This window comes from Pseudomonas sp. SMN5 (assembly GCF_052041925.1).
GTDB lineage: Bacteria > Pseudomonadota > Gammaproteobacteria > Pseudomonadales > Pseudomonadaceae > Aquipseudomonas.
This window is the reverse complement of sequence record NZ_JBKGGX010000008.1, coordinates 1-225,171: the sequence shown is the minus strand read 5'-3', so window position 1 is coordinate 225,171 and position 225,171 is coordinate 1. Positions and strand designations below refer to the sequence as shown.

Sequence of the window (225,171 nt, the reverse complement as noted above, 5' to 3'; positions counted from 1 at the left end):
CGCGGTGTAAACGATCGAACCGCCTTCAGCGACGGTGTCGGTCGCAGTCAATGTCAGGCCGGTAGTGTCTACCGAATCAGTGATGGTCGTGACTGCCGGTGTGGTGCTCGGCACCAGATTCTCGAAGTTACCGCCGGTAGCGCCCGTAATCGTGGTGCTGACGGTGCTGCCATTGTTGTAGACGTCGTTAGCTGGGGTATCAACGGCGACAGTGCCGGTGGTTTGACCAGCCGCGATGGTGATCACGGCGCCATTGCTCAACGTCACGGTGACCGGCGTCTGAGCAACGTTAGTCAGCGTCGCGGTGTAGGTGATCTGGCCACCTTCGGTGATGGTGTCACTGGCGGTCAGCGTCAGGCCGGTGGAATCGACCGAGTCGGTAATCGTGGTGACCGCAGGCGTGGTGCTCGGCACCAGATTTTCAAAGTTACCGCCAGTGGCACCGGTGATGGTGGTGCTGACGGTGCTGCCATTGTTGTAGACGTCGTTAGCTGGGGTATCAACGGCGACAGTGCCGGTGGTTTGACCAGCCGCGATGGTGATGACCGCGCCATTGCTCAGCGTCACGGTGACCGGAGTCTGAGCCACATTAGTCAGCGTCGCGGTGTAAGTAATCTGGCCGCCTTCGGTGACGGTGTCGCTGGCGGTCAGCGTCAGGCCAGTGTTGTCGACCGAATCGGTGATGGTGGTGACCGCAGGCGTAGTGCTCGGCACCAGATTCTCGAAGTTTCCGCCGGTGGCACCCGTAATGGTGGTGCTGACGGTGCTGCCATTGTTGTAGACGTCGTTAGCTGGAGTATCAACGGCCACAGTGCCGGTGGTTTGACCAGCCGCGATGTTGATCACAGCTCCGTTGCTCAACGTCACGGTGACCGGCGTCTGGGCGGCGTTAGTCAGCGTCGCGGTGTAGGTGATCTGGCCGCCTTCAGTAATGGTATTGCTGGCGGTCAAGGTCAGGCCGGTGGAATCGACCGAATCGGTGATGGTCGTGACAGCCGGAGTAGTGCTCGGCACCAGATTTTCAAAGTTACCGCCGGTGGCACCGGTGATCGTGGTGCTGACGGTGCTGCCGTTGTTGTAGACGTCATTGGCCGGCGTATCGACCGCGACGGTGCCGGTGGTCTGGCCCGCAGCAATGGTAATGACCGCGCCATTGCTCAAGGTCACGGTCACCGGCGTCTGCGCTGGGTTGGTCAGCGTCGCGGTGTAGGTGATCTGACCGCCTTCAGTGAGGGTGTCGCTGGCGGTCAAGGTCAGGCCAGTGCTGTCCACCGAGTCGGTGATAGTCGTAACCGCAGGCGTGGTGCTTGGCACCAGGTTTTCAAAATTACCGCCCGTTGCACCTGTAATCGTAGTGCTGACAGTGCTGCCGTTGTTGTAGACGTCGTTAGCCGCAGTCACAACAACCACAGTGCCGGTGGTCTGGCCGGCAGCAATGGTGATGACCGAGCCATTGCTCAATGTCACGGTGACCGGCGTCTGAGCAACGTTAGTCAGCGTCGCGGTGTAGGTGATCTGACCGCCTTCGGTAATAGTGTCGCTGGCAGTCAAAGTCAGGCCGGTGCTGTCCACCGAGTCAGTGATGGTGGTGACCGCAGGCGTGGTGCTCGGCACCAGATTTTCGAAGTTGCCGCCAGTGGCACCAGTGATGGTGGTGCTAACAGTGCTGCCGTTGTTGTAGACGTCATTGGCCGGCGTATCGACCGCGACGGTGCCGGAGGTCTGGCCCGCAGCAATGGTAATGACCGAGCCATTGCTCAAGGTCACGGTCACCGGCGTCTGAGCAGGGTTGGTCAACGTGGCGGTGTAGGTGATCTGGCCGCCTTCGGTAATGGTATTGCTGGCGGTCAAGGTCAGGCCAGTGCTGTCCACCGAGTCAGCAATCGTGGTCACTGCCGGCGTCGTGCTCGGCACCAGGTTTTCAAAGTTACCGCCAGTCGCACCGGTAATCGTGGTGCTGACAGTGCTGCCGTTGTTGTAGACATCGTTGGCCGGGGTATCGACTGCCACCGTGCCGGTGGTCTGACCGGCTGCGATGGTGATGACCGAGCCATTGCTCAAGGTCACGGTCACGGGCGTCTGCGCCGGATTGGTCAGCGTCGCGGTGTAAGTGATCTGACCGCCTTCGGTCACCGTATTGCTCGCCGTCAGGGTGACGTTGGTGGTGTCGATAGTGTCGGTGATCTGGGTCACGGCCGGCGTGGTGGGCAGGGTCACGGCAATGCCGGTGCCGCCGGTGGTGCCCGTGACGGTTACGCTGATCTGGCTTGGGTCGTTGTAGACCGTGTCATTTGGCGCCAGCGGCACGTTGACGGTGCCGGTGGTCTGTCCGGCGGGAATGACGATCACGGCGCCATTGGACAGGGTCACGGTCAGGGCGGTCTGAGGTGCCTGGGTGACGGTCGCGGTGTAGACCAGTACACCGCCGGCCTCAGTCAGGGTCGGGGTGGCGGTCAGGCTCAGCGTCGCGTTGAGCACGGCGTTGGCGGTCGTATTGGTGTTGGTGTCCAGGCCGGTAATGTCTGTGTCGTTTGCCGCTGCCGCACTCAGGCCTTCGGTCGGGAAACCGATGGTCGGCGCGACGCTGCCGGCGGTGGCGTCCAACGCCACGAAGCTATGCCCGCCTCCCGCGGCGCCCCCCGTACCTGCGGCGGTGGCGCCGGCGGCGGTGGCTTCCATGGTTGTCGTCGGGTCGGCACCCGCGGCGATGGCTTGTTGCAGTTCTTCTACCGACGGTGCGGCCTGGGCCGTGGCCTGCTCGATATCGGTGGAGGAGTCCGGAGCATTGGCGCTCCACTGGGTGTCGCGGCCCAGGTCCAGGGTGCGGCCATCGGCCAGCTCCAATGTGACGGAGCCGGCAGGGCCGGTGTCCAACTGGTCGCCTGTGTACAGGCGGTCGCCTTCAATGAGTACGCGCCGAATGCCCTCGGGGGATACGACGAAAACCTGACCAACAATGCTTTTGACAACGGCAATAACACTGCTCATTGAAGACTCTCCGGGTGCAACGCTCAGTAAACCTCCATGCACCCTCAGCCAAGTGTGTGGCAGCGGTCTGGACGTTCTTTGTTTCGCTAATAGGGGTTAATTTGACGCCATTTTACTGTCAATATTTTGGCTGAAATTTTCCAGCTATTTTGTTTCTGCCAAACTATTGACCTTATGCCGGCCATCCTAAACAATCGGCAGGGTAATGTCACATTGATATTTAAGCGGCGACCTGTTCTTTCGGTGCGTGATTCAGCTCCTGTTTCGAACTTTCCGACATACGGTCATTCCGGTTGCCATCATCTGATGCAGCGCCACGTTTCGCTGTGATCCACGACAAAGAGTTTCAGGAAAAATCCCACCATGCGTTCGCATTTGTTCATGGTTTTACCTTTCGCCCTCGCCGCCAGTTTCGTACAAGCACAAACCTTGCCGCAGGCCATGCAACAGGCACTGGATGTCCATCCTGAAATCCAGGCCGGTGTGAACAGCCGCCTGGCAGCCGACTATCAATTGAAGGCAGCCAAGGGCGGCTACCTGCCTAGAGTGGACCTCGCAGCCGGGTACGGCCGTGAAGGCACCGACAGTGTCACCACCCGCTCAGGCGGCGGCAATCACTGGGAAACCCTGAACCGTAGCGAGTCGAGCCTGCGCCTGACGCAAATGGTTTTTGACGGTTTTGCGACGTCCAGCGAAGTCGGGCGTCAACAAGCCACCGTCAATGCCCGCGCCTATTCGTTGCTTGACACCTCCGAGCGCACCGGCCTGACCGTCGCCCAGGTCTACCTGGATGTGCTGACCCGTCGCGAATTCGTGCGTCTGGCTGAGGAAAACCTCAAGAGCCACGAACGCATCTTCGATCAGATCAAGCTGCGCACCAGTCGTGGCGTGGGCAGCGGCGCCGATCTGGACCAGGCCGAAGCGCGCATGGCCCAGGCCCGCAACAACTTGATCACCGAGCAGACCAACCTGGCTGACGCCGAGACCAACTACCTCAGCGCCGTGGGCCAGATGCCCGACCAACTGGAGCGTCCCGCCGATTTTATGGCGCTGTTGCCGGCCAACCTGAACGAAGCCCGCGCCCAGATGCTGGAAAACAGTCCGGTGCTGCGTTCGGCCGAAGCCGACATCGCTGCCACCGAGAAGCAGTACGAGGCCGCCAAGTCGAACTTCTACCCACGTTTCGACGCCGAGCTGGGCCGCACCGCCGATAACGACCTGGACGGCCAGAACGGCCATAACAATGAATGGCAAGCCATGCTGCGCATGCGGTTCAACCTGTACGCCGGGGGCAGCAATAAAGCGGAACTGGAATCCAAGTCCTACCTGTCCAACCAGGCGCTGGACATCCGCAACAACGCCCTGCGCCAGCTGAACGAAGAGCTGGGCCTGGCCTGGAACGCCTTGAACAACGCCAATGCCCAGGTGCCGATTGCCCAGCAATACGTCGACCACAGCACCAGCGTGCGCACCGCCTACCAGCGCCAGTTCAGCCTGGGCGAGCGGACCCTGCTGGACCTGCTCGACAGTGAAAACGAGCTGTTCACCGCCTCCCGCCGCCTGGCGGAAATCAAGAACGTGCAACTGTTCACCCAGTACCGGATCAAGGCGACCATGGGCCAACTGCTGAAAAGTCAGGGCGTAGTCGCGCCGTTGGCATCGGTTGTGCAGAATGACGTGAAACCCAAGGTCCAGTTGCCTGGGATGAATTGAGTCATCCATCCAGTCTGATCAGTAAAGAGTGCCGAGCGTGGAATCAGAAGTCAGTCGAGTCGAACTAGTCCATGATCCGCGCACGCTGCACGACGACCCGTTGCTCGACGGTTTGTTGGCGCTCTGCATGTTGCATCAGAAGCCGGCCAGCGCAGCGATGCTCACCACCGGCCTGCCGCTGCCCAAGCAGCGGCTGAGCGTCGAATTATTGTCGCGCGCGGCGGCCCGGGCCGGTTTGCAAGGCCGGGTGCTGCAACGCAAGCTCGAGCAGATTCCCACCATCGCGATGCCGGCGCTGTTGTTGCTCAAGGACGGGCGCAGCGCCGTGTTGCTGGGCTGGGTCGGTGATGACCAGGCGCGGCTGCTGCTCAGCGAAAGCGACGGCGGCGAAGTGACGGTCAGTCGCGAGCTCCTGACTGATGACTACAGCGGCAAGGTGTTCTTTGCCCAGCCCCAACATAAATTTGACGTCAACCACGGCACCCTGATTCCTCGGGCGCGCTCGTGGTTCCGCGATACCCTCAAGCGTTCCCGCTGGCTGTACGCCGACGCGATTGCCGCGAGCCTGCTGATCAACATCATCGCCATGGCCGCGCCGCTGTTCGTGATGAATGTCTACGACCGCGTGGTGCCGAACCAGGCCGAGTCCACTTTGTGGGTGCTGGCGATCGGCATCTGCGGCGCTTACCTGTTCGACCTGATCCTCAAGATGCTGCGCAGCCTGTGCCTGGACCTGGCCGGCAAGAAAACCGACCTGATCATCTCGGCGACGCTGTTCGAGCGCATCGTCGGCATGGCCATGAAGTACCGCCCGGCGCGGGTCGGCAGCTTTGCGCAGAACATCCATGAGTTTCAGAGTCTGCGCGACTTTCTCGCCTCGCTGACCCTTACCAGCCTGATCGACCTGCCGTTCACATTGTTGATCTTCATGGTCATCGCGATCCTTGGCGGGCACCTGGTGTGGATCCCGGTGTTGGCGTTCCCGATTGCCCTGTTGATCGGCTACGCCCTGCAAAAGCCACTGGTGGCGACCATGGAGCGGACCATGGCGCTGGGCGCCGAACGCCAGTCCAGCCTGATCGAAACCCTGGCGGGCCTGGATGCGGTGAAGGTCAACAATGCCGAGAGCGAGCGCCAGTACCAGTGGGAACAGACCATCGGCACCCTCAGCCGCCTCGAACTGCGGGTGAAAATGCTGTCCGGCCTGGCGATGAACATCACCTTGCTGATCCAGCAACTGGCCGGCGTGATCATGATCATTTTCGGCGTGTACCAGATCATCGCCGGCAATTTGAGCATGGGCGGGTTGATTGCCTGCTACATGCTCAGCGGCCGTGCCCTCAGCCCGCTGGCATCGCTGTCGGGCCTGTTGACCCGCTACCAGCAGGCACGGGTGACTATGACCTCGGTCGACCAGATGATGGAACTGCCCCAGGAACGCAATTTCGAAGAGCGCCCGCTGAGCCGTAAGGTCTTGCAGGGCGCCATTGAATGCCGCCAGTTGAATTTCACCTACCCGAACCAGCAGAACCCCGCGCTGAAAAACATCAACCTGGTGATCAAGCCAGGCGAGAAAATCGGCATCATCGGCCGCAGCGGCTCGGGCAAGAGTTCCCTCGCCAAGTTGCTGGTGGGACTCTACCAGCCGGACGATGGCGCCTTGCTGGTGGACGGCGTGGACATCCGCCAGATCGACGTCAGCGAGCTGCGCTACAACATCGGCTATGTGCCCCAGGACATTCAACTGCTGGCCGGCACTCTGCGCGACAACCTGACTTCCGGCGCCCGTTACGTCGAGGATGAGTTGGTGCTCCAGGCCGCTGAGCTGGCCGGCGTGCATGAGTTCGCCCGCCTGCACCCGCAAGGCTACGAACTGCAAGTCGGCGAGCGCGGACAGAACCTGTCCGGCGGCCAGCGGCAGAACGTCGCTCTGGCCCGTGCGCTGCTGCTCAACCCACCGATCCTGCTGTTGGACGAACCCACCAGTGCCATGGACAACACCGGTGAGGAACGCTTGAAACAGCGCCTGGCCGCCGTGGTGGAAAACAAGACGGTGTTGCTGGTGACGCACCGGGCGTCGTTGCTGTCGCTGGTGGATCGCCTGCTGGTAATCGACCGTGGGCAGATCCTGGCCGACGGTCCGAAAGCGGCCGTCATGGAAGCGTTGAAGAAGGGGCAGATCAGTGTTGCTTAAGTCGGGTTTCAAGGACGCTGTAGGTCGCTATTTCAAAGGCTCCGCCTCGCTGCACGGACAACCGCTGCCCGAGGTCAACAAGGCCTTGATCGAAGACGCACCGCGGGTGGTGCGCCTGACGATCTGGGGCATCATCGGTTTCTTCGTGTTCCTGTTGCTATGGGCCAACTTCGCTGTTGTCGATGAAGTGACCAAAGGCGACGGCAAAGCGATTCCCTCGTCCAAGATCCAGAAAATCCAGAACCTGGAAGGCGGTATCGTCGCCGAGTTGTTCGTCAAGGAAGGGCAGATCGTCGAGGCCGGCGCGCCGCTGATTCGCCTGGACGACACGCGGTTCGTCTCCAACGTCGGTGAAACCGAGGCCGATCGCCTGGCCATGCTGTTGCGGGTCGAGCGCCTGAGTGCCGAGGTCGATGACCGACCGTTGAATTTCCCGGCCGATGTGATCAAGGCCGTGCCGGGCCAGGCAGCCAGCGAGGAATCGCTGTACATCAGCCGTCGCCAGCAGTTGCACGATGAGATTGGCGGCCTGCAGGAGCAATTGATCCAGCGCCAGCAGGAACTGCGTGAATTCGTGTCCAAGCAGGCGCAGTACCGTTCCGGCCTGGCGTTGCAGCGTCAGGAAATCAACATGTCCGAGCCACTGGTGGCTCAGGGCGCGGTCTCGCCGGTGGAAGTGCTGCGGCTCAAGCGCGCCGAAGTCGAAACTCGCGGGCAACTGGACGCCACGACCCTGGCAATTCCCCGCGCCGAGTCGGCGATCAAGGAAGTGCAGCGCAAGATCGACGAAACCCGTGGCAAGTTCCGCAGCGAGGCGTTGACTCAGCTCAACGAGGCGCGCACCGACCTGAACAAGGCCCAGGCCACCGGCAAGGCGTTGGAAGATCGGGTGAGCCGTACCCTGGTCACATCGCCGGTACGCGGAATCGTCAACAAGATGTTGGTCAACACCATCGGCGGGGTCATCCAGCCCGGCAGTGACCTGGTGGAAATCGTGCCGCTGGACGACACCATTCTGGTGGAAGCGAAAATCCGTCCCCAGGACATCGCCTTCCTGCACCCCGGCCAGGACGCCACGGTGAAATTCACCGCGTACGACTACACCATCTACGGTGGGTTGAAAGCCAAGTTGGAACAGATCGGCGCCGACACCATCACCGACGAGGACAAGAAGACCACCTACTACATCATCAAGCTGCGTACTGAACGCAGTCACCTGGGCACCGATGAAAAGCCGCTGCTGATCATCCCCGGCATGGTGGCTTCGGTGGATATCATCACCGGCAAGAAAACCGTGCTCAGTTACCTGCTCAAACCGATCATCAAGGCCCGCGCCGAGGCGTTGCACGAGCGGTAATTTCAAGCCTGTATCCTTCACAGCTGCCAATCGGTGGCTAGAGAGTTTTTGTGGCGAGGGAGCTTGCTCCCGCTCGGCTGCGCAGCAGTCGCAAAATTGGCTCATGCGGTCTGTCTGAAAAAATGCAGGGGCCTGCTTCGCAGGCCAGCGGGAGCAAGCTCCCTCGCCACGTTGGGTTGGTGTGGAGTTGAAATCGGAGATCGACCACAGCACCTTGTGGGAGCGGGCTTGCCCGCGAAGGCGGCCTCATAGCCGGCCTATTTCTCCCGGCCTTACCCCGATCCAAGTGTGGTAGCGAGCCTGCTTGCGATGGCGTTCGTCAATTCACCGCAGGAAGTCAGCCCGGCGCCCGGGCTTCGAGTCGATCCATCGCTCGCTCTACCAGCAGGTACTTCAAAAGCCGCCCCGTCTCGCTTGCACGCGAGGAAGGGTGGCAGCTATGTGCGAGTGTGCAAGGAAATCTCCTAGGACTTACTTCACACGAGCGGTACACCCTCGCCCAATTGACCCATTAAAGCGCTTTGCTTTTCCTTTAGACTCACCATCCTCAAACAACCCGCCAGGACACGGAATGCCAACCCCTCCCAGTTCCCTTCGCCAAACCCTGATTACCTGGTTGTATGCCGCTGCCGTCCTGCATCTGCTGGCCGGCGTTACGTTGAGCTGGGCGGGGCATTCGGGTTTGCTCGATGATTACCTGCTCACGCTCGAACAGGCTTTCTGGGGTTCCGAAATGGCACCCGCTGCCGCCAGGGCGCAGCAGGTCTGGTGGGTGGCGTTGTTCGGGGCGACGCTGCAGAGTTATTCGCTGTACATGCTTGCCCTCGTCCATATCGGCAGTCGCTTGAAGAGTTCCATGCCCTGGGGGTGGATCATCGCCGGCATCGTATGGTGGGCGCCCCAGGACATGCTGTTTTCCGCCCAGGCACGGGTCTGGTCGCATCTGTGGCTCGACGGCTTTGCCCTGCTTGTCCTGTTGCCGCCGTTGTTCTGGCTCTATCGCCACGACCGTCGCGATCCAGCCTGAGGACCACCCATGAGCAAGCCGCTGATGTACCTGCTGGCCGGCAACGGCAGCGCCGCCGATTGGTGGGACGACGTGTTGCCGTTCTTCGAGCGTTACCAAGTGGTGCCGCTGGAACTGCCGGGGTTCGGCAGTCATCCGCAAGCCCCTTGCGAGGATCTGGCCGCCTACGCCCAGGCCCTGCTGGCGGCAACGACCAGGGGCAGTGCGATCACCGCGGTGGGGGTGAATGCGCTGTTGGTGCTGCACGCCTTGCAGCGTCAGCCGGGGCATTTTTGCCGCAGTGTGTTGCTGGCGCCGGTGGGCGCGTTTTTGTGGCAACGGCGGTTGCCGGCGCTGATGTCGCCGTGGCCGATCCGCAAGACCATCCATTGGTTGCTGGCGAACAGGCCGACACTGTTCGCCCGCAAGTTCTCAAACCAGACCTGGACGCCTGCGCAATACCAGCGCATGGGCGCCGGCTATGCTCGTTGCCGGGCGTTCGTGCCGCACTGGGATCTGGTGCGGGCGCACACGGCGTTGCCGTTGCTGGAGTGGGTCAACGACCCGGTCGAACTGGTCTGGGGCGACCAGGACAAGGTGCTCGGCATCGAACAGGCCGCTGCCTGGTCGGCCATCCTGGCCCGCGCGGACCTGACCATCAGCTTGAAGCCCGGCTGGGGTCACTATCCATGGATTGATGCGCCAGCCGAGTTCGCCGCTTGGCTCGAGTCAGGCGAGCGCGGGTTCGTTGCGCATACCAAAGGCGGGCGCCTGCGTCTGGCGACGCTGGCCGGGCAAGCGGTGCCGCCGGCGCTGAGCCTCAATGATGATCAGGATCCACGGTTGCCCGCATTCCTCGCCAGCCAACCGGACGCCACCTGGGCGGTGCGCTCATCCAGCTATGGCGAGGATCAGGCCGATGCGGCAAATGCCGGTTTGAGCACGACGTACCTGCGGGTACCGGCGTCGGGCGTGCCGGCACGCATTGCCGAATTGAGTGCGATGGGCGTCGAGGAAGTGGTGGTGCAGCGGTTCATCACACCGGTGCTGTCCGGCATCGCTTTTGTTCGGCACCTGTCGGTGGAGTTGGAGTGGGTCGAAGGGCATCTGGAGTCATTGGCCGATGGTCAGGTCAGTCCACAGCGGGCCATTCTCTCCCGCCTCGGTGCCGCGTGGCGCAGCGGTGAGTTCCAGCCGGCCCATGGACTGACGACAGAACGGTTGTGGAATTTTCTTCAAGGCGTGCTGCGGGTTTTCCATTACGTGCCCGGCGACATCGAATGGGCTTGGGACGGCACGCAGCTCTGGCTGCTGCAATACCGACCGATCAGTGACTACGGCTGGCGCCGGCACCTGACCGCTGCGAACATCGCCGAGATCCTGCCGCCGCAGCCCAGCGTGCTGGTGGAGTACGCCCAGCGGCGGGCGGCCGCGAGTATTCCGGCGATCATGGCGCGCTGGGACACGCGGGTGTTGCAGGACAACGAGCCGTTCACGGCCGTGTTCGGCGGTGCTTCGTACATCAACAACGACCTGTTCCTGGCGCGCCTGGCGGACTGGGGCATCAGCGCCAGCAGCTACGCCGGTGAAGTCGGCGGGGCCACGCCGCATTTGCCTTGGCGAGCGCTGCGCCTGGTCCGTTCGTTGCCGTTGTTCCTGCGCATGCAGCGCAAGGCCCGCGCACATCTGTTGACCTTGGAACACGGTTTGCGACGCTTCGACCGCGAGCTGTTCGAACTGCGCGAGCAGGGCGCCGGTGGTCAGCAATTGGCCGACTGGTTCACCCGGTTCTACGTGTTTGTGGTGCAGGGCAACCTGTGCATCGCCACCGCGCTCGCCAGCAGTGGCGGCCACTGGCTGGGACGGCCGCCGACCGCATACGACGATCTCGAAAACGCACCCCATCGGTTGCCCTGGGAAACCGACCCGGCAACGCCGCGACCAGCGCCGACCGACCTGCCGTTGCAGGCTTTCCCCCGGTGGCCCCTGGCGGTCCGTCTGGCCCACTCGAGCGGCCTGCCCGGTTTGCGTGGTTATTACTTGCAAGTGCGCGAGTGGTATCGCGACAACCTGATGCGGATTTTCTTTCGCCTGCATCACGCCATGCCGCAGGCCGACCGGGCCTACTGGTTTGGTCCGCACCCGGATATCCGCAGTCGCGACGGCAGTTTCTGGCAGGACGGTCGCGAGGGCGCCGAGCAGGCCAGCGGCTTCCTGATTTATCCGGGGCAGGTGCGGGGCATCCTCGGTGAAGACATCCTGCTGGAAGACACCCTCGACCCAGGCCGCCATGCTCAGTATCAAAGCGCCCGGGCGGTGATTGCGCGGATGGGCGGACGTCTGTCCCATGGCTCGACGCTGTTGCGTGAGCTGCGCAAGCCTTCGGCGGTCTTGCCCCAGGTAGACGCGACGTGGCTGGGTCGTGAAGTGTTGTACCGCGACGGTGAGTTGACTTTGCTGGAGTAGGTAGGGATTTTGTTCTGCTAGCATTGCGTACAGGTCAATTCTCTTCAGCCACGAGTGCTCAGTATGCAACTCCCGGACATGAATCTGCTGGTGGCGCTCGATGCGCTGCTCGATGAGGGCAGTGTGGTCGGCGCCGCGCGGCGGATGCACCTCAGCCCTGCCGCCATGAGTCGCACCCTGACGCGAATCCGCGAGGCCATTGGCGATCCGATCCTGGTACGCGCCGGCCGGGGCTTGGTGCCGACGCCCAAGGCCCTGGCCCTGCGCGAGCAGGTACGCGACCTGGTAGAACAGGCGACGCTGCTGTTTCGCTCGGCCGACACCGTGGACCTGAGCACTCTGCGCCGGCGCTTCAGCATTCGTGCCAACGATTTCTTCGTCGGTGTGTATGGCGGCAAGCTATTCGACACCCTTGAGCGTCAGGCGCCCCACTGCGAGGTGCGCTTCGTGCCGGAGGGCGACGGCGATGATGAGGCCCTGCGCGAGGGGCGCATCGACCTGAACATCAGCAATAACCGTCCAGTGATGCCGGAAGTGAAAGTGCAGAACCTGTTTTCCACGCACTTCGTGGGCCTGGTGCGCGAAGATCATCCGCTGCTCGATGGTGAGATCACGGCGCAGCGGTACGCCGGGTTTTCCCACATCAGCATGTCCCGCCGGGGCATTGCCCGTGGCCCTATCGACACGGCGCTCAATGCCTTGGGTCTGGAGCGGCGGGTGGCGGTCATTGCGCCGAGTTTCCACGCGGCGATGTTTGCGTTGCCCGATTCCGACCTGATCCTGCCGGTGCCCAAAGAAGCGCTGCTCAGTGTCCGGCGTCTGGGGCTGCGCCTGCGTTCGTTCACCTTGCCGATCCCATTGCCGACGCTGGTGTTGACCCAGGCCTGGCACCCGCGCTTCGACAACGACCCGGCCCACCGCTGGCTGCGAGAAACGCTCAAGGCTTGTTGCGAGGAAACCTGGCTGGCAGCGCAGCCAGAGTGAACGACCTGTGGGGGCGAGCTTGCTCGCGATGACGGCCTGTCAGTCACCATCGATGTAACAGATACACCGCTATCGCGAGCAAGCTCGCTCCCACAAAGGCGAAGGGTACTCATTGCTGCGCGGTGTGCACTTATAAGCTGCCGATAAGTCACTTTTTGTCAGCATCCATGGTTTTTAAACTGCTCCGGTATTTCTGACCGGAGTGTTTGTAATTCATGACATCCCTTACGACCACGACGATTTCTGCGGCAACCGCCGTACCGTCGGTGTTCGGCCTGCGGATTATCATCGGCCTGGTGGGTGTGTTGCTGGCGGTACTGGTTTCGGGGCTGAACGAGATGGTCATCAAGGTCGCCCTGGCCGATATCCGCGGCGCCATGGCCATCGGGTATGACGAAGGTACCTGGCTGGTGGCGTGTTATGCCGCTACTTCGGTCGCTGCCATGGCTTTCGCGCCCTGGTGCTCGGTGACCTTCTCTCTGCGCCGTTTCACGCTGTGGGCCATCGGGCTGTTCACGTTGCTGGGCGTGCTGTGTCCGTTCGCGCCGAGTTACGAAAGCCTGTTGCTGCTGCGCACCCTGCAAGGTCTGGCGGGGGGCGCGTTACCGCCGATGCTGATGACGGTCGCCCTGCGCTTCCTGCCGGCCGAGGTAAAACTCTATGGCCTGGCCGGCTACGCCTTGACCGCCACCTTCGGGCCGGGCCTGGGCACGCCATTGGCCGGCCTGTGGACCGAATACGTCGGCTGGCAATGGACCTTCTGGCAGATCATCGTGCCGTGCCTGATCGCCATGGCGGCGGTGGCCTACGGCCTGCCCCAGGATCCGCTGCGCCTGGAGCGTCTCAAGCAGTTCAACTGGCGCGGCCTGCTGCTGGGCTTCCCGGCGATCTGCATGCTGGTGATCGGCATCCTGCAAGGCAACCGGCTGGACTGGTTCGAGTCGAGCCTGATCTGCACCTTGCTCAGTGGCGGGCTGTTGTTGCTGGTGCTGTTCCTGATCAACGAGTGGTCGCAGCCGGTGCCGTTCTTCAAGCTGCAGATGCTCGGCATACGTAACCTGTTGTTCGCTTTGATAACCCTGGCCGGGGTGCTGGTGGTGCTGTTGGCGGTGATCATCATTCCCTCCAGTTATCTGGCGCAGGTGCAGGGCTATCGGCCGGTGCAGACCGCGCCAGTGATGCTGTTGATGGCGCTGCCGCAGTTGATCGCCTTGCCGTTGGTGGCGGCGCTGTGCAATTTGCGTTGGGTCGATTGCCGCTGGGTGCTGGGCATCGGCCTGGGCATGTTGGTGTTGTCGTGTCTGGGCGGTTCGCAGCTGACCTCGGCGTGGATTCGCGATGATTTCTACGGGCTGCAGCTGTTGCAGATCTTCGGCCAACCCATGGCCGTACTGCCGCTGCTGATGCTCTCGACCGGGAGTATTTCACCGATGGAAGGGCCGCTCGCATCGGCCTGGTTCAACACGGTGAAGGGCCTGGCTGCGGTGATCGCCACCGGCGTACTCGACGCGCTGACCACCTCGCGATTGCATTTTCACTCGACGATGCTGGTGGACAGCCTCGGCAATTCGCCTCTGGCCGACAGCGCCATGCCCGGCCTTGCCCACCGTCTGCATGAACAGGCGGTGGTGCTGACTTCCTCGGATCTTTACCTGTGCATGGCGGGCGTCGCGCTCGCCCTGATCCTGCTTATTTTCTGGTTGCCGACGCGGATCTATCCGCCTGGCGCGCCACGCTGAACCCGGAAGGTTTTCCATGAAGACTCAATTAAAAAGACCACTCGCCATTGGCGTTGCGGCGATGGTGGTGCTCGGCACATCAATGTATTTCCTCACGCCGGGCCTGTTCGGCCGGCGCCTGCAGCAGAGCACCAACGACGCGTTCGTTGCGGCGGATTACACCCTGGTGGTGCCCCGCGTGGCCGGTTTCATCAAAGAAGTGCTGGTAGAGGATAACCAGCAGGTCAAGGCCGGGCAGTTGCTGGCGTTGATCGACGACCGCGATCTGCACGCCGCCGCCCAGGCCGCCGACGCCCAGACCGTGGTGGCGCGGGCCCAGTTGGCAAATGCCCGGGCGACCCTGGAGCGCCAGGCCTCGGTCATCGCCCAGGCCCAGGCCAATGTGATGGCCGCCAAGGCCGAAATGGCGTTTGCTGACCATGAACTCAACCGCTACAAACACCTGGCCGGGGTGGGCGCCGGTACCGTGCAGAATGCCCAGCAGGCCCAGACCCGCATCGATCAGGCCAGTGCACGGTTGGCAAGCGCCACGGCGGTCCTGGCGGCCGAGCGCAAACAGGTGGAGATTCTCACCGCCCAACGCGACGCCGCCGAAGGTGGATTGAAGCGGGCCCAGGCGGCGTTGGAAATAGCCAGCTATGAATTGTCGTACACCCGCATCGTCGCGCCCCAGGACGGCATGGTCGGCGAGCGGGCGGTGCGGGTCGGCGCCTATGTGACGCCGGGCAGCAAGCTGCTGGCCGTGGTGCCGCTGGCTCAGGCATATGTGGTGGCGAATTTTCAGGAGACTCAACTCACCGATGTACAGCCGGGCCAGCGTGTCGAGGTGCGGGTCGACAGCTTGGGAGGCGAACGCCTGCAGGGTCTTGTGCAGAGCATCGCCCCCGCCACCGGCGTGACCTTCGCCGCGGTCAAGCCGGACAACGCCACCGGCAACTTCACCAAGGTCGTGCAGCGCATCCCGGTGAAGATCGTCCTGGATCCCGGCCAGCCGCTGGTGGAGCGGTTACGGGTGGGAATGTCGGTGGAGGCGCGTATCGATACCGCAGGATCGGGGAGTGGTGGCCGGGAGGTGACACAGCGATGAAAGGATTCATTGGCTGCTCAGGCCCCATCGCGAGCAGGCTCGCTCCCACATTGGGCCTGCGTCACACAGGATGCCTTGAGCCAAACCAAGATCCCCTGTGGGAGCGAGCTTGCTCGCGATGGGGCCATTGGCCCCTCAAATCAGTCACAGTCTTGCTCATGGCAGCCCTGTCGGCCTGCACCGTCGGCCCAGACTACCAGCGTCCCGAGACGCAGCGGATCGCGCAATGGCCGACGCCGGCCCGTGCCGCTGCCAGCCAACTGGTCAGTGCCGATATGAACGAGCGCTGGTGGAAAGTCTTCAACGACCCGACCTTATCTGCGTTGACCCGCCGCGCCGTGGCCGACAACCTCGACTTGAAACTCGCCGGCAGCCGCCTGCAACAAAGCCGCGCCGCGCGTGAGGTCGTCACCTCGGCGCAATACCCCAGCGGCTCGGCCACCGGCAGTTATGCCCGCAGGCGCAACAGCGGTGAAGGCTTGAACGACCCCTCGGGCAACGCCGGCGATGCGCCCTTCAATCTGTGGGATGCTGGGTTTTCCGCGGCCTGGGAGCTGGATGTGTGGGGGCGGGTGCGACGCGAGACTGAAGCGGCGGACGCTCATCTGCAAATCGCGCAGGACGAGCGTCGCGCTGTGCTGCTGGCGGTGCTCGCCGAGACCGCCCAGGACTATCTGCAATTGCGTGGCGTGCAAAGCACACGGGCGGTGACCGAGCAGAATCTTGACGTGGCACGCCACAGCTTGAAGCTCACACAGCTGCGCCTGGCCGATGGCGTTGCTACGGATCTGGACGTGGCCGAAGCGGCGGCCCAGGTCGCGTCCATCGAGGCGCGCTTGCCCGCATTGCTGCAGCGCCAATCACAACTGATCAACGCCCTGAGCCTGTTGATCGGCCAGCCACCGCAAGCATTGCAGGCTCAACTCTCCAATGACGCACCGGTGCCCCAGGCCCCGCGTCAGGTCGCCATCGGCCTGCCGTCGCAACTGGCCGAACGCCGCCCGGACATCCGCCAGGCCGAGGCCCGGTTGCACGCTGCGACCGCCAATATCGGCGTGGCCGAAGGCGATTTTTACCCGCGCATAACCTTGTCGGGAAACATCGGCTCCCAGGCCATGCAACTCAGCGATTTTGGTTCATGGGGCTCACGGGCATTCGGCATCGGTCCGCAGTTCAGCCTGCCATTGTTCGATGGCGGGCGCCTGCGCGGCATGTTGCACCTGCGCCAGGCCCAGCAACAGGAAGCCGCCGTCGCTTACCAGCAGACCGTGCTCAAGGCCTGGCATGAAATCGACGACCAACTGAACGCCTACAACGCCAGCCAACTACGCCGCGACAGCCTTGTCGAAGCCGTGCGCCAGAACCAGATCGCTCTGCGCACCGCGCAACAACAGTACGTCGAAGGCGTGGTGGACTTCGTCAACGTCCTCACCGTACAGAGCGCCTTGCTGGCGACTCAGGAACAACTGGTCGAAAGCTCGACCGGCGTGTCGTTGGCCATGGTTGCGTTGTATAAGGCGTTGGGTGGGGGATGGGAGTCTGTGTATCCGCTGGCGGCTGGGGTTACCAGTAATCCGGCTTGATGGCGGGGGCTTTGTGAGTGGGAACTCGGTTTGGGAATTGATTGGATTGGAGTTCTTCACAGGTGACTACGCGGCGCATCCAGTGGGCGTGCTGTTGTAAAGAACCGGGCGCCAAGCGTCTGGATCCGCTCCGATAGGGAAGCACAACGCCAATTTTCACGTGAGGGAAATCCTCCCGAATGGCTCTAAGAGCAGGAGCCAGGTCTGTATCCCCAGAGACCAGCACCAGTTGTTCGATACGTTTGTCCCGTGGCAGTTTTTCTTGTCTGGAAGCTGTGCGGTACATGCTGATTGCTATATGGACGTCGGTTTCCTTTTCTTCCAGTTTCCAGATAGCAACCGTGTCCTGGCGTGATGCTCCGACTTCTCTGTTCACAAAACGGGGGGCATTGGCACGTTCCAGCTGATGGCGCCCATAATGAACGATGACGTTGCTGGCCTTTAACGCACGGACATATGAGTCTTGAGCCTCTTTGGACGTGATTCCACGCGTCGCCAGTTCCGGTTTTACGGAGGACGTGAAGTACTCAACGGAGGCGAGTGTGTTCAGAGGATTTTCGACTCGAACAATGTGTGCGAGCAACTGCGCAAGGTTCAGCCATTTATAAGGCGTGCCGGCGAGCAAACCATAAAAAACGTTATAACCATCGACGAAGAAAGCGGTGCGCACAAACTCAACCCCCAGAGACGAAAAAACCGGCCGAAGCCGGTTTTTTCACCCCAACGGCCAGAGAACTTAATCTCTGCGTACGGGGTTGAGCAGTGAGCGAATCCTAAGCCTGAGTTGACATTACGTCAACAGCAAGTGGGCAAGCATCAGCACCGGCGAGTTGAGTTTTGTGCAGCCTCGCTGTGAAGGGTCAAGGCATTTTCAAGCTGATTTGTCAGTCATTATTACGGCGGCCATTCAAAATAGCTGGAGAGGTTTAATGTCAAAAATAGTCCATCATTTCCTGCTGTTTTGAACGAGCGGATCTTCCGGCATCTTCGTAAGAAATTTTCCCTTTACCTTTAGGCAAATAATTAAGTGCTGTTGAGCGCTCGTCCAGCCTTTTTGAAACAAGAGTTTTCCCACTTCCCAAGGCAACGCCCTTGACGCTCCCCACCGCTGTCGTAGACTCCGCCCATCCGTCAGGGAGTAGCGGTCATGTGGCGTTTGAGTAGTTGGGTTGTGGGATTGGCCTTTGTAACGTGTGGTGTCCAGGCGCAAACGCCTGTGGCGGACGATCCATTGCTGCAAAGTAACGTCACCGCCAACTCGGCGGGTGGCAATGAAGCGCGTGGGGTGCTGCGGGCGCGGGATCAGGCGGTGCTGGCCAGTGAGTTGGCCGGGCGGATCGTCGAATTGCCGTTCAGCGAAGGCGAGTCGTTCAAGAAGGGCGATACCCTGGCGCGGTTCGATTGCTCGGCGTACCAGGCCCAGCTCAATGCGGCCCAGGCGGCCAGTCGCGGTGCCGGTGAAGAGCTGGCCCACAACCGGCAGCTGGAGCAGTTGAAGTCGGTCGGGCGCTTCGAAGTTTCGCGAGCCGAAGCCCGGCTCAGCGAGGCGCAGGCGCAGTCCCAGGTGTATCAGGTGCAGGTCAAGCGTTGCAGCGTGATCGCGCCGTTCGACGGGCAGGTGGTGGCGCGCAAGGTCCAGCGCTATGAAAGCGTCGCAGCCGGCGCGCCGCTGCTGGATGTGGTCGACAACCGCACCCTGGAGATCCATCTGTTGGTGCCGTCGCGCTGGATGGACAAGCTCAAGCCCGGCCAACCCTTCACCTTCATTCCCGATGAAACCGGCAAGCCGTTGCAAGCGACGGTCAAGCGCCTGGGCGCTCGTATCGATGAGGGTAGCCAGACCCTGCTGCTGGTGGCGAGCGTGCCGGATGCCAGCGGCCTGCTCTCGGGCATGAGCGGCACGGCGCATTTCGCGGAGCCCAAGTGAACGCCCCGGTCATGGGCAGCGCCGAGCAGGTGTTTGCCCGCTTCCTCGACCTTGAACGCCAGACGCGGGCCGCTCGTACGCCGTCGCAGTTGAGCTACAGCCTGGTCAATGACGGCCAGGCGTTGTTCGGCTTTCGCCACGCCGCACTGTTGATTGCCGGCAAGGTCCAGGCGGTGACCGGCGTTAGCGTCATTGAGCCGAATGCGCCGTTCGTGGCGTTTGTCGAGCAGGCGGTGGCGCAGTTGTTCAAGCAAGGCCAATTGAACCAGGCCCGGGTGATCGCCGCCGACGGGTTGAGTGAATCGATCCGTTCGGATTGGCAGAGCCTGTCGGCGGGGCAGGTGTTCTGGTTGCCGTTGATCGATCATCAGGGGCAGGTGTTTGGTGGCTTGTGGCTGGCCCGCGACTTGCCGTGGACGCCGCCAGAGCAAGTGTTGTTGTCGCAATTGGGCGACACCTACAGCCACGCCTGGCTGGCGCTGCAACCGCGCAAGCCGTGGCGTCTGCGCTGGACCCGCAAACGCCAGGTCGCGCTGGTGGCAGTGCTGTTGCTGGGGCTGCTGATCCCGGTGCGCCAGTCGGTACTGGCCCCCGCCGAGGTGGTGCCGCTGGGCGGGCAGGTGGTGGCGGCACCGTTGGACGGCGTGATCGCCGAATTCCTGGTCAAGCCCAACCAGAGCGTCAAGAACGGCGACCTGCTGCTGCGCTTCGAAAGCACCAGCCTCAAGGCCCAGGCCGATGTCGCCGAGCGTGCGTTGGGGGTGGCCGAGGCTGAACTCAAGGCCAACGCCCAGCGTGCGTTTGCCGACGCCGAATCCAGTTCGAAAATTGACCTGCTGGCCGCCCGCGTCGAGCAGAAACGCGCCGAGCGCAACTATGCGATCGAGCTGCTCAAGCGCAGCGAAGTGCGCGCCGAGCGTGACGGCATCGCGGTGTTCGCCGACGCCGAACGCTGGTTGGGTAAACCGGTACAGACCGGCGAGCGGCTGATGGAAATCGCTGACCCGAACCAGGCCGAGTTGCGTATCGAGTTGGCAGTGGGCGATGCGATCACCCTGGCCCCCGGGGCGCAAGTGGCGTTGTTTCTCGACAGCGATCCGTTGCAGCGCCACCTGGCCCGACTCGAACGGTCGGCCTACGAAGCGCAGCCCACCGCCGCCGGACAACTGGCGTATCGGCTCGATGCGCGTTTCGAAGCGACGGCGCCGCGTATCGGCTTGAGGGGCACGGCAAAGATTTTTGGCGACCGCGCCCCGCTGGCGCTGTACCTGTTGCGTCGGCCACTGGCTGGCCTGCGTCAGAGTGTAGGCCTGTAGCATGAACCTGCCGAGCTTGCGGGCGGACCTGCAATTGTCGCCGGCAGCCCCGGACCCGGATGGCTCGCCACAATGGACCCTGGCCGACCCGGTTCGTGGCCGCTATTTCAAACTTGGCGCGGCGGCGATGCGCATGTTGCGGCATTGGTCTCTGGGGGATCCGCAACAGGTGCTGCAAGCGGCCAATCGCGAGCCGGGCCTGCCGCTCAATGGCGAGTCGCTGGAGCAATTGCTGGGCTTCTTGCGCGGGCACGACCTGATCAGCGCGACGGACCCGCAACAGCGCGACAGCTATCAGTTCAAGCTGGCCGCCCAGCGTCAGAGCCTGTGGCAGGTGCTGCTGCATCAATATCTGTTTTTCCGTATCCCGCTGTGGCGCCCGGATGCGTTTCTCAACCGCGCCTGGCCTTGGCTGGCGCGATTCGGTCCGGCCATCCTGCGCTATGGCATGCCGCTGACGCTGGGCCTGGGTATTTTCCTGGTGTCGCGGGACTGGCAGCGGTTCGTGGCGACGTTTCCGCACCTGTTCAGCCTCGGTGGTGCGCTGGCGTTCGGGGCTGCGTTGTTTTTCGCCAAGCTGTGCCATGAGTTCGGCCATGCTTTCATGGCCAAGCGCGCCGGTTGCCGGGTGCAAAGCATGGGCGTGGCGTTCATGGTGTTGCTGCCGATGTTCTATACCGATGTCAGCGACGCCTGGCGGATCAACGATCGTCGGGCCCGGTTGCTGATCGGCGCCGGTGGGGTTCTGGCGGAGCTGTTGCTGGCGTGCGTTGCATTGCTGGCCTGGTCGTTGTTGCCCGACGGGCCGGCGCGCACGGCGGCGTTCATGCTGGCGAGTGCGACCTGGATCACCACCCTGATAATCAACCTGAACCCGTTCATGCGCTTTGATGGATATTTCCTGCTCAGCGATTTCTGGGCGGTGGATAACCTTCAGGGGCGCGCATTTGCCCTGTGCCGCTGGCGCCTGCGCGAGGCCTTGTTCGGCTATGGCGTGGCGGCACCGGAACCCTGGTCGCCGAAGATGCGCCGCCGTCTGCTGCTGTGGGGATACGGCTCGTGGTTATGGCGCGCGGTGTTGTTCTTCGGGATTGCCCTGGCGGTCTATCACCTGTTCTTCAAGGTGCTGGGCATTTTTCTGATGATGGTGGAATTGGTCTGGTTCATCTTTATGCCCATCGTGAACGAATGGCGGCAATGGTGGAGCCGCCGCGAGCAGGCCCACGCGCCGCGAGTGCTGTTCAGCGCCCTGGTACTGCTGGCCTTGCTGGTGGCGTTATTGCTGCCTTGGCGTAGCGCCGTGGAGGTGCCGGCCATGCTGGAGGCCGGACGCGCCAGTGCGTTGTATGCGCCTGTCGCGGCGCGGGTCAAACAGGTCAACGTGCACGATGGTCAGACCGTGGCCCAAGGTGATGTGCTGATCGAACTGGAGTCACCGGACATGGCCTCGCGCCTGTCCATCGTGCGCCGGGAAATCGAGATCCAGCAGTTGCAAATGCGCCGCCAGGCCGGGCGCAGCGAAACCGCGGCCGACGCAGGCATCGTCGAACAGCAACTGGCAGAAGCGGTGGCCGAGTTCCGCGGCCTGGTGGCCCAGCGCGAACGCCTGTCATTGCGCGCGCCCCACGCCGGCCAGGTGCGAGATCTGTTGCCGGAGCTGGTGCCCGGTCGCTGGTTGTCACCCACGCAAGCGCTGGCGCGAGTGGTGCAGACCGATTCCCGGTTGCGCGGCTACCTGACCGAAGCCGAACTATGGCGGGTCGGGGCTGGTGCCACGGGTCGGTTTATCGCCGACGATCCGATGCATCCCTCGATTGCCGTACGGCTGGATGAAGTCGATACCAACGGCGTGGCCTGGGTCGAGCAGCAGGCACTCACATCCGATCACCATGGGCCGATTGCCGTGCGTCGCGATTCGCAGCAACGGGCTGAACCGGTGCAGGCTCAATATGGCGTGCGTTTGAGCGCCGTCGACGACTCGTCGGCGCCGGTGCAACCGCTGCGAGGCGTGGTGGTGTTGCAGGGGCAGGGCGAGTCGGTATTGGGAGCGGCCTGGCGCCGGTTGGCGGCGCTGGGTGTGAGGGAAAGCGGGTTCTAGGAGCGAACATGCAAGCAGTGGCGGCAGAAGGATTGGTAGTGCGCCCATCACAGGTCAGCGACGGGCCGTTTTTACAGAGCCTTTACCAGGCGGCGCGACCGGATCTGCAATGGATCGATGGTGAGCACGAGCAGGTGCAACAGGTGATCGCCCAACAGTTCCAGGTGCAGGAGCAGGGGTTGGGGGAGAATTTCCCCAATGCCATGCATTACGTGGTGGAAAAGCTCGGCACCGCCATTGGCGCGCTGAGTACCGATTTCGGCCCCAATGAAATCCGCGTGCTGTATCTGGCCTTCATCCCCCAGGCCCGTGGGCAGGGTTATGGCCGGGCGGTGTTGCAGGGAGTGCAGAAAGCCGCGCAACAGATCCGCTGCCCGGTGGCGACCGTGGTCTGGGCCAGCAATCCCCACGCACGCCAGCACTACCTGGCGCTGGGCTTCCAGGTGCAGGAAAGCAACCCGGCGGCGCAGCGGTTGGTCTGGTATCCGAAGGGCAACTGATAAATCGCCGATGCGTCGCCTGTCCCTTGTGGGAGCGAGCCTGCTCGCGAAAGCGCCGGGTCAGTCGAGCCACTGGTCACTGACACACCGCTATCGCGAGCAGGCTCGCTCCCACATTGCTGCGGGCAGCTTTGCAGTGGGTCTTCAGTTCCTGGACGGGAACAGGCCGTTCAGGGCGATGCTGAAGTTGATCGCCAGGAACGGATTCATGATTGACATCGGCAAGCCATTGCCCGTCGGCGCAACCGTACCGCTGACGGTCGTGCTCACGCCTTTGAGCGGCACCGGCGAGGCGCCAATCTGATCGGAATAGATATTTGCCGCGCCCGGCCCGGTGCCCGAGGTGCCGATGAATGAGTTGGTAGCGCTTGGCGTGTTCGCCGGGTTGCTCGCCGGGTTCGCCAGTTGCAGGGTGGTATTGGCGGTGATGCCGGTGAGGGTGTGGGTGTGGTTCGGCAGGTTGTTCAGGGTCGCGGTGACGTTCTCGGTGCCGGAAACCTCGCCAATCACCCGTGTGCTCAGGCCTGCGCCGCTACCCTGGCCCAGGGGCAGCCGGCCTTGCAGGTTGGGCAGCATGAAGTTGGTCTGGCCGTTGCCCCCGTAGTAGGTGCCGAGCAGGGAGAAAAGCGCCTGGTATTGCGCGATGCCAAGCGTTTGCCCATAGCAGAGCGCCCAACCGCTGGGTGCAAAGTTAAAGGCAAACGGCTGGATGGTGCCCATGAAGACTTCCATAGATTCCTCGTCCTTCAGGTTATTGGTCTGATGCTGGGTTCAGTTGAACGCTATGTAGAAATACCCCACCGTAGGATCGCGTCCCATGGGCGGTATGCGCGACACGAAGAGCCCTTCGAGGCGTCCCAGTTCGGGCACCTCCAGCGCACAGAGCCCGTCGACGAATTCCGTGGTTCCAAGACTGTTGAACTCCACGCAGAACGGCATGCGTTGCGCGTGCGGCATCTTCGCTCGAGGGGTCTGTTCAAGGGATTCGATCCGTACGGGCAGGCGGCTTCCATCGGGCAGGGTGAGCTCGCTGGTCTGGCCCAGCAACGGTTGGAAATGGTGGCTATGAACCTCATGCAGCATGTCGAAACTCCAAAAGGCCGGAGGACTTGCGCCCCCCGGCGGACCATCAGTTGCGGGACGGGAAAATGCCTTGGAGGGCAATGCTGAAATTGATCGCCAGGAACGGGTTCATGATTGCCATTGGCAGACCGTTGCCGGTCGGTGAAATCGTCCCACTGACGGTTGTGCTGACGCCTTGCAAGGGCACTGGCGAGGCGCCGAGCTGGTCGGAATAGATATTCGCCGCGCCCGGCCCGGTGCCCGAGGTGCCGATGAACGAGTTGGTGACCGTGGGTGTGTTCAGTGGATTGCTGGCCGGGTTCGCCAGTTGCAGGGTGGTGTTGGCCGTGACGCCGGTGAGAGCGTGGGTGTGGTTGGGCAGGTTGTTGATGGTTGCCGTGACGTTCTCGGTGCCGGAAACCATGCCGATGACCCGTGGGGTCAGGCCCAGCCCATTGCCCTGGCCGATGGGCATGCGGCCTTGCAGGTTGGGGAGCAGAAAAGTGGTCTGGCCGTCTCCTCCGTACGTCACGCCGATCAGCGCGAACAAGGTCTGGTATTGAGCAAGGCTGAGCGTCTGCCCGTTGCACAGCGCCCAGTCCCTGGGTGCGAAGTTAAAGGCGAACGGCTGGATAGTGCCGATGAATACTTCCATGGAATCCTCATCCCTCAGGTTATTTGGTCTGGTGGTGCCGGACGGGATAGCGCGAAGGAGTGCGATCAGTCCGACTCCTTTCTTTCCCTGGCCTGGTCACGCACGGCTGAGCGTAGACGCGGATAACGGATTTTGCCGGGCAACGACAGCGGAAAAACATTGCCGGCTGGCTTAATCGATTCAGGCGCGCCTGGTCGTCTATACCGTCCATCTTTTTTACAGACGGTACGGCACTTGATATCAAAGTAGTACTAGGCGCCGATTATTTCCTCGGCTACGCTCTGGGTAAAAATGGACTACACACGGTGAAGGGATTGTCGCAGTTTCACTTTATCTCCGGCTTGCCGCGCTCGGGCTCGACCCTTCTTTCCGCGATTCTTCTGCAGAATCCGCGCTTCCACGCCGGCATGACCAGCCCGGTCGGCTCGCTGTTCAGCAGCGTCCTGCAACAATGCAGCGCCGGCAGTGAGTTCGGTTCGGTGATCGACACCGACCAGCGTCGTCGGCTGCTGCGCGGCCTGTTTGATTCCTACTACGCTGACAAGGCCGACAAACCGGTCATCTTCGACACCAACCGCCAATGGTGCGCGCGTCTGCCGGCCTTGCAGGACCTCTTTCCCCAGGCCAAGACCATCGCGTGCGTACGCAACGTCGCCTGGGTGCTCGACAGCCTGGAACGGCTATACCGCGCCAACCCGTTCGAGAACACCAAGCTGTTCAACGACGATGATGAGCGCAACACCGTCTACAGCCGCTGCGAAACCCTGGCCCAGCGCAACCGCCTGGTGGGGTTTGCCTGGACGGCGCTCAAGGAAGCCTATTACGGCGAAAACGCCGAGTCGCTGCTGATCGTCGATTACGACCTTTTGAGCCAGGCCCCGGAGCGGGTGATGCGCCTGGTGTACGAGTTCATCGGCGAGCCCTGGTTCGAGCACGATTTCAATCACTTGACCTACGACGCGCCGGCCTTCGACCAGGCCCTGGGCGTTGCCGGCCTGCACAAGGTCAAGCCCAAGGTCGCGCCGCAAGCCCGGCGCACCCTGTTGCCGCCGGATCTGTTTGAAAAGTATGCCGAGTTGTCGTTCTGGCGCGATGGGTCTGCCAGCGCGGCCAATGTCATTCGTATGAAAACCGACGCCGCCCTCAGCTGATGGCGGTTTTCTTCATTTGCGTGTTCAAGAAGTTCGAGTCCAGGTGAACGTCATGTGGTGGAGCAAAGGTAAATCGCGGGTAACCGAGGGCGCACAGGCCCTGGCATCGCCAATGATCATGTCCCTGGAGCCGCGCATGCTGTTCGACGGCGCGGTGGCCGCGACCGTGGCCGACGCCGCGCAACCGGACGCACATCCCACCGCCGAAGCGGCGAAGACGCCCACGGCCGATCAGTCGGCTGACAACAGCCACGCCCCTCAAGGACAGGCCGACGCTACCCAGGCCGCCGTCCCCGGCAAATCGGTGGTGTTCGTCGATTCCCGGGTCAAGGATTCCGCCAGCCTGCTCGAAGGCGTGGCGCCTGGCACCCAGGTGGTTCAGCTGGATGCGACCAAGGATGGCCTGCAACAGATTGCCGATTACCTGGACACCCACCAGGGCGTCAGCTCGGTGCAGATCATCGCCCACGGTAACGCCGGCGACCTGTGGCTGGGCACCGCCTACCTGTCGGCGGATAACGTCCAGGCCCGCAGTGAGGTGCTGGCGCAGATCGGCCAGGACATGAACGCGGGCGGCGATATCCTGATCTACGGCTGCTACACCGCCGAGGGCGACCGTGGCCTGAGCTTCGTGGATTCGTTGGCGCAGTTGACCGGCCGCGACGTGGCGGCGTCCAACGACCGCACCGGCCTGGGCGGCGACTGGGACCTGGAAATCGCCACCGGCAATATCGAGAGCGCCAATGCGCTCTCGGCCAATGCCATGGGCGACTACCAATGGGGTCTCGCCACCTGGACCGCCACCAACAACGCCAACACCGGCGTGGGCTCGCTGCGTGCGGCCCTGGCTTCGGCACAGAACGGCGACATCGTGACCTTCAGCAGCGGTATGACCGTCGCGCTGACCCAGGTGCTGGTGGTCAACAGAAACGTGACCATCGACGGCGATCTCAATAATGACAACGTCGCCGATGTCACCCTCGACGGGCAATTCCGCACCCAGGTCCTCAACGTGACCTCCGGTACGACCGCGACGCTCGATGGCCTGGTGATCACCCGCGGCCTGGTGGCGGGCGACGGTGGCAATGGCGGCGTCGATGCGGCAGTCGCCAAGGCCGGCGGGATCTATAACGCCGGGACCCTGACCCTGCGCAACGTCACGGTGACCGCGAACGCCGCATCGGGTGGCGGCGGCGGTGGCGGCGTGACGCCGCAATATGCCGGTGGCGGCGGTGGTGGTGGCGGCGCGGTCGGCAGTGGCATTGGCGGTCGCGGCGGCGACACCCTCAACGCCACCGGCTCCGTAGGCTCGACCGGACAGGGCGGCGCCGGCGGTGGCTTCTTCAACATGGGCGGGCGGGGCGGCAACTCCAGCGGTGGTGCCGGTGGTGCGGCGTATCCAGGCTACAGCACCGGCTCGGCCGGCGGCACGGCGGCCAGCGCGGGCTTGTCCATTGGCGGCGGCGGTGGCGGTGACGGCTACAACGCCGTGGGCGGGGCGGGCGGCGGCGCCGTCGGTGGTATCTACAACGACACCGGTGCGACTTTGCGCATCATCGGCAACTCGGTGATTTCCAACAACATCGGCGCCGGTGGTGGGGGTGGTGGCGGCGGTGCCGGCGGTGGCTACACCCACACCGGCGGTGCGGGCGGCGTCGGCGTCGGCGCCATCTGGAACAAGGGCGCGATCCTGATTACCGCGGCCAACTTCGCAGCCCTGTCCGGCAACGTCGGCGGCAGCGGCGTCGGTGGCGGCAGCGCCGGCAGCGCTGGTACCTCGCCGGCTTCCGTCGCCAACGTCTATGGCGACGGCGGCACCATCAACACCAACTATGTGCCCGACACGACGCCTCCCACGGCGACCGTTGTCGTGGCGAACACCAACTTGAACTCCGGCGGTACGTCGCTGGTGACGATCACCTTCTCTGAAGCGGTGACCGGCCTTACCGCGTCCGACCTGACAGTGCAGAACGGCAGCGTCGGTAGCTTGAGCAGCAGCGACGGCGGCATCACCTGGACCGGCACATTGACGGCGGCCAGCAACATCGCCGATACCACCAACGTGATCACGCTGGACAATACCGGCGTCGCCGACCTGGCCGGCAATACGGGCGTGGGCGCTACCAACTCGAACAATTATGTCGTCAACGACACCGTGGCGCCCACCGCGACCATCGTGGTGGCCGACACCGCGCTCAGAAGCGGTGAAACTTCGGCGGTGACCATCACTTTCTCTGAAGCGGTGACCGGTTTCACCACCGCCGACCTGGCGGTGGCGAACGGCACTATCAGCGGCCTGAGCAGCGCCGACGGCGGTATCACCTGGACCGCGACCCTGACACCGACTGCCGACGTCACCGATACCACGAACCTGGTGGTGCTGGACAAGACCGGGGTCGCCGACCTGTCCGGCAACGCCGGTGTGGGCACCACCAACTCGAACAACTACGCCATCGACACTGCCCGTCCGACGGCCACCATCGTGGTCGCCGATACTGCCCTGAGCGTGGGCGAAACCTCGCTGGTGACCATCACCTTCAGCGAGCCGATCACTGGCTTTACCGCTGCCGATCTGACGGTCTCCAACGGCACGATCACCGGGTTGAGCAGCAGCGACGGCGGCATCACCTGGACCGCCACCCTGACCCCGAACGCCAGTATCAGCGACACCACGAACCTGATCACGCTGAACAGCGGCGGCATTGCCGATTTGTCCGGGAACGGGAATATCGGCACGACCGACTCGAATAACTATGCGATCGATACGTTGCGTCCGACGGCCACCATCGTGGTCGCCGACACTGCGCTGAGCGCTGGCGAAACTTCGCTGGTGACCATTACCTTCAGCGAGGCCGTGACCGGTTTCACCCTGGCCGACCTGACGGTGGCCAACGGTTCGCTCAGCGGGTTGAGCAGCAGCGACGGCGGCATCACCTGGACCGCGACCTTGACGCCGAACGCCAGTGTCAGCGATGCGACCAACCTGATCGTCCTGGCCAATACCGGCGTGCAGGATGCGGCGGGTAACGCCGGCACTGGTACCACCAACTCGAACAACTACGCCATCGACACCCAGCGCCCGACCGCGACCATCGTGGTCGCCGATACCGTATTGAGCGTGGGCGAAACCTCGCTGGTGACCATCACCTTCAACGAAGCCGTGACGGGGCTGACCACTGCCGACCTGACCGTCGCCAACGGTTCGCTCAGCGGGTTGAGCAGCAGCGACGGCGGCATCACCTGGACGGCTACCTTCACGCCGACGGCCAGCATCAGCGACGCCAGCAACCTGATCACCCTGGACAACACTGGCGTGCAGGACGCGGCCGGCAACACCGGCAGCGGCACCACCGATTCCAACAACTACGCCATCGACACGCTACGCCCCGCCGCGACCATCGTGGTGGCCGACAGCGCATTGAGCGTGGGCGAAACCTCGCTGGTGACCATCACCTTCAGCGAAGCCGTGACCGGTTTCACCCTGGCCGACCTGACCGCGGCCAACGGCGTGTTGAGTGGACTGACCACCAGCGACAACATCACCTACACCGCGACGTTCACGCCTTCGGCCGGCATCACCGACACCAGCAACCTGATCACCCTGGACAACACCGGTGTCACGGATGGGGCTGGCAACGCCGGCACCGGCACCACCGGTTCGAACAACTACGTCGTCGATACCCTGCGGCCGACCGCGACCATCGTGGTCGCCGACACCGTGCTGAGCGTCGGTGAAACCTCGCTAGTGACCATCACGTTCAGCGAGGCGGTGACCGGCTTCGACAATTCCGACCTGACCGTCGCCAACGGCACGTTGAGTGCGGTCAGCAGCAGCGATGGCGGTTTCACCTGGACCGCCACCTTCACCCCGGCCCTCGGGGTCGTCGACACTTCCAACGTCATCGTGCTGAACAACACCGGCATCAGCGACGCGGCCGGCAACACGGGGACCGGCACCACCAACTCCAACAACTACCAGATCGACACCAATGTGCCGACGGCGACCATCGTGGTGAGCGATTCGTCGTTGCGCATCGGTGAAACCTCGCTGGTGACGATCACCTTCAACGAAGCGGTGAACGGCTTCGATAACAGTGACCTGACAATCAGTAACGGCACGCTGAGCAGCGTTTCGTCTTCGGACGGCGGCGTCACCTGGACCGCGACCTTCACTCCGAGCGTCGGCATTTCCGACACCAGCAACCTGATCACCCTGGACAACACGGGCGTGCGAAATGGCGCGAACAACGCCGGGGTCGGCACCACCGATTCGAACAACTACGCCATCGACACCGTGCGCCCAACGGCGACCATCGTGGTGGCCGACACGGCCATTGCCGCTGGCCAGACCTCACAGGTAACCATCACCTTCAACGAGGCAGTGACCGCGTTCACCAGCGCCGACCTGACGGTTGCCAACGGTGTGATCTCCGGCCTGAGCAGCAGTGACGGCGGTATCACCTGGACCGCGACCTTCACCCCGACCGCGGGTGTCACGGACACCAGCAACGTCATTTCGCTCAATAGCGGCGCCATCGTTGACTTGGCCGGCAACGTCAACGTCGGCACCACCGACTCGAACAACTACGGCGTCGATACGCTGCGTCCGACCGCCACCATCGTGGTGGCGGACAACGCGCTGAGCGTTGGCGAAACGTCGTTGGTGACCATCACCTTCAGCGAAGCGGTCACAGGTTTCGACAACTCGGACCTGAGCGTGGCCAACGGTACCCTGAGCGCGGTCAGCAGCAGCGATGGCGGTATCACTTGGACCGCGGTGTTCACCCCGGCCATAGGTATTCGGGACACGACCAACCTCATCGTGCTGGACAACACCGGCGTGAGCGATGGGGCGGGCAATGCCGGAACCGGCGCGACCAGCTCCAATAACTACGCCATCGACACCCAGGTACCGACCGCCACCATCGTGGTCGCCGATCCGTCGCTGAGCATCGGTGAAACGTCGCTGGTGACCATCACCTTCAACGAAGCCGTGAATGGCTTCGACAACAGCGACCTGAGCGTCAGCAACGGCACCCTGAGCAATGTGTCGTCCAGCGATGGCGGCGTGACCTGGACCGCGACGTTCACCCCGAACGCCAGCGTTTCCGACACCAGCAACCTGATCACCCTGGACAACACTGGCGTGCGCAATGGCGCGAACAACGCCGGGGTCGGCACCACCGACTCCAACAACTACGCCATCGACACCGTGCGCCCGACGGCAACCATTGTGGTCGCCGACACGGCGATTGCCGCTGGCGAAACGTCGCAGGTGACCATCACCTTCAGCGAAGCAGTGACCGGTTTCACCACGGCCGACCTGACGGTTGCCAACGGTACCCTGAGCGGGCTGAGCAGCAGCGACGGCGGCATCACCTGGACCGCCACCTTCACGCCGACCGCTGGCATCACCGACACCAGCAACATCATCACCCTCACCAACGGCGGCGTTGCCGACCTGGCGGGTAACGCCGGCAGTGGCACCACCGATTCCAACAACTATGCGCTGGATACCGAGCGCCCGACGGCCACCATTGTGCTCAGCGATTCGACCTTGCGGCCAGGTGAAACCGCGCAGGTGACCATCACCTTCAGCGAAGCGGTGACCGGCTTCAGCAATGACGACCTGAGTGTCAGTAACGGGAACTTGAGCACTGTCAGCAGCAGTGACGGCGGCCTGACCTGGACCGCGACATTCACACCGACCCTGGGCGTGACTGACGCGACCAACCTGATCAGCCTGGACAACAGTGGCGTGAGCGATGCCGCCGGCAACGCCGGGACCGGCACCACTGATTCGGCCAACTACGCGGTCGAGACCCGGGTGCCGACGGCCACGGTGGTGGTCGCCGACAGTGCACTGCGGGTGGGTGAAACCTCTCTGGTGACCATCACCTTCTCGGAAGCGGTCAGCGGTTTCGACAACGCCGACCTGAATGTGAGCAACGGCATCCTGAGCAATGTGTCCTCTTCCGATGGCGGCATCACCTGGACGGCAACCTTCACGCCGGCGAGCAATATCACCGACACCAGCAACCTGATCAGCCTGGACACCAGCGGCGTGGTCAACGTCTCGGGCAACAGCGGGGTTGGCGTGGTGAGTTCCAACAACTACGCGATCGATACGGCCCGCCCGGGCGCTACCATCACCTTGGGCGATACCAGCCTGGGCATCGGCCAGACCACCACCGTGACCATCAGCTTCACCGAGGCGGTGACCGGCTTCGATCTATCCGATATCAGCGTGGCGAATGGCGTGTTGTCTAACCTCGCCAGTAGCGATGGCGGCCTGACCTGGACCGCGACCCTGACGCCGACCGCTGGCGTCAGCGATGCCACCAACCTGATCCTGCTCGACGCCAGCACTGTGCAGGACATCGCCGGCAATGCCGGGGCAGGCATCGCGATTTCCAGCAACTACGCACTCGACGCTACCCGGCCGACAGCGACTATCGTGGTCGCCGACTCGAACCTGACCGTGGGCGAGAGCACCCAGGTGACAATCACCTTCAGTGAAGCCGTCAGCAATTTCGACCTGTCGGACCTCAGCGTCACCAACGGTGTGTTGACCAACCTGACCAGCAGCGACGGAGGCAGGACCTGGACCGCAACGTTCACCCCGGCGGCTAACCTCACCGATCCGAGCAACTTCATCGCCCTGGACACCAGCAATGTCAGCGACCTGACGGGCAATGCCGGGGCCAGCGTAGCGGTGTCGAATAATTATGCGATCGATACTGTGGTGCCCAACGATGTGAAGCCGCCGCCGGAGTACCTGATTTCGGACCCGGTCACGGTTACGCCGCCGTCCGAGGTGCCGTTGCAACCGATCGTCTTCGCGCCGCCTACCGGCAACCTGGGTTCGCCGCTGGGTTTCCCGCCGCTGTTCGAACAGCGGGATGTGGGTGGGGGGCTGCGTCCGATCGGGGATATTTTCATCAACCGTGGCGCGCTCGCGCCGAGCTACATCGCCCAGGTGTTCAGCAACGACGCCGCCGGCGATGGCTCGGGCCATGGCTTCCTGGGATTCGGTGGCGGAGACGGCGGGGTGTTCGGCAGCAGCACGCTGTCGTCCCTGTTCAATCAGGACACTGCAGGCGAGAGTGAAACGCTGAACGCCTTCGGCAGCCAATCGATGCAGGGTGGGGATGTGTCCCAAGGCGTGCGCGGTGTCTTTGGCGCACCGACGCTCGGCCAGCAGTTGCAACATATCAAGGACACTGAGCAGCGCCGGGTCGAAAGCCTGGCGATGGCTCTGCAACAGGTCGTGCAGGCCTGAAAAAACTAAAAAACATGTTGGGCAGCCAGGGGCAATCCAGGGAATGAATAGAAGTCGCAAGTTATTCGTAATGAGTGCGCTGGCGTTGGTGGTCAGCGGATGTGCGGTTACCAGCGAGCCGATCGATCGTAGCGTCAGCGAACAGCGGGCCCGCACCGATCTGCAGAACATGTTCAAGGATCAAGAGCCTCTGAGTGGCCCGTTGACCCTGCATCAGGCCATGGCACGTGCGGTGAAGTACAACCTTGAAGGCCGCCTGAAAATCATGGAGGAGGCCCTGGCCAAGCGGCAATTGGACCTGGCCAGTTTCGACATGCTGCCACGCATGGCCCTGGACGCCGGTTATGTCGGGCGCAACAACGTCAGCGCGTCCAGCAGCCAGAGCGTGGAAACCGGTACCCAGTCCCTGGAACCGTCGACCTCCCAGGACCGCGACCGTGAGGTGGCGGACCTGACCATGGTCTGGAACGTGCTCGACTTCGGCGTCAGCTACATCAGCGCCAAGCAGGCCGGGGACCAGCGCCTGATCGTGCAGGAGCGTCGGCGCAAGGTGATCAACACCATCGTCCAGGACGTGCGTTCGGCGTACTGGCGTGCCATGGCCGCCGAGCGTCTGCTCAAGCAGATCGACAGCCTGATGGCCCGCGTCGAAGCAGCGCGGGGCAACAGCCAGAGCATGAGCGAACAGCGCATCGGTGACCCGGTGCAAGCCCTCGGTTACCAGCGCTCGCTGATCCAGGCCACCCGCCAGCTCGAAGAGCAGCGTCGGGCGTTGTCCCTGGCCAAGACCGAACTGGCGACCCTGATCAACCTGCCGCTGGGCACAGAGCTGACCCTGGCGACACCGGATGAATATGACATTCCGGAACTCAAGGTCGACATGGCCCGCCTCGAACAGGAAGCCCTGGCCAGTCGTCCGGAACTGCGCGAACAGGATTACCAGACACGCATCACCGCCGCCGAAACCCGCAAGGCCATGTTGCGTCTGCTCCCGGGGCTGGAGTTCTCCGCCGGCGGACATTACGACAGCAACTCGTTCCTGGTGGAGCAGGGTTGGGCAGACTATGGCGTGAAGGTCACCTGGAACCTGTTCAACGTGATCTCCGCCCCGGCGGCCATCGACGTGGCCAAGGCCGGTGAAGAAGTGGCGGCGGCGCGGCGCCAGGCGATGTCGATTGCCGTGTTGGCGCAGTTGTACGTCGCCAATGCCAACTATCGGGAAGCAATGCGCCAGTTCAAGACCAACCAGCAGCTGTCGGACATCGATGGGCAGATCGTCGGCCAGTTGCGCAGCCGTCACCAGGCCGCCGGTATCGGCGAGCTGGAGCTGATCCAGGGGGAACTCAATACCTTGCAGGCCGACCTGCGGCGGGACCTGTCCTATGCCGACCTGCGCAACGCCTACGGCCAGATATTCGCCAGCGCCGGCCTCGACCCGCTGCCGAACGAGGTGCAATCGACCGAAGTCCAGTCGATTGCCGCCGCCCTGGCCAGCCGCGAAGCCGCCTGGGCCCAGGGCAATATCGCCGTGCCGACTGCTCCGGTGACGCAATAACCGGCGCTCGGCATTGAACCGCCCGGCCTTCTCCCGGCTGCCGCTGACGGTAAACCTGCCGCTGCTGTTGCAGGCCCTGGCCGCCGTTGAGGACGAGCGGTGGCAAGGGCACTTCAACAACGCGTATTACAGCGGCGACTGGAGCGGCGTGGCGCTGATTTCGGCGGCCGATGCCTTGACCGAGCTGTCACCGGGCGCCGCCGCCCCCCTGCACCGGGCGCCGTGGTCTAGGGACGACCGCTGGCGCCAGGCGTTGCTGGATTGGCCATTGGAAATAGTCTCGGCCCGGCTGCTACGGCTGGGGCCGGGCGGGCGGATCCACGAACATCGCGATTATGACCTGGGCGGGCCGGATGCCGACCTGCGCCTGCACGTTCCGCTGCTCAGCTCGCCGGAAGTGGATTTCTGGCTGGATGGTCAGCTGATTCCGATGAGTGCGGGCGAATGCTGGTTTCTCGACCTGTCGCGGCCCCATCGTGTCGCCAATCGCAGCCTTGAGACGTCACGCATTCACCTGGTGCTCGATTGTCGTCCCGGGCCCTGGCTGAACCAACAGATTGCCCAAGGGCTGGCTGCCACGCCCGCTGTCGGTGCCGGGCAAAGCGACCTGGCTCGTTTCCAGCAGCGCGTAGAGGCCGATCCGCGACTCGCCCGTACCTTGCAGCAGTTGCATGACGTAGATGCGTTCGTGGAGCGGGCCATCGTGCTCGGTGCCGAATTGGGACTGCACTTCACTCAGGAAGAACTACGCTCGGCCATGCGCCACGGCCGTCGGCAGTGGAGTGATCAATGGAAGGCTTGAACCTGCAGGGTTGGTTGCCGATCCGCATAGGACAAACGCTCGGGCGGTGGCAGGTGGATTGGTGCTGGTTCGGTGAGAAGCGATTGTCGCAGCCGTTCTTTAGCGACGCCGTGGAGGACGCGCTGCGCCTGCCCTTCAACCAGGTGTTCCGCCGCCAGACCCCATTGAGCGTGCTCAGTCAGTGGCAGCAGCAGAGCGCTGGCCTGGCGCCCAGCGCGTTCATTTTCCATGCCTCGCGTTGCGGCTCGACATTGATCAGCCAGATGCTGGCGCAACTGGACGACCACATCGTCGTTTCCGAACCGCCGCCGCTGGACGCGTTGCTGCGCGCTGAGTTGTCTGATGTCGAGCGCACCGCCGCGCTCAAGGGCTTGTTGTCGGCCTACGGGCAGCGCCGCCGAGGCGTCGAGCAACGGCTGGTGATCAAGCTCGACGCCTGGAACCTCGATGAACTGCCGCTGCTGCGTGAGTGCTTTCCCGACACGCCCTGGCTGTTTCTGTACCGTGATCCGCTGGAAATCGCCGTGTCCCACCTGCGCCGTCCCGGCATGCACATGGTGCCAGGGATGATAGGGGCCAGTGTGTTGGACGACGGCTCGCCCTTCGTCGGTCAGGAAGACTTCATTGCACGACGTTTGGGACGGCTGTTTCAACGGGCCCTGGCGCATTGTCGGGAATTTGCCGGAATGGCGGTGAACTACAGCGAACTGCCCGCTGCAATGACGGGCAGGTTGGCGACGTTCTTTCGTCTGGATGAAGCGCAATGCCGGCAAGCGTTCGCGGCGGTGGGGCAGCATGCCAAGCAGCCGGCGCAGGTGTTCATCGGCGACAGCGCAGACAAACGCCGGGAGGCTTCACAACTGCTGTGCGAACGGGTGGAGTATTGGGCGCAGGCGCCCTATGACGCGCTGGAGAGGTTTAGAAACGCTTGAAGCATGGTCGCTTTTGTGGCGAGGGAGCTTGCTCCCGCTGGGGTGCGCAGCAGCCCCCGATTTTTGCGGTCGCTGCGCACCCGAGCGGGAGCAAGCTCCCTCGCCACAGGGGATGTGCGCAGTGAAGACTTGGTTGAATATTGATCAGTCTGGCGGCGATCCAGGGGCTAGACTGCGAGAAAACATTCTGTTCAGGAGCCCTGCATGGACACCCCGATCCACAGCCTTCCAGCGCTGTTCAAACAGCTGGGCCTGGCCGACGATGCGGTCAGCATCGACCAGTTCATCGTCACCCATTCACCCCTTGAGCCCGACTTGCGCCTGGCGGATGCGTTTTTCTGGAGCAAGAGCCAGAAACAATTGCTGCGCGACGAAATCCTCGTAGATGCCGACTGGGCGGTGGTGGTGGATCAGCTGGATGTAATGTTGAGAAAGGGGCGCAGCGAATAATGACTTCTGAAGAAATTCGGCCTCCTGTGGAGCGAGCCTGCTCGCGATGAGGCCATTGCATTCAACATTTTCGGTGACTTGCCTACCATTATCGCGAGCAGGCTCGCTCCCCACCGTTGACCGTGTTGATCATGCGGATGGTTTTTTGGTTATTAATAAATAGCTTCTTATTCCTTAAACAATATAAATCTCGTCCCTATACTCCTCCGTGAACAGACACGCAGGAGAGCACCCATGCGCAACGAAACGATTCGCTACCTGATTGTGCCGGGCTGGCAAGGATCGCCGGAAAATCATTGGCAGAGCCACTGGCAGAACAGCCTGCCCAACAGTGCCCGGGTCGAGCAGGCCGACTGGCTGACGCCTCGGCGTGAAGACTGGGTGGCGGCGTTGGCCGAAGCGATTGCCGCCGACAGCTCCCCGGTGATCCTGATCGCCCATAGCCTGGGTTGCATCACCGTCGCCCATTGGGCCGCCACCGCGCCGGTGCAGTTCTTGCGGCAAGTGCGCGGGGCGTTGCTGGTGGCGCCGGCGGACGTCGAGCGGCCGGCATGCGTCCCGGCGTTGCGCAATTTCGCACCGATTCCCACCGACCTGCTGCCGTTCCCCAGCCAGGTCGTCAGCTCCGACAACGACGCTGCCGTGAGCACCTCGCGCGCCCTGGAGCTGGCTCGTAATTGGGGGGCCGAGGCCGGGATCCTGGCCGGGGCGGGGCACATCAATGTGAAGTCCGGTCATCACCGTTGGGAGCAGGGTTTCGCCTATCTCTATCGTCTGCAAAACCGCATGGAGCATCACGCCTTGCGACGCGCCTGAATTTTTTACGCCCTCCCGTCTCCCGGCGGTTTGGGGCGGGAGACTGCCATGAGCCTGCATGAAACCTTCGGTCAGCCCTTGCTGACCTTTCCCGACGCGGAAAAAAGCCCCCTGAGCATTCGCGCCAAGGCGTTGGTGTTCGTCGACCCGCGCTCGCGACAGCTGCGCCAGGAGTTGGAACAGCTGGCCCCGCGAGCGATCTCGGTGCTGATCCGCGGCGAAACCGGTACCGGCAAGGAGTTGCTGGCCCGACACATCCATCGCGAAAGTGATCGAGGCGGGTTGTTTGTCTCGGTCAACTGCGGCGCCATCAGCCCGACCTACGCCGACGCCGAACTGTTCGGCTACGCCGCCGGCAACTACAGCGGCTCGGCCAGCAGCCGCGCTGGCTGGTTCGGCTCGGCCAATGGCGGCACCCTGTACCTGGACGAAATCGGCGATTTACCGTTGCCGATCCAGGCCAAGTTGCTGGCTGCCCTGGAGAATCACGAAGTCACCCGCGTCGGCGCACCGCAGCCAAGCCCGGTGGATGTGCGCCTGGTAGCGGCCACCAGCATTGACCTGGCGCAAGCGGTGACCGCCGGAAAATTCAACGAGCGGCTCTACCATTATCTCAGCGAAGGCCGACTCGAGCTGCCGGCCCTGCGTGAGCGAGTGGGCGATATTCTGTCTTTGGCCGAGTATTTCCTGGGCATCTACAGTCAGCGCCTGGACCTGGGCGTGCCGTTGATCAGCGAGGCGGCGCAACGGGCTCTTGAGCGACACAGCTGGCCGGGCAACACCCGCGAGCTGGAAAACGTCATTCATTTCGCGTTGCTGGTCAGCGGTGGCGACGAGATCCTGCCGGAGCATCTGAACCTGCCGGCGCAGCCCTCGGCGCTGGAGACGATCGAGCAGCAAGTGAGGCATGTCGTTGCTCGTGGTACCGAGACTGAACGCACGGCGCTCAAAGCGTTGCTCGCCCGGCTGGACCAGACGCTATAAAACCTGTGGCGAGGGAGCTTGCTCCCGCTCGGTTGCGCAGCAGCCGTGGGCCGCTTCGCAGCCCAGCGGGAGCAAGCTCCCTCGCCACAATAAAAAAGCGGATCTTTTTATATGAGTAAAATGAATATGAACTTGAATAAAAGATATTGTTAAGGCATAAAAAATATCGGTATCTTCCGCTTCACGCCAGCGATAGCACTTCGCTGGCACTTACTCCGTTGGCCGTCGTCCAAGACGGCAGTGATTTTCGATAAGGACACTGCATGAAAAAGGTTCTGTTGTTCACCGCCTTGGCGGCAGCCCTGACCTCGGGCCTGGCCCAGGCAGCAGAGAAACTGGTGGTGGCAGCCACTCCGGTGCCACACGCCGAGATCCTCGAACTGATCAAACCGGCCCTGGCCAAAGAAGGCGTCGACCTGCAGATCAAGGTTTTCACCGACTATGTGCAACCCAACGTACAGGTTGACCAGAAGCGTCTGGATGCCAACTACTTCCAGACCCTGCCGTATCTGAAGAACTTCAACGAAGGCAAAGGCACGAATCTGGTCACCGTGATTGGCGTGCACGTTGAACCGTTCGGCGGCTATTCGAAGAAGTACAAGACCCTGGCCGAACTGCCGGATGGCGCAACCATCGCGCTGCCTAACGAAGGCAGCAATAGCGGGCGTGCACTGATCCTGTTGCAGAAGGCTGGCCTGATCGAGCTCAAGGACCCGAAAAACGCCTTGGCTACGCCGAAAGACATCGCCAAGAACCCGCATAACTTCAAGTTCAAGGAACTGGAGTCGGCCATGCTGCCGCGGGTCCTGGATCAGGTTGACCTGGACCTGATCAACACCAACTACGCGCTGGAGGCAGGCCTGAACCCGGCTAAAGACGCGCTGGTGATCGAAGGCGCGGATTCGCCATACGTGAACTTCCTGGTGGCCCGTCCGGACAACAAGGACAGCCCGGCTATCCAGAAACTGGCCAAGGCCCTGACCAGCCCTGAGGTGAAGGCGTTCATCGAGAAGAAATACAGCGGCGCGGTACTGCCGGCGTTCTGATCGAACGAAGCGTGCTTTAAGTGACAACGCCGACGGCTTTGCCAGCGTCGGCGTTTTTTTATGCAAACGCTTCGGCTATGCGGGTCGTACCTTCAATGCGCGGCGCAGGGCCACGAGCAGTTTGACGATGTCTTGCGGGTCGAGCGGTTGCGGGGCTTTCACGTCAGCCATTGTTATCTTCCTTGTGATGGGGCCATGGAGTCCGGCCATGCACTGCGGTTCCTGGGAAAAGGTTGCTGGAACCTGTCCCGCAGCTTCTGGGAAAATAGCCTGCTTGCAGGGCCGCTGCAAATACCGTCGATCAATCCGCTGCGCTTGGCTCAATAGCGCCTACAGTGGAACTGTGCGCCCGTTGAACCCTGCTCTAAGCTCACAGTCGTATCCGTCACTGGTACGTCCGTACTACGCAAAGGAGTCTGCATGGCTGGTCCCCGAATCAAACTGGTAGTTGGCTTGGGCTTGTGCGCGTTGTTGGCCGGATGCGGTGATGAAAAACCTGCCGAAAAAGCCCTGCCACGAGTGCTCGTGCAGCAGGCCGTGCCCAGCGAATATGCAGCATCGGTGACGCTCACCGGCGATGTCCAGGCGCGGGTGCAGACTGATCTTTCGTTTCGCGTGGGCGGCAAGATCATCGAGCGCAAGGTCGATGTCGGTGCCCGGGTCTCGGCCCGGCAAGTGCTGGCCCGTCTCGATCCCCGGGACTTGCAGACCAATGTCGATTCCGCCGAGGCCCAGGTCGCGGCCGAACAGGCGCGGGTCAAGCAGAGTGCAGCGGCGTTCGTGCGCCAGCAGAAACTGCTGCCCAAGGGCTACACCAGCCAGAGCGAATACGATGCGGCCCAGGCGCAGTTGCGCAGCAGCCAGAGCGCGCTGACCGCGGCCCAGGCTCAACTGGCCAATGCACGTGAACAACTGAGCTACACCGCGCTGATCGCCGATGCCCCCGGCATCATCACGGCGCGCCAGGCCGAGGTCGGTCAGGTGGTACAGGCCACGGAGCCGATTTTCAGCCTGGCCCGCGATGGCGAGCGCGAAGCGGTGTTCAACATCTACGAGTCGCTGTTGCGCGAACCGCCGTCGGATCGGGGAATTGTCATCAGCCTGCTGGACAATCCGGCGATCCAGACCACCGGCACGGTGCGCGAGATCACCCCGGCCGTGTCCGCCCAAACCGGCACGGTGCAGGTCAAGGTCACCCTCAACGACCTGCCCGAGGGCATGCGTCTCGGCTCGGTGGTCAGCGCCACGGCCAAGGCCGCAGGCAAGACCGCCGTCGAGTTGCCGTGGTCGGCGTTGACCAAGAACGTCAGTGAGCCGGCCGTGTGGCTGGTGGATGGCGAGGGCAAGGCGCAGTTGCAGACCGTCACCGTCGGTCGCTACCTGACCGGCAAGGTCATTATCAGTGACGGCCTCAAGGGCGGTGAGAAAGTTGTCACCGCGGGCGGGCAATTGCTTCACCCTGGCGTGCGGGTCGAGATTGCCGAAAACACCCAGGACAAATCCCCGACAGGAGCCCAGCCATGAAGCGCTTGTGGATGGTCTCGGCTGGCCTGTTGCTGGCGGCCTGTTCGAAGGAAGAAGCGCCACCGGAGCCGGTGCGCCCGGTGTTGTCGGTCGAAGTCCGGGCCCTGGATCAACAGGCCCTGGGACGGTTTGCCGGGAACATCCAGGCGCGTTACGAAACCAATGTCGGTTTCCGCGTGCCGGGACGGATCGCCAGCCGCAACGTCGATGTCGGCGCCGAGGTGAAGAAAGGCGACTTGCTCGCCACCCTCGATCCCACCGATCAACAGAACCAGTTACGTGCCGCCCAGGGCGATCTGGCGCGGATAGAAGCGCAGTACATCAACGCCCAGGCCAATGCCCGTCGCCAGCAACAGTTGTTCGACCGGGGCGTCGGTGCCCAGGCGCAGTTGGACATTGCCCAGACCGACCTGAAAACTACCGGTGCCGCCCTCGAACAGGCGCGCGCCTCGGTGGAGCAAGCCCGCGACCAGCTCAACTACAGCGAGCTGCGCACCGATCACCATGCCGTCGTCACGGCCTGGAATGCCGAAGCCGGGCAGGTGGTGACCGCCGGCCAGCAAGTGGTGACCCTCGCCCGCCCCGATATCAAGGAGGCGGTGATCGACCTGCCGGCCGACCTCGTTGATCGGTTGCCCGCCGATGTGGTGTTCGAAGTCGCCGCGCAACTTGACCCGACCACCCACACCACCGCCATCGTGCGCGAGATCGAGCCCCAGGCCCAGAGCGCCACCCGGACTCGTCGCGCACGCCTGACCCTGACTGACACCCCGCCCGGTTTTCGCCTGGGCACCGCCATCAGCGTGACCCTGAGCTCGGCCATCGAGCCGCGTATCGAGCTGCCGCTCAGTGCATTGCAAGAGGTCGACGGCAAGGCGCGGATCTGGCTGATCGACCCGCAGAGCCAGACCGTCTCGCCCCGCGACGTGAAGATCCTGGAACGTTCCGCCGACTCGGTGCTGGTGGCCAACGGCATCAAGCCCGGCGACCGGGTGGTCAGCGCCGGGGTGAACAGCCTCAAGCCGGGGCAGAAAGTGAAACTCGACGAGGACGCACGATGAAAGGGCCTTTCAACTTATCCGAATGGGCCCTGCGGCATCAGTCGTTCGTCTGGTACCTGATGTTCGTCGCGTTGCTGATGGGCGTGTTCTCTTACATGAACCTGGGGCGTGAAGAGGACCCCTCGTTCACCATCAAGACCATGATCATCCAGACGCGCTGGCCCGGCGCGACCCAGGAAGAAACCCTCAAGCAGGTTACCGACCGCATCGAGAAAAAACTCGAAGAACTCGATTCCCTCGACTATGTGAAAAGTTACACCCGGCCTGGCGAATCGACGGTGTTCGTGTATCTGCGCGACACCACCAGCGCCAAGGACATCCCTGAGATCTGGTACCAGGTGCGCAAGAAGATCAACGACATTCGCGGCGATTTCCCCGAAGGCCTGCAGGGGCCGGGGTTCAACGACGAGTTCGGTGATGTCTACGGTTCGGTTTATGCCTTCACCGGCGACGGCCTGTCGATGCGCCAGCTACGCGACTATGTGGAGCAAGTGCGCGCCGAGATCCGCGACGTGCCCGGTCTGGGCAAGGTGGAGATGATCGGCGAGCAGAACGAAGTGCTGTACCTGAATTTCTCCACCCGCAAACTCGCCGCGCTCGGGATCGACCAGCGCCAGGTGGTGCAAAGCCTGCAATCGCAGAACGCAGTGACACCCGCCGGGGTGATCGACGCCGGACCGGAGCGGATTTCCGTGCGCACGTCGGGGCAGTTCCAGTCGGAGAAAGACCTGGCGAACGTCAATCTGCGGCTCAATGACCGGTTCTATCGACTGGCGGATATCGCGGACATCAGTCGCGGCTACGTCGACCCGGCCACGCCTATGTTCCGCTTCAACGGTACGCCGGCCATCGGCCTTGCCATCGCGATGAAGAAAGGGGGCAACATCCAACAATTCGGCAAGGCCCTGCATGCACGCATGAACGAGTTGACCGCCGACCTGCCGGTAGGCGTTGGCGTGCACACGGTGTCGGATCAGGCCGAAGTGGTGAAGGAAGCGGTCGGCGGCTTCACCAGCGCCTTGTTCGAGGCGGTGGTGATCGTGCTGATTGTCAGCTTCGTCAGCCTCGGCATACGTGCCGGACTGGTGGTGGCCTGCTCGATCCCATTGGTGCTGGCGATGGTCTTTGTGTTCATGGAATACAGCGGCATCACCATGCAGCGGATCTCCCTCGGCGCGTTGATCATTGCCCTCGGCCTGCTGGTGGACGACGCGATGATCACCGTGGAAATGATGGTCACGCGCCTGGAAAAAGGCGAAACCAAGGACCAGGCGGCCACGTTCGCCTATACCTCGACCGCGTTCCCGATGCTCACCGGAACCCTGGTGACGGTGGCCGGCTTCGTGCCCATCGGCCTGAACGCCAGCTCGGCGGGCGAATACACCTTCACCCTGTTCGCGGTGATTGCCGTGGCGATGCTGGTATCGTGGATCGTCGCGGTGCTGTTCGCCCCGGTGATCGGCGTGCACATCCTCAGCACCAACGTAAAGCCCCACGACAAGGAACCGGGACGGATCGGCCGGGCGTTCAACAGTGGCCTGCTGTGGTCGATGCGCAATCGCTGGTGGGCCATCGGCATCACGATAGTGCTGTTCGTGCTGGCGGTGTTCTGCATGCGTTTCGTGCAGAACCAGTTCTTCCCATCCTCGGATCGCCCGGAAATCCTGGTGGACCTCAACCTGCCGCAAAACGCTTCGATGGACGAAACCCGCAAGGCCGTCGACCGTCTGGAAGCGACGCTCAAGGACGACCCGGACATCGAGCGCTGGAGCACCTACATCGGCGAGGGCGCGATTCGTTTCTACCTGCCGCTGGACCAACAACTGCAGAACCCTTACTACGCGCAACTGGTGATCGTCAGCAAGGGCCTGGAGTCGCGCACGGCGCTCACCGAGCGTCTGCAAAAGCGCCTGCGCGAAGACTTCGTCGGAATCGGCAGTTACGTGCAGTCTCTGGAAATGGGCCCGCCGGTGGGGCGGCCGATTCAATATCGAATCAGCGGCAAGGACATCGACCAAGTGCGCAAGCACGCCATCGAACTGGCCACCGAACTGGACAAGAACTCGCACATCGGCGAGATCATTTACGACTGGAACGAGCCGGGCAAGGTCCTGCGCATCGACATTGCCCAGGACAAGGCGCGGCAACTGGGCTTGTCCTCCGATGACGTCGCCCGGCTGATGAACAGCATCGTCAGTGGTTCGCCAGTGACCCAGGTCGACGACGATATCTACCTGATCAACGTGGTGGGGCGCGCCATCGACGCCGAGCGTGGCTCGCCGGAAACCTTGCAGAACCTGCAGATCGTCACGCCGGGCGGCACCTCGATTCCGCTGCTGGCATTCGCCACTGTGCGCTATGAGCTGGAGCAACCGTTGGTGTGGCGGCGAGATCGCAAGCCGACCATTACCATCAAGGCTGCCGTGCGCGATGAGATCCAGCCCACCGACCTGGTGAAGCAGCTGCAACCGGACATCGACAAGTTTGCCGCCGGCCTGCCGGTGGGCTACAAGGTCGCCACCGGCGGTACGGTGGAAGAGAGCAGCAAGGCCCAGGGGCCGATCGCCAGCGTCGTGCCGTTGATGCTGTTTCTGATGGCGACCTTCCTGATGATCCAACTGCACAGCGTGCAGAAGCTGTTCCTGGTGGCGAGCGTGGCGCCCCTCGGCTTGATCGGCGTGGTGCTGGCGCTGGTGCCGACGGGCACACCCATGGGATTCGTGGCGATCCTCGGGATCCTGGCGCTGATCGGCATCATCATCCGCAACTCGGTGATCCTGGTGACCCAGATCGACGAGTACGAACGCGACGGCTACGAGCCCTGGGATGCCGTGGTGGAAGCCACCGAACACCGGCGTCGGCCGATCCTGCTCACCGCGGCGGCGGCGAGCCTGGGGATGATCCCGATTGCCCGGGAAGTGTTCTGGGGACCCATGGCGTACGCGATGATCGGCGGGATCATCATCGCCACGTTGCTGACGCTGTTGTTCCTGCCGGCGTTGTATGTGGCCTGGTACAAGATTCGCGAGCCGAAGCGTGATTGATCGCCCATCGCAATGAGAACTGGTCATGCGCTGCTTCTGTGGCGAGGGAGCTTGCTCCCGCTTGAGTGCGAAGCGCTCATCGCTTATGGGGCTGCTTCGCAGCCCCGCGGGAGCAAGCTCCCTCGCCACGGGTTTCTGCGGGGCTAGTGGCTCAGCGAAATCTTGTGGGAGCGAGCTTGCTCGCGATAGGGCCCGCCCAGTCACTCTGGCCTTTTACTTACGCACCAACCGCAACCCATTGAACACCACCAGCAAGCTGACCCCCATATCGGCAAACACCGCCATCCACATAGTGGCGAACCCGGCAAAGGTCACCCCGAGGAAGATCGCCTTGATCACCAGCGCCAGGGCGATGTTCTGTTTCAGAATGCTTGAAGTCTGCCGCGACAGGCGAATGAATGCCGGGATCTTGCGCAGGTCGTCGTCCATCAAGGCTACGTCGGCGGTCTCGATGGCTGTATCGGTCCCGGCCGCAGCCATGGCGAAGCCGATTTCCGAGCGGGCCAGGGCCGGGGCATCGTTGATGCCATCGCCGACCATGCCGACACGATGCCCTTTGGCGTACAAGTCCTCGATGGCCCGCAGTTTGTCTTCCGGCAACAGGTCGCCCCGGGCCTGATCCATGCCCACCTGCGCGGCGATCGCCTCGGCGGTGTGGGCGTTGTCGCCGGTGAGCATCAGGGTCTTGATGCCCAGGTCATGCAATTGCCGGATGGCTTCGCGGCTGGAGTCCTTCACCGTATCGGCCACGGCAAACAAGGCCAGTGGGCCCGAACTGTCGAGCAGCAACACCACCGATTTGCCCTGTTTTTCCAAGGCAAAGAGTTGTTCTTCCAGCTCCGGCGAACACAAGCCCAGGTCTTCCACCAGGCGATGATTGCCCAGGTGATAAGTCTTGCCGTCGATGTCGCCGCGCACCCCGCGTCCCGGCAATGCGTGGAAATTATCCACAACCTGCGGCGCCAGTTGTTTATCCACAGCCGTATTGGCAATGGCCTTCGACACCGGGTGGTCGGAACGGGCGGCCAGGCTGGCGGCCAGGGCCGGGGCACTGCTCTCCACGCTCGGGTCCAGGGCGAGGTAATCGGTTTGCACCGGTTTGCCGTGGGTCAGCGTGCCGGTCTTGTCCAGGGCCAAGTGGTTAAGCTTGTGGCCACCTTCCAGATACACACCGCCCTTGATCAAGATGCCTTTGCGCGCGGCAGCGGCAAGACCGCTGACGATGGTCACCGGAGTGGAAATCACCAATGCACAGGGGCACGCCACTACCAGCAGCACCAGCGCCCGGTAGATCCAGTCGAACCACGCCGCACCCATGAACAGCGGCGGGATGACCGCTACCGCGAGGGCCAGGGCAAACACTGCCGGGGTGTAGATTTTCGAGAACCGGTCGACGAAGCGCTGGGTCGGTGCGCGCGAGCCCTGGGCCTGCTCCACGGCGTGGATGATCCGCGCCAGGGTCGATTGGTCGGCTGCAGCGGTGACCGTGAACTCCAATTCACCGGCCTGGTTGATGGTGCCGGCGAAAACCTTGTCGCCTACGGTTTTTTCCACCGGCAGGCTCTCGCCGGTGATTGGCGCCTGGTCGATGGTCGAACGGCCGGCGACCACATCGCCGTCCAGGCCGACCCGCTCGCCCGGGCGAACCCGAACCCGTGCCCCGAGCGCGATAGCCTTCACCTCTTGCTCCCGCCAGCTGCCATCGGCCTGTTGCACCGTGGCTTGTTCAGGGGCCATCTGCATCAGGCCACTGATGGCGTTGCGGGCGCGGTCCAGGGATTTGGCCTCGATCAATTCGGCCACGGTGAACAGGAACATCACCATCGCCGCTTCCGGCCATTGCCCGATCAACACCGCGCCGGTCACCGCGATGCTCATCAGCGCGTTGATGTTCAGGTTGAGGTTCTTCAGGGCAATCCAGCCCTTTTTATAGGTGCCGAGGCCGCCGCTGAGGATCGACACCAGCGCCACCAGCGCGACCACCCAGTCTGGCGCGGCGTTGGTGAAGTGGATCACCTCGGCGCCCAGGGCCGTGATACCGGACAGTGCCAATGGCCACCAGGACTTGGCCGGGGCGGGCAGTGAGTTTGTAGTTTTTTCCTGGCCCGGCGTCAGCGGCTCGGCCTGCATGCCGAGGGACTGGATCGCCTCGATGATGGGTGCGTCGCTGGGCAGCGCATGGGTCACACCCAGTATTCGGTTGATCAGATTGAATTCCAGCTGGTGCACGCCGTCGAGCTTGCCGAGCTTGTTCTGAATCAGCGTCTGCTCGGTGGGGCAGTCCATCGCTTCGATGCGGAAGCTGCTCAGCCGGGCGCCGTCCGTCGACGTTTTACCGAGGTTGACCACTGACGGCGCTGCTTTCGATGCGCAGCAGGAATGCCCGTGGTCATGGCCGTGGGCGGGCTTATGGATGTGAAGGGAATCGCTCATTGGATTTACGTCCATGAAAAGTGCTTGTTGCACAGTAAAGACCCTGTAGCCACTATAGGGTCAAGCACCTATCTGAGAGGCGGCGTCATGAAGATCGGAGAACTGGCGAAAATCACCGACTGCCAGGTCGAGACCATCCGTTATTACGAACGCGAAGGGCTGCTGCCGGAACCAGCCCGCAGCGACGGCAATTACCGCGTCTACACCCAGGCCCACGCCGAGCGGCTGACGTTCATCCGTAACTGCCGCACCCTGGACATGACCCTGGAAGAAATTCGCAGCCTCCTGGCGCTGCGCGACAGCCCCCAGGACCAGTGCGAGAGCGTCAACGCGCTGATCGACGAACACATCCACCACGTCAGGGCCCGCATCGATGGCCTGCTGGCCTTGCAGGCGCAACTGATCGACCTGCGCCATCGCTGTGGCGAAGGGCCGGATCTGGAGCAATGCGGGATCTTGCAGCGGTTGGAAGTCAGCGGGGCGGTGGCGCCGGAGGTGGAGCATTCACATGTGGGGCGCAGTCATGGGCATTGAAGCCTGTCACCCATCTCGAATACACAGAAAACATCTTGTGGGAGCGAGCTTGCTCGCGATAGCGGCCAATCAGTCAACATCGATGTTGAATGTAATGGCCTCATCGCGAGCAAACTCGCTCCCACAGGGAGACGCGTGGGCGATCAGACCGCCATCGGCGCCGTCATCGGCGCATGGTGCTGGTAGCCTTCGAGGGAAAAGTCGCTCGGCTCGACCAGCTCCAGCCACTCCGGCTGGTAAACGCCGGTCTTGGCAAACTCCGGCACGCGCTCGGAAATCACCAGTCTGGGCATCGGAAACGGCTCGCGCTTGAGCTGTTCGTTGAGCATGTCCAGATGGTTTTCGTAGACGTGGGCGTCGCCGATGAAATAGGTGAACCAGCGCGGCGTGTAGCCGGTGAGGCGGCCGATCAGGCTCAGCAGGGCAGCGCCTTCGGTGAGGTTAAACGGCGTGCCCAGGCCCAGGTCGTTGGAGCGAATGTAGAGTGTCAGGGAAATTTCCTTCGTCTCGACATTCGGGTGGAACTGGTAGAGCAGATGGCAGGGCGGCAGGGCCATTTCATCGAGTTGGGCGCAGTTCCAGCCGTGGAACAGGATGCGCCGGCTGCCCGGGTCCTTGATGATGGTGTCGACGCACTGGCGCACCTGGTCGATGGCTTTGTACAGCACCACGTAGGCCTGGCCGTTTTCTTCACCTTCGGCGATCTGCCGATAGCCCTGAGCCAGAGTCTGTTCGATGGCCGCCCGGTTGGTCACCGGGATCTGCTTGTAGGCCGGCCATTTGCGCCATTGCACGCCGTAGATCTCGCCCAGGTCGTCGTCGCCCTGGCGGAACGGGTTGGCCAGCCACTGGGCGTTTTCGTTGGCGTTCTGGTCCCAGACCTTGCAGCCCAGCGCGCGGAATTCAGCGGCGTTGTTGACCCCCCGCAGGAAGCCGCACATCTCGCCGATAGCTGACTTGAAGGCCATCTTGCGGGTGGTGATGGCCGGGAAGCCGTCCTTGAGGTCGTAGCGCAGCATGGCGCCGGGGAAACTGATGGTGTTCACGCCGGTGCGGTTGGCCTGCTTGGTGCCGTTCTTGATGACGTGGGCCACCAGATCGAGATATTGCTTCATGGGTTACCTGTGTCCTTGAACCCGGGGCCTGCGCCCCGGGGTTCGAATTTAAACCTTGGCCGCCGCAGCCGGCGCACGATGATAGGCCAGCCAGATCAGCACCAGGCCACCAATGATCATCGGCAGGCACAGCACCTGGCCCATGGTCAGCCAGTTCCACGCCAGGTAGCCGAGCTGGGCGTCCGGTACACGGACGAATTCGACGATGAACCGGAAGATTCCGTAGAACAGCGCGAACATGCCCGACACCGCCATCGTTGGCCGTGGCTTGCGTGAGAACAGCCAGAGAATCAGGAACAGCGCCACACCTTCAAGGGCGAACTGGTACAACTGCGACGGATGGCGTGGCAATTGTGCCGGGTCGCTGAACGGTGGGAAGACCATCGCCCACGGTACGTCAGTCGGCTTGCCCCACAATTCAGCGTTGATGAAGTTACCGATGCGCCCGGCACCCAGGCCGATCGGCACCATCGGCGCGACGAAATCCATCAGCTCGAAGAACGACTTGTTGTTGCGCTTGCCGAACCACACCGCCGCCAGCATCACCCCGATGAAACCACCGTGGAACGACATGCCGCCCTTCCAGACTTCGAAAATCAGCGTCGGGTTGGCCAGGTAGGCGCTCAGGTCGTAGAACAGCACATAGCCCAGGCGTCCGCCGACGATCACGCCCATGGACAGCCAGAACACCAGGTCCGAGAGTTTCTCTCTGTTCCAGGTCGGGTCGAAGCGGTTGAGCCGGCGCGACGCCAGCAGCCAGGCGCCGCCGATGCCCACCAGGTACATCAGGCCGTACCAGTGGATTTTCAGCGGGCCGATGGCCAGGGCCACCGGATCGATCTGCGGGTAAGGCAGCATTGATATTCCTCGTAAACGTCAAAAATACCCGGGCGACGCTGCCACCTCGGGATTAAGCCAGGATTGCGTCAGAACAGGAAACTTGTGCCGACGCAGAACAGCAAAGCGGCGAACAGCCGCTTGAGCAAGCGCGGTGACAAGCGATGGGCCAGTCGCGCACCGAAGCGGGCGAAGACCATGCTGGTCAGGGCGATGCCCAACAACGCCGGCAGATACACAAAACCGAGACTATGGGCCGGCAACAGCGGATCGTGCCAGCCCAGAATCATGAAACTCAAAGCACTGGCCAGGGCAATCGGCAGGCCGCAGGCCGATGACGTCGCCACCGCCTGCTGCATCGGCACACTGCGCCAGGTCAGGAACGGTACGGTCAACGAACCACCGCCAATGCCGAAGATCGCCGAAGCCCAGCCGATCACCGTGCCGGCCAGGGTCAATCCGGCCTTGCCCGGCACCGTGCGGCTGGCCTTGGGCTTGAGGTCCAGGGCCAGTTGTACGGAGACGATGATGGCGAACACGCCGATGATCTTTTGCAGGTTCGGGCCGGAAATCGCTTCGGCGGTGAGCGCGCCGACACCGGCACCGATCAGGATGCCCACGGTCATCCAGGCGAAAATCGGCCAGCGTACCGCGCCTTTGCGCTGATGCTCGCGCACTGCATTGACCGAGGTGAAGATAATCGATGCCAGGGACGTGCCGACCGCCAGGTGTGTCAGCACCTGCGGGTCGAAGCCTTGCAAGGTGAAACTGAACACCAGTACCGGGACGATGATTATCCCGCCACCCACGCCGAACAGCCCGGCCAGTACGCCGGCGCAGGCGCCGAGCAGCAGATAGAGCACAAATTCCACCAGCGTCTCCCCACCCATCCCCGAAACAAGAGCGGCATGGTAACGGATCCATGGCCTCGGGCTCCACTGAAGGCGATGGAAGCGAGGGCGATGTGTGGGTAGAGTGGGTTCGAACACCGATCGCTTTTATGGCGAGGGAGCTTGCTCCCGCTGGGCTACGCAGTAGCCCAACAATCGCCGGGGAGTGCTGCGCCCTCCAGCGGGAGCAAGCTCCCTCGCCACGGGGCTTCGCTAAATCCGTCCAACTGGCTGGGGATTACCTGATGTGCCTGATCGTATTTGCCTGGCGGCCCGGTCACGCCCAACCGCTGATCGTGGCGGCCAACCGTGACGAGTTCTACGCCCGCCCGACCCTGCCCCTGGCGCAGTGGCCTGATGCGCCCCATGTCCATGCCGGCCGCGATCTGGAGGCCGGCGGTACCTGGCTCGGCGTTGGCGCCCAGGGTCGCTTTGCGGCCCTGACCAACATCCGTGACCCAGGCCAGCTTCCGGCGCTCAAGTCGCGGGGCGAACTGGTCGCGCGGTTTCTCACCGGCGATCTGCCGATTGCCGACTATCTGAGTGAAATCGTACCCAGGGCTTCGGAATACGGCGGTTTCAACCTGCTGCTCGGCGACGGCACCGAGTTGTGGCACTACAACGCCCGAGAGGCGCGGCCCCAGCGCCTGGCCGAGGGCCTCTACGGCTTATCGAACGCCGGGCTGAACACACCGTGGCCGAAACTGCTCAAGGCGCGCGCGGCGCTGGGCGAGTTGCTGGACGATCCGCAGCCCCAGGCCTTGCTGGCGCTGCTCAACGACCCGCAACCGGCCCCGGTGGCGGACTTGCCGGACACCGGCGTGGGCCTGGCGACCGAGGCGCTGTTGTCCAGTGTGTTCATTGCCAGCCCGGCTTATGGGACGCGGGCGAGTACGGCGTTGATTGTCCAGGCCGATGGGACGCGTCGGATGGTCGAGCGCAGCTTTGGGCCGCATGGGGGGCATTTGGGGGAGGTGGAGGTCAGGGTTTAGTCATGTGGCGTTTTTGCTGACCCTATCGCGAGCAAGCTCGCTCCCACATTGGATCTTCGGCGAGCACACACTTGTGAACAACCGGGATCCCTGTGGGAGCGAGCTTGCTCGCGATGAGATCGCCGCAAATTAGAGCGTCTTGTTCGAAGCCGGATTGATCATCCGCGCCAACCCAAGGTTCTTCAGCGCCAGTTGCAGGGAGCTGTGGATCACCTGCGGGTTGTCGATGGTCATCACCTCCGCCAGCAGATCCTGGGCCTTGCTCAGATTGATCTGGCGCAGCATCCACTTCACTTTCGGCAGGTTGGTGGCGTTCATCGACAGGCTGTCGAAACCCATCGCCATCAGCAGCACGGCGGCCGCCGGGTCGCCGGCCATTTCACCGCAGATGCTCACCGGCTTGCCTTCGGCATGGGCGTCGCGCACCACGGTTTGCAGGGCTTGCAGCACGGCCGGGTGCAGGTAGTCGTACAAATCCGCCACGCGTGGGTTGTTGCGGTCCACCGCCAGCAGGTATTGGGTCAGGTCGTTGGAGCCCACCGACAGGAAGTCCACCTGCCGCGCCAGCTCCTTGGTCTGGTACACCGCCGCCGGAATCTCGATCATCACGCCCACGGGCGGCATCGGCACGTCGGTGCCTTCGTCGCGCACTTCACCCCAGGCCCGGTGGATCAGGTGCAGGGCCTCTTCCAGTTCGTGGGTGCCGGAGATCATCGGCAGCAGGATGCGCAGGTTGTTCAGGCCTTCGCTGGCCTTGAGCATGGCGCGGGCCTGGACCAGGAAGATTTCCGGGTGGTCGAGGGTCACGCGGATGCCGCGCCAGCCGAGGAACGGGTTCTCTTCCTTGATCGGGAAGTAGGACAAGGCCTTGTCGCCGCCGATGTCCAGGCTGCGCATGGTCACCGGTTGCGGGTGGAACGCGGCCAGTTGCTCGCGATAGATCGCCAGTTGTTCCTTCTCGCTGGGGAAGCGCTGGTTGATCATGAACGGCACTTCGGTGCGGTACAGGCCCACGCCCTCGGCCCCACGCTTCTGCGCCCGGGCCACGTCGGCCAGCAGGCCGGTGTTGACCCACAGCGGCATGCGGTGGCCGTCGAGCGTCACGCAGGGCAGGTCCCGCAGCGCGTCCAGGCCCAGGGACAGTTGCTTTTCTTCCTCCACCACATCGGCGAACTGCTTGCGCAATACTTCGCTGGGGTTGGTATAGACCTCACCGTGGTAGCCGTCGACGATCATCTGGATGCCGTCGACCTTGGAGTACGGCAGGTCCACCAGGCCCATCACCGTCGGGATGCCCATCGCCCGGGCGAGGATCGCGACGTGGGAGTTGCCCGAGCCCAGTACCGAGACCAGGCCCGCCAGCTTGCCTTCCGGCACCTCGCCAAGCATGGCCGGGGTCAGCTCCTCGCTGACCAGGATGGTGTTGTCGGGGTAGACCAGGGTCTGCTGGCGCTCCTGCTGCAAGTACGCGAGCAGCCGGCGACCCAGGTCCTTGACGTCCGAGGCGCGCTCGCGCAGGTAGGCGTCGTCCATCAGTTCGAAACGGTTGACGTGGTCGGTCACCACCTGGCGCAGCGCGCCCTGGGCCCACTGGCCGGTCTTGATGACGGTGGTCACTTCGCTGCCGAGGGAGGCGTCGTCGAGCATCATCAGGTAGACGTCGAACAGCGCACGCTCTTCGGGGCGCAGTTGCGTCGCCAGCTTGGCTGACAGGGCCCGCATGTCGGCCCGTACACCTTCGATGGCGGTCTTGAACAGCGCCAGCTCAGCGTCGATGTCGGCGATTGGCTTGTCCGGCACCACGTCCAGGTCGGCGGGCGGCAACATGACCACCGCCGTACCGACTGCCGCGCCTGGCGAGCCCGGTACGCCGACGAACTTGGCTTCCTGGATGCCCTTGCCCTGGCGCCCCAGGCCGCTGATCGAGCCGGTGGCCTCGGCATGGGCGATCACGCCGGCCAGCTGCGCGCTCATGGTCACGAGGAAGGCTTCTTCACCTTCGTCGAACTGGCGGCGTTCCTTTTGCTGAATGACCAACACGCCGACGACCCGGCGGTGGTGGATGATCGGTGCGCCGAGGAAAGAGGCGTAGCGTTCCTCGCCCGTTTCGGCGAAGTAGCGATAGCGTGGGTGATCCGCAGCGTTCTCAAGGTTGAGGGGCTCTTCGCGCGTGCCGACCAGGCCGACCAGACCTTCATTGGGCGCCATGCTGACCTTGCCGATCGAGCGCTTGTTCAAGCCCTCGGTGGCCATCAGCACGAAACGGTTGGTCTCGGGGTCCAGCAGATAGACCGAGCAGACCTGGCTGCCCATGGCCTCTTTGACGCGCAACACAATAATCCCCAACGCCGCCTTGAGATCCTTGGCGGCGTTAACTTCCTGGACGATCTTGCGCAGCGTATTGAGCATGGCTCGGGGTCGAACTCCGTCGTCAGTCGCGCGTCAGCAGGCGCGGGGCAAGCTCTTTGAGGGCGCGCCGGTACACCTCGCGCTTGAATGTCACCACCTGGCCCAACGGATACCAATAGCTGACCCAGCGCCAGCCATCGAACTCCGGTTTACCGGTCAAATCCATCCGCACCCGCTGCTCATTGGAGATCAGGCGCAGGAGAAACCATTTCTGCTTCTGGCCGATGCACAGCGGCTGGCTGTGCGTCCTGACCAGGCGTTGCGGCAAACGATAGCGCAACCAGCCCCGGGTGCAGGCGAGTATTTCGACATCCTCTCGCTCAAGCCCCACTTCTTCGTTCAACTCGCGGTACAAGGCCTCTTCCGGCGTCTCCTGGGGATTGATTCCACCCTGGGGAAACTGCCAGGCGTCTTGATTGATACGGCGAGCCCATAGCACCTGCCCTGCATCATTCGTAAGAATGATCCCCACATTGGGTCGGAAACCATCGGGATCGATCACGGCAACAACCTCGCAAACGCATGTCGCCGCATTGTTCCACAAAGGTTGTGAAAGCAGCAACGAGGCTACCTACCTTATGTGCACTCTTGTGAAAAGTCCGTATTCTGGACGCCTTTCCTCAGAAATTTCAGCGAGTAACTGCAATGCGGCTGGCTTTATTCGACTTGGACAACACGTTGCTGGGCGGCGACAGCGATCACGCGTGGGGCGATTACCTGTGTGAGCGCGGTTTCCTCGACGCCGTCACGTACAAGGCGCGCAACGATGAGTTCTACCAGGATTACCTGGCGGGCAAGCTCGACAACGCCGAGTACCTGAATTTTTGCCTGGAAATCCTCGGTCGCACCGAGATGGACGTCCTGGCCCAGTGGCATCTGGACTATATGCGCGACTGCATCGAGCCAATCGTGTTGCCCCAGGCCATCGAGCTGCTGAAAAAGCACCGTGACGCCGGCGACAAGCTGGTGATCATCACCGCCACCAACCGTTTCGTCACCGCGCCCATCGCCGAGCGCCTGGGGGTCGAAACCCTGATCGCCACCGAGTGCGAAATGATCGATGGCCGCTACAGTGGTCGAAGCACCGACATCCCGTGCTTTCGCGAGGGTAAGGTGACGCGGTTGAACCGCTGGCTGGAAGAGACCGGCCACTCACTCGAAGACAGCTACTTCTATAGCGACTCGATGAATGATCTGCCGTTGCTGGAGGTGGTGGCGCATCCGGTGGCCGTGGACCCGGACCCGAACCTGCGGGCCGAGGCCCAGAAGCGGGGTTGGCCGGTGATTTCGCTGCGCGGTTGAAATCGTCATCGCGAGTAGGCTCGCTCCCACAAGGGGACGCATTCCAATGTGGGAGCGAGCCTGCCCGCGATGCAGTCGACTCGGTTCCAAGCCCTAAACCGGCTTGGCCCCCATCAACCCGGCAATGGCGATCAAGCAGACCACGCTGAACAACGCCAAGGCAAAAGTGAACCTGCCAACACCCGCCGTCGGCGCCTTGCGCGCTTTGTTCGGCCGCGCCAGCAGCCAGAACCCCGCCAGCGCCGCCAGGGTATAGAGCACGCTGGAGGCCAGCAGCCAGGTCTGCCCCAGCGGCCAGCCGACCTGATGAACCATCCACCAGCCGGTGAAGGGCAGGCTCGCCAGGGCAAGCCCCATCACCAGCCAGATAAATACCCGCGGGCGTTGCAGTGTGCGGGCAGGTGCAGTGGCGTCGCCATTGCGGCGTGTCCGCCAGACCCAGATAGCCAGCCCCACGGCGCCCACCAGCAGCAAAGCAGTGGCCAGGACGTGAGCGATCTTCAGCGCAGTCAACGTTTCCATTGTTCGATGTCCTTATGACTTGCTCAACAGCTTAGACCCCCGTGGCGAGGGAGCTTGCTCCCGCTTGAGTGCGAAGCGCTCACCTTTTCCGGGGGCGCTTCGCGCCCCAGCGGGAGCAAGCTCCCTCGCCACAGGTCCATCCAGTACCCAGACCGAACGGTCAAAATTGCGCAAGCTCACCCCAAGAACAGCTGGTACGCCGGGTTATCGCTTTCATCCCAGTACGGATAGCCGATCTCCTCAAGGGCAGCCGGCACCAGATGGCGTTCATCGTGAGGCACTTGCAGCCCCGCGACCACACGCCCATCTGCCGCGCCATGGTTGCGGTAGTGGAACATCGAGATGTTCCAGCGCCCGCCCAGTTTATTGAGGAAGTTGAACAGCGCGCCGGGGCGTTCCGGGAATTCGAAGCGCAGCACCACTTCGTCGATCACATGGGCCGCATGCCCGCCCACCATGTGGCGGATATGCAGTTTCGCCAGTTCGTTGTCGGTCAGGTCCAGCACCGGAAAGCCCTGCTCGGTCAGGCTGGCGATCAGTGCGCTGCGCGGGTCGTTCTCCGGGTGCGTCTGCACGCCGACGAAAATGTGCGCTTCGCTGCCGGTGTTGTAGCGATAGTTGAATTCGGTGATCTGGCGCTTGCCGACCGCCTCGCAGAACGCCTTGAAGCTGCCCGGTTTCTCGGGGATGGTCACGGCGATGATTGCTTCGCGGCCCTCCCCCAGTTCGGCGCGCTCGGCGACGTGGCGCAAGCGATCGAAGTTGACGTTGGCACCCGAGTCGATGGCCACCAGGGTCTGGCCGCTGACGCCGCGCGATTCGACATACTTCTTGATCCCGGCCACGCCTAGCGCGCCGGCAGGTTCGGTGATCGAGCGGGTATCGTCGTAGATATCCTTGATGGCGGCGCAGATCTCGTCGGTGCTGACGGTGATCACTTCGTCCACATAGTGTTTGCAGATATCAAAGGTGTGCTGGCCGATCTGGGCCACGGCAACGCCGTCGGCGAACAGCCCCACGGTTGGGAGCACCACACGTTCCCCGGCGGCCAGGGCCGCTTGCAGGCAGTTGGAATCGTCCGGCTCGACGCCGATCACCTTGATCTCCGGGCGCAGGTATTTCACATAGGCTGCGATGCCGGCGATCAGCCCGCCGCCACCGACCGGGACGAAGATCGCATCCAGGCGCCCAGGATGCTGGCGCAGGATTTCCATGGCCACCGTGCCCTGCCCGGCAATGGTGTGGGGATCGTCATAGGGGTGAATGTAGACGTAGCCCTTTTCGTCCACCAGTTTCAGCGAATAGGCCAGGGCTTCCGGGAAAGAGTCGCCGTGCAGCACGACTTTGCCACCGCGGGAGCGCACGCCTTCGACCTTGATTTCCGGGGTGGTCTTGGGCATCACGATGGTGGCCTTCACGCCCAGGACTTTCGCCGCCAGGGCCAGGCCCTGGGCATGGTTGCCCGCCGAAGCCGTGACCACCCCGCGGGCGCGCTCTTCGTCGCTGAGCTGGGTCAGCTTGTTGTACGCCCCGCGAATCTTGAACGAGAACACCGGCTGCAAGTCTTCGCGCTTGAGCCAGATGTTGTTACCCAGCCGCTCGGAAAGCTGGCGAGCGGTCTGCAGCGGGGTTTCTACGGCAACGTCGTAAACGCGCGAGGTGAGGATCTTCTTGACGTACTGTTCGAGCATCGGAAAGCATCACTGGGCGGGTTGGGCAGGGCCTGGGAGTCTAACCCGGCTTTTGGCCGGGCGACCACACGAATTGAAGGCTTCAAGGGACAAGCCCCCCGTGGCGAGGGAGCTTGCTCGCGCTGGACTGCGAAGCAGGCCCAGGATTTTGCGGTGGCTGCACCACCGAGCGGGAGCAAGCTCCCTCGCCACGGGGATCTGCGTTCAATCAAGCAATGACCGAGGCGCTTGCGGCGCCTATAATGCCGGCCTTTCGTTCCCACTCGGCACCTTCGGAGCCCGCATGACCCAGGATCAACTCAAACAGGCTGTGGCCCAGGCTGCCGTCGACCTCATCCTCCCGAAACTGGATGACAAGAGCATCGTCGGGGTCGGCACCGGCTCCACGGCCAATTGCTTCATCGACGCACTGGCCAAACACAAGGGCGCGTTCGATGGCGCGGTCGCCAGCTCCGAAGCCACTGCTGCACGCCTCAAGGGCCACGGGATCCCGGTGTACGAGCTCAATACCGTGAGCGATCTGGAGTTCTACATCGACGGCGCCGACGAAAGCGATGCCCACCTGAACCTGATCAAGGGCGGCGGCGCGGCCCTGACCCGGGAAAAAATCGTCGCGGCAGTGGCCAAGACCTTCATCTGCATTGCCGACGCCAGCAAGCTGGTGCCGGTCCTTGGCGCATTCCCGCTGCCAGTGGAAGTCATCCCGATGGCCCGCAGCCACGTGGCCCGGCAACTGGTGAAGCTGGGCGGCGACCCGGTGTACCGCGAGGGCGTGCTGACCGACAACGGCAACATCATCCTGGATGTGCACAACCTGCAAATCACCGACCCGGTGGCGCTGGAAAGCCAGATCAACGCGATCGTGGGCGTGGTCACCAACGGCCTGTTCGCGGCGCGTCCGGCGGATGTGTTGCTGCTGGGTACACCTGAAGGGGTGAAAACCCTCAAGGCCTGATCCGATGTTGTGATTGGCACTCTTGTGGCGAGGGAGCTTGCTCCCGCTTGAGTGCGAAGCACTCACAGAGGGCTGCTACGCACCCCAGCGGGAGCAAGCTCCCTCGCCACGGTAATTCGGGCGGCGCTTGAATGATCGGCGCTGCAGGCACAGAGATGCCTGCCTGATCAATCGCGCTGCGGCTTCTTGAACACATAAAACAGATTCGGCTCACTCACCAGGTATAGATTGCCGTCATCGTCCATGGCGAGGCCTTCGGCCTGGGGCACGGTTTTCTGCAGGCCATGGCGGCCTTTGTTCAGTGACAGCGTGCTCAATGGCCGGCCATTGATATCCAACTCGATAATCAACCGTGACTCCTCGGACAGCGCCAGCAAATGGCCGCTGCGCTCGTCGTATTGCAGGCTCGAAAGGTCCCGTACGAACAGCCCTGCATCGCGCTTGGGGTTGTTGACCACATGCACGGCGTAGGATTTTTCCGGATTCTGGTGAGGAAACCCGTGCACTTCATAGATCAGCATCGGGTCGCGTTCCTTGGCCACGAACAGTCGCTTGCCCACCGAGTCGTAGGCCAGTCCTTCGAAGCCTTTATTGCTGCTCATGTGCAAGCCCAGGGTCATCTGTTCGGCGTCGGCTGCGTCGAGGAACCGGGTGTCATCGTCCAGATGGATCTTGATCAGCCGCTGTTCGCGCTCGTCAGTGATGACGTAGATGTCTTCGCTGATGAACTCCACCGCTTCCGGATCGCCGAAGCCGATCAGGGCGATGCGCCGCAGCACCTTGCCATCCAGCGACAGTTCGACCAGCTCCGAATCCTGATTGGTAACGGTGAACAGGCTCTTGCGTACCGGGTCGTAGGTCAGCGCGGAAACGTCATCGTCGAGGCCTTCGATCACCTGCGCCTCGATGGCGACCTGGTACTGATCCAGTGCAATGGCCTGCTCGTCGATAGGTTTCCAAAGCGTATTGAGGTTGAACCAGGCACGTTCGAACAGGCGCAAGTGCTGGCCGCCGGCGATCAGTGCAACCAGCAGGATCGTCAGCAATATCATGAATAGGGGTTTGGGACGGGCGAATCGGCGCATGTGGGTGGGCTCTGATAAGACAGGTGGATGGAAATACCACGACTGTCTGAACTGAAGCTTAATGGCCGTTTGCCACGTCCTACAACGAAGACGGAATAATCTTACAGGGTCAGGGCGATCAGCGTTGTTTTTCGAAACGATAAAACAGATTCGGCTCGCTGACCATGTAGAGGTTGCCGGCTTCATCGATGGTCACGCCCTCGGCGCGAGGGATGGTGTCCTTCAGGCCGTTGAAGCCCCCCAACAGGGTCATGAAGCTGACCTGGTCGCCTTTGTCGTCCAGCTCCAGCAGCAGATGGGAGTCGGCTGAAAGCACCAGCATGTGGCCTGTGCGAGGATCGATCGCCAGGGCCGAGAGGTTTCGCAGGTCCAGTTCATCGCTGACGTGGATGTGCTTCTCGCCGCTGAGCTGCTGGCTGCCGTCGCTTTTCCAGGTGAACAGGGCCGGCGGGCGTTCCTCCCCGAGCACCAGTTGCTGATTGCGCGGGTCCCAGACAATCCCTTCGAAGCCCTTGTTCTGGTTCTTCGATGGGCCAAGGTCATAGTGAGGGAAGTTGGCGCTGTTGAGCTCACGGGTGTCGGCGTCCACCTGGACGATAGTCAATGTGTGGCTTCGCTCATCGGTAATCGCCAGCAGACCGTTTTCCATGTAGGTCACGCCTTCGGGATTGCTCCAGCCCACCAGGGGCATTTTGCGCAGTACGTCGCCCTGCAGGGTCAGCTCAACCAGAAAGGGCTGTTTGCCCATGACTGCGAACAGGGTCTTGGTCTGCGGGTTATAGGTGATGTCCGACGCTTCGTCCTTCTCCATGCCGGGCAGCGGCTTGGCGTCGATCACGGCGCGGTAGTCCGGCAACCAGGTGCTTTCCTGGCGCTGGGCCGGGCTCTGGAAGTGCTCCGACAGCCAAAGCAGGCCACGATCATCCCAATGCATCGCAAACGCCAGGCCATAGGCCGCCGCGACGGCCAGCAGCGACCAGGCATACCAGGGCAGGGCGAAGCGAGAGCGGCGAAGGGCTTTGGCGGGAGACGGTGATTGGGTATTGGCCATCAGTGAGGGTGTTCCAGATCAGTCGGATTAAGGATACGGCTGGCTCAGATGCCGCTATCCGCTGAATTATCCGGATGGCATGTGAAAAAACAGTAAATAGCGCATACCTGTGGGAGCGAGCTTGCTCGCGATGAGGCCATCACATCCAACATTTGTGTTGATTGATAGACCGTTATCGCGAGCAAGCTCGCTCCCACAGTGTACGGGGCTACAGTCAGCGAACGCTGCTTTCGAAGCGGCTCGCCCCGGGCAGTTCTATCACCAGCTCATCGCCGACGTTCAGCGGCCCGACGCCCGCCGGGGTGCCGGTGAGGATCACGTCCCCGGCTTGCAGTGAGAAGCAGCCGGCCATGTGCTGGATCATCGGCACGATGGGGTTGAGCATCAGGCTGCTGTTGCCGTCCTGGCGCACTTCACCGTTGATGGTCAGGCGCACGGGGATATCGGTGAGGTCGGCGAAGGTGCCGTTCGGCACGAAGGGGGCGAGTACCGCCGCGCCGTCGAATGACTTGGCGATTTCCCACGGCAGGCCCTTGGCCTTGAGCTCGGCCTGTTTGTCCCGCAGGGTCAGGTCCAGGGCCGGGGCAAAGCCGGAAATGGCGTCCAGCACTTCCTCAACGCTCGGGCGGGTCGACAATGGCTTGCCGATCAGCACGGCGATTTCCGCCTCGTAGTGCACCGAGCCACGGTCCGTAGGAATACTGAAGCCGCCCTCCATGGGTACCACGCAACTGCCCGGCTTGATGAACAGCAGGGGCTCGGTGGGCACCGGGTTATCCAGTTCCTTGGCATGTTCGGCGTAGTTACGGCCGATGCACACGAGTTTTCCTACCGGGAAATGAATGCGTGTGCCGTCGACATACTGGTGCTGATAGCTCATTACCGACTCCTGGGTCTGGGATTCATCAGGTGCTTCAAGGCATCAAACTGCGAAGATCTTGCCTGGGTTCATGATGCCGTTCGGATCGAATACGGCCTTTACTGCTTTCATGTAGTCGATTTCCACAGGCGAACGACTATAGGTCAGGTAATCGCGCTTGGTCATCCCCACGCCGTGTTCGGCCGAAATCGAGCCGTTGTACTTCTCGACGGTTTCAAACACCCACTTGTTGACGGTCGCGCATTTGGCAAAGAACTCGTCCTTGCTCAGGTTTTCCGGCTTGAGGATGTTCAGGTGCAGGTTGCCGTCGCCGATGTGGCCGAACCAGACGATTTCAAAGTCCGGATAATGTTCGCCGACAATCGCGTCGATTTCCCGAAGGAAACCTGGAACGTTCGAGACGGTGACCGAGATGTCGTTCTTGTACGGGGTCCAGTGGGAAATGGTTTCGGAGATGTACTCGCGCAGTTTCCACAGGTTCTGCAACTGGGTTTCGCTCTGGCTCATCACGCCATCCAGCACCCAGCCTTGCTCTACGCAGTGCTCGAAGGTTTCCAGGGCGTGATTGGCGACTTCTTCGGTGGTGGCTTCGAATTCCAGCAGGGCGTAGAACGGGCACTCGGTGTCGAACGGGGCCGGCACGTCCCCACGACCGAGGACTTTGGCCAGGGCCTTGTCGGAGAAGAATTCGAAAGCGGTCAGGTCGAGCTTGCCCTGGAAGGCATGCAGCACCGGCATGATCGAGTCGAAGTCCGGCGTGCCGAGCACCATGGCGGTGAGGTTCTTCGGTGCGCGATCCAGGCGCATGGTGGCTTCGACCACGAAGCCGAGGGTGCCTTCGGCACCGATGAACAGCTGGCGCAAGTCGTAGCCGGTGGCGTTCTTGATCAGGTCTTTGTTCAATTCCAGGAGGTCACCCTTGCCGGTGACGACTTTCATGCCGGCGACCCAGTTGCGGGTCATGCCGTAGCGAATGACCTTGATCCCGCCGGCATTGGTGCCGATATTGCCGCCAATCTGACTGGAGCCGGCTGAAGCGAAATCCACCGGGTAGTACAGGCCATGTTCCTCGGCCTTGTTCTGCAACTGCTCGGTGACCACGCCCGGCTGGCAGACGGCGGTACGGTCGGTGAGGTTCACGTCGAGAATCTGGTTCATGTAGTCGAAGGACACGACCACTTCGCCATTAGCCGCCACGGCTGCCGCCGAAAGCCCGGTGCGCCCGCCCGATGGCACCAGGGCTACTTTGTGCGTGTTGGCCCAGCGAACGATGGCCTGGACCTGCTCGGTCGTCTTGGGGAAGACGATAGCGGTCGGCGCAGGGGCGAAATGCTTGGTCCAGTCCTTGCCGTAAGCGTTCAGGGAGTCGGCGTCGGTCAGGACCTTGCCAGGCTCAACCAGGGTCTTCAGCTCATCTAACAGGGCAGGATTGGTCATCGACAGAACTCTCGAACAATTCATGGTCATCCTGAGAACGCTTCACGTCGCAGGAATGAGTGTTTAGCGGGGTGGCTATGCTAGCATACCGACCCCGCAGCGTAGTGCTCAAAGGCTGTTCTGCGGCGACGGCTTTCACGCCGGTCGGGCCAGCATGCGCTGCCCGATTCCCTGCCATTTTTCTCCGGGACACAGGTTTACGCAGATGAGCAAGACTTCTCTCGATAAGAGCAAGATCAAGTTCCTTCTTCTCGAAGGCGTCCACCAATCGGCTGTCGACGTCCTCAAGTCGGCGGGCTACACCAGCATCGAGTACATCACCAGTTCTCTGCCGGAGGCCCAGCTCAAGGAAAAGATCGCCGATGCGCACTTCATCGGCATCCGCTCGCGCACTCAATTGACCGAAGAGATTTTCGATCACGCCAAGAAACTGGTCGCGGTCGGCTGCTTCTGCATCGGCACCAACCAGGTCGACCTCAACGCAGCACGCGAGCGCGGTATCGCGGTGTTCAACGCTCCGTACTCCAACACCCGTTCCGTTGCCGAACTGGTGCTGGCCGAAGCGATCCTGCTGCTGCGGGGCATCCCTGAGAAAAACGCGTCCTGCCATCGTGGCGGCTGGATCAAGAGCGCGGCCAACTCCTTTGAAATCCGCGGCAAAAAGCTGGGTATCGTCGGCTACGGTTCGATCGGTACGCAATTGTCGGTCCTGGCCGAAGGCCTGGGCATGCAGGTGTTCTTCTACGACACCGTGACCAAGCTGCCGCTGGGCAACGCCACCCAGGTCAATGACCTGCACGAGTTGCTGGGCATGTCCGACATCGTGACCCTGCATGTTCCGGAAACCCCTGCGACCCAATGGATGATCGGCGAGAAAGAAATCCGCGCCATCAAGAAAGGCGGGATCCTGATCAACGCCGCCCGTGGCACGGTGGTCAAGCTCGAAGCCCTGGCCGAAGCGATCAAGGACAAGCACCTGATCGGCGCCGCCATCGACGTGTTTCCGGTGGAGCCGCGCTCCAATGACGACATCTTCGAGAGCCCGCTACGTGGCCTGGACAATGTGATCCTGACCCCGCACATCGGTGGTTCCACCGCTGAAGCCCAGGCCAACATCGGTCTGGAAGTCGCGGAAAAACTGGTCAAGTACAGCGACAATGGTACTTCGGTATCGTCCGTGAACTTCCCGGAAGTGGCCCTGCCGGCGCACCCTGGCAAGCACCGCTTGCTGCACATCCACGAAAACATTCCGGGTGTGATGAGCGAGATCAACAAGGTCTTCGCCGAAAACGGCATCAATATTTCCGGTCAGTTCCTGCAAACCAACGAGAAGGTCGGCTACGTCGTGATCGACGTCGACGCCGAGTACTCGGACCTGGCACAAGAGAAACTGCAACACATCAAGGGCACTATCCGGTGCCGGGTGTTGTTCTGACAGGCAGTCATCCGCTGTCGCTTTGAAGAAAAAAGAAAAGGGAGCCTGACCGGGCTCCCTTTTTTTGCCTGATACAACATCGAACCCTTGTGGGAGCGAGCCTGCTCGCGATAGCGGTGTTTCAGCTACAGACATGCTGGCTGATCCACCGCAATCGCGAGCAGGCTCGCTCCCACAGGGTGCCGTGTTGTCAGCTATTCTGGATTATTTCACGGTCACCGTGATTTTCTTCGACACGATCGGTGGATCGAACGGCATGTGGCCGCTGTCGCCCAGTTCCAGCTGCAAGGTGTGCTCGCCCGGCGCCAGCTTGATGGTCGCTTCGGTCTGGGCCTTGCCGAAGTGCATGTGGTTCGCATCGTTGGGAATCGGTGCGTCCTTGGCGGGCAGTTTGTCGACGTCGATCAGCAGATGGTGGTGCCCGGTATTTTTTGTCACGTCACCCGCCGGGGCCAGGGCGATGCCCTTGACGCCGAACCTGACCTTGAATTCCTGGGCGACGGTGGCGCCGTCCTTCGGGGAAACGATGAAGACTTCAGCACCTTTCGGAGCCGGGGTCGCGGCGGCCGCCAGCATCGAAGTGCCGAGCAACAGGCCGGCCAACGCGGCACGAGACATAAAGCTTTTCATTTTTTTCTCCAGTTTTTCCATGAAATCCGCCTGGTCGTGACAACTTCATGACCAATCGTTGTCGAAGCCTGCAACAACCATAGCAAAGCGAGCCTGAAACGAGCGTCGCTTATATAAATACCTAGGAGTGACCATGCGTTTTCTGCCTGGCCTGATTTGCCTGCTACCCCTTCTGAGCCCCCTGGCCCATGCCGAACTGATCGACGACATCAACGACCGTGGCGAGCTGCGCATTGCCCTGGAAGCCAATGCCGCCCCGTTCAACTTCAAGGAGGACGGCAAGCTCGCCGGCTTTGAAGTGGAACTGGGCCAGATGCTGGCCGCCGAGCTCGATGTGCGCGCCGACTTCGTGGTCACCGATGCCGCGGATCTGCTGAGCGGTGTGGAAAGTGGCAAGTACGATGTCGCTATCAATCACATAGCACTGACCCCGGAACTGGCAGAACGTTTCGACACCAGCGCCGCTTACAGCCATCCGGATGCGCAGCTGCTGGCGAGCAAGGAAGAGGCGCAGCGTCCGATGGTGCTGGCGCAGTCTTTCCAGCCGGAAGAGAAAACCGGTCCGGCGCCGAGCCTGGTGATCCCGTTCCAGAAGGACAACCCGGCATTCAAGGCCAGTCTGGACAACGCCTTGACGCGTATCAAAGAGGATGGGCGATTGGAGCGGTTGTCACAGAAGTGGTTGGTCAAGCGGGAATAACCTAAACCTGTAATTACACACGGTCCCCTGTGGCGAGGGAGCTTGCTCCCGCTGGACTGCGAAGCAGGCCCAGGATTGCGACGGCTGCGCCGCCGAGCGGGAGCAAGCTCCCTCGCCACGGCTTCAGTGTTCAGTCGGTAGAAACAGGTCCGCTTTCAAGACTTGCGCCAGACACTCGCCAGCCAAGGCTGTTGCTCGCGCGGCAGCCCCGCCGGCCGATAGTAATGTTCCAGCTCTACAAAACCGGCTTCGCCCAGCAGCGTGCGCCAGGCCGCGAGGTCGTGGTAGGCGCCGAAGCGCTGGCCGTTCCAGCCTTCCTGGTTCTCGCCACGGGGGTTGGAGCTGAACAGCACACCACCGGGCTTGAGCGTAGCGCGCAGTTGCTTGAGTACCCGCGGTAGTTCCTGGACCGGGATATGAAACAGCACGGCGTTGGCAAAAATCCCGTCGAAGCGTTCCGCCGGCAGATCGAGTTTCAGGAAATCCTGTTGCCACACCTCACAACCGCTGTCCTGGCGCGCCATGCGGGCAAATGCCTCCGAGCCGTCGAGGCCGACCGCCACGTGGCCCATGGCAGTGAACGTGCGCAGGTCGCGTCCGGGCCCGCAGCCGAAATCCAGGATGTGCAACGGGGCCTGGCCCTGGATGTGCCGCAGCAGGGCGTCGATGTTCTGGCTGACGTCGTGATCGCGGGTGCCCTCGCGAAAACTCTCGGCGACGGCGTTGTAATTGCCCAGCGTCGTACTGGTGATGGTGTGCAGGTCTTCGGGGGTGTGTTTCATGGGTATTGGCTTGGGTGGGGAACGTTGGATTGACTATACCGCAGGCGCCCATCGCGAGCAGGCTCGCTCCCACAAAGGGGTTGCGTCGTTCACAGAACCCTGCGGGAGCAGCCTGCTCCGGGCGGCGATCCGACAATAGCGGTGGAAGAAGTATCAACCCTGGCGCTGCTCAGCGCTTGTTCAACCCCCGCGCCAGGCGATCCCCACCCAACTGGATCACCGCCACCAGCGCCACCAGCAACACGATCACCGTGAGCATGATCTGGCTGTCGAAACGCTGGTAGCCATACCGGTAGGCGATGTCGCCCAGGCCGCCGGCGCCGATGGCGCCCGCCATGGCCGAGGAATTGATCATGGTCACCAGGGTAATGGTGAAGCCGCCGACGATGCCCGGCAGGGCTTCAGGCAGCAGCACGTGCCAGACGACGTGCCAGCGCCGGCAGCCCATGGCCTGGGCGGCTTCGATCAGGCCATGGTCGACCTCCCGCAGGCTGACCTCGGCGATACGCGCGAAGAACGGCGTGGCGGCGATGGTCAGGGGCACCACGGCGGCCCAGACCCCGTAAGTGGTGCCGACGATCAGCCGGGTGAACGGGATCAGCGCCACCATCAGGATCAAAAACGGGATCGAGCGGAACAGGTTGACGAACGCCCCCAGGGTTTTATTCACAGCAGGCGCCTCATAAATCCCGCCCTTGCCGCTGGTCACCAGGATCACCGCCATCGGGATACCCACCAGCAGCGCGATCAACGACGACACGCCCACCATCAGAAAGGTGTCAATGAAGCCCTGTAACAGCCGATCAAACCACATAACCCAGCACCTCTACCCGTTGTGCCCAATTGCCGGCGCGTTGACGCAACTCTTCGGCACCCCACGAAGAACCGCTCACCGCCAGCAGCAATTGCCCCAGCCCATGGCCCTGGATCCGTTCGATGCCGCCGTGCAGCAGCCGCACGCGCCCACCCAGAGCGCTGAACAAGGCCGCCAGGTCCGGTTCGTCGTGGCCGCTGCCGGTGAATTGCAGGCGCAGCACGGTGGCGGCATCCGCCGACGCCGGTTGTGCTTGCAAGCGGTTTTGCAGTTCTTCGGGCAGCGCATGCTGCAAGGGCGCCAGCAGTGTCCGGCTGACTTCATGCTGTGGGTTTCCGAACACTTCCCAGACCGGCCCCTGCTCGACGATGCGCCCTTGCTCGAGCACTACCACCCGGTCGCAGACTTCGCGAATCACCGCCATTTCATGGGTGATCAGCACGATGGTCAGGCCCAGCCGCTGATTGATCTCGCGCAGCAAGCCGAGAATCGACTGGGTGGTCTCCGGGTCCAGGGCCGATGTGGCCTCGTCGCACAGCAGAATCTGCGGATCATGCACCAAGGCCCGGGCGATCCCGACGCGCTGCTTCTGGCCGCCGGAAAGCTGCGCCGGATAGGCCTGGTGCTTGCCTTGCAGGCCAACCAGTTCCAGCAGCTCGCGGACTTTGCGCTGGCGCTGCGCCTTGGGCACCCCGGCGACTTTCAGTGGCAACTCGACGTTCTGCCACACGGTCTTGGCCGACATCAGATTGAAGTGCTGGAAGATCATGCCGATGCGTCGGCGCAGCTCCACCAGGCGGTCTTCATCGAACTCGCCGATGTCCACCTGGTCGATCAGCACGCGTCCGCTGGTAGGTTGTTCGAGCCGGTTGATGGTGCGGATCAGCGACGACTTGCCGGCGCCGCTGCGGCCGATGATGCCGAACACCTCGCCGCGCTGGATCGCCAGGTCGATGCTGTGCAGCGCGGCCACCGGTCCTTGCGCGCCGTTATAAGTTTTGCCCAGGCCAATGAAGCGCACATGGGCGCGGTTCAGTTCAGGGTGCAGTTCGGTCTGTTCAGCGCTCTGGGGCGTGGCGGGTTCATCCCGGAGTCGGGCGTTGACGGCATTCATGATCAGCCTTCCCAACCGGCCTGGTAGAGCTTGCCATGGGCCTTGTCCAGGGCGGCGCGTACGGCGGGCGAATGTTGATAGATGTCGACGAACTTGATCAGGCGTGGGTCGTCCTTGCTCTTGGGCTGGATCACAAACTGGATCACGTATTCCTTGTGGTCCAGGCCGTCGAACAGCAAGGCAGAGGTGGCATCGAAGGTTTTCGCCAGGCGGATGTAGGCGGGGTAACCCTGTACCAGGTCGGCGTCGTCATAGGCGCGCACCAGTTGCACGGCTTCGACCTGGAGGATCTTGATGTTTTTCGGGTTGGCGACGATGTCGTCCTCGGTGGCCTTGTAGCCCACGCCGGGCTTGAGCGTGATCAGCCCGGCCTTTGCCAGCAGTTGCAGGCCGCGTCCGCTGTTGATCGGGTCGTTGGCAATGGCGACGCTGGCGCCCTCGGGCAGCTCGGCGAAGCTTTTGTATTTCTTCGAGTAGAGGCCGACGTTGTTGATGATCCCCGGCGCGAAGGGCACCAGATCGAACCCGGCGGCGGCCTTGGCGTTTTCCAGGAACGGGATGTGCTGGAAATAATTCACGTCGATATCCCCGGAGGCCAGGCTGACGTTCGGTGCGATCCAGTCGCTGAACTCTACCAGCTCGACCTTCAGGCCTTGCTTGCCCGCTTCTTCGACGGCCGCTTCCAGCGGAATGGCGAACGCGGCGGTGGTGCCGATTTTAAGCGGCGCATCGGCGGCGAACAGCGCTGAGCTGAACAAGCCGAGGGCCAGGGCCAGTGCTTTGACTGGCAAGGAAAGGGAGTGCTTGGTCATAAGTTTTTTCCAGTCATCTTGATTAAAAGTCGGTGCCTTTGTGGGCAGAGAGCTTGCGGTGGCGAGGGAGCTTGCTCCCGCTGGACTGCGCAGCAGGCCTCAAGATTTCGCGCCTGCTGCGCAGCCGAGCGGGATTCAGCCAGCCCCCTGATTAATAACTCAGTGCCGGTAATCCGAGCCGGTGTGTTGCCCGGGCAAATGAGCCCCGGCATGAAACAACTTCTCGCGCAGCGTGCCGTGGTCATATGCGGTCTTGTACGAGCCGCGTCGCTGCAGCTCGGGAATCACCAGGTCGATGAAGTCCACATAACTTTGCGGCGTGACGATGCGGGTCAGGTTGAAGCCATCGAGGCCGGTCTCGGCGATCCATGATTCCAACTCATCGGCCACTTGTTCGGCTGAACCGACCACCGTGATGTAGCGGCCGCCAAGGGCGTGCTGTTCCAGCAATTTGCGTCGGGTCCAGTCGTTGTTTTGCAGGGTCTTGGTGGCGGACTGGATGGCGTTGCTCTTCACGTACTGGATCGGCTCGTCCAGTTCGTACTGGGAAAAATCGATCCCCGTCGATGCGGAAAAATGTGCCACCCCGGCCTCGGCGCTGGCGTAGCTCAGGTACTCGGCATGCTTGGCCCAGGCCGCCGCTTCGGTCTCGCCGACGATCACGTTCAGGCCCATGAACACCTTGATGTCCTTGGGGTTGCGCCCGGCACGGGCGGCGCTGGCGCGGACCTTGTCCACCTGGACCTTGGTCGCCGGTTTGTTCTGGCCGCTGATGAACACGCACTCGGCATGCCGCCCGGCGAACAACAGGCCGCGTTCCGAACTGCCGGCCTGGAACAGCACCGGAGTGCGTTGGGGCGAGGGTTCGCACAGGTGATAGCCCTCGACCTGATAGAACTCGCCTTGGTGCCGGATCTTGTGCACCTTCTCCGGCCGGGCATAGATCCGTTGCTGACGATCATTGAGTACCGCGTCGTTTTCCCAACTGCCTTCCCACAGTTTGTAGAGCACTTGCAGGTACTCGTCGGCCTGGTCGTAACGCCGGTCATGCTCGACTTGCGCGGTCAGGCCCATGGCTTTGGCGGCGCTGTCCAGGTAGCCGGTGACGATGTTCCAGCCGACCCGGCCGCGACTCAGGTGGTCGAGGGTGCTCATGCGCCGGGCGAACAGGTACGGCGGCTCGTAGGTCAGGTTGGCGGTGAGGCCGAAACCCAGGTCCCGGGTGACCGCCGCCATCGCCGAGACCAGCAGCAACGGGTCGTTGACCGGTAGCTGGATCGACTCCTTCAGCGTGACGTCCACCGATTGTTGATAGACGTCGTAGACCCCGACGATATCGGCGATGAACAGCCCGTCGAACAGGCCGCGTTCGAGCAGCTGCGCCAGGCCAGTCCAGTATTCGATCGTGTTGTACTGGGTCGAGGTGTCCTGGGGATGGGTCCACAAGCCATGGTTGATGTGCCCGACGCAGTTCATGTTGAACGCATTGAGCAGGATTTTTTTCTTGCCGGACGCCATCAGATCGTCCCCCGCAGCGGCGGCTTCTCGTCGTTGAGATAGAAGTTGCCGACCGCGTGATATTTCCAGCGCACCGGGTCGTGCAGGGTGTGCACCCGTGCGTTGCGCCAATGGCGGTCCAGGCCATGTTCGGCCAGGGTCGCCTGGCTGCCGGCCAGCTCGAACAGGGTGCTGCCGGCGGCCAGGGAAATTTCGGTGCTGATGGCGCGGGCCTCGGCCACCGCAATCGAGGCGGCGGCGACCGAATCGGCCTGAGTGTCGGCCTGGGCCCGGTCGAGGAACTCTCCGGCGCGCTCCAACAGCGCTTCGGCGGCATGCAGGCGGATGCTCAATTGGCCGAAACTCTTGAGAGTGAGCGGGTCCTCGGTGGCGACGTCGCTGGTGGCGTCGATCCATGGCCGGGTCTTGCTGCGCACGAAGTGCAACGCATCTTCATAGGCGGCGCGGGCGATGCCGGTGTCGATGGCGGCATGGAGAATCTGCGCCAGCGGCCCCACCGGCGTCGGGCGCTCGAAGGCACTCTGGAATGGCACGACGTCTTCGGCGTCGACATACACGTCGTCGAACACCACCGAGCCGCTGCCGGTGGTGCGTTGGCCGAAACCGCTCCAGTCGTCGATCACTGTCAGGCCTTTACTGTCGTGCGGGACGAACGCCAGCTGTTGCACACCGTTTTCATCCACCACCGAAGTGGGGATGCGTTGGGCATAGATCGCCCCGGTGGCGTAGAACTTGCGCCCGTTGATCCGGTAGCCGTCGCCATCGCGACGCAGCTGAGTGGTGCGCTCGTGGGCGGTCTTGGTGCCAAGCTCGGCCAATGCGTTACCGAAGCGCTGGCCGGCCAGTACCTCGGCGTATAACCGTTGCTTCTGCGCTTCGCTGCCATTCACCCGCAACACTTCCAGGGCGTAGTAATGGTTCTGCGGAATCTGCCCGAGGGAACCGTCGGCCTGGGCGATCAAGGCGATGACCTTGGCCAGCGTGACGTTGGAAACCCCGGCGCCGCCGTAGGCCTTGGGCACGCTGATGCCCCACAGGCCGGAGCGGGAGAAGACTTCCAGTTCCGGATAGGGCAGGCGTCGTTCGCGGTCGCGCAGGACGCTGTCGCGCTTGAAGTCATCGGCCAGGTCGCTGGCGACGATGAGGGCTTGTTCATCGCTGGTGATTACCGCGACGTGTTGAGAAAACGTCATGTACTGCTCCAGAGGTCGGGTCGTCAGATCCAGGAATGTCGCGCCGGCAACGTGCCGTTGAGGTGATAGGCGCCAACCGCGTGATACTTCCAGCGCACCGGGTCGTGCAGGGTGTGGACCCGCGCGTTGCGCCAGTGGCGGTCGAGATTGAATTCGGCGAGGGTGGCGCGGCTGCCGGCCAGTTCGAAGAGTTTTTCGCTGGCCTGCAAGGCAATCTCGGTGGTGAGCACCTTGGCTTCGGCCACGGCAATCGAGGCGCGGGCAGCGGATTGCGCGGTGATGGGCGCGGCGCTGACCTGGTCCAGCACTTGCCCGGCCTTGCGCAGCAGCGCTTCGGCGGCGTGCAGGTCGATTTTCAGCTTGCCGATATCGGCGATCACGTAGAGGTCGTCGCTGGCCCGTTCGACCTTGGCGTCGATCCACGGCCGGGCCCGTTCACGGACGAATGCAATGGCGTCATCAATGGCGCCACGGGCGATGCCGGCGTCTATGGCGGCCTGGATCAGCTGGGAAATCGCGCCCTGTACATTCGGCTTTTCGTTGACGCGCCAGTTGTCCAGGACCCGTTCGGCGTCAACCCGGACGTCGTTCAACAGCACGGTGCCGCTGGCGGTGGTGCGTTGCCCGAAACCCGACCAATCGTCGACGATCCGCAGCCCCGGCGTACCACGCGGCACGAACGCCAACACCTGACGGCCATCGTCATTCAGTGCCTTGACCGCCACCCAGTGGGCGAACAGCGCGCCGGTGGAATAGAACTTTTGCCCGTTGATGACATACCCGTCACCGTCAGCGGTGATCCGTGTCTTGAGCTGCAGGGTATTTCGCACGCCCCGTTCCGGCCCGGCATTGCCGATGCGCCAGCCTTCGAGCACGCTTTGCAGGAGGATTTTCTTTTGCCGCTCGGTGCCCGTGGCGAGAATCAGCTGGAGCACGCCGAACTGGTTCTGGGGGATCTGCCCGAGGGCCGGGTCGGCAGCGGAAATGATCGCGAACACGTCGGCGACGGTCACGAACGAAACCTGGGGGCCGCCGTATTCCCGGGGAATAGCGATGCTGCCTAGCCCGCTGCGGGTGAATTGTTCGATTTCCGACCACGGCAGTTTGCGCTGCTGATCGCGCCGCGCCGCCTGCTGACGGGCGACCTGCGCCAGTTCGCGGGCGGCCTCGATGGCCTCGGCATCGTTGCGCAGTATTTGCGCGGGCAGCAACAGCGGTGCGATGTCCTGGTCGCTCTGGACCTTTGCTTGTGCCAGGTCTGACATCACAGCCACTCCGTGGCTGCTGGCAGTGCCTTGGCGTGCTGCGCTTTTGTGCCCTGCACTGGGGTGATTGTGTTCCGTACCATACCCACCTCACATCTCAAGAAACGCCGCGATGAATGCGGCGTGTAAAAACAAGAATGTCCGGTGGTCCGGTGTATATACCCTAAACGCGTATAAATTTTTTATGAACTAACTTTTAGGAATATATATAGGTTGGATTGAATGCCTACTTGGCTTGCCGTAGTACCAAGGCTTTTGTGGCGAGGGAGCTTGCTCCCGCTGGGTTGCGCAGCGACCCCAAGCTTTTTATGGGCGCTGCGCACCCAAGCGGGAGCAAGCTCCCTCGCCACAGAAACGCCTCTGGCAGCAACAATCTCGGTCATTCAATGGCGGCCAACCCCGGCCGCCATGAGTGCTTCGTTCGAGGCACTTTTCTGACAAGGCCTGGCACAGCCGATCTTCAACGTCCGCGGCGGCGCCCACTGGGAGTTATTGCCTACGCGATCAAGGATGCAGTAGGTCACTTCCAGGCGCAGGTCCTCCCCGGCTTCGAGGATGACGTGCGGCGGGACCCAGATGTTGATCGGCTGGCCGATCTCGCTCGGCTTGATGCGGGGCAAGTCCATGCGCACATCGCCCCAGCGCAAGGTGATTGCATCGTCGGCGGCCATGTTCAGGTAGGGCTCGATGGTCACTGGTACACCGCGCTTGATCTGGCTCGGGTTCACCCCTTGGCGGCGGATGGTCGCGGGTATCCTGACCGGCGCCAACCCCTGGTTTTCAGTGCCGCTCAAGGCCGAAGGCTGGCCGCCTGGGCAATCGAGTTTTACCTGTATCCGTTGCGCGACGGACAACGCCGGCCCACGCCCCACTTGCATCACGCGGTAGTGAATGCGCGAAGTTCCATTGACGATGAAGCTTTCCGGCACCCGTAGCGTGACGCTGGTTTGTACGTCGGCCGATGTCAGCAGGCGAGAGCCCACGTAGCAGTCGTCCCAGAACAACTCGATCAGGTCGCCCGCGTCCATGCCGGGGTAGGGTGCAATGGCGACTTCCAGGTGCGTGGCACTGGCGATATTGATACCGGCAGGGTGGATGTTGGCCACGGTGGGTGCAGCCAGTCCAGGAATATTCGACGTACATGTCATGATGTTCTCCTTGATAACGCTACATATTTTATTTACGCGGCACTAGGCGCTGACTTTATTAGCCAGTGTATGGAATTGAGTTAATGTGCATCGCCTGTCGATCACTAGATAAAGGTTCGCTAGTTGCAGTGTCAATAGAGGGGCTTGCTTAATGGTTCGATGGGAAGTTCTTCAGAAACGTCCTACGCCCCATTGTTAAGAATGCTTGGCGTCAGGCGCCTTTTTCCTAGGCTGGCCGTTTGAGGCGGGAAAGCTGAGGAGACTTGTTGGCGTTCAAAAAAGATCAGGAGAAAGTGTTGCTAGAGATATGTGTATGTGCGCAATGATCAATGGAAATTATTTATAGGCACAAAGTTGCCAGTTGTTTCGTCTTTGATAACTGATGCAGTGCGGTCTTGAATAAGTTGCCTCACTTCCATCCCTGGAAGTGATGAAGCTTGAAGCAACTTACTAGGCGCCGTTTCCGGCAGAGAGGAATTTGCTGAGGAACTGCCGGGTACGCTCTTCCTTTGGTGCGGCAAACAAGGCCTTGGCTTCGCCTTGCTCGACGATCACGCCTTTGTCGAAAAACACCACGCGGTTGGCCACGTCTCGGGCGAAGCCCATCTCGTGGGTCACGATGACCATGGTGCGCTTCTCTTCGGCCAGGCCACGGATGGTCGACAGCACTTCACCCACCAGTTCCGGATCGAGGGCCGAGGTCGGCTCGTCGAACAGGATCACCGCAGGTTCCATCGCCAGTGCCCGGGCAATGGCCACGCGCTGTTGCTGACCCCCGGACAGGCGTCGCGGGTAAGCGTTTTCCTTGCCCGCCAGCCCGACCTTGGCCAAAAGCTTGCGGCCCAGGGCTTCGGCGTCGGCCCGCGGGGTCTTTTTCACCACCATCGGGCCTTCGGTGACGTTCTCCAGCGCAGTGCGGTGGGGGAACAGATTGAAGTTCTGGAACACAAATCCCACCTGCTGACGCAAGCGCCGCACCAGGTTCTGCTGCTGGTTCAAAGGGCGGCTGCCATCGATTTCGATGTCACCCACCTTGATCCGACCGCTGCTGGGTTCTTCGAGGAAGTTCAGGCAGCGCAGGAAGGTGGTCTTGCCCGAGCCACTGGGACCGATGATCGCAACCACTTCGCCTTCTTCGATCTTCAGGTCGATGCCATTGAGCACCACCTGACCCTTGAACTGCTTTGTCAGTTTTTCCACGACAATCATGGATCAGGACTCCTGGTCATGCCGATTGACCCGGGCTTCCAGGACGTTCTGCAGGTGCGAGAGCACGCTTGCCAGAACCCAGTAGATCAGCGCGGCGGCAAGGTACATGGTGAAGATCTCGAAGGTTCGCGCGGTGATCAGCTGCGCCTGGCGGAACAGCTCCGGCACCTGGATGGTCGCCGCCAGCGCGGTGTCCTTGACCAGGGAAATGAAGCTGTTGCCCAACGGTGGCAGGGCCGTGCGTGCGGCTTGCGGCAGGATGGCCCGGCGCAGGGTCTGGGCGCGGGTCATGCCGATGCTGGCCGCCGCTTCCCACTGGCCACGCTCGATGGAACTGATGGCGGCCCGCAGGATTTCACAGGCGTAGGCGGCCATGTTCAGCGAGAAGCCGATCAGCGCCGCCGGCAGCGGATCCAGCTCGACGCCCAATTGCGGCAGCCCGTAATAGATCACGAACAGTTGCACCAGCAGCGGCGTGCCGCGAAAGAACGACACGTAGATGCGTGCGACCCAGCTCACCAGCTTGAAGCGCGACAGGCGCATCAGCGCCAGGCCGAACCCCAGCAACAAGCCGAAGAACATGCCGCCCAGGCTAAGAATCACCGTGTAATACGCGCCCTTGAGCAAGAAGGGCGCGGAGTCCAGCGCGAGTTGGAAAGCCTCTTCCATTATTGAGTGACGTCAGCGCTGAAGTATTTCTCCGAAAGCTTTTTCAGCGTGCCGTCGGCGCGCAGCTTGTCGATGGCCTGGTTCACCGCGTCCAGCAGTTCAGGTTCGCCTTTGCGCAGAGCGATCCCGGACTCCTGGCGGGAAAACGCTTCGCCGGCGGCGGCAGTGTCCTTGGCTTTTTTGGCGTATTCCAGGGCGGCGAGGCGGTCGATCAGGATGGCGTCGATACGGCCGACACGCAGGTCCTGGAACTTGGTCGGGTCATCTTCGTAGGTGCGTACGTCAGCGCCCGGTACGTTGGCCTTGACCCACTGTTCGTAGTTGGTGCCCAGTCCCACGCCAACTTTCTTGCCCGCAAGGTCGGCCGCCGTCTTGATGGTGTCTTTGTTCTTGGTCAGGGTCAGTGCCTGGATCCCGGAAACGGTATACGGTTTGGAGAAGTCGTACTTCTTCTTGCGCTCTTCGGAAATGGTCACCTGGTTGATCACCGCGTCCAGGCGATTGGACTCCAGCGCCGCGAGGATGCCGTCCCATTTGGTTGGCTGCAGCTTGACCTTCACGCCCAGTTCCTTGGCCAGGGCTTCGGAAAATTCCACTTCGAAACCGGTCAGCTTGCCGTCGGCATCAACGAAACTGAACGGAGGGTAAGTGCCTTCCAGGCCGACGTTGATCACGCCCTTGTCCTTGATCGTTTGCAGCTGCTCACCGGCAACCGCTTGCCCCAGCAGGCCGGCGCTCAATGCCAGGCCCAGCGAACCCACCAGCAGGTTGCGACGTAATGCGGAAAAATTCATGACAAGCCCCTGTGTTTTCTTATGAAACATTATGTGGATGAGAAAGGCGTAGCCGCGATTCGAAAAGATTGCCACATCCTGCCTCAAAGCAGCTTGGGCGTCTCGCGGCAAATGCGCCTTCGGCGCGACTATAGGATGGGTTTTATAGATTGGAAAATAATATTAAATCCTGTACATATTCCAATATGAAATGATCCCATTGTGGGAGCGAGCCTGCTCGCGATGACGGTGGGTCAGTTAAATCCATCGTCACTGACCCACCGCCATCGCGAGCAGGCTCGCTCCCACAGGGAGACTTTCTCAGGTCTTAGAACACTGCGTCATAGGCGAACAGCGCAGGTGCGCCACCGGTGTGCAGGAAGATGATCGGACCCTCGTCGAAACGGTCGCGGCCGATGCCATCGAGCAGCCCGGCCATGGCCTTGCCGGTGTAGACCGGATCCAGCAACAGGCCTTCCTGGCTGGCAAGCAGCTTGACCGCCGCCAGCGTCCCGGCGTTTGGCTCGCCGTAGCGAGGGGCGAAATATTCGTCCCACAGGTTGACCTTGAACGCCTCCGGCAGCTTGATCTCGAGCAGCTGCGCGGTGCGTTCGGCCAGGCCCTGTACCTTGGGAAACTGATCCTCTTCGCTGCGCGAAACCGTGACACCAATGACAGGAAGGTTCGGCAGGCTTTCGCTCAACGCCAGCGCCAGGCCGCTATGAGTCCCGGCGCTGCCGGAGGCCAGCACTACGGCGGCGAAATCCAGCCCGGTGTCCTTGATCTGCTCGGCCAGTTCCAGGCCGGCCCGCACATACCCCAGCGCGCCCAAGGCATTCGAGCCGCCAATTGGCACCAGGTAGGGCTTTTTTCCGTTGCTGCGCAGGCGGCCGGCCAGGGCCTGCAACTGCTCATCGGCGTTATCCAGGTTTTCCACCAGCTCGACCTTGGCATCGAACAGTTCAAGCAGCAGCCGGTTGCCGTTGCCCAGGTAATTGTGGTCGTCGGTGCCGATGGGGTTTTCCAGCAGGGCCACACAACCCAGGCCCAGCTTAGCGGCGATGGCGGCCGTCTGGCGCACATGGTTGGACTGGATCGCGCCGGCGGTGATCAGCGTGTCCGCGCCTTGGGCGATGGCATCGGCGGCCAGGTATTCAAGCTTGCGCAGTTTGTTGCCACCCAGCGCCAGGGGCGTCAGGTCGTCGCGCTTGATGTAGACATCCCGGCCGAGCCAGCTGGAGAGGCGGTCGAGCTTTTCCAGCGGGGTCGGGTGGCCGAGCAGATCCAGGCGGTTAAAGCGGGCCAGCTGTTGTTTGATCATGAGTCCGTACTGATTGCAGGAGATGACCGGACTATAGGCAGGGCGGGTGTGGGTGGGCAACTGGCAATCGTTTAGGTGTGAGTAAAAAGCCAGTGACCTCGTATTGCCAAACGACACGGACCTGTGGGAGCGAGCTTGCTCGCGATTGCGGTGGTCCAGTTGGCATATCTTTTTACTGACACACCGCTATCGCGAGCAAGCTCGCTCCCAAAGGGGCTGGGCGTTGTTTGCCATTACTGAACGAACACACCCCAGGCAGCGTCATACCCTCCCGTGGACTAGTGTAGGAAAGGTGCCGTCGAGCCCTGCGATTGGTCCTTAGCTACCTCAGTATGTTTAACTTGAACGTTCATTCAAGTTAAACCGTCGGTTTGCTGCCCGCTCACAACAGGAGGCTTGCCTTTGCCGAGTCCGTTTTCGATCGTCGCTCCCTCGCTTGTCGGGGTACGTTGCCCATGAGTGCCTCGTCCCTTCCATCCAGCGGCCTGGTCCGCATGAATCCGCCGGTGTTTTACTTCGCCGCGACCTTCATCCTGCTGTTCGGCCTGGTGGTGATCAGCCTGCCCGAGCAGGCCGGCGCCTGGCTGCTGGCGGCGCAGAACTGGGCGGCCAACACGGTCGGTTGGTACTACCTGCTGGCGATGACGCTGTATCTGGTCTTCGTGGTGGTCACCGCCTTGTCCGGCTACGGCAAGATCAAGCTCGGTGCCGACCACGACGAGCCCGAATTCAGTTATTTGTCCTGGGCCGGGATGCTGTTCGCCGCCGGGATCAGCATCACCCTGTTTTTCTTCTGCGTCTCCGAGCCGCTGACCCATATGGTGCAGCCGCCCCAAGGTGAGGCCGGAACCGCCCAGGCCGCACGCCAGGCCATGCAGATCCTGTTTCTGCACTGGGGCCTGCACGGCTGGGGCGTGTTCGCGTTTGTCGGCATGGCCTTGGCCTACTTCGCCTATCGGCACAACCTGCCGCTGGCGTTGCGTTCGGCGCTGTACCCGCTGATCGGCAAGCGCATCAACGGCCCCATCGGCTATGCCGTGGATGGCTTCGGCATCATTGCCACCGTGTTCGGCCTCGGCGCGGACATGGGCTTTGGGGTGTTACACCTCAACTCCGGTCTCGATTACCTGTTCGGCGTCGCCCACACCCAATGGATTCAAGTCGGCCTGATCGTATTGATGATGGGCGCGGCGATCATCGTGGCGGTGGCGGGCGTGGACAAGGGCGTGCGCGTCATGTCCGACATCAACATGCTGCTGGCCTGTGCGCTGCTGCTGTTCGTGCTGTTCGCCGGGCCAACCCAGCATCTGCTCAACACGCTGATCCAGAATCTGGGCGACTACCTCGGCGCGCTGCCGATGAAGAGCTTCGACCTGTACGCCTACAACAAGCCCAGCGACTGGCTGGGTGGCTGGACAGTGTTCTACTGGGCCTGGTGGATTGCCTGGTCGCCGTTCGTGGGGCTGTTCATCGCGCGGATTTCCCGCGGCCGTACCATTCGCGAGTTCGTGTTTGGCGTGTTGCTGATTCCCCTGGGTTTCACCCTCGCCTGGATGTCGATTTTCGGCAACAGCGCCATCGACCAGGTGCTGAACCATGGCATGAGCGCGTTGGGTATGTCGGCCCTGGAAAACCCGTCGATGAGTCTGTACCTGCTGTTGGAAACCTACCCCTGGAGCAAGACCGTCATCGCGGTCACGGTGTTCATCAGCTTCGTGTTTTTTGTCACGTCTGCCGACTCCGGCACTGTGGTGCTTTCGACGCTCTCGGCCAAGGGCGGTAGCCCGGATGAAGATGGGCCGAAATGGCTGCGGGTGTTCTGGGGCGCGATGACCGCCCTGGTCACCAGCGCGCTGCTGTTTTCCGGCAGCATCGATGCCCTGAAATCAGCGGTGTTGCTGACCTCCCTGCCGTTCTCGCTGATCCTGTTGTTGATGATGTGGGGCTTGCACAAGGCGTTCTATCTGGAGTCGCAGAAACAGATCGCGCAATTGTATTCATTGGCACCGGTATCCGGTTCCCGCCGGGGCACGGGCGGCTGGCGCCAGCGCTTGAGCCAGGCGGTGCATTTCCCGTCCCGCGACGAGGTGTACCGCTTCCTCGACACCACGGTGCGCCCGGCCATTGAAGAGGTGAAGGCAGTGTTCGCCGAGAAGGGCCTGGCGGTGATCACCCAGCCAGACCCGGCCAGCGACAGTGTCAGCCTGGAAATCGGTCACGGCGAGCAGCACCCGTTCATCTACCAGGTGCAGATGCGCGGTTACTTCACGCCGTCGTTTGCCCGTGGCGGCATGGGTTCCAAGGAACTCAACAACCGCCGTTACTACCGCGCCGAGGTGCATCTGAGTGAGGGTAGCCAGGATTACGACCTGGTGGGCTACACCAAGGAGCAGGTGATCAACGACATCCTCGACCAGTACGAGCGGCACATGCAGTTCCTGCACCTGGTGCGTTGACTGAGGCTTTGACACAGCCGAGCGTTTTCATCTGCCGCGCCGGCCCCATCGCGAGCAAGCTCGCTCCCACAGGGACAAGTGAGTCCTTCTTGGAGGGATGCTGATTCCCTTGTGGGAGCGAGCTTGCTCGCGATAGCGGCCTGGCGGACGCTGTCGTGCGAAGCCTCAGACCAGCCCGCCGTTGGCCCGCAAGATCTGTCCGTTGACCCAGCCGGCGGCCGGGCTCACCAGGAACGAGATGATGCTGGCGATGTCTTGCGGCTGGCCGAGGCGCTCCAGCGGCGGCATCTTCGCGTAATGCTGGATCTGCTCCTCACTCTTGCCATGGGTGAAGAGCTCGGTGGCGACCGGACCTGGGGCCACGGCATTCACGGTGATCTGGCGACCGCGCAACTCTTTGGCGAATACCTGGGTCAGGGATTCCACGGCCGCTTTGCTGGCGATGTACACCGAATAGCCCGGCAGGTTCAGGCCCACGGTGCTGCTGGAAAAATTCACGATCCGACCACCGTCGTTCAAGCGGGTCGCGGCTTCGCGCAGGGTATTGAAGGTGCCGCGGGTGTTGATGGCGAAGGTCTGGTCGAACAGCTCGTCGCTGTGCTGGGCCAGGGGCATGACTTGCAGGATACCGGCGTTGTTGATCAACACATCGACCTTGCCCAGTTGCGCTTCGACCTCATCGAACATCCGGCGGACATCGGCGGCGGCCGCCACATCGGCCTTGACCGCTATGGCCTGGTGACCCGCCTGGCGCAGTTGTACCACCAGCTTCGAGGCTTCGCTGGCGCTGTTGGCGAAGTTGATGGCAACGGCATAGCCTTCGCCCGCCAGGTGCCTGGCAATTTCGGCGCCGATACCGCGAGAAGCACCGGTGACAATGGCGACTTTGGAGTTCTGGATCGTCATGGCTGGATTCCTTCGGATAGAGGTGGTTAGGAAGTGAAGTCAGATTCACATGTTTACTCCGGGGGATAAATGCCGGAGAGTTGCCTTGACTGTTCATGAATCACCAACAATCCGGGCGCGACTGCAATGGATCAAGTCAAGGCAATGAAGGCGTTCGTGCGTATCTACGAGCGCAGCAGTTTTACTCAGGCCGCCGAAGACCTGAACCTGCCCCGCGCCACGCTGACCCACACCCTCAACCAGTTCGAAGCCTGGCTCGGGGTTCGCCTGCTGGAGCGTAGCACCCGCAAAGTGCGACCGACCCTCGATGGCGAGGCCTATTACCCGCGCTGTGTACAACTGCTGGCGGAACTCGAAGAAGCCGAGCTGGCGTTCCGCAGCGTCGCGCCCAAGGGCCGCTTGCGGGTGGATATGCATGGCACCCTGGCGCGGCATTTCGTGATCCCGGCGTTGCCGGACTTCATGGCGCGCTACCCGGACATCGAGCTGTCTATCAGCGAGGCCGACCGGTTCGTCGACTTGATTGGAGAAGGGGTCGACTGCGTCCTGCGCGCCGGCACCCTGAAAGATTCGTCTTTGATCGGCCGGCGCGTCGCCAGCCTGCGGCAGATCACCTGCGCCAGCCCTGCTTACCTGCGCCGATACGGTGAACCGAAAAGCCTTGATGACCTGAGCGGCCATCGGGCGGTGAACTACGTTTCGCGCGTCACCGCCAAGCTCTATCCATTCCAGTTCATGGTCGATGGCGAACTCCAGGAAGTCGCCATCGATGGTGCACTGTCGGTGTTCGGCGCCGAAATCTACGCCGCCTCGGCCATCGCCGGCCTGGGTCTGATCCAATGTCCGCATTACCGGATGCAAACCCAGATCCAGCAAGGCCTGGTCCAGGAAATCCTCACCGCCACGCCACCCCCCGACATGCCGATCTCGGTGCTCTATCCCCACAACCGCCACCTGTCGCCACGGGTCCGGGTGTTTGTGGATTGGTTGGCGGAGGTGTTTGCGCAAGTGCGCTAACGACAGTCGGAGCGGTGTATTCGCTGAAGAGTTGGGCTAATATTTTTCATGATGTGTATTGTGTGTATGGGCGGTGCCTTTCGCAGCTAGAGTTTTCCGGCAGAGCTGGCGAATCAGGCAAAGGTGATGCGAAGCAGGGAAATGATCAGGAAGATCGAAGAGGACGGTTGGTATCTGGTAGCGGTGAAGGGTAGCCATCATCAGTACAAGCATTCTTTCAAGGCGGGAAGGGTGACGATCAAACACCCCGACTCTGACCTGCCGAGAGGCACGATCAATAGCATATTGAAACAGGCGGGCCTGAAATGAGGCCTATGATCGATGACGTCATCCCCGGCGGGGATACATTGTTATCAGACCGGCTGATACCGCTGCCGGATCTGGAGGAAGGATTCATCCAAATGAAATTTCCGGTCGTTCTGCATAAGGATGCCGATTCTGAATACGGGGTGACGGTCCCGGATGTGCCAGGGTGTTTTTCTGCTGGCGGCACTGTGGCGCAAGCTATCGAGAATGTGAAAGAAGCACTCTCCCTGCACTACGAGGGTTTGGTGGCTGATGGCGAGCCGCTGCCGAAGATCCATGAGATTGACGATCACCTTGAGAACCCGGATTACGCGGGTGGGATCTGGGCCGTGGTGGAATTTGACGTCACGCCGTATTTCGGAAAATCGGTACGGTTCAATGCGACGCTGCCTGAGCAGTTGCTGGAGCGCATTGATCAGACCGTACGACGGGACCAGCGCTACCGCTCGCGCTCAGGTTTTCTGGCGGCGGCAGCCTTGCGCGAACTTTCAGCCTGACCCGGGCGTCTGTGAAATGTTAGCGTTGCCATCCGCGTCCGTCCGAACTGAGAGTTTTTCGATGACTTACACCGCTGCCGAAAACCGCTACGAGTCCATCCCTTATCGCCGCGTCGGTCGCAGCGGGCTGGTGCTGCCGGCGCTGTCACTGGGGTTGTGGCACAACTTTGGCGACAGCACGCCGATCGATACCCAGCGCGCGTTGTTGCGTACGGCGTTCGACCTGGGCATCAACCACTTTGACCTGGCGAACAACTATGGCCCGCCCTATGGCAGTGCCGAGATCAATTTCGGTCGGTTGCTGCGCGAGGATTTCAAGCAGTACCGCGATGAGTTGATCATTTCCAGCAAGGCCGGTTGGGACATGTGGCCGGGTCCTTATGGGCAGGGTGGCGGTTCGCGCAAGTATGTGCTCGCCAGTCTCGACCAGAGCTTGCAGCGCCTGGGCGTGGATTATGTGGACATCTTTTATTCCCACCGTTTCGACCCTGATACCCCGCTGGAGGAAACCGCCAGTGCGCTGGCGACGGCTGTGCAGCAGGGCAAGGCGTTGTACGTGGGCATTTCTTCCTACTCTGGCGTGAAGACCCGGGAAATGGCTGCGCTGTTGAAGGAATGGAAAGTCCCGCTGTTGATCCACCAGCCGGCCTACAACCTGCTCAATCGCTGGGTGGAAAAAGACCTGCTGGACGCCACCGAGGAGCTGGGCACCGGTGTGATTGCCTTTACTCCATTGGCCCAAGGCCTGCTCACCGACAAATACCTCAAGGGCATTCCGGAAGATGCGCGGGTCAATCGTCCGGGAGGTGGCTCGTTGCAGGCGTCGCACCTGTCGGAAAACAACATCGCCCATGTGCGCGCCCTAAATGAGATCGCTCAGCAGCGCGGCCAGAGCCTGGCGCAAATGGCCCTGGCATGGACCCTGCGCGACCCGCGGATCACCTCGGCGCTGATCGGTGCCAGCCGTCCGGAGCAGATCATCGAGAATGTCGGCGCGTTGAAGAATCTGAGTTTCAGCGCGCAGGAACTGGCGCAGATCGATCGGTTTGCCCAGGAAGGCGGGATCAATCTCTGGGAGAAGCCTTCGTTGGCGGAGTGACGAGCGAAAGACAAACTGTGGCGGGGAACTGGCGGTGGCGAGGGAGCTTGCTCCGGCTGGGCCGCCAAGCGGCCCCAGAACTGTGCCAGGAGCGGGTTTTTGAATAATCCGGGAGGCCTTGGGGCTGCTGCGCACCCCAGCGGGAGCAAGCTCCCTCGCCACGGGTGGGGGCTGTTCACCTGAAAAACGGCACATCCCCTAATATCGTCGCCCGGTGCATCACTCGCCGCGCCGGGCGATAGTCATCCACCGCGAAGTGCTGGGTTACGCGATTGTCCCAGAACGCCACGTCATTGGCCTGCCAGCGCCAGCGAAGGGTGAACTCCGGGCGGGTGGCGTGGGCGAACAGCAGTTTCAGGATCGCCTCGCTTTCGCTTTCCGACAACTCATTGATGCGCGTGGTGAAGCCTTCGTTGACGAATAATGAGCGGCGTCCACTCACCGGATGGGTGCGGATCACCGGGTGGGACAGCGGTGGGTTTTTGCGGCGCGCTTCTTCCCAGCGCGCCAAGTCTTGTGCGGTGTTGCCAAAGCGCTCCAGCGGAAAGGACCGGGTGAAATCGTGGGTCGCCGTCAGACCTTGTAGCATCTGCTTCAGGGGCGTCGACAGGGCTTCATATGCCGCGATGCCGCTGGCCCACAAGGTGTCGCCGCCGAATGCCGGTAGCAGCTTGGCGCTGAGCACCGCGCCCAGGGCCGGGGTGGGCAGGAAGGTTACGTCGGTGTGCCACACGGCGTTGTCGCGGACATCGGTCACGGCAGTGTCGAGCACCAGGACTTCCGGCTGCTCCGGCACATTAGGGTAGATCGGATGGATATGCAGGTCGCCGAAGCAGGCGGCGAAACGCGCCTGTTGCTGCGGTTCGATCGGCTGGTTCCGAAAGAACAGCACCTGATGTTCGAGCAGCGCCTGCTCGATGGTATCGCGATCCTGCGGGCTCAAGGGCTGGCTGATATCGATCCCGTCGATTTGCGCGCCGAGGGCGCTGCTCAACGGAGTAATGCTCGGACGGTTCATCGCAATGTCTCGTTTGGCGCCGAATCGTCGGCGTGGTCATTGGTCTCAATGGGCCTGGCCGTGCCATGGCACCAGTTTGCGTTGCAGCGCGCGCAAGCCCATTTCCATGGCGAAGGCGATCAGTGCGATCACCAGGATGCCCAGCACCACCACATCGGTGACCAGGAATTGCGCGGCTGACTGCACCATGAACCCCAGGCCACTGGTGGCGGCGATCAGCTCGGCGGCCACCAGCGTCGACCAGCCCACGCCCAGGCCGATGCGAATCCCGGTGAGAATGTCCGGCAGGGCGCTGGGCACGATCACATGGCGAATCAACTGAATGCGTGTAGCGCCCAGCGACTGTGCGGCCCGCAGTTTGGCCGGATCGACGGTGCGCACGCCGGTGGCCGTGGCGATGGCAATCGGCGCGAAGATCGCCAGATAGATCAGCAGCACTTTTGACAACTCACCAATGCCGCACCAGATCACGATCAATGGCAGATAGGCCAGCGGTGGTATCGGTCGGTAGAACTCGATCAGCGGATCGAGCACACCCCGGGCAATACGGTTGGCACCGATGGCGATGCCCACCGGCACCGCCGTCAAAATGGCGAACAGCAGGCCCAGGCCGATTCGCTGAAGGCTGGCGGCCAGGTGTTGCCAGAGCGTGGCGTCCATGTAGCCGCTGGTTGCCAGCAGCCAGCCTTTTTGCAGCACCGCGAAGGGCGACGGCAGGAACAGCGGTTCGATCAGCCCGCTGGCGGTGATTGCCCCCCAGAGGGTCAGCAAAGCGATCAACGTCAGGCTGCTGATCCAGCGGATACTCAGTGTGAATCGTGGGCCGATAGTCGTGCGCCTGGTCGTGGGCTCACGGACCAGGGCAGGCACTTCGTAGCTGCTCATGCGCGCTCCTGTTGCCGAGTGGCGCTGCGTTGGGAGAATACTTTGGCGAGTACATGCTCGCGGGTTTCGATAAAGCGCGGGTCGGACTTGATCGAGCGTGCCGATTCCCCGTCCCCGTAGCGGCGACCGAAGTCCAGGCTCAAGCGCTCGACGACTTGCCCTGGGTTGGGCGCCAGCAGGACCAGATCGGTGGCGAGGAAAACCGCCTCTTCAATGTCATGGGTAATCAGGAATACCGGTTTGGCGGTGCGCTGCCAAACTTGCAGCAACAGCTCCTGCATCTGTTCACGGGTGAAAGCGTCCAGGGCACCGAACGGCTCGTCCATCAACAGCAGACGCGGGTCAGCCGCCAGCGCCCGGGCCAGGCCGACGCGCTGTTTCTGGCCGCCCGACAGCTGCCAGACGCGGCGTTGCTCGAAACCGGCCAGGTCCACCAGGGCGAGCATCTCCCGGGCCCGGGCTTCACGCTTTGGCTTGGGGACCCCGGCCAGCTCCAGGCCGAACCCGACGTTCGCCAGCACGTCTTGCCAGGGCAGCAGCGCGTCGTCCTGGAACACCACGCCGCGCTCGGCGCCCGGGCCCTTGATGGGCACGCCGTCCAAGGTGATCTGCCCGGCGCTGGGCTCTATGAACCCGGCGATCAGGTTCAACAGCGAGGTCTTGCCACTGCCGGACGGGCCGAGGGCCACCAGCAATTGCCGGGGCCCCAGGGTCAGTGAAATATCCGCCAGCACGGGTTCCGCTGCGCCGGGGTACTGTGCGCTGATGCGCTCCAGCTGTAGCAAGGCCATCGCGATGTCTCCCGAATGTGATCAACGAGTGATGTATTTGGCGCTGACGTACGGCGCGTAGTCCGGCAATACGGCTTCGACTTTGCCTTGCTCCTTGAGGAACGCCGCGGTGTTGGTAATGGCCTGGGTGGTCGGTGCGCCGAGGCTCACCACCTGGTCGGCGGCCAGGGGATAGACGTTGCCTTGCAGCAACAGCGGGATGTCACTGGCCTTGGCGCCGGAGAGCTTCACCAGTTTTTCGACGTTGGACGCATCGGCCAACCAGGCTTGTGGGTCCTTGCGGTATTGGGCATAGGCATCCAGGGTGACCTTGGCGAAGGCGGTCACAATTTCCGGATGCTTCTGGGCGAAGTCCTTGCGCACGATCCAGGCGTCAAAGGTCGGCGCACCGAACTGGGCCAGCTCGGCGGAGGTGATCAGCACTTTGCCGTTTTCCTTGGCCACGCCCAGGGCCGGGTCCCAGACGTAAGTGGCATCGATATCGCCGCGCTTCCAGGCCGCGATGATGGCCGGTGGCGCCAGGTTCAGGATGGTGACTTTCGCAGGATCGATGTTCCAGTGTTTCAACGCCGCGAGCAGGCTGTAGTGCCCGGTGGATACGAACGGTACCGCGACCTTCTTGCCGATCAGGTCTTGCGGGGTCTTGATTCCGGAACCGTCGCGAGCCACCAGTGCCTCGGCGGCACCGATCTGGGTAGCGATGAGGAAGGTTTCCACCGGAACATTGCGCGTAATGGCTGCGGTCAACGGACTGGAGCCGAGGTAGCCGATCTGCACATCACCCGAGGCGATGGCGGTAATGACGTCGGCGCCGTTATCGAACTTGCGCCAGTCGATCCTGGCCTGGGTGGCTTTTTCATAGGCGCCGTCGGCCTGGGCCACTTTGGCCGGGTCGACAGTGGTCTGGTACGCAACGGTCAGGTCGGCCGCCTGGGCGAAAAGACTCGCCGCGGCCAGGGAGGCGGCCGCGAGAAGGCGAAGGGGGAAACTCAAAGTCATGGCAAAAGCTCCTCAACAGGCCACCGAAATGGTTGGTATGGGAGGAGACTAAATGATCTAAGAATTCAGAAATAAATAACTTTTTAGAATGAGCTTATCAGCGAAAAAACTCAGCGCATGACAAGCACATGCTCTTGTGGCGAGGGAGCTTGCTGTGGCGAGGGAGCTTGCTCCCGCTGGACTGCGAAGCAGGCCCGGGATTTTGCGGCTGCTGTGCAGCCGAGCAGGAGCAAGCTCCCTTGCCACAAAAGCCGTTCAGTAACGGATCGACACGACAGCCGTCAGTTACTGATCGCCAGAATGCTCGCCTGGTACGAACCGACGAACACATCGAAATCCCCCACCTCGTTCTGCTCAAGCTCAGCTTGCTGGACCAGCGATTGGCGGGCGGCTTCGTCGAATGTGTCCTGCTCCTGGGCAGGCAACGGCTCGGCGCGGAAGAATTCGGCGTGGGCTTTGCTCTGGCGCAGGGAGAACTGGGCGAAGCTTTCCTGATGCTCGGCCATGGCGGCCAGCACCTGGGCGGACGGGGTCAGGGACGGGTCACGGACCTTCGCCAGTTGCGCCTCCAATGACTGCCGGTGGGCATCGCCACCGTTGCTCTGGTCGAGCAACGAAGCCAGCGGCGCGATTTTTTCCAGCAATTCGATGGCCCAGGCCTGCATGTCAACGGCCTGGCCCTGACGTTGCAATTGCAGCCCAGGCTTGCGGCCTTCCTTGACCACCGTCAGGAAGTTGCTCGTGGCGTTGCCGCATTCGTTGTTTTCCAGTTGCGGGCTGTCGTTGAGGCCGCAATACAGCAGGAATGCATCGATGAAACGCGATTCAGTGAGATCGATGCCCATCGGCAGGAACGGGTTGATATCCAGGCAGCGCACTTCGACGTACTGGATACCCCGGGCCATCAAAGCCTGGATCGGCCGCTCGCCGGTGTAGGTCACGCGTTTGGGGCGGATGTTGGAGTAGTACTCGTTTTCGATCTGCAGGATGTTGGTGTTGAGCTGCACCCACTCACCGTTCTGGTGGGTCCCCACCTCGACGTACGGCGCATAGGGTGTCGCCACAGCCTTGCGCAGGCTGTCGGTGTAGCTTGCAAGGTCGTTGTAGCAAGGCGTGAGGCCGGCCTGGGCGTTGCTCTGGTAACCCAGGTCACTCATGCGCAGGCTGGTGGCGTAGGGCAGGTACAGCGTGTCCGGATCCAGTTGTTCCAACTGGTGCGGGCGGCCGCGCAGGAAACCGGCGTCCAGGGCCGGCGAGGCGCCGAACAGGTACATCAGCAGCCAGCTGTAGCGGCGGAAGTTACGGATCAGTGCGATGTAGGCCGAAGACTGGAAGTCGCGGTCGCTGACCTCGGTGGCTTCGTCCTGGCGCAGCAGTGGCCAGAGCTTTTCCGGCAACGAGAAGTTGTAGTGGATCCCGGCGATGCATTGCATGGTCTTGCCGTAGCGCAGGGCCAGGCCTTGACGGTAGACGTACTTGAGCCGACCGATGTTCGAGGTGCCGTAGTACGCAATCGGAATGTCTTCCTCGGCCGGCAGCGGGCACGGCATCGAGGGGCTCCACAGGTACTCGTCGCCCAGTTTGCTGTAAACGAAACGGTGGATCCGGTCGAGGCTGTGCAGGGTGTCGGCCGGGTCGGCCAGGGCCGGAGTGATGAATTCCAGCAGCGACTCGGAGTAGTCGGTGGTGATCTGTTCGTTGGTCAGCGCCGAGCCCAGGGCCTTGGGATGCGGCGTCTGGGCCAGGTGGCCATCCTCCGTGACGCGTAGGCATTCACGCTCGATGCCGTGCAGGCACTGTTCGAGCAGAGAGAGGTTGGCGCGCTCACCGAGCAGGGCCAGGCGGCGGTTTAAAAGGTCGCTCAAGTTGAATTCCTTCACGCGTCAGTCGCCCCAATATGGGGGTGGGCAGGACGGTCTACAAGGGTGAAGTTAAAACTGGCGTTTTCGCCTGGTTTTGTGCGGCCGAGACATCATTGCCGCTGGTCTTTCCGTGGGAGCGAGCCTGCTCGCGATAGCGGTGGATCAGTAACAGTCATGTCGACTGGCACACCGCCATCGCGAGCAGGCTCGCTCCCACAGAGAGTCATGGCGAGCTTCGACGCCGCATTCGCAGCGCCGAAATTAACTCAAATCGAGGGTGGGGAGCTATAGGACAGCGAACGTGCCTTGCGCTTTTGCGACCAGTTTGTCGCCTTGCACGACCTCGGCCTCGACCACCAGGGTGCGTCGGCCCGGGTGAATCACCCGGGCGGTACACAGCACTTCGCCCTCGGACACGGCGCGTATGTAGTTGATCTTGCACTCGATGGTCGCGCTCTGCTGGTCAAAACCATGGACGCTGGAGCAGGCCAGCCCCATGGCGATGTCCACCAGGCTGAACAACGCCCCGCCATGCAGCTTGCCGCCACGATTGCGCAATGGCGCCTCAAGGCCCAGGGCGACTTGCGCCACCCCGTCAGCAAGGCTGTGCAGACGGCAGCCGAGCAGCTTGAAAAACGCGCTTTCCACCAACCCGGCCGGTATGTCCATCAGCGTTTCTTCAACTGCTTGGCGTTGGCGAACAACGAGGCCATGGCGTTGTTGGCCGGGGCCGCAGTAGCGGTTTCCTTGCGTGGAGCGGAGCTCTGCGGCTGGCGCGGCGTGGAGCCTGGACGAGCGCCACGGGCACCGTCGACTTTTTCGCCCGGCGTGTCGCTCATGCGCATCGACAAGCCGACGCGTTTGCGCGGGATGTCGACTTCCATGACCTTCACTTTCACCACATCACCGGCCTTCACCGCTTCGCGCGGGTCCTTGATGAATTTCTCCGACAGCGCCGAAATATGAACCAGGCCGTCCTGATGCACGCCGATGTCGACGAACGCACCGAAGTTGGTGACGTTGGTCACCACGCCTTCGAGAATCATCCCGGGTTGCAGGTCCTTGAGGTCTTCGACGCCTTCCTGGAACTCGGCAGTCTTGAACTCCGGACGCGGGTCGCGGCCCGGTTTTTCCAGTTCTTGCAGGATGTCGGTCACGGTCGGCAGGCCGAAGGTTTCGTCGGTGAACTTCTTCGGATCCAGGCGCTTGAGGAACGCGGCGTCACCGATCAGCGAACGGATGTCGCGGTCGGTCTGGGCGGCGATGCGTTGCACCAGGGGATAGGCCTCGGGGTGGACCGCCGAGGAATCCAGCGGATTGTCGCCGTTCATGACGCGTAGGAAGCCGGCCGCCTGCTCGAAGGTTTTTTCCCCCAGGCGCGGGACTTTCTTCAACGCGGCGCGGGACTTGAATGCGCCGTGTTCGTCGCGGTGGGTGACGATGTTCTGCGCAAGCGTGGCATTCAGGCCGGAGATCCGCGCCAGCAATGCCACCGACGCGGTGTTCACATCCACGCCCACGGCGTTCACGCAGTCCTCGACCACGGCGTCCAGGCCGCGGGCCAGCTTCAGCTGGGACACGTCGTGCTGGTATTGGCCGACACCGATGGATTTCGGATCGATCTTCACCAGTTCCGCCAGCGGATCCTGCAAGCGCCGGGCAATCGACACGGCGCCACGGATCGACACGTCCAGGTCCGGGAATTCCTTGGCGGCCAGTTCCGACGCCGAATAAACCGAGGCGCCGGCTTCAGAGACCATCACCTTGGTCATTTTCATGGCCGGGTATTTCTTGATCAGCTCGGCAGCCAGTTTGTCGGTCTCACGGCTGGCGGTGCCGTTGCCGATGGCGATCAGGTCCACCGAGTGCTTGGCGCACAGGGCGGCGAGCACGGCGAGGGTCTGGTCCCACTTGTTGTGCGGGACGTGGGGGTAGACCGTGGTGTGGTCCAGCAGCTTGCCGGTGGAGTCCACCACCGCCACCTTGCAACCGGTGCGCAGGCCCGGGTCCAGGCCCAGGGTGGCACGCGGGCCGGCCGGCGCGGCCAGCAGCAGGTCGTGCAGGTTGTGGGCGAAGACGTTGATCGCCTCGGTCTCGGCACTGTCGCGCAATTCGCCCAGCAGGTCGCTCTCCAGATGGGTATAGAGCTTGACCTTCCAGGTCCAGCGCACCACCTCGGCCAGCCACTTGTCGGCGGGGCGGTTCTGGTTCTGGATGCCGAACTGCTGGCCGATCATGCCTTCGCACGGATGCATCGTGCCGGGCAGCTCATCGCCGACTTTCAATGCGGAACTGAGAATGCCTTCGTTGCGGCCGCGGAAAATCGCCAAAGCGCGGTGGGACGGCACGCTCTTGAGCGGTTCGTCGTGTTCGAAGTAATCGCGGAACTTGGCCCCTTCCTCTTCCTTGCCGGCAATTACGCGGGCGCTGAGGATGGCTTCCTGCTTGAGGAAGTTGCGCAGTTTTTCCAGCAGGTTGGCGTCTTCGGCGAAACGCTCCATGAGGATGTACTTGGCGCCTTCCAGGGCGGCCTTGACGTCCGCCACACCCTTTTCTGCGTTGACGAAGCGCGCCGCTTCGGTTTCCGGGGCCAGGCTCGGATCGTTGAACAGGCCGTCGGCCAGCTCGCCGAGACCGGCTTCCAGGGCGATCTGGCCCTTGGTGCGGCGCTTTTGCTTGTACGGCAGGTAGAGGTCTTCGAGGCGGGTCTTGGTATCGGCCAGCTTGATGTCGCGCTCCAGCGCCGGGGTCAGCTTGCCTTGCTCCTGGATGCTGGCCAGGATGCTGATGCGCCGCTCGTCGAGTTCACGCAGGTAGCGCAGGCGCTCTTCCAGATGACGCAACTGGGTGTCATCGAGGCTGCCGGTCACTTCTTTCCGGTAACGGGCGATGAAAGGCACCGTGGAGCCTTCATCGAGTAGCGCGACGGCCGCTTCGACCTGTTGCGGGCGTACGCCGAGTTCCTCGGCGATGCGGCTGTTGATGCTGTCCATAAAACCACCTGACAAATGATGAAATCAGGCTCGCCGCCACGCTAGCGGGGCTCGGCGAGACTGGTTGAGCGGCCTGGCATGGGTCGCTGCCTGGATCGACAGGCTGCCTGTCGATCCGCGAAATTCAGAAAGTGCTGCCGGCCGGGGAACATACATGTCGATTGATCAAGAACCGACATCCCCTGGCACAAAAGGCCGCGCATTATAACCAGCGTTCCGTCCTTAGGGAGTGGTGTGTGGTTGTAGGCTCGATCCGCGGATTTGTGGAGTTGGAGGAAAAATCTGCTAACAATGCACACGGGTGCGTATAACGGCAGCTAGGCCATAATGCGCGCCAAGATCAAAGGAGCTTCCTATGAGCAGCACTGCACAAACTGCTGAAGGCGAAAAAATTCTTATCGTTGACGACGATCCAGGGCTGAGCAGCCTGCTGGAGCGCTTTTTCGTCAGCAAGGGCTACCGCGCCCGCACCGTACCCAATACCGAACAGATGGACCGGCTCCTGGCCCGTGAAGTGTTCAACCTGGTGGTGCTCGACCTGATGCTGCCCGGCGAAGACGGCCTCACCGCCTGCCGCCGGCTGCGTGGCGCGAACAACCAGATCCCGATCATCATGCTCACCGCCAAGGGCGACGAGCTGAGTCGTATCAAGGGGCTCGAACTGGGCGCCGACGATTACCTGGCCAAGCCGTTCAACCCGGACGAGCTGATGGCCCGCGTCAAGGCTGTCCTGCGTCGCCAGTCGGCTCCGGTGCCTGGCGCCCCGGGCAGCGAAGACGAGAGCGTGACCTTCGGCGACTACGAGTTGTCCCTGGCGACTCGCGAGCTCAAGCGCGGCAATGAGGTCCACATGCTCACCACCGGCGAGTTCGCGGTGCTCAAGGCCCTGGTGATGAATGCTCGCCAGCCGCTGACCCGCGACAAGTTGATGAACCTGGCCCGGGGTCGCGAGTGGGACGCACTGGAGCGCTCCATCGACGTGCAGATTTCCCGTCTGCGTCGGATGATCGAGCCTGATCCATCCAAGCCGCGTTACATCCAGACGGTCTGGGGCGTGGGTTATGTCTTCGTGCCGGATGGCGCCGCCAGCAAGTGATCGGTGATTTGTAGGAGCGGGTGGCCTGTCGGGAATTGTCTTCCTTCAGGCGACCCGCGGTCCGTCATTGTGCGAGTATCGCTCGCTCCTGCAAGTGTGTAGCGGTTATCCATGAAAACCCCCGTTTGGTTCCCCCAGAGCTTCTTCTCCCGCACCCTCTGGCTGGTTTTGATCGTCGTGCTCTTTTCCAAGGCTCTGACGCTGGTATACCTGCTGATGAACGAGGACGTTCTCGTGGACCGCCAGTACAGCCATGGCGTGGCCTTGACCTTACGGGCCTACTGGGCGGCGGACGAAACCAACCGGACGAAGATCGCCGAGGCGGCGACGCTGATCCGCGTGGTCGGTGCCGGCGTGCCGGAAGGTGAACAGCACTGGCCCTACAGCGAGATCTATCAACGACAAATGCAGGCTGAGCTGGGAGCCGACACCGAGGTCCGCTTGCGCATGCATTCGCCTCCGGCGCTGTGGGTACGGGCTCCGAGCCTGGGAGACGGCTGGCTGAAGGTGCCGTTGTACCCGCATCCTTTGCGCGGACAGAAAATCTGGAACGTACTCGGCTGGTTCCTGGCCATCGGCCTGCTGTCGACGGCTTCGGCGTGGATCTTCGTCAGTCAGCTCAACCAGCCGTTGAAGCGGCTGGTCTACGCTGCCCGCCAATTGGGCCAGGGCCGCAGCGTCCGATTGCCCATCAGCGACACGCCCAGCGAGATGACCGAGGTTTACCGTGCCTTCAACCAGATGGCCGAAGATGTCGAGCAGGCCGGGCGCGAGCGTGAGCTGATGCTTGCGGGTGTTTCCCACGACTTGCGCACGCCGCTGACGCGGCTGCGACTATCCCTGGAGCTGATGGGCGAGCACACCGACCTGACGGACGAAATGGTGCGCGACATCGAGGACATGGATGCGATCCTCGACCAGTTCCTGGCGTTCATCCGCGATGGTCGCGATGAGTCGGTGGAAGAGGTGGACCTCAGCGATCTGGTGCGGGAAGTCGCTGCACCCTATAACCAGAACGGTGAAAAAGTACACCTGCGACTGGAGCCGATCCAGCCGTTCCCGTTGCGCAGGGTGTCGATGAAACGGCTGTTGAACAACCTGATCGGCAATGCCCTGAACCACGCCGGATCCGACGTCGAAGTCGCGGCTTATGTTTCCGGCGACACCAGTGCGCCTTATGTGGTGCTGAGCGTCATGGATCGTGGCGCGGGCATCGATCCGTCGGAGCTGGAAGCGATTTTCAATCCCTTTACCCGCGGCGACCGCGCCCGAGGTGGGAAGGGCACGGGGCTGGGCCTGGCCATCGTCAAGCGCATCGCCTCGATGCATGGCGGCAATGTAGAGTTGCGCAACCGCGTCGGTGGCGGCCTGGAAGCGCGGGTGCGCTTGCCGCTGGGGTTGATGCTGCCTCGGGATGCGGTCTAGGGGCGCCTACAAGCTACAAGCCGCAAGCTACAAGCTACAAGCTACAAGCTACAAGTTACAAGTTACAAGCTACAAGTTACAAGCTCAGGCAGTGCAGCTTGCGGCTTACAGCTGCCCCTATCCTTTGCCTTTGGTCCGGGTCATGTTCGGCCCGCCATTCTTTTCCAGATGCTCGATGATGATCCCCGCCACGTTCTTGCTGGTGGTGGTCTCGATTCCTTCCAGGCCGGGCGATGAGTTGACTTCCATGACCAACGGCCCGTGGTTGGAACGCAGGATGTCTACACCCGCAACGGCCAGGCCCATGACCTTTGCGGCACGCAGGGCGGTCATGCGCTCTTCCGGAGTGATCTTGATCAGGCTGGCGCTGCCGCCACGATGCAGGTTGGAGCGAAACTCTCCGGGCCGGGCCTGGCGTTTCATCGAGGCGATTACCTTGTCGCCCACGACGAAACAGCGGATATCCGCGCCGCCGGCTTCCTTGATGTACTCCTGGACCATGATGTTCTGCTTCAAACCCATGAATGCCTCGATCACCGATTCCGCCGCCGTGGCGGTCTCGCACAGGACCACGCCGATGCCCTGAGTGCCTTCCAGCACCTTGATCACCAGCGGCGCGCCGTTGACCATGGCGATCAGGTCGGGGATGTCGTCCGGGGAGTGGGCGAAACCGGTCACGGGCAGGCCGATACCCCGGCGCGACAGCAGTTGCAGCGAGCGCAACTTGTCCCGGGAGCGGGCGATGGCCACGGACTCGTTGAGGGGATACACGCCCATCATTTCAAACTGACGCAATACGGCGCAGCCATAGAATGTCACTGATGCGCCGATGCGCGGAATCACCGCATCGAAGCCTTCCAGCGGTTTGCCGCGGTAGTGGATCTGCGGCTTGTGGCTGGCAATGTTCATGTAGGCGCGCAGGGTATCGATCACCACCATTTCATGGCCACGTTCGGTCCCGGCTTCAACCAGGCGACGAGTGGAATACAGACGCGGATTTCGCGACAGCACAGCGATCTTCATGCAACACCTGTGGCAGAGGTAGTGGACACCGGGAACACCGGCTTGTCTTGAACGTATTTGGTGCCTGGATTGACCACCAACTGGCCGTCGATCAAGGCTTTGGAACCCAGTAACAGGCGATATCGCATGGACTTGCGGCAGGCCAGAGTGAATTCGACCCGCCAGATCCGGTCACCCAGTGCCAACGTGGTGCTGATCACGTAGCGGACCTGGGCGTGGCCGTTGGAGCTTTTTATGGTCTTGCGCGCCACCAGCGGGGCCTCGCAACGGCGATGGCGCAGTTGCACCACCGTGCCGAGGTGCGCCGTGAAGCGTACCCACTTCTCACCATTGCGCTCGAAGGGCTCGATGTCCGTGGCGTGCAGGCTGGAGGTGCTGGCGCCGGTGTCGATCTTGGCCCGCAGGCCCGCGACTCCCAGATCCGGGAGCGCCACCCACTCGCGTAGACCGACAACGGTCAAATGGTCAAAAGTCTTCAATAAAAAAACCTGCGATCAGTACATCGGATCGTGGACTCCGCGAATCGCGGTATTCACGCAGAATAATCACAAAATGGCGACAGTTATCTACCTACCTGTTTCCGGTCGTAACTTTCAGGGCCAGGGGGCTGGAGTCGGCTCGGCGGCATTCTATCTGTCGGGCCCGATTCGTGCGCTCGACAAAAACGGTAGTACAGTTCTGACTATCGGCGGAAAGAGGAATTGCAGTGACACAAAAAAATGCAGAGGACGACAAGGTCCGGCTCGATAAGTGGTTGTGGGCGGCGCGATTCTATAAGACACGGGCCTTGGCCAAGGCGGCTATTGAAAGTGGCAAGGTTCATCACCGGGGCGAGCGTTGCAAGCCGGGCAAGGAGCCTCGGGTCGGCGATGAGTTTGTGATCCGTGCCGGGTTCGATGAAAAGACCGTGGTGGTCGAAGCTCTGTCGATCGTGCGTCGCGGGGCGCCTGAAGCGCAGACGCTGTACCGCGAAACCGAGGCGAGCATCGCCAGGCGCGAAGCCGCGGCTGCCCAACGCAAGGCGGGGGCCCTGGGCGTCAGCACCGATGGCAAGCCGAGCAAGAAGCAGCGTCGGGACCTGTTCAAGTTTCGGGGCGACAACAGCGAGTAGGTCCTGAACGGATTGTTTGCCAATCTAGCGAGGTGGCGGCGGAGTGAAAAATTGTGGCGAGGGGATAAATCCCCTCGCCACAGGTTCAATCAGCATCCTAATGGAGCGAGCGGTGCAGGCTACGCGTCAGTCCACCCCTCGCCTTGCTTGGAACCCACCGTCAATGCCCATAAAATGCCCACCATCATTTGTCATCACCTCAGATACCAGACCCTATGACTGATTTACCGGACACCGACTTCACCCAACGTTTCATTTTCGATGACAGCGACGCCCGTGGTGAGCTGGTGTCGTTGGAGCGCAGCTATGCGGAAGTCCTCGCCAAACACGCTTATCCGGAGCCGGTCGCGCAGCTGCTCGGTGAACTGATGGCGGCTGCGGCGCTGTTGGTCGGCACCCTGAAGTTCGATGGCTTGCTGATTCTCCAGGCCCGTTCCGAGGGGCCGGTGCCCCTGCTTATGATCGAGTGCTCCAGCGAGCGCCAGATCCGCGGCCTGGCTCGTTACGACGCCGAGCAGATCGCGCCCGATGCGACCCTGGCGGACCTGATGCCCAACGGTGTACTGGCCCTGACGGTCGACCCGACCCATGGCAAGCGTTACCAAGGCATCGTCGATCTCGATGGGGCGACCCTGGCCGACTGCTTCACCAACTACTTCGTCATGTCCCAACAGACCAACTCGCGGTTCTGGCTCTACGCAGACGGGCGACGTGCCCGTGGTTTGCTGCTGCAGCAATTGCCCGCCGATCGTATCCGCGATCCGGAAGAGCGTGACGCCAGCTGGCAGCACGTCACCGCTCTGGCCAGCACCTTGAGCGCCGATGAACTGTTGAGCCTGGACAACGAAACTGTGCTGCACCGCCTCTACCATGAGGAACAGGTGCGCCTGTTCGACGGCCAGCCGTTGCGCTTCCAATGCAGTTGCTCCCGTGAACGTTCCGGTAATGCGCTGGTCAGTCTGGGTCTGGAAGATGCGCAGCAACTGGTGATCGAACATGGCGGTGCCATCGAGATCGATTGTCAGTTTTGCAACGAGCGCTACCTGTTCGATGCCGCGGACATCGTTCAGTTGTTCGCGGGCGCGGGTGTCGACACGCCGTCAGATACTCGTCACTAAAACGCTTCAGCGCAGGTAAATCTCCTGGCAAACGCCGGATTTACGCCGTACTGACGGGAGGGCCCTACTCTTTTTGGGCTTTTCTGGCATAATCCGGCCCACTTTTTTCGGGTAGTAGTGCGCGACTTCCTACTACAAAACGTTTGGAGCACTCGGCCACGGGCCGACGGGGAATCTCATGACGCAAGCCAATAACGCCGTGTACACCGATCTGAGTGTCGATGAACTGGTCAAAGAAGCCCTGAATCGCGGTGAAGGCGAGCTTGCCGATACCGGCGCACTGGTTGTTCGTACCGGTCATCGTACCGGCCGTTCGCCAGTCGACCGTTTCATTGTCGAAGAGCCAACCACCCAGGACGCCATTGCCTGGGGCCCGATCAACCGCAAGTTCCCGGCCGACAAGTTCGATGCCCTGTGGAACCGCGTCGAAGCCTACCTGGGCGAGCGCGAGCGTTTTGTCTCCCACGTGCATGTAGGGTCCGATCCTGCCCACTACCTGCCGGTCAAGATGACCACCGAAACCGCCTGGCACAACCTGTTCGGCCGCTGCCTGTTCATCAACCCCGAGCAGTACAACGCCGGCGGCAAGGAGGAGTGGCAGATCCTCAACGCGCCAAACTTCGTCTGCGAGCCTGAGCGCGACGGCACCAACTCCGATGGCACCGTGATCATCAACTTCGCGGCCAGGAAAGTGCTGATCGCTGGCATGCGCTACGCCGGTGAAATGAAAAAAGCCCTGTTCTCCGTACAGAACTTCCTGCTGCCAGCCGCCGACGTGCTGCCGATGCACTGCGCCGCCAACATGGGCGAAGAGGGCGATGTGACCCTGTTCTTCGGTCTGTCGGGCACCGGCAAGACCACCCTGTCCGCCGATGAAAGCCGTTACCTGATCGGTGACGACGAACACGGCTGGGGCGTGGGTGTGGTCTTCAATATTGAAGGCGGCTGCTATGCCAAGTGCATCGACCTGTCCGAAAAGAACGAGCCGGTCATCTGGAAAGCCATCCAGCATGGCGCCGTGCTGGAAAACGTCGTTCTGGACCCGGTGACCAAGAAAGCCGACTACGCCGACGACAGCCTGACCCAGAACAGCCGTGCGGCCTACCCGCGTGAACTGATCGAAAAACGCGCACCGAAGAACCTCGGTGGCGAGCCAAATGCCGTGATCTTCCTGACCTGCGACCTGACTGGCGTGCTGCCCCCGGTGTCGATCCTCAGCGAAGAACAGGCCGCCTACCACTTCCTGTCCGGCTACACCGCGCTGGTAGGTTCGACCGAAATGGGTTCGGGCAGCGGCATCAAGTCGACCTTCTCCACCTGCTTCGGCGCCCCGTTCTTCCCGCGCCCTGCCGGTGAATACGCTGAACTGCTGATCAAGCGTATCCGTGGCTTTGGCTCCAAGGTCTATCTGGTCAACACCGGCTGGACCGGCGGCGGCTACGGCGTCGGCAAGCGTTTCAACATCCCGACCACCCGTGCGGTGATCGCCGCTATCCAGAGCGGCGCGCTGGTCGGTGCTGAAACCGAACACCTGGACATCATCAACCTGGACGTGCCACTGGCTGTTCCAGGCGTCGAGACTGGCCTGTTGAACCCACGCAACACCTGGGCTGACAAGGCTGCCTACGACGAAGCGGCCAAGGCACTGGCTGGTCTGTTCATCGAGAACTTCAAGAAGTTCGACGTGAGCGACGCGATCAAGGCCGCTGGCCCGCAGTTGTAAGGCTCGGACAGTGAATGAAAAAACCGCCCTTAGGGGCGGTTTTTTTATAGGGGTTATTTGTTCGATAGATAAATGCGGGCGCCATGGTTTCCTGCTCGCGCCTGGACAGTCCCAAGCAAGCCGCTGCGATAAAGCCTTCACCGACTTTCGAGCATTCTGGAAAAGCTAATCGGATCGTCAGGATGTTGCAGACCCAGCAACTGGAGTTTCGAGCGTCGCCAGAATGGGCGGCTCCTCCGGTATTTCCATGCATCCGCCCAGCAACAGGGACAGGAGCAGGGTGGCGGGTAAGGCGAGTTTGTACGACATGGTCATTTCCTTTTTTCCAGGTTGCGAGCCGTGGGCGTCTTGCCGCTGGCGGTTTCGATGCAATGTGTTTGCTGGATTTTCGTTCAGTTCGTCATTTGTTCAGGCCGGCGTAACGCGGCAGCCTCAAGGTCCATCAACCCTCTGCCATAAGCTTCGCTGTTGGCATAGATTCCCGAGCGGTTGGCCGTCGCCAGAAGGTGTTCACGTACCTGGTGCGGGCTGAGTGCCGGATACAGACTTTGAAGCGCCGCGAGGGCGCCGCTGACGAGGGCGGCGGCCGGTGATGTGCCGGCCGTTTGCAGGTAGCGACCGTCCTTGCCTACGGTGAGCAGACCGGCCTCTGCGCCGGCGTCGCCGCCAGGGACAGCGATGCACCAGGCGGCTGCAACACCACAATAGTTGGATTTTCCATTGATGGCGCTGCCGTCGCTCTTCAAGGCCACCACTGCGATCCAACCCTTTTCCAGTTCAGGTAATGCGACCGGCAATCCGGGCTCGGCCAATGGCTCGCGCTTGAGTTCGTTGCCGGTCGGAAAGACAAATACGGCGCCGTCCGCTACCAGTTTCCGGGCAACCGCCAGGGAATCTGGCATCACCTGGTTGTACCGTGCTTCGTTGATTTCAGTGGCCGGAATGGCGTTGGCCCACGAGTTGTTGAACACTCGGGCGCCCTTGTCGAAGCCACTTTGCCAGGACTGTGCGATGTTGTTGTCGAAGAAGAACGGCTCGTTATCGTCGCCGAAACGGAAGGGGATCAGCCGTGCATTGAACGCGATGCCATGCATGCCCCGGTCGTCCTTGTTGGCGGCAAGGATGCCGGCCATTTGCGTGCCGTGGCCGATCCGGTCAATCGTAGCGGCGCGCCCCTCGACATAATCGAACCCAGGGTCGGCCAGCCTGCCTTCGAACTCCTTCAAATCACCCGCGAGCCCCGAATCGACCAGCGCCACGGTTACGTTCTGGCCGCTGCCTCCACGAGCGTACAGGGATGAAGCCTTGACCACGGCCAAGCCAGGTTGGGCATGATACTCCGGGGTTTCGAACTCGGCGGGTTCAACGCCGGAGGAGGCGGGCAGGGTCAGGCAGCCGCTCAATAGGAAGGTTGACGCAATCGCCAGCGCGCATGGCGCAGAAAACGGGTAGGGCATGGTTCGGTCCTTGAACAGAATGTTGAACGCCCGGCTTCCAAGCCTCGGCGTAACGCATGAATGATGGCGCACCTTAACCCGCGGGAGAGCCATGGACGAGGCATCAAAGTGCTCGGATTTGTATCACTTCGTGGCATAGAGGAAAGGGTTGGCGCTGCACCATCCGGTAGCGTTTCTAAGGCTCGACGAACTGACGCAGGAAGCCTGGGGTGAGGTGCATGGCGGAGTCCGGGCCGATGGGGCGTGTCTGGATGGGAAATGCCAGAGTGAAATCGTTGTTCACCGGAACAAAGAGGAACGATCCCACAACGATTCAGGAAGCGTCTGGTAAGCGTTCTTTTAATTGGTCGGTAAGGTTTGTCCCTCCCTTTCAATCCGGGTTGATACGGCCGGGCAAGGACGAACGATGAGCAAAGGAAAACCCGGTGAGCCCCAGGTCTGGGAGCACCACGGTGGCGACTGGGGCTACAGGAGGCTGCGGGATATGACCCCAGCCGAGCTGGCTAAGCGAGCAGTCGATCAACAACGCCACGACGCCATGCTCGGCAGGCAGGACGCTTACATGAAGGCGCGCCTGGCCCAACTGCACCAAGAGCACGCTCCGGCCATACGGGGCTGCGTATTCACCAAGTCCTGCAAGTTGCCCGATGCGGTTATCGACTACTGCAATCCAACCGGCTACATCCCTACGGAGCTTGTGAAAGAGTACGGCACGGTGACGCTGCTGGGTGGGCGCCAGGCAGACGAGTCGGGACGCGTACCGCTGAAAAGAATCACCGGTACGTTACCGGCCAGCTTCGGTACGTTTGCCTTGGGCGGGACGGCACTGAATGCCATGGGTACCGGCACCAGTGCCGCTGTCGGCGCGATCTCCGCACCTGTGGCGGCCGGAGCGCTGCTGGGGCTGGTGGGCTTGTTGGCGCCTACCAGCCTGGGTGACGGCTCACTCTATACCGAAGATCAATTGCGCTCCCTGGAACACGCTCGCACCCGCGTTCGCTTGCATATCGAAACCCGAGCCGACGGGACGCTGAAAGGGTATGGCTACAACACCCAGGCACGACCTGACTGGGAAATGATTCCGGTGGTGACCTTTCAGGTTCGCGGCGACCTCTATGTCGCGGACTTTGGCGATGGGGTCGAATTGATCTGGACGCCAGCGCAGGATCCTTCGGCGACGCTGGGAATTCCGGCCTTGGAGGCCGCTCCCCAGGCACCTCATATCTGGATCTTTCCACCAACCCCCGCGGCGGACAGCATTATCGTCAATCCGATTTATCCACCGGAGTACAAGGATTTCATTCTTGTGTTTCCGGTGGGTTCGGGGGTTTCGCCGCTTTATATTGTGTTGAGTGTTTCTGATCATAAATATCATCCGACCCCTAAAGGTGTTCTGCCTGCTTTTCCTGACCTTTTTCGTGTCCGGTCAAAAACTGCGGTACAAGGCGGAGGGGCGTTACGTCCGCGCTGGAGGGATCGAGCGGGAAACATTTATGAATGGGATCGGCAGCATGGAGCGCTTGAAAAATACAACAGACGTGGAAAACACCAAGGCGAGTTCGATCATGTTACTGGTCATCAAACAAAAAGTGCGGATAAGACGAGGGAGGTAGATCCATGAGTTTTGCAGTGTTGGGCTACCGTCCAGGCAAGGATGAACTGGTATTTGAGCAGAACCTCAGTTTGGTAGCAGAGGTTCTGAAGACCGTCATGGGCTGGAAAAGTGAGGATGATCACGTGGGAGTGGACTTCAGACTTTCTGTGACACAAGTACTGGAGATTGAGCGGTTGGAGTCGGTGGCTTTTCCCCATGGCCTTGATCTGTATTTAACATCTTATGAGTGACAATCAAAAATCGCGTAAGGGTCGAACTTAGAAGAGACCGACGGCTGCGGCCTCGTCGCTGGACCCAAGGACACCTGCGCCGCATCCATCCGCTGAATGCCCACCATCACACGAATAAATTTCAAAAAAAATCTCACGCTGGCTAAGGTGAAGGCTGTCTTTGGATCGCCAACAAGAGAGCCAACATGAGCCAGACACCCTTCGATATTCAGCGCGCCGCCGTGGTCGGTGCAGGCACTATGGGGCGGGGCATTGTGATGTGCCTGGCCAATGCCGGAGTAGCGGTGCAGTGGGTCGACAACAATCCACAGATGCTTGAGCAGGCACTGATCGCGGTGGCTGAGACCTACGCCCACAGCGTGCGCCAGGGACGTATTGACCAGGGCGAAGCCGATGCCCGGATCGCGCGGGTGACCCGCGCCGATGACTACACGGCAATTCGCGACGTGGACCTGGTGATCGAGGCGGTGTATGAAAACCTCGAACTGAAGCAGAAAATTTTCCGCGAACTCGATGGCCTGCTCAAGCACGAGGCGATCCTGGCAAGCAACACGTCGGCCCTGGACATCGATGCCATTGCTGCAGTCACGCAGCGGCCCACCCAGGTACTGGGCCTGCATTTTTTCAGCCCGGCGCACATCATGAAATTGCTGGAAGTCGTACGCGGTGCGCAGACTTCCAAGGCGGTGCTGGAGGCGGCCCTGGTGTTGGGCAAGCGCATGGGCAAGGTCAGCGTGATTTCTGGCAATTGCCACGGTTTCATCGGCAACCGCATGTTGCACCCCTACGTGTTGGAGGCGCGCAAGATGCTGCTGGAGGGGGCATTTCCCCATCAGGTGGATGCGGCATTGCAGGCTTTCGGTTTCGCCATGGGCCCGTTCCGTATGTACGACGTCGTTGGGATCGATCTGGAATGGCGCGCCCGTGAGCTGGCGGGCAAAGGCCAGGATGCACCCGAGGTGCAAGTGGATAATCGCTTGTGCGAATTGGGGCGGTTCGGGCAGAAGAGCGGCAACGGTTACTATCACTACGAACCTGGCAGCCGACAGGCCGAGCATGATGTTGAAGTCGATGCGTTGGTGCTGCGGGTCAGTGAAGAGCTGGGTTTTCAGCGTCGCGAAATTGGACCGGAAGAAGTTCGCGAGCGCTGCCTGCTGGCGTTGGTCAACGAAGGGGCGAAGATCCTGCAGGAAGGCATTGCCGAGTCGGCCCACGATATTGACCTGGTCTACCTCAATGGCTATGGATTCCCGGCGGACAAGGGTGGCCCGATGGCCTGGGCCGATGAACAGGGCCTGGATGACATTCACGTGCGGCTGCTGGAGCTTGAAACGAAGCAGGGCGATCATTGGAAGCCTGCACGGCTGATCAGCGAACTGGCAGCCCAGGGCAAGGGCTTCGCCCAGCGCTAGGTCCGGCCCGGCGCCACGAACCCATCAACGAGCCCCCACAAGGACAACTGATGCCCCAACGTTCCGAATACCTTCATTTGCAACCGCTCACTACGCGCTGGCATGACAACGATGTATACGGTCACGTCAACAACGTCACCTACTACAGCTTTTTCGATACGGCGGTGAACACCTACCTGATCGAAACCGGCGGCCTGGATATTCATGGCGGCGAGGTGGTGGGGTTTGTGGTGAGTTCCTCCTGCGACTACTTTGCCTCGATCGCTTTTCCGGAAAAAATTGAAGTCGGCTTGCGCGTTGCCAAGCTGGGCAGTAGCTCGGTGCAGTACGAGCTGGCGGTGTTCAAGGAAGGTGAAGAGGAGGCGTGCGCAGCGGGACGGTTTGTCCACGTGTTCGTGGATCGGGCGTCGAATCGACCGGTGGCGATTCCGGATCGGTTGCGCGGGGCTTTGCAGCGACTGGTGGTCTGAAACGAAAATCGCAGCCTGCGATCAGCGCCAGGCGCTGTCGGAGGCTGCGATTGTCAACGGCGTTATCAGTCAGTCGTTAGTCGCGGTAGTGGCGATGGTGATGCTTGCGATGCCCGTAGGCATGGCCGCGACCCGGATGGCCGTCACGGTAGTAGCGGCGATCGCCGCGGCGGCCGTCATAACGACGATCATCGTCGTCGTCCTTGCCCATGTAGTTACCCAGTGCGCCGCCGGCACCGCCGCCCGCTGCTGCGCCGATCAGGCTGCCGGTGGTACCGCCTACGCTGCGGCCGACCACGTTACCGCCGGCTGCGCCCAGCGCACCACCAATGGCTGCTTCGCCGCGGCTGTGTTTGTCTGCACCGACCGCACTACCACCCGCGCCGCCCAGGGCCGCGCCGATAGTGGAGCCGGTGTTGCCGCCCAGGGACTGGCCGACGACCGAACCCAAAACCCCGCCCAATGCGCCGCCAACGCCTGCTTCGGCAGTACCACCCGCAGAGGCGATGCCGCTGACCAGGCCAAGGGACAACAAGAGAATGGAGGAGAACTTCATAGAGGAGCCTCAAAGGGATGACGGCGCGATCCTGAGGCTGGCTTCGCTGCGTGACAATCGAAATCCGACGAGTAACACGACTTGTGCACAATTCTCTAAGTTATTGTTTTTAGTCTGGAACTTAAGCCGTTTTACTCGGTCTTTAGCTACTTCGGACAGGCCGTTTTCTAGGGAAAGCGGCCTTTTTTGTGGGTGGTCGAAAAGTGCAATGGATGGCGTATACCGTTCACTTGACGCGTATGAACTCATCGTGGCGAGGGAGCTCGCTCCCGCTGGGCTGCACAGCAGCCCTTTTTTGTGCGCGCTTCGCACTGGAACGCCAGCCGGTCAAGCGGGAGCAAGCTCCCTCACCACGGTTCAGCGATGTGCTTAGTGGACAGTATTGCGTAGCGGGCAAGGTTTTTTGCCCCTTGCCCACAGGAACGTCAGGCCGACTTGGCCAGGATCAAGCCATCCTCGCTGGCCGCTTCCAGGCGAATCGCCACGAACTTCGACGTTGGCGTGTGGCTGCCGTCGCCGATGCTCTCCAAGGGCACCAACGGGTTCACTTCAGGATAGTAAGCAGCAGCCTGCCCGGCCGGAATGTCGAACGCCAGCAGGGTGAAACCCTTGACCCGACGTTCGCGACCATCATCCCAGAGCGAGACGATGTCGGCTTTCTGTCCCGGCCGGAAACCCAGGCGAATGATGTCGGCCTCGTTGGCGAACAACACGTCGCGCTGGCCTTTAACACCGCGATAACGGTCATCTAGGCCGTAGATGGTGGTGTTGTACTGATCGTGGGAGCGCATCGATTGCATGATCAGGTCCGGCAACTGGCCGGTGGCACGGGTGCGTTCGTGCACCAGGTCGGTCGGCAGCAAGTTAGGCTTGAAGTTGGCCCGGCCCGACGCCGTGTTCCAGCGACGCGAACCGGCGCTGTTGCCCAGGTAGAAGCCACCGGGGTTCTGGATTTTTTCGTTGAAATCCTTGAAGCCGGGGACGGTATCGGCGATCAGGTCGCGGATGCGGCTGTAGTCGGCCGCCAGCCAGTTCCAGTCCACCGGGTGGCTGCCCAGGGTGGCAGCCGCGATGCCGGCGATGATCCAGGGTTCGGAGCGCATCTGGTTCGACAGCGGTTGCAACTGGCCCATGGAGGCGTGGACCATGCTGAACGAGTCTTCCACGGTCACCGCTTGCGCGCCTTCGGATTGCAGGTCGATGTCGGTGCGCCCCAGGCACGGCAGGATCAGCGCTTGCTTGCCGTGGGCCAGGTGGCTGCGGTTGAGCTTGGTGCTGATCTGCACGGTCAGGTCGCAGTTGGTCAGGGCCTGGAAGGTCCGCTGGCTGTCCGGCGTGGCTTGGGCGAAGTTGCCGCCCAGGCCGATGAATACCTTCGCCCGCCCTTCGGCCATGGCATGGATCGCCTCGACCACGTTGTGGCCGTTTTCCCGCGGCACCTTGAACTGGAAGCGGCGCTCCAGGGTGTCGAGAAACGCCACCGGTGGACGTTCGTTGATGCCCATGGTCCGGTCGCCCTGGACGTTGCTGTGACCGCGTACCGGGCACAGCCCGGCGCCTGGCCGGCCGATGTTGCCGCGCAGCAGCATGACGTTGGCGAGTTCCTGCAGGGTCGCCACCGAATGACGATGCTGGGTGAGCCCCATCGCCCAGCACATGATCACGTTCTTGCTCCGGGCGTACATGCGCGCCGCTTGTTCGATGTCCGCCAGGCTCATGCCCGATTGCGCGACGATCTGCTCCCACGGCGTGTCGTCGACCACCGCCAGGTAATCCAGCACGTTGGCGCTGTGTTCGTTGAGGAATACGTGGTCGAACACCGCCGGCTCGCCGGCCTTCTGCGCATCGCGTTCCCATTGCAGCAGGAACTTCGCCATGCCCCGCAGGATTGCCATGTCGCCGCCCAGGGCTGGGCGGAAATAGGCGGTGTTGGTCGGCTTATCGCCGTTGGTGAGCATTTCGAACGGGTGCTGCGGATGCTGGAAACGCTCCAGGCCACGCTCCTTGAGCGGGTTGATGCACACTACCTGGGCGCCGCGCTTCACCGCTTCACGCAGCGGCTCGAGCATCCGTGGGTGGTTGGTGCCGGGGTTCTGACCCCAGACGAAAATGGCGTCGGCATGCTCGAAATCGTCGAAGGTCACCGTGCCCTTGCCCACGCCGACGCTCTGGGACAACGCCACGCCGCTGGCTTCGTGACACATGTTCGAGCAGTCGGGGAAGTTGTTGGTGCCGAAGGCGCGTACGAACAGCTGGTACAGGTAGGCCGCTTCGTTGCTGGCCCGGCCGGAGGTATAGAACTCGGCCTGGTTCGGACTGGACAGCCCTTGCAGGTGCTTGCCAATCAGTGCGAACGCCGCTTCCCAACTGATGGGCTTGTAGCGGTCGGTTTCGGCGTCATAGCTCATCGGCTCGGTCAGGCGGCCCTGGTATTCGAGCCAGTAGTCGCTCTGTTCCAGCAACGAGGTCACGCTGTGACGGGCAAAGAAGGCAGCATCGACGCGACGCTTGGTGGCTTCCCAGTTCACGGCCTTGGCGCCGTTTTCGCAGAACTTGACCATGCCGCTTTCCGGCGAGTCGCCCCAGGCACAGCCGGGGCAGTCGAACCCGCCGTTCTGGTTGGTCTTGAGCATCATGCGGATGTTTTTCAGCGCGTTGTCGCTGGTCAGCCAGGCCTGGGCGACGCTGATCAGCGCGCCCCAACCGCCGGCCGGGCCCTTGTAGGGCTTATAGCGCGGTACTGGTTTCTGGTCGGCTTGTTGATGATTGCTCACGCTTGATTCTCCATCGCAGGGCTGTAGACCCGCGGCGCACTTTTTTGCGGCAGGTGGATGAGGTTGAGGTTGTGTTGGCGGGCCCACTGCACGGCAAGACCGGTGGGCGACGACAGGCTGACCAGGGTCTGGACACCGGCGCGCAGCACTTTCTGGATCAATTCCAGGCTGCAACGGCTGGTGACGATGGCCAGGCCCCCGGCGACCGGGATCTGTTGCCGGACCAGCGCGCCGATCAGCTTGTCGAGGGCGTTATGCCGGCCAACGTCTTCGCGGCCCAGCAATAACTCGCCCTGGGCGTTCATGAACAGCGCTGCGTGGACCGCCCCACAGTGCTGGCCCAGGGGTTGGAACTGACTGATGCGCTGGCGCAGGCCATCGAGCCATTGCGCAGGTGGGAGCGGCGCGCCTGGCAAGACCTTGAGGTTGGGCAACGCCTGCTCCACCGCTTCTACGCCGCACAGGCCACAGCCGCTGGTACCAGCCAGTTGTCGGCGTTGTTGCTTGAGGTTCCAGAACGCACGGTTGGCGATGGTCACCTGGGCATGGTGCGCGGAACCTGCGCCGATCAGTTGCAGGTCATAGATGTCCGTCGCGTCTTCAATGATGCCGCTGCCCAGGCTGAAGCCGACGATGAAGTCTTCAAGGTCGGTCGGGGTGACCAGCATGACGGCCTGGCTGATGCCGTTATAGGCAATTGCCAGCGCCACTTCCTCGGCCAGCGCGGTGCTGTCCGATTGCGAGCGGTCCAGATTGCAGTAGCGATAGCTCTGGCTGGCGGCCGGCCCGGGTGTTTCCACCGAGGGTGCCGGGCAGGCAGGGGGCTTGTCGTTCATGGGCATCACTGAAAGTAGGAATAGTGGTAAGACTAAATGCGGCAATCTGCCACGTCTAATCGCTATTACTGATCTTTCAATAGATGACGTCGATCAACTTCCTGTCATTGATTTCTGGTAGAGGGCGAAGCAGGCCTCCGCCAGCGCCGAACGTGGCGCGCCGCGCCGCATGATCATTCCCAGCGGGACCAGCGTCTGTGCGCTTTCGATAGGCTGGATGCGCAGGTCTTCGGTCAGCACATCCAGGCCGTTTTCCAAGGGCATCACCGCGCAACACAGTCCGCCGTGCACAGCTTGTAACAATTGATGCACGGCGTCGGTTTGCAACAGCGGCTGAGGCGTCAGGCCCCGGCTGTGAAAGTTGTAGTCGATGGACTGACGAAAATGCATGCCGCTGGTGAGCATGCCCAAGGGCAATTCGATCAGTGCCTGCCAGGTCAGCGGCTGCTCGCCAAAAAAGAAAAATCGCTGGTCGTACAGCAGGCCCATGCGGGTATGGCTGAACGTAAGGGCCTCGAAACGCTCGTTGTCCAGGCGCTCGAGATAGGAAATGCCCAGGTCGATGCGGTTGTTCGCCAGTTGCTCGAGGATTTGCTCGGAACTCAGGGAGGATAGTTCAAAGCGCAGGTTGGGGTGCTCGGTGTGCAAGCGCTGCATCATCGCCAGCGGATCGAAATCCGACAGCGGCACCACACCCAGGCGCAGCGTGCCCACCAGATTACCGCGACAGGCCGCCGCTTCGGCCTGCAGGCCGTCATAGGCCGCCAGCACCGTGCGCGCCCAGGCCAGCACCCGCTCTCCCGGCGCGGTAAACCCTTCAAAGCGCTGGCCGCGATTGACCAATGGCAGCTCGAGTTCTTCCTCGAGACTGCGCAGGCGCATCGACAGGGTCGGTTGGGTGATGTGACAGCGGGCGGCGGCTTGGCCGAAGTGGCGGGTTTCATCCAGTGCGATAAGAAATTTCAGCTGCTTGATGTCCATCTTCGCTCCAGGGCGCAGGAAGTTTCGGATTCTAGCGCTTGCGGGTGACGGGGTCATTGGTCGGCTGGGCACCGGGTTCGTCTGGGTTGGTCTAGTCTTGGCGTTTGGACACTTAAATCCAAGGAGTGTGCACCATGAGTCTTTTTAACTTTGTGAAGGAAGCAGGCGAAAAACTGATCGACCTGCTGACGCCTGGCAATGCCAATGCCAGCGAGCAGTTGAAAGAGCATATCAAGCAGGTCGGGCTGGGTAATCCGAATGTTCACGCAACCATCGAAGGTGACAAAGTCACGGTGACCGGTGAAGTAAGCAGCCAGGAAGAAAAGGAAAAAATCCTGTTGGCCGTAGGTAATATCGCAGGGGTTGGCAGTGTGGATGACCAGATCACGGTGACCGGCCCAGTGGCGAAAGCGGCGCGTTTCGTCACCGTGAAGAGGGGCGACACACTCAGCGCCATCTCCAAGACTGAATACGGCGACGCGAACCAGTACAACAAGATTTTCGAGGCCAACAAGCCGATGCTCACGCACCCGGACAAGATCTATCCGGGACAGGTGCTGCGTATTCCTGAGTAACCGATACCTGTGGCGAGGGAGCTTGCTCCCGCTCGGCTGCGTAGCAGTCGCATTTTTGGAGGAGCGCCGCGCACTGGAGCGCCAGCCCGGTCCAGCGGGAGCAAGCTCCCTCGCCACACTGATCGCGTCAGAGCCCTTCGATGAGCGTCCGGTAGTCCGTCACCGCCGCAAACTCCCCCGTATCCTTCGGCCCCTTGCGGCTGTCCGGCTCGCTGACCGCCAGCAGGTGCGCCACGCCGAAGTCCCGGGCGCTGCGTAGCACCGGCAGGGTGTCATCGATGAACAGGCTGCGGGCCGGGTCGAAATTCAGGTCGGCTTGCAGGGCGTCCCAGAATTGACGGTTCTCCTTGGGGAAACCGTAGTCGTGGGAGCTGATCAGGCGTTCGAAGTAGGGCGCCAGTTCGATACGTTCCAGCTTCAGGGACAGCGAGTCGCGGTGGGCGTTGGTGATCATCACCACGCGCTTGCCGGCCCGCTGGATCGCCGCCAGGAAGGTGTCGGCGTCCGGGCGCAAGGCGATCAGGTGCGCGGTTTCCAGCTTCAGCTCGCGCACCGGCAGCTTCAGTTCGGCTGTCCAGAAATCCAGGCAGTACCATTGCAACTGCCCGGCGTTGCGCTCGAACAGCGGCTGCAACTCCATCTCCGCCATCGCCCGGCTCACGCCGTGCAGTTCGGCGTAGCGCTGGGGCAGGTGTTCCATCCAGAAATGGTTGTCGTAATGCAGGTCCAGCAAAGTGCCGTCCATGTCCAGCAGCACCGTATCGATCTCGTGCCAGGGCAACAAGGCCATAAAAACTTCTCCAGCGGTAAACGGATATCCGACACAAACAATCAGGATAGGCCGGGTATAGTAGCCTGCTATCGCCCAGGGAGCCGTCTATGCGCCAGAAACCCACTATCCTCGATCGCCGGATCGTCGCCACCAGCCGCCTGTTTTGCGTGGAAGAACTGAAACTGCGTTTTTCCAACGGCGTGGAGCGTACCTATGAACGTCTGGCGAGCAAGGGGGCGGGGTACGGCGCGGTCATGATCGTGGCGATGCTCGATGCCGACCATGCGGTACTGGTGGAAGAATATTGCGGTGGCACCGATGCCTACGAGCTGTCCTTGCCCAAAGGCCTGATCGAGCCGGGTGAAGACGTGCTGGCGGCCGCCGAGCGGGAACTCAAGGAGGAGGCGGGTTTCGGTGCGCGGCAATTGGAGCATCTGACCGAACTGTCGTTGTCTCCCGGCTACATGAGCCAGAAGATCCAGGTAGTGCTGGCGACCGATTTATATGAAGAGCGGCTGGAGGGTGACGAGCCCGAGCCGATGCGTGTGGACAAGGTCAACCTGCGAGAGTTGTCAATCTTGGCGCAGAACCCTCAGTTCACCGAAGGTCGGGCCCTGGCCGCGTTATACCTGGCCCGCGATGTGTTGGCCCAGCGCGCAGCGGTGCTGTCATGAATTTTCCCCATCCCCTGATGGCCCCGGTCATCGAATTGGCGCTCAAGGCTGGCGAGGCGATCCTGCCGTTCTGGCGCGCCGATGTTCAGGTCAACCGCAAGGCCGACGAATCGCCGGTGACCGCCGCCGACATGGCCGCCCATGACGTGATCGTGGCCGGGCTGACGGCCCTCGCGCCGGATATACCGATTCTTTCCGAAGAAGACGCCGATATCGCGCAAAGCGTGCGTGCCGGCTGGCAACGCTGGTGGCTGGTGGACCCGCTGGATGGGACCAAGGAATTCATTTCGGGCAGCGAGGAATTCACCGTCAATATCGCGCTGGTGGAGCAGGGGCGCGTGGTGTTTGGCGTGGTATCGATGCCCACCAATGGACGCTTTTATGTCGGCGGCGGAGGGCTGGGGGCGTGGCGTGGCGACAAGGACGACGAGCCTTTGCCGATTAAGGTTCGCAATGTGCTGGCGCCGGGTGAGGCCTTCACGGTGGTCGCCAGCCGCCGTCACACGAGTGTGGAGCAGGAGCGTCTATTGGAAGGCTTGAGCGCGATCTTGGGTGAATTGCAACTGACCAATATCGGTAGCTCGTTGAAGTTTTGCCTGTTGGCCGAGGGTGCGGCGGATTGTTACCCACGTCTGGCCCCGACCTCTCAATGGGATACCGCCGCCGCCCAGGGCGTGCTGGAAGGGGCCGGTGGCGAGGTGCTGGATCTGCGTGGCGAGCCGTTCTGTTATCCGGCCCGAGAGTCGCTGCTGAATGAGTCGTTTCTGGCGTTGCCGGCGAAGGCCGCGTGGCGTGGGAAGCTACTGGAACTGGCGCGTTGCTGATTCGCACCTGTCTCAGTGGCGAGGGAGCTTGCTCCCGCTCGGTTGCGCAGCAACCGCCAAATGCCGGGACTGCTTGGCAGTCCAGCGGGAGCAAGCTCCCTCGCCACAGCGATTGCGGTGCCTCTAGCGGTGCAGCACATACTGCCCCTCGAATCGCACCGCCGCTTCGTCACTCCCGGTATTGAGCACCTGCGTCTGCAAACTCAGCCGTGCCCGTCCGTAGCGTCGGTAGGTCGCCAAAAAGCGTTTCCAGACCTTTTCCTCAGGCGCGTCGCAGACGACGGTGGCATCGTCCGTGACCGGCAGCGGGTAGCTGATCTGCCCTTCCTGAATCACGATGTGCCCATCCTCGATACCCTCCTCGCGCAGCGCCAGGTGCAGCCAGCCCCAGCCGCCGAGCACCGCGCCGCAGTACAGGCTGCCGCCGAACATGGTGCTCTTGTGGTTGACGTTGGCCTCCAGCGGCAAAAACAGGCGCAGCTGGCGGGCCTGCCAATCGAGCACTTTCAGGCCCATGTCCCGAGTCAGCGGGATGTCGTGGTGCAGGACGGATTCCAGGTAGCGGCTGTCACGGTTCATGGCCGGGCCTCTTGCTTGAATGGACGATGAAGAACGCTCAATCGGGCTCATCGGACGCGCCGTGGTTGCTGTCGCCAAAGGTCAGCCCGTGTTTGCGCAGCTTGTCGTGCAGGGTCTTGCGCGGAATACCCAGTGCTTCGGCGAGACTGCGTACCGAGCTGTGGGGACGGGCCAGTTCGGCGGCGATCAGGGTTTTCTCGTAGTTTTCCACCTGCTCGCTCAGACCTCCGCTGATCACCTCCACCGGCGCGCCGGGGCTGCCATCGGGTGCGCTGTTATCCAGCGCCAGTTCCAGGCCCAGGGCGAAGCGCTCAGCGGCATTCTGCAGTTCCCGTACATTGCCCGGCCAGCTGTGGCGCAAAAGCAACGCCCGTTGCGCCGGTTGCAGTTCATGGGGCGGCAGGCCGTGGCGAGCGGCGGCTTCGTTGGCGAAATGCTGGAACAGCATCAGCGCATCCTCGCCCCGTTCGCGCAGCGGCGGTATGCGCAGCGGAGCGACGTTCAGGCGGTAATACAGGTCGGCGCGGAACCGCCCTTGATCAGCCGCCTGGCGCAGGTCTTCCTTGGTGGCGGCGATGACACGGATGTCCAGTGGGATCTGTTGATTGCCACCCACCCGCTCCACCATCCTTTCTTGCAGCAGGCGCAGCAGCTTGACCTGGACGTCCAGGCTCATGCTTTCGATTTCATCGAGAAACAGCGTGCCGCCGTTGGCGAACTCGAACTTGCCGATGCGGCGTTTCTGCGCGCCGGTGAATGCGCCGGGCTCGTGGCCGAACAGCTCGCTCTCCACCACTGACTCGGCCAGGGCGCCGGCATTGATCGCCACGAACGGCCCGTTGCGCCGACCTGAAAGGTCATGCAGCGCCCGGGCGACCACTTCTTTGCCGGCACCGGTTTCCCCGAGGATCAGCACGTCGGCGCGGGTCGCCGCCAGTGCGCCGATCTGCTCGCGCAGGCGCAGCATTGGCGTTGATTGGCCTACCAGACGGGCACTGAGTTCATGCCGATCGCTCAGTGCCAGGCGCAGGCTGCGGTTATCCAATACCAATCGGCGCAAGGCCAGGGCGCGGCGCACGCTGTCGAGCAGATGGTCACTGGCGAACGGTTTTTCCAGGAAATCATAGGCCCCGGCACGCATCGCCTGCACCGCCAGCGGCACGTCGCCGTGGCCGGTGATCAGCAGCACCGGCAGCTCCGGGTCCTGGGCGTGAAGTTCACTGAGCAGTTCCAGGCCGTCCATGCCCGGCATGCGAATGTCGCTGACCACCACGCCTGGCCAGTCGCGGGGCAGTTGTCCGGCCACGCCCCTGGCCTCGGCCAGGGGCAGGATCTTCAGACCGGCCAGGTCGAGGGTCTGGCTCAAGGCCTGACGCAAGTGGGGATCATCGTCGATCAACACCACCTCAATCCGGTTGTCGATGGTCATACACTACGGTCCTCGGAAGGTTGCAGGCTCACCCCGGGCGCGCCGGGACGCAGCTTCAGAGTGATCAGGGCGCCGCCCTCCTTGTGGTTGGCGAATGACAGTTCGCCGCCGAAGGCGCGCATCAGGGTGTCGCAGATCGCCAGCCCCAGGCCAAGGCCCTGGGTGCGGGTCTTGGTGGTGTAGAACGGCTCCCCGGCGCGGCCGAGGGCTTCCATGCAGAACCCCGGGCCGTTATCGCGGATGTACAGGTTGACGCCGGTTTCATGGGCCTGGGCACTGAGCCAGAGTTTGCGCGGCGGGCCTTTTTCGGTCAGGGCGTCGAGGGCGTTTGCCAACAGGTTACCCAGGACCTGGCGCAAGCGGGTCTCGCCGGCCTCGACCCACAGCGTAGCCGCCGGCAGGTCGCGGATCAGCTCCACTTCCATGCTGCGCCGGCGTTTGGCAAGCAGCGCCAGGGCGTCGTCCAGCGCCGGTTGCAGGGCGACGCTTTCCGGGGCGTGGCGGTCTCGGCGGGCGAAAGCGCGCAGGTGAGCGATGATCGACGCCATGCGCCCGGTCAATTCGCTGATCAGCTTGAGATTGCCCCGAGCGTCCTCGGTGCGCTGGTGGTCGAGCAAAATCTCGGCGTTCTCGGCGTAGCTGCGAATGGCCGCCAATGGCTGGTTGAGCTCGTGGCTGATGCTCGCCGACATGGTGCCCAGAGCGGACAATTTGCCGGCCTGTACCAGATCATCCTGGGCGCGGACCAGTTCCTGCTGGGCCTGCTCACGCTCGAGGACTTCCTGGCGCAGTCGCCGGTTCAGGCCTTCCAGGTCGCTGGTACGCTCCGCCACGCGGCCCTCCAGCTCGTGACGGGCCTTGGCTTCGAAGGCGATCCGGTCCAGATAGTGACGTCGGCGCTGCATCATCAACCCGAGCAGCAGCATCAACACCAGCAACGCCGCGCCACCGGTGGCGACCACCGTGCGTACCGGACGGTCGATCAGTGTGCGTGGCGCGAGGATGCTCACGCTCCAGCCAGTCTCTTCGATGGACTGGGTCTGGGTCAGCCAGGCCTTGCTTTCCAGGTTCAGCGGCTTGGGATCACGGGTCGGATAGGGTTGAACGGCACTGATGGCCTTGCGTTCGTCGTCGCTCAAGGGCCGGGTTGCGCGAAATCGCCAATCCTGGCGCGACGTGAGGATGACCACCCCATTGTGATCGGTGACCAGCAGTTGCTCCGGGGTATTGCCCCACAAGCTTTCGGTGTGGTCCAGGTCGACCTTGACCACCAGCACGCCGATGACTTTCTCGCCCTCGTGCTCGCGCACAGCGGCAGCGAAGAAGTAACCGCGCTTGGCCGAGGTGGTGCCCAAGCCAAAGAAGCGTCCCAGGCGTCCGGCCATGGCTTCGATGAAATAGGGGCGGAAGGCGAAATTGCGTCCGACGAAACTGTCATGTTTGTCCCAGTTCGACGCCGCCAGTGTCTTGCCGGTGGGGTCCATCAGGTACATGACCTCGGCACCGGTCTGGGTGCTGATATTTTTCAGCAGCCGGTTGGCGTTATCCTGGGTGACGCCGTCGTCCGGGGACTGCAACGCCGCGCGCAGCGCCGGCAGGTCGCCAAGGATCTGCGGTAGCACCTCGTAGCGGTGCAGTGTGCCGAGCAGGTTGGCGACATACAGGTCCAGCGTCTGACGGTTCTGCCCCGCCAGTTCACTGCGGTAATAACGTTCGGCCAGATGCTCCAGCGGCCATAACAGCGGCGCGAGGCACAGCGCAAGCAAGGCCAGGCTGCGCCAACGGGGTCTGCGGGGAAGGGTGGAGTTCATGAGCGTGCGCCTGTGGGGACAAGCGCATTATGCCTACGACGAACGTTGGAGTCTGCGATCAGGCGAAGACGTCGGCATCCTGAAGCAATGACGCAGCCAGGTCCTTGCCCGACAATTGCGGCGTGATATCGCCCAGTTGCCAGTCGATATTCAGCTGTGGGTCATTCCATAGCAGGCTGCGCTCTGAAGACGGGTCGTAATAGTCAGTCGTCTTGTAGAGGAACTCGGCATATTCGCTCAGTACGACAAAACCATGGGCAAAGCCTTGCGGCACCCAGAGCTGACGGTGATTGTCGGCGGACAGTCGCACGGCCACCCACTTACCGAAATTGGGCGAGCTGCGACGAATGTCGACAGCCACGTCGAGTACTTCACCTGCGCTGACCCGTACCAGTTTGCCCTGAGTGTTCTGCAACTGATAATGCAGGCCACGCAAGACGCCCTTCTGCGAGCGGGAGTGATTGTCCTGTACGAACTGGGTCTCTACTCCGGTCAGTTCTTTGAATGCCTTGGCGTTGAAGCTTTCATAGAAAAAACCGCGGTCATCACCAAATACCTTCGGTTCGATGATCAATACATCAGGCAGGTCGGTGGCGATTACGTTCATCGGGCGTTTCTCCGGCGGATCGAATAGGACAATGGCGCCTATTCTTGCCCAAAAGTGGCGGACGGCGCGAGTTCTCAGTAAGCAGGGGGTTGCTTATCCTCTTGCTCAATGGCGAGATAGGCATTCAATAAAACCACCCAAAAGGGGTCGTTGTATGCCACTCGCTACGTTGGTTCACCGTGCCAGTTTGCCAAGCCCACAGATCAGCGCCGAACAGGCCCTGGTGCTGCTGCGCTCGAATTACGGACTCAGCGGTGACCTGCGACCCCTTGGCAGCCAGCAGGACCTCAATTACCGCGTCGACAGCGAGCGCGGGCGGTTCGTGCTCAAGATTTGCCATGGCGACTACGCCCTCAAGGAGCTTGAAGCGCAACATGCCGCGCTCAAGCGGCTGGCCGAGCACGGCGTGGTAAAAGTCCCGAAGGTGATGCCGGCTGGTAACGGCCAGGATCTGTTGACCCTGGACGTCGACGGGCAAGCGGTCCATGTCCGTCTGCTTGAATACATCGACGGCCAGTCCCTGACCCAACTCAATCACCTGGGGCCAGAGCTGGTGACCGGCCTGGGTCGATTGTGCGCGCAGATCGACTTGGCATTGGCAACGTTTGAACATCCGGGGCTGGAGCGGACGTTGCAATGGGACGCCCGCCACGCCACCACCCTGATCGACCACCTGCTGCCGGTGATCCACGACGAGCAGCAGCGCAACCTGATCGCCGATATCGCGCAGCAGGCCGAGCGGCGTTTGCAACCGCTCAAGGCCCGGTTGCCGGTGCAGGCGATCCACATGGACATCACCGATGACAATGTGGTCTGGCAGCGCGATGCCCAGCGCCAGTGGCAATTGCAGGGTGTCATCGATTTCGGCGACCTGATCCGCACCTGGCGCATCACCGACCTGTCGGTGACCTGCGCGGCTTTGCTGCACCATGCCGACGGCGATCCGTTCTTTATCCTGCCGGCGGTCAAGGCCTACCACGCGGTCAACCCGTTGCAACATGAAGAGCTGCTGGCGCTCTGGCCGCTGATCGTGGCGCGTGCCGCCGTGCTGGTGCTCAGTGGCGAGCAGCAGGTCGGCATCGATCCGGACAACCAATACAGTCGCGACAACCTGGAGCACGAATGGGAGATTTTCCGGGTGGCCCACTCGGTGCCCTTCGAGCTGATGGAAGCGGCAATCCTCAACGCCGCCGGTCACAGCCTGCCACCGATTGCCAGTGCAGGTTTCGCACCGCTACTGCCGACGCTGGTGGGGCGTGAGTTCGCACTGATCGACCTCGGCGTGCTGAGCCCGCATTTCGAGGCCGGTAACTGGGAACAGCCGGACATCGACCAGCGTTTGTTGATCGAGGCCGCTGGCGTTCATGGGCTGGCCGCCAGCCGCTATGGGCAGTACCGCTTGTCCCGCACCCGGCCGGACAGCGCCGTGGAGCCCGAGACCTTTGCATTGCACGTGGAATTGAGCGTCCCTCAGGGGACGCCGCTGGAGTCACCGTTCGCCGGTGTGGTGCACAAGACCGCCGATGGTGGCCTGCAGCTGGACAGCGCGCAGTTGAGCGTGCGGCTGTGGGGTGTCGCCTCGCCGCTGCATGCGGGCGCGGCGCTGGTCAAGGGCCAGATACTGGGCGAAGTGAGCGGGTTGCTGCGGGTCCAATTGTGCCGGAGCGCGCAGCTGAATCCGCCGTTGTTCTGCACGCCGTCCAGGGCGGCGGCCTGGCAAGCGCTTTGCCCTTCGCCGGCGGTGCTGCTGGGGTTGGCTTGCGACGCCGAGCCGGAGGTCGATCCGCAAGCCCTGCTGGCTCGTCGCGATGCGAGCTTTGCCCGTTCCCAGAAGCACTACTATGTCGATCCGCCACGGATCGAGCGCGGCTGGCGCAATCATTTGATCGACATGCAGGGCCGCTCCTACCTCGACATGCTCAACAATGTCGCGGTGCTGGGGCATGGACATCCGCGCATGGCGGCGGTGGCCGCCCGGCAGTGGTCGCTGCTCAATACCAATTCGCGCTTTCACTACGCGGCGATTGCCGAGTTTTCCGAACGTCTGCTGGCGCTGGCACCCTCCAACATGGACCGGGTGTTCCTGGTCAACAGCGGCACCGAGGCCAATGACCTGGCGATCCGCCTGGCCTGGGCCTACAGCGGCGGGCGGGACATGCTCAGCGTGCTGGAGGCCTACCACGGTTGGTCCGTGGCCGCCGATGCGGTGTCCACGTCCATCGCCGACAACCCCCAGGCCTTGAGCAGTCGCCCGGACTGGGTGCATCCGGTGACTGCGCCCAATACCTACCGCGGCGAATTCCGTGGCCGCGACAGCGCCCCGGACTACGTGCGCAGTGTCGAGCACAACCTGGCGAAAATTGCCGAGCAGAAGCGCCAGCTTGCCGGGTTCATTTGCGAGCCGGTCTACGGTAACGCGGGTGGGATTGCGCTGCCGCCCGGCTACTTGAAGCAAGTCTATGCCATGGTCCGTGAGCGCGGCGGCGTGTGTATCGCCGACGAAGTGCAGGTAGGCTATGGGCGCATGGGTGAGTTCTTCTGGGGCTTTGAAGAGCAAGGCGTGGTGCCGGACATCATTACCATGGCCAAGGGCATGGGCAACGGCCAGCCGCTGGGTGCGGTCATCACTCGACGGGAAATCGCCGAGGCGCTGGAGGCCGAGGGTTATTTCTTCTCCTCGGCCGGCGGCAGCCCGGTCAGTTGCCAGATCGGCATGGCCGTGCTGGACGTCATGGAAGAAGAAAAACTCTGGGAAAACGCGAAAGTGGTGGGCGGACATTTCAAGGCCCGGCTCGAAGCCTTGATCGACCGGTTTCCATTGGTTGGTGCAGTGCATGGCTCCGGGTTCTACCTGGGCGTCGAGCTGATCCGCAACCGCGACACCCTGGAGCCGGCTACCGAAGAAACCATGGCGCTGTGCAACCGCCTGCGCGAACTGGGGATCTTCATGCAACCGACGGGCGATTACCTGAACATCCTCAAGATCAAGCCGCCGATGGTCACGTCTCGCCAGAGCGTGGACTTTTTTGTGGATATGTTGACTAAGGTGTTGGAGGAGGGATTGTAACCGCCGGGACGTAGACCTTTCCTGTGGGAGCGAGCCTGCTCGCGATGCGATTTTCCATTCGACGCCATAGTCGTCTGGCTGACCGCTATCGCGAGCAGGCTCGTTCCCATAGTGTTGAAATATCGATTTTTGTCGGTGTTTTAGGCGTTTTTTCCTTGCCGATTATTTTTTTGTCCTTTTAAAGCCGATTTTTATCGCTTATAAAGTCTTTCCCAGCACGCACTACGTGCATTCTTTTTTCACATCGCTCACTGGAGTCCTGATTCATGACAACGTTGCGCAGCACTCCCCGCGCCGATGGTTTTCACATGCCTGCCGAGTGGGCGACGCAGACTCAGGTCTGGATGATCTGGCCCGAGCGTCCGGACAACTGGCGCCTGGGTGGCAAGCCGGCTCAGGCGGCCCACGTTGCGGTGGCCAAGGCGATTGCGCGTTTCGAACCGGTGACCGTGGCCGTGTCCGCCGCCCAGTACGAAAACGCTCGGGCCCGTCTCGACGTGCCGAATATCCGCCTGGTGGAGATGTCCAGCGACGATGCCTGGGTTCGCGACACCGGTCCGACCTTTGTCATCAACGACAACGGCGAGGTTCGCGGTGTCGATTGGGATTTCAATGCCTGGGGTGGTTTCGACGGCGGGCTGTACGCACCGTGGAACCGCGATTCACAGGTGGCCGGCAAGGTCCTGGAAATCGAACGCAGCCCGCGGTATCGCACCGAAGGTTTCGTGCTGGAAGGCGGATCGATCCATGTCGACGGTGAAGGCACTCTGATCACCACCGAGGAATGCCTGCTCAACCGCAATCGCAACCCGCACCTGAGCCGTGAGGAAATCGAAGCGGTGCTCAGCGCGCATTTGTCGGTGGACAAGGTCATCTGGCTGCCGGACGGCCTGTTCAACGATGAGACCGATGGGCATGTGGATAACTTCTGCTGCTACGTGCGCCCCGGCGAAGTGCTCCTGGCCTGGACCGATGATCCTCAGGATCCGAACTACAGCCGCTGCCAGGCTGCCATGAAAGTGTTGCAGGGCAGCACCGACGCCAAGGGGCGTCCTTTCATCGTGCACAAGATGCCGATTCCGGGGCCGTTGTTCGCCACCGAACAAGAGTGTGCCGGCGTGGATGCGGTTGAAGGTTCCCAGGAACGCAACCCGAGTGTCCGCCTGGCCGGGTCCTATGTGAATTTCCTGATCGTCAACGGCGGCATCATCGCCCCGAGTTTTGACGACCCGCTGGATACACCGGCCCGGGAAATCCTGCAGAAGCTGTTTCCGGAGCATGAAGTGGTCATGGTGCCTGGGCGAGAACTGTTACTGGGTGGTGGCAACATCCATTGCCTTACCCAACAACAGCCCGCCCCGCGGACAAAATGAGTGCGGTTGTAACAGCCTGGTGACAGGCGCTGCGCCGGCTCTGGGCCGGGCATTTTGGATCCATCCCTGCAAGCCCGCGGCCTGATTGGCACGCGGGCTTTTTTGCGGCTGTCGATCTGCGGCGTGGGCACTTTGGCATAGCTCTTGTATCAGTGTTCCGGCAGTTCAGCGACTGAGTTGTTCTGTCATAAACCTTGGATACATTGGCCGCTCATCAACCAGGAGAGGGCGCTGGAATGAATATGATAGGCGAGCGCACATGCCATCCCTTGGCTGTCAATGGTGAGTCGCTTCAAGCTTTGGCGCAGTGGTTGAAATCCAACGGAACGCGTCAGGTCCGAGAACCTGACCCACGCCGGTTGATCGTTGAGCGCTACCCTGCCGGGCTGTTCAGCGAGGCGGAGCTGGAAGCGTTGTGGGATGTCATGCAAGGATAGAATTCGACGGATTGATAAAAGGCGCTGGCCGGGATGGCAGCGCTTTTTTTGTGTGCGAATGGCATCCGGGGTTAAACGCGTCCAATGGGGGCAGCCGTGAACCTGTGGCGAGGGAGCTTGCTCCCGCTTGAGCGCGAAGCGCTCACAAAATGGGGCTGCTGTGCAGCCCTGCCGGAGCAAGCTCCCTCGTCACAGTGATTAAGCAGCTTGGTCGCCGTGAGCCAATAGGACAATTCTTAGACGTTTTTCGCCTAATTACAGACGATTCATGAAATTGACATGATATTGAGGGCGCGACTAGGATTCGCCCACGCCTGTGGCTAACAGCCATGACTCTTAAATAATAAAAAGGCCCGACACGAACGATCGTGGGCGGGCCTTTTCATTATTTCAGGAGCAAGAGTCCGAAAAAGAGCGCGAAAAGCGCCATTTCGGCTGCCGGTCGCAGTGCGTATCAACCCATATAAGGAAAATAATCATGTTGAACAAGCGCATCGGTCTGATCGCACTGGGGATTTTGAGCACGACACAAGCCATGGCCAACGACCAGGCAGAGTCCAAGGGGTTCGTTGAAGACAGCAGCTTGAAAGTCCTGCTGCGCAACGCCTACATCAACCGCGACTACAAAGATGGCAATAGAGACAAGGCCGAGTGGGGCCAAGGGGTCATCGGTACGTTCTCGTCCGGTTTCACCCAAGGCACCGTCGGCGTGGGTGTGGACGCCTTCGGCCTGTATGCCTTGCGCCTGGACGGTGGCAAGGGGCGCAGCGGGGCCCAAGGCATCGACTTCTTCAAGCAAGGCGACAGCGGAAACGCCGCCGATGATTTGTCCAAGTTCGGCGCAGCGGTCAAGTTCCGCGTCTCCAATACCGTACTGGCCTACGGTGACCAGATGCCGGCCCTGCCGGTGCTCAGCTATGACAACTCGCGCCTGTTGCCGGAAAGCTACACCGGCACACTGATCACGTCCAAAGAGATCAAGGGCCTGGAACTGAATGCCGGACGTTTCACCGCCGAATCGCGCAAGAGCGCCGAAGGCCGTGACAGCGGTGGCCTGAAGTCGATCAATGTATTGGGCGGCAGCTATCAGTTCACCGAGCAGTTCAAGGCATCGCTTTACGCGTCGGACGTCGAAGACGTGTTGAAGAAGCAGTACGTGAACGCCAACTATGTGTTCCCGCTGGCCAAGGATCAGTCCCTGACCCTGGACTTCAACGGCTACCGGACCAAGCTGGACAACAGCTACGTTCGCGAGAACAACGTCACCGGCGACGACAACAAGATCTGGAGCCTGGCGGCCACCTTCGCCACCGGCCCGCACAGCTTCACGCTCGCCCACCAGCGCAGCACGGGCGACAGCAACCTGGGCTACGCCTATGGCGGCTATCAGCGCGGGCAGAATCGGGTGGGTGACGGTGGCAATACCATTTACCTCGCCAACTCCTACTGGTCCGATTTCAACGCTGAGGACGAGCGCAGCTGGCAGTTGGGCTACGGCCTGGACTTCACCACCTTCGGCGTACCGGGCCTGAGCTACAACGTTGCCTATGTGCGTGGCGACAATATCACTACCTCCACCAGCGAGGGCGGGACCGAGCGCGAGATCTTCAACCAGTTCAAGTACGTGGTCCAGAGCGGTCCGGCCAAGGACCTGAGCGTGCGGTTGCGCAGTTCGGTGCTGCGCGTGTCGCAGAAGTCCAGCGAGTACAACGTCAGCGGCAACGAGCTGCGGGTATTCGTGGATTACCCGATCAACGTCTTCTGATGGTGTAGAAGGCCTTGGTGGTCCAGGGCCTGCAATGACCCGTGGCGAGGGAGCTTGCTCCCGCTGGGTTGCGTAGCAGCCCCTTTTTGGGGAGCGCTGCGCACTGGAGCGCCAGCCCGGTCCAGCGGGAGCAAGCTCCCTTGCCACGGTTTGTTGGCAATGTTTTCGAGTTCGGGTGTCTTGCGCCCGAATGGGCCAAAAATCCCTTTGAAACCCCTCTTTTACCCGAGAAAAAGTCCTACTTATTTCACTTCTGCCTTCGTTTCAAGCACGGCTTGAAATGCCTCAAATTCTTTCTCATGGACGTAAATTCTGCACCCACTAGATTAGGCCGCTCAATGCAGTGGAGACCTGATAAAAATGATCGTTCTGAACAGGGAAGTGGGCGAAGCGCTACGACGTGATAAGTACGTTAACGTTCGCGGTGGAGACTTCAACCTCTACGGTCATTTCGGCGATTTTGTCCGGTTGACCAAAAGCTGGGAGAACATGGAGCCCGACAGTTATTACGGCCAGGCCGAGTCAGGCATGCGTTTTCGCCGCTACAGTGACTTCGAATACAACCCCACCACCCGCGAGCTCAAGCAGCTCGAACACCGGGCCTACATCCAGTCCAAGGCCAACAACAGCTATGTCGGCGGCTTGGAACGGCACTTCCAGGACTTCTCCAACGAAGTGATCAACTCACCGGTGATGCGCAGCCTGATCGACACCGACTTCGAGGTGTACAAGCACGTCTTGCCGCCGGAACTGCACGAGGAAATCTGGCAGTGCCAGATCCATCAGATCCGCATCGAGATCAAGCCGGGCAAGGAGCTGGAAATCACGCCCGAAGGGATACATTGCGACGGCTATCCGTTCAGCGGCGTGCACTTCTGGGGCCGCAACAACGTGGCCGGCGCCGAGAGCCGTTTGTACAGCGCCCAGGAAGAACAACTGGCGGCGACCACCTACGAGGATATCCTCGACACCACGTTCTTCCTGGATCGTGACATGCGCCACTATGTGACCCCGGCGCGCAATGTCCATAGCCATGAAATGGCGTACCGGCAGATCCTGGCAATCTCCTTCTCGCGGCCCGGGACCGCTTTCGACATTGTTCGCTGAATGGCTCGAACCCATGGACGACCCGACGCAGGAGGTGCTGTTGCGTCGGGCCATGGTCAGGGATGCCGAGCGAATGGAGCGGTTCTTGCGCAGCTTCGACGAAGTGTCGTTCTGCGAATGGCAGGATGCCCGATTCCTGCGAGGCGTCCTGTTACAGGAAACCACCACCGCCTACGTGGCCGTCGATAGGAGCGGCGAGGTGGTGGGGGCGGTGATCGGTGGGGTGCTCGGTACGCGTGGCACGATCAACCACCTGGCGGTCAGCCCGCTGCATCGCACCAAAGGCCTGGGCCAGCGTCTGGTGGAAGCCGCGTCGGCCGACATGAAGCGGGTCGGCGTGCTGCGCATGTTCCTTTTCGTCGACGATGCTAATCTGGCCGGCAAGCGCTTCTGGGCTTCCCAGGGTTTCTGTGAACCCCGGGGTGAAACCACCTTCGAGAGGGATTTATGAACAAGACTTCCAGCCAGCCGCTGGTGGTCGAACCACAAGCCTCGCGTACCTTTGCTGAAGCCAGTCCGGTGGTAGCGGGTTATTTTACGGTTTCGTTTGTGTTCGGTCTGATGGCGGTCAACGCCGGGCTGCCCCTGTGGCTGCCAGTGGCGATGTGCCTGTTCGTCTATGCGGGCGCTTCGCAGTTCGCGGCGCTCGCGTTGATTTCCAGCGGCGCCTCGCTGACCACCATTGTCCTGACCACTTTCCTGATCAACGCACGGCACATGCTGATGTCGGTCTACATGGCCAAGGCCCTGCGTGCGCTGGGGCTCAGCCGTTTCGAGCGTTGGTGCTACGCGGCGGGGCTGACGGACGAGTCGTTCGCCTTCCACAGCGTCAAGCTGGGCGCTGGGGCACCGGTCAGCGTGCGCTACCTGATCGGCTTCAACCTGTTCTGCCACACCTCCTGGGTGCTCGGCGGCTTGCTCGGTGCCGTGTGCGCGCAATACGCCGCGCACCTGATCAAATACCAGCTCGACTACGCCCTGACGGCGATGATGCTTTATGTGCTGGTTTCGCTGTGCAACACCCGCAACAAACTGATCGCCGCCGCCGCGGCCGTGGTCTGCATGGGCGTGCTCAGCCTGCTCGGCAGCTCGCCGTTCAACGTCTTCATTGCCACGTTCGTTGGCTGCGGGGTGGGGGTATGCCTGACCAAACGTTCCTGATCCTGGTGGTGGCCCTGATGATGGCCGTGACTTTCCTGCCCCGCGCCTTACCATTGCAGGTCAATACCGAACACTGGCCGCCGTTCGTCGCACGCGCCTTGGAATACCTACCGGTGGCGATCGTCGCAGCCATCAGCCTCACCCCGCTGCTGATCAAGGACCAGCAGATACAACTCGACCGCCCGGAATTTTATGCGGCCATTCCGACGCTGTTATGTGCGTATTTCAGCCGTAACCTGTTTCTCAGTGTGGCGCTGGGCACGGCGGCGTACATCGCGCTCGGGTCGTTCCTGTAGCGAAAGGTCCACTACGTCATGTAGCGCCTGGCCGGGCAACTCGGGGTTGTTCACCGCCAGGCGCACGTCGAGGAAGTCCTCGAAGTCCGGGAAAATCGCCAAGCCGTTGCGCAGTGCCGCTTCCCGGGATACCAGCCCCAGGCCGTCGAGCTGGGTGATCAACGACAGGGTCAGCGTTTCGCTGCAGGAATACACCATCCGCTGGCTCGAACCGTATTCACCCAGGCCTGCATCGAGAAAGCGCAGGAAACTGCGCGAATACGGACATTCATCTGCCGGACGCACCTGGAACTTATCGCCCAGCGAGCCAAGGGTATCGTCATCGTCGCCGCAATGCGCGCCCACCACCCGCACCTGCACGTCGGGCATGGTAATGCTGGAAAAATCGCTCTGTTGCTGCCCGATCAGGATCGCCAGGTCAAAATCTTCGTTGCGCAGCTTGCTCAGGTTCTCCATCGACTCGGCATAACTGAACTCCAGCTGATACTGGGGGAAAACCGCGATCAGCCGATCGATCATCCGCCGGTTGAACTCCGCCGGCAGCGTGGTATTGAGCGCCACCTTGAGCGTGCGCCGTCGCGGTGTCTTGAGCGCCGCGACTTTCTCTTCCAGTTGCCGGGTGGCCACCAGCACCTGATCCATGAAAGGCGTCAGTTCCGTGCCTTGGCTGGTCAATGTCAGGCCTTTGTTCGAACGTCGGAACAACCGGAAACCGAATTGCTCCTCGACCTTGTTCAACTGTGCCGCCAGCGCCTGCACCGTGAGGCACGAATGCTCGGCCGCCGCCGACAGCGAGCCGGTCTGCACGATGCGCATGAGGTTGCGTAGGGTTCTGCTATCCATGAGGTAATGCCCTCTGCTTAAGTGGGCTCGCTATTGTTGTGCACTTGGCCCGGTTCAGGCCGTACGTGCTGGCTATCATCATGCACCTTGCCACGGTTGTCGCGATTTTGTGCCGAAAAGCCCCGGGAGGCCGATGGTTGGAGCTTATGTGGGATTCCGGCGTTTTGCCCATTCAATGCTAAAGCGAGAGCCCAGGGGTATGGCTGTATGCCGACATCTCGGCGTTATCCCGATAAGTCTTGGAAGTGGCTGACTATTCGCTTGCGAATAAAATTTCATGAAATATACATATCTGTACTATGCTTGGCGCATAACCCAGCTACATAGGAGCCCAAACCCATGGCGACTTCCTCCATCACCCTCAACACGCAGCAATTGGATTACCCGGACGCGGGTCGAGTCGCGTTGAAGTTTTTCTTCAATCTCATGGAGCTCTGGGGCTGCAGCGTCGAACAGCAACGTACGCTATTGGGCAAGATCTCAAACACCACCTTCTATAAGTACAAGCAACTGCCGGACAACGTAAGGTTGCCCCGTGACACCCTCGAACGTATTTCCTACCTCATGGGTATCCACAAGGCGCTGAGCATCATCTTCAGCAACAGCCGGGATCGCGTGTACCAGTGGGTCAGCAGTCCCAACACCGCTGCGCCGTTCAATGGCCAGTCGGCATTGACCTATATGCTGACAGGCCGGGTGGTGGACATTGCCGATGTACGGCGGTACCTCGATGGAGTACGTGGTTGATGACACCTCCACTGGCGGACCCGCAATGGGAACGGGCCTATCGGATCGTCAACAGCAGCTTCCCGCCGATCACGCTGTTCGAAGATGTCCTCGACCCGCAAGACCTGGCGACCGCCTATGCCTTGGAGGCATTGACCAACGATCGGCTGATGGCGGAGGCCGGTGTGCTGTCTCGGGTACGCCCCGAAGACCGGGTGTCCGGGCCGGGCTCTTCACCGGTGATGGCGGCGTTCACTCACATCGGCAAAAGCAGCCGTTTCAGCGACGGCACCTTCGGCGTCTACTACGCCGCCAGCAGCCAGGAAGCCGCCATCGCCGAAACCTGCTACCACCAGGCCCGGTTTCTCGGCGCGACCAATGAGCCGGACCTGGAGTTGACCATGCGCACGTACGTCAACAAAGTCATCAAGCCCATGCACGACATCCGCCACGATTATCCCCACCTCCACGACCCGGACCCCACCGCCTACGGCCCGTCCCAAGTCTTTGCGAGGCAATTGCGCGAAACCTTGTCCTGGGGTCTGCTGTACAACAGCGTTCGCCTGCCCGGCCACGAATGCGTCGCCGCGTTTCGCCCGCCGGCGGTTTCGATACCGGTGCAGGGCAAGCATATTCGGTATGTGTGGAGTGCCCAGAAACGTGAGATTTCGTTTGTGTTTGAGGTGAGTCAGGTGTGAGTCAGCTTTTATAGAAAATCATGGCTGGGCAATAATTGTTGCCCAGCCATGATTTTCCAGGTGTTTGCTGATCAGATCTTGAACTGCTGAACCGACGCCTGCATTGACCCGGCCGCATCGTTCAGCTGATCCGCCGTTTGCGTCAGGTGGTGAATCGAGCGGGTGTTTTCCCTGGACTGCTCGGCAATCGACTCCACCCGCTGCGCCATTTCATCGCTGGCTTTCGATTGCTCGGCAATGGTCTGGGAAATTTCCTCCACCACCTCCGCCGCATGCCGGGCGCCGGTGCGGATTTCGCTGATTGACACCCCTGCCTGCTGAGCCAGGGTCACGCCCTCGTCCACTCGGCTGACGCAAGCCTGCATGTTCGCCACCGCATCCCGTGCGCTGGACTGGATGCGTTCGATCATCGCAGTGATTTCCTGGGTGGACTGGGTGGTGCGCGCCGCCAGGTTGCGCACCTCATCGGCCACCACCGCAAAGCCGCGGCCCGCCTCGCCGGCACGGGCGGCTTCGATGGCGGCGTTCAGCGCCAGCAGGTTGGTTTGCTCGGCGATACTTTTGATCACCTGGATGATCGAGTGAATATCTTCGGACGACGCGTCCAGCGCAGTGATCTTGCTGGAAGACTGGTTCACCACTTCGGCGATCCGGTTCATGCCTTCCACCACCCCGAGAATCACCTGCCCGCCGCTGCTCGCCAGTTGTTCGGACTGCGCCGAAATCGTCCGGGCACTGTCGGCGTGCTGATGGATCTGGCTGATGTTCGCCATCATCTGCTCCATGCTCGCCGCCATGCTGGTGGCGCTCTGGGCCTGCTGATCGGCGCTGGAAACGATTTGTCGCGCGGTACTGCCCAGGTTCTGCGAAGTGCCGTGCAACTCATCGCTCTGGCTGCGGATCGTGGCAATCATCTGCCGTAGATTGCGCTGCATTTGCTCGATTACACCTTGTAGCTGGCCCAGCTCATCCTTGCTTTGCGCGCCCATCGAGCGTTGCAGGTCCCCTTGGGAAATCGCCTGGGTATTGAGGATGATTTTGTTGAGCGGCGTAAGCACGGCCTTGAGCAAATTCCACGACAACAGCGCCAGCGCCACACAGGTTGCTAGCAATGTAGCAATCAACCAACGTCCCGAGTTTTGAATGCTGTGGTCCTGGAACTCGCGGGAGATTTGGGCCTGGTTTTCAATCAGCTCGCTCACTGCTTCGTTACGCTCCTCCAACGCAGAAAACGCCCCATCGAACTCGGTCCGCAACGCTTGGTCATCCTGGGCACCGCTCAGCGCCTTGCCAATCACTTGCCTTGCTTTTTCGATGTAGGTATCAGCCTGTGGCTTCAGCTCGGCAATGGCCGTGTGAACGGTTGGCGGCAGATCCGCCTCGGCGTTCTCGGCAATCACCTTGCGCATCCGCTGCAAATGCTCGTCAAAAGCCTCCGTCACCTCCTTGGCCCCCTGGGTATCCCCAGGCGCCACGAGCAGCGCAGCCAACACATCGCCACGAATGGCGTCATGCATCATGTCCGCCTCCATGTGCTTGCGCATCGCCGAAATACTGGTCTCATTCTGCGACAGCGCCTCGGTCATAGAGTGATAACCCCACAACCCGATGCCACCGAGCAACAGCGCAAAAGACAGGCTGACCAACCCCGAGCCTATGACCTTGGTGCGGATCTTCATCGCCGACTGCTCCTGGAGCGAGGATTTCTGGGCAAGTGTAGTTGAGCGCCAGCGGAGCCTCGTGATTGGGCTGTGCTGTTATTCATAGGTATCGGCGGGAAAAATAATTAGCTGAATGCGCCGCAGCCTGTTGGGCGTTGGCATTTGCTGCCGGAACGTCGATAACCGCTCGTCGAGACTGTCGGTTCTGACAGTAGCCGTCGTGCCGAAGATGCACTCAGGCTAGGGCCAGTAAACTTCGAACTTCACTGCTCCTGGATTTACCCGCAACGTACCTGTTGAATCGGGAAGTTGGCCGGCCTGGGATTGTCCAAAAATGAGAAAACTCATTGTTTCCGCTTTTTCGTTGGCTATCACAGGGATGTCTGCTCAGTTGCAGGCGGCTACCCCAACAACGGAGTCCGAGAGCGTTTTGATTGATGGTGCAGCTTTTAAAAGCGAATATGCGGACGTAAACGGCATTCGTCTGCATTACCTGGTGAGCGGTAACGGCGCCAAGCCCGTGCTACTGGTGCATGGCTTCCCGGGAAGCTGGCGCAATTGGGAAGCACTCATGGGAAGGCTGGTGCGTGCGGGTTATACCCCAGTCGTCCCGGATTATCGTGGTGCCGGGGAAACGGAAGTTTCGGCAAGTGGCTACGACAAGAAGAACATGGCGCTGGATCTGCACGAGCTGATTAAAACGCTCAAGATGAAGCAGGTGGATATTGTCGGCCATGATATGGGCCTGATAGTCGCCTATGCCTACGGTGCGCTTTATCCGCGCGAAACGAAGCACATGGTTCTAATGGATGGATTTATCCCCGGCATTCCAGGGTGGGAGGTTCCTTATAATGGTAATCCCCAAACCGGTCTTTCGAGTAAATGGCATTTTCGTTTCTATGGAAGCACGGCTGAAAAGATGATTCGAGGTAAAGAAAAAATATACCTCGATATGTTTTTCGATGAATTCGTGTACGAGGGAAACCCTAAAGTATCCGCTGAGGTACGTGACGTTCTGGTTGCAGATTACTCCCGACCCGGACGCATGGAGGCAGCATTCAAGCTTTATTCTGCGTGGGTAGAGCATGACGCCAATGACAACCAGGCATTCGCCGAAAACAAACTGACCATCCCGGTGCTCACCATTGGCGGGGATCACTCACGAGGCAAAACATTGTCCGAGCAAGTACAGCACATTACTACCCAACCTCATTCCCTGATCCTGCAAAACACCGGGCATTGGGTGCTCGAGGAAAAAGCAGAGGCTACCAGCGGGGCGATCCTGGATTTTTTGCAGGAGTAACGAGCCTGGTATCGAGGGACAGACCACTTTTTTATTCAATGCACCGCAACCCCCGTGGCGAGGGAGCTTGCTCCCGCTGGGGTGCGCAGCAGCCCCGCGAATTTATGCAACGCTGAATGACAGGTTGAAAGTTAGCCCAACATCAAGATATCTCTCAGACAGATGCGCCTTGCTCGGCTATACGGCAAGGCCGTATAGTCGGCCCATGTACACGATTGTCGAAACCGAAATTTTCAAGCGTTATGCCCAATCCATCTGGGAGGATGGCGAGCGTCTTGAATTCATTACCTGGTTGGCGGCCAATCCGCTGGCCGGCGATGTGGTTCCTGGCAGTGGCGGCTTGCGAAAGGTACGCTGGTCCCGCAGCGGGATGGGTAAACGAGGTGGAACACGTGTCATTTATTACAACACGCTTGCAGAAGGCTCTATCTGGTTGTTGATCGCCTATACCAAGACGAAATTCGACAACCTACCGGCAGCCTTTCTCAAGCAATTGAAAGAGGAAATCAGCAATGGTCAATGAGCTGGAGCAGTTCCAGAAAGACTTGTTGGATTCTGTGCGTCAAATGAAAGCCGGCAAGGCCGCTCGCGTGACTCAGGTACCGTTATCGGCCGCTGCTGAAGCGCGAGCCAAAGTTGGCGTTTCTCAAAATGCGTTCGCCAAACTGCTCGGAGTCAGCCTGCGCACGTTGCAGGACTGGGAACAGGGGCGTCGCCAGCCAACAGGTGCTGCACAGACCCTATTGCGAGTCGCGACACAGCATCCCGAAGCTTTACGTGATTTACAGTCGGTCTGACCTACCGAGCTACTAACAGGTCCAGCGCTGGCCCGACCGACTTAGACAAGGTATGGAAATGATGGAAAAAGATCTATTCAACCGCCTGGTCGAGAGCATGACCCAGATGGATGAAATCGAGCGTGGCGAGCGCCCACCGTCTCGTGAGTTCCACGTCGACGCCTTGCAAGTCAAAGTGATTCGACAAGCCACCGGCCTTTCCCAGGCCCGCTTCGCGAAAGCGATAGATGTAGCCTTGGGAACCCTCCAAAACTGGGAGCAAGGTCGACGCGAGCCAGAAGGACCAGCACGTGCATTATTGCGGGCTATTCACAACGACCCCAAAAATGTGTTGGCTGCTCTTCAACACCGATGAGCCCGTATCGGCCAGCAATCGACCTCAGACTCCACGGAGGAAACCACTCTCTAGGTCATTGGGGGAGGGGGAACGCTTTTGTGATATGGGCGGAAGAAAAATTAACTGAATGCACCACAACCCCCGTGGCGAGGGAGCTTGCTCCCGCTGGGATGCGAAGCAGCCCTTCTTCATCCGTCCACAGAACTCAACTCCCAGACACAACGCTGCCCACCCAATCGAGCAGCGTCGCGCACCTCGCACCTAAGCGGAGTAACTCCCCGGCGCTTCCAGCACCTTCACTACATCATCAATAACGGCCTTGCTCATGTCCTGCAAATAGCACGAGGCCCAGGCATAACGATCCATGTCGCGAATCATGGCGGCGTCCTCGGCCAGAAGCTTGGCGACGTGGAGTAGATCGGAGGCGTGAGATAGGGCTTCGCCGATAGGGACGCCGCTGTTGACGCGAAAGAGTGGTCGGTCGGAATGGAAGGAGAAGGGGGTTAGGCCTATGGTTTTGAAGTCTTGCGGGTTTGGCATTGTCTGGCTCCTTGACTTGAAAGAGCTACCACCGACCTTCTCACAGGTTGGGGTGGCAGCCGTGCGCGGGGTGAGAAACCGGCAATCAAGGCAACCGGTAGACCCGAAGGTCTCCCACGCACAGCCGCCATAAAACGACATCGCAGACGTAAAAAAACGCCACGATGGGTTTCGGGCGCTTATGCGCCTTGATTACTTCGGGTTCTCACGCCCGGTCGCTGAATTTGCAGCGACGTAGGCAGAGTAGCGGGTGAAGGGAGGCGATGCAATCGTGGCTCGATGCTATTCGATCGAATTTATTTTTATCTATAATTCGATGCCGTAATAAAAAATAGAAGTGTGTCAGAGACAATTTCTGGCGGGAGGAACGTCAGAAATTTCATAGGCGCAAAACATAACGGAGGTTTTAAAGTGACGTTGGTAGGGGAGGGCTATTGAGGTTTATCGGTTTCTTGCAAAATAGATTGATTGTAAGTTTTCTGAAAAGCGTTATAAGCATTAATGTCGAAAAGGTTTATAGATTTTATCTCCGAGTAAGGGAAGATTATTTCAAATTTTCCAGGGTCAAGATGGCTTAATGCTGTATCGTTGGCACATATTTCGTAAAGAGATATATAGGAGGTAGTAAAGGTTATTTTTAATCCTTCGCTTTTGCGATAGCCGCTTACCAAGGGGAGAAGGCGGAGCATGTCTCGTTTGTCTCCAGGGTCAATGGAGCCAGTAATTAGGCCAACATAAACTTTGCCGTGGCCAAGTGTCACGCTCACAGGCATATTCTCTTCCATAGCCCTCAGTAGTATCAGCTCTAAATCAGCGTTCATGACCAGAATAGCTTTTTTCACTGCATTTCTGGTTGCGTGCCCGTAGATATCCGAAAGGAAATGATGCTGCCGTCCCTTCACTAAGTTTATTGAAAGCCTTAAAAGTTCTTTCTTCGGGATTACGATAAATGCTGTTATCCAGTTAAGTGCATAGCCACCAGCTAGGCCTATGAGGAGCGTTACTGTGAGGACCAAAATCCAGAAAGCCGAATCAATTTTTTCGGTTTTTGCTTCAAAGGGAACGCTTTCAATTGTGGCGCTTAGAAATCCTAGTTCTGACTGAATTAGGTCTTTATGGTGGAAGGAAAATGCTAGTGCTAGAAGAAACAGCCAAAGGCCCCAAAAAGCAGCTCGGATATAGAGTTTTTGAGAGTCTTCGCGCTTGATGAGGTACTTTGTTGCTAGCCAGGTGCTTATAAAAACATACCCCGCTAAAAGGGAGACGAATGCTAGCGCAGCTTTAAGCATCTACAGTTATTCCTGGCAACACCGTTCGCCCTTAGGCCTCGGCTTCCTTTTTTTTCTTTTCGTTTTTTATATCGTTATCGAGTGATGCGAACGCAGTAAGCTGTCGTTTTACGACTTTGGAATGAAGTAGCTCATTGGCGTCTGCGAACAATGAACCATTTTCAGTGACATAGAATGGGGCCGTTTCATGGGCATCACGTTCAGCTGAGCGATAGTAAGCCTTGAGCCGGTCAAGTAGCTTTGTGTGCTTCTGTTGCTTGCTCATATGATCCCCTTGCAGCTTGGTTTTTCGTTCCATTGAGATGTCTGGAAGGTCTGACATAAAGCTGAGCTCCGCACTCTCAATCAACGCTCGCTGCCGACTTCCCTGACCCGCTGAGCCTAAAGGGTGAAGCGTATAGCCGGCGGTACCCTGGCGGCAAGTGGCTTTCATCCGTCTCTTACAGCGTTATAGACCATCTATCCGATTTAGCCATCACATGGCTCACAGGTGAGATGTGGAGTGATCTTGCCCCTTTGGACCGTTAAGGGCTAGCGGTCGGAGGAACTCATTTGTAACACTCCTTAAAAGAGCTGAACTCGGGCCCCCGTTGGAGGTTAGCTCCGTATTGATGAGTCTTCCTAATCATGAGTCTCGAACCGCTGACTGGAACGGGGGGATAAGTGGAGCTCTGCGAGCAGATTAGCTATCGAAAACGGGGCTATTTCAACATAGGAAGATGGAGTATATCAGCCGGCGCAGTCGGCTTCCCGCTACGTCCGGGTGTCTCGGGAAGCGCCAGCCGATAGACTGGCAATGGAGGTGCCAGAAACAACAAAGCCCCTGCATTTTTGCAGGGGCTTTGTTTTGTATGGTGCGGCACCAGGAGTCGAACCTATATGCAACTATCTGTTTTATAAATATTTTTTAGTGAAATATAAATTTATCTATCTCTAAAAATATCCTAAAGCTAATTGTTAGATTGTTCCTTTCTTTGCTGGTGAAAGCAGTTAACGCTGTTTATGTGGCTTGTGAAATAGAGCGGTTTGCAGGTGCCGTAATTTCAATGAGTGCTACCCTGGATTATATATAAGTGATGTTTGTTTTATTTTTGGAAGCGCGATAAGTTCTTTTAAACGAGCTTTGCGGGGTACATAATATAAATATACTTGCTTAAAATTTAGGGGTGCTTAAATATTCTAGTAGGCAAGTTTGCTTTTTTCTAATAGAATGTCATGGCGTATAGCCATGGGTAGCGTGCGTTTTGCCATGACTCGGCTATCAAACGGATTGGATAGGCCTCAATATGTTTATGACTAAGCTTGGGTCTTTTAATGGTGATACATGGGAAGATCTCTGTCAGCTTGTTTTCAAGAGCAAATATGGCTCTGACGGATACCAAGAAATGCCTGCATCGCCTGGCGATTTTGGTATAGAGGGTTTTACTCTCGCTACAGGCAGGGCATTTCAATGTTATTGTCCAGATCGTATATATCCTCAAGATGTACTTTTATCTAAGCAGAAGATAAAAATCTCAGATGATATAGATAAGCTAAAGAAATATAGTGATGACCTGTCAGCTCGCTTAGGTAGCTCAAAGATAAAAGATTGGTGCTTTGTTTCTCCAGAGATAAATCATCACAAGTTATTAGAGCATGCAAGAGTAAAAGAAGCCGAAGCTCGTGCTTGGGATTTAGGCATTTTACATGCGGAGTTCACAGTTCATCTCCACGACGCCGATTTTTACCTTAAGGAGATAAATGAACTCCGAAGCCTCAACGGAGTAGCAATAACGCTAGGAACCGAACCGACAGCGCTTCCCGCACTAGATCAGCCGATTGAAATATATGAGCAACACATTTTACGCAAGACGAAGCTGCGTGTGCTTAATGGTGCTGGAGCTATAGCATCAAGTCGCGTTGATAGGCTATATAATATTACGTTAAAGAAATTTCTAGAGCATGATAATTTTTTCAATACACTAAACAATGTCTCCCCAACATTGTATTTTCGGCTGGTGCGTTTGCTTTCTATATTTGAGCAAGATGTCGAAATTTGGCAGGCGACCTGGACTGGCTCGTCTGAATCGCTTACAGAAAAAATAACAGACAAACTTAAAGAGCGAATCTTGGCTGATCTCCAGCCTGGGGTAGATCAATCGCTAGCTAGTCAGATTTCACATCATACTATAGCTAGGTGGTTAGCTGCTTGCGAATTGGATTTCGAGTGACGCCAAATGACAAGATTAAAATTTACGCAAAGACCAACGCCAGTGCTGGCAGAGCATCGCACATTATACAAAATAGCCCAGATATTACTTGTTCTTGATATATGCGGTCGTGGGCGGAGAAGCAGTGTATTAAAGCTGCATTTGTTTAATTGGGCGATGAAATCTGAAAGCCGGCTTAAACAATTGCAGTTGGCTTCACGTAAAGGAGGTTTGGACCTTCCTATCTGGGGGTTTGATCCGGCTTTAGGCGTTGCGCTAAAATTTGCAATTGAAGAGCGGTTAATAGTCGGAGACAGCACCGCTATTGAAGTGTCTGATGCTGGTATAGAATTTTTAAACTTTATCGTTCAAGACAAAGAACTGTTAATGCGTGAGAAAGTCGCATTGAGACTGATTGGTAAAGGAGTTACAGAGAAAATGGTTGAGTCCATAGCCAAAGGATGGAGCCTGCAATGATTATTAAAGCGATACGACTTAATATCAGTACCCGTGAGGGGGAGTTCGGATTTGCTTTTTCATTCGATCGAAATTTGACAATCATCCGTGGTTCTAATTCTTCCGGTAAAAGTACAGTATTTAACAGCATATTGTATGCGTTTGGAATGGAGGAGTTGGTTGGAGGTAAGAATCAAGCTTCATTGCCTTATGCATTAAAGGACTACTTCGAGTTTGAGGGGGAAAAGGTTTTTGTTGAGAAGTCTGAAATCTTACTGGAGGTTGAAAATACAGTTGGAGACATAGTTACTTTTAGACGCTCTATTACCGATGAACAGAAAAGCCCTAAACTTGTCGAAGTGTTGAATGGACCCTACTTAACAGAGGGAGTTTCAACATCATCCACATTTAAATATCTCCACGACGGTGGTGGTGCGCAGTATGACGAAGGATTTCACACATACCTAGAGAGTTTTCTTGGATTCAAGCTTCCATTTGTCGCTGGCGCAAATGGTCGACAAGTTAAGTTGTATTTACAAGCTGTTTTTGCAGCTGTAGCTGTTGAGCAAAAAAGAGGTTGGACTGACTATATCGCAAATATTCCTCACTATGGAATAAGGGATGTACGAGTAAAGGTTGTAGAGCTACTTTTGGGCTTGGATGTTTTTGAGCTTGCAAGCTTGCGCAGTGAGTTAAATAACGAAGCTGTCGAGATAGATGGTAGTTGGAACGATTCTTATAAAGAATTGTTTAGGGAAGTCAGATCTCTCAATGTTAGGGTTGATGTGGCTGGGTTGCCTGTTAGGGTTGCCTCAACAATTGATTTTAGTAAAGTTAGTGTGGGTATTCAAAGTGACGGTGCTCGAATATCTTTAGTGGAATATATAGCCAAGTTGCGAGAGAAATATAAAGCGCTTGAATTGCAGATTGAAATTCCAAAAAACGATAATTCTTTAGAGACTGTCGCTGCATTGAGTGAACAAGGTGCCGAGCTTAGTCGTCTTGTATCGCTTTACGAATCAGCACTTAGCACTTTAGCTGTCCATAAGTCATCGTTGAGTTTAAACAAGCAGCTTGTTATCCAGGCTAATGAGGAGCTGATCAGAAATAAATCATCACAGAAGCTTCAGAAGTTTGGTGCTTTGCTCGGGCTGAGTCTCTCCAAGGAACAATGCCCGACGTGCCATCAGCATGTAGATGATAGCCTCACTGCTAGTGGTGAGCTGATCTCGAAGATGGATGTTCAAACAAACATCGAATATCTGGAAAGTCAGTTAAACATGCTCCGTCGACAGCAGGATGGAATAAATGTTTTGATTCGCAATTGTGAGTTGGATGTCCAAAACACTCAATCGGCCATTGTGAATGTTAAGTCGATTCTTTCATCGTTACGTAAAGATGTCGCCAGTGGAAACGTAAATTCCAGAGCATTAGTAAAGCAACAAATTTTTATTGAGGAAGAGATTGTAAAGTTGCAGCGATTTGATGATTTGTTTGGCGAAATTATAAATATTTTCAAAGGGCTCTCTAACCGCTTAAAGGTAAACCAAGAGCGTCGTACGTCATTGCCAAAAATTCATTACTCTGAAGACGATGGCAGAGTACTTGATCTTTTTGAAAAAATGTTCCGGGCAAATGTCGGGGAGTTTGATTATCATAGTGCCCCAGTTCGAGATATTGAAATAGATTTTGATAGTCTGTTACCGTTCTTAAAGAGACTTGAGTTACGGGTAGTTAGAGATGCTGTTGAGGGGGCTGAACTAGCGGTTCATCATTACCAAGCCGGTAAGAGTCGAAATAATATCGCTGCCGATTCCAGTGCTAGCGATTTTGTAAGGCTAATTTGGTCTTACTTGCTTGCTATTTATCAGACTTCAACTCATTCAACAGTTAATGCGAATCACCCAGGAATACTGTTGTTTGACGAGCCAGGGCAGCATTCAATGGCGACTAAAAGCCAACGTGCTTTGTTTCAGATGCTATCGGGTGACCCAAAACTCCAAAGTATTGTGGCCGCATCATTTGATGATTCGGAACCTGTATTTAAAGAGTCGACTGAGGGACTTCAGTTCAAGCTCATTCAGTTAAATGAAAAATCTATAACGCGTTTTTAGGTTTTGAAGTCTTTAAGAGAGTGATCTATTGATTTGTGAGAAGAATACTGCTAATGCGGGTTCCTGGCGCTAGCGAAAAAAAGCGCCTTGAGGCGCTTTTTGAAAATAATTTAATTCTAAGCGTTAATGGGGCTTGGGGGGTATCGATTAGCGAATCTACAGTCACTAATTCAGTTCAGTAAGTACCTCTAATGAGAAATTTACGAGCGCGTTGTAGTCCCAATTGGTGTATGGTTTCGGACTACTGTGCAGTTCGTTTTAGTTGAGCTGACCGCTACAGAGCGGTAATGTATGGTAGGTCAACTCAGATTGCATCGCTAACTGATTGACTGGTTTCAAACCCTGCGGCTTCATATCTATACTGGTGACCGTTATTCGCCGTCATCTTGCGAGTTGAGATATTTTGCGATGACATCCCCATGGCAAGCTGCTGGCTTGCAATGACAACCTAGCGTCTTACCTCTGAGCTTCTCAATGTTCACATCAAACTGTTCAGGCAGTTTGAGAAAGCGTCTTTCAAAATCATAAGCAAACTTAGCGATTACCTCTTCGCGTGTACCCTCTATGCCCATTTGATAGGGGTTGCCCCATAAAGTCCCCCTCCCGATGTAAACATCATAGCGCTCGCCTGAATCTTTATTTGAGACTTTGGTAATCTTTAAGTTTATGGTCCGTATCGGTATTTTTTTATCAAGCAACTGATTGAATAGAGTGAAAAAGCAATTTCTCTCTTCGTCTTGAAACAGAATTGCATGTGTTGCCTTATCCAAGGCAACTTCGTCAGAAGTAAAACACGTCGCCTGGAAGCCTTTCGACTTCGAATAGTCGCAAATGAAATTGTTTTCGTCGCGAATATAAAGCAGTTCTACCTTTTCAAGAGAGCTGAGAATTTTCTCAACTTTTCTTTCGAATTTTGAATACGAAAGAAAGTCGCTAGGATACGCGATTAATATTTTTGCCTCTTTACTCATACTAGATCTCTGACAGTTGCATCAGATTTACCCCACGCCTCTTTTAGATAGTTTGCCACTAAACGACGATGGCATTGATGTGGGAGGTGTTCACTGCAGAGTAAACAACCTTCGTTAATTATATCTAGCTTTACGTGTTTCTCTATGCTTCGCTTCGACATGAGATTGAGAAATTTTTCCTCATATTGTTGCCAGGAAATTTCTTTTTTCTGGTACGGCGATAAAATTTCTTTGGTCGGTGCAAGATCTGGGATGTGAACGTAATCAACGTCGCAAATTTCTTTTAGAAAATATTTTAGATCATCTTTTTTTGCAAATCCGGAGAGTTGAGATACGTTGTTCAAGCGGACGTCTACAATTCGTTTTGTCCCTGAAAGCTTGATTAATGCAAAAAAACGCTCAGCTTTTTTTTCCGTGAATCCGATTGTGAATATTTTCATCTGCGGCCTCAAAATACGTGGGCTACTAGTTTGTAGCTATCCCCGATCTCCGCAGGCAATCTCTCGCCCAGGCTGATCGTCATACCTCGAACATTTGTAAGTTCATAGGTTCCGTGGTTTCTACCTCGATATTCCGCTTGAATTTGAGCATCCGTAGCGGTTAGGGCGTGTTCAACTCCGTTGTATTCAAATAGCACTCTGACTTTGATGTCTCCGTTGTGCTCGGGCCCTACTCGAACCCGCGGATTCTGAGGATTGATCAGACAGAGTGACGTCCTAGGCTCTTGCAACATAGTCCTATCAATTTTGTCATTCAAGCCGTAATGGCTCCTGCTTCCGTTTTCCCAGAGGGTATCAGGCTGATCCAACCAGTTACCAATCTCAGAATTCTGGATTTCTCCGACTTTAGTCCATCTCGCGCCCGAGATGATCATATTTTCACCTTGGAAGGTGCCTTGTTCGCGACCTGAAAATTCGATTCGAATGATGTCACGAACAGAGGCGTATTGACCTTGACCGTAATCCATCTCAGGGAATTGAATCTGTCGCTGCCCCGCCGTACGACCAACTGGCCTGATCCACCGTCCGGCATACGGTCCGGAGTAAACCTTCCCGGCGATACAGCGTCCACCGTGCTTCCACGAGTTAGCCAAGCAAACAATATCGTACTGATAGGGCATTGGATCCTTCCTTGTATGATGGCAGTGTGCCTTCCTTAGATCCTCGCTTGTCGTGTGTTCAGAAGCAAGTCCGCTTTGGTTTGATCTTTCTTCGTACGCCTGCTGTGCCGACGTAAGCTTCGGTGTTGAAACCGAAAATAGATGGTTCTAACGCCCATTCGTTCTGCTTCAGGCCGTTAAGCGATCACAGCCCGTGGTTGCATTTCAAGGAGCGTAAGGGGATAGGTCTTGGTTTCGTAGAACCACCTGAGGGATCACGGATGACCTGTTTCTCGTCTTGCCTAGGGTCGAAGTGCCAGGACTTTCTCAAGCGATGGACAAGCAAGCGCACGGTCAGTAGGTAGTAATAGCGCGTCGATTCGGCGTTTCGGTTCACGCGTTGGCTTAGAAACCATGCGAGATGCTTTTGCTGCCACGTCCAAGGATTGTCGCGTTGCCAGCGATCAGCTATTGCTGTTTGGATAGCCTTCGCCTGACGCAGATGGCGTTGGCGCGTGGAATGAGATCCAGTCAGGACGCCCGCCAGGAACAGCTCCATATCGAATGCCTTACTCATGCTCTGCTCCCTATGTAAGCAGAAACTATGTCGATACGACCGTGCCCTAACTCATAGCTGATTTGTGCTCGGGCCTCCTGATCGAGGTGTCGGTCGAGCTGGTAACAACTGCCACCGTTGATGGCCGCAGGATGCTGGGTGATTTGCTCATAGCGTTCGCATGCAAAGGCCGCCCGTAGTTCATGAAAGCCTTTGAGGTTGTGCGTATGGAGAGTCTCCCGTGCGGGGCGAACGAGTACTTGTTGGAAATCGCGGTAGCTTTCGTGCAGAGCTAACTGGTTGCGGCTACCGTCAGGCGAGACTTGAAGGGCGAATGCCAGTGCGTCGCGGATGTGCTCATCCACCGTTATCCACCGAGGGGCTGAGGCTCCCGAACGGCCACCTTTGGTGCCGTCCTGGATGTTGATCCTCCCGAGTTGCTCGGCTTCCCGTTGCAGTCGAGGAAGGTCGGCCAAAATGGCCTCGCGTAAGCGCATTCCGGCGGCTCGCGCCAAGTGCACGATGGCGGCGGCGCGTGGCATTTGGTGTTCGCAGAGTACGTCAACGATCCGTTTCACATGTTCGCGGTCTTGGCCTTGCGGCACCGATTGACGAACACTGGTGCGCCGCATTCCCAACGCCTTGCTTGGACTCACGACCTTCACATACTGATCACCGCGAAGCGCGGCCATGGTCCGGTTCACGCTGGACAATCGGTTTTGCGCGGTGGCGATGCCTAGAGCGCTTTGTTCGACTTGCTGACGCAGATATCCGGCGTATTCCAGCAAGGTCTGCCGATCAATTTGCCGTGCATCGTTAAATCCTGGTCCATCCTCCGACCGACACCACCGAACAAACGCCTGCCAGCGATCACTGTGCGCTTTGACCGTGCCGTAATGTCCGCAGCCAAATAGATCTTTGAGCGCTTGCGGCCCGGCATAGCTCATTTGCCGGCCATAGCCAAAATTCCGCCCATCTCGTTTACCCACCAACGCCATGATCAAACTCCTCTCGTAGCCAAGCCCTTTGAAGCCTTCCCCCACGTCATCCCGCCAAGAATGTTGAGTGTTATCAGGGATCAAGGCCCCTGCGACCTGTGAGGGTTGTCCACTAACGCGGGACTGGCGGCTCTTTACGACCGGGAGCTTGGGCATCTCATGATCTGACCTCCTGAGCACTTCCGAAGAAGTGGGCGGGTGGAGGCTGTACTGGTTGACGAGACCAGCGCCGCGAGATCCTGAGTCGGGTGAAGGCAGTGAAGTGATGACTGGGGCATACCTGACTGTCAGTCAGGTGCAGTCCATTCCCTGGGCTGCGGCACCATCATCTGCATCGCTGTTGTTGGTGACTTCGGTGTTTGTCACGCCGATTGTCACGAGAGGAAATGCCGCAATGCCTTGTACGAGTTGGGCTGCAGCAGCGGTAGGAGCGCCCGTCTCTTTCCGGAAGAAAGAGACGGGCGCAGGTTGGCGCAAAGAAATGGCCAAGCGGATAAGTTGCTGCAGGGCAGCCAGGAAGGGTATGAGTTGCCGCAGTGGACACACTGGTAAAAATAGGCATCCATCACATTGCTGTGACCGTGCGAGCCGCCGGACGCTAATCGCACTTTGGGAGAACCACCACGGTGTGGCGTAGCCTTAAAGGTTCTGGCTACCTGGGTTGCTGTCAACGACAGCGCTTTGCCCGATCTTTTTTACGCCTGTGGATAATTTGGGTCAAGGCTCGAATTTTCGGGAGTTTTGCGGCTGTGGATGAAATTATCCACCGGTGGAAATCTGTGGTTTTCCACAGACGGTTGCGTGGGCTTTAGATTTTTTAAGTGAGGTCCATCCAGACAGGGCGGCTTTGCAGCCCTGTCTGGATGGACCCGCGTGGACAAGCGGATCACCGAAATATGAAGACCGATCGCTTACTCAGTTGCGCCACGTTTTGTTTTTAGGCGAGTGACGTTCGCTCCCGTCTGATTGGCGAATTCGTGTGGGGTGACATGCTCCTGCCGATTGGCCTCTAGATACCGGCTCCACCAGTTCATGATCAGCCTGCGCTCCTCGATGAACTCAGCCTTGTGGATATAAGCGGCGCGGACGTTGTTGCGTTCCTTGTGGCTCATCTGCCTTTCAATGGCTGTCTCCGACCACAATCCTGACTCGATCAGTGCGCTGCAGGCCATCGAACGAAAGCCATGGCCGCAGATTTCGGTTTTGGTGTCGTAGCCCATCTTTCGAAGCGCGCTGTTCACCGTGTTTTCAGACATGGGTTTCCAGGGCTTGGTATCGCCTGCAAACACCAGGTCGAATTTACCGGTGAGGACGTGGATCTGTTCAAGCAGGGCCACTGCTTGCGGCGATAAGGGTACAAGATGGATATCCCCGGCCATTTTTGTACCCCTTGTGGAAAAGGGGACGCCGTCCAACGCGGGGCGGGTGTCGGGAATCTCCCAGGTGCCGCGCTTGAGGTCGAATTCGTTCCAACGGGCAAAGCGCAGTTCACTGGAGCGGACAAACACATGCAGCGAGAGCATGGCCGTCAGCCGGGTAAGTACGCGGCCGTTATAACCCTCAATGCGCTCCTGCAATTCAGGCAGACGCGATAAGGGTAACGCTGGGCGGTGAACAACCCTCGGGGCTTTGATCAAACCTTCAAGGTCGGAGGCAGGGTTTGCCGCGATCTGTCGAGCACGCTTCGCCTCGCGCATTATGCTTTGCAGGTAGTTTTGTACCCTTAAAGCTACGTCAATTGTGCCGCGCTCCTGGATCGCTTCCAGAGGTTGCATCAGGTCATGGGTGTCCAAATCGACAATAGAGCGAGCGCCGATCAGTGGAAAGACATGGGTTTTGAGGCGGCTCAGAACCGTCTTGGCATGGCCCGGTGCCCATTTGGCAGACATCGCTTTGTGCCAGTCCAGGGCCGCGCTTTCAAAGGTTCGGCCTTGGATTGCGGCCTGCGTCTTAGCTTGGTGTTTGGACTCTATTGGGTCGATGCCTTCCGCTAGCATCCGCTTCACCTCCAGGCGCTTATGGCGCGCATCGGCGAGACCGACCACGGGGTAGTTGCCAAACGAAGTCAGTCCTTCGCGTCCATCAGGTTTGACATACCTGAGACGCCAGCCTTTACGGCCATTGGGTTGGACTAGGAGATAGAGGCCGTCGCCGTCGAAAAGCTTATAGGCGCGGTCGGTGGGCTTGGCTGAGCGGCAAGCCGAATCAGAGAGTGGGGCAGTGGTGCGCGACATAAGGGTACTCCTCCCTTTATCGAATGACCTTACCCCTATCTTTATCCCTAAAACGGTCGGAATCCAACAGATTTTGACGGAATCCGACGGAACGCCAAAACGGAAAAACCCGCCAGAAGGCGGGTTTTTCGGGGGTTCCAGAGATTTTGAAAGCCTTCTATGGAACCTTGGATGGTGCCGGCACCAGGAATCGAACCCGGGACCTACTGATTACAAGTCAGTTGCTCTACCAACTGAGCTATACCGGCGTGTGGGCGACGATTATAGCGATTGGGTGGGTTCTGTAAACCCCTGAATTCTGACTATTTTTGCGCAGGCACGGCTCAGGCGCGGCGTAGCAGGCTGCGCAGTTTGTTCAGGGTTCGCCAGGTGCGGCTGTTTTGGATGGCGTGGAGTTGCGCTTCGGCCTGTTCGGCGCGTTGCAGGGCGGCGCGCAGTTGTGGGTCCGGGTCGTTGAGGGGGTGGCTAAATTTGTGGCCCTTGCAGAGCTGGAAACCGTCGAGGTTGCACGGTGGGATGTCGAAGGCCGGTTTGAGGGCCAGGTGTTCTTCGGCGAGGTAGTAGGTGTTGATGCCGTCGAACAGGATGGACTGGTAGCCGGCGCCGGTGACGAGGTGTTCCCAGGTCTGGTCGCGGGCCCAGGGGGTTTCGATGAGGATGATCCAGGGGCGCCAGCGGCTGAAGTCCATGCTGCGCAGTACGGTTTCTTCGTGGCCTTCGACGTCGACTTTCAGAAAGTGGATCGGGCGATCCGAGGTGTACTGTTCGCAGATCGAGGCCAGGGTGCGCGATTGGACGGTCTGGGTGCGTACGTCCATGCCGGCGTCGCGGTGTTGTTGGGCGACGTTGGCTTCTACGGTGGACAGGCCCGTGTCGGCGATGGTGTAGAAGGTCAGGCTTTCGGCGTTTTCGCCTGCCACGCATTGCAGGTTGATGTCCCGGGGGCGTTCCTGGCTGAGCGCGTCGTAGTAAGCCTGGACCGGCTCGATGTTGATACCGTGCCAGCCGTGGTCATAAAAAGCCCGGGTGACGGAGTCGTCTGTCGGATGGTTGGCGCCGACGTCGAGGTAGAAGCCGTTTTCCACCGATCGAAGGGCGCGCCACAGGCGTACGTCTTCGAAATTCTGTGCGTAGGAAATGAACGTCACGGCCGGTCCTTGAGTGCGTTGGCATGGTGTCAATCAGGATACGTGCCGCTGTTGTATAGCACCGGCGGGCTGGCTGCAATTGCTGACGCGGGTCAGCACGGAAATCGGCGGTTATGTCGTTTTGCTTGGGCGCTTATGCACAACGGGATGGAAGAACTGATTGGTCTATGGACATTTTGTGACGGCTGTCTCGTTTCGTCGCAAATACCTGTTTTCATGGTTTTTTATCTATGTGAACAAAAAATGACCAGCCTCGAAACCGTCAGGAAATCGCGGATTTCTTGGATCCAGGTTTATTTCATCAACAGAGTTATCCACAGGCTGTTTCGTCTCAGCAACGCTCTGCAAGGAGCATCAGGTTTCTCGGGGTCAGTGGCGTTTCGCAGAAGGTGCCGAGGCGTACCTCGTAGCCTTTCTGAGTGAGGAAAAGTGCCCGGTCCAGTACCAGCCAGAGTTCCAGCGGCCGTCGGAAAAGGCCTCGGACCAGTTCCAGATTACGCACCTCGGCCAAGCGTTGATGGCCGGCTGCTTCCAGCGCAGCCCAATCGGGCGAGCCGACTGTGGATAAGTCTTTGAGCGCTGCCAGATCGACGCAGTATTGGGCGAAGGATTTCTCCAGCCAGGCGCTGGGTAACGAGGGTGTAGGTAGGTAGCTGTCGCTGCCGCGCACTTGCCGTTGCAGCAGATCGAAGCCCAGGCGCCGCGCCATGGATTGGTCCCGTTGTCGTCGTACGCGAGCGCCAGCGGTAACGGTTTCGGCGAGTGGCAGGCCGAGATCGTCCAGTGACAGTTGTAGGGCAGAGCCCTTGGCGGCGTCGGACAACGCTTGGTAACGCTCGGTGCTGATCCGGTTGTAGCAGCATGGTGCGATCGCCAGTTGAGTACAGCCGGCGGCGCTTGCCAAGTGCATCAGTCGTACATGAAGGTCGCCGCAGGCATGCAGCGCCACTGGCGTGTGTTCAGAGTGGATCGCTTGGGTTGTATCTGCTGCCAGTACATCTTGCTGCAAATGCCTGGCTGGTAGCGCGTGGCGAAGGCTCAGTTCTTGGCCGCCGGCAACCAGCGCCGGGTCGTACTCCAGGCAGGTCAGCTGTTGTTCGCCATGCAGCAGGCGCCGACCGAGGTGACCTTTGCCCGCGCACCAGTCCAGCCAGTGAGTCGGTTCACTGGCGAAGTGCAAGCGGCTGGCAAAGGCCTCGATCTGCTGCCATTTGCGCCCGGGGACGTCGACGTTGAGGCGGTGGGCGGGCGCATCCAGCGCGCTGGCTGGCAATTCTGCGACACCACTCAGTACTCGGGAGACGGCTGCCAGTTCGCAGAAGGGAGCGGGGGCGTCCTCGATCAGCCACGGCTGGTGATGGTCATTTTCCGCAGCCTCCAGCGAGCGCTGGCGTAGCCATTGGGACAATTCCGGGTAGGAGGTTTCCCAGGGTAATTGCAGATGAGTGAAAGGACGCGGCTTCCACAGCGCCTGATGCGCTGTAAGAAAAGCATCCAATGCCGTGAAGCGGGCGAATAATGCCTCGCCCGTCAGCACGCCATTGTCAGCGCCCTTGGCAGGCATCGACGCGCAACCAGCGCTCCAACTGCTTGAAGCCCTGCACCAGCAGGAACGCCATCAACAGGTAGAACATGCCGGCTGCGAAGAAGATCTCCACCGGCAGGTAGGTCCGGGCAATGATGGTGCGGGCCATGCCGGTCAGTTCCAGCAGGGTCACGGTGCTCGCCAGGGCGCTGGCCTTGAGCATCAGGATCACTTCGTTGCTGTAGGCCGGCAGGCCGATGCGGGCGGCCCGCGGTAGCATGATGTAGAACAGTGCCTTGGGCCGCGACATGCCCAGAGCCCGAGCGGCTTCGATCTCGCCACGGGGGATGGCCTGGATCGCGCCGCGCAGGATCTCGGCGATGTAGGCGGCAGTGTGCAGGGTCATGGTGACCGAGGCACACCAGAACGGGTCTCGCAGGTACGGCCACAGCATGCTGCTGCGCACTGCATCGAACTGCGCCAACCCGTAATAGACCAGGAACAGCTGGACCAATAACGGCGTGCCGCGGAAAAAGAAGATATAGGCGTAGGGCAAAGCCCGCACGTACCACAGCCGTGAAGAGCGGGCGATGCCCAGCGGGATCGCCAGCAACAGGCCGGCAATCACGGCGATGGCGACCAGCTCCAGCGTCAGCGTCGCGCCCTGGGCGAGCTTCGGCAGCCACTTGATGATGACTTCCCAGTTCATTGGGTGCTCCTGATAAAACCGCGGGCGGCGCGCCGTTCCAACAGGTGCATGCCAAGCATGGCGAGGACCGTCAGCCCCAGGTACATGAAGGCGGCGACCATATAGAAAGTGAACGGTTGCTTGGACACGGTCACGCCGATCTGCGCGTGGCGCATGATCTCTTCCAGGCCGATCACCGAGACCAGCGCGGTGTCCTTCATCAGGATCATGAACAGGTTGCCCAGGCCGGGCAGGGCGATGCGCCACATTTGCGGCATGATCAGCTTGGTGAAGATCCGCCACTTCGACAGGCCCAGGGCCACGCCGGCTTCACGGTGGCCCTTGGGAATCGCCAGGATCGCGCCGCGAAACACTTCCGTGGCGTAGGCGCCGAAGCACAGGCCCAGGGCGATGACCCCGGCGGCGAAGGCGTCTAGGGCCAGCTCTGGGTTGCCAAAGTACTCGCCCAGGGCGCGCATCAGGTTGACGGTGCCGAAGTAGATCAGCAGCACCCAGAGCAACTCCGGGACACCGCGCACCAGTGTGGAATACGTGCCGCCCAGCCATTGCAGCGGCTTGTACGCAGAGGTCTTGGCCAAGGCGCCGAGCAGGCCGAGCGCCAGCCCGAGGCACAGCGCCGAGAGCGCCAGTTTGACGGTCATCAGCGCGCCGGCAGCGAGCGCCGGGCCGAATCCGTAGAGATTGATCATCATGGGTGTGTGTTCATATCGCGGCAGGCTTTGCTAAGGGCCGACGCTGCGGGCAGCGTCGGCCAGGCACGTCAGCATCAATAGATGTTGAACGGGAAGTACTTGTCGTTGATCTTTTTATAGGTGCCGTCGGCAACGATTTCTTTCAGCGCTGCGTTCAGCCGGTCGCGCAGTGGATCGCCCTTGCGCACGGCGATACCGATCTTGTCGCTTTCCACCACCGGGTCGCCCTTGAATTCGTAGGCGCGGCCGGCATCGGTCTTCAGCCAGTCGTAGTTCACGTACTTGTCCGCCAGGATCGCGTCGACGCGGCCGGAGGTCAGGTCCAAGTAGGCGTTTTCCTGGGTGTCGTAGAGCTTGGCAGTGATGTCGCTGCCCAGTTCGTCTTCCAGCCAGGTGCCGGCCAGGGTCGCCCGTTGTGCACCGATGACCTTGCCTTTGAGCGAGTCCTTATCGGTTTTGAAGTCGACGTTTTTCGGCGCGATGAACTGCAGTTTGTTGGAGTAGTACGGGTCGGTGAAGTCCACGGCCTGCTTGCGTTCGTCGGTGATCGACAGTGACGAGATCAGGAAGTCGAACTTCTTGGCGTTCAGCGCCGGGATGATGCCGTCCCAGTCGGAGGTGACGACCGTGCATTCGACTTTCATCTTCGCGCACAGGGCATCGCCGATGTCCTTGTCGAAACCCACGACCTGGCCGCTGGCGTCCTTGTTGTTGAACGGCGGGTAGGCGGCTTCGATGCCCATCTTCAGCTTATCGGCGGCCATCGCGTTGGCCGAAAACATCAGGCTGGCAGCTGCGGCCAAAAGAAATTTCTTATGAATCTGCATATGTACTGCTCCGTTAGCGGTTGCTGGACATGAATTGTTTACAGCGTGCCGAAAGCGGGTTCTCGAAGACCTGCTGTGGCGATCCTTGCTCTTCCACCAGGCCCTGATGGAGGAACACCACCTCGCTGGAAACCTGACGGGCGAAACCCATTTCGTGGGTGACCAGCAGCATGGTGCGGCCTTCTTCGGCCAGGGCGCGGATCACACTTAGTACTTCCTGGACCATTTCCGGGTCAAGGGCCGAAGTGGGCTCGTCGAACAGGATCACCTTGGGCTGCATTGCCAGGGTGCGGGCGATGGCGGCGCGTTGCTGTTGACCGCCGGACAGCTCGGCCGGGTAGGCGTGGCGCTTGTCGGCGATGCCGACCTTGGCCAGCAAGGCTTCAGCGACTTCGATGGCTTCGGCTTTGTCCTGGCCGAGCACCCGGCGTGGAGCTTCGATGATGTTGTCGAGCACGCTCATGTGCGGCCAGAGATTAAAGTTTTGAAATACAAAACCGATCTCGCTGCGCATGCGATTGATCTGTTTGCCATCGGCAGCGATGAGCTCACCGTTTTTCGCTGCCTTGAGCTTGAGCGCTTCCCCGGCCACCAAGATCTCGCCCTGGTTGGGGTTTTCCAGCAGGTTGATGCAACGCAGGAACGTGGACTTGCCGGAGCCGGAGGAGCCCAGGATCGAGATCACATCGCCATCGCGGGCGGTCAGCGAGACGCCCTTGAGCACCTCCAGCTGGCCGTAGCGTTTGTGCAGGTTGCGGATTTCAAGCGCGGGCGTGGCCTGGGCCATGTGCGGTCCTCATGATATGTGCTCCCTTGCTGTTGGCTGCCTTCCGTGGCGAGGCGGCCAAGCTAGCATGCGTCCGGATGGTCGCCAACAGCGTAACGGGTGGTAAACCGATGATGCGTGGCAGGTTGTCGCATCGGCGCAGCACACTGTCGCGCCATCAACAACCGAACGGCCGTTTGAACCCGGTTTACCGATGAAAATCCCGGGGGGAGTTGCGTAAAAAAAGGCGCGATGGTGCCAGCTTTGGGTGGGGGTGGGAAGCGTTAATCGGAGCGTGACCGCAATTCGATGACGGTCGGTTGATGCCTGCAGATCGTCCACGCTACATCCGGGCGGCGCACTTCAGATCCCTGGCCTCGCCGCAGAGGTCCAATCCTCGACGCGCAGTCCGGGGACTCTCTCGAATTCTTTCAAATTGTTGGTCACTACTATCAGTCCGCGTGAGCGGGCATGACCTGCGATCATCTGGTCGTAGGGACCGATCGGTTTTCCTGCTTTTGCCAATTCCGCTCGGATCATTCCGGTATGTGCCGCTGCTTCATAACAAAAAGGTAAAACCTCGAGACGCGCACAGAATCCTTCAATCACTCCAAGGTTTTTCTCTGGGGCAGATGACTTTTCTGCGCCATACATCAGCTCCATCAACGTGACAGCGCTGATGCAAAGCTGGCCGTGATGAAGTTTGAAAGCCTCCCTGACGATTTGGGGCTTGTTCTTGATAGTAAAAATACAGATGTTGGTATCGAGCATGAACTTGATCATTAAAACAGCTCGCGCTCCTGATCAGCAGGCTGTTCACGATCCGTCATGAAGTCCGCCGTCACGTTATCTCCATCGAACCAACTGTCCCACGCCTCGCCGGCCGGTGTGATAATGCGCGTTCTGCCGACTGCTATCACATCGACACGTTTCACGTCGTTGGGCATGGCCACTGCTTTGGGAAGCCGGACGGCTTGGCTGCGGTTGCTCATAAAGAGGCTGGTTTGTTCCATCTGCTGTCCTCCCCGTAATCTACGCAAAGAAGCATAGGGCAGGCATGGGATATGTCAACGGGATATGCCGCGTTTCGACGGTGAATTTGCTACTAATCGACAGTGCCAATGAGTCTAAAACCTTGGCACATCACCGCGATCAAAAGAGAACTCATGTGTCGTTCCATAACTGGAGTCCTCGCCATGACGCGCATCCATTTCTTCATTTTGCCCCTCTTCGTGCTGGGCGCGCTGTTGCTGCCCATCACGCTCAATGCCACTAACCTCGCGCCCATCGACAATGCCGGTGTGCAAGTGCAGCCGCTGCAGCAGAACGGCGTGACCTATCTCTCAGGTGGGATTGGCGAGGATGAAGTCCGTGCCATCGAACAAGCACGGGGCTATAACCTGCACATGACGTTTTCGGTGGGGCCCGAGAACAAATACGTCCCGGATGTGGATGTGACAGTCCAGAATGCGTCGGGGCAATCGATATTGACGCTGAAGGACGCCGGTCCGCTGGTGTATGTGCAACTGCCGCCGGGCAAGTACAAGGTAGTGGCGACGCGCACTGGCGAGGAGCGCCGCGACACCGCTGATGTAGGCAACGGCGCCGCACGTAACCTGGTGTTCCATTGGAACGCTGACCAATAGCCGACCGGCCTATTCGCCGCTGGGTTCTCCCATCGACTGGCGATAACGGTCCAGCGCTTCGCTGAAGTCCTTGATGAACTCCGGGGTGCTTAGCCAGCGCTGCGCCGTCTCGCGGTCCATGTCGTCGGCCCACATGCGGTAGTCCACCAGCATGTCTGCGGCCAGGTTGGTCGCGGCCATGCTTTCGTTCTCGGCGTTCTTCAGGTCTAGCAGGGCCGGGCGTTCGGTGATCATCACGCTCAGGGAGGACAGCAGCGTGTCGAGCAATTCGCTTCGACCGACGGCCTCGGCTTCGCGCAGCTTGGCGAACAGCTCCAGTACGTAGACCGGCGGCTGGGCGGTGGCATAGGCCGGATCGCCGTACATGGGGATGGATTTGCGCCCGGTCATGCGGATCTGCTTGGCTTTGTCTTTGGCGCGCTTGGCGCGTTTTTGCTGTTTGTTCAGTGAGGCCATTGGGCTTCGGTTTCCAATTCGTTAGAAGGGCGGTGCCCGACTCAGCCGATTTTCGGCACGGTAAAGCGGAATTCGCTGCCCATGCCTGGCTGGCTTTCGGCGTGCAGTTTACCGCCATGGGCCTGGACAATCCCTTTGGAAATGTACAAACCCAGCCCGGTGCCGTTCGGGTTGCCTTCCTTGACCGTCCAGTAACGGTCAAAAACGTGTGGCAACTGCTCCGCCGTGATGCCTTCGCCGGTGTCGCGAACGCTGAACACGATCTCATTGCCGACCGACATCGCACTGATGCCGACGCTGCCTAGGCGCGGGGTGAACTTGATGGCATTGCCGATCAGGTTGGAGAGCACCTGAAATAGCCGTTCGGGATCGGCGTTGATATGCAGGTCAGGTTCGGCGTGAAACGACATGTCGATGGCCTTGGCCGTGGCGAGCGGCGACAGCAGCGCGTAGGCGTCTTCGAATATCTGGGCGACGCTCGTCGGCCGCGGATTGATGGTGTAGCGTCCGGCATCGATGCGCGAGGTGTCGAGCAAGTCCTCCAGCAACACGTTCATGCGGCTGGTGGCCTGTTGCATGGTGTCGATGGCCGAGGCGATTCGCTTCGAGCTATGGGAGCCGTCGGAACTGAAGGCCTTCTGCATCATGCCGCAAAGCATGGAAATGACCGTCATCGGACTGCGCAAATCATGGGACACCACCGCGACCAGGTCATCGCGGGCCTGCACGGCCAGGCGCTCCTTGCGTACCTGGCGGGCCAGGTCGTTTTCCAGGGCCGAGCGCCGCAAGTCGTTGGCGGCGAACAGGTCGCCATGGGTCCATTTGGCGCTGATGCCGGCCATTTCGACCTTCCAGATCTCGAAAGAGGTCCGCGGTCGCAGGCGCAGGCCGGTCTCGCTGTTCTCCAAGTCCAGGGGCTTTTGCGGGTCACCGCTCCATTGAATGGTTTGCTTGACCTCGGGGCGGAACCACAGCACGCCGTTTTCCACCGGCTTGGGCAGGTGAATCGCCAGCACGCCGCTCGCCACGCCCTGATAGGCCTGGGCCGCTGGAAAAACGCTGCTCAGGTTGTGGTGGGAATAGACCGGTTGCCCGGTTTCCAGGATCCATTTGTGCAACTGGCGGATTTGATCCGGTGCTGGACACTGGCCGTAGCGGTGCAGCTTGTTGTCTTCCAGGATCGCGACGCCGCTGGCGCCGGTTAGGTCCAGCAGCCGCTGGGGCTGGTGGGACAGACTGTCGAACACGTTATGGCTGGAGTCGGCCATGGTGCTGGCGAGTATCTGGAGGTTTTCAAGCTTGGCGTCCCGTTGACGAGCCAGTTCCAACGCCTCCATGGCGCTGATCTGCAATGACAGTACTTGGCCGATGGTCTGGCACGCCATGCGCATTTCGTGGGGAACGAGCAATGGCTCGCGGTTGCCGCAACTGATCAGACCCCACAGCCGCTCACCTTCCATCAGCGAAATGCTCATGGAAGACAGCACGCCCATGTTCTTCATGTATTGGCGGTGGATGGGCGAGACGCTGCGCAGGGTGGAGAAGCTCAGGTCCAGCGGCACCTGAGTGTCGGGCCGCAGCTCGGGGATCAGCGGCACTGGCGCATAGTCGGCATTGGGGATGATCCGCAGCCAGTTGGTACGGTATAGCTCGCGGGCCTGCTCGGGAATGTCCGACGCCGGAAAGAACAGACCTTTGTACAGCTCCATCGACGGCGCGCTGGCCTCGGCGATCACCTGTCCGTGGCCTTCCTCTTCGAAGCGATAGATCAGCACCCGGTCGTAGCCGGTCATGGCCTGGATTTCCCGTACGCTGATTTCGTACAGCGCCTGGAGAGTTTTCGCACTCTGGAGGCGTTGCAGCATGCGGCCCAGGTTGGCTTCGCCGGTAACGCCTTCGGGACGGTAATCGCTCAGATGTTGTTCAAGCTCGACGATCAGGGCGCCCTGATGGCGATGAACCAGGGCGTCGAACCGCTGGGCGTTCACGACGACTGCCAGGGGCGCATTGTCGCTTTCCGGGGTGGCGCGACAGGCGACAAGAATGGCCTCGGCCTGTTCCGGACCGAACAGCGCCTCCAGCTTCTGGCCCAACAGCCTGTCGGGATCGTGCCCCATCAACTGCAATACATTGGCGCTGACCTGACGGATCAGGAAGTCGGGCTCCGACAGCATCAACAGCACGCCGTGAGGCTGGATGGCCCCGGGAAAGCGGATCGGCTCGTTTGCGCAATTGGCCAGGAGCTCTTCGAAGGCTTCTTGGTTTTCCGGGTTCATAGCAGGACCTCCTGGCTGTCCAGCCAGTGTTCAAAATAGGTAAACGTCGCCTTCGCGGCACGTGTAACTTCGAGCGTTTGCGCTTCGCCCAGGTTCCTGTCGTCCAGGTATTGGAGAAAGTCCTTCCAGCGCCGCCCGGTGAGTTCGCCGTACACATTAAGAAACGCCGCGCCGCTGGAGGCATCCAGCCCCAGTTGCTCGGCCACCCTGCGCCGCAGGACTTGCCCGCCGAGTGTCGCCCCTTCCAGTACGTAGGAAACGCCGAGCGCGGCGGCACGGGAGTCGATCCGTGGCAGCGCCTGGCAAACAGGCAGGGCGTCGATAGTCGCTTCATCCAGCCCCAACGCCTTGAGGTCGTCCCGCAGTACCGGAAGCTTGATCCGCAGCGATTGGTCGAGCCCGGTCGGTATCAGCGCCCGGACGTGCAGCTGTTGCTCCAGCGGCTGGTAAAAACCGTAGTAGGCCGCCATCAAACGCCGGTACAGATCCAGATCCAATTGCTCGGAGAAAAACGGCAGGCGCTTCTCCAAGGCGACGTGCATTTCGGCGGTTTCAGTCCGCAATGCTTGGATCAAGGAAGACAGGGGTGCGGCGGGTGACATGCAGGATAGAGCTCGCTCAAAGGGTTTTTGCCGAAAAAAGCGCATCAATCTTACACAGATTCATCAGGTGGGCTGTTATCGATTATCGAGTTTATCCCTCGAGTCGCCGGGTTCGCCTGCTCAAGGCGTGCCCGTTCACGATCCAATTCCTGGCGCAGCTCTTCTTCAGTGGGAAGCACCAGTTTGTACTCGCTGGCGAACAGTTGCTCGTTACCTTGCAATATGGAGTAACGCACCACTGACTCGTCTTTTTGGGTACAGAGGATGATGCCCACGGTGGGCTTGTCATCGGGGCCGCGTCGCAAGTCGTCGTAGAGACGCACGTACATGTCCATTTGCCCGATGTCCTGGTGAGTCAGTTCGCCGCGCTTGAGATCGACAATCACAAAGCATTTGAGCAGGTAGTTGTAGAACACCAGGTCGAGATAGAAGTCCTTGCTTTCGGTGCTGATGCGCTGTTGGCGGGCAATGAAGGCAAAGCCCTTGCCCAGCTCAAGAAGGAAGCCTTGTAGTTGGTTGATCAGGGCTTGCTCCAGATCGGTTTCCTGCAGGACGCCGGCATTGGGCAGCCCGAGGAATTCGAGAATCACCGGGTCCCTGACGATGTCTCGTGGGCCAAGATTGAGCGCTTTGATATTGGCGATCGCTTCCTCTTCCACGGCGGGCCGGTCTCGACTGGCCAGCAGGCGTTCATAGTAGAAGGTGCTGATTTGGCGTTCGAGGGCACGGGTGGACCAGTTCTGGCTGACTACCTCGTTCATGTACCAATGGCGCGCACTGTCATTCTCTACCCGCAAAAGTGTCCGGTAATGGGTCCAGCTCAATTCGGTACGCACTGCGTTCCAAATTGGAAACTTTTGATAAAAATATCGCATGTGGCGCAGGTTACGTTCATCAAATCCCTTCCCAAACCGCGCCGTCAGCACTTTCGCCAGCGTCGGCACCAGTTGCGCGCCATAAGTCGCCCGATCCGCGCCTCCCTGTTCGAATTCGATGATGTGCCGGCCAATCTGCCAGCAAGTCTGTACTTGGAGGGTATCGACGGCGCGCAGGACTTTCTGACGTGCCTGGTGGATCAGTTCACCGAGTTCGTTGATCAGCGGTGCGAGTTTTGGGTCGTCTTGCGGCAGGAGCGGAGTCATCGAAATGGCAGCCGTGATGGTGGGCGGACCCAAAGGATGCTCCAAGGTGTATTTCGATGATGCAGGGCGAAGCTGATTGATTGGGAGGAATCATTGCAAGTTCATGCAGGACCGGGATGAAGGGGGGGCCAGTCAGAAGAACCTGTGTTGTAGGACGTATCCCTAAGCGGCGTCATCCAGAAAGGGGCTGCTGCGCAGCCCAGCGGGAGCAAGCTCCCTCGCCACGGGATGGGTCTGAGCTTCAGCTGTTCGCCAGGGCTTGGGAGGCGGCGACGTAATCGGCCTGGAATTGTGGGCTCTCGACCCAGTCCAGGGCGGCTTGTTCGTCGACACCGGTGGTCATGCGTCGATATTCGATCAAGGCGGTGAAGATGAAGTCGGTGGCTTCTTCTTCGCCTTCCTGTTCCAGTACCAGGGCCAGCAGTGGGTGCTCCAGGAAAACCGTGCACATGGCTTGCTGGCTGACCTTTTCGGCAGCGCGCATGGCTTGGAAAAGGTCTGACAGATCCACCGTCTCCAGATCGATGCGCTCATCGTTCGGGTCGAGGAAGTCATTCGGCGCAGCGGCGCGTTGGATCCGGTTGTTCTTGGCTTTCGCCTTGGCGCGCTGGTTTCGTTTTTGCTGTTTGTTTGCCGAGGACATGGCCAGGACCCTGAGGTAAAAAATAGGCGATCTATCCTACCGCTTCACGCCGGGCGCTTCGAATCTCAATCCACCACGAACAGGGTGGCGCCTACCGAAGTGGACGATCGATGAGGCTCGGCATGGTCGGCCACCTGATAGCTCATGCCGGGCTTGAGCACGAACTGGCGTCCGTCCTCCAGCTCGGTATTCAGCTCGCCCGTCAGACAAAACAGAATGTGCCCTTTGACGCACCAGTGGTCGGCCAGATAACCGGCTGTATATTCCACCATCCGTACCCGGATGTTCCCGAACTGCCGGGTGCGCCAATAGGCGGTGCCGGTGACGCCCTTGTGTTCGGTGGGCTCGATGGTTGACCAGTCGGTGGTGCCGAAGGGAAGGTTGGTGATGTCCATGGCGACTCTTTGAGGGAAGGCTGCAACGGATGAATGTAGCCGAGTCGATGGGGCTCAAGAAACTCCAGCCAATAAAAAACCCCGATCAATTGCTTGATCGGGGTTTTCGGTATTTGGTGCCCAGAGACGGAATCGAACCGCCGACACGGGGATTTTCAATCCCCTGCTCTACCGACTGAGCTATCTGGGCAACGGGGCGCATTAAACGGGTTTTTCGGGGGGGCGTCAAGCACGTTATCAAAAAATATTTAATTATTACCGTCGCTTACGTTCCGCCCCCGCTCTGGAGAGCTTATTCGGACGGCGGCACGTAGCCTTCGGCCTTGGCGTAATCTTCGCCGGAAAAGAACTTTTCCATCTCGCCCTGAAGGTATTTGCGATCTTCGGCGTTCATCATGTTCAGGCGTTTTTCGTTGATCAGCAGGGTCTGGTGTTTCTGCCAGTCGCCCCAGGCCTTGGCCGAAACATTGTCGTAGATGTCCTGGCCCTTGGCGCCCGGGAAAGGCAAGCGTTCCAGGCCTTCGAGTTCTTCTTTGTACTTGCGGCACATGATGGTGCGGGTCATTGCAACTCTCCTGCATTCAATACGGCGGCCGCGCGTTCGAGCAAGGTTTTGACCGGAGCGGCAAGGCCCAGGCGCGGCGGGGTGGCGAGGTTATACCAGAGCCAGTCGGCCTCGGCCACGTGATGGCCGGTTTCTCGGACCTGGACCAGCCAGGGTTCGATGGCCAGTTGGAAATGGCTGAAGGTGTGCACCAGGCTTGGCATTTCCTGTTGTTTGCCCAACTCCAGGGAATGTTGCAAGGCCAGGTGCTGCAAGTCATCGAGGTCATCGAGTTCCGGCAGGCTCCACAGCCCGCCCCAGAGCCCGGTGGACGGGCGGCGGTAAAGCAGAATCGCGCCCTCACGGTTGGCCAGCATTGGCATCAAGGTGCGTTTTTTCGGCACGTCTTTGCGGGGCTTGGGAATCGGGTAGCGGGTTTCCAGGCCCAGCAGGTGCGCTTCGCAGCCCGCTCTCAACGGGCAGAGCAGGCAGCTGGGCTTGCTCCGAGTGCAGAGCGTGGCGCCCAGGTCCATCATCGCTTGGGTGTAAGCGTTGACCCGGTCCTGCGGGGTGAAGCGCTCGGCGGTGGCCCACAGCTGCTTCGCCACCTTGGGTTCGCCCGGATAGCCTTCCTGGGCGGTAAAGCGCGCCAGGACCCGCTTGACGTTGCCGTCGAGGATAGGCGCCCGCAGGCCCATGCTGATGCTGGCGATGGCGCCGGCAGTGGACAGGCCGATGCCGGGCAGCTCGGTCAGTTTTTCCACATCCCGGGGAAATTCTCCGCCGTAGTGCTCAACGACGATCTGCGCGGTTTTCTGCAGGTTGCGCGCGCGGGTGTAGTAGCCCAACCCGGTCCACAGGTGCAGTACCTCGTCCTCCGGGGCGGCAGCCAGGGCCTGGACGGTCGGCAGCGCACTCATGAAACGATCGAAGTAATTGAGCACGGTGCTGACCTGGGTCTGCTGCAACATGATCTCGGAGACCCACACCCGGTATGGGGTAATGTCTTGCTGCCAAGGCAGGTTATGCCGGCCATGGCGGTCGAACCAATCCAGGACGGCGGCGGAAAACTGCTCGGCTCTCATCGCTTGAACAGCCCCTTGAGCGCGTCTTTAAGCTCGGGGCTGACCTTGTCGCCGAGCTTTTCATCGATCTTGTCACTGAGGCGCTCGCCAGCCAGCTTCGCCGCGACCTTGCCCATCCCTTCGTTATCCAGGCGGCAGGCCTTGGCGCCCAGCTCCAACGGGCCGCGGCAGCGCAACGGCCATTCGATGTCGACGTAGCGTTCGTTGACCTGGCAGGCCGGGTCAGGCATGTCGCTCTTGTCGCCCTCGACGATGATGCCGACGCGGTAGTCCATGCCCAGCACCCGCAGGTCGATGTCGCCGTTGCCATTGACCGTCATGCCGGGGATACGGACTTTCAGGTCCGGGTTGTTGGCAACGCCATTGTGGAACGTGAGGTTGCCGTTGAGTTGCTGGAACGGCGTGTCCCTGCCCCGGGGTTCGCCGCTCAGCGTCTTGCGATTGAGCGTGGCGATGCCTTTGCACAGTTGCTGTTCGAGATTGGCATTGAGCAGCACGCCATCGTTGATGACAAACCCGGCGTTGCCGTTGAGGCTGTCGATCAAAGCCTTCTGGCTGTTGCCGTTGGCGGTCACCGCGCTGTTGAGCGTGACCAGCCCTTTGACCGGCGGGTTCTTGCCCTGGCTTTCGATGATCTTCTCCGCTGGCACGCGGTTGATGCGGGTTTGCAGGTTCAACTGTGGCGTAGCCTGACGCACGTCCAGGGTGCCCTTGGCTTCGAAGTTGCCGCTGTACAGATCGCCCCGCAGGTTTTCCAGGGTCAGCAGGCCACCTAGGCCTGTGGCCTTGAGCGCAGCGTTCTGGATCGGCAGTTTATCCAGGATCAATTGACCGAAGTTCAGGTCGGCGTCCAGGTCCAGCTTGCTCAGGCGTTCCACGGGAAACAGCCGGTCATTGCTCCAGGCGCCTTGGGTTGGCGCGTTCGGCAGCGGTGTAGTACCGGCCCCGGCCATGGCACTGGCTTCGGTGTTGCTGACCTCGGCTTCGCGGGCGGCCTTGGAGCTGTCGGCTTCGGCGGACTTGGGCGGCAGGTAGCGGTCGACATTGAAGGTGTCGACCTTGAGCTGCGCACGCAAGGACTGCTTGGCGAAGTCTTCGACGGCAATACGACCGCTGAACGTGCTGTCATCGACTTTCAGGTTGATGTCGTTGAGCTCGATACTCGACGGTGTACCGGCAATACGGCTGGCCAGCTCGACCTTGCTCAGGCTGCCTTCGCCCATGGCCGGCAGTTTCTGGCCGATGCTGTCGACGAAGTTCGCCAGGTCGAACTGGGCGATCGACACGCCGCCGCTCAACTGCGGCGTCTTGTCGAGATCGTTGACCTTCAGTTCGCCCAGGGCCCGCAGTTGGTTGAATGACAGCTTGATACCGGTCCATTCGGCAACGTTCGCGGCTTTGTCCAGGAGCAGCTGGCCTTGGGCGGCGAAGTTCACCGACTTGCCCTGCAGCGGGTCGCCCGTGGCTTCGCCGGCCAGCTTCAGGTCTTCGAACTTGTAGCGCTGCAAGGCGCGTTCATAGCGCAGTTCACCGGTGACTTCGGTGCGCACGCGCAGTGCCGGCTGATTGCTGGACAGGAATGCCGTGAGCGTGACCGGAATGTTGGTGGAGTCATGGACCGGGCCGGTGCTCAACTGGATGCTTTCGGCGGTGAATACCTTGCCGGTCCGCTCGTCGGTGTATTCGACCCGGGCGTTGTTGACGGTGAGGCTGTCGATGTCCAGGCGGGTCGGCTGGGTCGGTTTTTCCGCCGGGGCGCTGGCGGGCTGAGTCGATGTCTCGGCCGTCGCCGGCGTGTTCGCCGTTGTCGCCGGGGCCGGCACCTTGCCGATATCTTCCCAGTTGCCGTGGCCGTTCTTGTCGTGGGTGAGGCGCAGATTCAGGCCCTCGACGCGCACATCGCTCATCTGCACTTGCTTGCGCAGCAACGGAATCACACGCACCGACAGACCCAGCATCTGCAGATCGGCGAAGGGTTGGGTCGGGTTGACCAGGGTCGCCACACTGGCATCGTGCAATTCCAGGCCCAGCCAGGGGAACAGGCTCCAGCCGATATCGCCATTGAGGGTCAGCTCGATGTGGGCCTTGTCGCGGGCTATCTGGCGGATCTCTTCCTTGTAGTCGTTGGGATCGAAGAGGTGGGTCAGGGCAAAGCCCAGGGCCACAATGATCAGCAACAGCCCGAGAAGTACCAGACCCAGGATTTTGCCGAACGCTTTCATGGGCGAATCCTTGTAGGTTGAGTTCAAAAATCAGCCTGGGAGTATAACGCCCCGAATTGTTGGCGCGTTGGTTGATCGTTCCTTCCCGCTGATGCAAATCAGCGCAGCACCTTGTGGCGAGGGCGCTTGCTCCCGCTGGAGTGCGCAGCGCTCCCCCAAAATGGGACTGCTACGCAACCCAGCGGGAGCAAGCGCCCTCGCCACAGGAACTGCGGGGGCTTCAGGTCCAGGCTGGGCATATGAGTGCCGGAAAAATAAACGGTTCACGCCCTACAGAAAGCGAGCAATGGCGCGATAAGACGGGTGACATGAAAAAGGTGATATCACTTTGGTTTTTCTGTCACGAGCAAATGGTAACCTTTACCAGTTCGTCCATCCTGCTGCGGCTTGATGTCGCATCAACATGGAGCTTCACCAGAAAATACAGCCGCCTGCGTGCAATCAAGGCTGAGGGTGAAGCGTGCCGGCGAACCATTCCAATAACTGGGGGATACACAATGAGCACGAGCATCACGGCGGACGGCATTGTCGACCAGCCTGCGTTCCTCTCCAAGGAACGCATTATCGCCAAGCCCGGCTTCAACCGTTGGCTGGTTCCACCGGCGGCACTGGCCATTCACCTTTGCATCGGCATGGCCTACGGCTTCTCGGTGTTCTGGTTGCCACTGTCCAAAGCCTTGGGCATCAGCAAGCCGGTGGCCTGCGCCCCGGACATGAGTTTCATCTCGCAAGTCTTCTCGTCCCAATGTGACTGGCCGATCTCGATGCTTGGCTGGATCTACACGCTGTTCTTCATTTTCCTGGGCTGCTCGGCAGCCATCTGGGGTGGCTGGCTGGAACACGCCGGGCCGCGCAAGGCTGGTGTCGTATCGGCATTGTGCTGGTGCGGTGGCCTGCTGATTTCCGCGCTGGGCGTCTATACCCACCAGATCTGGCTGATGTGGATCGGTTCCGGGGTAATCGGTGGTATCGGCCTGGGCCTGGGCTACATCTCTCCGGTGTCGACCCTGATCAAGTGGTTCCCGGACAAGCGCGGCATGGCGACCGGCATGGCGATCATGGGCTTCGGCGGTGGCGCGATGGTTGGTGCTCCGCTGGCCGCGGCGCTGATGAGCCATTTCGCGTCGCCAACCGACGTGGGCGTATGGCAGAGCTTCCTGGTGATGGCCGCGATCTACTTCGTGTTCATGATCGGCGGTGCCTTATCGTACCGCGTTCCGCCAACCGGCTGGAAACCAGAAGGCTGGACGCCGGCACCGAAGAAAGCCGCGAACGCGATGATCACCCATCGCCACGTTCACGTGAACGTTGCCTGGAAAACCCCGCAATTCCGTCTGGTATGGCTGGTGCTGTGCCTGAACGTATCGGCCGGTATCGGCATCATCGGCATGGCTTCGCCACTGTTGCAGGAAGTGTTCGGCGGCAAGTTGCTCGGTAACGACCTGCCTTTCGGCCAGTTGGACGCCACTCAGTTGGGCCAGATCGCCGCCATTGCGGCCGGTTTCACCGGGCTGCTGAGCCTGTTCAACATCGGCGGCCGGTTTTTCTGGGCGTCGTTCTCCGACTACCTGGGCCGTAAAAACACTTACTTCGTGTTCTTCGCCCTGGGCGTTGCGCTGTACACCCTGATCCCGAACCTCGGCCACCTGGGCAGCATCGCGCTGTTCGTGGCGGCGTTCTGCATCATCCTGTCGATGTACGGCGGCGGCTTCGCCACTGTGCCGGCCTACCTGGCGGACCTGTTCGGTACGCAAATGGTCGGCGCGATCCACGGTCGCCTGTTGACGGCCTGGGCCGCGGCGGGCGTGTTGGGTCCGGTGCTGGTGAACTACCTGCGTGAATATCAGCTGAGCATCGGCGTCGAACGCGCCGCGGCCTATGACATCACGCTGTACATCCTCGCCGGCCTGCTGGTACTGGGCTTCCTGTGCAACCTGATGGTTCGCCCGGTTGCCGACAAGTACTTCATGACTGACGCCGAACTGGCCGCCGAACAGGCGCTGGGCCACGACAAAGGCGCCGACAGCACGACCTCGCTGGAATGGAAAGCCGCACCAGGTACCAAGCTGCTGGCGGTTGCCGCCTGGCTGGTGGTGGGTATTCCGTTGGCGTGGGGTGTGTGGGTGACCTTGCAGAAAACGGCGGTGTTGTTCCACTAAGCCGTTCGCCCTGACCCATCGGGTCAGCGCAATCCTGTGGGAGCGAGCCTGCTCGCGATGAGGCAGTGTCAGTCGACATCTTGGTCGGCTGACACACCGCTATCGCGAGCAGGCTCGCTCCCACATTGTTTTAGGGCGTGTCCATTTGCTTGTATGGACATGTCTATCCCCGACGGCGCGGCATCCAGCCCGTCAGTCATATCACCGTTCGTGTTTCTGTTTGCCGCTCGCGCCCCTATAATGGCTGCCTTTTTCGCCCAATGATTTTGCGGAGCTGGTGATGGCCGAACGTAAGGCGTCTGTCGAGCGCGACACTCTGGAAACCCAGATCAAAGCCTCGATCAACCTGGATGGCACCGGAAAGGCCCGGTTTGATATCGGCGTGCCTTTTCTCGAGCACATGCTGGACCAGATCGCCCGTCACGGGCTGATCGACCTGGACATCGTCAGCAAGGGCGACCTGCATATCGACGATCACCACACCGTGGAAGATGTCGGGATTACCCTGGGGCAGGCTTTCACCCAGGCCATCGGCGACAAGAAGGGCATCCGTCGCTACGGTCATGCCTATGTGCCGCTCGATGAAGCGCTGTCGCGCGTGGTCATCGACTTCTCCGGTCGTCCCGGCCTGCAAATGCACGTGCCGTACACCCGCGCCACCGTGGGCGGCTTTGACGTGGACCTGTTCCAGGAATTCTTCCAGGGCTTCGTCAACCACGCCAATGTCACCCTGCACATCGATAACCTGCGCGGGCACAACACCCACCACCAGATAGAAACCGTGTTCAAGGCCTTCGGCCGCGCACTGCGCATGGCCGTGGAGCTGGATGACCGCATGGCCGGGCAGATGCCTTCCACCAAAGGCGTCCTGTAATGCAGACGGTTGCAGTTATCGACTACGGCATGGGCAACCTGCACTCGGTGGCCAAGGCCCTCGAGCATGTGGGCGCCGGCAAGGTATTGATCACCAGCGATGCCGAGGTGATTCGGGAAGCTGACCGGGTGGTATTCCCCGGCGTCGGTGCGATTCGCGATTGCATGGCCGAGATCCGTCGCCTGGGCTTCGACTCGCTGGTGCAGGAAGTCAGCCAGGACCGCCCGTTCCTCGGCATCTGCGTAGGCATGCAAGCCTTGCTGGAGCGCAGCGAGGAGAACACCGGTGTCGACTGCATTGGCATGTTTCCAGGCCAGGTGAAGTTCTTCGGCAAGGATCTGTGCGAAGACAGCGAGCACCTGAAAGTCCCGCACATGGGCTGGAACGAAGTGAAGCAGGCAGTGGACCATCCGCTGTGGCACAACATCCCGGACCTGGCGCGCTTCTACTTCGTGCACAGCTACTACATCGCCGCCGGCAATCCGCGACAGGTGGTAGGCAGCGGTCACTATGGCGTCGATTTCGCCGCCGCCTTGGCCGATGGCTCGCGTTTCGCGGTGCAGTTTCACCCCGAGAAGAGCCACACCCATGGCCTGCAATTGCTGCAGAACTTCGCGGCGTGGGACGGTCGCTGGTAATGGCCCGCAAGAAGCCGCCGATCCTCACCCTCACGCCCGAGCAGGAAAGTGAGGCGAACCGCAAGATCCAGCGGTTCATGGAGGAGCGTTTCGAACTGGACCTGGGTTCGTTCGAAGCGGCGGAAATTCTTGATCTGTTTACCCGCGAAATAGCTCCGCACTACTACAACAGGGCGATTTTCGACGTGCAGGCGCACCTTAAGGAAAGGTTCGAAAGCATCGAAAGCGACCTGTGGGCGCTCGAAAAAAGCAGTTGAAAGCTTCAAGCTTCAAGCTGCAAGAGAGAAACATAAACGCATGCTTGCAGCTTGTGGCTCGCAGCTTGTGGCTCTTTTGACGAAGGAAAAAGCATGCTGATTATCCCCGCTATCGATCTCAAGGACGGCGCTTGCGTCCGTCTGCGCCAGGGCCGGATGGAAGACTCCACGGTGTTCTCCGACGATCCGGTGAGCATGGCCGCCAAGTGGGTGGAGGGCGGTTGCCGTCGCCTGCATCTGGTGGACCTGAACGGCGCTTTCGAAGGCCAGCCGGTGAACGGTGAAGTGGTCACCGCCATTGCCAGGCGCTATCCGAACCTGCCGATCCAGATCGGCGGCGGCATTCGCTCGCTGGAAACCATCGAGCACTACGTCAAGGCCGGTGTGAGCTACGTGATCATCGGCACCAAGGCCGTGAAAGAGCCTGAGTTCGTCGCCGAGGCCTGCCGCGCCTTTCCGGGCAAGGTCATCGTTGGTCTGGACGCCAAGGACGGTTTCGTCGCCACCGACGGCTGGGCTGAAGTCAGCAGCGTGCAGGTGGTCGATCTGGCCAAGCGTTTCGAGGCTGATGGCGTGTCCGCCATCGTCTACACCGACATCGCCAAGGACGGCATGATGCAAGGCTGCAACGTCCCGTTCACCGCCGCCCTGGCCGCTGCCACGAAGATCCCGGTCATCGCCTCCGGTGGTATCCACAACCTGGGCGACATCAAGGCACTGCTCGACGCCAAGGCGCCGGGTATCATCGGCGCGATCACCGGTCGCGCGATCTACGAAGGCACCCTGGATGTCGCCGAGGCCCAGGCCTTCTGCGATTCCTACAAAGGCTGAGGACTGACCATGGCGCTGGCCAAACGCATCATCCCTTGCCTGGACGTGGACAACGGCCGGGTGGTCAAGGGCGTCAAGTTCGAGAACATCCGTGACGCCGGCGACCCGGTGGAAATCGCCCGTCGCTATGACGAGCAGGGTGCGGACGAGATTACTTTCCTCGACATCACGGCCAGCGTCGACGGCCGCGACACTACGCTGCACACCGTCGAGCGCATGGCCAGCCAGGTGTTCATCCCGCTGACCGTGGGCGGTGGCGTGCGCACTGTCCAGGACATCCGCAACCTGCTCAACGCCGGCGCGGACAAGGTGTCGATCAACACCGCCGCGGTGTTCAACCCGGAGTTCGTCGGTGAGGCGGCCCAGCGGTTCGGCTCGCAATGCATCGTGGTCGCCATCGATGCGAAGAAAGTGTCCGGCCCGGGCGAAACTCCACGCTGGGAGATCTTCACCCATGGCGGTCGCAAACCCACGGGTCTCGATGCCGTGGAGTGGGCGAAGAAGATGGAAGGCCTGGGCGCCGGGGAAATCCTGCTGACCAGCATGGACCAGGACGGCATGAAAAACGGCTTCGACCTGGGCGTGACTCGCGCCATCAGCGATGCGTTGGGTATTCCGGTGATCGCCTCCGGTGGCGTCGGCAACCTGCAGCACCTGGCTGACGGTATTCTCGAAGGCCATGCCAGCGCGGTGCTGGCGGCGAGCATCTTCCACTTTGGCGAATACACCGTGCCCGAGGCCAAGGCCTACATGGCGCAACGCGGTATCTGCATTCGCTGACCGCTGGACACCATGGCGGGCCCAAGGCACTCTTGGGTCCACCATGGATTGCGGTAGCTAGTGGCCTGTACGGTTAACTCGGGTGCTCAAGTTCGAGTGCCAGGACTTGCCAGGCAAGGCCATGACGAGTCGTAGCCCAGCTACGGCGATGAATGGCCACGCAGCTTGGCGAGCACTGGCGCCGAACTTGAGTGCACGAATTAGCCACACAGGCCACTATACATGCTCAAACGCTTTGTTCTTGCCCTGGCCGGCGCCACGTTGCTGCTCGCAGGCCCCACCCGCGCCGCCGATACGTCATTGGTGCTGCTGACGGAAAACTTCCCGCCTTACAACATGGCGAAGAACGGCAAGAACTTCGCCCAGGACGAGAACATCCATGGCATCGCCGTGGACATCGTCCGCGAGATGTTCAAGCGCGCCGACATCACCTACAGCCTGACGCTGCGTTTCCCTTGGGAGCGGATCTACAAGCTCGCCCTGGAAAAACCCGGCTACGGGGTGTTTGTCATGGCCCGGTTGCCGGAGCGGGAAAAACTCTTCAAATGGGTCGGCCCCATCGGACCGGACGACTGGGTCATGCTCGCCAAGGCTGACAGCACGATCGCCCTCGACTCGCTGGAACAGGCGCGCCGCTACAGGATCGGTGCCTACAAGGGCGATGCGATTGCCGAGACCCTCGGCAAGCAGGGGTTGAACCCCATCGTCGTGTTGCGCGATCAGGACAACGCCAGGAAACTGGTCAACGGTCAGATCGACCTGTGGGCCACCGGCGACCCGGCCGGGCGCTACCTGGCACGCCAGGAAGGGGTGAGTGATCTCAAGACTGTGTTGCGGTTCAACAGCGCCGAGCTGTACCTGGCCTTGAACAAGGACGTGCCCGATGACGTGGTTGCCCGGCTTCAGAAAGCTCTGGATGAGCTGCGCAAGGAAGGCGAGGTGGACGCGATCATGGCGCGGTATCTCTGAGAGATCCGCCGGCCGGTCTGGCCCTATCGTCGGATCGCCGCCCGGAGCAGGCTCGCTCCCACAGGGGATCTGCTGTGAACACAAATCTTATGCTCGACACAGAACCATTGTGGGAGCGAGCCTGCTCGCGATGAAGGCAACGCGGTCTTGATCCAAGCCCCTACCGATACACCCCATCTTTCCCATGCCCAATCATCGCCCGGTTGCTGCGCAGGCTGATCATCGACTTGATGTCGATCCATTCGATGCCCTGGGCCTTGAGCCGGGGCAGCTCGCGTTCCAGTACCGCCAGGGTCTGTGGGTAAGGATGGCCAATCATCACCGCCGAGCCCTGACGGCGAGCCAGGTCGATGGCGGTCTGGAGCTGGTGGGCGATGGCGGCTTCCGTGCGTTCATCGTCGAGAAACACATCCCGCGACACACTCGCCAGGCCGATTTTCTGCGCCTCGGCGGCGGCGACTGTCTGGGCGCTGGTGCGGCTGTCGACGAAGAACTTGTGCCGTTGTTGCAAGTTCGTCATCAGCCACGCCATGGCCTGGGGCTGGGCGGTCATGCGGCTGCCCATGTGGTTGTTGATCCCGCTGGTATAGGGCACGGCGGCAAACGCGGCGTCGAGGCGCTTGCCCAGTTCTTCGAGGGGCAGCTCCGGATGCCAGGCGAAAGGCCCGGTGGCCGGGTCCATCGGCATGTGCAGCATGACGATCTTGCCGGCGCGATGAGCTTCGCGGGCAAACTCGGCGGCGTGGGGGGTATCGGGCATGATCGCCGCGGTGACCGGGCCGGGCAACGTCAGCACCCGGCGATCCCGGGGCAGGTTCTGTCCCAGGTCGTCGATGATCAGGCTCAGGTAAGCCTTGTGCGGTGACACGGAGGAAGGGGCGGGCGCCGCAAAGGCAGCGCCGGCGATACAGCACAACAGGCCAAGGAGGAGCCGCAGTCCCATCTCAGCGGCCGGAAGTGATGTTCAGTCCTTTAAGCAGGCTCAGGGCCTGGGCCAACTGGTAGTCGTCATCCTGCGGCATCGGCTTGGCCTTGGCACCGGAACCGCTCGGCTTGTCCGCACCACCGTTGCCATTGCCCAGGTGCCCTTGCAGGTCGGCTTCCTTAAAGTATTCGCTGTCCTGCTCGTTGGTGATCTTGGCCTTGCGCACCTCGATGTCCGGGACGATGCCCTGGGCCTGGATGGAGCGGCCGTTAGGCGTGAAGTACAGCGCAGTGGTGATCTTCAGCGCGCGGTCATTGTTCAGCGGCAATACGGTCTGCACCGAGCCTTTGCCGAAGCTGGTAGTGCCCATGACCACGCCGCGTTTCTGATCCTGCAAGGCGCCGGCGACGATTTCCGAGGCCGAGGCGCTGCCGCCGTTGATCAGCACTACCAGTGGCACGGCTTCGCTCAGGTCGTTGCCGGTGGCCGAGAAGCGCAACTCGGAGTTGGCGATGCGGCCCTTGGTGTAGACGATCAGGCCTTTGGTGATGAAGTGGTCCACCACCTCCACGGCCGATTGCAGCACGCCGCCGGGGTTGTTGCGCAGGTCCAGGACCAGACCGTTGAGTTTCTTGCCGTTGTCCTTGCGCAGCTTGGCCAGGGCCTTGGCGACTTCTTCGCCGGTCTTGACCTGGAACTGGGTGATGCGGATGTAGCCGTAGCCCGATTCCAGCAACTGACTCTTCACGCTCTTGACCTGGATGACCGCCCGGGTCAGGGTCACGTCGAACGGCGTGCCGCCGTCGCGCACCAGGGTCAGGGTGATTTTCTGGCCGATCTTGCCGCGCATCTTGTCCACGGCTTCGGTCATGCTCTGGCCGCGCGTCGGCTGGCCGTTGATCTTGACGATGAAATCACCGGCCTGGATGCCGGCCTTGGAGGCAGGTGTGTCGTCGATCGGCGATACCACTTTGACGAAGCCGTCTTCGCTGCCGACCTCGATGCCCAGGCCACCGAATTCACCGCTGGTGCTTTCCTGCAACTCGGCGAAGTCTTCCGGCCCCAGGTAGGCCGAGTGCGGATCGAGGTTGCTGAGCATGCCCTTGATGGCGTTCTCCAGCAGCATCTTGTCATCCACCGGTTCGACGTAGGCGGCCTTGATCCGGTCCATGACCTCGGCGAAGGTGCGCAGCTCGTCCAGCGGCAGCGGTGCCTTGGTGGTGGCGGCCGATGCGGCGGGCGCCGACGGTGCCGCTTCGGCGGCGAAAGTCAGGGGCGCACCGATCACCAGGGCGATCGTCAGGGCCAGCGAGGTGAGGCGGGACAAATGCAGCATGTCGAACGAACTCCTGAAGTGGATGGGCGCGCTTATCCTTGCGCACGACACCATTGGGCCGGGTCGCTGGGGCGACCCTGCTGACGAATAGCGAAATACAGCGCTGGCGTGTCCTGCCCGCCACTGTTGCCGACCGTGGAAATGGACTCACCGGCCTTGACCACGTCGCCCGCTGACTTGAGCAGCGTCTGGTTGTGGCCGTACAGGCTCAAGTAACCGTTGCCATGATCGAGGATGACCAGCAAACCGGCACCCCGCAGCCAGTCGGCGAATACCACACGCCCGCCGTGTACGGCATGGACCTGGCTGCCGGCGGAGGCGCTGATCATCACGCCGTCCCACTTGGTGCGGGTGTCGTCGCCACGGGTTTCACCGAAGCGTGCCAGTAATCGACCATTGACCGGCCATGGAAGTTTTCCCCGGGCCGAAGCAAATGCACCGCCAAAGGTTTCGCCATCACTGGAAACCAGCGCGCCGGGCGTGGATCTGGCCGGTTTGCGCGGCGCGTCGTCAGCGTCGGCTTCGGCCTGGGCTTCACGCAAACGCTTTTTTTCGGCTTCCTGCTGGGCGATCAGCGCTTTCTGGCGCGCTTCTTCTGCCTCACGAGCCTGGCGGGCCAGGGTTTCTTCGATGGTTTTCAAGACATTGGCCAGCTCGGCCTGGTCCTGCTCGCGGGCCTTGAGCTTGCTGTCGCGGGCCTTCACGTCGTCGTTGAGCTTGGCCAGGGCCACCTGGCGTTCCTTGCGCACCTTTTCCAGTTCGTCGCGCTGGGTGTCGAGGCTGCTTTTCTGCACGAGCAGTTGGGCTTGCTGCAATTCGATGTCTTTTTCGACATTCGCCAGCTGGCGCAGGGTTTCGTTGAAATTCTTGAGTTGCTCCAGGCGGGCCTGGCTCAGGTAATCGTAGTAGGTGAGGGTGCGGGCGAATTTCTCGGGGTTCTGCTGGTTGAGCAGCAGCTTGAGATATTCCTGGCGGCCGCTCTGGTAGGCCGCGCGGGCCTGGATGGCGATCAGGTGCTGCTGTTCAGTGCGCGCGCTCTGGAGTTTTTTTTTCTCGCCATCGAGTCGCTGCAGCTCGGATTCGCTTTTCTTCAGTTCTTTCTGCAGGGCCTCGACCTGTTTCTCCAGCTTGCCCATCTCGGTCTCGGTGCCGCGCAGGTCTTTCTGCACGCTGGATTTCTCTTCCTGCAACTTGCCCAGCAGTTTCTTCAGTTCGGCAATGTCCTGACGCGTGGCGTCCAACTGCTGTTGGGTTTGCGCGCGCTCGTCAGCGAAGGCCGGTTGGAGCAGGCAGGTCAGAGCAAGGGCTATCAGGACGCGAAGCATAGAGGCGGGCGACACCAGGGTAAGGGACGGCCTAGTATGCCCGTCCGACGCTGCAAAAAAAACGCCCATTTGGGGCTGTGTGATAACTGGCCGGCAAAACACCCCAAAACCAATGTGGGAGCGGGTTTGCTGTCCACTCAAGGCAATGACAAACCCGTGGCGAGGGAGCTTGCTCCCGCTGGGCCGCGAGGCGGCCCCAAAACCTGCCAAATGCGGAGGATCAGACACCGCACCCGCCGGTTTACGACTGCTTCGCAGCCGAGCGGGAGCAAGCTCCCTCGCCACGACAAGCCAATGCTCGGAGACTATGTATTGATCAGACCAGAATCGAAGTCCCGGTCATCTGCGCCGGTTTTTCCATCCCCAGCAGCATCAGCATGGTCGGCGCCACGTCCGCCAGCACGCCGCCTTCGCGGACCTTGAAGTCACGCTTGCCCACATAGATGAACGGCACCGGCTCGGTGGTGTGGGCGGTGTGGGCCTGGCCGGTGGATTCATCGGACATCTGCTCGACGTTGCCGTGGTCGGCGGTGATCAGCGCTTCGCCGCCGACTTTTTCCAGGGCATCGACGATGCGCCCTACGCAGGTGTCCAGGCATTCCACGGCCTTGACCGCCGCTTCGAACACGCCGCTGTGGCCGACCATGTCGCCGTTGGCGTAGTTGACCACGATCACGTCGTAGCGCTGGTTTTCAATGGCGTCGACGATGCGGTCGGTCACTTCCGGCGCGCTCATCTCCGGTTGCAGGTCGTAGGTGGCGACTTTCGGCGAAGGAATCAGGATGCGCTCTTCACCAGGGAAGGGCTCCTCACGACCGCCCGAGAAAAAGAACGTCACGTGGGCGTACTTCTCGGTTTCGGCGATGCGCAACTGAGTCTTGCCGTTTTTCGCCAGGTAGTCGCCCAGCACGTTTTCCAGGCTGCCGGCGGCAAAGGCCGATGGCGCGGGGATGCTGGCGGCGTATTGGGTCAGCATCACGAAGCCGGCGAGTTGTGGCTGGCGGGCGCGGTCGAATTCCTTGAAATCGTCCTCGACGAAAACGCGGGTGAGCTCGCGGGCGCGGTCGGCACGGAAGTTCATGAACACCACAGCGTCGCCGTCTTCGACTTTGACCGGTTCGCCAATGATGGTGGCCTTGACGAACTCGTCGCTTTCACCGCGCTCATAAGCCGCTTGCAAGCCTTCCTGGGCGGTGGCCGCGCTGAATTCGGCGTTGCCGTCGACGATCAGGTTATAGGCTTGGGCGACGCGGTCCCAACGGTTGTCGCGGTCCATGGCGTAGTAGCGACCGACGATGCTGGCGATACGACCTTTGCCCAGGGCCTGGAACGTGGCGTCCAGCAGCTCGATCGACGAGGCGGCGCTTTTGGGCGGGGTGTCACGGCCATCGAGGAAGGCGTGCAGATAGATTTTCTCGGCGCCGCGCTTGGAGGCCAGTTCGGCCATGGCGATCAGGTGGTCCTGGTGGCTGTGGACGCCACCGTCGGACAGCAGGCCCATGAAGTGCACGGCCTTGCCGGCGGCCACGGCTTTGTCGACGGCGGCGCAGATGGTCGGGTTCTCGAAGAACTCGCCGTCGCGGATCGCTTTGGTCACGCGGGTGAAGTCCTGGTAAACCACGCGGCCGGCGCCGAGGTTCATGTGACCGACTTCGGAGTTGCCCATCTGCCCGTCGGGCAGGCCGACATCCATGCCACTGCCGGAGATCAGGCCGTTCGGCACACTGGCCCAGAGGCGGTCCAGCACCGGCTTTCGGGCTGCGTACACGGCGTTGGATTCGTGGCTGTCGCTGTGGCCGAAGCCGTCGAGAATCATCAGGACCAAAGGTTTAGGCGTGGTAGTCATGGAATCCTCGTGGCTGCTTGAAAGAAGACGATGCAAAAGGGACGGGCAGTTTAAAGGTAAGTTCCGGTGGCGTCACCGCCGGGCGGGGTTTGGCCGGCCTTGCGTGCTGTGTATACTGGCCGACATTTTAACGCCCTGGAACCTCCTTCGATGGTTGCTCACCTGATTCAATTTGCCACTAACCACTACATTCTCGTTGGTATCTTCGTCGTACTGCTGGCGTTGCTGATTGCCCATACGATGCAGGGCGGCGGCCGCAGCCTGAGCACGGGCGAGTTGACGGCGCTGGTCAACAAGGACGCCGGCGTGGTGGTGGATATCCGCCCGAGCAAGGAATACGCCACCGGTCACATCGTCGGTGCGGTGAACATTCCCCAGGACAAACTGATGGCGCGCATCGGCGAGCTGGAAAAGCACAAGGCCAAGACGCTGATCCTGGTGGACGCCCAAGGCCAGCACGCCGGCACCCATGCCCGCGAGCTGATGAAGTCCGGTTTCACCGCCGCCAAACTGTCCGGTGGCGTTGCCAGCTGGAAAGCCGACAACCTGCCCCTGGTGAAGTGAGATGACCCACGTCGTTGTCTATTCCAGCGATTACTGCCCCTATTGTTCCCGGGCCAAGTTCCTGCTTCAGAACAAAGGCGTGGCTTTCGAAGAAATCAAGGTCGACGGCAAGCCGCAACTGCGCGCCGAAATGACCCGCAAGGCCGGACGCACCTCCGTGCCGCAGATCTGGATCGGCGACACCCATGTGGGCGGTTGCGATGATCTGTTCGCCCTGGAGCGCGCCGGCAAGCTCGACGCGATGCTCAATGCCTGAATTCCCCATTAATAGAACCTGAAAGTAAGAAGGATCTGCGATGACTGACCAACAGAACACAGCTGCCAGCGAAGAAGAAGCCGCACCGCAATTCTCCTTGCAGCGCATTTATGTACGTGACCTGTCCTTCGAAGCCCCAAAAAGCCCGGCGATCTTTCGTCAGCAGTGGGAGCCGAGCGTAGGCCTGGACCTGAACACCCGTCAGAAAGCCCTGGAAGAGGACTTCCACGAAGTGGTGCTGACTCTGTCGGTGACCGTGAAAAACGGTGAAGAAGTGGCGTTCATCGCTGAAGTGCAGCAGGCCGGTATCTTCCTGATCAAGAACCTCGATGCCGCTTCGATGAGCCACACCCTGGGCGCGTTCTGCCCGAACATCCTGTTCCCTTATGCCCGCGAAGCCCTGGACAGCCTGGTCACCCGCGGCTCGTTCCCGGCCCTGATGCTGGCGCCGGTGAACTTCGACGCTCTGTACGCCCAGGAACTGCAGCGCCTGCAGCAGGAAGGCGGCGCGACCGTTCAGTAGGCAACGTCGCTTCTGTTCGCGAGGTACAAAACTTGTGGGAGCGAGCTTGCTCGCGATAGCGGTGTATCAGTCAGCAGTAACATTGACTGACCCAGCGTTATCGCGAGCAAGCTCGCTCCCACAGGTGTCTCTGGCAGGCTGAGCCTCAGGCGAAGCCATTCTGCCGCCAGGCCTCATAGACAGCCACCGCCACCGTGTTGGACAAGTTCAGGCTACGACAGCCTTCACGCATTGGCAGGCGCAGGCGCTGCTCGGCTGGCAGGTTATCCAGCACATCGGCCGGCAGCCCGCGGCTTTCCGGGCCGAACAGGAACGCATCGCCGGCGACGAAACGGGCGTCGTGGAACGGCCGCGAGCCCTTGGTGGTGAAAGCAAACAGCCGCGGATGCCCGAGGCTTTCCAGACAACTGGCCAGGTCGGCGTGACGCTGCAAGGTGGCATACTCATGGTAGTCGAGTCCGGCACGGCGCAGGCGCTTGTCGTCCATTTCAAAGCCCAGCGGCTCGATCAGATGCAGGTGGCAGCCACTGTTGGCGCACAGCCTGATGACATTGCCGGTATTCGGCGGAATTTCCGGTTGAAAAAGGATGACGTGAAACATGCACGGCTCCGAAGATAAAGATGAGCGGCATTCTACGCCGCAAACCTATCAACGTTCGAAGCTAATGCTTCGGGTGATGGGTTCCCTGGCGATCTTCGGCATGATGGTCGGGCTTATGATCGGGCGCCTGACCACGCCTGAACCGGTCGAATTGCAAAAGATTGAGGTGAGCGACGGGAAGCTGGTGGCCTGGTTCAACGACGAACCCAAGTTGCATGGCGAAATCATCGACGGTTCGGTTGCGCTGTTGTTCGATGCCGAGGGGCGGGCGCAGAAGGGCCAGTTCAAGCTCGACGGCAAGGACGTCAATTGGCGCGTGCGATTGAGTGACAAGGGGTTGTTGCTGACGCTGGTGGCGGCGCGTCCGTTGCGGGGGGACTGGGCCGGCAGCGAGGTGGATGACCGCTGGCGGCTGGAGGTCCGTCTCCAGGAGCAATAAAAGAGGGAATCCCCGGCCTGCCTGTACCAAGGTTCCCGAAACGGAAGGGCTCGCGGCTTGCGCACAGCCCTGGGTGTAAAGAAGGGAAACCTTGACCTGCCTGTATCAAGGCCCCCAAAACGTTGGGCTCGATGAGCCCGGATAAAATGGGGAATCCCCGGCCTGCCTGTACCAAGGTCCCCGAAACTGGGTAGTGATGGGGTTATTGCAGGGGGCGTGCCAGGTTTAAATGGTTTGTCACAGAATTTTACTGATTGAGGCCAAAGGCCCCGGATTGCGGGGCTTTCGCGTTTTTGTGGATAGGATTTTTTGAGGTGGGGCGATTGTTTTGGGTTGCCAGGGCACGCGCGGTTGCGGTTCGTGGTGCATTGAAACGGTGCACTCAAGTCTCTAGGGAATCGCGAAGGCGTTTTTAATTGTGGGAGCGAGCCAGCTCCGGGCGGCGATCAGACGATCGCGTCACTCCAGGCAACCCAAAGCCCGTGGCGAGGGAGCTTGCTCCCGCTCGGCTGCGCAGCAGTCGCAAGATCGGGTCATGCGATTTGCCGGGAGAAATGCAGGGGCCTGCTTCGCAGGCCAGCGGGAGCAAGCTCCCTCGCCACGTTGGATTTGTGCTGAGTCGAAACTCGAGATCAACCACGGCCCCCCCTGTGGGAGCGAGCCTGCTCGCGATTGGCCTTCAAGGTAGACGAGAACTCAGGCTCCGTTAGCCCTCATCCCCTTCATCATCATCCCCACCATCGACCTTCATCCCCAGTTCCTTGATCTTGCGGGTCAAGGTGTTGCGGCCCCATCCCAGCAGCACGGCGGCATCGCGGCGGCGACCGGCGGTGTGTTTGAGGGCGGTTTCGATCATGATCCGCTCGAAACTCGGGACGGCGCTGTCCAGCAGGTTCGACTGGCCGCGAGCCAGGGCCTGGTCGGCCCATTGGCGCAGGGCTTGTTCCCAGTTGGTCACCGGTGCCGAATCCTGCGGCAGGCTCAGCAATTCCGGCGGCAGGTCGCTGATGTGTACTTCACGGCCCGAAGCCATGACCGTGATCCAGCGGCAGGTATTCTCCAACTGCCGGACGTTGCCGGGCCATGGCAGATTTTTGAGGTATTCCTCGGTTTCGCCCTTGAGCAGCTTGGGTTCCACCGCCAGTTCCTGTGCCGCCCGGCTCAGGAAGTGCCGCGCCAGGGTTGGGATGTCTTCCCGGCGATCTGCAAGGCGCGGGATGTGGATGCGGATCACGTTCAGGCGATGGAACAGGTCCTCACGGAATTTCCCGGCGTGGACCAGCGTTTCCAGGTTCTGGTGGGTCGCGGCGATGATGCGCACATCGACCTTGACTGGCGTATGCCCGCCCACTCGGTAGAACTCGCCGTCCGCCAGCACCCGCAGCAGGCGAGTCTGGGTGTCGGCCGGCATGTCGCCGATTTCATCGAGGAACAAAGTGCCGCCGTCCGCCTGCTCGAAGCGTCCGCGGCGCAGATTGGCGGCCCCGGTGAACGCGCCCTTTTCGTGGCCGAACAGCTCGGACTCCATCAAATCCTTGGGAATCGCCGCCATGTTCAGCGCAATGAACGGTGAGGCTGCCCGCGGGCTGTGGCGGTGCAGGGCATGGGCCACCAGTTCTTTACCGGTGCCCGACTCGCCGTTGATCAGCACGGTGATGTTGGAGTGGCTCAAGCGCCCGATGGCGCGAAACACTTCCTGCATGGCCGGCGCTTCGCCGATGATTTCCGGGGTGCGGGCCAGGGCCGGTACCTCCTCCATGCCCTGTTGCTCCTGGGCGTGCTGATTGGCGCGCTTGACCAGCGACACCGCTTCATCGACATCGAACGGCTTGGGCAGGTATTCGAAAGCCCCGCCCTGGTACGACGCGACGGCGCTGTCCAGGTCCGAGTGGGCGGTCATGATGATCACCGGCAGCCGTGGGTGCTGTTCGCGAATCCGCGCCAGCAGGTCCAGGCCACTGGCGCCCGGCATGCGGATATCGGAGATGATGACGTCCGGTTGCTGACGGGCCAGGCGGCTCATCACCCCGTCGGCGCTGTCGAAGCTCTGGGTGGTCATGCCTTCCTGTTGCAAGGCTTTTTCCAGGACCCAACGGATAGAACGGTCGTCATCGACGATCCACACGGTTTCACTACGGCTCATGTCGATGTGGCTCCTTGTTCCAGTGGCAGGAAGATCGAGAAGGTGGTGTGGCCGGGGTGGCTTTCACACTCGATCAAGCCCTGATGCTGACTGATGATGTTCTGGGTAATGGCCAGGCCCAGCCCGGTACCGTCCGGGCGGCCGCTGACCATGGGAAAAAAGATGGTTTCCTGAAGTTCGGTCGGAATGCCGGGGCCGTTGTCGGTGATTTCGATCTTGGTCACCAGGCGATGACGCACATGGCCGATGGTGAACTGGCGCATGGCCCGTGTGCGCAGGCTGATGCGGCCCAGGCGCAGTTCGTTCTGGGTGCTGATGGCCTGCATCGCATTACGCACGATATTGAGCACCGCCTGGATCATCTGTTCGCGGTCGATCAATACGTCGGGGATGCTTGGGTCATAGTCGCGCACCAGGGTGATGCAGCCCTGGCTTTCCGCTTCTACCAGGCTGCTCACCCGTTCCAGTACCTCATGGACATTGCACAGCGCCAGGGACGGCAGTTTGTTCGAGCCGAGCATGCGGTCCACCAGGTTTCGCAGGCGGTCGGCTTCTTCGATGATGACGTTGGTGTAGTCCTTGAGACTTTCTTCCGGCAGTTCGCGGGCGAGCAACTGCGCCGCACCGCGAATTCCACCGAGGGGGTTCTTGATCTCATGGGCCAGGCCACGCACCAGCATCTTGCTGGTTTCCTGCTTGGACAGTTGCGCCTCTTCCTTGGTGATGCGCAGCAGGCGATCGCGAGGATGGACTTCCAACAGCAGCAGGGTGGTGCCGTTGTTCAGGATCGGCGTCACTGCGTAGTCCACGGTCAGGGTCTGGCCGGTCAGGGCGGTGAGCATCGCTTCGCGCTTGGTGAACGGATGCGCTTGCTCCACTGCCTGGCGCAGGGAATTGAGCGCCTCGGCGGATTCGGTGAATAGCTCGCTGATGAACTGCCCGTGGCTGCGCTGGCCGCTGACGGCCAGCAGCATCTCGGCCGCCGGGTTCATGTACTCGAGGCGCAGCTGGGCGTCGAGCAGGATGGTCGCGGTGGTGAGATTGTCGAGCAGCAAGCGGTGTAGTGCGTCGCTAATGGTCATCAGGACCTCTTTTGGAGCGTAGCAGGCACGCGTATGACGCGCTGGTATCAGGAAAATGCAAAAACCAAACCAAGGCTCGAAAAACAAGCGTTTAGAGCCTCGAACGAGACTTTAAGGGCCCGTTTTCGTGGCTTTCTGCCAGCTTCTCCGGGTACTTTCGAACCAAAATGGGATGGAATCTGGGTAGGGTGCAAATGATTGCACCACTATAGTGCGCGACAATGGGGCAAATCAGAAAAAGGGCAGGATGCTCACGTCTTCTTCTTCCGGTTTCTCGGCAAGAGGGCATTCGGGACGCTGGCCGTAATCGGTCGTGGCGCAGGGTTTGATACGGCGCTTTTGCGCCAGGGACATGCGTTGCATGTGGAACGGTTGGTTGGCGGTGCGCTCGACGGTGCGGCCTTGCTCGTCGAGGATTTCCACGGACAGGTGATGGGTGCCGCGATCGATGTTGCTCAGGGCGAACACCGGGCTTGGCCCCGCTTCGCCGATGGGTTGGCCATCAAGCAGCAGGCGGTAGCGGTGACCTCTTTTCAGGCCCGGTTCGCTGGTCGCGGTGACGATCAGCTCGCCGGCGGTGCTGCGGATCGTGGCGTCCGGCTCGGGAATCAGGAGCCTGAGCATTTCGTAATGAAATTGAGGTTTCGGCGCTTCTTCAGGCGCAGGCGCCGCGATGTCGCCTGTAGGCGGGGGCGGCATGCGGTTGCCCGGCGACAGCTGGATTTTCTTTGCATTGCCGGGGCGCGGCTGGTCGGTGAAGACGCGATTGCCTTGGGCGTCGATATAGGTATAGACCTGCGCCAGTGCCGGTAACGCGGCCAGCGACAGGCCCAGGGCGAGCAGCCAACGGTTCACGGCCGGTGCACCCGCTGTACGGTGAAGGTGACGGTTTCGCTCTGCTGCACCAGCGTGTCGCCATCGATCACCTGCACCGCCAGGCTGTGCTCGCCACGGTCAATGTTCACCAATTGCAGGCGCGGCACATTCGTCGGCTGGCCGTAGGGCTGGCCATCCAGCAACAGCCGGAACAGATGCGGGCTTCGCAGGCGCGGTTGGATCCGCACGCCGACAGTAAAGGTTCCGTTGTTGGCGCGCAGGGCCTCTTCGGTGGGGATGTCCGTCAGTGCCAGGGTTTGATAGGCGTCAGGCGTTTCGTCGGGGTTGGGTGACGGGGCGGGTGTGCCCTGGTCGGTGGGGGGCTGGTGCTCGATGCTATTGAGCGGCGGCAGCTCCACCGTCTGGGCCGGCACGCCCTGGGGCGGCTGGTTGCTGTAGGCAGTGTTGCCGTTGGCGTCGGTGTATTTGTAGATCTGCGCTGCCACAGGCAGTGAAAGCAGCAATAGCATTCCTGGAAAAACACGCCCCATAAGATCGACCGAGAATTGAAAGTGTTGGGTTGCAGCATAGGCCAGGGAGGGCGGTTGGCCCAATCCGAACGCTGAAGTACCTTGTGGGAGCGAGCCTGCTCGCGATAGCGGTTCGTCAGTCAACATCAGTACTGGCTGACCGGACGCCATCGCGAGCAGGCTCGCTCCCACATGAGCTGTGGTGCTCACAAAAGCTGGGTCCGACACAAAACCACCGTGGGAGCGAGCTTGCTCGCGATGAGGCCATCACCTCCAACATCCTTGCTGGCTGACACACCGCTATCGCGAGCAGGCTCGCTCCCGCAAGAGAATGTGTGTTTGCCTAGTTTTTGACCACGCACAACCCCCCGGTCGCGCGGATCAGGGCCAGTCGGTGGATCGGATGCTGCTTGTTTTTGTGAGTGGCGCGGGCCAGCCATTGCGGGCACTGCGGGTCGGTGCGGTAGGGGGCGAAGTCGGCGAGTTGTTGCAACAGGCGTTTCTGCAATCGATCAAGTTGCGGGCGGATCTCGCCCACCAGGTCCGGGCGTGGCAGGTCCGGCGCTTTGCCTTCCAGGGCCCAGTCGGATAGCTCGATGTATTGCACCATTTTGTTGGCTTCTATCTGGGCGGCGAAAAAAGCTTCCACGGTTTCGCCCGTCAGCTTGTAGGCCGGTGCCTGAGCCACCGCGGCGGCAATCACTTCACGCTCGCGCTGGCGGTCTTCCACCGGCTTTTGACTGTCCCATTTGCTCAGCGCCACCTGGTTGGCAAGGGCGATACGTTCGCCAATGGCGTTAAGCAGCGGGGTAAGGGCCTCGGGGGCCGGGCTGGCTTCGGCGGCAGCGGCCATCAGCGCGGCTGAGAGGGCAAGGCAGAGCTTGAAGCGCAAAGTCATGGACGGTCTCTCGTTATCGGTGGGTGACGCATGATGCACGTATATCGCGCCCACAAAAAAGGCCTCCCGAAGGAGGCCTCTCTTGATTCACGCCGCGTGGGGCGGCGCTACCGGATCAGCAGCTGTAGTACAGCTCATATTCCAGTGGGTGTACGAAGGTGCGGACCTTGATTTCTTCTTCGCTTTTCAGTGCGATGTAAGCGTCGATGAAGTCATCGCTGAATACGCCGCCCTTGGTCAGGAACGCACGGCCCTTGTCCAGCTCTTCCAGGGCTTCTTTCAGGCTGCCGCAAACCTGTGGGATTTCCTTGGCCTCTTCAGGCGGCAGGTCATACAGGTTCTTGTCGGCGGCATCGCCAGGGTGGATCTTGTTCTGGATACCGTCCAGGCCGGCCATCATCAGTGCAGCGAAGGCCAGGTACGGGTTGGCAGCCGGATCCGGGAAGCGCGCTTCGATACGGCGGGCTTTAGGGCTGTTCACGTAAGGAATACGGATCGAGGCGGAACGGTTGCGAGCCGAGTAGGCCAGCATTACCGGCGCTTCGAAGCCTGGGACCAGACGCTTGTAGGAGTTGGTGGACGGGTTGGTGAAGCCGTTCAGCGCCTTACCGTGCTTGATGATGCCGCCGATGAAGTACAGGGCGGTGTCCGACAGCCCGGCATAGCCTTCGCCAGCGAAGGTGTTCTTGCCGTCCTTGGAGATCGACACGTGGACGTGCATGCCCGAACCGTTGTCGCCATACAGTGGCTTGGGCATGAATGTCGCGGTGCGGCCGTAAGCGTCGGCAACGTTGTGCACGACATACTTCAGGGTCTGCACTTCGTCAGCCTTCTTGACCAGCGTGTTGAATTTCACGCCGATTTCGTTCTGGCCGGCAGTTGCCACTTCGTGGTGGTGAACTTCGACGGTCTGGCCCATTTCTTCCAGTGCGTTGCACATGGAGGTACGGATTTCATGGTCGAAGTCGAACGGTGGAACCGGGAAGTAGCCGCCTTTCACGCCTGGACGGTGGCCTTTGTTGCCGCCTTCCACGTCCTGGTCGGACATCCAGGAGCCTTGTTCGGAGAAGATCTTGAACATGGAGCCGGAGATGTCGGACTTGAATTTGACCGAGTCGAAGATGAAGAACTCAGGCTCAGGGCCGAAGAATGCAGTGTCGCCGATGCCGGTGGACTTCAGGTATTCCTCGGCGCGGTGGGCGATGGCGCGAGGGTCGCGGTCATAGCCTTGCATGGTCGAAGGTTCGATGATGTCGCAGACCAGGATCAGGGTCGGCTCTTCGGTGAACGGGTCCAGGACGGCGGTTTCGTCGTCCGGCATCAGGATCATGTCGGAGGCTTCGATGCCTTTCCAGCCGGAGATGGAGGAACCGTCGAACATCTTGCCGATTTCAAAGAAATCGTCGTCCAGTGCATCGCGGGCCGGCATGGTCACGTGATGTTGAGTGCCTTTGGTGTCAGTGAAGCGCAGATCAATCCACTTGACGTCATGATCTTTGATGAGTTGAACCGACTTCGACATATGTCCTCCGGGTGGCTTCGGGCGGTAATGGTGTGCCCTAAGATATGGGTGATGCCGGCGCGAATACTCTGCCAAGGCAACCTGCCTCACAAGGGAGCAAATTGCATGCCAGTGCCCCAGCATGGGTTTTTTGCACCAAATCCACGCTTTTGAGCGCTATAAAAGCCGATTGTCAGACAATAACGCACTGCAATGTGGCGCCGTCTATCGTAAATGACCTGTTTTGGTGCGCGCATAATCATCTGCACATTAACTGGTTAAACCTTGAGCAATTTCCGCTATAATCCGCGCCCCCCTTTTTCGGCTGGCCGTTCGCGCGCTGTTTTCATGAAACTTATCGTAAAAGTCTTCCCCGAGATCACCATCAAGAGCCGCCCGGTACGGATGCGTTTCATCCGCCAGTTGGCCAAGAACATCCGTGCCGTGCTCCGAGATCTGGACCCGGTCGTGGTGGTGAATGGCGTGTGGGACAACCTTGAGTTGGAAACACGTGTCAGCGAACCCCGGATCCTCAAGGAAATGACCGAGCGCCTGGGCTGCATGCCCGGCATCGCGCATTTCCTGCAGGTCGATGAATATCCGCTGGGGGATTTCGACGACATCCTCGCCAAATGCATGCTGCATTATGGTGATGCCCTGGCCGGCAAGATTTTTTCGGTGCGCTGCAAGCGCGCCGGCAAGCACCCGTTCAGCTCGATGGACGTTGAGAAATATGTCGGCAGCCAATTGCGCCGGCAATGTGGTGCGGCCGGTATTTCCTTGAAAGACCCGCAAATAGAAGTGCGCATCGAGATCCGTGACCAGCGGCTCTTCGTCATCCATAGCCAGCACAACGGTATCGGCGGCTATCCGCTGGGTTCGCTGGAGCAGACGCTGGTGCTGATGTCCGGCGGTTTCGACTCCACGGTCGCTGCCTACCAGATCATGCGTCGCGGGCTGATGGCTCATTTCTGCTTCTTTAACCTCGGCGGGCGGGCCCATGAGCTGGGCGTGATGGAAGTGGCGCACTTCATCTGGAAGAAGTACGGCAGCTCCCAACGCGTGTTATTTGTGAGTGTGCCGTTCGAAGAAGTCCTCGGCGAGATTCTCGGCAAAGTCGACAACAGTCATATGGGCGTCATTTTGAAGCGTATGATGTTGCGTGCCGCGTCGAGCATCGCCGAGCGCCTGCACATCGATGCGCTGGTCACCGGCGAAGCGATTTCCCAGGTGTCGAGCCAGACGCTGCCGAACCTGTCGGTGATCGACTGCGTCACCGAGAAACTGGTGCTGCGCCCGCTGATCGCCAGCCACAAGCAGGACATCATCGACACGGCCATCGAGATCGGCACGGCCGATTTCGCCCGGCACATGCCGGAGTACTGCGGGGTCATCTCGGTGAACCCGAAGACGGCGGCCAAGCGCGGGCGCGTGGAGCACGAAGAGAAAGAATTCGACATGGCGGTGCTCGAGCGTGCGCTCGAAAACGCCAGGCTGGTGCCGATCGATCGGGTCATCGACGAGTTGGGCCAGGACATTCAGGTTGAAGAAGTCGGCGAAGCACTGGCCGGTCAGATCGTCATCGACATCCGTCACCCGGACGACGCTGAAGACGACCCGCTGGAGATCGCCGGTATCGAGGTACAAACGATGCCGTTCTATGCCGTGAACGCGCGTTTCAAGGAACTGGACCCTACTCGCCAGTACCTGCTGTATTGCGACAAAGGCGTGATGAGTCGCCTGCATGTCCACCATTTGCTCAGTGAGGGGCATGCCAATGTGCGCGTTTATCGACCGAGCTAAGTGCCCGGGGCTGTTTGCCTGTGGCCTGCGTCACCGGCCCCCCGACGCCGCCGGCAAGCTGTAACGGCTTTTGTCGGACTCAACGTAAATCGCTGCCACGACCTGTCAGCACACCGAATCCTCTGATCGAGATACACAAGTGATCGAAAATCTACGCAACATCGCCATCATCGCCCACGTTGACCATGGTAAGACCACCCTGGTAGACAAACTCTTGCGTCAATCCGGCACTCTGGAGCGCAACGAGCTCAACGACGAGCGCGTGATGGACTCCAACGACCAGGAAAAAGAGCGTGGTATTACCATCCTGGCCAAAAACACCGCCATCAACTGGAACGGCTACCACATCAACATCGTGGACACCCCGGGCCACGCCGACTTCGGTGGTGAAGTAGAGCGCGTGATGTCGATGGTCGACTCCGTGCTGCTGCTGGTCGACGCCCAGGACGGCCCTATGCCGCAAACCCGTTTCGTGACCAAAAAGGCTTTCGAAGCCGGTCTCAAGCCGATCGTCGTAATCAACAAGGTCGACCGTCCAGGCGCGCGTCCGGACTGGGTCCTGGACCAGATCTTCGACCTGTTCGACAACCTCGGTGCCACCGAAGAACAGCTGGACTTCAAAGTCGTCTACGCCTCGGCCCTGAACGGCATTGCCGGTCTGGACCACACCGACATGGCTGAAGACATGACCCCGCTGTACCAGTCGATCGTCGACAACGTACCCGCGCCGGCCGTTGACCGTGATGGTCCGTTCCAGATGCAGATCTCTGCCCTGGACTACAACAGCTTCCTGGGTGTGATCGGTGTTGGCCGTATCGCCCGTGGTCGCGTCAAGCCGAACACTCCGGTGGTCGCTATCGACGCCGACGGCAAGAAGCGCAACGGCCGTATCCTCAAGCTGATGGGGCACCACGGTCTGCACCGCGTTGACGTTGAGGAAGCTGCAGCAGGCGATATCGTTTGCATCAGCGGCATGGAAGAGCTGTTCATCTCCGACACCCTGTGCGACCCGACCGCTGTTGAAGCGATGAAGCCGCTGACCGTCGACGAGCCGACCGTTTCCATGACCTTCCAGGTCAACGACTCGCCGTTCTGCGGTAAAGAAGGCAAGTTCGTGACTTCCCGTAACATCAAGGAACGTCTGGACAAAGAGCTGCTGTACAACGTTGCCCTGCGCGTTGAAGAAGGCGACTCGGCTGACAAGTTCAAGGTCTCGGGCCGTGGTGAGCTGCACCTTTCGGTACTGATCGAAACCATGCGTCGCGAAGGCTTCGAAATGGCGGTGGGCCGTCCTGAGGTGATCATCCGTGAAGTGAACGGCACCAAGCAGGAACCGTTCGAAAACGTCACCATCGACATCCCTGAAGAATCCCAGGGCAAGGTGATGGAAGAGATGGGCCTGCGTAAGGGCGACCTGACCAACATGGTGCCGGATGGCAAGGGCCGTGTACGTCTGGAATACAACATCCCCGCTCGTGGCCTGATCGGTTTCCGTAACCAGTTCCTGACCCTGACCAACGGCGCCGGCATCCTGACCTCGATCTTCGATCGCTACGACACCATGAAGTCCGGCCACATGTCCGGCCGTCAGAACGGCGTCCTGGTATCGGTGGAAACCGGCAAGGCGCTGACCTACTCCCTGGAAACCCTCCAGGCGCGTGGCAAGCTGTTCGTCGAGCACGGCCAGGAAATCTACAACGGCCAGATCGTCGGTCTGAACAGCCGTGACAACGATCTGGGTGTGAACCCTACCAAGGGCAAGAAGCTCGACAACATGCGTGCTTCGGGCAAGGACGAAACCATCGCCCTGGTTCCGCCGGTTCGCTTCACCCTGGAACAGGCCCTGGAATTCATCCAGGATGACGAGCTGTGCGAAGTGACGCCGAAGTCGATTCGCCTGCGCAAGAAGATCCTGGACGAAGGCGAGCGTACCCGCGCTGCCAAGAAAGCCAAGAACTGATCGTTAGTTTTGGCTGAATGAAAAACGCCCCCGGTCGTGAGATCGGGGGCGTTTTTTTATGCCTGGAAATGATGTGGCGACTGCTATGGCCTCATCGCGAGCAGGCTCGCTCCCACAGGGACGGCGCTGAACCTGTGGGAGCGAGCCTGCTCGCGATGGCGCCAGACCCGGCGCCGCAGAATCAACCGATCAAAACCGATCCAGCGTCCGCGGACTGCGCTCGCGCTCCACTTCCTTGGGCTTGTACGCGCAATACCCCGGCCGTGGTCCGACCCGCGGATGGTTGCGGCAAGTGTCCGGGCGTTTCTCATAGATGGTGCACAACCGACTCTTGCGGTCCAGGTAAAGGCAATCGTTGTTGCTCATGCGCTGGAGCGTGAAGATCTCGGACTTCTGGTTATAGCGTTCGACGATCCCTTCCTTTTGCAGGCGCTTGGCGATGTTCTTCGGTGGATCGCCCAGCTCGAATTCGTCGACGATGCCGATCCGGATCAGGTCCTTGATCTTGACCTCCACCGGCAGCGTGCAGCAGCTCGACACGCAGGAACCGCACATCGGGGCGGAGTACTTGGCCCAGGTATCGAGTCGGTCGATCTCCGCGGCGGCGATCAGGTTGGGCTTCATCATTCAGGTATACCGGCATGCATCAGGGCGCGCGATCATACCGGGACTGGTGAATTTTTGAACGACCATCTGCCGGTTTTTTTTCTTTCTCTCGAAAGCCTTTCCCGGACCGGCACGGGCCCTGCATTCATTAGCCCATCCGGCATTTCCCTGGCGGCGACTCTCCGGCGCTGGGGCAAAACCACCGAACCAAGAGCCTTTACCCTCTGTCAGACCGTCTAGGCTCAGACAATCCATGTTCGTTCGAGGTCTTCATCAATGACTCAGGAACCACTTGTTCGCGAAGCGGAAGTTGCTGCATTTCGCGATGCCGTGTTGACCAAACTCACTTATGCCGTCGGCAAGGACCCGGATCATGCGTTTGATCACGATTGGTTCGAAGCCATTGCCCTGGCGGCCCGCGACCACATGGTCGAGCACTGGATGGATCACACGCGGCAGATCTACCGCAAGGGTCAGAAGCGTGTCTATTACCTCTCCCTGGAGTTTCTCATTGGCCGTTTGCTCTACGACAGCCTGAGCAACCTCGGCCTGCTGGACACCGCCCGCGAAGCATTGACCGAGCTGGGCGTGGACCTGGAGCGCATTCGTCTGCTGGAACCCGATGCGGCCCTGGGCAACGGCGGCCTCGGCCGGTTGGCAGCGTGCTTCATGGAAAGCATGTCGACCCTGGGCATCGCCGGCCATGGCTATGGCATCCGTTATGAGCACGGCTTGTTCCGCCAGGCCATCGTCGACGGTTGGCAACAGGAGCAGACCGAACACTGGCTGGATTTCGGCAACCCATGGGAATTCGAACGTCCGGAAGTGGTTTACCCGATCGGCTTTGGCGGCAGTGTCGAAACCGTGACCGATGACGCTGGCAGGACCCGGCAAGTCTGGACCCCGGCCGAAACCGTGCGAGCCATTGCCTACGACACCCCAGTGGTGGGCTGGCGCGGCGCCAGCGTCAACACCTTGCGCCTGTGGCGCGCCCGCGCGGTTGAAGACCTGCACCTGGAGCGCTTCAACGCCGGCGACCACCTGGGCGCCGTGGCGGAAGTGGCCCGGGCCGAGAGCATTTCCCGCGTGCTGTACCCCGCCGACAGCACCGAGGCCGGCCAGGAACTGCGCCTGCGCCAGGAATATTTCTTCGTCGCCGCCTCGTTGCAGGACTTGCTGCGCCGTCACCGCAACATGCACACGTCGGTGCTGACCCTGGGCGACCACGCGGCGATCCAGCTCAACGATACTCACCCTTCGATCGCCGTGGCCGAGCTGATGCGCCAACTGGTGGACGTCTATGACGTGGCCTGGGACGCTGCCTGGCAGATCACCCAGGACACGCTGTCCTACACCAACCACACGTTGCTGCCCGAGGCCCTGGAAACCTGGCCAGTGGGGCTGATGGAGCGCATGTTGCCGCGGCACATGCAGATCATCTACCTGATCAACGCCCAGCACATCGACTCGCTGCGGGCCAAGGGTGTGCATGATTTCGACGTGCTGCGCTCGGTTTCGCTGATCGAAGAGGACAACGGTCGCCGGGTGCGCATGGGTAACCTGGCATTCCTCGGTTCCCACAGTGTCAACGGCGTATCCGGTTTGCACACGCAACTGATGCGCAGCACGGTGTTTTCCGAGCTGCACAAGCTCTATCCGGAGCGGATCAACAACAAGACCAACGGCATTACCTTCCGCCGCTGGTTGTTCCAGGCCAACTCGGAATTGACCTCGATGATGGTCGATGCCCTTGGCCCGAGCGTGCTCGACAACCCTGAGGAACGCCTGATCGAACTGGAGCCGTTCGCCGATAAACCGGCGTTCCGCAAACAGTTCGCCGAACAGCGCCTGCACAGCAAGAAAGCCCTGGCTTACCTGATCCACGAACGGCTGGGTGTGGCCGTGAACCCGGCGGCGATGTTCGATGTGCAGGTCAAGCGGATCCACGAGTACAAGCGCCAGTTGCTCAATCTGATGCACACCGTGGCGCTGTACCAGGCGATTCGTGCCGAGCCGGAGGTCGACTGGGTGCCACGGGTGAAAATCTTCGCCGGCAAGGCAGCCGCCAGTTATCACCAGGCCAAGCTGATCATCAAGTTGACCAACGACATCGCCCGGGTGGTCAACAACGACCCGACCGTGCGTGGCTTGCTCAAAGTGGTGTTCCTGCCCAACTACAACGTCAGCCTGGCCGAGAGCATCATTCCAGCGGCGGACCTGTCGGAGCAGATCTCCACTGCCGGCTTCGAAGCGTCGGGCACCAGCAACATGAAATTCGGCCTGAACGGCGCGCTGACCATCGGCACCATGGACGGCGCCAACGTGGAAATGCACGAGCGGGTGGGCGGCGAGCATATGTTCATCTTCGGCCTGACCGCCGAACAGGTCGAGGCGCGCAAGCGCAACGGCGAATTCAGCGCCGCGCCGGACATTGCCGCCTCCCACCGCCTCAACGACGTGTTGCAGGCGATTCGCGGTGGGGTGTTCTCCCCGGACGATCCGATGCGCTACACCGGGCTGGTGGACTCGTTGGTGGACTACGACCGCTTCCTGGTCTGCGCCGACTTCGACTCGTACTGGAACGCCCAGGCCAAGGTCGAGGAGCGTTGGCACGATTCCAAGCAGTGGTGGCGTTCGGCAGTGCTCAACACCGCGCGCATGGGCTGGTTCTCCTCGGACCGGACCATTCGTGAATACGCCACCGATATCTGGAAAGCGCTGGAATAGCCTTTGCTGTCAGAAATGTGAGCGAAGCCCAACGATGGTTGGGCTTCGTCGATATACTAGGCGCCAGTTTCGCCGGGCCCCGATGCCTCGGCTCAGTCAAAATCAGCCCCTGTGGGAGCGAGCCTGCTCGCGATAGCGATTCATCAGTCGACATGTTTGTTGACTGATACACCGTTATCGCGAGCAGGCTCGCTCCCACAGGGTGTGGGCTTGTTCCACTAGACTGATCCAGGCACAGAAAGCCCCGGTCATGCCCGCAACGGGCCGCTTAGGGATATCAACCATGCAATGGATCTTGACGCTGTTGGGCCTGGCTCTCGGCTGGGTGGTGGATGAGTCGCCCGCCGATGCGCTGATAGGCGCATTGGTGGGGCTTGGCATTGCCCAGGTGTTTCGCATCAGGTACCTGGGATCCGAGGCCGCCAGGCAGCAGGTTTTGCTGCAAGCGGCCCAGCAAGAGCTGGTCACGCTGGAGGCGCGTCTGGCGGTGCTGGAACGTGGCACGCTGTACGCTCCCCATGAGCCAGCACCGGCGCCCCAGGCCGCTGCGTCCCAGGCCCACGAACCTGCCGTGCGCCCCGAACCCGAACCCGAGCCGGAACCGGAATTGGTCTGGGAACTGCCGCCGGACCTCGGTCCGATCCCGGCAAGGGCCACGCACGCCAGCCAGCCGTTGCCCGACGACGTCTGGACCCCGGCGCCCGCCGCCTCCAGGCGCGAGTCCCGTAATTTCGACCCGGTAGAGCCCATTGCGCAACCGGCCGTGCCGCGAGGTCCGAATGTGATCGAGCGCGCCTTGGCCGGTGCGCGCAACTGGTTGTTCGGCGGCAACACGGTGCTGCGGGTCGGGGTCGTGCTGTTGTTCCTCGGCCTGGCGTTCCTGCTGCGCTACGCCACCGAAGGCATGGTGGTGCCGATCGAGCTGCGCTACGCCGGCGTCGCGGCCAGCGCGTTGGGGCTGCTGGGCCTGGGCTGGTGGCTGCGTCAGCGCAACAGCAACTATGCGTTGATGCTCCAGGGCACCGGGATCGCGGTGCTGTACCTGACGGTCTTCGCCGCCATGCGCCTGCATCCTCTGCTCGATTCCAAGGCGGCCCTGGGCTTGCTGGTGGCGGTCACGGTGTTTTCGGCGATCCTGGCGGTGACCCAGAACGCCCTGGGCCTGGCGGCCGCGGCGGCGTTGGGCGGATTTGCCGCGCCGATCCTGACGTCCACCGGCAGCGGCAATCATGTGGCGCTGTTCAGCTATTTCATCCTGCTCAATGCCGGCATCCTGGCGATTGCCTGGTTCAAGGCCTGGCGCCTGCTGAACCTGATCGGCTTCGTCGGCACGTTCGGTATCGGCATCGCCTGGGGCCTGCGTTCGTATTCGCCGCAGCTGTTCTTCAGCACCGAGCCGTTCCTGATCGTGTTCTTCCTGATGTACCTGGCGATCGGCTTGCTGTTCACCCGGCGCAAACTGCTGGAAATGAGCGACGCCCCAGAGGATGACAGCCGCGAAGCCTTGCTGCGCTGGTCAGCGAGCAAAGGCGATTATGTCGACGGCACGATGCTGTTCGGTCCCCCGTTGGTGGCCTTCGGCTTGCAGCTCACGCTGGTGATGTTCCTCGATCTTGCCGCAGCGTTCAGCGCGCTGGTCCTAGGCATGATCTACATCGGCCTGGCCCGCGTACTGAAGGGTGGACGCGCCTTGCTGCTGGCCGAAACCTGCCTGGCGCTGGGGGTGATTTTTACCAGCCTGGCGATTCCCCTGGGGCTCGACGCCCGTTGGACCGCAGCAGCATGGGCGGTGGAAGGCGCGGGGATTTTCTGGCTGGGCCTGCGTCAGCAACGCCCCCTGGCCCGTGCGTTTGCCTTGCTGCTGCAACTGGGAGCGGCATGGGCTTTCTTCAGCGAACTGACAGCCGGCGAAAGCAGCCTGCTCCAAGGCTCTCCTTTGGGCGCGTTGATGCTCGGCGGCGCGTTGCTGTTCAGCTTCTATCAACTGCGCAAGGCTGCCCCCGAGCACACCATCAGTTGGGAGCGGCAGGTGCGACCGGTGTTGGCGGTGTCGGGGTTGGCTTCGCTCTATCTATTGGCTCCGCTGTTTTTCCTGACCCACGGCACGGCCATCGCCTGGGCGCTGGCCGGCCTGGCGACGCTGTTCGTGGGCCTGCGCCTGCAATCGCGCAGCTTCCTGTTCACTGCGTTTGCCATCCAACTGTTGGGTGGGGCGTTGTTCCTGTTGCGCCTGCGGGGCGCGCAAGGCGATTCAGCAGCGGTGCTCAACGCCGGCTGGAACGGGTTGTTCAGCGCTTCGTTGATCGGCCTGGCGCTGATCGGCGGCATGTTGCTGGCGGCCCGCGATGAAATGGTGCGGAGCGACGTCCGCTTGTTGCGCGGCTTGTCAGTGGTGCTGCTGGCGGGATTGGTGCTGATCAACCTTGCGGTGCTGTTCGTCCTGCCTTGGCAAACCGCCAGTGGCGTATGGGCCGCCAGCGGCCTGTTGATCATCTGGCTGAGCCTGTACCTGAAGCAGCGGGTGAGCTTTGTGTTCGGGCTGTTACTGCAATTGCTCGGCGGTGCGGCGTTCCTGGTGGCGGGCCCGGCCTTGTTGGGGCCGCTCGATACCGAGGGTCTGCGGCCTCTGGCCCACAGCGGGTTCTGGACGCCATTGGTGCTGGGGTTGGCGGCGCTGGTGGGTGCATGGCGCTTGCAGCGCGGGCATTCGGCGGCGCAATTCGAGGCCTTGAGCTTGCGCCGTTTGTCCGAGTTGCTGCTGGTCTGGGGGGCCGGTTGGTGGGCGTTGGCGTGGGTCAGCGAAGTGCTGCGCTTTGCCCCGATGAACCTGCAAGGCAGCCTGTTGCTGTTGGTCGCGGCGCTCAGCGTGGCGGTGTGGACCGTGCTGGCGCCGCGCCTGAAATGGCCGGCCCTGGGGCTGCTGTGTACGTTGCTGATACCCGCGGCGGGCTGTGTGCTGGTCGCATCCTGGCACAACCGTTATCACCCGGCTGCGGACTTTGGCTGGCTCGCCTGGTTGGCTGTGTTTGGCGTGCATTTTCTTTCCCTCAAGCGTCTGGCGTCGAGCTTGCCGGCCCAGGCACGCAGCACGGCTCATGTGCTCGGCTGCTGGTTGTTGATCGGCGTGCTGGCGCTGGAGCTGCGTTATGGCCTGCTGCTGTTGTCAGAGCAATACAACGCCTGGCGCTGGCTGGGTTGGGCGATCCTGCCGAGCCTGTACCTGATACTGATGGCCGCGCCGCGCGCCTGGCCATGGCCGGTGTCGGCCCAGCCGCGCGAATATCGCGTCTACGCGGCGGTGCCCCTGGCGCTGTTGATGCTCGGTTGGTTCTGGCTGGCCAATACGTTCAGTGACGGTGGCGCCGACCCGTTGCCCTACGTGCCGTTGCTCAACCCGCTGGACCTGGGCTTGCTGTTTGCCTTGTTCGGCGTGTACGTGTGGGCGCGCAGTGCGCTGGCACAATTGGCGATCCGTTGGGCCCATGCCGAGCACATCGCCCAATTGATCGCCGGTGTGTCGTTGTTCGCGTTCTTTACCGCGCTGGTGATGCGCAGCGCTCACCATTGGATTGGCGTACCGTTCGAGCTCGACGCACTGCTCGAATCGATGTTCGTGCAGGCCGGGCTGTCCATCATTTGGACCCTGATCGCTCTGGGCCTGATGATCGGTGGGCATTTGCGCCACCGCCGTGAGGTGTGGCTGATCGGTGCGGCGTTGATCGCCGTGGTGGTCGCCAAGTTGTTCTTTGTCGAATTGAGTAACCGTGGCGGTCTGGCGCGGATCGTGTCGTTCATCGGCGTCGGCGTGCTGTTGCTGGTGGTAGGCTACTTCGCACCGCTGCCGCCAAAACGTCCGGAAACGGTCCCGCCGACGGAACCGCCAATGCCTGTCAATGAGGGAGTGTCATCTTGAGTCGCACGTTGAGTCGGATCGGCCTGGGGATGGTCGGATTGTGGGTGGCCTTGTCGGCTTCGGCCCAGGAGCAACCGGCGGATTTCGCCCACCAGGTGCCGTTGGCCTTGAGCGGCGAGGGGCCGTGGTATCGCCTGCCGCTGCCGCTGGACGTTCAACTGCAGGCGCAACAGACCGATCTGAGTGACCTTCGGGTCTTCAACGCGGCCGGGCAGGCCCAGGCCTATGCATTGGTCAAGGAGTCGGTGCAGAGTCGGGAAAACCGCACCCTCACCGACGTCAAGTGGTTCCCGCTGTACAACGCCGCCGATGACAACGAGCGCGCGCCCAGTGTGCGGGTGCAATCGAATGCCAACGGGACCCTGGTGGAAGTCCAGCCGTCCAGCCGGCTCGAGGCCGGGGAAGAGGAGCTGCGTGGCTGGCTGCTCGACGCCAGCGCGCTCAAGGCGCCGTTGCAGCAGTTGGTGCTCGACTGGACCAGCGAGCGCGACGGTTTCCAGCGCTTCACCATCGAGGCCAGTGATGACCTGCAACACTGGCAATCCTGGGGCGAGGGTCAGGTGGCGCGATTGACCTTCGCCGATGAGCGGGTCGAGCAGCATGAAGTGAGCCTGCCGGGGCAATCGGCGCGCTATCTGCGCTTGCTCTGGGACTCGCCGTCCTCCGCGCCGGTTCTGACTTCCGCGCAGCTGCAAAGCGCCAGCTACGAGAGCCTGCCGTTACCGTTGGTCTGGTCGCAGCCTCTGGCCGGCACCACCAGCAAGGCCGGCGAGTACACCTGGCAGTTGCCCAAGGGGCTGAACGTCGAGCAGGTGCGGGTCGAGCTCAGCCAGGCCAACAGCCTGGCGCCGGTGACGTTGGCCGGACGCCGTGAAAGCAGCCTTCCATGGCAGCCCATGGGCAGCGGCTTGCTCTATCGCCTGACCCAGAATGGCCAGGATGTGCTGCAAGATCATTTGCAATTGTCCGGTCAGACCGTGCAGCAGTTGAAGCTGACGGTGGACGAGCGGGGCGGCGGTCTCGGCACCGAGGCGCCGGCCCTGCGCTTTGCCGTGCGGCCGACCCAGGTGGTGTTTCTGGCGCGCGGCGACGGTCCGTACAGCCTGGCGTTGGGCAACGCGACGGTGAAGGCCGCGAGCCTGCCGCTGACGACGCTGGTGCCCGATTACCGTCCATCGCGGTTGGCGACTTTGGGGACGGCGACGGTGAATGGCACGACCACCGCCACAGCGACTGCCGTAACCGTGACCGCGCCGGCTACGGTCGATACCAACTGGAAGAAGATCGGCTTGTGGGCGGTGTTGCTGTTCGGCGTGCTGTTCCTTGCTGCGATGGCCTTCAGCTTGTTGCTCAAGCCGCCGGTCAAGAGCTGAGGTGCATTCATCGCGAGCAAGCTCGCTCCCACAATAGACCGCGTTCTTCGAAATAACTCGGTCAACTGTGGGAGCGAGCTTGCTTGCGATGGCGTCCTTTCAATCGACAGAAATATCCAAGCGAGCCGGGACCCCGTGAACTCAATCCTCCTTATCCCGTCTCATAGGAGGAATTAAGTCCCGACTCGCGCTAAACTGCGCTGGTTTTTCCGCCCCCTATTCTTCGGAGCCGTCCATGTCCCGCGTTACCTTGAGTCGCTATTTGATTGAGCAGACCCGCAGCAACAATACCCCTGCCGATCTGCGCTTTTTGATCGAAGTGGTGGCGCGTGCGTGCAAAGAGATCAGCCACGCCGTTTCCAAAGGCGCGTTGGGGGGAGTCCTGGGCAGCATGGGCACCGAGAACGTGCAGGGTGAGGTGCAGAAGAAGCTCGACGTACTCTCCAACGAGATCCTGCTCGAAGCCAACGAATGGGGCGGTCACCTGGCCGGCATGGCGTCCGAGGAAATGGACAATGCCTACCAAATCCCGGGCAAATACCCCAAGGGTGCCTACCTGTTGGTTTTCGACCCACTGGACGGTTCGTCGAACATCGACATCAACGCCCCGGTCGGTACCATCTTCTCCGTGCTGCGTTGCCCGAATGAATACCTGAGCCAGAACGAAGCCCTGAACGAGAAGGCCTTCCTGCAACCAGGTACCCAGCAAGTTGCCGCCGGCTATGCCATCTATGGTCCGCAGACCATGCTGGTGCTGACCCTGGGCGATGGCGTCAAAGGCTTCACCCTGGACCGTGAAATGGGCAGCTTCGTGCTGACCCACGAAGACATCACGATTCCTGAAAGCACCCAGGAATTCGCCATTAACATGTCCAACCAGCGTCACTGGGAAGCCCCGGTGCAACGCTATGTCAGCGAATTGCTGGCAGGCGAAGAAGGCCCGCTGAAAAAGAACTACAACATGCGCTGGGTCGCCGCGATGGTCGCCGACGTGCACCGTATCCTGACTCGCGGCGGTCTGTTCATGTATCCGCGTGACAGCCGCGAGCCGAGCAAGCCCGGCAAGCTGCGCCTGATGTACGAAGCCAACCCGATGTCGTTTCTGGTGGAGCAGGCCGGCGGTGCGTCTACCGACGGTCACCAACGCATCCTCGACATCCAGCCCGAAGGCCTGCATCAGCGTGTGGCGGTGTTCCTCGGTTCGAAGGAAGAAGTCGCCCGCGCCACCGCCTACCACAAGGAGTAAATCATGGCCGAGCCTTGGCAGCCGTTGCTCGATTGGTGGTTCGGTTCAGCCGAGGCACCGGACGATATAGCGGCTGAAAAAGGCAAGCTGTGGTTCGGCAAGCGTCATGATCGCCAGGCGCGCGAGCGCTTTGGCGATCAGGTCGAACAGGCATTGGCCGGCGGATTGATCGACTGGGCGCAACGCCCGGAAGGTTGGCTGGCCCTGGTGCTGTTGCTCGACCAGTTGCCGCGGATGATCTTTCGCGATACCCCCAAGGCTTTCTCCGGCGACCTGCGCGCCCAAGCGCTGGTGGCCCAAGGCATGGCGGCGGGGTTCGACCGGCAACTCAAGCCCATCCAACGGGTGTTCATCTACCTGGTGCTCGAGCACTGCGAAAACCTGGCCGTGCAGAACGAGGCTGTGTCGCGGTTTATCGACCTGGTTCGCGAGCAGCCGGAAGTGGCTGTATTTGAAGACAATCTCGACTATGCCGAACGGCACCAGAAGATCATTGCGCGTTTTGGACGGTTTCCCCATCGCAATGGGGTGTTGGGAAGGGAGTCTACGGCTGAGGAAGGGGAGTTCTTGAACAGGCCTGGGTCGCGCTTTTAGTGACGGCTTATGGATTGCCTCGAAGCAACCGTTTCATAAGCAGCGCGGGTAGGCTTTTGCAGCTATCGGCAATGATGTGGATATAGATCGTTTGGCCTCGCACTTCATAAATGATCCTGTTCATTCCTGACAGGACCTGCCGATACTGACCAAGATTCAGCTTCTCTATTTCGTCCGGGATCGACCCCGCATAAGGGAATGTTGCCAAATGACGGATCGCAGTCTTAAGACTGGCATGGGTGCTTTGCCATGCTTGAACAGAAAACCGTTCGGTCAGATAAACGCGCAGTTCTTTGAGATCGGTCTCAGCCGATTGGAGGATTACGATCTTTAAACTCATCGTTCGTCGGCCGCGTCCAATTCAGCGAAGACATCCTCGACATCCCGATACTTACCTTCCTCGATTTCCTTATTACCCATAGCCAACAGCTTTAATAGCGACATGGTGTCTTCTTGCTCTTCGAAGCTTTTCACATCCATAACCACGAGCTTGGCTTCACCGTTTTGGGTGATGATCAAGGGCTCCCGGGTTTCTGTGATGGTCTTGACGATGTCGGCAGTATGGCTTTTCAAATAGCTGATGGGCTTGATTTGAGATGACAGCTTCATGATGGGAACCTCTCAAAACTGAGTGAACTGATTTTAGTCCTAATTCAGTCCTGCGTCAGGTTGTGCCGACCAGTGTTCTACTGCCCGATGCCGCCATCGTCGGATCGCCGCCCGGAGCAGGTTCGCTCCCACAGTTGGTTGGGTTTTCCCTGACGGAACACGGTCAACTGTGGGAGCGAGCCTGCTCGCGATGAGGCCAGTGAAGACGCGCTAGATCCGGAAACTCCCCACCAACTGCTTCAACCGCGCCGCCTGCTGCTCCAGATCGGAACAGGCGCGCAAAGTCGCTTGCAGGTTTTCCACACCTTCCTGGTTCAGCGTGTTGATCTCGCTGATGTCGACGTTGATCGACTCCACCACGGCGGTCTGTTCCTCGGTGGCGGTGGCCACCGACTGATTCATGCCGTCGATTTCGCCGATGCGCTGGGTCACGCTGCTCAGGCGCTCGCCGGCCTGGTTGGCGATGCTGACGCTGCCTTCGCTCTGGCGCTGGCTGTCGGTCATGGTCAATACCGCTTCGCGTGCGCCGACTTGTAGCTCTTCGATCATTTTCTGCACTTGCTGCGCCGAGTCCTGGGTGCGGTGGGCCAGGTTGCGCACTTCATCGGCCACCACCGCGAAACCGCGTCCGGCCTCGCCGGCACGGGCCGCTTCGATGGCTGCGTTCAAGGCGAGCAGGTTGGTCTGCTGGGAAATGCTGGTAATCACCTCCAGGATCTGGCCGATGTTCACCGTGTTGCTGTTCAGGGTCTCGATGTTGCCGCAGGAGTCGCTGATCTTCGCCGAGAGTTGCTGCATGGCGGTGATGGTTTTATCCACCACTTGCTGACCGTCTTCGGCGAGGCTGCGGGCATCGCTGGAGTGCTGCGAGGCGAGGGCGGCGTTCTGGGCGATTTCCTGGGCGGCGGCGCCGAGTTGGTTGATGGCCGCGGCCACGCTGCTGGTGCGCGAGGCCTGCTGGTCGGAGTTGAACATCGACGAGTTGGAGGCACTGACCACGCGCAGGGCCACTTCGTTGACCTGGCCGGTGGCCGATGCCACTTCGCGGATCGAGGTGTGAATGCGTTCGACGAAGCGGTTGAACGAGGTACCCAGTGCGCCGAATTCATCATGGCCGTGGATGGTCAGGCGTCGGGTCAGGTCGCCTTCGCCTTCGGCAATATCGTGCATGGCGCGACCCATGGTCAGCAGCGGCTGCATCAGCACGCGGATCAGCATACCCAGCAGGGCGATGATGAAGACCACGGCGATGGCCATGGCGATCAGCGCCGAGGTACGGAACTCACTGAGCATCGCCAGCGCGGTGTCCTTGTCGAGCACCAGCGCCACGTACCAGTCGGCACCCGGCACGCCGCTGACACGGGTGAAGGAAATGAACTGGGTCTTGCCGTCGAGTTCGACTTCCTTCATGCCCGGGCTGACCTGCAGTGCGCCGTTGGGGTAGGCCTCGGCCAGGGTCTTGAGCACGCGCTTGCTGTCGGGGTGGATCAGGATCTTGCCGTCGGCGCTGACAATGAACGCATGGCCATGGCCGCCGAAATTCAGCGAGTTGATGATCGCGCTGACGCTGGACAGGTCGATGTCAGCACCGGCCACGCCGATCATCTGGTTCTGGCGCAGTACCGGGGTGGCCACGGTGATCACCAGCTTGCCCGACGAAGCGGCAATGTAGGGCTCGGTGACAATGGTCTGTTGGGCACTGTTGGCGGCCTTGTACCAGCCACGGGCACGAGGGTCATAGTCGGCGGCGCGGTTGCCCGCCGGCACCGAGAACATCACGCCGTCGGTGCCGCCGAAGTAGCTCAATTGGAAATTGCCGGTGTACGCCGGCAGGCCTACGGCGCGCTTGAGGCTGTCGGCACTGCTGCCGTCCACGGCGATTTGCTGGGCCAGCGATTGCAGCAGTTGGACGCGGCCTTCGACCCAGGTCTGGATGTTTCGACTGGTCAGGCTGCCGAGTTCCTGCATCGAGTTTTCAGTGCTGCTGTGCAGGCTTTGGCGCTGACGATAGTCGTTGAACAGGATGAAACAGGCGAACGCAACGGCTACCACGAGGGCGGCAGCCAGCAGGATTTTGTGGCTGAACTTCATGTTTCTGGTCATTAAGAACGCTACCGCAGAGGTGCTGGTCAGGAAGGTGGGCAATGTGCCATAACGCAGGATTTCGCGCTGTTCTTTTTATCGGCCTGGGAGCGTCAGGGATCAGCTATCGGCTTGCCAAACCCGACGAAATGCAGGGCAGCGCCACAAACTGTTTGATTTACCGACGAAACGCCGCCTAAGGAACCAATAAATACCGCAGGTGTCGGGGAACCAGATAGGGGTTTTCACTTCTAAGCTTCTGGTTGGCGCCCTGCCATCCTCCCTTCCGCTCCAGGAGTTACACGATGTCCCTGCGTTCCATTGCGTTGTTGTTTGTATGCGTCGTGCTGACCGCATGCAGCAAGGTCAATCAGGAAAATTATTCGAAGCTGTCGGCTGGCATGCCCAAGTCCGAAGTCGAATCATTGCTGGGCAAACCGACTGATTGTTCGGGCGCGCTCGGCATGTCCAGTTGCACCTGGGGCGACCAGAAAAGCTTTATCAGCGTGCAGTACGCCGGTGACAAAGTGTTGATGTTTTCCGGCCAAGGCCTGAAGTAAACCGAGGCTACGGGCCTGCGGGAGAAAAATAATGAAGCGGTTATTGTTAGTGCTTTTGGCTGGCCTGGTTTTGGCTGGCTGCGCCACTTCTGGCGAAGACCCGTTGGCGCCCAAGACCGTCAACCACGTCAATTTGAAGCGTTACCAAGGGACCTGGTACGAGTTGGCCCGCCTGCCAATGTATTTCCAGCGCAACTGCGCGCAATCCGAAGCCCACTACACCCTCAAGCCTGACGGCAACATGGGTGTGCTCAACCGCTGCCTGACCTCGGACTGGCAGTGGGAAGAGGCCAGGGGCACCGCCACCCCGCAGGTGCCGGGCAAGACCGACAAGCTCTGGGTCAGGTTCGACAACTGGTTCTCGCGGATCGTGCCGGGCGTGGCGAAAGGGCAATACTGGGTGTTGTACGTCAGCGATGACTACAAGACCGCCATCGTCGGCGACCCGAGCCGCCGCTACATGTGGTTGCTGTCCCGCACGCCGACCGTCAACAGCGTCGTTCGCGAAGAATTGCTGAGCAAGGCGCGTCAGCAGGGCTATGACACCAGCCGGTTGATCTGGCGTGCGTCGGATCGGCAAATGGCCAAGACGTCGGATTGACCGGAATAAAACCTGTGGGAGCGAGCTTGCTCGCGATGAGGTATTTACATTCGACAGAGTTGTTGAATGAAAGACCGTCATCGCGAGCAAGCTCGCTCCCACATTGTCTTACGCAGGGTCAGCCCAGAAGTTCGCGCAGCACCTGGGTAAACGCCCGGGCACTTTGCTCTTCCCCGGCATGACGCCCGTCGCGCACGACCCACTGCCCGCCGACCATCACATCGCGCACTTGGCGATCCCCACCGGCGAACAGCCAACGATTGAGAATCCCGTCACCCTGGGCCGTGGCGAGGTACGGGTCGTTGCCGTCGAGTACCAGCCAGTCGGCGCGTTTGCCGATTTCCAGGGCACCGATGGGTTGTCCCAGAGCCTGGGCGCCGCCTTCGAGCGCGGCATCGAACAGTGTACGTCCGACCATCGGTTGATCCGCCCGGTACAACCGGTTGCGTCGCTGGTCGCGTAGACGCTGGCCGTATTCCAGCCAGCGCAATTCCTCCACCACACTCAACGACACATGGCTGTCGGAGCCGATGCCCAAGCGTCCGCCTTGGGCGAGGAAATCCACGGCCGGGAAAATCCCGTCGCCCAGGTTGGCTTCGGTGGTCAGGCACAAACCGGCAATCGCCCGGCTTCTGGCCATGAGGCTGACTTCGTCGGCATTGGCGTGGGTGGCATGGACCAGGCACCAGCGCTGGTCGACTTCAGTGTTGTCGTACAGCCATTGCAACGGACGGGCGCCGCTCCAGCTCAGGCAGTCGTCGACTTCCTTCTGCTGCTCGGCAATATGGATATGCACTGGGCAATCGCGGTCGCTGGCGGCCAGCACCTCATCGATTTGCCCAGGCGTGACGGCGCGCAGGGAATGGAAACACAGGCCCAGCGCTTGCGCAGGTTGTGCGGCCAGGATCGGCTGCAACCGCGACTGAAGCTTCAGATAGTTCTCGGTGCTGTTGATGAAGCGGCGCTGTCCGTCGTTGGGCGCCTGGCCGCCAAACCCGGAGTGACTGTAGAGCACTGGCAGCAGCGTCAGGCCGATGCCGGCCGCGCTGGCGGCCTGGCTGATGCGCAGCGCCAGCTCCGCTGGATCGGCATAGGGCGCGCCGTCGGTGTCATGGTGCACGTAGTGGAATTCGGCGACCGAGGTGTAGCCGGCCTTGAGCATTTCGATGTACAGCTGCCGGGCGATGATGCCGAGCTGGTCCGGGCTGATTTTTCCGACGAGGCGGTACATCAGGTCGCGCCACGTCCAGAAACTGTCATTGGGATTGCCCGCCACTTCTGCCAGCCCGGCCATGGCCCGCTGGAACGCGTGGGAGTGCAGGTTCGGCATGCCTGGCAACAGCGGACCACCCAGCCGTTCGGCGCCGTCTGCATGGGAATCGGCCTGGATACTGGTCAGAACGCCTGCGGCGTCGACTTCGAGACGTACATCTTTGGCCCATCCGTCAGGCAGCAGCGCGCGTTCGGCAAAGAAGGCGGACATGGTTCAACCTCATCGTGCGTAATTTGTATATACATATACAGACGTTTGCCTGCCCGGTAAACTCCGGCAAGCTAATGTCCTGTTTCACAAATACGTTCTTTTTTGATGCGTGGCTCTTGTCGTCAGGCAAGGCGCCGCGACGAGTCATAGCAGGCTATGACGAGGAGGGGCAACGCAGGATGACGGCAAGAGACGCCGTCAAAAAGGAACAGTATTTGTGATACAGGACATTCGTAACCTTCATAAGCAGAACAGGGAACCGCCGTGCCGACTCCGCCTGCCAAACCGCCGCTGGCCGCAAACCTGGGTGACAGTCCGGCACCCTTGTACGCCCGCGTCAAACAGATGATCACCCAGCAGATCGACAGTGGAAACTGGCCGCCGCATTACCGCGTGCCGTCGGAAAGCGAACTGGTCAGCCAGCTGGGCTTCAGCCGCATGACCATCAACCGTGCCCTGCGGGAAATGACCGCCGATGGCCTGTTGGTACGCATGCAGGGTGTCGGTACGTTCGTCGCCGAACCCAAGAGCCAGTCCGCATTGTTCGAGGTGCATAACATCGCCGATGAGATCGCCTCCCGTGGTCACCGCCACACGTGCAAGGTCATCACCCTGGAAGAAGAGGCCGCCGGTTCCGAACGGGCCCTGGCCCTGGACATGCGCGAAGGACAGAAGGTCTTTCACTCGCTGATCGTGCATTTTGAGAACGATATTCCCGTGCAGATCGAGGACCGTTTCGTCAACGCGCTGGTGGCGCCCGAGTACCTCAAGCAGGACTTCACCCTGCAAACGCCCTACGCCTATCTGAACCAGGTCGCGCCGCTGACCGAAGGTGAGCACGTGGTTGAAGCGATCCTGGCCGAGCCGAGCGAATGCAAGCTGCTGCAGATCGAAAGAGGCGAACCGTGCCTGTTGATCCGCCGTCGGACCTGGTCCGGGCGTCAGCCAGTGACCGCCGCCCGCCTGATCCACCCCGGTTCCCGTCATAGCCTCGAAGGTCGGTTTCATAAATGATCAGTCAGATGAAGGTCCTGCGAGCCGCTGATTACCCACGCATGCCCTGGAAAAATGGTGGCGGCAGCACCGAGGAAATCACCCGCGATGCCGGCACCGGCCTGGAAGGTTTCGGCTGGCGCCTGTCGATCGCCGATATTGGCGAATCCGGCGGTTTCTCCACCTTCGCCGGTTACGAGCGGGTCATCAGCGTGCTGCAGGGCGATGGCATGACGCTCAATGTCGATGGTCGGAGCACCCGGGCGCTGCATCCGCTGGACGCCTTTGCATTCAGTGGCGAGAGCCATGTGCATTGCACCTTGCTGGGCGGGCCGATTCGCGACTTCAACCTGATCTATGCACCGCAGCGTTACCGTGCGCGGGTGCAGTGGATGAAGGATGAGCAGCGGTTTTTCAGCGAGGCGGGGACGCTGCTGGTGTTCAGCGCGGCTGCATCGCTGCGCGTCAAGGTCGGCGAGCCTGAGGCGGAACTGGGCCTCTACGACTGTCTGCAATTGAGCGGTAACGCCGGGTTGCTGGAAATTTCCACGAATGGCCAGTGCTGTGTGATCGAATTGATTGCCCACTGATACCCGCTAAACAGCTTTTTGTGGCGAGGGAGCTTGCTCCCGCTGGGGTGCGGAGCAGCCCTGGGTTTTTTGCGACTGCTGCGCAGTCGAGCGGGAGCAAGCTCCCTCGCCACAAAAGCTCCCCCACTGTTTCCTGTGCGCACCAACTTGTTACCGAATGCCCCAGCGTAGCGCAATGCCACGCTTTTGCGGCGTTCACCTCCCCTACTAAAAGCCCGCTCCCGAAATTTTCATCCAGCTCGGCAACCCATACGCCACGGGCTTCGTAGCCATTTCTCAAGTCAGCCTCCATAAGCGCCTCAAAAAAGTTGGCCGCTTGATTGCATATGCTTGTACATACAAGTAAAGACGTATGCGTATGAGTCATCGATGCTCAACGCTACGTTCGCTGAATCACTGCCCATTGCCCGGGCTGGTCTGGACTGATCGCTGAGGAGTTTTTGCTGTGACCGACGCTACCCGCAAACCTGAAAAATACCGTGACGTTGAAATCCGTGCCCCTCGCGGTAACACGCTGACCGCCAAGAGCTGGCTGACCGAAGCGCCACTGCGCATGTTGATGAACAACCTCGATCCGGAAGTCGCGGAGAACCCCAAGGAACTGGTGGTATACGGTGGCATTGGCCGTGCGGCGCGTAACTGGGAGTGCTACGACAAGATCGTCGAAAGCCTCACCAACCTGAATGACGACGAAACCTTGCTGGTGCAATCCGGCAAGCCGGTGGGCGTGTTCAAGACCCATAGCAATGCCCCTCGCGTCCTGATCGCCAACTCTAACCTGGTGCCGCACTGGGCCACCTGGGAGCATTTCAACGAGCTCGACGCCAAGGGCCTGGCCATGTACGGCCAGATGACCGCCGGCAGCTGGATCTACATCGGCAGCCAGGGCATCGTCCAGGGCACCTACGAAACCTTCGTCGAAGCCGGTCGCCAGCATTACGATTCCAATCTCAAGGGCCGTTGGGTGTTGACCGCCGGCCTGGGCGGCATGGGCGGCGCACAACCGTTGGCCGCGACCCTGGCTGGTGCTTGCTCGCTGAACATCGAATGCCAGCAGGTCAGTATCGATTTCCGCCTCAAGACCCGCTACGTCGACGAGCAGGCCACCGACCTCGACGACGCCCTGGCCCGTATCGAGAAATACACCGCCGAAGGCAAGGCGATCTCCATCGCCCTGTGTGGGAATGCGGCTGAAATTCTCCCGGAACTGGTCCGTCGCGGTGTGCGTCCCGACATGGTCACCGACCAGACCAGCGCCCACGACCCGCTCAACGGGTACCTGCCGGCCGGCTGGACCTGGGACGAATACCGTGCCCGCGCCAAGACCGAGCCTGCCGCCGTGGTCAAGGCCGCCAAGCAATCGATGGCTGTCCACGTTAAAGCCATGCTGGCCTTCCAGAAAATGGGCATCCCGACCTTCGACTACGGCAACAACATCCGCCAGATGGCCCAGGAAGAAGGCGTCGAGAATGCCTTCGACTTCCCCGGTTTCGTTCCGGCCTATATCCGTCCGCTGTTCTGCCGTGGCATTGGCCCGTTCCGTTGGGCGGCGCTGTCGGGCGACCCGCAGGACATCTACAAGACCGACGCCAAGGTCAAGGAACTGATCCCCGACGACGCCCACCTGCACAACTGGTTGGACATGGCGCGCGAGCGCATCAGCTTCCAGGGCTTGCCGGCGCGTATCTGCTGGGTTGGCCTGGGCCAACGGGCCAAGCTGGGCCTGGCGTTCAACGAAATGGTGCGCAGCGGCGAGCTGTCCGCGCCGGTCGTGATCGGTCGCGACCACCTGGACTCCGGTTCCGTGTCCAGCCCCAACCGCGAAACCGAGTCCATGCAGGACGGCTCCGATGCGGTCTCCGACTGGCCGCTGCTCAACGCCTTGCTCAACACCGCCAGCGGCGCGACCTGGGTCTCGCTGCACCACGGTGGCGGCGTCGGCATGGGCTTCTCCCAGCATTCGGGCATGGTGATCGTCTGCGACGGTACCGATGAAGCCGCCGAGCGGATCGCTCGCGTACTGCACAACGATCCAGGCACTGGCGTGATGCGTCATGCCGACGCCGGTTACCAGATCGCGATCGATTGCGCCAAGGAACAGGGGCTGAATCTGCCGATGATCACCGGCAAGTAATGCAGGTCCCCTTGTGGGAGCGAGCCTGCTCGCGATGGCGTCATCAGATTCGACACCGGCATCGGCTGATACACCGCTATCGCGAGCAAGCCCGCTCCCACAGGAAGCAGGCTCCACAAGAACCCAGAACAATCCACAGAGGTTGAACCATGGCTGTCACCAGCACCCGCGCAAGCAGCAAGCCGTTGATCGAGAAGCGCTCGATCGATTACATCCCGGAAGCGGAGCGACATGGTCGGTTGTTGAGCCAGTTCACCCTCTGGATGGGGGCCAACCTGCAAATCACCGCCATCGTCACCGGCGCATTGGCGGTGGTGCTGGGCGGTGATGTGTTCTGGTCGTTGATCGGTCTGCTGATCGGTCAAGTGCTGGGCGGGGGCGTCATGGCGCTGCATGCCGCGCAAGGGCCCAAACTTGGCCTGCCGCAGATGATCTCCAGTCGGGTGCAGTTCGGCGTTTATGGCGCGGCCATTCCGATCGTGCTGGTGTGCCTGATGTACCTGGGTTTCACCGCCACGGGCACGGTGCTTTCCGGTCAGGCGCTGGGCCAGTTGTTTAGCGTCAGCGACAGTGTCGGCATCCTGATTTTCGCCAGTGTCATTGTGCTGGTCACGGTGCTCGGCTATCGGGTGATTCACTTCATCGGCCGTGTCGCCAGCATCATCGGGGTGATTGCCTTTGTTTACCTGTTTGCTCGCCTGATCGGCCAGGTGGACGTGGGCGCACTCCTGCAAATCCGCCATTTCAGCTGGAGCAGCTTTCTGCTCGCGGTGTCGCTCGCGGCTTCCTGGCAGATCGCCTTCGGCCCTTACGTGGCTGATTATTCCCGCTACCTGCCGAGCCAGACCTCGTCGGTGAAAACCTTTTTTGCCGCCGGCGCCGGTTCCGTCATCGGCGCACAGGTGGCGATGATCCTCGGCGTGTTTGCCGCCGCCTCGGCCAACGGGCAGTTCGCCGGTCATGAAGTGGCCTACATCGTTGGCCTGGGGGGGACCGGTGCCACCGCTGCGTTGCTGTACTTCAGCATCGCATTCGGCAAGGTCACCATTTCCACGCTGAACTCCTACGGCAGCTTCATGTGCATCGCGACCATCATCAGCGGCTTTCGTGGGCACCTTAATGTCACGCGTTTGCAGCGGCTGGTCTTCGTGCTGGTCATCGTCGGTGCCGCGACCCTGATCGCGCTGCTCGGCCAGCACTCGTTCCTCGGTGCATTCAAGTCCTTCATCCTGTTCCTGCTGGCGTTCTTTACGCCCTGGAGCGCGATCAACCTGGTGGACTACTACTTCATCACCCGCGAGCGCTACGACGTGCCGGCACTGGCTGATCCGAACGGTCGCTACGGGCGTTGGAACATCCTGGGGATCAGCGTCTATGCATTGGGTGTGCTGATTCAGCTGCCGTTCATTGCCACCAAGTTCTATACCGGTCCGCTGGTGGCGGCGATGGGGGGCGTGGACATTTCCTGGATCATCGGCCTGGTCGTACCGGCAGCGGTGTATTACCTCGCCGCAAAGAAATGGCACAGCGCTGTACCCGATCGATTGATCCTGCCAGCCGAGCAGGACACGGTTGACGCACAACCGAGCAGGGCGGGCCGCACCCAAGCGGTCTGATGGGACGTTGACAGGGCTGGATGCCTCTTGACTGCCGTAAGCCAACTCAAATGATTAGGAGCGTCACATAATGAAATCGAACAAGACCCTGCTGACCACATTGCTTTCCATGGGCCTGCTGGCCAGTGCCGGCGCCACGCAGGCGGCCGGTTGGTGCGAGTCTGGCAAACCGGTGAAGTTCGCCGGCCTGAACTGGGAAAGCGGCATGCTGCTGACTGACGTGCTGCAAGTGGTGCTGGAAAAAGGCTACGACTGCAAGACCGACAGTCTGCCCGGCAACTCCATCACCATGGAAAACGCCCTGAGCAGCAACGACATCCAGGTGTTCGCCGAAGAGTGGGTCGGCCGCAGTGAGGTCTGGAACAAGGCCGAGAAGGCCGGCAAGGTGGTCGGTGTCGGCGCCCCGGTGGTGGGTGCCATCGAAGGCTGGTACGTGCCGCGCTACGTGATCGAAGGCGACGCCAAGCGCAAGCTCGAAGCCAAGGCGCCGGGCTTGAAGAACATTGCCGACCTGGGCCAGTACGCCGCCGTGTTCAAGGACCCGGAAGAACCGTCCAAGGGGCGTTTCTACAACTGCCCGGCCGGTTGGACCTGCGAGCTGGACAACAGCGAAATGCTGAAAAGCTACGGCCTGGAAAAAACCTACACCAACTTCCGTCCTGGCACTGGCCCGGCGCTGGATGCGGCGGTGCTGTCGAGCTACAAGCGCGGCGAGCCGATCCTGTTTTACTACTGGTCGCCAACGCCGCTGATGGGTCAGGTGGACCTGGTGAAACTGGAAGAAAAACCAGGCGTGGATAAAAGCGTGAGCATCAAGGTCGGTTTGTCCAAGACGTTCCACGACGAAGCGCCGGAGCTGGTGGCAGTGCTGGAGAAGGTCAACCTGCCTATCGATATCCTGAACCAGAACCTGGGGCGCATGGCCAAGGAACGCATCGAGTCGCCTAAGCTGGCGAAGATCTTCCTGAAGGAACATCCTGAAGTCTGGCACGCCTGGGTTAGCGCAGACGCTGCCAAGAAAATCGACGCGGCTCTGTAGGTCGAATCTTTCCCGGCCAACCCTGGGGCTGGTCGGGACGTTCACCGCATCCACCTGATCGAGAGTCTCTTATGTTTCCCGAAAGCTTTACCTTTTCCATCGCCGACTGGGTCAACGGTTGGGTCGACGCCCTGGTGACGAATTATGGCGATGTGTTCCGGCACATCTCCGACACCCTGCTCTGGGCCATTGTCAACCTCGAAGGCCTGCTGCGCCTGGCGCCCTGGTGGCTGATGCTGGCCATCGTCGGCGGCATAGCCTGGCACGCCACGCGCAAAGTCGTGGCCACGGCGGTGATCATCGGCCTGCTGTTCCTGGTAGGCGCGGTGGGCCTGTGGGACAAACTGATGCAGACCCTCGCCCTGATGCTGGTGGCGACGCTGATCTCGGTGTTGATCGGCATTCCCCTGGGCATTCTGTCGGCGCGCAGCAATCGCCTGCGTTCGGTGCTGATGCCGCTGTTGGACATCATGCAGACCATGCCGAGCTTCGTGTACCTGATTCCGGTGTTGATGCTGTTCGGCCTGGGCAAGGTCCCGGCGATTTTCGCCACGGTGATCTACGCCGCGCCGCCCTTGATTCGCCTGACCGACCTGGGCATCCGCCAGGTGGACGGCGAAGTGATGGAAGCCATCAATGCCTTCGGCGCCAACCGCTGGCAACAGCTGTTCGGCGTGCAACTGCCCCTGGCCCTGCCAAGCATCATGGCCGGGATCAACCAGACCACCATGATGGCCCTGTCGATGGTGGTCATCGCCTCGATGATCGGTGCCCGTGGCCTGGGCGAAGACGTGCTGGTGGGTATCCAGACCCTCAACGTCGGACGCGGCCTGGAAGCCGGGTTGGCTATCGTGATTCTCGCCGTGGTCATCGACCGCATTACCCAGGCCTATGGCCGTCCTCGGCATGAGGTGAGCAAATGAATAACGCAGCCATCAGCAAGATCGAAGTCAAGAACGTCTTCAAGATTTTCGGCAACCGTTCCACCGAAGCCCTGGAGCTGATCCGCCGCAACAAGACCAAGGACCAGGTGCTGGCCGAGACCGGTTGCGTGGTCGGTGTGAACGACCTGTCGTTGAGCATCGGCACTGGCGAGATCTTTGTGATCATGGGGCTGTCCGGTTCCGGCAAATCCACCCTGGTGCGGCACTTCAACCGGCTGATCGACCCCACCAGCGGGGCGATCCTGGTGGACGGCGAGGACATCCTCCAACTGGACATGGATGCGCTGCGCGAATTTCGCCGGCACAAGATCAGCATGGTGTTTCAGAGCTTCGGCCTGCTGCCCCACAAGAACGTGCTGGACAACGTCGCCTACGGTTTGAAGGTGCGCGGCGAGAGCAAGCAGGTGTGCGCCGAACGGGCGCTGCACTGGATCAACACCGTGGGCCTGAAAGGCTACGAGAATAAATACCCGCACCAGCTCTCCGGCGGCATGCGCCAGCGCGTGGGCCTGGCCCGTGCCTTGGCGGCGGACACCGACATCATCCTGATGGACGAAGCCTTCAGCGCCCTCGACCCGCTGATCCGCGCCGAGATGCAAGACCAGTTGCTGGAGCTGCAAAAGACCCTGCACAAGACCATCGTGTTCATCACCCACGACCTCGACGAGGCCGTGCGCATCGGCAACCGCATCGCGATTCTCAAGGACGGCAGATTGATCCAGGTCGGCACGCCCCGGGAGATCCTGCATTCGCCGGCCGATGAGTATGTCGATCGGTTCGTGCAGCGGCGGGCGGCGGTGGTTTAGGCCCATGCGCGATAGTTGCTGGTGCGCTGTTGTGGCGAGGGAGCTTGCTCCCGCTGGGTGGCGCAGCCGCCCCCAAAATCTTGTGAATGCTGCGCACTCAAGCGGGAGCAAGCTCCCTCGCCACAACAGCGCCCCACTCTGGAATGCGTATTCTGTGGGAGCGAGCTTGCTCGCGAAGGCGTCGGCAAAGTTGCATCAATATTCAAGTTGCACAGATGAGGTTAAAGATGTCCCAGGCTGAAAAAATCATCATCGCCGACACCCCGCTGCGCTGGCAGGACGTGGTCGCCGTCGCGCGCTTCGGGGCTGAACTCGAACTATCGGCCCAGGCCTGGGCGCGGATCGACAATGCCCAGGCCATCGTGCAGCGCATCGTCGAAAGCGGCGAGCGCGCCTATGGCGTCAACACCGGCCTGGGAGCCTTGTGCAATGTCTCCCTCAAGGACGAACAACTCAGCCAGCTGTCGCGCAACACCTTGCTCAGCCACGCCTGCGGGGTAGGTGCGCCATTGTCCGATGAACAGACCCGGGCGATTCTCTGCGCTGCGATTCTCAACTACAGCCAGGGCAAGTCCGGTATTCATCGGCGGGTGGTCGAAGCGCTGCTGGCGCTGCTCAATCGCGGCATCACCCCGCAGGTGCCGTCCCAGGGCTCGGTGGGTTACCTGACCCACATGGCCCACATCAGCATTGCGCTGCTGGGCGTCGGCCAGGTCAGCTATCGCGGGCAAATCGTCGCGGCGCAACAGGCCCTGGCCGCTGAAGGCCTGCAACCGGTGCAACTGGGGGCCAAGGACGGGTTGTGCCTGGTCAACGGCACGCCGTGCATGACCGGCTTGAGCTGCCTGGCCCTGGCCGATGCGACGCGGCTGGTGCAATGGGCCGATGTGATCGCTGCCATGAGCTTCGAAGCCCAGCGCGGCCAGATCGCCGCGTTCGATGCCGAGATCATCGCCCTCAAGCCGCACCCCGGCATGCAACAGGTCGGGAGCAACCTGCGGGCCTTGCTCGACGGCAGCGAAGTCATCGCTTCGAGCCTGGGCATCCGCACCCAGGATGCCTTGAGCATCCGCTCGATTCCTCAGGTGCACGGCGCCGCTCGCGATCAGTTGGCCCATGCGCGGCAACAGATCGAAACCGAGCTCAACGCCGCCACCGACAACCCGCTGTTGCTGGGCACGCCGGAGAATTTCAGGGTGATGTCCCAGGCCAATCCCCACGGCCAGTCGGTGGCGCTGGCTGCCGATCTGCTGGCGATTGCCGTGGCCGAAATCGGCTCCATCGCAGAGCGCCGCCTCGACCGCCTGATCAACCCCCACGTCAGTGGGCTGCCGGCGTTCCTGGTGGCCAACCCCGGCGTGAACTCGGGGATGATGATCGTGCAATACGTCGCCGCTTCGCTGTGCGCGGAAAACCGGCAACTGGCGCAACCGGCGGTGCTCGATAATTTCGTCACTTCGGGTTTGCAGGAAGATCACCTGAGCATGGGCACCAACGCTGCCCTGAAGCTGCACCGGGCGCTGGAAAACTGCACCCAGATCCTTGCCATCGAGTACCTGCTCGCGGCGCAAGCCTTTGAGTTTCTCAAGACCCAACGTTTCGGCGCAGGAACCGACGTGGCCTGGAAGCTGCTGCGCGAGCAGGTCCCGGCCTACGATCAGGACCGCTGGCTGGCGCCGGACATCGCCAGTGTCGCGGCCCTGCTCAAATCCCCATCCGTGCTGCACAACGCATTACCGAATCTGAATTGATCAAAAAACCGCCGGCGTGCCAAGGCATCCATCGCCCATGAAGCGAGGATGACGGATAACGGAACATTCCGGAGCGACTGGCGGGTAAACAAAAACTCTCAAAAGGAGCATGAAATGGCAGCTTTGAACCTGATCCCCGGCCAACTGAGCCTGGCTCAGTTGCGTGAGATCTATCAGCAACCGGTGACCCTGAGCCTTGACGCCAGCGCTTCGGCGCAGATCGAGGCCAGTGTGGCGTGCGTGGAGCAGATCCTCGCAGAAAACCGTACCGCCTACGGTATCAACACCGGTTTCGGGCTGTTGGCCTCCACCCGCATCGCCAGCGAGGACCTGGAGAACCTGCAGCGTTCCCTGGTGCTGTCCCACGCCGCCGGTGTAGGCGAGCCGATCAGCGACGCCCTGGTGCGGCTGATCATGGTGCTCAAGATCAACAGCCTGAGCCGTGGTTTTTCCGGCATTCGCCGGCAGGTGATCGACGCGCTGATCGCGTTGGTCAATGCCCAGGTCTATCCGCACATTCCGCTCAAGGGCTCGGTCGGCGCGTCCGGCGACCTCGCGCCGCTGGCCCACATGTCCCTGGTCCTGCTGGGCGAAGGCAAGGCTCGCTACAAAGGCGAATGGCTGCCGGCTGTCGAGGCGCTGAAAGTCGCCGGCGTTGCGCCGCTGACCCTGGCCGCCAAAGAAGGCCTGGCGCTGCTCAACGGCACCCAGGTCTCCACCGCGTTTGCCCTGCGTGGCCTGTTCGAAGGCGAGGACCTGTTCGCCGGCGCCCTGGCCCTGGGCAGCCTGACGGTGGAAGCCGTGCTCGGTTCCCGTTCGCCATTCGATGCGCGTATCCATGCTGCCCGCGGCCAGAAAGGCCAGATCGACGCCGCCGCGGCGTATCGCGACCTGCTGGGCGAGCGCAGCGAAGTGTCCGACTCGCACCAGAACTGCGACAAGGTCCAGGACCCGTACTCCCTGCGCTGCCAGCCGCAAGTGATGGGCGCCTGCCTGACCCAGTTCCGCCAGGCCGCCGAAGTGCTGGTGATCGAGGCCAACGCGGTGTCGGACAACCCGTTGGTGTTCGCCGCCGAAGGCGATGTGATTTCCGGTGGCAACTTCCACGCCGAACCGGTGGCAATGGCCGCCGATAACATGGCCCTGGCGATTGCCGAAATCGGTTCCCTGAGCGAGCGCCGTATCTCGTTGATGATGGACAAGCACATGTCGCAACTGCCGCCGTTCCTGGTGGGCAATGGCGGGGTGAACTCCGGCTTCATGATCGCCCAGGTCACCGCGGCTGCTCTGGCGAGCGAGAACAAGGCGCTGTCCCATCCGCATTCGGTGGACAGCCTGCCGACCTCGGCCAACCAGGAAGACCACGTCTCCATGGCCCCGGCCGCCGGCAAGCGCCTGTGGGAAATGGCCGAGAACACCCGTGGGATTCTGGCGGTGGAATGGCTGGCGGCGTGCCAGGGCCTGGACCTGCGCGGGGGCTTGAAGACCTCGCCGAAGCTGGAGCAGGCCCGTGGCCTGTTGCGCAAGGCAGTGCCGTTCTATGAGAAAGACCGCTTCTTTGCGCCGGACATCAATGCTGCCAGTGAGTTGTTGGCCAGTCGCTGCCTGAACGAACTGGTCACGGCGCAGGTGTTGCCGAGCCTGTAAGGGCCCCATCGCGAGCAGGCTCGCTCCCACAAGGGTTTCTGGTGTACTCAAAACCTCTGTGGGAGCGAGCCTGCTCGCGATTCGATTTGAAATGAGACGAGGAAACCCGGGATGAAAACCCTCTGGCAAAACTGCCACGCCGCCACCATGGCCCAGGGCGTCTACTCGATCATCGAAGACGCCGCCATCGTTACCCAGGGCGAGCACATCCACTGGATCGGCCCGCGTGCCCAGTTGCCCACCGGCGACTACCCGACGGTTCACGACCTCCAGGGCGCCTGGGTCACACCCGGGCTGATCGACTGCCACACCCACACGGTGTTCGGCGGCAACCGCAGCGGTGAGTTCGAGCAGCGCCTGCAAGGCGTCAGCTACGCCGAGATCGCCGCGGCTGGCGGCGGCATCGCCAGCACCGTGCGTGCCACCCGCGCCGCCAGCGAAGACGAGCTGTTCGCCAGCGCCGCCAGACGCCTGAAAAGCCTGATGCGCGACGGCGTGACCACGGTGGAAATCAAATCCGGCTACGGCCTCGACCTGGCGAACGAGCGCAAGATGCTGCGGGTCATCCGCCGCCTCGGCGCCGAATTGCCGGTCAGCGTACGCAGCACCTGCCTGGCGGCTCATGCGTTGCCGCCGGAATACGCCGAACGCGCCGACGATTACATCGAACACATTTGCACCGAGATGCTCCCGGCCCTGGCGGCCGAAGGGCTGGTGGATGCGGTGGATGCCTTTTGTGAGTACCTGGCATTTTCCCCGGCCCAGGTCGAGCGGGTATTTGTCACCGCGCAACGGTTGGAGCTACCGGTCAAGCTGCATGCCGAACAGCTGTCGTCACTGCATGGATCGAGCCTGGCGGCTCGCTACCAGGCGCTGTCAGCGGATCACCTGGAGTTCATGACCGAGGACGATGCCAAGGCCATGGCGCAGTCCGGCACGGTGGCGGTGTTGCTGCCGGGGGCGTTTTATTTCCTGCGCGAAACCCAACTGCCGCCGATGGACGCTTTGCGCAAGCACGGCGTGAAAATCGCGGTAGCCAGCGATCTCAACCCTGGCACCTCGCCGGCGCTGTCGCTGCGCTTGATGTTGAACATGGCCTGCACCTGCCTGCGCCTGACACCGGAAGAAGCCTTGGCCGGCGCGACCATTCATGCGGCCCAGGCGCTGGGCATGGCCCAGACCCACGGCTCGCTGGAAGCCGGCAAGGTGGCAGATTTCGTCGCCTGGCACATCGACCGCCCCGCCGACCTGGCGTACTGGCTCGGCGGCGAACTGGAAAAACGCGTCGTGCGTCACGGCGTGGAAATCGATTGAGGAGAACGGTTGTGGAGAAGGTCCTGAATTTCAAGCAAGGGCGCGTGCCGCTGCTGATCAGCATGCCCCACGCGGGCCTGCGCCTGACCCCGGCGGTGCAGGCCGGGCTGATCCCCGAGGCGCAAAGCCTGCCGGACACCGACTGGCACATCCCGCGGCTCTATGACTTCGCCGCCGAGCTGGGCGCCAGTACGTTGTGCGCCGAGTACTCGCGGTTCGTCGTCGACCTGAACCGCCCGTCGGACGACAAACCGATGTACGTCGGTGCCACCACGGGTCTGTACCCAGCGACACTGTTCGATGGCGTGCCGTTGTTTCGCGAAGGGCTGGAGCCGTCCGCCGAGGAGCGTGCGACTTATTTGCAGCAGATCTGGATGCCGTACCACCAGGCTCTGCAACACGAGCTGGCACGACTCAAGGCTGAGTTCGGCTATGCCTTGCTGTTCGATGCCCACTCGATCCGCTCGGTGATCCCGCACCTGTTCGAAGGCAAGCTGCCGGACTTCAATCTCGGCACCTTCAACGGCGCCGCCTGCGACCCGACCCTGGCCAGCCAGCTCGAAGCCATCTGCGCCCGCCACGGTGCATACACCCATGTGCTCAACGGGCGGTTCAAGGGCGGGCACATCACGCGCCACTACGGCAACCCGGCCGAAGACATCCACGCGGTGCAACTGGAGCTGTGCCAGAGCACCTACATGGAAGAGTTCGAACCGTTCAACTACCGCGCCGACCTGGCGGAGCCGACCCAGGTTGTCATTCGGGAGCTGCTTGAGGGGCTGTTGGCTTGGGGACGGCGAACCTACGGCAAGTAACCCGTGGCGAGGGAGCTTGCTCCCGCTAGAGTGCGCAGCGCTCTCACGCTGTGTGGGGCGGCTGCGTCCGATGCGTCGAACCGACCCCAGAGCGAGCTCCCTCGCCACGATACCTGCATCAGCCACCTTGGCTATGGCTGACACGCTTTGACTGCGCAGGGGACATGCTCATTAAGGTGATTCGGGTTTATGATGCCGGACGGCAGACTAAATAGAAGTCCCCACAGGGATGACTCGACCCTTACGGAGCGCGCAATGCAGACTTTGTACCCGCAGATCAAACCACACGCCCGGCACGATCTGGCTGTCGATGACACCCACACGCTCTATGTTGATGAAAGCGGTTCCCCGGAAGGCCTGCCGGTGGTGTTCATTCACGGTGGTCCGGGTGCCGGATGCGATGCGCAGAGTCGCTGCTATTTTGACCCCAACCTCTACCGTATCGTCACCTTCGACCAACGCGGCTGCGGTCGCTCCACGCCCCATGCCAGCCTGGAAAACAACACTACCTGGGACCTGGTCGAGGATCTGGAACGTATCCGCAAGCACCTGGGCATCGAGAAGTGGGTGCTGTTCGGCGGCTCCTGGGGGTCGACCCTGGCCCTGGCGTACGCCCAGACCCATCCGGAGCGGGTACATGGCCTGATCCTGCGTGGGATCTTTCTCTGCCGGCCGCAGGAAATCGAGTGGTTCTATCAGGCCGGCGCCAGTCGCCTGTTTCCCGACTACTGGCAGGACTACATCGCGCCGATCCCTCTGGATGAACGCGATAACCTGCTCAGTGCTTTCCACAAGCGCCTGACCGGCAACGACCAGATCGCCCAGATGCATGCGGCCAAGGCCTGGTCCACCTGGGAGGGCCGCACCGCGACCCTGCGCCCCAATCCGCTGGTGGTCGATCGTTTCTCCGAGCCACAGCGTGCGCTGTCGATTGCTCGGATCGAATGCCACTATTTCACCAACAACGCTTTCCTGGAACCCAACCAACTGATCCGCGACATGGGCAAGATCGCGCATCTGCCCGGCATCATCATCCATGGTCGCTATGACGTCATCTGCCCGCTGGACAACGCCTGGGAACTGCATCAGAACTGGCCCAACAGCGAACTGCAGGTCATTCGCGACGCCGGCCACGCCGCGTCCGAGCCGGGTATTACCGATGCGCTGGTGCGTGCGGCGGCGCAGATGGCCCGGCGCCTGCTCGATTTGCCACCCGAAGAAGCATGAAAGGCCTGCTGCAGCGGGTGCGCGGCGCCCGGGTCGAGGTCGCGGGGGAGGTCGTGGGATCAGTGGACCAGGGCCTGCTGGTGCTGGTGGCGATCGAACCCGAGGACACCCGGGCCAACGCCGACAAACTGTTGCATAAGCTGCTTAACTATCGGGTATTCAGCGACGCCGACGGCAAGATGAACCTGTCCCTGGCCGACGTCGCTGGCGGTTTGCTGCTGGTGTCGCAGTTCACCCTGGCGGCGGACACCAAAAGCGGCTTGCGCCCGAGTTTCTCGACGGCGGCGCCACCGGCTTTGGGAGAAGAGTTGTTCAACTATCTGCTCGCCCAGGCAAAACAGGTGCATGGCACAGTGGCATCAGGTAGATTCGGCGCCGACATGCAGGTGCATCTGGTCAACGACGGCCCGGTCACCTTCCTTTTGCAAGTCTGAAAGTGTTTGAAACATCTTTTCGAGCCGGTTTCGTGGCAAAACACGGAGTTTTCTCGAGAAATACTTTGTTGCCCCTGATGCGTTGTCACGCGGCCTGCTAGATAATCGCGCGCTACGGGGGATCAGCGGTCGCTGGTCCATTTGACTTTAGGTAGAGACTTGTCCTGAACCGTTTGGGGAATCATTTTGTCCCATCGGAGTCGGAACAATGCTCGCCAACTTGGCAAGAGTGTTCCGCAGGGTCGGTTTTTCAAGGCCGATACCGAGTAGATACTTTATCTGGCCGTTGGTTTTTTGATCTGTTTTCGGCGAGGGTTGCTCGTGATTGTTAGTCCCTGTAATGCACCAAAAATGTCTGCCAAACGGTTTAGAAACGCTCTGATAGCGGGCTCGGCCCTGCTGAGCCTGTTCGGTGCGGGTCAACTGTGGGCATTCAGCCTGGATGATGTATCGGCGAAGGCGCAAGAACTGGCTGGGCAAAAGTACGAAGCCCCGCGCAGCAATCTGCCGAACGAATTCCGCGAAATGAAATTCGCTGACTATCAAAAAATCCGTTTCCGCACCGAAAAAGCCGAATGGGCCGACCAGAAGACCCCGTTCAGGCTGTCCTTCTATCACCAGGGCATGCATTTCGACACCCCGGTGAAGATCAACGAAATCACCGCGACCAACGTCGAAGAAATCAAGTACGACCCGTCGCGCTTCGATTTCGCCGATGTGAAATTCGATCCCAAGGCCACCGAGCAACTGGGCTATGCGGGTTTTCGCGTGCTGTACCCGATCAACAAGGCTGACAAGCAAGACGAAATCATGACCATGCTTGGCGCGAGTTATTTCCGCGTCATCGGCAAGGGCCAGGTCTATGGCTTGTCGGCCCGTGGCATGGCCATCGACACCGCGCTGCCGTCGGGCGAGGAATTCCCGCGCTTTCGCGAGTTCTGGATCCAGCGCCCGAAGCCAACCGACAAGCACCTAGTGATCTTCGCCCTGCTGGACTCGCCGCGGGCCACCGGCGCCTATCGCCTGACCCTGCGTCCGGGCACCGATACCGTGGTCGATGTGAAGTCGCGCATGTTCCTGCGTGATCGCGTCACCAAGCTGGGTGTGGCCCCGCTGACCAGCATGTACCTGTTCGGCGCCAACCAGCCGTCCAAGGTGCTCAACTACCGTCGCGAGCTGCACGACTCCAGCGGGCTGTCGATCCACGCCGGTAACGGCGAGTGGATCTGGCGTCCGCTGAACAACCCGAAACACCTGGCCGTGAGCAACTTCTCGGTTGAGAACCCACGGGGCTTCGGCCTGCTGCAGCGCGGTCGCGACTTCAGCCACTATGAAGACCTGGACGACCGCTACGACAAGCGTCCAAGTGCCTGGATCGAACCTAAAGGCGATTGGGGCAAGGGCACCGTCGACCTGGTGGAAATTCCGACCGCCGACGAAACCAACGATAATATCGTTGCGTTCTGGAGCCCGGAGAAACTGCCTGAGCCAGGCCAGCCCCTGGACTTCAGCTACCGCCTGCACTGGACCCTCGACGAAGCCAGCCTGCACTCGCCGGACAGTGCCTGGGTCAAGCAGACCCTGCGTTCCACCGGTGACGTGAAGCAGTCCAACCTGATCCGCCAGCCCGACGGCAGCGTCGCCTACCTGGTGGATTTCGAAGGTCCGTCCCTGCAAGCCCTGCCGGAAAATGCCGAGGTGCGTAGCCAGGTGAGCGTTGGCGACAATGCCGAAATCGTCGAGAACAGCGTGCGCTACAACCCTGAAACCAAGGGGTGGCGTTTGACGTTGCGTCTGAAGATCAAGGACGCCAAGCAGGCCACCGAAATGCGCGCTGCCCTGGTTCGTCCGTTGACGCCTGTCGAGGCTCCGGCAGCATCGCACACCGTGACCACGACGCTTGCCAAGGCCGACAAGGTTGCCAAGCAGCAAGCCGAGAAAGAAACGGCGCAAGAAAAAGCGCAAGAAGAAGCCAAGGCCGTCAAGGCAGCGTCCGCCGCCGTTGAAGCAACCCCAACCCAGCAGGAACCGGAACCGACTGAACAAGTCCTGACCGAGACCTGGAGCTATCAGTTGCCAGCCGATGAGTAATACTCCAGTACAGCCAGAGACGCTCAGCGAGTACCTGGCCCATTTGCCCATGACGAACGAGCAGCGCGCCGAACTGGCGGGCTGCAAGTCCTTCAGCGAGTTGCACGAACGCCTGTCGTCCTCGACCTTCGACGCAACCACCGAGGCGGCGCAAGTCTCGGTGGGCCGTCGCCTGACCCTCAGCACCGCCGAGGAGCTTGAAGACGCCGAGATGCTGGGGCTCGACTCCAGCGGTCGCGTGCGCCTGAAGGCGACCCCGCCCATTCGTCGGACCAAGGTCGTGCCGGAGCCGTGGCGCACCAATATCCTGGTGCGCGGATGGCGCCGTCTGACCGGTCGTACCAACCCGCCGAAGCCACCCAAGGATGAACGCGTGCTGCCTCACGCACGCTGGCGTACCGTGGGTTCGATCCGTCGCTACATCCTGTTGATTCTGATGCTCGGCCAGACCATCGTCGCCGGCTGGTACATGAAAGGCATCATGCCGTACCAGGGCTGGTCGCTGGTGGACCTGGACGAGGTCCTGCACCAACCGCTGCTGCAGACCGCCACCCAGGTGCTGCCATATGCATTGCAGACCAGCATCCTGATCATGTTCGGGATTCTGTTCTGCTGGGTATCAGCCGGTTTCTGGACCGCGCTGATGGGCTTCCTCGAGCTGCTTACCGGTCACGACAAATATCGTATCTCCGGCGCCAGTGCCGGCAACGAGCCGATTCCCAAGGACGCCCGTACCGCGCTGGTGATGCCGATTTGCAACGAAGACGTGCCGCGGGTGTTCGCCGGTTTGCGCGCCACCTTCGAGTCGGTGGCCGCCACCGGTGACCTGGATCGCTTCGACTTCTTCGTCCTCAGCGACAGTAACGAAACCGATATCTGTGTCGCCGAGCAGCAGGCCTGGCTGGACGTCTGCCGTGAAGCCGGTGGCTTCGGCAAGATTTTCTACCGGCGTCGCCGCCGTCGTGTGAAGCGCAAAAGTGGCAACCTCGACGACTTCTGCCGCCGCTGGGGCAGCGACTACAAGTACATGGTGGTGCTCGACGCGGACTCCGTGATGAGCGGCGAATGCCTGACCAGCCTCGTGCGCCTGATGGAGGCGACGCCGGACGCCGGTATCATCCAGACCGCGCCGAAGGCCTCGGGCATGGACACGCTGTATGCGCGCATGCAGCAGTTCGCCACGCGGGTATACGGTCCGCTGTTCACCGCCGGCCTGCACTTCTGGCAGTTGGGTGAATCCCACTACTGGGGGCACAACGCGATCATCCGCATGAAGCCGTTCATCGACCACTGCGCCCTGGCGCCGTTGCCGGGTAAAGGCGCGTTCTCCGGGGCCATCCTGTCCCACGACTTCGTAGAGGCCGCTTTGATGCGCCGTGCCGGCTGGGGCGTGTGGATTGCCTACGACCTGCCGGGCAGTTACGAAGAATTGCCGCCGAACCTGCTGGACGAACTCAAGCGTGACCGTCGTTGGTGCCACGGCAACCTGATGAACTTCAGGCTCTTCCTGGTCAAAGGCATGCATCCGGTGCACCGTGCGGTGTTCCTGACCGGCGTGATGTCCTACCTGTCGGCACCGCTGTGGTTCTTCTTCCTGGTGCTGTCCACCGCACTGTTGGCGGTCAATACACTGATGGAGCCGCAGTACTTCCTCGAGCCGCGCCAACTGTACCCACTCTGGCCACAATGGCATCCGGACAAGGCCATCGCCCTGTTCTCGACGACCATCGTGCTGCTGTTCCTGCCCAAGTTGCTGAGTATCGTGCTGATCTGGGCCAAGGGTGCGAAGGAGTTCGGTGGCAAATTCAAGGTAACGTTGTCGATGCTGCTGGAGATGCTGTTCTCCATGTTGCTGGCGCCGGTGCGGATGATTTTCCACACCCGCTTCGTGCTCGCCGCCTTCCTGGGCTGGGCCGCGACCTGGAATTCTCCGAAGCGTGACGACGACTCCACACCTTGGAGCGAAGCGGTCAAGCGCCACGGTCCGCAGACCCTGCTGGGCTTTTTCTGGGCCCTGCTGGTGATCTGGCTGAACCCGAGCTTCCTGTGGTGGCTGGTGCCGATCGTCGGTTCGCTGATGCTGTCGATTCCGGTGTCGGTGATCTCCAGCCGTGTTGGCCTGGGCTTGAAGTCCCGTGACGAGAGCCTGTTCCTGATCCCTGAGGAATATGCGCCGCCCCAGGAATTGGTGTCGACTGACCAGTACACCCATGAAAACCGTTGGCACGCGCTGAACGACGGCTTTATCCGGGCCGTGGTCGATCCACAACAGAACGCCCTGGCCTGTGCATTGGCGACCTCCCGTCATCGCCAGGCCGAGCCGATCGAATGGCTGCGGGTCGAGCGGGTCCGTCATGCGCTGAAGGTTGGCCCTGCCGGATTGAACAATGCCGAGCGCCTGGCGCTGCTGAGCGATCCCGTGGCTTTGTCCCGCCTGCATGAGCAGGTCTGGAGCGAGGCTCATCCGGATTGGCTGGCGGCATGGAGGGCATCGGTGAAGGCCGATCCTCATGCGCCGTTGCTACCGCTTCAGCCGTTGAGCGCACAACCTCAACTGGCCTGATCCGCAAAAAGCCCCGCTTCTGCAAAGATGTGGGGCTTTTTGTTGGTCTGGGTCTGGGTCTGGGTATTTGGGGCATATCCATTGCTGCGGTTACGGCGGCTTAGGGTTCCGCCCTTACGGCGGCTTACTTTTGAGAAGCGCAAAAGTAAGCAAAACGCTCTTGCCCCACCACTGGGCACCTCGCCGAGGCTCGGTGTTCCCTCACTCCGGCATTGCTCCGTGGGCCCGCCGCGATGGGCCATCCATGGCCCTGCGCGGCTAACCCGGCATCCATGCCGGGTTGCCCACTGCGCAATGCCTGCGTTCGGCCCTTGTGGTTGATGGGGCGCTTAAGATCAAGATCAAGATCAAGATCAAGATCAAGATCAAGATCCAAAGCCAAAGCCAAAGCCAAAGCCAACGGCTTCGGTATGGAAACATGCTGCCCGTGGCGAGGGAGCTTGCTCCCGCTGGGTGGCGCAGCCGCCCTCTTTTTATTGACGTCCACTGTGCGGTCCAGCGGGAGCAAGCCGCTTTGCCACGTTTTAGGTGCGCTCAAGGATGTGTATTGAGTTCGTCCAGCATTCGATTGGTCAACAAACCGCCTAGCTCAATCAGTTGCTGAATGCCTAGGGCAAAATAACGCCGCAAACCATCCAGGTCGCGAGCAGGCTCGCTCCCACAGAGAGGACGGTGGCTGTTTATCAGTTTTCAGACAAGGCAAAAAACTGTGGGAGCGGGCTTGCCCGCGAAGGCGGTGGCTCAGCTTGCATCAGTGTTGGATGTACCGCCGCCATCGCGAGCAGGCTCGCTCCCACAATTGGATCGGGGTACAACCGGAAACACCAGGCCGACCCCTTAGGCCGCCTTGCTTTTGCTTTTGCTTTTGCTTTTGCTTTTGATCTTGGACGCCCCATC

Annotated in this window: 196 protein-coding genes, 2 tRNA genes and 2 pseudogenes; 101 read left to right on the top strand and 99 right to left on the bottom strand. The window is 60.9% G+C overall.

All coding sequences use genetic code 11. The features are described 5' to 3' along the window. Window positions 1-2,988: retention module-containing protein (locus tag ACLEJR_RS10990; protein WP_440813835.1), on the bottom strand; the 2,988-nt coding region annotated here is incomplete at its 3' end. Between the two features lie 363 nt (window positions 2,989-3,351). Between ACLEJR_RS10990 and ACLEJR_RS10985 the strand changes: the two genes are divergently transcribed. From ACLEJR_RS10985 to ACLEJR_RS10945, 9 genes are all read left to right on the top strand, one after another. Further along, window positions 3,352-4,701, top strand: coding sequence for a TolC family outer membrane protein (locus tag ACLEJR_RS10985; protein WP_440796838.1), 1,350 nt, complete (start codon window positions 3,352-3,354; stop codon window positions 4,699-4,701). Window positions 4,702-4,738: 37 nt separating this feature from the next. Then, on the top strand, window positions 4,739-6,895 hold the full coding sequence (locus tag ACLEJR_RS10980) for a type I secretion system permease/ATPase (protein ID WP_440813833.1): 2,157 nt from the start codon (window positions 4,739-4,741) through the stop codon (window positions 6,893-6,895). Further along, complete coding sequence (locus tag ACLEJR_RS10975; protein ID WP_440796834.1) at window positions 6,885-8,252, top strand: HlyD family type I secretion periplasmic adaptor subunit; 1,368 nt, start codon at window positions 6,885-6,887, stop codon at window positions 8,250-8,252. Before ACLEJR_RS10980 ends, ACLEJR_RS10975 begins: the two co-directional genes overlap by 11 nt. Before the next feature lie 571 nt (window positions 8,253-8,823). After that, window positions 8,824-9,279, top strand: a complete 456-nt coding sequence (locus ACLEJR_RS10970) for a cell division protein (protein WP_440796832.1) — start codon at window positions 8,824-8,826, stop codon at window positions 9,277-9,279. A gap of 9 nt (window positions 9,280-9,288) precedes the next feature. Then, complete coding sequence (locus ACLEJR_RS10965) at window positions 9,289-11,724, top strand: PEP-utilizing enzyme (RefSeq protein WP_440813831.1); 2,436 nt, start codon at window positions 9,289-9,291, stop codon at window positions 11,722-11,724. A 63-nt stretch (window positions 11,725-11,787) separates the two neighbouring features. Continuing rightward, on the top strand, window positions 11,788-12,708 hold the full coding sequence (locus ACLEJR_RS10960) for a LysR family transcriptional regulator (protein ID WP_440796828.1): 921 nt from the start codon (window positions 11,788-11,790) through the stop codon (window positions 12,706-12,708). A gap of 215 nt (window positions 12,709-12,923) precedes the next feature. Continuing rightward, window positions 12,924-14,447, top strand: a complete 1,524-nt coding sequence (locus ACLEJR_RS10955; RefSeq protein ID WP_440813830.1) for an MFS transporter — start codon at window positions 12,924-12,926, stop codon at window positions 14,445-14,447. Window positions 14,448-14,463: 16 nt separating this feature from the next. After that, window positions 14,464-15,534, top strand: coding sequence for an HlyD family secretion protein (locus ACLEJR_RS10950; RefSeq protein WP_440813828.1), 1,071 nt, complete (start codon window positions 14,464-14,466; stop codon window positions 15,532-15,534). Next, on the top strand, window positions 15,531-17,117 hold the full coding sequence (locus ACLEJR_RS10945) for an efflux transporter outer membrane subunit (RefSeq protein ID WP_440813825.1): 1,587 nt from the start codon (window positions 15,531-15,533) through the stop codon (window positions 17,115-17,117). The genes ACLEJR_RS10950 and ACLEJR_RS10945 overlap by 4 nt, the downstream gene beginning before the upstream one ends. On the opposite strand, the gene ACLEJR_RS10940 is transcribed toward ACLEJR_RS10945, so the two are convergent. Beyond that, complete coding sequence (locus tag ACLEJR_RS10940; RefSeq protein ID WP_440796820.1) at window positions 17,098-17,787, bottom strand: NYN domain-containing protein; 690 nt, start codon at window positions 17,785-17,787, stop codon at window positions 17,098-17,100. The two genes, ACLEJR_RS10945 and ACLEJR_RS10940, sit on opposite strands and share 20 nt — an antisense overlap. Before the next feature lie 477 nt (window positions 17,788-18,264). Between ACLEJR_RS10940 and ACLEJR_RS10935 the strand changes: the two genes are divergently transcribed. Genes ACLEJR_RS10935 through ACLEJR_RS10920 form a run of 4 tightly spaced genes read left to right on the top strand, consistent with a single transcriptional unit; the run spans window position 18,265 to window position 22,958 of the window. Next, a complete protein-coding gene (locus tag ACLEJR_RS10935) occupies window positions 18,265-19,044 on the top strand; it encodes an efflux RND transporter periplasmic adaptor subunit (RefSeq protein WP_440813823.1) in 780 nt (259 codons plus the stop codon). Then, window positions 19,041-20,360 (top strand): efflux RND transporter periplasmic adaptor subunit, encoded by a 1,320-nt coding sequence (locus ACLEJR_RS10930; protein WP_440813821.1) that lies wholly within the window; start codon window positions 19,041-19,043, stop codon window positions 20,358-20,360. The genes ACLEJR_RS10935 and ACLEJR_RS10930 overlap by 4 nt, the downstream gene beginning before the upstream one ends. A 1-nt stretch (window position 20,361) precedes the next feature. Next, a complete protein-coding gene (locus ACLEJR_RS10925; RefSeq protein ID WP_440813820.1) occupies window positions 20,362-22,458 on the top strand; it encodes a biotin/lipoyl-binding protein in 2,097 nt (698 codons plus the stop codon). A gap of 8 nt (window positions 22,459-22,466) precedes the next feature. Beyond that, window positions 22,467-22,958, top strand: coding sequence for a GNAT family N-acetyltransferase (locus ACLEJR_RS10920; protein WP_440796812.1), 492 nt, complete (start codon window positions 22,467-22,469; stop codon window positions 22,956-22,958). Between the two features lie 144 nt (window positions 22,959-23,102). On the opposite strand, the gene ACLEJR_RS10915 is transcribed toward ACLEJR_RS10920, so the two are convergent. From ACLEJR_RS10915 to ACLEJR_RS10905, 3 genes are read right to left on the bottom strand one after another with little or no spacing between them, the layout of a single operon-like run. Further along, entirely contained in the window at window positions 23,103-23,690 is a 588-nt protein-coding gene (locus ACLEJR_RS10915; protein WP_440796810.1) for a phage tail protein, read from the bottom strand. A gap of 39 nt (window positions 23,691-23,729) precedes the next feature. Next, window positions 23,730-24,041, bottom strand: coding sequence for a DUF6916 family protein (locus ACLEJR_RS10910; protein ID WP_440796808.1), 312 nt, complete (start codon window positions 24,039-24,041; stop codon window positions 23,730-23,732). 46 nt (window positions 24,042-24,087) lie between these two features. Next, complete coding sequence (locus tag ACLEJR_RS10905) at window positions 24,088-24,675, bottom strand: phage tail protein (protein ID WP_440813818.1); 588 nt, start codon at window positions 24,673-24,675, stop codon at window positions 24,088-24,090. A 305-nt stretch (window positions 24,676-24,980) separates the two neighbouring features. On the opposite strand from ACLEJR_RS10905, the gene ACLEJR_RS10900 reads away from it, so the two are divergent. The 12 genes from ACLEJR_RS10900 to ACLEJR_RS10845 all read left to right on the top strand — a co-directional run bounded on the left by ACLEJR_RS10900 (window position 24,981) and on the right by ACLEJR_RS10845 (window position 45,322). Then, complete coding sequence (locus ACLEJR_RS10900) at window positions 24,981-25,826, top strand: sulfotransferase family protein (protein WP_440796804.1); 846 nt, start codon at window positions 24,981-24,983, stop codon at window positions 25,824-25,826. A 52-nt stretch (window positions 25,827-25,878) separates the two neighbouring features. Continuing rightward, window positions 25,879-33,108 (top strand): Ig-like domain-containing protein, encoded by a 7,230-nt coding sequence (locus ACLEJR_RS10895; RefSeq protein ID WP_440813816.1) that lies wholly within the window; start codon window positions 25,879-25,881, stop codon window positions 33,106-33,108. A 43-nt stretch (window positions 33,109-33,151) separates the two neighbouring features. Continuing rightward, complete coding sequence (locus ACLEJR_RS10890; protein WP_440796800.1) at window positions 33,152-34,663, top strand: TolC family protein; 1,512 nt, start codon at window positions 33,152-33,154, stop codon at window positions 34,661-34,663. Between the two features lie 13 nt (window positions 34,664-34,676). Then, on the top strand, window positions 34,677-35,465 hold the full coding sequence (locus ACLEJR_RS10885) for an aspartyl/asparaginyl beta-hydroxylase domain-containing protein (RefSeq protein ID WP_440796797.1): 789 nt from the start codon (window positions 34,677-34,679) through the stop codon (window positions 35,463-35,465). Further along, the gene (locus ACLEJR_RS10880) at window positions 35,453-36,397 is read left to right on the top strand and encodes a sulfotransferase family protein (protein WP_440813813.1); all 945 of its coding nucleotides are present in this window, start codon (window positions 35,453-35,455) and stop codon (window positions 36,395-36,397) included. Before ACLEJR_RS10885 ends, ACLEJR_RS10880 begins: the two co-directional genes overlap by 13 nt. A gap of 204 nt (window positions 36,398-36,601) precedes the next feature. After that, complete coding sequence (locus ACLEJR_RS10875; protein WP_440813811.1) at window positions 36,602-36,847, top strand: DUF2789 domain-containing protein; 246 nt, start codon at window positions 36,602-36,604, stop codon at window positions 36,845-36,847. Between the two features lie 234 nt (window positions 36,848-37,081). After that, complete coding sequence (locus ACLEJR_RS10870; RefSeq protein WP_440796791.1) at window positions 37,082-37,663, top strand: alpha/beta hydrolase; 582 nt, start codon at window positions 37,082-37,084, stop codon at window positions 37,661-37,663. 48 nt (window positions 37,664-37,711) lie between these two features. Further along, window positions 37,712-38,647: a sigma 54-interacting transcriptional regulator gene (locus tag ACLEJR_RS10865; protein WP_440813809.1), complete on the top strand. Its 936-nt coding sequence runs from the start codon at window positions 37,712-37,714 to the stop codon at window positions 38,645-38,647. A 263-nt stretch (window positions 38,648-38,910) separates the two neighbouring features. Beyond that, window positions 38,911-39,693: a MetQ/NlpA family ABC transporter substrate-binding protein gene (locus tag ACLEJR_RS10860; RefSeq protein ID WP_440796787.1), complete on the top strand. Its 783-nt coding sequence runs from the start codon at window positions 38,911-38,913 to the stop codon at window positions 39,691-39,693. Window positions 39,694-40,113: 420 nt separating this feature from the next. After that, window positions 40,114-41,217: an efflux RND transporter periplasmic adaptor subunit gene (locus ACLEJR_RS10855; RefSeq protein ID WP_440813806.1), complete on the top strand. Its 1,104-nt coding sequence runs from the start codon at window positions 40,114-40,116 to the stop codon at window positions 41,215-41,217. Beyond that, on the top strand, window positions 41,214-42,278 hold the full coding sequence (locus ACLEJR_RS10850; protein ID WP_440813803.1) for an efflux RND transporter periplasmic adaptor subunit: 1,065 nt from the start codon (window positions 41,214-41,216) through the stop codon (window positions 42,276-42,278). Before ACLEJR_RS10855 ends, ACLEJR_RS10850 begins: the two co-directional genes overlap by 4 nt. Further along, entirely contained in the window at window positions 42,275-45,322 is a 3,048-nt protein-coding gene (locus ACLEJR_RS10845; RefSeq protein ID WP_440796781.1) for an efflux RND transporter permease subunit, read from the top strand. The genes ACLEJR_RS10850 and ACLEJR_RS10845 overlap by 4 nt, the downstream gene beginning before the upstream one ends. A gap of 213 nt (window positions 45,323-45,535) precedes the next feature. Here the strand turns inward: ACLEJR_RS10845 and ACLEJR_RS10840 are convergent, their stop codons facing one another. Beyond that, window positions 45,536-47,755 carry a heavy metal translocating P-type ATPase gene (locus tag ACLEJR_RS10840; protein WP_440813800.1) on the bottom strand — a complete coding sequence of 740 codons (2,220 nt, stop codon included), beginning with the start codon at window positions 47,753-47,755 and terminating at the stop codon, window positions 45,536-45,538. Window positions 47,756-47,842: 87 nt separating this feature from the next. Between ACLEJR_RS10840 and cadR the strand changes: the two genes are divergently transcribed. After that, window positions 47,843-48,289: a Cd(II)/Pb(II)-responsive transcriptional regulator gene (gene cadR / locus ACLEJR_RS10835; protein ID WP_440796777.1), complete on the top strand. Its 447-nt coding sequence runs from the start codon at window positions 47,843-47,845 to the stop codon at window positions 48,287-48,289. Between the two features lie 143 nt (window positions 48,290-48,432). Here cadR and ACLEJR_RS10830 read toward each other — a convergent pair whose 3' ends face one another. The 3 genes from ACLEJR_RS10830 to ACLEJR_RS10820 form a co-directional block, all read right to left on the bottom strand. Then, entirely contained in the window at window positions 48,433-49,404 is a 972-nt protein-coding gene (locus ACLEJR_RS10830; protein ID WP_440796775.1) for a thymidylate synthase, read from the bottom strand. Window positions 49,405-49,452: 48 nt separating this feature from the next. Further along, window positions 49,453-50,262, bottom strand: coding sequence for a prolipoprotein diacylglyceryl transferase (gene lgt / locus ACLEJR_RS10825; RefSeq protein ID WP_440796773.1), 810 nt, complete (start codon window positions 50,260-50,262; stop codon window positions 49,453-49,455). 68 nt (window positions 50,263-50,330) lie between these two features. Beyond that, window positions 50,331-51,113, bottom strand: coding sequence for a sulfite exporter TauE/SafE family protein (locus ACLEJR_RS10820; RefSeq protein WP_440796771.1), 783 nt, complete (start codon window positions 51,111-51,113; stop codon window positions 50,331-50,333). A 263-nt stretch (window positions 51,114-51,376) separates the two neighbouring features. Here ACLEJR_RS10820 and ACLEJR_RS10815 point away from each other — a divergent pair, with 263 nt between their 5' ends. Then, on the top strand, window positions 51,377-52,123 hold the full coding sequence (locus ACLEJR_RS10815) for an NRDE family protein (protein ID WP_440796769.1): 747 nt from the start codon (window positions 51,377-51,379) through the stop codon (window positions 52,121-52,123). Between the two features lie 129 nt (window positions 52,124-52,252). On the opposite strand, the gene ptsP is transcribed toward ACLEJR_RS10815, so the two are convergent. Next, a complete protein-coding gene (gene ptsP / locus ACLEJR_RS10810) occupies window positions 52,253-54,532 on the bottom strand; it encodes a phosphoenolpyruvate--protein phosphotransferase (protein WP_440796767.1) in 2,280 nt (759 codons plus the stop codon). Window positions 54,533-54,554: 22 nt separating this feature from the next. Then, the gene (locus ACLEJR_RS10805) at window positions 54,555-55,034 is read right to left on the bottom strand and encodes an RNA pyrophosphohydrolase (protein ID WP_003186867.1); all 480 of its coding nucleotides are present in this window, start codon (window positions 55,032-55,034) and stop codon (window positions 54,555-54,557) included. A 143-nt stretch (window positions 55,035-55,177) separates the two neighbouring features. Between ACLEJR_RS10805 and ACLEJR_RS10800 the strand changes: the two genes are divergently transcribed. After that, window positions 55,178-55,834, top strand: a complete 657-nt coding sequence (locus ACLEJR_RS10800; protein ID WP_440796764.1) for an HAD family hydrolase — start codon at window positions 55,178-55,180, stop codon at window positions 55,832-55,834. Window positions 55,835-55,927: 93 nt separating this feature from the next. On the opposite strand, the gene ACLEJR_RS10795 is transcribed toward ACLEJR_RS10800, so the two are convergent. Together ACLEJR_RS10795 and ilvA are read right to left on the bottom strand one after the other, a co-directional pair. Further along, window positions 55,928-56,356: a DUF2269 domain-containing protein gene (locus ACLEJR_RS10795; RefSeq protein WP_440813798.1), complete on the bottom strand. Its 429-nt coding sequence runs from the start codon at window positions 56,354-56,356 to the stop codon at window positions 55,928-55,930. A 176-nt stretch (window positions 56,357-56,532) separates the two neighbouring features. Then, window positions 56,533-58,047, bottom strand: coding sequence for a threonine ammonia-lyase, biosynthetic (ilvA, locus tag ACLEJR_RS10790; protein ID WP_440796760.1), 1,515 nt, complete (start codon window positions 58,045-58,047; stop codon window positions 56,533-56,535). 283 nt (window positions 58,048-58,330) lie between these two features. Here ilvA and rpiA point away from each other — a divergent pair, with 283 nt between their 5' ends. After that, window positions 58,331-59,002, top strand: coding sequence for a ribose-5-phosphate isomerase RpiA (gene rpiA, locus ACLEJR_RS10785; protein WP_440796758.1), 672 nt, complete (start codon window positions 58,331-58,333; stop codon window positions 59,000-59,002). A 167-nt stretch (window positions 59,003-59,169) separates the two neighbouring features. On the opposite strand, the gene ACLEJR_RS10780 is transcribed toward rpiA, so the two are convergent. The 4 genes from ACLEJR_RS10780 to ACLEJR_RS10765 all read right to left on the bottom strand — a co-directional run bounded on the left by ACLEJR_RS10780 (window position 59,170) and on the right by ACLEJR_RS10765 (window position 63,455). Next, window positions 59,170-60,087, bottom strand: coding sequence for an SdiA-regulated domain-containing protein (locus ACLEJR_RS10780; protein WP_440813796.1), 918 nt, complete (start codon window positions 60,085-60,087; stop codon window positions 59,170-59,172). 118 nt (window positions 60,088-60,205) lie between these two features. Further along, window positions 60,206-61,138, bottom strand: coding sequence for an SdiA-regulated domain-containing protein (locus ACLEJR_RS10775; protein WP_440813794.1), 933 nt, complete (start codon window positions 61,136-61,138; stop codon window positions 60,206-60,208). A gap of 214 nt (window positions 61,139-61,352) precedes the next feature. Next, window positions 61,353-62,018, bottom strand: coding sequence for a fumarylacetoacetate hydrolase family protein (locus ACLEJR_RS10770; protein WP_440813792.1), 666 nt, complete (start codon window positions 62,016-62,018; stop codon window positions 61,353-61,355). Window positions 62,019-62,060: 42 nt separating this feature from the next. After that, window positions 62,061-63,455 (bottom strand): FAD-binding oxidoreductase, encoded by a 1,395-nt coding sequence (locus ACLEJR_RS10765; protein ID WP_440796750.1) that lies wholly within the window; start codon window positions 63,453-63,455, stop codon window positions 62,061-62,063. 205 nt (window positions 63,456-63,660) lie between these two features. Between ACLEJR_RS10765 and serA the strand changes: the two genes are divergently transcribed. Next, on the top strand, window positions 63,661-64,890 hold the full coding sequence (gene serA, locus ACLEJR_RS10760; RefSeq protein WP_440796748.1) for a phosphoglycerate dehydrogenase: 1,230 nt from the start codon (window positions 63,661-63,663) through the stop codon (window positions 64,888-64,890). A gap of 204 nt (window positions 64,891-65,094) precedes the next feature. Here the strand turns inward: serA and ACLEJR_RS10755 are convergent, their stop codons facing one another. Beyond that, window positions 65,095-65,520, bottom strand: a complete 426-nt coding sequence (locus ACLEJR_RS10755; RefSeq protein ID WP_440796746.1) for a DUF4399 domain-containing protein — start codon at window positions 65,518-65,520, stop codon at window positions 65,095-65,097. Window positions 65,521-65,653: 133 nt separating this feature from the next. On the opposite strand from ACLEJR_RS10755, the gene ACLEJR_RS10750 reads away from it, so the two are divergent. Further along, window positions 65,654-66,220: a transporter substrate-binding domain-containing protein gene (locus ACLEJR_RS10750; protein WP_440813790.1), complete on the top strand. Its 567-nt coding sequence runs from the start codon at window positions 65,654-65,656 to the stop codon at window positions 66,218-66,220. Between the two features lie 155 nt (window positions 66,221-66,375). Here ACLEJR_RS10750 and ACLEJR_RS10745 read toward each other — a convergent pair whose 3' ends face one another. The 12 genes from ACLEJR_RS10745 to ACLEJR_RS10690 form a co-directional block, all read right to left on the bottom strand. Next, a complete protein-coding gene (locus ACLEJR_RS10745) occupies window positions 66,376-67,002 on the bottom strand; it encodes a class I SAM-dependent methyltransferase (protein WP_440813788.1) in 627 nt (208 codons plus the stop codon). A 169-nt stretch (window positions 67,003-67,171) separates the two neighbouring features. Beyond that, window positions 67,172-67,816, bottom strand: a complete 645-nt coding sequence (locus ACLEJR_RS10740) for a methionine ABC transporter permease (RefSeq protein ID WP_440813786.1) — start codon at window positions 67,814-67,816, stop codon at window positions 67,172-67,174. Further along, entirely contained in the window at window positions 67,806-68,930 is a 1,125-nt protein-coding gene (locus ACLEJR_RS10735) for a methionine ABC transporter ATP-binding protein (RefSeq protein WP_440813784.1), read from the bottom strand. Before ACLEJR_RS10735 ends, ACLEJR_RS10740 begins: the two co-directional genes overlap by 11 nt. Window positions 68,931-68,932: 2 nt before the next feature. After that, the gene (locus ACLEJR_RS10730; RefSeq protein ID WP_440796736.1) at window positions 68,933-69,742 is read right to left on the bottom strand and encodes a MetQ/NlpA family ABC transporter substrate-binding protein; all 810 of its coding nucleotides are present in this window, start codon (window positions 69,740-69,742) and stop codon (window positions 68,933-68,935) included. Window positions 69,743-69,901: 159 nt separating this feature from the next. Next, a complete protein-coding gene (locus ACLEJR_RS10725) occupies window positions 69,902-71,260 on the bottom strand; it encodes an LLM class flavin-dependent oxidoreductase (RefSeq protein ID WP_440813783.1) in 1,359 nt (452 codons plus the stop codon). After that, the gene (locus tag ACLEJR_RS10720) at window positions 71,260-72,453 is read right to left on the bottom strand and encodes an SfnB family sulfur acquisition oxidoreductase (RefSeq protein ID WP_440813780.1); all 1,194 of its coding nucleotides are present in this window, start codon (window positions 72,451-72,453) and stop codon (window positions 71,260-71,262) included. The genes ACLEJR_RS10725 and ACLEJR_RS10720 overlap by 1 nt, the downstream gene beginning before the upstream one ends. 23 nt (window positions 72,454-72,476) lie before the next feature. Further along, complete coding sequence (locus tag ACLEJR_RS10715; protein WP_440813778.1) at window positions 72,477-73,718, bottom strand: SfnB family sulfur acquisition oxidoreductase; 1,242 nt, start codon at window positions 73,716-73,718, stop codon at window positions 72,477-72,479. Between the two features lie 383 nt (window positions 73,719-74,101). Next, window positions 74,102-74,866: a hypothetical protein gene (locus ACLEJR_RS10710; RefSeq protein WP_440813776.1), complete on the bottom strand. Its 765-nt coding sequence runs from the start codon at window positions 74,864-74,866 to the stop codon at window positions 74,102-74,104. A gap of 450 nt (window positions 74,867-75,316) precedes the next feature. Continuing rightward, entirely contained in the window at window positions 75,317-76,075 is a 759-nt protein-coding gene (gene tcyN / locus ACLEJR_RS10705; protein WP_440796727.1) for an L-cystine ABC transporter ATP-binding protein TcyN, read from the bottom strand. Window positions 76,076-76,078: 3 nt separating this feature from the next. Further along, complete coding sequence (gene tcyL / locus ACLEJR_RS10700) at window positions 76,079-76,744, bottom strand: cystine ABC transporter permease (protein WP_144930408.1); 666 nt, start codon at window positions 76,742-76,744, stop codon at window positions 76,079-76,081. Then, window positions 76,744-77,538 (bottom strand): cystine ABC transporter substrate-binding protein, encoded by a 795-nt coding sequence (gene tcyJ, locus ACLEJR_RS10695; RefSeq protein ID WP_440796725.1) that lies wholly within the window; start codon window positions 77,536-77,538, stop codon window positions 76,744-76,746. The genes tcyL and tcyJ overlap by 1 nt, the downstream gene beginning before the upstream one ends. 307 nt (window positions 77,539-77,845) lie before the next feature. Continuing rightward, a complete protein-coding gene (locus ACLEJR_RS10690) occupies window positions 77,846-78,838 on the bottom strand; it encodes a D-cysteine desulfhydrase (protein ID WP_440796724.1) in 993 nt (330 codons plus the stop codon). A 494-nt stretch (window positions 78,839-79,332) separates the two neighbouring features. Here ACLEJR_RS10690 and betT point away from each other — a divergent pair, with 494 nt between their 5' ends. Continuing rightward, entirely contained in the window at window positions 79,333-81,294 is a 1,962-nt protein-coding gene (betT, locus tag ACLEJR_RS10685; RefSeq protein ID WP_440813845.1) for a choline transporter BetT, read from the top strand. 165 nt (window positions 81,295-81,459) lie between these two features. Here the strand turns inward: betT and ACLEJR_RS10680 are convergent, their stop codons facing one another. Further along, complete coding sequence (locus ACLEJR_RS10680; RefSeq protein ID WP_440796723.1) at window positions 81,460-82,200, bottom strand: SDR family oxidoreductase; 741 nt, start codon at window positions 82,198-82,200, stop codon at window positions 81,460-81,462. Between the two features lie 126 nt (window positions 82,201-82,326). Between ACLEJR_RS10680 and ACLEJR_RS10675 the strand changes: the two genes are divergently transcribed. The 4 genes from ACLEJR_RS10675 (at window position 82,327) to mgrA (ending at window position 85,119) form a co-directional block, all read left to right on the top strand. Next, entirely contained in the window at window positions 82,327-83,217 is an 891-nt protein-coding gene (locus ACLEJR_RS10675; RefSeq protein ID WP_440813774.1) for a LysR family transcriptional regulator, read from the top strand. Window positions 83,218-83,343: 126 nt separating this feature from the next. Continuing rightward, on the top strand, window positions 83,344-83,526 hold the full coding sequence (locus ACLEJR_RS10670) for a type II toxin-antitoxin system HicA family toxin (RefSeq protein ID WP_440796721.1): 183 nt from the start codon (window positions 83,344-83,346) through the stop codon (window positions 83,524-83,526). A 92-nt stretch (window positions 83,527-83,618) separates the two neighbouring features. Continuing rightward, window positions 83,619-84,020 carry a type II toxin-antitoxin system HicB family antitoxin gene (locus ACLEJR_RS10665; RefSeq protein ID WP_440796846.1) on the top strand — a complete coding sequence of 134 codons (402 nt, stop codon included), beginning with the start codon at window positions 83,619-83,621 and terminating at the stop codon, window positions 84,018-84,020. Between the two features lie 61 nt (window positions 84,021-84,081). After that, the gene (gene mgrA / locus ACLEJR_RS10660; protein ID WP_440813773.1) at window positions 84,082-85,119 is read left to right on the top strand and encodes an L-glyceraldehyde 3-phosphate reductase; all 1,038 of its coding nucleotides are present in this window, start codon (window positions 84,082-84,084) and stop codon (window positions 85,117-85,119) included. A gap of 175 nt (window positions 85,120-85,294) precedes the next feature. On the opposite strand, the gene tauD is transcribed toward mgrA, so the two are convergent. The 7 genes from tauD to ACLEJR_RS10625 form a co-directional block, all read right to left on the bottom strand. Beyond that, on the bottom strand, window positions 85,295-86,137 hold the full coding sequence (gene tauD / locus ACLEJR_RS10655; RefSeq protein ID WP_440813772.1) for a taurine dioxygenase: 843 nt from the start codon (window positions 86,135-86,137) through the stop codon (window positions 85,295-85,297). 45 nt (window positions 86,138-86,182) lie between these two features. After that, the gene (gene tauC, locus ACLEJR_RS10650; protein WP_440796718.1) at window positions 86,183-87,022 is read right to left on the bottom strand and encodes a taurine ABC transporter permease TauC; all 840 of its coding nucleotides are present in this window, start codon (window positions 87,020-87,022) and stop codon (window positions 86,183-86,185) included. Next, window positions 87,019-87,813, bottom strand: a complete 795-nt coding sequence (gene tauB / locus ACLEJR_RS10645; RefSeq protein WP_440813770.1) for a taurine ABC transporter ATP-binding subunit — start codon at window positions 87,811-87,813, stop codon at window positions 87,019-87,021. Before tauB ends, tauC begins: the two co-directional genes overlap by 4 nt. A gap of 21 nt (window positions 87,814-87,834) precedes the next feature. After that, on the bottom strand, window positions 87,835-88,812 hold the full coding sequence (gene tauA, locus ACLEJR_RS10640) for a taurine ABC transporter substrate-binding protein (RefSeq protein WP_440813768.1): 978 nt from the start codon (window positions 88,810-88,812) through the stop codon (window positions 87,835-87,837). Between the two features lie 281 nt (window positions 88,813-89,093). Continuing rightward, window positions 89,094-90,677: a glutamate--cysteine ligase gene (gshA, locus tag ACLEJR_RS10635; protein WP_440796715.1), complete on the bottom strand. Its 1,584-nt coding sequence runs from the start codon at window positions 90,675-90,677 to the stop codon at window positions 89,094-89,096. Window positions 90,678-90,959: 282 nt separating this feature from the next. Next, complete coding sequence (locus tag ACLEJR_RS10630) at window positions 90,960-91,343, bottom strand: PaaI family thioesterase (RefSeq protein WP_440796714.1); 384 nt, start codon at window positions 91,341-91,343, stop codon at window positions 90,960-90,962. Further along, window positions 91,343-93,667: a Tex family protein gene (locus tag ACLEJR_RS10625; RefSeq protein ID WP_440813766.1), complete on the bottom strand. Its 2,325-nt coding sequence runs from the start codon at window positions 93,665-93,667 to the stop codon at window positions 91,343-91,345. The genes ACLEJR_RS10630 and ACLEJR_RS10625 overlap by 1 nt, the downstream gene beginning before the upstream one ends. A gap of 355 nt (window positions 93,668-94,022) precedes the next feature. Here ACLEJR_RS10625 and ompR point away from each other — a divergent pair, with 355 nt between their 5' ends. Further along, window positions 94,023-94,763 (top strand): osmolarity response regulator transcription factor OmpR, encoded by a 741-nt coding sequence (gene ompR / locus ACLEJR_RS10620; RefSeq protein ID WP_260961483.1) that lies wholly within the window; start codon window positions 94,023-94,025, stop codon window positions 94,761-94,763. Window positions 94,764-94,874: 111 nt separating this feature from the next. Then, on the top strand, window positions 94,875-96,188 hold the full coding sequence (locus ACLEJR_RS10615) for an ATP-binding protein (protein WP_440796712.1): 1,314 nt from the start codon (window positions 94,875-94,877) through the stop codon (window positions 96,186-96,188). Between the two features lie 117 nt (window positions 96,189-96,305). Here ACLEJR_RS10615 and rimK read toward each other — a convergent pair whose 3' ends face one another. Together rimK and rimB are read right to left on the bottom strand one after the other, a co-directional pair. Then, the gene (rimK, locus tag ACLEJR_RS10610; protein ID WP_030141550.1) at window positions 96,306-97,211 is read right to left on the bottom strand and encodes a 30S ribosomal protein S6--L-glutamate ligase; all 906 of its coding nucleotides are present in this window, start codon (window positions 97,209-97,211) and stop codon (window positions 96,306-96,308) included. Then, a complete protein-coding gene (gene rimB / locus ACLEJR_RS10605; RefSeq protein ID WP_440813764.1) occupies window positions 97,208-97,690 on the bottom strand; it encodes a retropepsin-like aspartic endopeptidase RimB in 483 nt (160 codons plus the stop codon). Before rimB ends, rimK begins: the two co-directional genes overlap by 4 nt. Before the next feature lie 227 nt (window positions 97,691-97,917). On the opposite strand from rimB, the gene ACLEJR_RS10600 reads away from it, so the two are divergent. From ACLEJR_RS10600 to ACLEJR_RS10590, 3 genes are all read left to right on the top strand, one after another. Beyond that, a complete protein-coding gene (locus tag ACLEJR_RS10600; protein ID WP_440796710.1) occupies window positions 97,918-98,322 on the top strand; it encodes an RNA-binding S4 domain-containing protein in 405 nt (134 codons plus the stop codon). 215 nt (window positions 98,323-98,537) lie between these two features. Continuing rightward, window positions 98,538-99,440 (top strand): Hsp33 family molecular chaperone HslO, encoded by a 903-nt coding sequence (hslO, locus tag ACLEJR_RS10595; protein ID WP_440813761.1) that lies wholly within the window; start codon window positions 98,538-98,540, stop codon window positions 99,438-99,440. A gap of 178 nt (window positions 99,441-99,618) precedes the next feature. Continuing rightward, window positions 99,619-101,163 carry a phosphoenolpyruvate carboxykinase gene (locus tag ACLEJR_RS10590; RefSeq protein WP_440796708.1) on the top strand — a complete coding sequence of 515 codons (1,545 nt, stop codon included), beginning with the start codon at window positions 99,619-99,621 and terminating at the stop codon, window positions 101,161-101,163. Window positions 101,164-101,340: 177 nt separating this feature from the next. Here the strand turns inward: ACLEJR_RS10590 and ACLEJR_RS10585 are convergent, their stop codons facing one another. Then, on the bottom strand, window positions 101,341-101,472 hold the full coding sequence (locus ACLEJR_RS10585; protein WP_440796707.1) for a hypothetical protein: 132 nt from the start codon (window positions 101,470-101,472) through the stop codon (window positions 101,341-101,343). Window positions 101,473-101,555: 83 nt separating this feature from the next. Further along, window positions 101,556-102,620 carry a S8 family peptidase gene (locus ACLEJR_RS10580; protein ID WP_440813759.1) on the bottom strand — a complete coding sequence of 355 codons (1,065 nt, stop codon included), beginning with the start codon at window positions 102,618-102,620 and terminating at the stop codon, window positions 101,556-101,558. Between the two features lie 406 nt (window positions 102,621-103,026). Between ACLEJR_RS10580 and ACLEJR_RS10575 the strand changes: the two genes are divergently transcribed. The 4 genes from ACLEJR_RS10575 to ACLEJR_RS10560 all read left to right on the top strand — a co-directional run bounded on the left by ACLEJR_RS10575 (window position 103,027) and on the right by ACLEJR_RS10560 (window position 106,347). Beyond that, entirely contained in the window at window positions 103,027-104,241 is a 1,215-nt protein-coding gene (locus ACLEJR_RS10575) for a colicin E3/pyocin S6 family cytotoxin (protein ID WP_440813756.1), read from the top strand. Further along, window positions 104,238-104,465, top strand: a complete 228-nt coding sequence (locus ACLEJR_RS10570; RefSeq protein ID WP_440813753.1) for a hypothetical protein — start codon at window positions 104,238-104,240, stop codon at window positions 104,463-104,465. The genes ACLEJR_RS10575 and ACLEJR_RS10570 overlap by 4 nt, the downstream gene beginning before the upstream one ends. Window positions 104,466-104,650: 185 nt before the next feature. Then, window positions 104,651-105,877 (top strand): 3-hydroxyacyl-CoA dehydrogenase NAD-binding domain-containing protein, encoded by a 1,227-nt coding sequence (locus ACLEJR_RS10565; RefSeq protein WP_440813751.1) that lies wholly within the window; start codon window positions 104,651-104,653, stop codon window positions 105,875-105,877. 50 nt (window positions 105,878-105,927) lie between these two features. After that, a complete protein-coding gene (locus ACLEJR_RS10560) occupies window positions 105,928-106,347 on the top strand; it encodes an acyl-CoA thioesterase (RefSeq protein WP_440796700.1) in 420 nt (139 codons plus the stop codon). 76 nt (window positions 106,348-106,423) lie between these two features. On the opposite strand, the gene ACLEJR_RS10555 is transcribed toward ACLEJR_RS10560, so the two are convergent. The 4 genes from ACLEJR_RS10555 to ACLEJR_RS10540 form a co-directional block, all read right to left on the bottom strand. Further along, a complete protein-coding gene (locus ACLEJR_RS10555; protein ID WP_440796699.1) occupies window positions 106,424-106,903 on the bottom strand; it encodes a glycine zipper domain-containing protein in 480 nt (159 codons plus the stop codon). A 425-nt stretch (window positions 106,904-107,328) separates the two neighbouring features. Then, window positions 107,329-109,677, bottom strand: coding sequence for an FdhF/YdeP family oxidoreductase (locus ACLEJR_RS10550; RefSeq protein ID WP_440813748.1), 2,349 nt, complete (start codon window positions 109,675-109,677; stop codon window positions 107,329-107,331). Further along, window positions 109,674-110,513 carry a formate dehydrogenase accessory sulfurtransferase FdhD gene (fdhD, locus tag ACLEJR_RS10545; RefSeq protein ID WP_440813746.1) on the bottom strand — a complete coding sequence of 280 codons (840 nt, stop codon included), beginning with the start codon at window positions 110,511-110,513 and terminating at the stop codon, window positions 109,674-109,676. Before fdhD ends, ACLEJR_RS10550 begins: the two co-directional genes overlap by 4 nt. Before the next feature lie 93 nt (window positions 110,514-110,606). Next, window positions 110,607-111,494 (bottom strand): LysR family transcriptional regulator, encoded by an 888-nt coding sequence (locus ACLEJR_RS10540; RefSeq protein WP_440813744.1) that lies wholly within the window; start codon window positions 111,492-111,494, stop codon window positions 110,607-110,609. A 134-nt stretch (window positions 111,495-111,628) separates the two neighbouring features. Here ACLEJR_RS10540 and lysM point away from each other — a divergent pair, with 134 nt between their 5' ends. Continuing rightward, on the top strand, window positions 111,629-112,069 hold the full coding sequence (gene lysM, locus ACLEJR_RS10535; protein ID WP_440796695.1) for a peptidoglycan-binding protein LysM: 441 nt from the start codon (window positions 111,629-111,631) through the stop codon (window positions 112,067-112,069). A 127-nt stretch (window positions 112,070-112,196) separates the two neighbouring features. On the opposite strand, the gene yrfG is transcribed toward lysM, so the two are convergent. Beyond that, window positions 112,197-112,859 carry a GMP/IMP nucleotidase gene (gene yrfG / locus ACLEJR_RS10530; protein WP_440796694.1) on the bottom strand — a complete coding sequence of 221 codons (663 nt, stop codon included), beginning with the start codon at window positions 112,857-112,859 and terminating at the stop codon, window positions 112,197-112,199. 89 nt (window positions 112,860-112,948) lie between these two features. Between yrfG and nudE the strand changes: the two genes are divergently transcribed. Next, window positions 112,949-113,515: an ADP compounds hydrolase NudE gene (nudE, locus tag ACLEJR_RS10525; RefSeq protein WP_440796693.1), complete on the top strand. Its 567-nt coding sequence runs from the start codon at window positions 112,949-112,951 to the stop codon at window positions 113,513-113,515. Further along, complete coding sequence (cysQ, locus tag ACLEJR_RS10520) at window positions 113,512-114,339, top strand: 3'(2'),5'-bisphosphate nucleotidase CysQ (RefSeq protein ID WP_440813742.1); 828 nt, start codon at window positions 113,512-113,514, stop codon at window positions 114,337-114,339. Before nudE ends, cysQ begins: the two co-directional genes overlap by 4 nt. A gap of 123 nt (window positions 114,340-114,462) precedes the next feature. Here cysQ and ACLEJR_RS10515 read toward each other — a convergent pair whose 3' ends face one another. The 4 genes from ACLEJR_RS10515 to rfbC are packed head-to-tail and all read right to left on the bottom strand — an operon-like array spanning window position 114,463 to window position 118,765. Beyond that, on the bottom strand, window positions 114,463-114,918 hold the full coding sequence (locus ACLEJR_RS10515) for a thioesterase domain-containing protein (protein ID WP_440813739.1): 456 nt from the start codon (window positions 114,916-114,918) through the stop codon (window positions 114,463-114,465). A 37-nt stretch (window positions 114,919-114,955) separates the two neighbouring features. Beyond that, window positions 114,956-116,347 (bottom strand): sigma-54-dependent transcriptional regulator, encoded by a 1,392-nt coding sequence (locus tag ACLEJR_RS10510; RefSeq protein WP_440796690.1) that lies wholly within the window; start codon window positions 116,345-116,347, stop codon window positions 114,956-114,958. Continuing rightward, the gene (locus tag ACLEJR_RS10505; RefSeq protein WP_440813736.1) at window positions 116,344-118,158 is read right to left on the bottom strand and encodes a sensor histidine kinase; all 1,815 of its coding nucleotides are present in this window, start codon (window positions 118,156-118,158) and stop codon (window positions 116,344-116,346) included. Before ACLEJR_RS10505 ends, ACLEJR_RS10510 begins: the two co-directional genes overlap by 4 nt. A gap of 58 nt (window positions 118,159-118,216) precedes the next feature. Next, a complete protein-coding gene (gene rfbC / locus ACLEJR_RS10500; protein ID WP_440796688.1) occupies window positions 118,217-118,765 on the bottom strand; it encodes a dTDP-4-dehydrorhamnose 3,5-epimerase in 549 nt (182 codons plus the stop codon). 154 nt (window positions 118,766-118,919) lie between these two features. Here rfbC and ACLEJR_RS10495 point away from each other — a divergent pair, with 154 nt between their 5' ends. From ACLEJR_RS10495 to ACLEJR_RS10460, 8 genes are all read left to right on the top strand, one after another. Further along, the gene (locus tag ACLEJR_RS10495; RefSeq protein WP_440813735.1) at window positions 118,920-121,832 is read left to right on the top strand and encodes an aminotransferase; all 2,913 of its coding nucleotides are present in this window, start codon (window positions 118,920-118,922) and stop codon (window positions 121,830-121,832) included. A 266-nt stretch (window positions 121,833-122,098) separates the two neighbouring features. Further along, window positions 122,099-123,205 (top strand): agmatine deiminase, encoded by a 1,107-nt coding sequence (gene aguA, locus ACLEJR_RS10490; protein WP_440813733.1) that lies wholly within the window; start codon window positions 122,099-122,101, stop codon window positions 123,203-123,205. 236 nt (window positions 123,206-123,441) lie between these two features. Then, on the top strand, window positions 123,442-123,642 hold the full coding sequence (locus ACLEJR_RS10485) for a hypothetical protein (RefSeq protein ID WP_440796685.1): 201 nt from the start codon (window positions 123,442-123,444) through the stop codon (window positions 123,640-123,642). A 478-nt stretch (window positions 123,643-124,120) separates the two neighbouring features. Beyond that, the gene (locus tag ACLEJR_RS10480; protein ID WP_440796684.1) at window positions 124,121-125,407 is read left to right on the top strand and encodes an OprD family porin; all 1,287 of its coding nucleotides are present in this window, start codon (window positions 124,121-124,123) and stop codon (window positions 125,405-125,407) included. A gap of 360 nt (window positions 125,408-125,767) precedes the next feature. Continuing rightward, entirely contained in the window at window positions 125,768-126,514 is a 747-nt protein-coding gene (locus tag ACLEJR_RS10475) for a 2OG-Fe dioxygenase family protein (RefSeq protein ID WP_440796683.1), read from the top strand. 13 nt (window positions 126,515-126,527) lie between these two features. Continuing rightward, complete coding sequence (locus tag ACLEJR_RS10470; protein WP_440813731.1) at window positions 126,528-126,965, top strand: GNAT family N-acetyltransferase; 438 nt, start codon at window positions 126,528-126,530, stop codon at window positions 126,963-126,965. Further along, window positions 126,962-127,675, top strand: coding sequence for an AzlC family ABC transporter permease (locus ACLEJR_RS10465; protein WP_440796681.1), 714 nt, complete (start codon window positions 126,962-126,964; stop codon window positions 127,673-127,675). The genes ACLEJR_RS10470 and ACLEJR_RS10465 overlap by 4 nt, the downstream gene beginning before the upstream one ends. Beyond that, a complete protein-coding gene (locus tag ACLEJR_RS10460; RefSeq protein WP_440796680.1) occupies window positions 127,654-127,971 on the top strand; it encodes an AzlD domain-containing protein in 318 nt (105 codons plus the stop codon). Before ACLEJR_RS10465 ends, ACLEJR_RS10460 begins: the two co-directional genes overlap by 22 nt. On the opposite strand, the gene ACLEJR_RS10455 is transcribed toward ACLEJR_RS10460, so the two are convergent. Continuing rightward, window positions 127,888-128,814 carry a LysR family transcriptional regulator gene (locus tag ACLEJR_RS10455; protein WP_440813729.1) on the bottom strand — a complete coding sequence of 309 codons (927 nt, stop codon included), beginning with the start codon at window positions 128,812-128,814 and terminating at the stop codon, window positions 127,888-127,890. The two genes, ACLEJR_RS10460 and ACLEJR_RS10455, sit on opposite strands and share 84 nt — an antisense overlap. Before the next feature lie 339 nt (window positions 128,815-129,153). Between ACLEJR_RS10455 and ACLEJR_RS10450 the strand changes: the two genes are divergently transcribed. Both ACLEJR_RS10450 and ACLEJR_RS10445 read left to right on the top strand, forming a co-directional pair. Next, on the top strand, window positions 129,154-129,561 hold the full coding sequence (locus ACLEJR_RS10450) for an MbcA/ParS/Xre antitoxin family protein (protein ID WP_440813728.1): 408 nt from the start codon (window positions 129,154-129,156) through the stop codon (window positions 129,559-129,561). Then, window positions 129,561-130,238, top strand: a complete 678-nt coding sequence (locus ACLEJR_RS10445) for an RES family NAD+ phosphorylase (protein ID WP_440813727.1) — start codon at window positions 129,561-129,563, stop codon at window positions 130,236-130,238. The genes ACLEJR_RS10450 and ACLEJR_RS10445 overlap by 1 nt, the downstream gene beginning before the upstream one ends. A 71-nt stretch (window positions 130,239-130,309) precedes the next feature. On the opposite strand, the gene ACLEJR_RS10440 is transcribed toward ACLEJR_RS10445, so the two are convergent. Beyond that, window positions 130,310-131,917, bottom strand: coding sequence for a methyl-accepting chemotaxis protein (locus tag ACLEJR_RS10440; protein WP_440813725.1), 1,608 nt, complete (start codon window positions 131,915-131,917; stop codon window positions 130,310-130,312). A gap of 316 nt (window positions 131,918-132,233) precedes the next feature. On the opposite strand from ACLEJR_RS10440, the gene ACLEJR_RS10435 reads away from it, so the two are divergent. The 4 genes from ACLEJR_RS10435 (at window position 132,234) to ACLEJR_RS10420 (ending at window position 134,354) form a co-directional block, all read left to right on the top strand. Further along, on the top strand, window positions 132,234-133,202 hold the full coding sequence (locus ACLEJR_RS10435) for an alpha/beta fold hydrolase (RefSeq protein WP_440796675.1): 969 nt from the start codon (window positions 132,234-132,236) through the stop codon (window positions 133,200-133,202). A gap of 205 nt (window positions 133,203-133,407) precedes the next feature. Next, window positions 133,408-133,725: a transcriptional regulator gene (locus ACLEJR_RS10430; protein ID WP_440796674.1), complete on the top strand. Its 318-nt coding sequence runs from the start codon at window positions 133,408-133,410 to the stop codon at window positions 133,723-133,725. Beyond that, window positions 133,715-133,999, top strand: coding sequence for a helix-turn-helix domain-containing protein (locus ACLEJR_RS10425; protein ID WP_440796673.1), 285 nt, complete (start codon window positions 133,715-133,717; stop codon window positions 133,997-133,999). Before ACLEJR_RS10430 ends, ACLEJR_RS10425 begins: the two co-directional genes overlap by 11 nt. A gap of 61 nt (window positions 134,000-134,060) precedes the next feature. Continuing rightward, window positions 134,061-134,354, top strand: a complete 294-nt coding sequence (locus ACLEJR_RS10420) for a helix-turn-helix domain-containing protein (protein WP_215008801.1) — start codon at window positions 134,061-134,063, stop codon at window positions 134,352-134,354. 243 nt (window positions 134,355-134,597) lie between these two features. Here the strand turns inward: ACLEJR_RS10420 and ACLEJR_RS10415 are convergent, their stop codons facing one another. The 3 genes from ACLEJR_RS10415 to ACLEJR_RS10405 all read right to left on the bottom strand — a co-directional run bounded on the left by ACLEJR_RS10415 (window position 134,598) and on the right by ACLEJR_RS10405 (window position 136,598). Continuing rightward, window positions 134,598-134,876, bottom strand: coding sequence for a DUF3077 domain-containing protein (locus ACLEJR_RS10415; RefSeq protein WP_440813723.1), 279 nt, complete (start codon window positions 134,874-134,876; stop codon window positions 134,598-134,600). Between the two features lie 431 nt (window positions 134,877-135,307). Then, a complete protein-coding gene (locus ACLEJR_RS10410; protein ID WP_440813721.1) occupies window positions 135,308-136,165 on the bottom strand; it encodes a hypothetical protein in 858 nt (285 codons plus the stop codon). A gap of 31 nt (window positions 136,166-136,196) precedes the next feature. Further along, window positions 136,197-136,598, bottom strand: a complete 402-nt coding sequence (locus ACLEJR_RS10405; protein ID WP_440813718.1) for a hypothetical protein — start codon at window positions 136,596-136,598, stop codon at window positions 136,197-136,199. Between the two features lie 853 nt (window positions 136,599-137,451). Between ACLEJR_RS10405 and ACLEJR_RS10400 the strand changes: the two genes are divergently transcribed. From ACLEJR_RS10400 to ACLEJR_RS10390, 3 genes are read left to right on the top strand one after another with little or no spacing between them, the layout of a single operon-like run. Then, complete coding sequence (locus ACLEJR_RS10400) at window positions 137,452-138,375, top strand: hypothetical protein (RefSeq protein ID WP_440813716.1); 924 nt, start codon at window positions 137,452-137,454, stop codon at window positions 138,373-138,375. 6 nt (window positions 138,376-138,381) lie between these two features. Continuing rightward, a complete protein-coding gene (locus tag ACLEJR_RS10395) occupies window positions 138,382-138,831 on the top strand; it encodes a hypothetical protein (protein ID WP_440813713.1) in 450 nt (149 codons plus the stop codon). After that, window positions 138,828-140,924, top strand: a complete 2,097-nt coding sequence (locus ACLEJR_RS10390; protein WP_440813712.1) for an AAA family ATPase — start codon at window positions 138,828-138,830, stop codon at window positions 140,922-140,924. The genes ACLEJR_RS10395 and ACLEJR_RS10390 overlap by 4 nt, the downstream gene beginning before the upstream one ends. A 371-nt stretch (window positions 140,925-141,295) precedes the next feature. Here the strand turns inward: ACLEJR_RS10390 and ACLEJR_RS10385 are convergent, their stop codons facing one another. The 15 genes from ACLEJR_RS10385 to vapB all read right to left on the bottom strand — a co-directional run bounded on the left by ACLEJR_RS10385 (window position 141,296) and on the right by vapB (window position 153,462). Continuing rightward, window positions 141,296-141,895: a DUF4326 domain-containing protein gene (locus ACLEJR_RS10385; RefSeq protein ID WP_440813709.1), complete on the bottom strand. Its 600-nt coding sequence runs from the start codon at window positions 141,893-141,895 to the stop codon at window positions 141,296-141,298. Continuing rightward, window positions 141,892-142,335, bottom strand: a complete 444-nt coding sequence (locus tag ACLEJR_RS10380) for a DUF488 domain-containing protein (protein ID WP_440813707.1) — start codon at window positions 142,333-142,335, stop codon at window positions 141,892-141,894. The genes ACLEJR_RS10385 and ACLEJR_RS10380 overlap by 4 nt, the downstream gene beginning before the upstream one ends. A gap of 8 nt (window positions 142,336-142,343) precedes the next feature. Next, window positions 142,344-143,015: a dual OB domain-containing protein gene (locus ACLEJR_RS10375; RefSeq protein WP_440813703.1), complete on the bottom strand. Its 672-nt coding sequence runs from the start codon at window positions 143,013-143,015 to the stop codon at window positions 142,344-142,346. Between the two features lie 184 nt (window positions 143,016-143,199). Further along, complete coding sequence (locus ACLEJR_RS10370; protein WP_440813700.1) at window positions 143,200-143,571, bottom strand: hypothetical protein; 372 nt, start codon at window positions 143,569-143,571, stop codon at window positions 143,200-143,202. Further along, the gene (locus ACLEJR_RS10365; RefSeq protein ID WP_440813698.1) at window positions 143,568-144,548 is read right to left on the bottom strand and encodes an integrase domain-containing protein; all 981 of its coding nucleotides are present in this window, start codon (window positions 144,546-144,548) and stop codon (window positions 143,568-143,570) included. The genes ACLEJR_RS10370 and ACLEJR_RS10365 overlap by 4 nt, the downstream gene beginning before the upstream one ends. 911 nt (window positions 144,549-145,459) lie before the next feature. After that, the gene (locus ACLEJR_RS10360; protein WP_440813695.1) at window positions 145,460-146,782 is read right to left on the bottom strand and encodes a tyrosine-type recombinase/integrase; all 1,323 of its coding nucleotides are present in this window, start codon (window positions 146,780-146,782) and stop codon (window positions 145,460-145,462) included. A gap of 172 nt (window positions 146,783-146,954) precedes the next feature. Continuing rightward, window positions 146,955-147,030 (bottom strand) — tRNA-Thr (locus ACLEJR_RS10355). Window positions 147,031-147,105: 75 nt separating this feature from the next. Further along, entirely contained in the window at window positions 147,106-147,930 is an 825-nt protein-coding gene (locus ACLEJR_RS10350) for an FkbM family methyltransferase (RefSeq protein ID WP_440813692.1), read from the bottom strand. A gap of 331 nt (window positions 147,931-148,261) precedes the next feature. After that, window positions 148,262-149,494: a methyltransferase gene (locus tag ACLEJR_RS10345; RefSeq protein ID WP_440813691.1), complete on the bottom strand. Its 1,233-nt coding sequence runs from the start codon at window positions 149,492-149,494 to the stop codon at window positions 148,262-148,264. Continuing rightward, the gene (locus tag ACLEJR_RS10340) at window positions 149,475-150,164 is read right to left on the bottom strand and encodes an ABC transporter permease (protein WP_440813689.1); all 690 of its coding nucleotides are present in this window, start codon (window positions 150,162-150,164) and stop codon (window positions 149,475-149,477) included. The genes ACLEJR_RS10345 and ACLEJR_RS10340 overlap by 20 nt, the downstream gene beginning before the upstream one ends. Then, complete coding sequence (locus ACLEJR_RS10335) at window positions 150,161-150,856, bottom strand: ABC transporter permease (RefSeq protein WP_440813686.1); 696 nt, start codon at window positions 150,854-150,856, stop codon at window positions 150,161-150,163. The genes ACLEJR_RS10340 and ACLEJR_RS10335 overlap by 4 nt, the downstream gene beginning before the upstream one ends. A gap of 74 nt (window positions 150,857-150,930) precedes the next feature. Beyond that, a complete protein-coding gene (locus ACLEJR_RS10330; RefSeq protein WP_440796663.1) occupies window positions 150,931-151,683 on the bottom strand; it encodes an ABC transporter substrate-binding protein in 753 nt (250 codons plus the stop codon). 13 nt (window positions 151,684-151,696) lie between these two features. Then, window positions 151,697-152,470: an ABC transporter ATP-binding protein gene (locus tag ACLEJR_RS10325; RefSeq protein ID WP_440813683.1), complete on the bottom strand. Its 774-nt coding sequence runs from the start codon at window positions 152,468-152,470 to the stop codon at window positions 151,697-151,699. Between the two features lie 342 nt (window positions 152,471-152,812). Then, window positions 152,813-153,232 (bottom strand): type II toxin-antitoxin system tRNA(fMet)-specific endonuclease VapC, encoded by a 420-nt coding sequence (gene vapC / locus ACLEJR_RS10320; RefSeq protein WP_440813681.1) that lies wholly within the window; start codon window positions 153,230-153,232, stop codon window positions 152,813-152,815. Next, window positions 153,232-153,462: a type II toxin-antitoxin system VapB family antitoxin gene (gene vapB / locus ACLEJR_RS10315; protein WP_440796660.1), complete on the bottom strand. Its 231-nt coding sequence runs from the start codon at window positions 153,460-153,462 to the stop codon at window positions 153,232-153,234. Before vapB ends, vapC begins: the two co-directional genes overlap by 1 nt. A gap of 183 nt (window positions 153,463-153,645) precedes the next feature. Between vapB and ACLEJR_RS10310 the strand changes: the two genes are divergently transcribed. Beyond that, the gene (locus tag ACLEJR_RS10310) at window positions 153,646-154,095 is read left to right on the top strand and encodes a carboxypeptidase regulatory-like domain-containing protein (RefSeq protein ID WP_440813679.1); all 450 of its coding nucleotides are present in this window, start codon (window positions 153,646-153,648) and stop codon (window positions 154,093-154,095) included. A 9-nt stretch (window positions 154,096-154,104) separates the two neighbouring features. Here the strand turns inward: ACLEJR_RS10310 and ACLEJR_RS10305 are convergent, their stop codons facing one another. From ACLEJR_RS10305 to ACLEJR_RS10260, 10 genes are all read right to left on the bottom strand, one after another. Then, a complete protein-coding gene (locus ACLEJR_RS10305; RefSeq protein ID WP_440813678.1) occupies window positions 154,105-154,551 on the bottom strand; it encodes a hypothetical protein in 447 nt (148 codons plus the stop codon). A gap of 41 nt (window positions 154,552-154,592) precedes the next feature. Continuing rightward, window positions 154,593-156,827, bottom strand: a complete 2,235-nt coding sequence (locus tag ACLEJR_RS10300) for an ATP-binding protein (RefSeq protein WP_440813676.1) — start codon at window positions 156,825-156,827, stop codon at window positions 154,593-154,595. Next, entirely contained in the window at window positions 156,824-157,429 is a 606-nt protein-coding gene (locus tag ACLEJR_RS10295; protein ID WP_440796656.1) for a biliverdin-producing heme oxygenase, read from the bottom strand. Before ACLEJR_RS10295 ends, ACLEJR_RS10300 begins: the two co-directional genes overlap by 4 nt. Window positions 157,430-157,479: 50 nt before the next feature. After that, on the bottom strand, window positions 157,480-158,571 hold the full coding sequence (locus tag ACLEJR_RS10290; RefSeq protein ID WP_440813842.1) for a PDDEXK nuclease domain-containing protein: 1,092 nt from the start codon (window positions 158,569-158,571) through the stop codon (window positions 157,480-157,482). Between the two features lie 241 nt (window positions 158,572-158,812). Then, entirely contained in the window at window positions 158,813-159,214 is a 402-nt protein-coding gene (locus tag ACLEJR_RS10285; protein WP_440813673.1) for a hypothetical protein, read from the bottom strand. Between the two features lie 65 nt (window positions 159,215-159,279). Then, window positions 159,280-159,609 carry a DHCW motif cupin fold protein gene (locus tag ACLEJR_RS10280; RefSeq protein WP_440796654.1) on the bottom strand — a complete coding sequence of 110 codons (330 nt, stop codon included), beginning with the start codon at window positions 159,607-159,609 and terminating at the stop codon, window positions 159,280-159,282. A 114-nt stretch (window positions 159,610-159,723) separates the two neighbouring features. Beyond that, window positions 159,724-159,799, bottom strand: a tRNA-Phe gene (locus tag ACLEJR_RS10275). 102 nt (window positions 159,800-159,901) lie between these two features. Then, the gene (locus tag ACLEJR_RS10270) at window positions 159,902-160,174 is read right to left on the bottom strand and encodes an oxidative damage protection protein (protein ID WP_440796653.1); all 273 of its coding nucleotides are present in this window, start codon (window positions 160,172-160,174) and stop codon (window positions 159,902-159,904) included. Next, window positions 160,171-161,238, bottom strand: coding sequence for an A/G-specific adenine glycosylase (gene mutY, locus ACLEJR_RS10265; protein ID WP_440796652.1), 1,068 nt, complete (start codon window positions 161,236-161,238; stop codon window positions 160,171-160,173). Before mutY ends, ACLEJR_RS10270 begins: the two co-directional genes overlap by 4 nt. After that, complete coding sequence (locus ACLEJR_RS10260; RefSeq protein WP_440813672.1) at window positions 161,235-163,460, bottom strand: AsmA family protein; 2,226 nt, start codon at window positions 163,458-163,460, stop codon at window positions 161,235-161,237. Before ACLEJR_RS10260 ends, mutY begins: the two co-directional genes overlap by 4 nt. A 497-nt stretch (window positions 163,461-163,957) precedes the next feature. On the opposite strand from ACLEJR_RS10260, the gene ACLEJR_RS10255 reads away from it, so the two are divergent. The 7 genes from ACLEJR_RS10255 to ACLEJR_RS10225 all read left to right on the top strand — a co-directional run bounded on the left by ACLEJR_RS10255 (window position 163,958) and on the right by ACLEJR_RS10225 (window position 169,968). After that, window positions 163,958-165,619, top strand: a complete 1,662-nt coding sequence (locus ACLEJR_RS10255) for an OFA family MFS transporter (protein WP_440813670.1) — start codon at window positions 163,958-163,960, stop codon at window positions 165,617-165,619. A gap of 280 nt (window positions 165,620-165,899) precedes the next feature. Further along, window positions 165,900-166,493: an imidazoleglycerol-phosphate dehydratase HisB gene (gene hisB / locus ACLEJR_RS10250; RefSeq protein ID WP_024778052.1), complete on the top strand. Its 594-nt coding sequence runs from the start codon at window positions 165,900-165,902 to the stop codon at window positions 166,491-166,493. Then, window positions 166,493-167,131 carry an imidazole glycerol phosphate synthase subunit HisH gene (gene hisH / locus ACLEJR_RS10245; RefSeq protein WP_440813667.1) on the top strand — a complete coding sequence of 213 codons (639 nt, stop codon included), beginning with the start codon at window positions 166,493-166,495 and terminating at the stop codon, window positions 167,129-167,131. Before hisB ends, hisH begins: the two co-directional genes overlap by 1 nt. Next, window positions 167,131-167,388, top strand: a complete 258-nt coding sequence (locus ACLEJR_RS10240; protein ID WP_215007663.1) for a DUF2164 domain-containing protein — start codon at window positions 167,131-167,133, stop codon at window positions 167,386-167,388. Before hisH ends, ACLEJR_RS10240 begins: the two co-directional genes overlap by 1 nt. Window positions 167,389-167,481: 93 nt before the next feature. Further along, window positions 167,482-168,219 (top strand): 1-(5-phosphoribosyl)-5-[(5-phosphoribosylamino)methylideneamino]imidazole-4-carboxamide isomerase, encoded by a 738-nt coding sequence (hisA, locus tag ACLEJR_RS10235; protein ID WP_440813664.1) that lies wholly within the window; start codon window positions 167,482-167,484, stop codon window positions 168,217-168,219. Between the two features lie 9 nt (window positions 168,220-168,228). After that, window positions 168,229-168,999 (top strand): imidazole glycerol phosphate synthase subunit HisF, encoded by a 771-nt coding sequence (hisF, locus tag ACLEJR_RS10230; protein WP_186658496.1) that lies wholly within the window; start codon window positions 168,229-168,231, stop codon window positions 168,997-168,999. A 222-nt stretch (window positions 169,000-169,221) separates the two neighbouring features. Then, complete coding sequence (locus ACLEJR_RS10225) at window positions 169,222-169,968, top strand: substrate-binding periplasmic protein (protein WP_440796646.1); 747 nt, start codon at window positions 169,222-169,224, stop codon at window positions 169,966-169,968. Between the two features lie 160 nt (window positions 169,969-170,128). Here ACLEJR_RS10225 and ACLEJR_RS10220 read toward each other — a convergent pair whose 3' ends face one another. The 4 genes from ACLEJR_RS10220 to gpmI form a co-directional block, all read right to left on the bottom strand. After that, on the bottom strand, window positions 170,129-170,911 hold the full coding sequence (locus ACLEJR_RS10220; protein ID WP_440813662.1) for a divergent polysaccharide deacetylase family protein: 783 nt from the start codon (window positions 170,909-170,911) through the stop codon (window positions 170,129-170,131). Window position 170,912: 1 nt separating this feature from the next. Continuing rightward, window positions 170,913-172,229, bottom strand: coding sequence for a S41 family peptidase (locus tag ACLEJR_RS10215; protein ID WP_440796644.1), 1,317 nt, complete (start codon window positions 172,227-172,229; stop codon window positions 170,913-170,915). Window positions 172,230-172,261: 32 nt separating this feature from the next. After that, a complete protein-coding gene (locus ACLEJR_RS10210; RefSeq protein WP_440813659.1) occupies window positions 172,262-173,554 on the bottom strand; it encodes a murein hydrolase activator EnvC family protein in 1,293 nt (430 codons plus the stop codon). 316 nt (window positions 173,555-173,870) lie between these two features. Next, window positions 173,871-175,400, bottom strand: a complete 1,530-nt coding sequence (gene gpmI / locus ACLEJR_RS10205; RefSeq protein WP_440813657.1) for a 2,3-bisphosphoglycerate-independent phosphoglycerate mutase — start codon at window positions 175,398-175,400, stop codon at window positions 173,871-173,873. Between the two features lie 150 nt (window positions 175,401-175,550). Between gpmI and ACLEJR_RS10200 the strand changes: the two genes are divergently transcribed. The 3 genes from ACLEJR_RS10200 to secB are packed head-to-tail and all read left to right on the top strand — an operon-like array spanning window position 175,551 to window position 176,743. Then, window positions 175,551-175,964 carry a rhodanese-like domain-containing protein gene (locus ACLEJR_RS10200; protein WP_440796641.1) on the top strand — a complete coding sequence of 138 codons (414 nt, stop codon included), beginning with the start codon at window positions 175,551-175,553 and terminating at the stop codon, window positions 175,962-175,964. 1 nt (window position 175,965) lies between these two features. Further along, window positions 175,966-176,220, top strand: coding sequence for a glutaredoxin 3 (gene grxC, locus ACLEJR_RS10195; RefSeq protein ID WP_440813655.1), 255 nt, complete (start codon window positions 175,966-175,968; stop codon window positions 176,218-176,220). 40 nt (window positions 176,221-176,260) lie between these two features. After that, on the top strand, window positions 176,261-176,743 hold the full coding sequence (gene secB / locus ACLEJR_RS10190; protein ID WP_440796639.1) for a protein-export chaperone SecB: 483 nt from the start codon (window positions 176,261-176,263) through the stop codon (window positions 176,741-176,743). A gap of 145 nt (window positions 176,744-176,888) precedes the next feature. Here secB and trmL read toward each other — a convergent pair whose 3' ends face one another. Continuing rightward, window positions 176,889-177,344, bottom strand: a complete 456-nt coding sequence (trmL, locus tag ACLEJR_RS10185; protein ID WP_440813652.1) for a tRNA (uridine(34)/cytosine(34)/5-carboxymethylaminomethyluridine(34)-2'-O)-methyltransferase TrmL — start codon at window positions 177,342-177,344, stop codon at window positions 176,889-176,891. Between trmL and ACLEJR_RS10180 the strand changes: the two genes are divergently transcribed. Continuing rightward, a complete protein-coding gene (locus tag ACLEJR_RS10180; protein ID WP_440813650.1) occupies window positions 177,343-177,783 on the top strand; it encodes a hypothetical protein in 441 nt (146 codons plus the stop codon). The two genes, trmL and ACLEJR_RS10180, sit on opposite strands and share 2 nt — an antisense overlap. A 706-nt stretch (window positions 177,784-178,489) precedes the next feature. Here ACLEJR_RS10180 and ntrC read toward each other — a convergent pair. From ntrC to glnA, 6 genes are all read right to left on the bottom strand, one after another. Then, the gene (gene ntrC / locus ACLEJR_RS10175; RefSeq protein WP_440796636.1) at window positions 178,490-179,926 is read right to left on the bottom strand and encodes a nitrogen regulation protein NR(I); all 1,437 of its coding nucleotides are present in this window, start codon (window positions 179,924-179,926) and stop codon (window positions 178,490-178,492) included. Further along, on the bottom strand, window positions 179,923-181,008 hold the full coding sequence (glnL, locus tag ACLEJR_RS10170; RefSeq protein WP_440796635.1) for a nitrogen regulation protein NR(II): 1,086 nt from the start codon (window positions 181,006-181,008) through the stop codon (window positions 179,923-179,925). The genes ntrC and glnL overlap by 4 nt, the downstream gene beginning before the upstream one ends. Window positions 181,009-181,239: 231 nt before the next feature. Continuing rightward, the gene (locus tag ACLEJR_RS10165) at window positions 181,240-181,863 is read right to left on the bottom strand and encodes a DUF4124 domain-containing protein (protein ID WP_440813649.1); all 624 of its coding nucleotides are present in this window, start codon (window positions 181,861-181,863) and stop codon (window positions 181,240-181,242) included. Continuing rightward, complete coding sequence (locus ACLEJR_RS10160; protein WP_440813648.1) at window positions 181,860-182,375, bottom strand: DUF4124 domain-containing protein; 516 nt, start codon at window positions 182,373-182,375, stop codon at window positions 181,860-181,862. The genes ACLEJR_RS10165 and ACLEJR_RS10160 overlap by 4 nt, the downstream gene beginning before the upstream one ends. A gap of 322 nt (window positions 182,376-182,697) precedes the next feature. Further along, complete coding sequence (locus ACLEJR_RS10155; RefSeq protein WP_440813646.1) at window positions 182,698-183,252, bottom strand: chorismate mutase; 555 nt, start codon at window positions 183,250-183,252, stop codon at window positions 182,698-182,700. 115 nt (window positions 183,253-183,367) lie between these two features. Further along, on the bottom strand, window positions 183,368-184,774 hold the full coding sequence (glnA, locus tag ACLEJR_RS10150) for a glutamate--ammonia ligase (RefSeq protein WP_024778072.1): 1,407 nt from the start codon (window positions 184,772-184,774) through the stop codon (window positions 183,368-183,370). A gap of 327 nt (window positions 184,775-185,101) precedes the next feature. On the opposite strand from glnA, the gene thiI reads away from it, so the two are divergent. Together thiI and typA are read left to right on the top strand one after the other, a co-directional pair. Further along, window positions 185,102-186,556 (top strand): tRNA uracil 4-sulfurtransferase ThiI, encoded by a 1,455-nt coding sequence (gene thiI, locus ACLEJR_RS10145; RefSeq protein WP_440813644.1) that lies wholly within the window; start codon window positions 185,102-185,104, stop codon window positions 186,554-186,556. Between the two features lie 139 nt (window positions 186,557-186,695). Beyond that, window positions 186,696-188,516 (top strand): translational GTPase TypA, encoded by a 1,821-nt coding sequence (typA, locus tag ACLEJR_RS10140; RefSeq protein WP_440796630.1) that lies wholly within the window; start codon window positions 186,696-186,698, stop codon window positions 188,514-188,516. 189 nt (window positions 188,517-188,705) lie between these two features. Here typA and ACLEJR_RS10135 read toward each other — a convergent pair whose 3' ends face one another. Beyond that, on the bottom strand, window positions 188,706-189,143 hold the full coding sequence (locus ACLEJR_RS10135; RefSeq protein ID WP_245138546.1) for a YkgJ family cysteine cluster protein: 438 nt from the start codon (window positions 189,141-189,143) through the stop codon (window positions 188,706-188,708). Window positions 189,144-189,398: 255 nt separating this feature from the next. On the opposite strand from ACLEJR_RS10135, the gene ACLEJR_RS10130 reads away from it, so the two are divergent. The 5 genes from ACLEJR_RS10130 (at window position 189,399) to ACLEJR_RS10110 (ending at window position 198,975) form a co-directional block, all read left to right on the top strand. Continuing rightward, window positions 189,399-191,849 carry a glycogen/starch/alpha-glucan phosphorylase gene (locus ACLEJR_RS10130; RefSeq protein ID WP_440813641.1) on the top strand — a complete coding sequence of 817 codons (2,451 nt, stop codon included), beginning with the start codon at window positions 189,399-189,401 and terminating at the stop codon, window positions 191,847-191,849. 283 nt (window positions 191,850-192,132) lie between these two features. Continuing rightward, entirely contained in the window at window positions 192,133-195,762 is a 3,630-nt protein-coding gene (locus ACLEJR_RS10125; protein ID WP_440813638.1) for a DUF2339 domain-containing protein, read from the top strand. 29 nt (window positions 195,763-195,791) lie between these two features. Next, entirely contained in the window at window positions 195,792-197,135 is a 1,344-nt protein-coding gene (locus ACLEJR_RS10120; RefSeq protein ID WP_440813839.1) for a DUF3999 domain-containing protein, read from the top strand. A gap of 235 nt (window positions 197,136-197,370) precedes the next feature. Continuing rightward, complete coding sequence (locus tag ACLEJR_RS10115; RefSeq protein ID WP_440799369.1) at window positions 197,371-198,381, top strand: class 1 fructose-bisphosphatase; 1,011 nt, start codon at window positions 197,371-197,373, stop codon at window positions 198,379-198,381. Between the two features lie 3 nt (window positions 198,382-198,384). Beyond that, entirely contained in the window at window positions 198,385-198,975 is a 591-nt protein-coding gene (locus tag ACLEJR_RS10110) for a DUF924 family protein (RefSeq protein WP_440813636.1), read from the top strand. Window positions 198,976-198,982: 7 nt separating this feature from the next. On the opposite strand, the gene ACLEJR_RS10105 is transcribed toward ACLEJR_RS10110, so the two are convergent. The 3 genes from ACLEJR_RS10105 to ACLEJR_RS10095 form a co-directional block, all read right to left on the bottom strand. Then, window positions 198,983-199,315, bottom strand: coding sequence for a type II toxin-antitoxin system RelE/ParE family toxin (locus ACLEJR_RS10105; protein ID WP_440813633.1), 333 nt, complete (start codon window positions 199,313-199,315; stop codon window positions 198,983-198,985). Next, window positions 199,312-199,584 (bottom strand): type II toxin-antitoxin system Phd/YefM family antitoxin, encoded by a 273-nt coding sequence (locus ACLEJR_RS10100; protein ID WP_440813630.1) that lies wholly within the window; start codon window positions 199,582-199,584, stop codon window positions 199,312-199,314. Before ACLEJR_RS10100 ends, ACLEJR_RS10105 begins: the two co-directional genes overlap by 4 nt. A gap of 210 nt (window positions 199,585-199,794) precedes the next feature. Then, on the bottom strand, window positions 199,795-201,687 hold the full coding sequence (locus ACLEJR_RS10095) for a methyl-accepting chemotaxis protein (RefSeq protein WP_440799381.1): 1,893 nt from the start codon (window positions 201,685-201,687) through the stop codon (window positions 199,795-199,797). Between the two features lie 284 nt (window positions 201,688-201,971). Here ACLEJR_RS10095 and ACLEJR_RS10090 point away from each other — a divergent pair, with 284 nt between their 5' ends. Continuing rightward, the gene (locus tag ACLEJR_RS10090) at window positions 201,972-202,226 is read left to right on the top strand and encodes a hypothetical protein (RefSeq protein ID WP_058545945.1); all 255 of its coding nucleotides are present in this window, start codon (window positions 201,972-201,974) and stop codon (window positions 202,224-202,226) included. A gap of 31 nt (window positions 202,227-202,257) precedes the next feature. Further along, window positions 202,258-202,827: a lipocalin family protein gene (locus ACLEJR_RS10085; RefSeq protein ID WP_440799384.1), complete on the top strand. Its 570-nt coding sequence runs from the start codon at window positions 202,258-202,260 to the stop codon at window positions 202,825-202,827. Window positions 202,828-202,945: 118 nt separating this feature from the next. Here the strand turns inward: ACLEJR_RS10085 and ACLEJR_RS10080 are convergent, their stop codons facing one another. After that, window positions 202,946-204,310 carry a formimidoylglutamate deiminase gene (locus ACLEJR_RS10080; RefSeq protein ID WP_440813628.1) on the bottom strand — a complete coding sequence of 455 codons (1,365 nt, stop codon included), beginning with the start codon at window positions 204,308-204,310 and terminating at the stop codon, window positions 202,946-202,948. Between the two features lie 264 nt (window positions 204,311-204,574). On the opposite strand from ACLEJR_RS10080, the gene hutC reads away from it, so the two are divergent. From hutC to mdoH, 15 genes are all read left to right on the top strand, one after another. Continuing rightward, window positions 204,575-205,324, top strand: coding sequence for a histidine utilization repressor (gene hutC, locus ACLEJR_RS10075; RefSeq protein WP_047699776.1), 750 nt, complete (start codon window positions 204,575-204,577; stop codon window positions 205,322-205,324). Then, window positions 205,324-205,893, top strand: a complete 570-nt coding sequence (locus ACLEJR_RS10070) for a HutD/Ves family protein (RefSeq protein ID WP_440813837.1) — start codon at window positions 205,324-205,326, stop codon at window positions 205,891-205,893. The genes hutC and ACLEJR_RS10070 overlap by 1 nt, the downstream gene beginning before the upstream one ends. A gap of 445 nt (window positions 205,894-206,338) precedes the next feature. Next, complete coding sequence (hutU, locus tag ACLEJR_RS10065) at window positions 206,339-208,027, top strand: urocanate hydratase (RefSeq protein WP_440799391.1); 1,689 nt, start codon at window positions 206,339-206,341, stop codon at window positions 208,025-208,027. A 149-nt stretch (window positions 208,028-208,176) separates the two neighbouring features. Continuing rightward, the gene (locus tag ACLEJR_RS10060) at window positions 208,177-209,643 is read left to right on the top strand and encodes a purine-cytosine permease family protein (protein ID WP_440813626.1); all 1,467 of its coding nucleotides are present in this window, start codon (window positions 208,177-208,179) and stop codon (window positions 209,641-209,643) included. Window positions 209,644-209,713: 70 nt separating this feature from the next. Further along, entirely contained in the window at window positions 209,714-210,682 is a 969-nt protein-coding gene (locus tag ACLEJR_RS10055; protein ID WP_440799398.1) for an ABC transporter substrate-binding protein, read from the top strand. Between the two features lie 71 nt (window positions 210,683-210,753). Continuing rightward, complete coding sequence (locus ACLEJR_RS10050; RefSeq protein ID WP_440799401.1) at window positions 210,754-211,605, top strand: ABC transporter permease; 852 nt, start codon at window positions 210,754-210,756, stop codon at window positions 211,603-211,605. Further along, window positions 211,602-212,432 (top strand): quaternary amine ABC transporter ATP-binding protein, encoded by an 831-nt coding sequence (locus tag ACLEJR_RS10045; protein ID WP_440799404.1) that lies wholly within the window; start codon window positions 211,602-211,604, stop codon window positions 212,430-212,432. Before ACLEJR_RS10050 ends, ACLEJR_RS10045 begins: the two co-directional genes overlap by 4 nt. A gap of 227 nt (window positions 212,433-212,659) precedes the next feature. Beyond that, the gene (gene hutH, locus ACLEJR_RS10040) at window positions 212,660-214,183 is read left to right on the top strand and encodes a histidine ammonia-lyase (protein ID WP_440813623.1); all 1,524 of its coding nucleotides are present in this window, start codon (window positions 212,660-212,662) and stop codon (window positions 214,181-214,183) included. Window positions 214,184-214,297: 114 nt separating this feature from the next. Further along, entirely contained in the window at window positions 214,298-215,830 is a 1,533-nt protein-coding gene (hutH, locus tag ACLEJR_RS10035) for a histidine ammonia-lyase (RefSeq protein WP_440813621.1), read from the top strand. Window positions 215,831-215,941: 111 nt separating this feature from the next. Continuing rightward, complete coding sequence (hutI, locus tag ACLEJR_RS10030) at window positions 215,942-217,144, top strand: imidazolonepropionase (protein WP_440813619.1); 1,203 nt, start codon at window positions 215,942-215,944, stop codon at window positions 217,142-217,144. A gap of 11 nt (window positions 217,145-217,155) precedes the next feature. Beyond that, window positions 217,156-217,959, top strand: coding sequence for an N-formylglutamate deformylase (gene hutG, locus ACLEJR_RS10025; RefSeq protein WP_440813617.1), 804 nt, complete (start codon window positions 217,156-217,158; stop codon window positions 217,957-217,959). A gap of 255 nt (window positions 217,960-218,214) precedes the next feature. Continuing rightward, window positions 218,215-219,186, top strand: a complete 972-nt coding sequence (pip, locus tag ACLEJR_RS10020; protein ID WP_440799419.1) for a prolyl aminopeptidase — start codon at window positions 218,215-218,217, stop codon at window positions 219,184-219,186. Beyond that, window positions 219,183-219,620 (top strand): D-aminoacyl-tRNA deacylase, encoded by a 438-nt coding sequence (gene dtd, locus ACLEJR_RS10015; RefSeq protein ID WP_440799422.1) that lies wholly within the window; start codon window positions 219,183-219,185, stop codon window positions 219,618-219,620. The genes pip and dtd overlap by 4 nt, the downstream gene beginning before the upstream one ends. Before the next feature lie 351 nt (window positions 219,621-219,971). Beyond that, on the top strand, window positions 219,972-221,711 hold the full coding sequence (locus ACLEJR_RS10010; protein ID WP_440799425.1) for a glucan biosynthesis protein G: 1,740 nt from the start codon (window positions 219,972-219,974) through the stop codon (window positions 221,709-221,711). Beyond that, a complete protein-coding gene (gene mdoH, locus ACLEJR_RS10005) occupies window positions 221,704-224,274 on the top strand; it encodes a glucans biosynthesis glucosyltransferase MdoH (protein WP_440813616.1) in 2,571 nt (856 codons plus the stop codon). Before ACLEJR_RS10010 ends, mdoH begins: the two co-directional genes overlap by 8 nt. 534 nt (window positions 224,275-224,808) lie before the next feature. Here mdoH and ACLEJR_RS10000 read toward each other — a convergent pair. Continuing rightward, window positions 224,809-224,931, bottom strand: a pseudogene (locus ACLEJR_RS10000) (DUF6124 family protein); the annotation flags it as partial. A gap of 26 nt (window positions 224,932-224,957) precedes the next feature. After that, a pseudogene (locus ACLEJR_RS09995) lies at window positions 224,958-225,171 on the bottom strand (hypothetical protein); the annotation flags it as partial.

Bases quoted from the DNA above. Each gene is read 5' to 3' on its own strand.
- ACLEJR_RS10985 (WP_440796838.1), top strand. From the start codon at position 3,352: ATGCGTTCGCATTTGTTCATGGTTTTACCTTTCGCCCTCGCCGCCAGT.
- ACLEJR_RS10970 (WP_440796832.1), top strand. From the start codon at position 8,824: ATGCCAACCCCTCCCAGTTCCCTTCGCCAAACCCTGATTACCTGGTTG.
- ACLEJR_RS10965 (WP_440813831.1), top strand. From the start codon at position 9,289: ATGAGCAAGCCGCTGATGTACCTGCTGGCCGGCAACGGCAGCGCCGCC.
- ACLEJR_RS10960 (WP_440796828.1), top strand. From the start codon at position 11,788: ATGCAACTCCCGGACATGAATCTGCTGGTGGCGCTCGATGCGCTGCTC.
- ACLEJR_RS10955 (WP_440813830.1), top strand. From the start codon at position 12,924: ATGACATCCCTTACGACCACGACGATTTCTGCGGCAACCGCCGTACCG.
- ACLEJR_RS10950 (WP_440813828.1), top strand. From the start codon at position 14,464: ATGAAGACTCAATTAAAAAGACCACTCGCCATTGGCGTTGCGGCGATG.
- ACLEJR_RS10945 (WP_440813825.1), top strand. From the start codon at position 15,531: ATGAAAGGATTCATTGGCTGCTCAGGCCCCATCGCGAGCAGGCTCGCT.
- ACLEJR_RS10935 (WP_440813823.1), top strand. From the start codon at position 18,265: ATGTGGCGTTTGAGTAGTTGGGTTGTGGGATTGGCCTTTGTAACGTGT.
- ACLEJR_RS10925 (WP_440813820.1), top strand. From the start codon at position 20,362: ATGAACCTGCCGAGCTTGCGGGCGGACCTGCAATTGTCGCCGGCAGCC.
- ACLEJR_RS10920 (WP_440796812.1), top strand. From the start codon at position 22,467: ATGCAAGCAGTGGCGGCAGAAGGATTGGTAGTGCGCCCATCACAGGTC.
- ACLEJR_RS10915 (WP_440796810.1), bottom strand. From the start codon at position 23,690: ATGGAAGTCTTCATGGGCACCATCCAGCCGTTTGCCTTTAACTTTGCA.
- ACLEJR_RS10910 (WP_440796808.1), bottom strand. From the start codon at position 24,041: ATGCTGCATGAGGTTCATAGCCACCATTTCCAACCGTTGCTGGGCCAG.
- ACLEJR_RS10905 (WP_440813818.1), bottom strand. From the start codon at position 24,675: ATGGAAGTATTCATCGGCACTATCCAGCCGTTCGCCTTTAACTTCGCA.
- ACLEJR_RS10895 (WP_440813816.1), top strand. From the start codon at position 25,879: ATGTGGTGGAGCAAAGGTAAATCGCGGGTAACCGAGGGCGCACAGGCC.
- ACLEJR_RS10890 (WP_440796800.1), top strand. From the start codon at position 33,152: ATGAATAGAAGTCGCAAGTTATTCGTAATGAGTGCGCTGGCGTTGGTG.
- ACLEJR_RS10880 (WP_440813813.1), top strand. From the start codon at position 35,453: ATGGAAGGCTTGAACCTGCAGGGTTGGTTGCCGATCCGCATAGGACAA.
- ACLEJR_RS10875 (WP_440813811.1), top strand. From the start codon at position 36,602: ATGGACACCCCGATCCACAGCCTTCCAGCGCTGTTCAAACAGCTGGGC.
- ACLEJR_RS10870 (WP_440796791.1), top strand. From the start codon at position 37,082: ATGCGCAACGAAACGATTCGCTACCTGATTGTGCCGGGCTGGCAAGGA.
- ACLEJR_RS10865 (WP_440813809.1), top strand. From the start codon at position 37,712: ATGAGCCTGCATGAAACCTTCGGTCAGCCCTTGCTGACCTTTCCCGAC.
- ACLEJR_RS10860 (WP_440796787.1), top strand. From the start codon at position 38,911: ATGAAAAAGGTTCTGTTGTTCACCGCCTTGGCGGCAGCCCTGACCTCG.
- ACLEJR_RS10855 (WP_440813806.1), top strand. From the start codon at position 40,114: ATGGCTGGTCCCCGAATCAAACTGGTAGTTGGCTTGGGCTTGTGCGCG.
- ACLEJR_RS10850 (WP_440813803.1), top strand. From the start codon at position 41,214: ATGAAGCGCTTGTGGATGGTCTCGGCTGGCCTGTTGCTGGCGGCCTGT.
- ACLEJR_RS10845 (WP_440796781.1), top strand. From the start codon at position 42,275: ATGAAAGGGCCTTTCAACTTATCCGAATGGGCCCTGCGGCATCAGTCG.
- ACLEJR_RS10840 (WP_440813800.1), bottom strand. From the start codon at position 47,755: ATGAGCGATTCCCTTCACATCCATAAGCCCGCCCACGGCCATGACCAC.
- cadR (WP_440796777.1), top strand. From the start codon at position 47,843: ATGAAGATCGGAGAACTGGCGAAAATCACCGACTGCCAGGTCGAGACC.
- ACLEJR_RS10830 (WP_440796775.1), bottom strand. From the start codon at position 49,404: ATGAAGCAATATCTCGATCTGGTGGCCCACGTCATCAAGAACGGCACC.
- lgt (WP_440796773.1), bottom strand. From the start codon at position 50,262: ATGCTGCCTTACCCGCAGATCGATCCGGTGGCCCTGGCCATCGGCCCG.
- ACLEJR_RS10815 (WP_440796769.1), top strand. From the start codon at position 51,377: ATGTGCCTGATCGTATTTGCCTGGCGGCCCGGTCACGCCCAACCGCTG.
- ptsP (WP_440796767.1), bottom strand. From the start codon at position 54,532: ATGCTCAATACGCTGCGCAAGATCGTCCAGGAAGTTAACGCCGCCAAG.
- ACLEJR_RS10800 (WP_440796764.1), top strand. From the start codon at position 55,178: ATGCGGCTGGCTTTATTCGACTTGGACAACACGTTGCTGGGCGGCGAC.
- ACLEJR_RS10795 (WP_440813798.1), bottom strand. From the start codon at position 56,356: ATGGAAACGTTGACTGCGCTGAAGATCGCTCACGTCCTGGCCACTGCT.
- ilvA (WP_440796760.1), bottom strand. From the start codon at position 58,047: ATGCTCGAACAGTACGTCAAGAAGATCCTCACCTCGCGCGTTTACGAC.
- rpiA (WP_440796758.1), top strand. From the start codon at position 58,331: ATGACCCAGGATCAACTCAAACAGGCTGTGGCCCAGGCTGCCGTCGAC.
- ACLEJR_RS10780 (WP_440813796.1), bottom strand. From the start codon at position 60,087: ATGCGCCGATTCGCCCGTCCCAAACCCCTATTCATGATATTGCTGACG.
- ACLEJR_RS10775 (WP_440813794.1), bottom strand. From the start codon at position 61,138: ATGGCCAATACCCAATCACCGTCTCCCGCCAAAGCCCTTCGCCGCTCT.
- ACLEJR_RS10770 (WP_440813792.1), bottom strand. From the start codon at position 62,018: ATGAGCTATCAGCACCAGTATGTCGACGGCACACGCATTCATTTCCCG.
- ACLEJR_RS10765 (WP_440796750.1), bottom strand. From the start codon at position 63,455: ATGACCAATCCTGCCCTGTTAGATGAGCTGAAGACCCTGGTTGAGCCT.
- serA (WP_440796748.1), top strand. From the start codon at position 63,661: ATGAGCAAGACTTCTCTCGATAAGAGCAAGATCAAGTTCCTTCTTCTC.
- ACLEJR_RS10755 (WP_440796746.1), bottom strand. From the start codon at position 65,520: ATGAAAAGCTTTATGTCTCGTGCCGCGTTGGCCGGCCTGTTGCTCGGC.
- ACLEJR_RS10750 (WP_440813790.1), top strand. From the start codon at position 65,654: ATGCGTTTTCTGCCTGGCCTGATTTGCCTGCTACCCCTTCTGAGCCCC.
- ACLEJR_RS10745 (WP_440813788.1), bottom strand. From the start codon at position 67,002: ATGAAACACACCCCCGAAGACCTGCACACCATCACCAGTACGACGCTG.
- ACLEJR_RS10740 (WP_440813786.1), bottom strand. From the start codon at position 67,816: ATGTGGTTTGATCGGCTGTTACAGGGCTTCATTGACACCTTTCTGATG.
- ACLEJR_RS10735 (WP_440813784.1), bottom strand. From the start codon at position 68,930: ATGAATGCCGTCAACGCCCGACTCCGGGATGAACCCGCCACGCCCCAG.
- ACLEJR_RS10730 (WP_440796736.1), bottom strand. From the start codon at position 69,742: ATGACCAAGCACTCCCTTTCCTTGCCAGTCAAAGCACTGGCCCTGGCC.
- ACLEJR_RS10725 (WP_440813783.1), bottom strand. From the start codon at position 71,260: ATGGCGTCCGGCAAGAAAAAAATCCTGCTCAATGCGTTCAACATGAAC.
- ACLEJR_RS10720 (WP_440813780.1), bottom strand. From the start codon at position 72,453: ATGACGTTTTCTCAACACGTCGCGGTAATCACCAGCGATGAACAAGCC.
- ACLEJR_RS10715 (WP_440813778.1), bottom strand. From the start codon at position 73,718: ATGTCAGACCTGGCACAAGCAAAGGTCCAGAGCGACCAGGACATCGCA.
- ACLEJR_RS10710 (WP_440813776.1), bottom strand. From the start codon at position 74,866: ATGACATGTACGTCGAATATTCCTGGACTGGCTGCACCCACCGTGGCC.
- tcyN (WP_440796727.1), bottom strand. From the start codon at position 76,075: ATGATTGTCGTGGAAAAACTGACAAAGCAGTTCAAGGGTCAGGTGGTG.
- tcyL (WP_144930408.1), bottom strand. From the start codon at position 76,744: ATGGAAGAGGCTTTCCAACTCGCGCTGGACTCCGCGCCCTTCTTGCTC.
- tcyJ (WP_440796725.1), bottom strand. From the start codon at position 77,538: ATGAATTTTTCCGCATTACGTCGCAACCTGCTGGTGGGTTCGCTGGGC.
- ACLEJR_RS10690 (WP_440796724.1), bottom strand. From the start codon at position 78,838: ATGATCAAACAACAGCTGGCCCGCTTTAACCGCCTGGATCTGCTCGGC.
- betT (WP_440813845.1), top strand. From the start codon at position 79,333: ATGAATCCGCCGGTGTTTTACTTCGCCGCGACCTTCATCCTGCTGTTC.
- ACLEJR_RS10680 (WP_440796723.1), bottom strand. From the start codon at position 82,200: ATGACGATCCAGAACTCCAAAGTCGCCATTGTCACCGGTGCTTCTCGC.
- ACLEJR_RS10675 (WP_440813774.1), top strand. From the start codon at position 82,327: ATGGATCAAGTCAAGGCAATGAAGGCGTTCGTGCGTATCTACGAGCGC.
- ACLEJR_RS10670 (WP_440796721.1), top strand. From the start codon at position 83,344: ATGCGAAGCAGGGAAATGATCAGGAAGATCGAAGAGGACGGTTGGTAT.
- ACLEJR_RS10665 (WP_440796846.1), top strand. From the start codon at position 83,619: ATGAAATTTCCGGTCGTTCTGCATAAGGATGCCGATTCTGAATACGGG.
- mgrA (WP_440813773.1), top strand. From the start codon at position 84,082: ATGACTTACACCGCTGCCGAAAACCGCTACGAGTCCATCCCTTATCGC.
- tauD (WP_440813772.1), bottom strand. From the start codon at position 86,137: ATGAACCGTCCGAGCATTACTCCGTTGAGCAGCGCCCTCGGCGCGCAA.
- tauC (WP_440796718.1), bottom strand. From the start codon at position 87,022: ATGAGCAGCTACGAAGTGCCTGCCCTGGTCCGTGAGCCCACGACCAGG.
- tauB (WP_440813770.1), bottom strand. From the start codon at position 87,813: ATGGCCTTGCTACAGCTGGAGCGCATCAGCGCACAGTACCCCGGCGCA.
- tauA (WP_440813768.1), bottom strand. From the start codon at position 88,812: ATGACTTTGAGTTTCCCCCTTCGCCTTCTCGCGGCCGCCTCCCTGGCC.
- ACLEJR_RS10630 (WP_440796714.1), bottom strand. From the start codon at position 91,343: ATGGACATACCGGCCGGGTTGGTGGAAAGCGCGTTTTTCAAGCTGCTC.
- ACLEJR_RS10625 (WP_440813766.1), bottom strand. From the start codon at position 93,667: ATGGACAGCATCAACAGCCGCATCGCCGAGGAACTCGGCGTACGCCCG.
- ompR (WP_260961483.1), top strand. From the start codon at position 94,023: ATGAGCAGCACTGCACAAACTGCTGAAGGCGAAAAAATTCTTATCGTT.
- ACLEJR_RS10615 (WP_440796712.1), top strand. From the start codon at position 94,875: ATGAAAACCCCCGTTTGGTTCCCCCAGAGCTTCTTCTCCCGCACCCTC.
- rimK (WP_030141550.1), bottom strand. From the start codon at position 97,211: ATGAAGATCGCTGTGCTGTCGCGAAATCCGCGTCTGTATTCCACTCGT.
- hslO (WP_440813761.1), top strand. From the start codon at position 98,538: ATGACTGATTTACCGGACACCGACTTCACCCAACGTTTCATTTTCGAT.
- ACLEJR_RS10590 (WP_440796708.1), top strand. From the start codon at position 99,619: ATGACGCAAGCCAATAACGCCGTGTACACCGATCTGAGTGTCGATGAA.
- ACLEJR_RS10585 (WP_440796707.1), bottom strand. From the start codon at position 101,472: ATGTCGTACAAACTCGCCTTACCCGCCACCCTGCTCCTGTCCCTGTTG.
- ACLEJR_RS10580 (WP_440813759.1), bottom strand. From the start codon at position 102,620: ATGCCCTACCCGTTTTCTGCGCCATGCGCGCTGGCGATTGCGTCAACC.
- ACLEJR_RS10575 (WP_440813756.1), top strand. From the start codon at position 103,027: ATGAGCAAAGGAAAACCCGGTGAGCCCCAGGTCTGGGAGCACCACGGT.
- ACLEJR_RS10570 (WP_440813753.1), top strand. From the start codon at position 104,238: ATGAGTTTTGCAGTGTTGGGCTACCGTCCAGGCAAGGATGAACTGGTA.
- ACLEJR_RS10565 (WP_440813751.1), top strand. From the start codon at position 104,651: ATGAGCCAGACACCCTTCGATATTCAGCGCGCCGCCGTGGTCGGTGCA.
- ACLEJR_RS10560 (WP_440796700.1), top strand. From the start codon at position 105,928: ATGCCCCAACGTTCCGAATACCTTCATTTGCAACCGCTCACTACGCGC.
- ACLEJR_RS10555 (WP_440796699.1), bottom strand. From the start codon at position 106,903: ATGAAGTTCTCCTCCATTCTCTTGTTGTCCCTTGGCCTGGTCAGCGGC.
- fdhD (WP_440813746.1), bottom strand. From the start codon at position 110,513: ATGAACGACAAGCCCCCTGCCTGCCCGGCACCCTCGGTGGAAACACCC.
- ACLEJR_RS10540 (WP_440813744.1), bottom strand. From the start codon at position 111,494: ATGGACATCAAGCAGCTGAAATTTCTTATCGCACTGGATGAAACCCGC.
- lysM (WP_440796695.1), top strand. From the start codon at position 111,629: ATGAGTCTTTTTAACTTTGTGAAGGAAGCAGGCGAAAAACTGATCGAC.
- yrfG (WP_440796694.1), bottom strand. From the start codon at position 112,859: ATGGCCTTGTTGCCCTGGCACGAGATCGATACGGTGCTGCTGGACATG.
- nudE (WP_440796693.1), top strand. From the start codon at position 112,949: ATGCGCCAGAAACCCACTATCCTCGATCGCCGGATCGTCGCCACCAGC.
- cysQ (WP_440813742.1), top strand. From the start codon at position 113,512: ATGAATTTTCCCCATCCCCTGATGGCCCCGGTCATCGAATTGGCGCTC.
- ACLEJR_RS10515 (WP_440813739.1), bottom strand. From the start codon at position 114,918: ATGAACCGTGACAGCCGCTACCTGGAATCCGTCCTGCACCACGACATC.
- ACLEJR_RS10510 (WP_440796690.1), bottom strand. From the start codon at position 116,347: ATGACCATCGACAACCGGATTGAGGTGGTGTTGATCGACGATGATCCC.
- ACLEJR_RS10505 (WP_440813736.1), bottom strand. From the start codon at position 118,158: ATGAACTCCACCCTTCCCCGCAGACCCCGTTGGCGCAGCCTGGCCTTG.
- rfbC (WP_440796688.1), bottom strand. From the start codon at position 118,765: ATGAACGTAATCGCCACCGACCTGCCTGATGTATTGATCATCGAACCG.
- ACLEJR_RS10495 (WP_440813735.1), top strand. From the start codon at position 118,920: ATGCCACTCGCTACGTTGGTTCACCGTGCCAGTTTGCCAAGCCCACAG.
- aguA (WP_440813733.1), top strand. From the start codon at position 122,099: ATGACAACGTTGCGCAGCACTCCCCGCGCCGATGGTTTTCACATGCCT.
- ACLEJR_RS10485 (WP_440796685.1), top strand. From the start codon at position 123,442: ATGAATATGATAGGCGAGCGCACATGCCATCCCTTGGCTGTCAATGGT.
- ACLEJR_RS10480 (WP_440796684.1), top strand. From the start codon at position 124,121: ATGTTGAACAAGCGCATCGGTCTGATCGCACTGGGGATTTTGAGCACG.
- ACLEJR_RS10475 (WP_440796683.1), top strand. From the start codon at position 125,768: ATGATCGTTCTGAACAGGGAAGTGGGCGAAGCGCTACGACGTGATAAG.
- ACLEJR_RS10470 (WP_440813731.1), top strand. From the start codon at position 126,528: ATGGACGACCCGACGCAGGAGGTGCTGTTGCGTCGGGCCATGGTCAGG.
- ACLEJR_RS10465 (WP_440796681.1), top strand. From the start codon at position 126,962: ATGAACAAGACTTCCAGCCAGCCGCTGGTGGTCGAACCACAAGCCTCG.
- ACLEJR_RS10460 (WP_440796680.1), top strand. From the start codon at position 127,654: ATGCCTGACCAAACGTTCCTGATCCTGGTGGTGGCCCTGATGATGGCC.
- ACLEJR_RS10455 (WP_440813729.1), bottom strand. From the start codon at position 128,814: ATGGATAGCAGAACCCTACGCAACCTCATGCGCATCGTGCAGACCGGC.
- ACLEJR_RS10450 (WP_440813728.1), top strand. From the start codon at position 129,154: ATGGCGACTTCCTCCATCACCCTCAACACGCAGCAATTGGATTACCCG.
- ACLEJR_RS10445 (WP_440813727.1), top strand. From the start codon at position 129,561: ATGACACCTCCACTGGCGGACCCGCAATGGGAACGGGCCTATCGGATC.
- ACLEJR_RS10440 (WP_440813725.1), bottom strand. From the start codon at position 131,917: ATGAAGATCCGCACCAAGGTCATAGGCTCGGGGTTGGTCAGCCTGTCT.
- ACLEJR_RS10435 (WP_440796675.1), top strand. From the start codon at position 132,234: ATGAGAAAACTCATTGTTTCCGCTTTTTCGTTGGCTATCACAGGGATG.
- ACLEJR_RS10430 (WP_440796674.1), top strand. From the start codon at position 133,408: ATGTACACGATTGTCGAAACCGAAATTTTCAAGCGTTATGCCCAATCC.
- ACLEJR_RS10425 (WP_440796673.1), top strand. From the start codon at position 133,715: ATGGTCAATGAGCTGGAGCAGTTCCAGAAAGACTTGTTGGATTCTGTG.
- ACLEJR_RS10420 (WP_215008801.1), top strand. From the start codon at position 134,061: ATGGAAAAAGATCTATTCAACCGCCTGGTCGAGAGCATGACCCAGATG.
- ACLEJR_RS10415 (WP_440813723.1), bottom strand. From the start codon at position 134,876: ATGCCAAACCCGCAAGACTTCAAAACCATAGGCCTAACCCCCTTCTCC.
- ACLEJR_RS10410 (WP_440813721.1), bottom strand. From the start codon at position 136,165: ATGCTTAAAGCTGCGCTAGCATTCGTCTCCCTTTTAGCGGGGTATGTT.
- ACLEJR_RS10405 (WP_440813718.1), bottom strand. From the start codon at position 136,598: ATGAAAGCCACTTGCCGCCAGGGTACCGCCGGCTATACGCTTCACCCT.
- ACLEJR_RS10400 (WP_440813716.1), top strand. From the start codon at position 137,452: ATGTTTATGACTAAGCTTGGGTCTTTTAATGGTGATACATGGGAAGAT.
- ACLEJR_RS10395 (WP_440813713.1), top strand. From the start codon at position 138,382: ATGACAAGATTAAAATTTACGCAAAGACCAACGCCAGTGCTGGCAGAG.
- ACLEJR_RS10390 (WP_440813712.1), top strand. From the start codon at position 138,828: ATGATTATTAAAGCGATACGACTTAATATCAGTACCCGTGAGGGGGAG.
- ACLEJR_RS10385 (WP_440813709.1), bottom strand. From the start codon at position 141,895: ATGAGTAAAGAGGCAAAAATATTAATCGCGTATCCTAGCGACTTTCTT.
- ACLEJR_RS10380 (WP_440813707.1), bottom strand. From the start codon at position 142,335: ATGAAAATATTCACAATCGGATTCACGGAAAAAAAAGCTGAGCGTTTT.
- ACLEJR_RS10375 (WP_440813703.1), bottom strand. From the start codon at position 143,015: ATGCCCTATCAGTACGATATTGTTTGCTTGGCTAACTCGTGGAAGCAC.
- ACLEJR_RS10370 (WP_440813700.1), bottom strand. From the start codon at position 143,571: ATGAGTAAGGCATTCGATATGGAGCTGTTCCTGGCGGGCGTCCTGACT.
- ACLEJR_RS10365 (WP_440813698.1), bottom strand. From the start codon at position 144,548: ATGGCGTTGGTGGGTAAACGAGATGGGCGGAATTTTGGCTATGGCCGG.
- ACLEJR_RS10360 (WP_440813695.1), bottom strand. From the start codon at position 146,782: ATGTCGCGCACCACTGCCCCACTCTCTGATTCGGCTTGCCGCTCAGCC.
- ACLEJR_RS10345 (WP_440813691.1), bottom strand. From the start codon at position 149,494: ATGCCTGCCAAGGGCGCTGACAATGGCGTGCTGACGGGCGAGGCATTA.
- ACLEJR_RS10340 (WP_440813689.1), bottom strand. From the start codon at position 150,164: ATGAACTGGGAAGTCATCATCAAGTGGCTGCCGAAGCTCGCCCAGGGC.
- ACLEJR_RS10335 (WP_440813686.1), bottom strand. From the start codon at position 150,856: ATGATGATCAATCTCTACGGATTCGGCCCGGCGCTCGCTGCCGGCGCG.
- ACLEJR_RS10330 (WP_440796663.1), bottom strand. From the start codon at position 151,683: ATGCAGATTCATAAGAAATTTCTTTTGGCCGCAGCTGCCAGCCTGATG.
- ACLEJR_RS10325 (WP_440813683.1), bottom strand. From the start codon at position 152,470: ATGGCCCAGGCCACGCCCGCGCTTGAAATCCGCAACCTGCACAAACGC.
- vapC (WP_440813681.1), bottom strand. From the start codon at position 153,232: ATGATCAAGTTCATGCTCGATACCAACATCTGTATTTTTACTATCAAG.
- vapB (WP_440796660.1), bottom strand. From the start codon at position 153,462: ATGGAACAAACCAGCCTCTTTATGAGCAACCGCAGCCAAGCCGTCCGG.
- ACLEJR_RS10310 (WP_440813679.1), top strand. From the start codon at position 153,646: ATGACGCGCATCCATTTCTTCATTTTGCCCCTCTTCGTGCTGGGCGCG.
- ACLEJR_RS10305 (WP_440813678.1), bottom strand. From the start codon at position 154,551: ATGGCCTCACTGAACAAACAGCAAAAACGCGCCAAGCGCGCCAAAGAC.
- ACLEJR_RS10300 (WP_440813676.1), bottom strand. From the start codon at position 156,827: ATGAACCCGGAAAACCAAGAAGCCTTCGAAGAGCTCCTGGCCAATTGC.
- ACLEJR_RS10295 (WP_440796656.1), bottom strand. From the start codon at position 157,429: ATGTCACCCGCCGCACCCCTGTCTTCCTTGATCCAAGCATTGCGGACT.
- ACLEJR_RS10290 (WP_440813842.1), bottom strand. From the start codon at position 158,571: ATGACTCCGCTCCTGCCGCAAGACGACCCAAAACTCGCACCGCTGATC.
- ACLEJR_RS10285 (WP_440813673.1), bottom strand. From the start codon at position 159,214: ATGTCCTCGGCAAACAAACAGCAAAAACGAAACCAGCGCGCCAAGGCG.
- ACLEJR_RS10280 (WP_440796654.1), bottom strand. From the start codon at position 159,609: ATGGACATCACCAACCTTCCCTTCGGCACCACCGACTGGTCAACCATC.
- ACLEJR_RS10270 (WP_440796653.1), bottom strand. From the start codon at position 160,174: ATGACCCGCACCATCATGTGCCGCAAGTACAAAGAAGAACTCGAAGGC.
- mutY (WP_440796652.1), bottom strand. From the start codon at position 161,238: ATGAGAGCCGAGCAGTTTTCCGCCGCCGTCCTGGATTGGTTCGACCGC.
- ACLEJR_RS10260 (WP_440813672.1), bottom strand. From the start codon at position 163,460: ATGAAAGCGTTCGGCAAAATCCTGGGTCTGGTACTTCTCGGGCTGTTG.
- ACLEJR_RS10255 (WP_440813670.1), top strand. From the start codon at position 163,958: ATGAGCACGAGCATCACGGCGGACGGCATTGTCGACCAGCCTGCGTTC.
- hisB (WP_024778052.1), top strand. From the start codon at position 165,900: ATGGCCGAACGTAAGGCGTCTGTCGAGCGCGACACTCTGGAAACCCAG.
- hisH (WP_440813667.1), top strand. From the start codon at position 166,493: ATGCAGACGGTTGCAGTTATCGACTACGGCATGGGCAACCTGCACTCG.
- ACLEJR_RS10240 (WP_215007663.1), top strand. From the start codon at position 167,131: ATGGCCCGCAAGAAGCCGCCGATCCTCACCCTCACGCCCGAGCAGGAA.
- hisA (WP_440813664.1), top strand. From the start codon at position 167,482: ATGCTGATTATCCCCGCTATCGATCTCAAGGACGGCGCTTGCGTCCGT.
- hisF (WP_186658496.1), top strand. From the start codon at position 168,229: ATGGCGCTGGCCAAACGCATCATCCCTTGCCTGGACGTGGACAACGGC.
- ACLEJR_RS10225 (WP_440796646.1), top strand. From the start codon at position 169,222: ATGCTCAAACGCTTTGTTCTTGCCCTGGCCGGCGCCACGTTGCTGCTC.
- ACLEJR_RS10220 (WP_440813662.1), bottom strand. From the start codon at position 170,911: ATGGGACTGCGGCTCCTCCTTGGCCTGTTGTGCTGTATCGCCGGCGCT.
- ACLEJR_RS10215 (WP_440796644.1), bottom strand. From the start codon at position 172,229: ATGCTGCATTTGTCCCGCCTCACCTCGCTGGCCCTGACGATCGCCCTG.
- ACLEJR_RS10210 (WP_440813659.1), bottom strand. From the start codon at position 173,554: ATGCTTCGCGTCCTGATAGCCCTTGCTCTGACCTGCCTGCTCCAACCG.
- gpmI (WP_440813657.1), bottom strand. From the start codon at position 175,400: ATGACTACCACGCCTAAACCTTTGGTCCTGATGATTCTCGACGGCTTC.
- ACLEJR_RS10200 (WP_440796641.1), top strand. From the start codon at position 175,551: ATGGTTGCTCACCTGATTCAATTTGCCACTAACCACTACATTCTCGTT.
- grxC (WP_440813655.1), top strand. From the start codon at position 175,966: ATGACCCACGTCGTTGTCTATTCCAGCGATTACTGCCCCTATTGTTCC.
- secB (WP_440796639.1), top strand. From the start codon at position 176,261: ATGACTGACCAACAGAACACAGCTGCCAGCGAAGAAGAAGCCGCACCG.
- ACLEJR_RS10180 (WP_440813650.1), top strand. From the start codon at position 177,343: ATGCACGGCTCCGAAGATAAAGATGAGCGGCATTCTACGCCGCAAACC.
- trmL (WP_440813652.1), bottom strand. From the start codon at position 177,344: ATGTTTCACGTCATCCTTTTTCAACCGGAAATTCCGCCGAATACCGGC.
- ntrC (WP_440796636.1), bottom strand. From the start codon at position 179,926: ATGAGCCGTAGTGAAACCGTGTGGATCGTCGATGACGACCGTTCTATC.
- glnL (WP_440796635.1), bottom strand. From the start codon at position 181,008: ATGACCATTAGCGACGCACTACACCGCTTGCTGCTCGACAATCTCACC.
- ACLEJR_RS10160 (WP_440813648.1), bottom strand. From the start codon at position 182,375: ATGGGGCGTGTTTTTCCAGGAATGCTATTGCTGCTTTCACTGCCTGTG.
- ACLEJR_RS10155 (WP_440813646.1), bottom strand. From the start codon at position 183,252: ATGACTTTGCGCTTCAAGCTCTGCCTTGCCCTCTCAGCCGCGCTGATG.
- glnA (WP_024778072.1), bottom strand. From the start codon at position 184,774: ATGTCGAAGTCGGTTCAACTCATCAAAGATCATGACGTCAAGTGGATT.
- thiI (WP_440813644.1), top strand. From the start codon at position 185,102: ATGAAACTTATCGTAAAAGTCTTCCCCGAGATCACCATCAAGAGCCGC.
- ACLEJR_RS10135 (WP_245138546.1), bottom strand. From the start codon at position 189,143: ATGATGAAGCCCAACCTGATCGCCGCCGCGGAGATCGACCGACTCGAT.
- ACLEJR_RS10130 (WP_440813641.1), top strand. From the start codon at position 189,399: ATGACTCAGGAACCACTTGTTCGCGAAGCGGAAGTTGCTGCATTTCGC.
- ACLEJR_RS10125 (WP_440813638.1), top strand. From the start codon at position 192,133: ATGCAATGGATCTTGACGCTGTTGGGCCTGGCTCTCGGCTGGGTGGTG.
- ACLEJR_RS10120 (WP_440813839.1), top strand. From the start codon at position 195,792: ATGGTCGGATTGTGGGTGGCCTTGTCGGCTTCGGCCCAGGAGCAACCG.
- ACLEJR_RS10115 (WP_440799369.1), top strand. From the start codon at position 197,371: ATGTCCCGCGTTACCTTGAGTCGCTATTTGATTGAGCAGACCCGCAGC.
- ACLEJR_RS10110 (WP_440813636.1), top strand. From the start codon at position 198,385: ATGGCCGAGCCTTGGCAGCCGTTGCTCGATTGGTGGTTCGGTTCAGCC.
- ACLEJR_RS10105 (WP_440813633.1), bottom strand. From the start codon at position 199,315: ATGAGTTTAAAGATCGTAATCCTCCAATCGGCTGAGACCGATCTCAAA.
- ACLEJR_RS10100 (WP_440813630.1), bottom strand. From the start codon at position 199,584: ATGAAGCTGTCATCTCAAATCAAGCCCATCAGCTATTTGAAAAGCCAT.
- ACLEJR_RS10095 (WP_440799381.1), bottom strand. From the start codon at position 201,687: ATGACCAGAAACATGAAGTTCAGCCACAAAATCCTGCTGGCTGCCGCC.
- ACLEJR_RS10090 (WP_058545945.1), top strand. From the start codon at position 201,972: ATGTCCCTGCGTTCCATTGCGTTGTTGTTTGTATGCGTCGTGCTGACC.
- ACLEJR_RS10085 (WP_440799384.1), top strand. From the start codon at position 202,258: ATGAAGCGGTTATTGTTAGTGCTTTTGGCTGGCCTGGTTTTGGCTGGC.
- ACLEJR_RS10080 (WP_440813628.1), bottom strand. From the start codon at position 204,310: ATGTCCGCCTTCTTTGCCGAACGCGCGCTGCTGCCTGACGGATGGGCC.
- ACLEJR_RS10060 (WP_440813626.1), top strand. From the start codon at position 208,177: ATGGCTGTCACCAGCACCCGCGCAAGCAGCAAGCCGTTGATCGAGAAG.
- ACLEJR_RS10055 (WP_440799398.1), top strand. From the start codon at position 209,714: ATGAAATCGAACAAGACCCTGCTGACCACATTGCTTTCCATGGGCCTG.
- ACLEJR_RS10050 (WP_440799401.1), top strand. From the start codon at position 210,754: ATGTTTCCCGAAAGCTTTACCTTTTCCATCGCCGACTGGGTCAACGGT.
- ACLEJR_RS10045 (WP_440799404.1), top strand. From the start codon at position 211,602: ATGAATAACGCAGCCATCAGCAAGATCGAAGTCAAGAACGTCTTCAAG.
- hutH (WP_440813623.1), top strand. From the start codon at position 212,660: ATGTCCCAGGCTGAAAAAATCATCATCGCCGACACCCCGCTGCGCTGG.
- hutH (WP_440813621.1), top strand. From the start codon at position 214,298: ATGGCAGCTTTGAACCTGATCCCCGGCCAACTGAGCCTGGCTCAGTTG.
- hutI (WP_440813619.1), top strand. From the start codon at position 215,942: ATGAAAACCCTCTGGCAAAACTGCCACGCCGCCACCATGGCCCAGGGC.
- pip (WP_440799419.1), top strand. From the start codon at position 218,215: ATGCAGACTTTGTACCCGCAGATCAAACCACACGCCCGGCACGATCTG.
- dtd (WP_440799422.1), top strand. From the start codon at position 219,183: ATGAAAGGCCTGCTGCAGCGGGTGCGCGGCGCCCGGGTCGAGGTCGCG.
- ACLEJR_RS10010 (WP_440799425.1), top strand. From the start codon at position 219,972: ATGTCTGCCAAACGGTTTAGAAACGCTCTGATAGCGGGCTCGGCCCTG.
- mdoH (WP_440813616.1), top strand. From the start codon at position 221,704: ATGAGTAATACTCCAGTACAGCCAGAGACGCTCAGCGAGTACCTGGCC.